194 protein-coding genes (1 of these 194 cut by a window edge) are annotated in these 230686 nt (G+C 37.5%); 89 read left to right on the top strand and 105 right to left on the bottom strand.

The window, feature by feature from the left end; all coding sequences use genetic code 11:
- Positions 1-739, top strand: the 3' portion of a protein-coding gene (locus REI64_RS06720) for a carboxypeptidase-like regulatory domain-containing protein (RefSeq protein WP_308849339.1). The gene continues 554 nt to the left of window position 1, outside the view; 739 of the gene's 1293 nt are visible here — the last part of the coding sequence; its start codon lies beyond the left edge, outside the window; its stop codon occupies positions 737-739.
- Positions 740-1354 carry an FMN-binding negative transcriptional regulator gene (locus tag REI64_RS06715; protein WP_308849338.1) on the top strand — a complete coding sequence of 205 codons (615 nt, stop codon included), beginning with the start codon at positions 740-742 and terminating at the stop codon, positions 1352-1354.
- Positions 1355-1486: 132 nt separating this feature from the next.
- Here REI64_RS06715 and REI64_RS06710 read toward each other — a convergent pair whose 3' ends face one another.
- A complete protein-coding gene (locus REI64_RS06710) occupies positions 1487-2914 on the bottom strand; it encodes an L-serine ammonia-lyase (protein WP_308849337.1) in 1428 nt (475 codons plus the stop codon).
- A 93-nt stretch (positions 2915-3007) separates the two neighbouring features.
- On the opposite strand from REI64_RS06710, the gene REI64_RS06705 reads away from it, so the two are divergent.
- Complete coding sequence (locus REI64_RS06705) at positions 3008-3502, top strand: RDD family protein (RefSeq protein WP_308849336.1); 495 nt, start codon at positions 3008-3010, stop codon at positions 3500-3502.
- Between the two features lie 13 nt (positions 3503-3515).
- Here the strand turns inward: REI64_RS06705 and REI64_RS06700 are convergent, their stop codons facing one another.
- The 9 genes from REI64_RS06700 to REI64_RS06660 all read right to left on the bottom strand — a co-directional run bounded on the left by REI64_RS06700 (position 3516) and on the right by REI64_RS06660 (position 13068).
- Positions 3516-4175, bottom strand: a complete 660-nt coding sequence (locus tag REI64_RS06700; RefSeq protein WP_308849335.1) for an MgtC/SapB family protein — start codon at positions 4173-4175, stop codon at positions 3516-3518.
- 693 nt (positions 4176-4868) lie between these two features.
- Positions 4869-6506, bottom strand: a complete 1638-nt coding sequence (gene groL / locus REI64_RS06695) for a chaperonin GroEL (RefSeq protein ID WP_308849334.1) — start codon at positions 6504-6506, stop codon at positions 4869-4871.
- Between the two features lie 78 nt (positions 6507-6584).
- Positions 6585-6863: a co-chaperone GroES gene (gene groES / locus REI64_RS06690; RefSeq protein WP_138722410.1), complete on the bottom strand. Its 279-nt coding sequence runs from the start codon at positions 6861-6863 to the stop codon at positions 6585-6587.
- Positions 6864-7274: 411 nt separating this feature from the next.
- Complete coding sequence (locus REI64_RS06685; RefSeq protein ID WP_308849333.1) at positions 7275-7685, bottom strand: hypothetical protein; 411 nt, start codon at positions 7683-7685, stop codon at positions 7275-7277.
- 128 nt (positions 7686-7813) lie between these two features.
- On the bottom strand, positions 7814-8176 hold the full coding sequence (secG, locus tag REI64_RS06680) for a preprotein translocase subunit SecG (RefSeq protein WP_308849332.1): 363 nt from the start codon (positions 8174-8176) through the stop codon (positions 7814-7816).
- A 15-nt stretch (positions 8177-8191) separates the two neighbouring features.
- A complete protein-coding gene (locus REI64_RS06675) occupies positions 8192-9676 on the bottom strand; it encodes a hypothetical protein (RefSeq protein ID WP_308849331.1) in 1485 nt (494 codons plus the stop codon).
- Positions 9677-9710: 34 nt separating this feature from the next.
- Positions 9711-10220 carry an LptE family protein gene (locus REI64_RS06670; RefSeq protein WP_308849330.1) on the bottom strand — a complete coding sequence of 170 codons (510 nt, stop codon included), beginning with the start codon at positions 10218-10220 and terminating at the stop codon, positions 9711-9713.
- 4 nt (positions 10221-10224) lie between these two features.
- The gene (locus REI64_RS06665; RefSeq protein ID WP_308849329.1) at positions 10225-11457 is read right to left on the bottom strand and encodes a sigma 54-interacting transcriptional regulator; all 1233 of its coding nucleotides are present in this window, start codon (positions 11455-11457) and stop codon (positions 10225-10227) included.
- A gap of 75 nt (positions 11458-11532) precedes the next feature.
- Complete coding sequence (locus tag REI64_RS06660; RefSeq protein WP_308849328.1) at positions 11533-13068, bottom strand: MiaB/RimO family radical SAM methylthiotransferase; 1536 nt, start codon at positions 13066-13068, stop codon at positions 11533-11535.
- Positions 13069-13205: 137 nt separating this feature from the next.
- On the opposite strand from REI64_RS06660, the gene REI64_RS06655 reads away from it, so the two are divergent.
- Positions 13206-14915 (top strand): hypothetical protein, encoded by a 1710-nt coding sequence (locus REI64_RS06655; RefSeq protein WP_308849327.1) that lies wholly within the window; start codon positions 13206-13208, stop codon positions 14913-14915.
- 9 nt (positions 14916-14924) lie between these two features.
- On the opposite strand, the gene REI64_RS06650 is transcribed toward REI64_RS06655, so the two are convergent.
- Entirely contained in the window at positions 14925-15770 is an 846-nt protein-coding gene (locus REI64_RS06650) for a Bro-N domain-containing protein (RefSeq protein ID WP_308849326.1), read from the bottom strand.
- A 176-nt stretch (positions 15771-15946) separates the two neighbouring features.
- Between REI64_RS06650 and REI64_RS06645 the strand changes: the two genes are divergently transcribed.
- A complete protein-coding gene (locus tag REI64_RS06645) occupies positions 15947-17746 on the top strand; it encodes a hypothetical protein (RefSeq protein ID WP_308849325.1) in 1800 nt (599 codons plus the stop codon).
- Between the two features lie 55 nt (positions 17747-17801).
- On the opposite strand, the gene REI64_RS06640 is transcribed toward REI64_RS06645, so the two are convergent.
- The 4 genes from REI64_RS06640 to REI64_RS06625 form a co-directional block, all read right to left on the bottom strand.
- Entirely contained in the window at positions 17802-18869 is a 1068-nt protein-coding gene (locus tag REI64_RS06640; protein WP_308849324.1) for a branched-chain amino acid aminotransferase, read from the bottom strand.
- Between the two features lie 104 nt (positions 18870-18973).
- Complete coding sequence (locus tag REI64_RS06635; protein ID WP_308849323.1) at positions 18974-19939, bottom strand: tryptophan 2,3-dioxygenase family protein; 966 nt, start codon at positions 19937-19939, stop codon at positions 18974-18976.
- Positions 19940-20320: 381 nt separating this feature from the next.
- Positions 20321-21619, bottom strand: coding sequence for an HAD-IB family phosphatase (locus tag REI64_RS06630; RefSeq protein WP_308849383.1), 1299 nt, complete (start codon positions 21617-21619; stop codon positions 20321-20323).
- Between the two features lie 111 nt (positions 21620-21730).
- The gene (locus REI64_RS06625; protein WP_308849322.1) at positions 21731-22693 is read right to left on the bottom strand and encodes an NAD-dependent epimerase/dehydratase family protein; all 963 of its coding nucleotides are present in this window, start codon (positions 22691-22693) and stop codon (positions 21731-21733) included.
- A 93-nt stretch (positions 22694-22786) separates the two neighbouring features.
- Here REI64_RS06625 and REI64_RS06620 point away from each other — a divergent pair, with 93 nt between their 5' ends.
- Complete coding sequence (locus tag REI64_RS06620) at positions 22787-23977, top strand: formimidoylglutamase (protein WP_308849321.1); 1191 nt, start codon at positions 22787-22789, stop codon at positions 23975-23977.
- A 102-nt stretch (positions 23978-24079) separates the two neighbouring features.
- Positions 24080-25231 (top strand): TlpA disulfide reductase family protein, encoded by a 1152-nt coding sequence (locus REI64_RS06615; protein ID WP_308849320.1) that lies wholly within the window; start codon positions 24080-24082, stop codon positions 25229-25231.
- Between the two features lie 78 nt (positions 25232-25309).
- On the opposite strand, the gene REI64_RS06610 is transcribed toward REI64_RS06615, so the two are convergent.
- The 5 genes from REI64_RS06610 to REI64_RS06590 form a co-directional block, all read right to left on the bottom strand.
- Positions 25310-26041 carry a hypothetical protein gene (locus REI64_RS06610; protein WP_308849319.1) on the bottom strand — a complete coding sequence of 244 codons (732 nt, stop codon included), beginning with the start codon at positions 26039-26041 and terminating at the stop codon, positions 25310-25312.
- Between the two features lie 187 nt (positions 26042-26228).
- The gene (gene purD / locus REI64_RS06605; protein ID WP_308849318.1) at positions 26229-27500 is read right to left on the bottom strand and encodes a phosphoribosylamine--glycine ligase; all 1272 of its coding nucleotides are present in this window, start codon (positions 27498-27500) and stop codon (positions 26229-26231) included.
- Positions 27501-27541: 41 nt separating this feature from the next.
- Complete coding sequence (locus tag REI64_RS06600) at positions 27542-28249, bottom strand: hypothetical protein (RefSeq protein ID WP_308849317.1); 708 nt, start codon at positions 28247-28249, stop codon at positions 27542-27544.
- Positions 28250-28275: 26 nt separating this feature from the next.
- On the bottom strand, positions 28276-28560 hold the full coding sequence (locus tag REI64_RS06595) for a hypothetical protein (protein WP_308849316.1): 285 nt from the start codon (positions 28558-28560) through the stop codon (positions 28276-28278).
- Positions 28561-28678: 118 nt separating this feature from the next.
- On the bottom strand, positions 28679-29383 hold the full coding sequence (locus REI64_RS06590; RefSeq protein ID WP_308849315.1) for a LytTR family DNA-binding domain-containing protein: 705 nt from the start codon (positions 29381-29383) through the stop codon (positions 28679-28681).
- Positions 29384-29641: 258 nt separating this feature from the next.
- Between REI64_RS06590 and REI64_RS06585 the strand changes: the two genes are divergently transcribed.
- The 5 genes from REI64_RS06585 (at position 29642) to REI64_RS06565 (ending at position 36427) form a co-directional block, all read left to right on the top strand.
- Complete coding sequence (locus tag REI64_RS06585) at positions 29642-29944, top strand: hypothetical protein (protein ID WP_308849314.1); 303 nt, start codon at positions 29642-29644, stop codon at positions 29942-29944.
- Positions 29945-30186: 242 nt separating this feature from the next.
- Positions 30187-33492: a preprotein translocase subunit SecA gene (gene secA, locus REI64_RS06580; RefSeq protein WP_308849313.1), complete on the top strand. Its 3306-nt coding sequence runs from the start codon at positions 30187-30189 to the stop codon at positions 33490-33492.
- A gap of 176 nt (positions 33493-33668) precedes the next feature.
- Entirely contained in the window at positions 33669-34094 is a 426-nt protein-coding gene (locus tag REI64_RS06575) for an SPOR domain-containing protein (protein WP_308849312.1), read from the top strand.
- A gap of 94 nt (positions 34095-34188) precedes the next feature.
- Positions 34189-35370 (top strand): M20 family metallopeptidase, encoded by a 1182-nt coding sequence (locus REI64_RS06570; RefSeq protein WP_308849311.1) that lies wholly within the window; start codon positions 34189-34191, stop codon positions 35368-35370.
- 106 nt (positions 35371-35476) lie between these two features.
- A complete protein-coding gene (locus REI64_RS06565; RefSeq protein WP_308849310.1) occupies positions 35477-36427 on the top strand; it encodes a hypothetical protein in 951 nt (316 codons plus the stop codon).
- A 16-nt stretch (positions 36428-36443) separates the two neighbouring features.
- Here REI64_RS06565 and REI64_RS06560 read toward each other — a convergent pair whose 3' ends face one another.
- The gene (locus tag REI64_RS06560; protein ID WP_308849309.1) at positions 36444-36929 is read right to left on the bottom strand and encodes a hypothetical protein; all 486 of its coding nucleotides are present in this window, start codon (positions 36927-36929) and stop codon (positions 36444-36446) included.
- A gap of 95 nt (positions 36930-37024) precedes the next feature.
- Between REI64_RS06560 and REI64_RS06555 the strand changes: the two genes are divergently transcribed.
- The 4 genes from REI64_RS06555 to REI64_RS06540 all read left to right on the top strand — a co-directional run bounded on the left by REI64_RS06555 (position 37025) and on the right by REI64_RS06540 (position 41408).
- Complete coding sequence (locus REI64_RS06555; RefSeq protein ID WP_308849308.1) at positions 37025-37681, top strand: GDSL-type esterase/lipase family protein; 657 nt, start codon at positions 37025-37027, stop codon at positions 37679-37681.
- 234 nt (positions 37682-37915) lie between these two features.
- Entirely contained in the window at positions 37916-39880 is a 1965-nt protein-coding gene (gene dnaG, locus REI64_RS06550) for a DNA primase (protein WP_308849307.1), read from the top strand.
- 105 nt (positions 39881-39985) lie between these two features.
- A complete protein-coding gene (locus tag REI64_RS06545; RefSeq protein ID WP_308849306.1) occupies positions 39986-40351 on the top strand; it encodes a YraN family protein in 366 nt (121 codons plus the stop codon).
- Positions 40329-41408: a glutaminyl-peptide cyclotransferase gene (locus tag REI64_RS06540; protein ID WP_308849382.1), complete on the top strand. Its 1080-nt coding sequence runs from the start codon at positions 40329-40331 to the stop codon at positions 41406-41408. The genes REI64_RS06545 and REI64_RS06540 overlap by 23 nt, the downstream gene beginning before the upstream one ends.
- A gap of 526 nt (positions 41409-41934) precedes the next feature.
- Here the strand turns inward: REI64_RS06540 and carB are convergent.
- On the bottom strand, positions 41935-44832 hold the full coding sequence (gene carB / locus REI64_RS06535) for a carbamoyl-phosphate synthase large subunit (RefSeq protein WP_308849305.1): 2898 nt from the start codon (positions 44830-44832) through the stop codon (positions 41935-41937).
- 275 nt (positions 44833-45107) lie between these two features.
- Here carB and REI64_RS06530 point away from each other — a divergent pair, with 275 nt between their 5' ends.
- The 3 genes from REI64_RS06530 to REI64_RS06520 all read left to right on the top strand — a co-directional run bounded on the left by REI64_RS06530 (position 45108) and on the right by REI64_RS06520 (position 48191).
- A complete protein-coding gene (locus REI64_RS06530) occupies positions 45108-46430 on the top strand; it encodes a sorbosone dehydrogenase family protein (protein ID WP_308849304.1) in 1323 nt (440 codons plus the stop codon).
- 620 nt (positions 46431-47050) lie between these two features.
- Complete coding sequence (pnuC, locus tag REI64_RS06525) at positions 47051-47671, top strand: nicotinamide riboside transporter PnuC (RefSeq protein ID WP_308849303.1); 621 nt, start codon at positions 47051-47053, stop codon at positions 47669-47671.
- The gene (locus REI64_RS06520; protein ID WP_308849302.1) at positions 47652-48191 is read left to right on the top strand and encodes an ATP-binding protein; all 540 of its coding nucleotides are present in this window, start codon (positions 47652-47654) and stop codon (positions 48189-48191) included. Before pnuC ends, REI64_RS06520 begins: the two co-directional genes overlap by 20 nt.
- Positions 48192-48322: 131 nt before the next feature.
- On the opposite strand, the gene REI64_RS06515 is transcribed toward REI64_RS06520, so the two are convergent.
- From REI64_RS06515 to REI64_RS06430, 18 genes are all read right to left on the bottom strand, one after another.
- Positions 48323-49618, bottom strand: coding sequence for an anion permease (locus REI64_RS06515; protein ID WP_375141992.1), 1296 nt, complete (start codon positions 49616-49618; stop codon positions 48323-48325).
- A 4-nt stretch (positions 49619-49622) separates the two neighbouring features.
- Positions 49623-50264: a DUF47 family protein gene (locus REI64_RS06510; RefSeq protein ID WP_308849301.1), complete on the bottom strand. Its 642-nt coding sequence runs from the start codon at positions 50262-50264 to the stop codon at positions 49623-49625.
- 146 nt (positions 50265-50410) lie between these two features.
- Positions 50411-51463, bottom strand: a complete 1053-nt coding sequence (locus tag REI64_RS06505) for an ATP-binding protein (RefSeq protein WP_308849300.1) — start codon at positions 51461-51463, stop codon at positions 50411-50413.
- A gap of 275 nt (positions 51464-51738) precedes the next feature.
- Positions 51739-52494: a TIGR03915 family putative DNA repair protein gene (locus REI64_RS06500; RefSeq protein ID WP_308849299.1), complete on the bottom strand. Its 756-nt coding sequence runs from the start codon at positions 52492-52494 to the stop codon at positions 51739-51741.
- A gap of 177 nt (positions 52495-52671) precedes the next feature.
- Complete coding sequence (locus REI64_RS06495; protein ID WP_308849298.1) at positions 52672-53928, bottom strand: putative DNA modification/repair radical SAM protein; 1257 nt, start codon at positions 53926-53928, stop codon at positions 52672-52674.
- 50 nt (positions 53929-53978) lie between these two features.
- Positions 53979-55565: a T9SS type A sorting domain-containing protein gene (locus REI64_RS06490; RefSeq protein WP_308849297.1), complete on the bottom strand. Its 1587-nt coding sequence runs from the start codon at positions 55563-55565 to the stop codon at positions 53979-53981.
- A 55-nt stretch (positions 55566-55620) separates the two neighbouring features.
- Positions 55621-56493 (bottom strand): glycosyl hydrolase, encoded by an 873-nt coding sequence (locus tag REI64_RS06485; protein ID WP_308849296.1) that lies wholly within the window; start codon positions 56491-56493, stop codon positions 55621-55623.
- A 25-nt stretch (positions 56494-56518) separates the two neighbouring features.
- Entirely contained in the window at positions 56519-59332 is a 2814-nt protein-coding gene (locus REI64_RS06480) for a hypothetical protein (RefSeq protein ID WP_308849295.1), read from the bottom strand.
- 19 nt (positions 59333-59351) lie between these two features.
- Complete coding sequence (locus REI64_RS06475; RefSeq protein WP_308849294.1) at positions 59352-60266, bottom strand: hypothetical protein; 915 nt, start codon at positions 60264-60266, stop codon at positions 59352-59354.
- 10 nt (positions 60267-60276) lie between these two features.
- On the bottom strand, positions 60277-61836 hold the full coding sequence (locus REI64_RS06470; RefSeq protein ID WP_308849293.1) for a RagB/SusD family nutrient uptake outer membrane protein: 1560 nt from the start codon (positions 61834-61836) through the stop codon (positions 60277-60279).
- Between the two features lie 16 nt (positions 61837-61852).
- Positions 61853-64897, bottom strand: coding sequence for a TonB-dependent receptor (locus tag REI64_RS06465; RefSeq protein WP_308849292.1), 3045 nt, complete (start codon positions 64895-64897; stop codon positions 61853-61855).
- 12 nt (positions 64898-64909) lie between these two features.
- The gene (locus REI64_RS06460) at positions 64910-66142 is read right to left on the bottom strand and encodes a cellulase family glycosylhydrolase (protein ID WP_308849291.1); all 1233 of its coding nucleotides are present in this window, start codon (positions 66140-66142) and stop codon (positions 64910-64912) included.
- A gap of 4 nt (positions 66143-66146) precedes the next feature.
- On the bottom strand, positions 66147-67937 hold the full coding sequence (locus REI64_RS06455; RefSeq protein ID WP_308849290.1) for a glycoside hydrolase family 2 TIM barrel-domain containing protein: 1791 nt from the start codon (positions 67935-67937) through the stop codon (positions 66147-66149).
- Positions 67938-68428: 491 nt separating this feature from the next.
- Complete coding sequence (locus tag REI64_RS06450; protein WP_308849289.1) at positions 68429-70303, bottom strand: 7TM diverse intracellular signaling domain-containing protein; 1875 nt, start codon at positions 70301-70303, stop codon at positions 68429-68431.
- A gap of 165 nt (positions 70304-70468) precedes the next feature.
- A complete protein-coding gene (locus REI64_RS06445) occupies positions 70469-71116 on the bottom strand; it encodes an HD domain-containing protein (protein ID WP_308849288.1) in 648 nt (215 codons plus the stop codon).
- Between the two features lie 134 nt (positions 71117-71250).
- Positions 71251-71481 carry a helix-turn-helix transcriptional regulator gene (locus REI64_RS06440; protein ID WP_308849287.1) on the bottom strand — a complete coding sequence of 77 codons (231 nt, stop codon included), beginning with the start codon at positions 71479-71481 and terminating at the stop codon, positions 71251-71253.
- A gap of 263 nt (positions 71482-71744) precedes the next feature.
- Entirely contained in the window at positions 71745-72218 is a 474-nt protein-coding gene (locus REI64_RS06435; protein WP_308849286.1) for a hypothetical protein, read from the bottom strand.
- On the bottom strand, positions 72218-73411 hold the full coding sequence (locus REI64_RS06430) for a THUMP domain-containing protein (RefSeq protein WP_308849285.1): 1194 nt from the start codon (positions 73409-73411) through the stop codon (positions 72218-72220). The genes REI64_RS06435 and REI64_RS06430 overlap by 1 nt, the downstream gene beginning before the upstream one ends.
- Positions 73412-73477: 66 nt before the next feature.
- Here REI64_RS06430 and REI64_RS06425 point away from each other — a divergent pair, with 66 nt between their 5' ends.
- The 3 genes from REI64_RS06425 (at position 73478) to REI64_RS06415 (ending at position 76533) form a co-directional block, all read left to right on the top strand.
- Positions 73478-73849 (top strand): DUF3127 domain-containing protein, encoded by a 372-nt coding sequence (locus tag REI64_RS06425; protein ID WP_308849284.1) that lies wholly within the window; start codon positions 73478-73480, stop codon positions 73847-73849.
- Between the two features lie 178 nt (positions 73850-74027).
- Positions 74028-75839 carry a HAMP domain-containing sensor histidine kinase gene (locus tag REI64_RS06420; RefSeq protein ID WP_308849283.1) on the top strand — a complete coding sequence of 604 codons (1812 nt, stop codon included), beginning with the start codon at positions 74028-74030 and terminating at the stop codon, positions 75837-75839.
- Position 75840: 1 nt separating this feature from the next.
- Positions 75841-76533 (top strand): response regulator transcription factor, encoded by a 693-nt coding sequence (locus tag REI64_RS06415; protein ID WP_308849282.1) that lies wholly within the window; start codon positions 75841-75843, stop codon positions 76531-76533.
- Positions 76534-76672: 139 nt separating this feature from the next.
- On the opposite strand, the gene REI64_RS06410 is transcribed toward REI64_RS06415, so the two are convergent.
- Both REI64_RS06410 and REI64_RS06405 read right to left on the bottom strand, forming a co-directional pair.
- Positions 76673-77455, bottom strand: coding sequence for a GLPGLI family protein (locus REI64_RS06410; RefSeq protein ID WP_308849281.1), 783 nt, complete (start codon positions 77453-77455; stop codon positions 76673-76675).
- 17 nt (positions 77456-77472) lie between these two features.
- Entirely contained in the window at positions 77473-80259 is a 2787-nt protein-coding gene (locus REI64_RS06405) for an outer membrane beta-barrel protein (RefSeq protein ID WP_308849280.1), read from the bottom strand.
- Positions 80260-80479: 220 nt separating this feature from the next.
- Here REI64_RS06405 and REI64_RS06400 point away from each other — a divergent pair, with 220 nt between their 5' ends.
- Positions 80480-82774, top strand: a complete 2295-nt coding sequence (locus REI64_RS06400; protein ID WP_308849279.1) for a helix-turn-helix domain-containing protein — start codon at positions 80480-80482, stop codon at positions 82772-82774.
- A gap of 493 nt (positions 82775-83267) precedes the next feature.
- On the opposite strand, the gene REI64_RS06395 is transcribed toward REI64_RS06400, so the two are convergent.
- From REI64_RS06395 to REI64_RS06380, 4 genes are all read right to left on the bottom strand, one after another.
- Entirely contained in the window at positions 83268-84677 is a 1410-nt protein-coding gene (locus REI64_RS06395; RefSeq protein ID WP_308849278.1) for an efflux transporter outer membrane subunit, read from the bottom strand.
- A 14-nt stretch (positions 84678-84691) separates the two neighbouring features.
- Complete coding sequence (locus REI64_RS06390; RefSeq protein ID WP_308849277.1) at positions 84692-87868, bottom strand: efflux RND transporter permease subunit; 3177 nt, start codon at positions 87866-87868, stop codon at positions 84692-84694.
- Between the two features lie 89 nt (positions 87869-87957).
- Positions 87958-89142 (bottom strand): efflux RND transporter periplasmic adaptor subunit, encoded by a 1185-nt coding sequence (locus REI64_RS06385; RefSeq protein ID WP_308849276.1) that lies wholly within the window; start codon positions 89140-89142, stop codon positions 87958-87960.
- Between the two features lie 24 nt (positions 89143-89166).
- A complete protein-coding gene (locus REI64_RS06380) occupies positions 89167-89739 on the bottom strand; it encodes a TetR/AcrR family transcriptional regulator (protein WP_308849275.1) in 573 nt (190 codons plus the stop codon).
- A 199-nt stretch (positions 89740-89938) separates the two neighbouring features.
- Here REI64_RS06380 and REI64_RS06375 point away from each other — a divergent pair, with 199 nt between their 5' ends.
- From REI64_RS06375 to REI64_RS06365, 3 genes are all read left to right on the top strand, one after another.
- A complete protein-coding gene (locus REI64_RS06375) occupies positions 89939-91444 on the top strand; it encodes a hypothetical protein (RefSeq protein WP_308849274.1) in 1506 nt (501 codons plus the stop codon).
- A 56-nt stretch (positions 91445-91500) separates the two neighbouring features.
- The gene (locus tag REI64_RS06370; protein WP_308849273.1) at positions 91501-91965 is read left to right on the top strand and encodes a hypothetical protein; all 465 of its coding nucleotides are present in this window, start codon (positions 91501-91503) and stop codon (positions 91963-91965) included.
- Positions 91966-92233: 268 nt separating this feature from the next.
- Positions 92234-92698: a hypothetical protein gene (locus tag REI64_RS06365; protein WP_308849272.1), complete on the top strand. Its 465-nt coding sequence runs from the start codon at positions 92234-92236 to the stop codon at positions 92696-92698.
- A 155-nt stretch (positions 92699-92853) separates the two neighbouring features.
- Here REI64_RS06365 and dapF read toward each other — a convergent pair whose 3' ends face one another.
- Entirely contained in the window at positions 92854-93639 is a 786-nt protein-coding gene (gene dapF / locus REI64_RS06360; protein WP_308849271.1) for a diaminopimelate epimerase, read from the bottom strand.
- 198 nt (positions 93640-93837) lie between these two features.
- Between dapF and REI64_RS06355 the strand changes: the two genes are divergently transcribed.
- From REI64_RS06355 to def, 3 genes are all read left to right on the top strand, one after another.
- On the top strand, positions 93838-95382 hold the full coding sequence (locus tag REI64_RS06355) for a trypsin-like peptidase domain-containing protein (protein WP_308849270.1): 1545 nt from the start codon (positions 93838-93840) through the stop codon (positions 95380-95382).
- Positions 95383-95671: 289 nt separating this feature from the next.
- Complete coding sequence (locus REI64_RS06350) at positions 95672-96901, top strand: pitrilysin family protein (protein WP_308849269.1); 1230 nt, start codon at positions 95672-95674, stop codon at positions 96899-96901.
- A gap of 132 nt (positions 96902-97033) precedes the next feature.
- Complete coding sequence (gene def / locus REI64_RS06345; RefSeq protein ID WP_308849268.1) at positions 97034-97591, top strand: peptide deformylase; 558 nt, start codon at positions 97034-97036, stop codon at positions 97589-97591.
- A gap of 373 nt (positions 97592-97964) precedes the next feature.
- Here def and REI64_RS06340 read toward each other — a convergent pair whose 3' ends face one another.
- A complete protein-coding gene (locus REI64_RS06340; RefSeq protein ID WP_308849267.1) occupies positions 97965-98852 on the bottom strand; it encodes a pirin family protein in 888 nt (295 codons plus the stop codon).
- Between the two features lie 124 nt (positions 98853-98976).
- Here REI64_RS06340 and REI64_RS06335 point away from each other — a divergent pair, with 124 nt between their 5' ends.
- Positions 98977-100488 carry a SulP family inorganic anion transporter gene (locus REI64_RS06335; protein WP_308849266.1) on the top strand — a complete coding sequence of 504 codons (1512 nt, stop codon included), beginning with the start codon at positions 98977-98979 and terminating at the stop codon, positions 100486-100488.
- A 313-nt stretch (positions 100489-100801) separates the two neighbouring features.
- On the opposite strand, the gene fabV is transcribed toward REI64_RS06335, so the two are convergent.
- Positions 100802-102004: an enoyl-ACP reductase FabV gene (gene fabV / locus REI64_RS06330; protein ID WP_308849265.1), complete on the bottom strand. Its 1203-nt coding sequence runs from the start codon at positions 102002-102004 to the stop codon at positions 100802-100804.
- A gap of 800 nt (positions 102005-102804) precedes the next feature.
- Here fabV and REI64_RS06325 point away from each other — a divergent pair.
- On the top strand, positions 102805-103332 hold the full coding sequence (locus tag REI64_RS06325; protein ID WP_308849264.1) for a hypothetical protein: 528 nt from the start codon (positions 102805-102807) through the stop codon (positions 103330-103332).
- A 333-nt stretch (positions 103333-103665) separates the two neighbouring features.
- Here REI64_RS06325 and REI64_RS06320 read toward each other — a convergent pair whose 3' ends face one another.
- The gene (locus REI64_RS06320) at positions 103666-104721 is read right to left on the bottom strand and encodes a fatty acid desaturase (RefSeq protein ID WP_308849263.1); all 1056 of its coding nucleotides are present in this window, start codon (positions 104719-104721) and stop codon (positions 103666-103668) included.
- Between the two features lie 574 nt (positions 104722-105295).
- On the opposite strand from REI64_RS06320, the gene uvrA reads away from it, so the two are divergent.
- Positions 105296-108133: an excinuclease ABC subunit UvrA gene (gene uvrA / locus REI64_RS06315; RefSeq protein WP_308849262.1), complete on the top strand. Its 2838-nt coding sequence runs from the start codon at positions 105296-105298 to the stop codon at positions 108131-108133.
- 106 nt (positions 108134-108239) lie between these two features.
- On the opposite strand, the gene REI64_RS06310 is transcribed toward uvrA, so the two are convergent.
- Entirely contained in the window at positions 108240-109463 is a 1224-nt protein-coding gene (locus REI64_RS06310; RefSeq protein WP_308849261.1) for a cellulase family glycosylhydrolase, read from the bottom strand.
- A gap of 325 nt (positions 109464-109788) precedes the next feature.
- On the opposite strand from REI64_RS06310, the gene REI64_RS06305 reads away from it, so the two are divergent.
- Entirely contained in the window at positions 109789-110133 is a 345-nt protein-coding gene (locus tag REI64_RS06305; RefSeq protein ID WP_308849260.1) for a GIY-YIG nuclease family protein, read from the top strand.
- A 173-nt stretch (positions 110134-110306) separates the two neighbouring features.
- Here REI64_RS06305 and yiaA read toward each other — a convergent pair whose 3' ends face one another.
- Positions 110307-110714, bottom strand: a complete 408-nt coding sequence (gene yiaA, locus REI64_RS06300) for an inner membrane protein YiaA (RefSeq protein WP_308849259.1) — start codon at positions 110712-110714, stop codon at positions 110307-110309.
- Between the two features lie 143 nt (positions 110715-110857).
- Between yiaA and REI64_RS06295 the strand changes: the two genes are divergently transcribed.
- The 3 genes from REI64_RS06295 (at position 110858) to REI64_RS06285 (ending at position 117799) form a co-directional block, all read left to right on the top strand.
- Complete coding sequence (locus tag REI64_RS06295) at positions 110858-112771, top strand: AAA family ATPase (RefSeq protein ID WP_308849258.1); 1914 nt, start codon at positions 110858-110860, stop codon at positions 112769-112771.
- A 304-nt stretch (positions 112772-113075) separates the two neighbouring features.
- Positions 113076-114143 (top strand): T9SS type A sorting domain-containing protein, encoded by a 1068-nt coding sequence (locus REI64_RS06290; RefSeq protein ID WP_308849257.1) that lies wholly within the window; start codon positions 113076-113078, stop codon positions 114141-114143.
- A 74-nt stretch (positions 114144-114217) separates the two neighbouring features.
- Positions 114218-117799, top strand: coding sequence for a DUF5018 domain-containing protein (locus REI64_RS06285; RefSeq protein WP_308849256.1), 3582 nt, complete (start codon positions 114218-114220; stop codon positions 117797-117799).
- Positions 117800-118401: 602 nt separating this feature from the next.
- On the opposite strand, the gene lipA is transcribed toward REI64_RS06285, so the two are convergent.
- From lipA to REI64_RS06175, 22 genes are all read right to left on the bottom strand, one after another.
- Positions 118402-119295, bottom strand: a complete 894-nt coding sequence (lipA, locus tag REI64_RS06280) for a lipoyl synthase (RefSeq protein WP_308849255.1) — start codon at positions 119293-119295, stop codon at positions 118402-118404.
- A gap of 748 nt (positions 119296-120043) precedes the next feature.
- Positions 120044-121348: a hypothetical protein gene (locus REI64_RS06275; RefSeq protein WP_308849254.1), complete on the bottom strand. Its 1305-nt coding sequence runs from the start codon at positions 121346-121348 to the stop codon at positions 120044-120046.
- A 144-nt stretch (positions 121349-121492) separates the two neighbouring features.
- Positions 121493-123592, bottom strand: a complete 2100-nt coding sequence (locus REI64_RS06270) for a tetratricopeptide repeat-containing sensor histidine kinase (RefSeq protein ID WP_308849253.1) — start codon at positions 123590-123592, stop codon at positions 121493-121495.
- Positions 123593-123694: 102 nt separating this feature from the next.
- Entirely contained in the window at positions 123695-124252 is a 558-nt protein-coding gene (locus REI64_RS06265; protein WP_308849252.1) for a DUF4256 domain-containing protein, read from the bottom strand.
- Between the two features lie 4 nt (positions 124253-124256).
- The gene (locus REI64_RS06260) at positions 124257-124835 is read right to left on the bottom strand and encodes a YdeI family protein (RefSeq protein ID WP_308849251.1); all 579 of its coding nucleotides are present in this window, start codon (positions 124833-124835) and stop codon (positions 124257-124259) included.
- Between the two features lie 57 nt (positions 124836-124892).
- Positions 124893-125327 (bottom strand): GNAT family N-acetyltransferase, encoded by a 435-nt coding sequence (locus tag REI64_RS06255; RefSeq protein WP_308849250.1) that lies wholly within the window; start codon positions 125325-125327, stop codon positions 124893-124895.
- A complete protein-coding gene (locus tag REI64_RS06250) occupies positions 125327-126271 on the bottom strand; it encodes a phosphatase PAP2 family protein (protein ID WP_308849249.1) in 945 nt (314 codons plus the stop codon). Before REI64_RS06250 ends, REI64_RS06255 begins: the two co-directional genes overlap by 1 nt.
- Before the next feature lie 169 nt (positions 126272-126440).
- A complete protein-coding gene (locus REI64_RS06245; RefSeq protein ID WP_308849248.1) occupies positions 126441-127067 on the bottom strand; it encodes a sterol desaturase family protein in 627 nt (208 codons plus the stop codon).
- Between the two features lie 4 nt (positions 127068-127071).
- A complete protein-coding gene (locus REI64_RS06240; RefSeq protein ID WP_308849247.1) occupies positions 127072-128352 on the bottom strand; it encodes a DUF4833 domain-containing protein in 1281 nt (426 codons plus the stop codon).
- 81 nt (positions 128353-128433) lie between these two features.
- Positions 128434-130995, bottom strand: a complete 2562-nt coding sequence (locus REI64_RS06235) for a DUF5686 family protein (RefSeq protein ID WP_308849246.1) — start codon at positions 130993-130995, stop codon at positions 128434-128436.
- Position 130996: 1 nt separating this feature from the next.
- On the bottom strand, positions 130997-131371 hold the full coding sequence (locus REI64_RS06230) for a GtrA family protein (protein ID WP_308849245.1): 375 nt from the start codon (positions 131369-131371) through the stop codon (positions 130997-130999).
- A gap of 4 nt (positions 131372-131375) precedes the next feature.
- On the bottom strand, positions 131376-131831 hold the full coding sequence (locus REI64_RS06225; RefSeq protein WP_308849244.1) for a phosphatidylglycerophosphatase A: 456 nt from the start codon (positions 131829-131831) through the stop codon (positions 131376-131378).
- 281 nt (positions 131832-132112) lie between these two features.
- Positions 132113-133426 (bottom strand): inositol-3-phosphate synthase, encoded by a 1314-nt coding sequence (locus tag REI64_RS06220; protein WP_308849243.1) that lies wholly within the window; start codon positions 133424-133426, stop codon positions 132113-132115.
- 105 nt (positions 133427-133531) lie between these two features.
- On the bottom strand, positions 133532-134524 hold the full coding sequence (locus REI64_RS06215) for an NAD(P)-dependent oxidoreductase (RefSeq protein ID WP_308849242.1): 993 nt from the start codon (positions 134522-134524) through the stop codon (positions 133532-133534).
- A 49-nt stretch (positions 134525-134573) separates the two neighbouring features.
- Positions 134574-135695, bottom strand: coding sequence for a hypothetical protein (locus REI64_RS06210; RefSeq protein ID WP_308849241.1), 1122 nt, complete (start codon positions 135693-135695; stop codon positions 134574-134576).
- Positions 135696-135697: 2 nt separating this feature from the next.
- Positions 135698-136903, bottom strand: a complete 1206-nt coding sequence (locus tag REI64_RS06205) for an aminotransferase class I/II-fold pyridoxal phosphate-dependent enzyme (protein ID WP_308849240.1) — start codon at positions 136901-136903, stop codon at positions 135698-135700.
- Positions 136904-137321: 418 nt separating this feature from the next.
- Positions 137322-138230 (bottom strand): helix-turn-helix transcriptional regulator, encoded by a 909-nt coding sequence (locus REI64_RS06200; protein ID WP_308849239.1) that lies wholly within the window; start codon positions 138228-138230, stop codon positions 137322-137324.
- Positions 138231-138232: 2 nt separating this feature from the next.
- Entirely contained in the window at positions 138233-138595 is a 363-nt protein-coding gene (locus tag REI64_RS06195) for a hypothetical protein (RefSeq protein ID WP_308849238.1), read from the bottom strand.
- Positions 138596-138622: 27 nt separating this feature from the next.
- Positions 138623-139069: a DUF2147 domain-containing protein gene (locus REI64_RS06190; protein WP_308849237.1), complete on the bottom strand. Its 447-nt coding sequence runs from the start codon at positions 139067-139069 to the stop codon at positions 138623-138625.
- Entirely contained in the window at positions 139069-139854 is a 786-nt protein-coding gene (locus tag REI64_RS06185; RefSeq protein WP_308849236.1) for an SDR family NAD(P)-dependent oxidoreductase, read from the bottom strand. The genes REI64_RS06190 and REI64_RS06185 overlap by 1 nt, the downstream gene beginning before the upstream one ends.
- Before the next feature lie 460 nt (positions 139855-140314).
- Positions 140315-141139 carry a DUF4249 domain-containing protein gene (locus REI64_RS06180; protein WP_308849235.1) on the bottom strand — a complete coding sequence of 275 codons (825 nt, stop codon included), beginning with the start codon at positions 141137-141139 and terminating at the stop codon, positions 140315-140317.
- 30 nt (positions 141140-141169) lie between these two features.
- On the bottom strand, positions 141170-143569 hold the full coding sequence (locus REI64_RS06175) for a TonB-dependent receptor (RefSeq protein ID WP_308849234.1): 2400 nt from the start codon (positions 143567-143569) through the stop codon (positions 141170-141172).
- A 280-nt stretch (positions 143570-143849) separates the two neighbouring features.
- On the opposite strand from REI64_RS06175, the gene REI64_RS06170 reads away from it, so the two are divergent.
- From REI64_RS06170 to REI64_RS06150, 5 genes are all read left to right on the top strand, one after another.
- Positions 143850-144869, top strand: a complete 1020-nt coding sequence (locus tag REI64_RS06170; RefSeq protein WP_308849233.1) for a histidine kinase — start codon at positions 143850-143852, stop codon at positions 144867-144869.
- Positions 144866-145588, top strand: coding sequence for a LytTR family DNA-binding domain-containing protein (locus REI64_RS06165; protein ID WP_308849232.1), 723 nt, complete (start codon positions 144866-144868; stop codon positions 145586-145588). The genes REI64_RS06170 and REI64_RS06165 overlap by 4 nt, the downstream gene beginning before the upstream one ends.
- A gap of 127 nt (positions 145589-145715) precedes the next feature.
- Entirely contained in the window at positions 145716-146612 is an 897-nt protein-coding gene (locus REI64_RS06160; RefSeq protein WP_308849231.1) for a helix-turn-helix domain-containing protein, read from the top strand.
- A gap of 172 nt (positions 146613-146784) precedes the next feature.
- Positions 146785-147189, top strand: coding sequence for an OsmC family protein (locus tag REI64_RS06155; RefSeq protein WP_308849230.1), 405 nt, complete (start codon positions 146785-146787; stop codon positions 147187-147189).
- Between the two features lie 36 nt (positions 147190-147225).
- Positions 147226-148758, top strand: a complete 1533-nt coding sequence (locus REI64_RS06150; RefSeq protein ID WP_308849380.1) for a malate:quinone oxidoreductase — start codon at positions 147226-147228, stop codon at positions 148756-148758.
- A gap of 102 nt (positions 148759-148860) precedes the next feature.
- Here REI64_RS06150 and ytxJ read toward each other — a convergent pair whose 3' ends face one another.
- The 3 genes from ytxJ to REI64_RS06135 form a co-directional block, all read right to left on the bottom strand.
- A complete protein-coding gene (ytxJ, locus tag REI64_RS06145) occupies positions 148861-149196 on the bottom strand; it encodes a bacillithiol system redox-active protein YtxJ (protein WP_308849229.1) in 336 nt (111 codons plus the stop codon).
- 234 nt (positions 149197-149430) lie between these two features.
- The gene (ribH, locus tag REI64_RS06140) at positions 149431-149922 is read right to left on the bottom strand and encodes a 6,7-dimethyl-8-ribityllumazine synthase (protein ID WP_308849228.1); all 492 of its coding nucleotides are present in this window, start codon (positions 149920-149922) and stop codon (positions 149431-149433) included.
- Positions 149923-150030: 108 nt separating this feature from the next.
- Positions 150031-150699 (bottom strand): tetratricopeptide repeat protein, encoded by a 669-nt coding sequence (locus REI64_RS06135; protein WP_308849227.1) that lies wholly within the window; start codon positions 150697-150699, stop codon positions 150031-150033.
- 265 nt (positions 150700-150964) lie between these two features.
- Between REI64_RS06135 and recF the strand changes: the two genes are divergently transcribed.
- Entirely contained in the window at positions 150965-152068 is a 1104-nt protein-coding gene (recF, locus tag REI64_RS06130) for a DNA replication/repair protein RecF (RefSeq protein ID WP_308849226.1), read from the top strand.
- Positions 152061-152351: a DUF721 domain-containing protein gene (locus REI64_RS06125; RefSeq protein ID WP_308849225.1), complete on the top strand. Its 291-nt coding sequence runs from the start codon at positions 152061-152063 to the stop codon at positions 152349-152351. The genes recF and REI64_RS06125 overlap by 8 nt, the downstream gene beginning before the upstream one ends.
- Here REI64_RS06125 and REI64_RS06120 read toward each other — a convergent pair whose 3' ends face one another.
- The 5 genes from REI64_RS06120 to REI64_RS06100 all read right to left on the bottom strand — a co-directional run bounded on the left by REI64_RS06120 (position 152352) and on the right by REI64_RS06100 (position 155739).
- On the bottom strand, positions 152352-152528 hold the full coding sequence (locus REI64_RS06120; RefSeq protein ID WP_308849224.1) for a hypothetical protein: 177 nt from the start codon (positions 152526-152528) through the stop codon (positions 152352-152354).
- A gap of 821 nt (positions 152529-153349) precedes the next feature.
- The gene (locus REI64_RS06115) at positions 153350-153691 is read right to left on the bottom strand and encodes a hypothetical protein (protein ID WP_308849223.1); all 342 of its coding nucleotides are present in this window, start codon (positions 153689-153691) and stop codon (positions 153350-153352) included.
- Positions 153692-153773: 82 nt separating this feature from the next.
- Entirely contained in the window at positions 153774-154361 is a 588-nt protein-coding gene (locus tag REI64_RS06110; RefSeq protein WP_308849222.1) for a Crp/Fnr family transcriptional regulator, read from the bottom strand.
- 88 nt (positions 154362-154449) lie between these two features.
- Positions 154450-155223: an FKBP-type peptidyl-prolyl cis-trans isomerase gene (locus REI64_RS06105; RefSeq protein WP_308849221.1), complete on the bottom strand. Its 774-nt coding sequence runs from the start codon at positions 155221-155223 to the stop codon at positions 154450-154452.
- A gap of 96 nt (positions 155224-155319) precedes the next feature.
- Positions 155320-155739 carry a nucleoside-diphosphate kinase gene (locus REI64_RS06100; RefSeq protein WP_308849220.1) on the bottom strand — a complete coding sequence of 140 codons (420 nt, stop codon included), beginning with the start codon at positions 155737-155739 and terminating at the stop codon, positions 155320-155322.
- 392 nt (positions 155740-156131) lie between these two features.
- On the opposite strand from REI64_RS06100, the gene REI64_RS06095 reads away from it, so the two are divergent.
- The 5 genes from REI64_RS06095 (at position 156132) to REI64_RS06075 (ending at position 162264) form a co-directional block, all read left to right on the top strand.
- Positions 156132-157142: a DHH family phosphoesterase gene (locus REI64_RS06095; protein ID WP_308849219.1), complete on the top strand. Its 1011-nt coding sequence runs from the start codon at positions 156132-156134 to the stop codon at positions 157140-157142.
- A gap of 96 nt (positions 157143-157238) precedes the next feature.
- Positions 157239-158255 (top strand): FKBP-type peptidyl-prolyl cis-trans isomerase, encoded by a 1017-nt coding sequence (locus REI64_RS06090; protein ID WP_308849218.1) that lies wholly within the window; start codon positions 157239-157241, stop codon positions 158253-158255.
- 132 nt (positions 158256-158387) lie between these two features.
- The gene (locus REI64_RS06085; protein ID WP_308849217.1) at positions 158388-159155 is read left to right on the top strand and encodes a TatD family hydrolase; all 768 of its coding nucleotides are present in this window, start codon (positions 158388-158390) and stop codon (positions 159153-159155) included.
- Positions 159156-159608: 453 nt separating this feature from the next.
- Entirely contained in the window at positions 159609-160625 is a 1017-nt protein-coding gene (locus REI64_RS06080) for an asparaginase (protein WP_308849216.1), read from the top strand.
- Positions 160626-160848: 223 nt separating this feature from the next.
- On the top strand, positions 160849-162264 hold the full coding sequence (locus REI64_RS06075) for an MBL fold metallo-hydrolase (protein ID WP_308849215.1): 1416 nt from the start codon (positions 160849-160851) through the stop codon (positions 162262-162264).
- A gap of 105 nt (positions 162265-162369) precedes the next feature.
- Here the strand turns inward: REI64_RS06075 and REI64_RS06070 are convergent, their stop codons facing one another.
- From REI64_RS06070 to REI64_RS06040, 7 genes are all read right to left on the bottom strand, one after another.
- Positions 162370-163509, bottom strand: a complete 1140-nt coding sequence (locus REI64_RS06070) for a mechanosensitive ion channel family protein (protein WP_308849214.1) — start codon at positions 163507-163509, stop codon at positions 162370-162372.
- Between the two features lie 3 nt (positions 163510-163512).
- Entirely contained in the window at positions 163513-164739 is a 1227-nt protein-coding gene (locus REI64_RS06065; protein WP_308849213.1) for a Glu/Leu/Phe/Val dehydrogenase dimerization domain-containing protein, read from the bottom strand.
- Between the two features lie 158 nt (positions 164740-164897).
- Entirely contained in the window at positions 164898-165245 is a 348-nt protein-coding gene (gene rplS, locus REI64_RS06060) for a 50S ribosomal protein L19 (protein ID WP_308849212.1), read from the bottom strand.
- Positions 165246-165395: 150 nt separating this feature from the next.
- On the bottom strand, positions 165396-166070 hold the full coding sequence (gene trmD / locus REI64_RS06055; RefSeq protein ID WP_308849211.1) for a tRNA (guanosine(37)-N1)-methyltransferase TrmD: 675 nt from the start codon (positions 166068-166070) through the stop codon (positions 165396-165398).
- A 200-nt stretch (positions 166071-166270) separates the two neighbouring features.
- The gene (locus REI64_RS06050) at positions 166271-166909 is read right to left on the bottom strand and encodes a hypothetical protein (protein ID WP_308849210.1); all 639 of its coding nucleotides are present in this window, start codon (positions 166907-166909) and stop codon (positions 166271-166273) included.
- Positions 166910-166951: 42 nt separating this feature from the next.
- Complete coding sequence (rimM, locus tag REI64_RS06045) at positions 166952-167479, bottom strand: ribosome maturation factor RimM (RefSeq protein ID WP_308849209.1); 528 nt, start codon at positions 167477-167479, stop codon at positions 166952-166954.
- A 93-nt stretch (positions 167480-167572) separates the two neighbouring features.
- Positions 167573-168148, bottom strand: a complete 576-nt coding sequence (locus tag REI64_RS06040; protein WP_308849208.1) for a 30S ribosomal protein S16 — start codon at positions 168146-168148, stop codon at positions 167573-167575.
- A 372-nt stretch (positions 168149-168520) separates the two neighbouring features.
- Here REI64_RS06040 and REI64_RS06035 point away from each other — a divergent pair, with 372 nt between their 5' ends.
- The 35 genes from REI64_RS06035 to REI64_RS05865 all read left to right on the top strand — a co-directional run bounded on the left by REI64_RS06035 (position 168521) and on the right by REI64_RS05865 (position 205778).
- Entirely contained in the window at positions 168521-169039 is a 519-nt protein-coding gene (locus REI64_RS06035; RefSeq protein ID WP_308849207.1) for a 5'(3')-deoxyribonucleotidase, read from the top strand.
- A 249-nt stretch (positions 169040-169288) separates the two neighbouring features.
- Positions 169289-170425: a GDP-mannose 4,6-dehydratase gene (gene gmd, locus REI64_RS06030; RefSeq protein WP_308849206.1), complete on the top strand. Its 1137-nt coding sequence runs from the start codon at positions 169289-169291 to the stop codon at positions 170423-170425.
- Positions 170426-170455: 30 nt separating this feature from the next.
- A complete protein-coding gene (locus REI64_RS06025; protein ID WP_308849205.1) occupies positions 170456-172915 on the top strand; it encodes an SLBB domain-containing protein in 2460 nt (819 codons plus the stop codon).
- 1 nt (position 172916) lies between these two features.
- Positions 172917-174191 (top strand): nucleotide sugar dehydrogenase, encoded by a 1275-nt coding sequence (locus REI64_RS06020; protein ID WP_308849204.1) that lies wholly within the window; start codon positions 172917-172919, stop codon positions 174189-174191.
- Positions 174178-175308: a DegT/DnrJ/EryC1/StrS family aminotransferase gene (locus REI64_RS06015; RefSeq protein WP_308849203.1), complete on the top strand. Its 1131-nt coding sequence runs from the start codon at positions 174178-174180 to the stop codon at positions 175306-175308. The genes REI64_RS06020 and REI64_RS06015 overlap by 14 nt, the downstream gene beginning before the upstream one ends.
- Positions 175301-175876, top strand: coding sequence for an acyltransferase (locus REI64_RS06010; RefSeq protein WP_308849202.1), 576 nt, complete (start codon positions 175301-175303; stop codon positions 175874-175876). Before REI64_RS06015 ends, REI64_RS06010 begins: the two co-directional genes overlap by 8 nt.
- The gene (locus REI64_RS06005; protein ID WP_308849201.1) at positions 175876-176919 is read left to right on the top strand and encodes a Gfo/Idh/MocA family oxidoreductase; all 1044 of its coding nucleotides are present in this window, start codon (positions 175876-175878) and stop codon (positions 176917-176919) included. The genes REI64_RS06010 and REI64_RS06005 overlap by 1 nt, the downstream gene beginning before the upstream one ends.
- 29 nt (positions 176920-176948) lie before the next feature.
- Positions 176949-178037, top strand: a complete 1089-nt coding sequence (locus REI64_RS06000) for a Wzz/FepE/Etk N-terminal domain-containing protein (RefSeq protein ID WP_308849200.1) — start codon at positions 176949-176951, stop codon at positions 178035-178037.
- The gene (locus REI64_RS05995) at positions 178037-179068 is read left to right on the top strand and encodes a ferredoxin--NADP reductase (protein WP_308849199.1); all 1032 of its coding nucleotides are present in this window, start codon (positions 178037-178039) and stop codon (positions 179066-179068) included. The genes REI64_RS06000 and REI64_RS05995 overlap by 1 nt, the downstream gene beginning before the upstream one ends.
- A 2-nt stretch (positions 179069-179070) precedes the next feature.
- Complete coding sequence (gene rfbF / locus REI64_RS05990) at positions 179071-179841, top strand: glucose-1-phosphate cytidylyltransferase (protein WP_308849198.1); 771 nt, start codon at positions 179071-179073, stop codon at positions 179839-179841.
- A 1-nt stretch (position 179842) separates the two neighbouring features.
- Positions 179843-180934 carry a CDP-glucose 4,6-dehydratase gene (gene rfbG / locus REI64_RS05985; protein WP_308849197.1) on the top strand — a complete coding sequence of 364 codons (1092 nt, stop codon included), beginning with the start codon at positions 179843-179845 and terminating at the stop codon, positions 180932-180934.
- A complete protein-coding gene (locus tag REI64_RS05980) occupies positions 180922-181830 on the top strand; it encodes an NAD-dependent epimerase/dehydratase (protein ID WP_308849196.1) in 909 nt (302 codons plus the stop codon). The genes rfbG and REI64_RS05980 overlap by 13 nt, the downstream gene beginning before the upstream one ends.
- A complete protein-coding gene (rfbH, locus tag REI64_RS05975; RefSeq protein WP_308849195.1) occupies positions 181827-183089 on the top strand; it encodes a lipopolysaccharide biosynthesis protein RfbH in 1263 nt (420 codons plus the stop codon). Before REI64_RS05980 ends, rfbH begins: the two co-directional genes overlap by 4 nt.
- 14 nt (positions 183090-183103) lie before the next feature.
- A complete protein-coding gene (locus REI64_RS05970) occupies positions 183104-184570 on the top strand; it encodes an O-antigen translocase (protein ID WP_308849194.1) in 1467 nt (488 codons plus the stop codon).
- Positions 184570-185502 (top strand): glycosyltransferase family 2 protein, encoded by a 933-nt coding sequence (locus REI64_RS05965; RefSeq protein WP_308849193.1) that lies wholly within the window; start codon positions 184570-184572, stop codon positions 185500-185502. The genes REI64_RS05970 and REI64_RS05965 overlap by 1 nt, the downstream gene beginning before the upstream one ends.
- Positions 185503-185538: 36 nt before the next feature.
- Positions 185539-186552, top strand: a complete 1014-nt coding sequence (gene pseB / locus REI64_RS05960) for a UDP-N-acetylglucosamine 4,6-dehydratase (inverting) (RefSeq protein ID WP_308849192.1) — start codon at positions 185539-185541, stop codon at positions 186550-186552.
- Positions 186552-187742 (top strand): UDP-4-amino-4,6-dideoxy-N-acetyl-beta-L-altrosamine transaminase, encoded by a 1191-nt coding sequence (gene pseC / locus REI64_RS05955; protein ID WP_308849191.1) that lies wholly within the window; start codon positions 186552-186554, stop codon positions 187740-187742. Before pseB ends, pseC begins: the two co-directional genes overlap by 1 nt.
- Complete coding sequence (locus REI64_RS05950; protein WP_308849190.1) at positions 187739-188278, top strand: GNAT family protein; 540 nt, start codon at positions 187739-187741, stop codon at positions 188276-188278. Before pseC ends, REI64_RS05950 begins: the two co-directional genes overlap by 4 nt.
- Entirely contained in the window at positions 188271-189140 is an 870-nt protein-coding gene (locus REI64_RS05945) for an aldo/keto reductase (RefSeq protein WP_308849189.1), read from the top strand. Before REI64_RS05950 ends, REI64_RS05945 begins: the two co-directional genes overlap by 8 nt.
- Positions 189131-189892: a glycosyltransferase family protein gene (locus tag REI64_RS05940; RefSeq protein WP_308849188.1), complete on the top strand. Its 762-nt coding sequence runs from the start codon at positions 189131-189133 to the stop codon at positions 189890-189892. Before REI64_RS05945 ends, REI64_RS05940 begins: the two co-directional genes overlap by 10 nt.
- Before the next feature lie 2 nt (positions 189893-189894).
- On the top strand, positions 189895-191202 hold the full coding sequence (locus REI64_RS05935; protein WP_308849187.1) for an aminotransferase class III-fold pyridoxal phosphate-dependent enzyme: 1308 nt from the start codon (positions 189895-189897) through the stop codon (positions 191200-191202).
- A gap of 71 nt (positions 191203-191273) precedes the next feature.
- Entirely contained in the window at positions 191274-192470 is a 1197-nt protein-coding gene (locus tag REI64_RS05930) for an N-acetyl sugar amidotransferase (protein ID WP_308849186.1), read from the top strand.
- Between the two features lies 1 nt (position 192471).
- On the top strand, positions 192472-193089 hold the full coding sequence (gene hisH / locus REI64_RS05925; protein ID WP_308849185.1) for an imidazole glycerol phosphate synthase subunit HisH: 618 nt from the start codon (positions 192472-192474) through the stop codon (positions 193087-193089).
- Between the two features lies 1 nt (position 193090).
- A complete protein-coding gene (locus REI64_RS05920; protein ID WP_308849184.1) occupies positions 193091-193876 on the top strand; it encodes an imidazole glycerol phosphate synthase cyclase subunit in 786 nt (261 codons plus the stop codon).
- Between the two features lie 48 nt (positions 193877-193924).
- Complete coding sequence (locus REI64_RS05915) at positions 193925-194500, top strand: GNAT family N-acetyltransferase (protein WP_308849183.1); 576 nt, start codon at positions 193925-193927, stop codon at positions 194498-194500.
- On the top strand, positions 194478-194951 hold the full coding sequence (locus REI64_RS05910; protein ID WP_308849182.1) for a GNAT family N-acetyltransferase: 474 nt from the start codon (positions 194478-194480) through the stop codon (positions 194949-194951). Before REI64_RS05915 ends, REI64_RS05910 begins: the two co-directional genes overlap by 23 nt.
- Positions 194938-195975 carry a pseudaminic acid synthase gene (gene pseI, locus REI64_RS05905; protein WP_308849181.1) on the top strand — a complete coding sequence of 346 codons (1038 nt, stop codon included), beginning with the start codon at positions 194938-194940 and terminating at the stop codon, positions 195973-195975. Before REI64_RS05910 ends, pseI begins: the two co-directional genes overlap by 14 nt.
- An 11-nt stretch (positions 195976-195986) precedes the next feature.
- Positions 195987-197189 carry a glycosyltransferase family 4 protein gene (locus tag REI64_RS05900; protein WP_308849180.1) on the top strand — a complete coding sequence of 401 codons (1203 nt, stop codon included), beginning with the start codon at positions 195987-195989 and terminating at the stop codon, positions 197187-197189.
- Between the two features lie 3 nt (positions 197190-197192).
- Entirely contained in the window at positions 197193-198200 is a 1008-nt protein-coding gene (locus tag REI64_RS05895; protein ID WP_308849179.1) for a hypothetical protein, read from the top strand.
- A gap of 37 nt (positions 198201-198237) precedes the next feature.
- Positions 198238-199299, top strand: coding sequence for an EpsG family protein (locus REI64_RS05890; protein ID WP_308849178.1), 1062 nt, complete (start codon positions 198238-198240; stop codon positions 199297-199299).
- Between the two features lie 86 nt (positions 199300-199385).
- Complete coding sequence (locus REI64_RS05885; protein ID WP_308849177.1) at positions 199386-200195, top strand: glycosyltransferase family 2 protein; 810 nt, start codon at positions 199386-199388, stop codon at positions 200193-200195.
- Complete coding sequence (locus REI64_RS05880; protein ID WP_308849176.1) at positions 200192-201094, top strand: NAD-dependent epimerase/dehydratase family protein; 903 nt, start codon at positions 200192-200194, stop codon at positions 201092-201094. Before REI64_RS05885 ends, REI64_RS05880 begins: the two co-directional genes overlap by 4 nt.
- Positions 201095-201174: 80 nt before the next feature.
- Positions 201175-202146: a glycosyltransferase family 4 protein gene (locus REI64_RS05875; RefSeq protein ID WP_308849175.1), complete on the top strand. Its 972-nt coding sequence runs from the start codon at positions 201175-201177 to the stop codon at positions 202144-202146.
- 61 nt (positions 202147-202207) lie between these two features.
- Positions 202208-204148, top strand: a complete 1941-nt coding sequence (locus tag REI64_RS05870) for a nucleoside-diphosphate sugar epimerase/dehydratase (protein ID WP_308849174.1) — start codon at positions 202208-202210, stop codon at positions 204146-204148.
- Positions 204149-204155: 7 nt separating this feature from the next.
- Positions 204156-205778, top strand: coding sequence for a gliding motility protein RemB (locus tag REI64_RS05865; RefSeq protein WP_308849173.1), 1623 nt, complete (start codon positions 204156-204158; stop codon positions 205776-205778).
- Positions 205779-205926: 148 nt separating this feature from the next.
- Here the strand turns inward: REI64_RS05865 and REI64_RS05860 are convergent, their stop codons facing one another.
- Together REI64_RS05860 and dxs are read right to left on the bottom strand one after the other, a co-directional pair.
- Complete coding sequence (locus REI64_RS05860; protein ID WP_308849172.1) at positions 205927-206853, bottom strand: GDP-L-fucose synthase; 927 nt, start codon at positions 206851-206853, stop codon at positions 205927-205929.
- Between the two features lie 35 nt (positions 206854-206888).
- On the bottom strand, positions 206889-208817 hold the full coding sequence (gene dxs / locus REI64_RS05855; protein WP_308849171.1) for a 1-deoxy-D-xylulose-5-phosphate synthase: 1929 nt from the start codon (positions 208815-208817) through the stop codon (positions 206889-206891).
- A 184-nt stretch (positions 208818-209001) separates the two neighbouring features.
- On the opposite strand from dxs, the gene glyA reads away from it, so the two are divergent.
- Together glyA and REI64_RS05845 are read left to right on the top strand one after the other, a co-directional pair.
- Complete coding sequence (gene glyA, locus REI64_RS05850; protein WP_308849170.1) at positions 209002-210273, top strand: serine hydroxymethyltransferase; 1272 nt, start codon at positions 209002-209004, stop codon at positions 210271-210273.
- Between the two features lie 28 nt (positions 210274-210301).
- Positions 210302-213061: a PAS domain-containing protein gene (locus REI64_RS05845; RefSeq protein WP_308849169.1), complete on the top strand. Its 2760-nt coding sequence runs from the start codon at positions 210302-210304 to the stop codon at positions 213059-213061.
- A 113-nt stretch (positions 213062-213174) separates the two neighbouring features.
- Here the strand turns inward: REI64_RS05845 and REI64_RS05840 are convergent, their stop codons facing one another.
- The 3 genes from REI64_RS05840 to REI64_RS05830 form a co-directional block, all read right to left on the bottom strand.
- Complete coding sequence (locus REI64_RS05840) at positions 213175-214560, bottom strand: hypothetical protein (RefSeq protein WP_308849168.1); 1386 nt, start codon at positions 214558-214560, stop codon at positions 213175-213177.
- Positions 214561-214626: 66 nt separating this feature from the next.
- Entirely contained in the window at positions 214627-215325 is a 699-nt protein-coding gene (locus REI64_RS05835) for a ComF family protein (protein ID WP_308849167.1), read from the bottom strand.
- Positions 215326-215379: 54 nt separating this feature from the next.
- Positions 215380-215739 (bottom strand): helix-turn-helix transcriptional regulator, encoded by a 360-nt coding sequence (locus REI64_RS05830; RefSeq protein ID WP_308849166.1) that lies wholly within the window; start codon positions 215737-215739, stop codon positions 215380-215382.
- Between the two features lie 300 nt (positions 215740-216039).
- Between REI64_RS05830 and REI64_RS05825 the strand changes: the two genes are divergently transcribed.
- Both REI64_RS05825 and REI64_RS05820 read left to right on the top strand, forming a co-directional pair.
- Entirely contained in the window at positions 216040-216297 is a 258-nt protein-coding gene (locus REI64_RS05825; RefSeq protein WP_308849165.1) for a hypothetical protein, read from the top strand.
- A 17-nt stretch (positions 216298-216314) separates the two neighbouring features.
- A complete protein-coding gene (locus REI64_RS05820; RefSeq protein ID WP_308849164.1) occupies positions 216315-216923 on the top strand; it encodes a hypothetical protein in 609 nt (202 codons plus the stop codon).
- A gap of 19 nt (positions 216924-216942) precedes the next feature.
- Here the strand turns inward: REI64_RS05820 and rlmN are convergent, their stop codons facing one another.
- From rlmN to REI64_RS05780, 8 genes are all read right to left on the bottom strand, one after another.
- Complete coding sequence (rlmN, locus tag REI64_RS05815; RefSeq protein WP_308849163.1) at positions 216943-217992, bottom strand: 23S rRNA (adenine(2503)-C(2))-methyltransferase RlmN; 1050 nt, start codon at positions 217990-217992, stop codon at positions 216943-216945.
- A gap of 3 nt (positions 217993-217995) precedes the next feature.
- A complete protein-coding gene (locus tag REI64_RS05810; protein ID WP_308849162.1) occupies positions 217996-218277 on the bottom strand; it encodes a Txe/YoeB family addiction module toxin in 282 nt (93 codons plus the stop codon).
- Complete coding sequence (locus tag REI64_RS05805) at positions 218253-218462, bottom strand: DUF2683 family protein (RefSeq protein WP_308849161.1); 210 nt, start codon at positions 218460-218462, stop codon at positions 218253-218255. Before REI64_RS05805 ends, REI64_RS05810 begins: the two co-directional genes overlap by 25 nt.
- Positions 218463-218581: 119 nt before the next feature.
- Positions 218582-220117, bottom strand: coding sequence for an SPFH domain-containing protein (locus REI64_RS05800; protein ID WP_308849160.1), 1536 nt, complete (start codon positions 220115-220117; stop codon positions 218582-218584).
- A 1-nt stretch (position 220118) separates the two neighbouring features.
- Entirely contained in the window at positions 220119-220685 is a 567-nt protein-coding gene (locus REI64_RS05795) for an NfeD family protein (protein ID WP_308849159.1), read from the bottom strand.
- A 94-nt stretch (positions 220686-220779) separates the two neighbouring features.
- Positions 220780-221697, bottom strand: coding sequence for a 23S rRNA pseudouridine(2604) synthase RluF (rluF, locus tag REI64_RS05790; protein ID WP_308849158.1), 918 nt, complete (start codon positions 221695-221697; stop codon positions 220780-220782).
- 168 nt (positions 221698-221865) lie between these two features.
- On the bottom strand, positions 221866-222363 hold the full coding sequence (locus tag REI64_RS05785) for a DinB family protein (RefSeq protein WP_308849157.1): 498 nt from the start codon (positions 222361-222363) through the stop codon (positions 221866-221868).
- 378 nt (positions 222364-222741) lie between these two features.
- Positions 222742-223431, bottom strand: a complete 690-nt coding sequence (locus tag REI64_RS05780; protein WP_308849156.1) for a YafY family protein — start codon at positions 223429-223431, stop codon at positions 222742-222744.
- Between the two features lie 96 nt (positions 223432-223527).
- Between REI64_RS05780 and REI64_RS05775 the strand changes: the two genes are divergently transcribed.
- Positions 223528-225999 (top strand): ATP-binding protein, encoded by a 2472-nt coding sequence (locus REI64_RS05775; protein WP_308849155.1) that lies wholly within the window; start codon positions 223528-223530, stop codon positions 225997-225999.
- Positions 226000-226113: 114 nt separating this feature from the next.
- A complete protein-coding gene (locus REI64_RS05770) occupies positions 226114-226902 on the top strand; it encodes a Cof-type HAD-IIB family hydrolase (protein ID WP_308849154.1) in 789 nt (262 codons plus the stop codon).
- Between the two features lie 5 nt (positions 226903-226907).
- On the opposite strand, the gene REI64_RS05765 is transcribed toward REI64_RS05770, so the two are convergent.
- The 3 genes from REI64_RS05765 to REI64_RS05755 all read right to left on the bottom strand — a co-directional run bounded on the left by REI64_RS05765 (position 226908) and on the right by REI64_RS05755 (position 230224).
- Positions 226908-228272, bottom strand: coding sequence for a hypothetical protein (locus REI64_RS05765; protein ID WP_308849153.1), 1365 nt, complete (start codon positions 228270-228272; stop codon positions 226908-226910).
- 246 nt (positions 228273-228518) lie between these two features.
- Positions 228519-229838 carry a sigma-54 dependent transcriptional regulator gene (locus REI64_RS05760; protein WP_308849152.1) on the bottom strand — a complete coding sequence of 440 codons (1320 nt, stop codon included), beginning with the start codon at positions 229836-229838 and terminating at the stop codon, positions 228519-228521.
- 80 nt (positions 229839-229918) lie between these two features.
- Complete coding sequence (locus REI64_RS05755) at positions 229919-230224, bottom strand: hypothetical protein (RefSeq protein WP_308849151.1); 306 nt, start codon at positions 230222-230224, stop codon at positions 229919-229921.
- Between the last annotated feature and the right edge of the window lie 462 nt (positions 230225-230686).

Genomic DNA, 230686 nt, shown 5'->3' with positions numbered 1-230686 from the left:
TGTTTTACAAGAAAAACAGTTTAAATCTGCACGACTTAAACAGGAAAATTATCAAAAACAAAACACAGTAATGGGACCGCCAATTGCTGCGCCAACATCACCAGTGCAGGTTTTGGATAGTAGGGTAGATGGTATCCAAGTGAAAACAGATCCATATGCGAGGTCTGTTAAAGGTACCGTATATGATATTGCTGGCAGGCCACTATCTGGTGCCGATGTGAAAATGGTGGGTAAAGATATTAGGGCAATTACGAATGTGAGCGGCGAATTTACTTTGCCGATAGATAAAGACAGCAACAAGGTTACTTTAGAGGTAGCTTCGTTAGGCTTTGCCAGAAAAAATGTGGAAGCAAGAGCTAACGAGAAATTAAATATCCGTTTGGATGGAAGTAGTTCTGCTCTGAGTGAAGTGGTGGTAGTAGATGCTGGGCAAGCAAAAAGAAAATCTGTAATAGCTGCAAAAGAAGTTGCTGATGAGGTGCTTATTGGTATCCCTAAAATTGGCTGGAAAGCTTATGGCGAATATCTAGCTAAAGAAAACAAACTTTATGTTGATGGCTCAAAATTGGTAATGTTAAATTTTACTATTCTCCCTGATGGTACACCTAGCGATATCAAAGTAGGAAAGTCGGCTGGAAAGGATTTTGACGAAGAAGCGATAAGACTGCTAAAGAATGGTAGTAAGTGGAATTACCCAGCAGGTGTAAATAAAACTACTGCGATCAGCATCAAATTCTAAATGTATAAAGTTGGTAAATTTCTAGAAAAGGATCTTGATAAGCTGCTCCCTTTTATGCAGGCTCATCCTTTTGCTGTAGTCATTGGCGCAAACCAAAATATTCCATCGGCCACGCAAATACCTTTACAAATTAAACAAGATGGTGATGTTGTTAAGCTTGTTGGCCATGTGATGCGAAAAACCGACCATCATGAGGCTTTTGTAGCAAACGAGAATGTGTTGGCACTGTTTCATGGTGCGCATGCTTATGTGAGTGCTTCGGTCTACGAAAATCCGGCATCAGCTTCTACTTGGAATTACAGTTCGGTTTACGCTGCCGGCAAAATTAGAATGTTAAATGATGAAGAAACTAGAAGCGTAATTAAAGAACTTACCAATCAATACGAAGCTACTGACAGTCCAGCGGCTTTTCATCGCATGTCTGATGAATACATCAACCATCATTTAAAAGCTATTGCAGGTTTTGAAATTACCGTAACTTCTTTAGATGGAGTTTTTAAATTGAGCCAAAACCATCCGCAAGGTAATAAAGAAGCAATTGTTAAACAGCTTTCGCAGAGCGATGACGTGCAAGAGCAGGAAGTAGCGAAGCAGATGAAAGATTTAAATGGCTAGACTGCTTTATTGTTAAATTGTTTTTTGTTCCCGCTGATTATATTGATTTCCTCTGCAGATATTCGCTGATATTTTTGCCGACTTAATGATGCGTTTTCTTTTCTTCCCCTTTGGGGGAGGTTAGGAGGGGTTTTAGCACTCTGGCAAACTAATCGGGATATTTGTTGCTAAACCACCGTCAGAAGTTTCTTTGTATTTAGAGTTCATATCTAAAGCGGTTTCCCACATGGTATTTACTACCGCATCTAAGCTTACTTTTGCCTTATCAGGATTACTTTGCAGTGCCAACTGACTAGCAGTAATGGCTTTGATGGCACCCATGGTATTACGTTCGATGCAAGGAATTTGCACCAAGCCGCCGATAGGATCGCAGGTTAAACCCAAGTGATGTTCCATGGCTATTTCTGCCGCCATTAATACCTGTCGTTGCGAACCACCCAAACATTCTGTTAAAGCCGCTGCTGCCATTGCAGAGGAAACACCAATTTCTGCCTGACAACCACCCATCGCTGCAGAAATAGTAGCTCCTTTTTTGAAAATACTGCCAATTTCACTAGCACAAGCAATAAACTGAATGATTTTATCTTCGGTGTAACCATCGCAAAAAGTAATAAAATATTGCAATACAGCTGGAATTACACCCGAAGCGCCATTGGTTGGGGCAGTTACCACACGACCGAAAGCAGCATTTTCTTCGTTTACTGCCAAGGCGAAACAACTTACCCAATCTAAAATATAGTTAAAGCCCATCCCGCCTTTACGAATAGCCAGCATCCAACTATCATAATCGGTATAGGTTTGGTCACCAATTAAGCGCTGATTTAATTTCGCAGCTCTACGGGCAACGTCTAATCCGCCAGGTAAAAAACCAGCAGTATGGCAACCTCTATAAATACATTCTTTAATTACTTTATAATGTTGTAGAATTCCTTTTTTGGTTTCGGCTTCTGGTCGCCAAGCGGCTTCATTTTCCATTACAATTTCCGAAACTTTTAAGCCAGTGGTTAAGCACCAATGTAAAAGTTCGCTGGCTTTCTCTACCGGAAACGGTAACTCAACCTGTTCTTTTTCGGAACTGTCTTGCCCTTCTTTTACCACGAAGCCACCTCCTATACTGTAATAAGTCTCAGAAATGGCTTTGCTAGTTGATAACAATGCCTGAAAAGTAACTGCATTCGGGTGAAAAGGCAAGCTTTCAGCAAAAAGGAATATCAAATCATCCTCATAAGAGAAGTTGATTTTGAAATGCCCTGCAAGCAGCAATTTCTGTGTCTCTTTGATTTCGGCAACAGTACTGTCAATCGCATTTACGTCAAAAGTAACGGGATCTCCGCCAGCTAAGCCTAACAGAATAGCTATGTCAGTTCCGTGGCCTTTGCCGGTTTTAGCTAAAGAACCGTATAATAAGATTTTAACTTGTTCTACATCGTCTAAAACCCCCTGTGCTACTAGGCTATTGGTAAATTGTTGCGCAGCACGCCATGGGCCAAGTGTGTGCGAGCTAGAAGGGCCAATTCCTATCTTAAATATATCGAATACCGAAATTTGTTCATTAGGCATAATACAAAGCTACGATTGTTTTGTGATTTAAATTGGTGAATAATCTTGTAATTTTTTATCTTCATAACCAACAAACATTTAAAAAATAACGCCATGGAACAAACAAACTTTGAAGAAGAATTAGATTTAACCTATTGTAGAGCAAGTACCGGGAAAAGATTTGCCAATTATATTATAGATATGATCGTTTTTTATATTCTGGTTATTTTACTTGGTATTGCAATAGGATTTTTTAAGCCTGAACTTCTGCCTGAAGGGGATGGCGGTATCTTAGAGCGTATAATATCATTGATATGTTACGGATTGTTAATGTTCATTATAGAGGCAGCTTGTCACGGAAAAACCTTAGGAAAAGTAATTACTGGAACTAAAGCAGTAAATATGGATGGTAGTGATATTGGCTTCCAAAAGGCTTTTACACGTAACATTATTAGGTCTATTCCTTTTAATGCGCTTAGTGCTTTTGGTACACCTTGTAATCCATGGCATGATGCATGGTCTGATACGATGGTAGTTGACGAAAAAAAATTAGATCTGCAACGTAGAAAAGAAATTTTTTATACAGAGCTGAGATCGTCAAATGATTAGTTTCTTTAGATTACTAAAAATCAAACTCAATAATACTACTGTCTTGCAGCATGGTTTCTACAAACTCATGATGCTTGGCAGGACTTCCAACCGCATCCCAAGTTCCGGTAATGATACCGTTGGCTAATTGATGTTTGCCTCTGGTTGGTTTTAATTTGTGCTGTTTAAAGATGAGTTCGTAGTTATCTAAGTCTTTATTCTGATATTTCTTTACAATGCGGTAAGTGCGTTTAGTAAAACGGCGATCGGCTACATTTTCGATATAAGGAAAGATTAACAAAGAAAGTAATACAACCGCAGTTACACCAATAGCCTGGATAAAATAACCCGAACCCACTGCCATGCCAATAGCAGCTACAATCCAAATTACGCAGGCGGTGGTTAAGCCTTTTACTCTGTTTTCTTCTTTAAAGATTACACCAGCACCAAGAAAACCGATACCAGTTACAATGTTAGAGGCAATACGGTCATGACTGCTATCGCCAATTTTAACGGAAAGTACTGTAAATAATGCAGAGCCTAAGCCAATCATAATCATCGTTTTTAAACCTGCCGACTTGCTTCGGTATTCGCGTTCTGCACCTATTAAGCCACAAAGTAAAATTGCCAGCAAAAACTTGTTTACCTCTGCAATGGTAAGGAATTGATTTCTATCTCCTAGTATTTCCCACATGGGTTAAATGTAGAAAGTAAAAAGGTAAAAGTAAAAAGTTTTTTTTACGGTCCTTTAACCCAAATAGATTTGGAGAATAATTTTAAGTTTGCCGCCGTTGGGGCTCTTACTTTTTGACCGCAAAAAGTAACAAAAACTCTCGGTTGCCTATTTTTCTTTTAAAGTAAATGCTTTGGCTTATCGGTGCAATCCGAAAAATAGGAGACCGAAAATTAGCTGAACGAAGATTTGAGGGGCTATCGCTTGCAACGAACTTAATTTCGTTATCTCGAACTCAAGTTAGTGGGTTTAGAATATCAAATTTTAGGATGTGCATCTGGTGTCCCCCTTTGGAGGGGGTAGGGGGAGGATTTTTGTTAAGTTATAAAGAGGGCAAGTGGCAAAGAAATAGGGTTGGATATAATTCTGGCTTTGTTAACTAGCCCGGATTGAAGTGGATCCCGATTTTTCATCGGGAGTAGCGAAAAGCCGGACTTTCGAAAGATAGTAGCAAGGAAATTACGCTTCTAGACAAGTTTATAGAGATTGCTTCGTTCCTCGCAATGACGAGATATTGCACAAACAAAAATCCCTCAAAACTTGCGCCTTGAGGGATTTTTTGTATTCTTCGACTACTTGTCCCGAACCTTCGGGAAGCTCAGGATGACACCTGGCAAGTCGCTTTTATTAGTCCCCTTTAGGGGATTTAGGGGTTTACATCATGCCGCCCATGCCGCCGCCCATTGGTGGGTGTGCGTGACCTGCATCTGCTGCTTCTGGCTCATCTGCCAAAACAACTTCTGTTGTTAACAACATTGCTGCAATTGAAGCTGCGTTTTCTAATGCTACACGAGATACTTTAGTTGGGTCGATAACACCAGCACCAATTAAGTTCTCATAAACATCTGTACGAGCATTGTAACCGAAATCTGCAGTACCTTCTTTTACTTTTTGTACAACGATAGAACCTTCGATACCTGCGTTCTCACAGATCTGACGTAATGGCTCTTCGATTGCACGTTTCACGATGGCAATACCAGTAGTTTCGTCGTCGTTATCACCTTTTAAGTCAGCTAATGAAGCTACCGCACGGATGAAAGCCACACCACCACCAGCAACAATACCTTCTTCTACAGCAGCACGAGTTGCGTGTAAAGCATCATCAACGCGGTCTTTTTTCTCTTTCATCTCTACTTCTGATGCAGCACCTACGTAAAGTACAGCAACACCACCAGAAAGTTTAGCTAAACGCTCTTGTAATTTTTCTTTGTCGTAGTCAGATGTAGTCGTCTCGATTTGAGCTTTGATTTGACCCACACGAGCTTTGATATCTTCAGTTTTACCAGCACCGTTAATTACAGTAGTATTGTCTTTATCAACAACCACTTTCTCAGCAGTACCTAAGTAAGAAAGATCAGCGTTTTCTAATTTGTAACCTCTTTCTTCAGAAATTACGGTACCGCCAGTTAAGATAGCGATGTCTTCTAACATTGCTTTTCTTCTATCGCCAAAACCTGGAGCTTTAACAGCAGCCACTTTCAGCGAACCACGGATTTTGTTAACTACCAAAGTAGCTAAAGCTTCGCCATCTAAATCTTCAGCAATAATTAAAAGCGGTTTACCAGTTTGTACAGTTTTTTCCAATACTGGCAACAATTCTTTCATGTTGCTGATTTTTTTGTCGTAGATTAAGATGAAAGGAGAATCTAAATCAGCTTCCATTTTATCTGCATTAGTTACAAAGTACGGAGAAAGGTAACCTCTGTCGAATTGCATACCTTCTACAGTTTTTACTTCTGTTTCAGTACCTTTTGCTTCTTCTACAGTAATTACACCATCTTTACCCACTTTTTGCATTGCCTCAGCAATTAACGAACCGATTACCTCATCGTTGTTTGCAGAAATTGAAGCAACTTGTTTGATTTTGTTGTTGTCTTCGCCTACAGTTTGAGATTGAGTTTTCAAGTTCTCTACTACGGCAGCAACTGCTTTATCGATACCACGTTTCAAATCCATTGGATTTGCACCAGCAGCTACGTTTTTAATACCAGCAGTAACAATTGCTTGCGCCAGTACAGTAGCAGTTGTAGTTCCATCACCTGCAATATCAGCAGTTTTAGAAGCTACTTCTTTCACCATTTGAGCACCCATGTTTTCAATTGGATCTTTTAAATCAATTTCTTTAGCTACAGTTACACCATCTTTAGTAATTGCAGGTGAACCGAATTTTTTATCAATAATTACGTTACGTCCTTTTGGACCTAAAGTTACTTTTACTGCATTTGCTAAAGTGTCTACACCTCTTTTCAGTGCGTCACGAGCTTCAACGTTATATCTTACTTGTTTTGCCATTGTTATTTACGATTTTAGATTTACGAGTTACGAATAACCCAAATCTTTAAACTTTTTACTTTATATTTTTACTTAAGATTATCCTATTACAGCGTAAATATCACTTTCACGCATAATTAAATACTCTTTTCCTTCGTGAGATACTTCAGTACCAGCAAATTTGCCATAAAGTACTGCATCACCAACTTTTACAGTCATTGGTTCATCTTTTTTACCAGCGCCAACAGCAACTACGGTTCCTTGTTGAGGTTTTTCTTTTGCAGTATCAGGGATATAGATACCAGAAGCTGTCTTTTCTTCAGCAGGTGCGGCTTCTACCACAATCCTGTCTCCAATTGGTTTTAAATTTAAAGCCATAACTCTAATAATATTATTTTGATTTTAAAATGTTTAAATTAACAGTAAATCCATTATCAGTTATTATGCCAAGGGCTTTTAGTTTGACAAATTTGCACGGCTTTGTCAGTTAGGTCAATTATCCCTTAAATTTTGGTGTCAGACTGACAGTGAAAGTGGCCGTTTTTGATTAACTCGCTTTAATTTTTGGGAGCGCAGTTTAACAAGGATTTATCTTCCGACAGTCCCGCTTTTCGGCTCTAGTCCTCAGTCGTTTTGCCCATGCTTTATCAAACGCTCACTCCTTCCGGACTGCCGCCTTCAATCGGGGCTAATTAACAAAAACCAGAAGCAGTTTTGTCAATTTCAGAAGAAACAAAAAAGGCTACGAAACTTGTGTTTAGTAGCCTTTTTATATCAGTACATTTAAATTTAGTCTTTATTAAAGGTCATTTCTGATTTATAATCGTACGTAAAACCGTTAATTACGTCAGTACCTTCTGAGATTACCACAAATTCCTTTTTTGAATTCCAACGCAGTTGACTAGTTTCTTCATCTCCATTTTTGCTCTTTATCGTAATTGAATTTTCAGTTGCGGTAAATGTTCCACTATCATCCAATTTACCATCTTCGTACATACTTATATTATTACCATCGAAAACAATATAAAGTTGTCCTTTTTTATAAGTTTCGGTATGTTCGCTAGTTTTCGTTCCGTTTGTGCTTTCAACAGAATACGCTTTGGTTAAGTTCCATCTTCCCTTTAACCTATCCTCTGGGTCTTTCTTACATGCCGTTAAAGAGGTAATGGTAATAAATAAAATTAGTAGAGCTTTTTTCATCCTTATTAGTTTTGTCAAATATATTTCATTCTAAATACGTACACAATACTTAGAAATGGGTAATTAAAACAAAAAAACTCCTTGGCGGTTAACCAAGGAGCTACATTTATATTCGCTTTAATTAAAGCTTATTTCTTTGTAGTGTCTGTAGCGGCAGGAGTTGCTGCAGGTGCAGTAGACTTAGGCAAAGCACTTCCAATTGGAGAAGGAGCTGCTGCCTTGTTGATGTGCTCGTCAATTTTTGAACCTGTTGAGCCGCCTGTGTTACCAGATTTGCTCATTGCAGTAATTGCTAACGAGAACACAACAATTAGCGCTAGCAATACCCAAGTTCCTTTTTCTAATACATCGCCAGTACGTTGTACACCAAACATGTTGCTGCTTGCGCCGCCAGTAGCCAAACCGCCACCTTTAGGGTTTTGGATTAAAATGAAGAAGGCCAATGCAACACATGCAATCACCAATAAAACGATAAGTAGGGTAGTCGCCATTTTTTATGTAATATTTTAAATTTTCTTTTCTAAAGATTGGATAAGGTCGGCAAAGTAACCACTTTTTTCTGGAAATTTCAAACTTAATTTTTGATAAGTATCTATTGCCTTGTGGTAAAGCGTTTGTTCGATATAAATTTGAGCTAAGGTTTCAGACACTAAATCATTAGAGTCTTCTGCGCTTTTCTTTGCTTTGTTTTCGTTATTGATCTGGTTTGGTGGAAGCGCCTTAATCTGCGGATCGTTTTTGATGAACGTATCAATTATTGCACTTTCCTTAGTTGGTGATCCTTTTTGTAAGCTTGTTTCTGTTTCTTGCTCAGGTTCAAAAGGAGCTTGTATGTGGAAAATGTTTTCTACATACTGCTGATGTAAATCTTGTGTTTGCGCCGCCGGTTTGTTAGTTGATACAAATGGTCTGAAGATTTGCTCGTGATCTTTACGTGTTTTGGCCAGCCACCATAAAAATGTGAAAGGCAGCTGATCATCGTCATACTTACTTACAATATTTTCTTTTGCAGAAGCTGCAAAACTTGAAACTGTAGATATGTTTGGTTCTGATTTTGTAAGTTGTTCTTCGCCAGTTTCTTCCTCAATTTGCTCGGAGCTAAAATTAGTATCAAAAGCAAAGAAATTGGCAGAAGCGAATGTTTCTACTTCTATTAAATCTCGTTCTTTTACGTCAATGCTAGGTTCAACAGGTTGTTCATTTTCAATAAGTAATTCATCTTGGCTGATGAGCTCTTCTGAGGGCTCCATCTCGGCCTCAGCCTTAACCTCAATTATTTCTTCGTCCTTTGTAATCCCGCTTTGAGTACTCACTACCTGCGGCGGAACCAATTCCGTAATTTCCTCGAAAGTTTCTTGCTCGTCTGCCTCAGCGGTAGTTTGCGTTTCTTCTCGTGGCTGCTCTTCAGCTTCGCAAACCTTAATAACCTCACTTTCTAAAGGTGCAAGGTTTTCTATTTCTGGAACCACGAAATGATGAGCTGACGGTTTTTCTGTTTCAATCGAAACAGGTTTTTCGACATCAATTTCCTGCGTAGTTGCTGCTTCTGGTAAATCATCTACAGCAATGATCTCGTTAGGTAGCGGCGCTAAATTCTCAATTTCTGGCGCATCTTCAACAGTATTTTCGCTAGTAGCTAAAGTTTCAATTTCTTCAACTTTTACCACGTCGTTTAAATCAATTGAAATTTCTAAATCACTATTCCATGTAGGGTTAGTAATGATATTGATTTCATCGTTATTAATTAGCGTTTGTGGCTCGTGCAACATCCTATGTAAGATATTGCCATTGTTATAAAGCGCTGCTAAAGTGAATGCTTGCTGTTGTTTTTCGCTACCATTGCTGGCTTTTGCCAACAATAAATATAGCGGCTGATAATATGGATAAGTTTCAATAAGGTTTTGCAAAAACGGGATATGTTCTTGCCCGGCCAAGTTAGGTTTGGCGAGTAACTTATCCAATTGTTGCTTCGTCTCAATATTCAACTCCATTGCGCTAAGTTAGTAATTGCAATACATTATTTCCCTACCATTGCGCAAAAGCACGGTTAAAAATGTTTTCCGTAAGCTTATTGTTCACCTCTTTAATCAATGCTGGCTCTTGGCTCTGCAAGCTTCCCGTTAACGTAAAATCTTGAAACTGCGTAAAGCTCTCCTTAAAACTAGACTTCACTTTTCCTGTATCTAGATTATTAGTGTAGGTAACCTCTACAGTAATGCTTAAACGGTTACCTCCAGCAGTTGGGCGGTTGTTATCTCCAAAAGCAATAGGCGTAATAGAATAAGCAGTAATACGGCCTTCCATGGTTGCATCGGCCTCGTTTTGAGTGATACTTAGTCTACTTTGTGTACGTATCCTTTCCTTCAAAGCTTCGGTAAACGATTGTGCTAAAGTTGGTACTACTAATGGCGCAACGTTTTCAAAGAAACGGACATTAATAGTTTTCATATTAACTGGAATAGAGGCTCCATTAAACTTGTAGCTGCAACCTGCAAATGCCAAAAAGATGGCGAAAAGCAAAAATATCTTCTTCATTTATTTAAAGATTTAGCTCTTTTATTTTTCTATAAAGTGTACGCTCCGAAATACCTAATTCTTGTGCAGCAAATTTACGTTTGCCCTTATGTTTTTTCAACGCCTTTTTTATTAAATCAGATTCCTTATCTATTAATGATAACGATTCTTCCACTTCTTCCGCATCATGAGCAAAATTGTAATCGTTTGGGATATTTTGCGAAGGATGCTTGATGGTTAACGTTGGTTCTGCAGAATGATTGTCCAAATCTACATCTTGGTAAAGCTGGTTAATAAATTGCGGATTGTCGGCCATAACGTGTGCAGTGTTTCCACCATTTTGGATAATTTCCGCCACTAACTTTTTCAAGTCCATCATATCCTTTTTCATGTCAAACAACACTTTGTAAAGGATATCCCGCTCCGAAAAATCTTCTTTGCTAGAGGTGTTTATCGCCATTGGCAAATTACTGCTTTGCTCGTTAGGGATATAGGCTAGCAAAGCCTGAGCATTTACATTTCGGTCTTTCTCTAATACGCAAATCTGCTCTGCAATATTCTTCAATTGGCGCACATTGCCCGGCCAACTATAGTTAGATAGCATTTGTATAGCATCTGGTTCTAGCTGAACACTCGGACTGCGGTATTTATCACTAAAATCTGCAGCAAATTTCCTGAATAACAAGTAAACATCCTCCTTGCGCTCTCTCAAAGGTGGGATACGCAATGGAACAGTGTTTAAACGATAGTACAAATCTTCACGGAATTTGCCTTTTTTAACGCTGTCGTAAACATCAACATTGGTTGCGGCAATAATCCTTACATCTGTTTTTTGAACTTTCGAAGAACCTACACGCAAATATTCGCCACTTTCTAAAATACGCAGCAAACGAGCCTGTGTGCCCAAAGGGAGTTCGGCAACTTCATCCAAAAAAATCGTTCCGCCATTGGCTACTTCAAAATATCCTTTTCTAGCTTCGTGAGCACCAGTAAATGAACCTTTTTCGTGACCAAATAACTCAGAGTCGATGGTTCCTTCTGGAATAGCGCCACAGTTTACCGCAATGAAAGCACCGTGTTTACGAGCACTTAATTGATGGATAATATGCGAAAAAACTTCCTTGCCACTTCCACTTTCTCCGGTAATTAAAACCGACATATCTGTAGGGGAAACTTGGCTCGCTGTATCTATAGCTCGGTTTAATAAAGGCGAATTGCCAATAATCCCGAAACGTTGTTTTATACTTTGTGTATCCATTATTAGTATTGCGTATTGCGATTTAGCGTATTGCGACAAGAACATGTCTCAAATCTCAATACGCATATCTCATATCTAATTATTAACTGCTTTGCCAATTAACGTAGCCGATGTGCAACGTTCAATATAAACGTTTGCGTACTCACCAGGTTTTACCGAATCGGTAACTGGGAAAACAACCATTGCATTCTCATCGTTACGGCCTCTATATTCCTTATCAGATTTTTTAGAAAATCCTTCAATTAAAACTTTTACTGTTTTACCAACAAATTCTTCTAAACAAGCCAACGAATCTTCCTGTTGTTTTTTGAAGATTTCTGCCAAGCGACGAGCTTTTACATCTTCCGGAACATCATCTGCATATTTACGGGCAGCCAAAGTTCCTGGTCGCTCAGAGTAAGAGAAAGTATACGCAAAATTGTACTTCGCATAGTCCATAATGCTCAAAGTATCTTGGTGTTCTTCTTCAGTTTCTGTACAAAAACCAGCAATAATATCAGAAGAAATGGCGCAGCCCGGAATAATACGGCGTATCGCATCAATTCTGTTCATATACCACTCTCTGGTATAAGTTCTGTTCATTAAAGCTAAAATTCTGCTGTTACCAGATTGAACAGGCAAGTGTATGTAGTTACAAATATTATCGTATTTAGCGATGGTGTAAAGTACTTCATCGGTAATATCTTTAGGGTGCGAGGTAGAAAAACGAACCCTTAAATCTGGGTGAATTTCAGCAACCATAGCTAATAACTGAGCAAAATTTACAGAACCCTCTGAATGCTCCTTAATTAATGCAGAAGGTAAATCAGTTTTGTTGCTCAGGGCATCTAATAAAGCGTCACCTGTCAAGGTATTCATATCATCGGCAGCATCATCAGTAACCTTTTTTGGCGCTTTTTCCGAACTCCATAAGTACGAATCTACGTTTTGCCCAAGCAAGGTAACTTCTCGGTAGCCGTTTTCAAATAATTCTTTTGCTTCTTTGATGATAGAAAATGGATCTCTACTGCGTTCTCTTCCTCTTGTAAACGGAACCACACAGAATGAGCACATATTATCGCAACCACGCATAATGGTTACAAATGCCGTAATTCCGTTGCTGTTTAAACGCACCGGACTTACATCTGCATAAGTTTCTTCACGAGATAAAATAACGTTAACTGCTTTATGTCCATCCTCAACTTGGTTAATTAATTTCGGTAAATCACGATAAGCATCCGGGCCAACTACCACGTCTACCAACTTCTCTTCTTCCAAAAATTTGGCTTTCAAACGCTCGGCCATGCAGCCCAAAACACCCACTACCAATTTCGGGTTTCTACGTTTTTCTACCCCAAATTGCGACAGTCGGTTTCGCACACGTTGCTCTGCATTCTCTCTGATAGAACAAGTGTTAATGAAAATCACATCGGCATTTTGGTAGTCGCCAGTGGTCTCGAAGCCAGTTTCAGAAAGAATAGAAGCCACAATTTCGCTGTCCGCAAAATTCATTTGGCAACCATAACTTTCTATGTAAAGCTTTTTACCATCACCACTTTTTCCTTCTAACAGCAATGCTTCCCCTTGGCGGGTTTCGTCGTGTGTTTTATCCTGAAGCTTAAAATCAATCATCAAAAAATATAATTTACGGGCTTCAAAAGTACTAAAATTAAATGATAAATGACAGAATGGCAGGAATTTTACAATCTGTTTATGATTTAAAACAATAGCTATACGTTTTTTGTCTTTACGAGGATAAAAGAAACTTCATGAGTGAGAACACTTTCTACCGCAAGCGTAAATTTTGGTATTGGTTTGGTGGCATCTTAGGGTCACTTATCTTAATCTTAGGTATTGCAGCGCTAATTTTAAGCGCTAAATGGAAACAAACCTTAACCACTAAAATTAAAGAAGGCGTAAGTAACGCTTCTAATGGTTTGTACCAAATCAATTTTAAGGATATTCATCTAAATGTGCTTACGGGTACGGCGGTTTTAGATAGTATCAGTTTAATGCCTGATACGAATGTATTTCAGCAACTGAAGGAAAAAAAGCAGGCACCAACCCATTTGTTCAGGATTAAGTTAGCGCATCTTAAAATATCAAGAGTAGGCATTCTTACGGCTTATTTTAAAAAGAAAGTTGGTTTATCAGCCATCATTCTAGACCACCCATCTATCGATATGATTTATCATAAAGTGCCAAAGCGACCAGATACGGTTAAAGATGAACGTACTTTATATCAGCAAATTTCAAAGTCGCTAAAGTCTATTTCTATTGGCCAAATTAAAGTGATAGATGCCGATTTTGATTATTACAATGGCAAACGAAAACTCAATGCCATCAAGCATCTTTCAATAAATGTTAAAGATGTTTTAATTGATTCTGCAGCACAATTTGATACTACTCGTGTATTTCACAGCAAAAACATCGGTTTCGAATTGTTGGGTTATCAATCAGAAACCAAAGACAGATTGTATACTCTTAAATTAGATACCTTGAGAGGTTCTATAACTGGAAGAGATTTGGAAATACGAGGTTTTAAAATGGAACCGAAATACCCGAAGATTGAATTTAGTAGGAAGTATAGTGTTCAGAAAGACCGCTACGATTTAGACTTTAAGAAAATTAGCCTTTCTGGGATTGATTATGTTGGACTGAACAATAATGGTGAACTTTTTGTAAAAGCGATTAACCTTGGTCCGGCACAGGTAAATGTGTTTATGAATAGGGAGTTGCCGCCATCGAGATTAAACAAAGCTGGAAATTTCCCGCACATGGCGCTTAAGCGCCTGCCTATTCCTACTATTGTTGAACAGTTAAATATTGCAAAAGTGAACGTGGCTTATGGCGAATACAATCCAAAAACAAGTGAAATAGGTACAGTAAAACTGGATGGGTTGAATGGAAAAATTACCAATTTAACTAATGATAGTGCTAGATTGGCGAAGCAAAGCCATGCCTACGCAGATTTAAACACCTATGTAATGGGGGCTGCAAAAATGAACGTGAAAATTGATTTCCACTTGGCTTCAAATAATGGCGCATTTAGCTACAAAGGGAAAGTAGGCGGTTTTAATTTAAAGGCACTTAACGCTATTTCGAAGCCTTTGGGGCAAATAGAATTGGAAAGTGGGCAGGTAACTTCGGCGAGTTTTGATATTTCTGCTAACAGCGCTGGCTCAAAGGGTGTGGTATACTTCTACTACAAAGATTTAAAAATTAAAATGCTCGGCGAAGACAGCGAAGGAAAAGAGAAGAAGAAAGGTTTGCTGTCGTTTCTAGCGAATACCATTTTAATCAAAGATGATAATATCCCTGGTGAAAAAGGGAGGTTTGCTAATGTAACACATGAGCGAGAACCGCAGGCTTCTTTCTTTAATATTATGTGGAAGTCTGTTTTTAAGGGCATGAGAGAAATTGTGGGCATTGGCATTGTGCCGATGAAAAAAGGGGAGCAACCAAATAAGAAGAAATAGGTTTACTTCTTATTTACCCTTGATTTTCTTAACATCGATTTTAGTGCTAATTACTTTTGCATTGGTTTTTGTCACAATTTTTTTCCCAGTTTTCACTTCTATTTCTCTTCTTGTGTTTCCTGCAATGGTGCCACCATCATTTGCTATTTTTTTGCTCTCTAAAAAGCTTTTAGGTTTTTTCTCTTTGCTTATTTCGGTAGTAGTGGCTTCTGCAAGCATATTAAGCACCAATTCTAGGTTGGTCATATTATCTCGTAGATTTTCTTTTTTAAGCTCTTTATGTTTTTTGTATTCTTTAACGGAAAGGCCACTCCAAGCTTTGGTTATCTCATCAGTTAAAATTGCATATTCTTGCCCTCTTTTTATACCTCTATTTTCCCATTCATCGGTAAGTTCTTTACGTACCTCTATACTTTTTAAACGCTGATTAACCCATTCTTTACTGTAACCCTTTTTTAAGTAGGTTTCCATTATACGATCAATACCAATTTCTGGGTCTTCTATTTCGTCTAAACGTTCTCGACCAACTTTTGCAAGCCATAATTTGAAAGGCTCCGCCTTTTTGGAAGGGACAGATTGTAATAAGCGGAAAAGTTGTTCGGTATCAGCTACGTCGGTATTGTAGAGTTTGCCATCTGTGGAACGCATTTTCAGTTGACTACAGTTTGTAGCCAACTCGCTTCCTTCCGCTTTTAACCGTGTTTTAAGCACACTCCAATATTTCCTCGGATTGGGACTATCAGTTAAAATGCCAATTACATCAACAATAGAAAAGTACCATTTTTCTTGTTCTTCGTCCCAGTGGGTACGAACCTGCTTTTGTTCGAATAGTTTTATTGCGTTTTCTTTTGTCATAGCTGTAGTAAATGTATCGTAAATATAATAAAATGGTTTTGCTGATAAAAGCACTTAAATTCAACAAGTAATAGGGGGCTTTAAGATTTAATGCTATTTGGGCATTCGAAACTTACTCCTTCAAAATTCCCTTAAAATCTGTATCTTGGGTTAATAAACCTAGCGCCAAATCAACAATGCTGAAACCCTTATCCAAGCACAAAAGAAAATTTAAATGGATTTTGGGTGTATTATTGGTTTTGGTAATAATTGTAGGTTGCACAGCTTGGTACGTTTCTGGTAAAATAAAACCCATTGTACAGCAAGAGTTAGGAGCGGTAGTTAACAAGGCTACCAATGGTTTGTATCACATCAGTTTCAATAAAGTGAACGTAAATCCGTTATTTGGTAATGCGTCGCTAACCGAGGTAAATTTGATAGCGGATACCAATGTGTACCGGAAGTTGGTGCAAGAGAAAAAAGCACCAAACAATTTGTATCAAATCAAACTCAAAAAACTGAGCATTAAAAAATTCCATCTTATTAAAGCGTATTTTGATAGGCAGCTTGAAATAGATCTGCTACTATTTGATAATCCGTGTATTACGATGGTGAACAAATCGTTGAAATTTAACGAGGATAAATTGCCGCAACCAGAAAAGTCGCCTTACGATTACATCAAAAACATGTTTAGTGCGCTGCATGTGAAAACAATCGATTTTAAGAACGCTAGCTTTAAATATGTAGACAACAATAAAGCACAGGCTGATGTTGACACCATTTCGAACATTACCATTACTTTAAAAGATTGGTTGATAGATTCTGCGTCTGCAAAAGATAAAAGCAGGTTTTACTTGTTGAAGGATGCCTATGTGTATTTGAACAACTATACCTTCGCTACGCCAGATAGTATGTATTACATTAAGGCAAGCCAATTTGAATTTAGTGCATCGGAGAAGAAACTCAACATCAAAGAGTTTGCTTTAGAACCACGTTATTCAGAACAGGATTTCCCCAAGGTAAGCGGTTATGCTCGCGATCGCTATTCATTAAAGCTAAACAACATCGATTTTTATGGAATTAACTTATTTTCCTATATCAAAAAAAGAGAAATATTGGCGGAAGAAATGAATATCGCCGATGGCACTTTATCGGTTTTTAACGACAATTCTTATCCTAAGTTATTGAAAGATAAAACGGGCAGATTTCCACATCAGTTGCTGCAAAAAATCAATATTCCCATCACCATTAAAAAAATAGTCCTAAACAAATTGGATATCAGCTACGCTGAATTTGATGCAAAGAGTAAACAGCGGGGAAGGATTAATTTTAACAACACATCTGGTGTGATTAGCAATGTAACCAACGAACAGAAGTATAAAAAATTAAACCCAATAATTGAGGCGAATTTGGAAAGCTATTTGATGGGACAGGGAAAGTTAAATGTTGGTTTCAAGTTTAACGTAACAGCTCCTAAAGCAGATTTTTCTTACCAGGGAAGGCTGCTAAATATGGATGGCCGTCAGCTGAACTACATTACAAAACCTTTGGCGATGTTGCAGATTAAGAGCTGTTTGGTGCGCAGTTTCGCATTCGATATTAAAGCCAATAATGATGTAGCTACTGGGGAAATCGAATTTGTTTACAACGATTTATCGTTGGGTTTAATGAAGAAACATGAGGGTGGCGAACGTTTAAAACGACTGGGGATTTTATCGCTTTTAGCTAATGCAATGGTAATTTACTCCGACAATCCCTCTGATGATGGGAAGTTTACAGTGGCACCCATCAACTATCAGCGGCAACCTACAGCTTCGTTCTTCAGCTACATTTGGAAAACCTTATTTCAAGGCGTAAAGTACAGTGTTGGTTTTACGCCGAAAAAGGAAGCTGAAATTAAAAGTTATATAACTCGTTTTGAAAACATGAAGGATGAACGCGACAAACGAAAATTACGTCGTGAAATGAGGAGATTGGAACGTGCCAAAAATCGTTAAAAAACAAAGCCCCGAATTAAATTCGAGGCTTTATTGTTTTTTTTGCTTATTGCGATTAAGAAATCACCCAGTTCCAGCCAAAAGTATCTGGAGCTAAACCATATTTTATATCATTTAACTTTTTAGTAATGCTGTTAGAAATTGTTCTTGTAGCAACATCTGTTAAAGTGTAATCTTTACCTTGATAGTTGATTTGACCAATATGGGTTACTGCTGCAGCAGTGCCAGCAGCAAATGCTTCTGTTAACTTGCCGTTTTCAATACCTTCAATGATTTCTTTAACAGATAATCTTCTTTCTTCTACCTCAACACCATCAGCTTTTGCTAATTGGATGATGGTATCTCTAGTTACACCATCTAAAACTGTAGTTCTAACCGCTGGAGTTACTAATTTACCATCAATTACGAACATTAAGTTTGCTGTTCCAGCTTCTTCAATAAACTCATGCGTTTGCGCATCAGTCCAAATCAGTTGGTCGAAACCTTCTTTTCTAGCTACCTCAAATGGATATAGTGAACGAGCGTAGTTACCCGCTGTTTTAGCGTAACCAACACCTCCATCATCAGCTCTAGTAAATTCAGTTTCTACTTTAACTCTTAAAGCTTTGTTGTAATATTTGCCAGTAGGCGTAGTTAAAATCGCAAATGTATAGCTGTCTGATGGTCTAACACCCAAATAAGGGTCGGTAGCATACATTACCGGTCTGATATATAATGCGTAGTCTTCTTGGTTAGGTACCCACGTTTCGTCAACATTGATAAGAGTAGCCATACCTTGCATAAAGATTTCTTCAGGAATTTCGGCCATAGACATTCTTCTTGCCGATTTATTAAAACGCAGGAAGTTTTTGTCAGCTCTGAAGATGCTGATTTTACCGTCGGGTAGTCTGTAGGCTTTAATACCTTCAAAAATAGCTTGTCCGTAATGCAGCGCAGAAATTGCTGGGCTCATCGGGATTGGGCCATAAGGAACTACTCTAGGGTTTTTCCATACACCATCCTCATAGTCACACAAAAACATGTGGTCGGTAAACACTTTACCGAATGGTAACTCTGAAAAATCAGTAACAGTAAGGCGAGTTTGCTCAACCTTGGTTACTTTGATGTCTAATGTTTCGGTCATTTTATAGAATTTTGTAAAAACGTTTGCCCATTAAACGCAGACGTTCTTTTTTATTTGCTGCAAAAGTACTAAAAATCAAGTGTTTTTTAACTTTTTGCGAAGAATTAATGTTTGTTTTTGAGTGTTTGCAGCACACTAAGTACCCAGCCTTTTCCCCACTCATTCATCTGTTCTTCAGTCCATAAAAACGGGTAGAAAATTCTTTTTTGGAAACGCGGAGGCAGGTATTTCTGCCAATTCGTTCCGCCAGTTGCGGCAATGTCTACTGGGTCTTTTTCTAAATAACGCACAGCAGATTTGTAATGCGATAAAGGCCATTCTACATTTACGTACAAATCTAGTTTACGTAACTCTTCTGCTAGTAAAGTTACGTCTTCACCTTTAGCATCTAGTTGTTTATAAAGCGATGCAAAATTGCTGTGTTCTCTTTCTTTCGCTAAAGCCAAAAACTGTGCAGCGTATTTGTTGATGAATTGCTTTAAGGTTAGTGTTTGTTTGCCACTAGCTAATTCTGTAGCTCCAGCTTTCCAATAAATGTGCTCAAATTTTTCCTCGATGGATGCGTTGGCTAGTTCTTCACGCTTGCTCTTATCTATCAGTTGTGTAAAATCAGTTGCAGAAATTTCAATCATACGGTATTGCCCACTTTGAAAACCACTTGCTGGCAACAACGACATACGGAACTTTAAAAACTGCTCTTTCTCCATACCATTTACCATCACTTCAAATGAGGTAGTTAAAGCATTGAAATAAGCATTAATTCTTTTTACACGGTCTGTGAAGAATTTTGCAGTCAGATTTTCGTGTTCGGCAATTTGCCTGCATTCATGTAACGAAAGCTTAAAATATAGCTCCGTAATTTGGTGGTACATGATAAAGATTTCCTCATCTGGAAACGGCGTTTTCGGACTTTGCAAACTCAGCAAAGTATCCAAGTGAATGTAATCCCAATAAGTAAGGAAGTCTGCGTATAAAAGGCCATCTAGGTAAGAGACCATATCTTGTCCCATCGCTTCATACTTTTCTTGAAGCAGGGAGATTTTTTCTTTGATTTGTGGAGTTAGTTCCATGTTGTTTTGTCTTTATTCGATAGTATTTTCTTGGTTAATCCTCCCTCTTTAATTCTCCCTCCAGAGGGAGATACGGAGCGACTATAGCGAGTGCATGTCCCCCTCTTCGAGGGGGTAGGGGGAGGAATTAATTCTGCAAAGTTTTGCAGCATCCTTAAAATTAAGACAATAACTAGCTTGGCCTATCTATGATAAGCGTAAAATTGGAAATACGTATCCACGATGAAAACTTCAATTTGGCTTTTATTTAAACGTTATCATTAGCCTGCCGTCATCCTGAATTTATTTTACTTCGTAGCTTTCCGCTTCGCTACAGGTCAGGATCTGTTTAGTATGGCTGATGCTGAAATGAATTCAGCATGACGGCAATGTTCCATAAAATTAATACAAAACCCTAAACTTAATCGTATGCTCAATCTTTTTCAGCGATTTAAACAATTGCTTATCATATTCCGCATTAATATCCGTAATGGCATAACCAATGGTAGCATTCGTCATTAAAAACTGGCCAACAATATTGATGTTATGCTTGGCAAAAATGGTATTGATTTGCGCCATGATGCCTGGAACGTTTTTATGGATATGGATTAAACGATGCGATTTCTCGATAGCAGGTAATTGTAAATTAGGGAAATTACTGCTTAAATAAGTTGCTCCCTTGTTCATGAAATCTGCTACGCGTTTCGGAATAAACAACGAGTTACGAGGGTTTGATTTCGGGTCGTCGAAAACTACGATGCCCATTTCGTTGCAGGTTTGGAAAGAAAACTTATTCCTAGCACTACCCAAATAACCAATGGTTTTCAGTTTTACGGCTCTTCTTAATTTTTCTTCCTCAATTTTTTCGCCATTGGCTAAAAATAACATGCCCACATCTGCCACATATTTTTCTTCAAATTCAGTTTTATGTCGAATAGAAAATCCATCCTTTTTCAAAAAAGCAATTGTTTCTGCTGGTACATCGCCAATGACTAAGCACAAAATTCTATTTTTAGGATAAGATATCGCCCTTGGCAAATTATTTACATACAAAAACTCATCGAAACTTGGCGTAACGTGGTCGGCTTTGGTCACGATGCTTTCTCTGGCAATGTTTTCTGTAAAAGCGTAGAACTTTTTAATCAAGCCACTTTCACGTAGCTGGTAATCCGAATAACCATCGCCAATGCCATATAAATCGCCTTGTAATTGCAATTGATGCATCAGTTTTACTTTTCCACCTTCTTCGCTTAAGGGATTAGCATGGTCGTAATCTATAATTTTTCCATCACCTGTGGTTACAAAAGTGTTGGCGTAAATGTTTTCTTTTTTAATGTGATATTGACTAACCACTGGCGTGATAAACTCCTTAAATCCGCCAGAAACTATTAAAACTTCATCGGCATGTTTTTTAAAGAATTCCGCATTGCGTGAAAAAGATTTGGATACTTTTTTCTTTAGATGTTTGATGAGTATTTGCAGGTGCTCTTCTGTTGCATCCAATAATTTTACCCTTTGCGCTAAACTTTCCGAAAATGACAGCTTGCCCTCCATCGCTAAATTGGTATAGTCTTCAATTTTTTGATAGATAGCTTCACGCTCTGGATGTTTCGCTAGGGAAATTCTCGCTAATTCATCTAAGGCTTCTACTTGAGTAAACGTGCTATCAAAATCAATGATGTAAAAGTTTTGCTGTTTCATTTTCTGTTTTCGTTCAAATTTTTTCCCGCAGATTTCGCTGATTGTTTCCGCAGATTTCATTGTCTTCATTAATCTACGGTTTTATCTGTACCATCAGCGGGATAAACATTTTTATTTAAGTGCATGGCAAACTTCAGCTATGCTTTGGCTTAGGGGTTTAAATTTAAAGTTGAGGGTGTCTGTAATCTTTTGGTTGGTATAATAACTTAGGTTGAAACTACTGCGGGCGGCATCTTTGGTTAGTGCCGAAGGTTTTCCAGTAAATAGGGAGGCGAATTTTGCGGCTCTCCAAGCAATGCCGAGCATCCAGCGTTTGGCTTCTGTGGCAGGTGCTTTAATGCCGAAACCTTTTGCAATTTGGGCGAAGAAATCTTTGTAATGTAGGTTTTCGGCGCTTAATGTAAATCGTTCTTCGGTAATGCCGCTTTCCATTAGTAAAATCATGCATTTGGCTACATCTTCTACATCTACAATGCCTGTAGCACCGTCAGTGTAGAATTTCAGCCCTTCTTTTACCAGTTTGAAGATGGCTCCACTGCCATTAAAGCCTGCATTTTTTCCAATAATTACCGCTGGATTTACTATTACCGCATCTAATCCTTCGGCTATGCCACGCCACACTTCCATTTCTCCCTGATATTTAGAAATGGCATAATTGTGCGCCTTAGGGTCGTAATCCCAAAAATGTTTCTCAGAAATTAATTCATCCTTTTTGGGGAAACCCAATGCCGCAATGGAACTTACGTGCAGCAAGCGAGCATTGTTTTCTATGCAAAGGGTTACAATATTGGCTGTACCTTCTATGTTAATTTTTAAAAGCTTGGCTTTGTCTTTTGGGTCAAAAGAAACAAAAGCAGCACAATGGTAGACTTTGGTAATTCCTTCAAAGGCGTCGGCCAAGTCCTCAGGCTCGTTGATATCTGCAATATGCCAAGAAACTAAGGTATTGTTTTCTAGCAAAGCCGGAATTTTAGAGCTGCTTCGCCTAATGGCTCGAACCTCTATATTTTGGTCCGTAAGCTGCTTTACCAATTCTGCTCCTAAAAAACCTGTAGCCCCTGTAACGAGTATCATTCCATTTTTGATGATTTAAGCACAAAAAATAAAAATGCGCTTAATATATGCGCCCAAAAATAGATATTTGAGGTCAGAAATTTAAATAGCTTTATGACTTTATCAGATTTTTTTTCTCCGATAGATATAGAAAAATTCACTCCTAGGAATGGTTTTTTAACCAGCCAACTGGGGATGAAGGTAGAGTTTTATACTGATACATTTCCTGATTTGGAAGAAGAGAAGTATGATTTGGCTATTATTGGCGTAAAAGACGACAGGGGTGCGATAAACAATAATGGCTGTTCTTTAGCTCCAGATTATTTTAGAGAACAGTTTTATTTGCTGAACGAAGGTCAAGTGCCAACAAAAATCATCGATTTAGGAAATATCATTGCTGGTCAGGAAGTTTCTGATACTTATTTTGCTTTAAAAACTGTAGTTGCCGAATTGGTGAAGTTGGATATTGTACCCATCATTATTGGTGGAGGACAAGATTTAACCTATGCACAGTATATGGGCTACGAAAATTTGGAGCAAAAAGTTGATTTATTGGTAGTTGATAATCGTTTTGATTTAGAACAAGACGAAAACGAGAGCGTTGACGGCGTAGCTACGACTTCTCAAAGTTATTTAACCAAGATTTTCTTACATCAGCCTAATTACCTATTTAATTTTAGCAATATGGGTTATCAAACCTATTTTGTTAATCAGGATAGTTTGCGGGTAATGGATAAGCTCTATTTTGATGTGCACAGGTTAGGAGAGTTTGTTTCTGATTTATCAGTTTCTGAACCAGTAATCCGCAATGCGAATATGGTAAGTTTTGATATGGGCGCTATTCGTTCTAGCGATGCTTGTGGAAATACAAATATGGTACCTAACGGTTTTTACGGCGAAGATGCCTGCAGAATTTCACGCTACGCAGGTATGAGTGATAAGCTAACTTCTATTGGTTTCTACGAGTTTAATCCAGCTTTTGATAAAGGCGGACAGACCGCAATGCTGCTTTCGCAAATGGTGTGGTATTTCGTAGATGGTTATTACAGCCGTAAGAAAGATTTTCCATTAACACCGAAATCTCAATATATTATCTACAGAGCTAGCGTAAACGATGGTGCAACAGAAGTAAACTTCGTGAAGAGCAAAAAATCTGACCGTTGGTGGATGCAGGTGCCTTATCCTGCAAATGGATCTAAAAATGAGCGTTTTCACCTGGTGCCTTGTAGGTATGAAGACTACAATACTGCCGTAAAAGGCGAGATGCCAGATTTGTGGTGGCGCACCTATCAAAAACTAACTTAATATTTACAAAAGTAGTACGAGATATTCGTATATTTGAGTAACAACTTATATCACTAAAATAATTGAGGTTATTCAACATAATCTTTCCCTAAACAATTTAAAATGAAAAAAGTACTTCTTTCAGCCATGTTGCTATCTCCATTGGCATTAATGGCTCAAGCAGATTTTACCCTTAAAGGGTCTACAAAATCTGTGGCTAATGGCAATAAAATCTATTTGGTTTTCGCTGAAAATGGGCAGAGGATTGTAGATTCTACTACAGTAAATAACGGAATATTCGAATTCAAAGGAAAAGTTACTTCGCCAGTAATGGGAAACGTATTTAATAAGGTTAATCCGTATGTAAAGGGTGCGAACACTAAAAATATGGATTACACGGCTTTATATGTTGAGCCTGGAAATATCACTTTGAATAGTGCAGATAGCTTAAAATCTGCTGTAGCTGGTGGTACCCAAGCTAATATTGACAACTCAAAGTTGAGTGCTTCTTTAAAGCCTTTAACAGACCAAGAGAAAGCGCTTAATGAAGAATATGCAAAATATACGAAAGAGCAGAAAGCGGATAAAGCTGTTATGGATGTTTTGATTGGTAAATTCAATGTGATCAGAGATCAAAAAACGCCACTTTATTTAAAATTCGTAAAAGAAAATCCTAAATCTTATATCAGCTTAATACAGTTAAATTCTTTAGCTGGAAATGATAAAGTAGTTGCTGATGTAGAAAAGCTATATGCGACACTTTCACCAGAATTAAAGGCATCGAAAATTGGGCAAGCAATTCCTGCTGCTATTGAAGCAACTAAAAAGACTGCTGTGGGTGTTATGGCAATGGACTTTACTCAGAATGATCCTGATGGCAAGCCAGTAAAGTTATCTGATTTCAAAGGTAAATATGTGTTAATTGATTTTTGGGCTTCATGGTGTGGTCCTTGTCGTGATGAAAATCCAAATGTAGTTGATGCTTTCCAAAAATTTAAGGATAAAAACTTTACTGTTTTAGGTGTTTCTTTAGATGGAGGTAACACAAAAACCACTAAAGAGGCATGGTTAAAAGCAGTTGAAGATGATAAACTAACTTGGACGCAGGTTTCGGATATGCAGGGTTGGAACAACGAAGTTTCTAAAGCTTGGGGCATTAAAGGTATTCCTGCTAACTTTCTAATTGATCCTAATGGTAAGATTGTAGCAAAAGATTTAAGAGGTAATGCATTGCATACCAAGTTGGCTGAAATCTTGGATAAGAAAGCAAAATAAAATACTGCTTGGTGTCATAAAAAAAATCCCCGATCTGGCCATGCTAGATCGGGGATTTTTTTATGTTTTGTCTTTAAGTTAAATCACAATCCCTAAAACAATAAATACAACGCCAACAAAAGAAATCAGAAACGCTGGTTTCCCGAATAGCAATCCTAAAACTAAGCCCGCTACAATAAGGAATGCGCCAATCCAGATGTAGCTAAATGAGTTTACTTTAGAGCTGTGTGTAATTTTAGCTACTTCTTTATTGTCGCTCTCTGCTTTAATTGTGGTGATGGTTTCGTCGCCAACTTGGGTTACGGTTTTTGTGACGTTAACATCAGGTAATTTAGTTTCTTCTTTTGCCTTCTCTATTTCCTTCTTGTCTTCAATAGGTTGCTGAGCTGGTTTTTGCGTTTCTTTAACTCCGACTGGCTTGTTTTGAGCAATCTTTGTTTCTTCTACAGGCTTATTTTTTTGAACTGGAATATTTTTCGTTGCCTCAACCTTCGGTTTTGTTCGTAAAGTGGTCTTAGGTGTTTCTGCAACTATTTTTTCTGTGGGTTTGATGCGCTGCTTTACGATAGTGCTTTTTTCGGAAATTTCAGTAGCTTTTGTTTTCTGCTTTGCCGCTGGTTTGCTTACTACTTTCGGCAAGTTATCGGCTGGTACCTGAATAATCTCCTTTTGCGGGGCAATTTCTTTAGCTGTAACTACAACTGTAACTCTTTTAGGTTCCTCTTGCTGCGAATAGCCTGATAAAGAAAGCAGCAGCAAGCCCGTGAAAAGAATCACGCCATAAAAGAAACTATTTCGGTTATCAGTCAAGCTACAGTTTATTGGTTCTGTTATTAACAAAAAAATATGCCAATTAACCACTATAGGTTTTATGATGTTAAAAATCCCGACCAGAACTATTGTAATAGTGCTAGTCGGGATGTGGATAATCGCACCTTGTAATTACAAGTTTACGAATAAATGTTGATAAGTGAGAAATTTTTACCTCGATTTGAGATTAAATGAGGTCGAAGCCAATGTCTTCGCGGAAATATTTACCATCGAAATAAATTCTTGCCGCATCTGCAGTGGCACATTGTAGGGCTTCAAACTGCGTATCTTTTACACTGCTAATGGCTAATACTCTGCCGCCGTTAGTTTTCACAATTCCACCTTCTAGGGCAGTACCCGCATGAAAAGCGTAAGAATCTCTAATATTTTCTAAACCTGAAATAGCTTTTCCTTTTTCGTATTCGCCAGGATATCCGCCAGCAACAATAACTACTGTAGCCGCATTTTTAGGACTGATCTTGATTTCGTAATTGCCTAGTTGTTTATTTGCAGTGGCTAAGAAAAGTTCAACCAAATCATTTTCAATTCTCAATAGAACGCTTTCAGTTTCTGGATCGCCCATACGAGCATTGTATTCGATCACATAAGGCTCTTCGCCCACTTTGATCAATCCGAAGAAAATAAAACCTGTATAATCTATGCCCTCGCTAGCCAAACCATTTACGGTTGGTTTAATGATGCGTTCTTCAATTTTATTTAGAAATTCTGCATTAGCAAAAGGAACTGGAGATACAGAACCCATGCCGCCAGTATTTAATCCAGTGTCACCTTGGCCAATACGTTTGTAATCTTTTGCTTCTGGTAAAATCACGTAATCTTTGCCATCACTTAATACGAAAACAGAAAGTTCAATGCCCGTTAAAAACTCTTCAACAATTACCGTAGAACCTGCGTTTCCGAATTTTCCACCTAACATTAATTGCAGCTCGTCTTGTGCTTCTTTATTGTTATCAATAATCAGTACCCCTTTTCCCGCCGCTAGTCCGTCTGCTTTTAAAACAATTGGAGTTGCATGATTAGCTAGATACGCTAGTCCTTCCTGTAAGGTCTCGTTGGTGAAAGATTTTGATTTTGCCGTAGGGATGTTATGGCGCTCCATAAACTGCTTAGAGAAATCCTTGCTGCCTTCTAAAATTGCACCTTCTTTTTTAGGTCCAATTACAGGAATATGTGCCACCGCTTCGTCGTTAGCAAAAAAATCATGAATACCTAAAACCAAAGGCTCTTCGGGGCCAACAACCAATAAATCTACCTGTTCTTTTAAAGCAAGCGCTTTTACCGCTTCAAAATCGTTTGGATTGATGTTTACATTCTTGCCGTAGTTTGCTGTGCCAGCATTTCCAGGCGCAATAAAAAGGTTAGTGCATTTTTCAGATTGGCTTAGTTTCCAGGCAAAAGCACACTCTCTTCCGCCAGAACCGATAAGTAAGATATTCATACAGCAAAGATATTGCTTTCTGCTTACCTAAGTGATAAAATCTAAAATAAGATGTAGCTTGTTTTGGGTAAAAGTTCTATAGTAAGCAGCAGTCCGTTATCACTTAGTGCTTCAATTTCAATTTTTTCTGTGGCAGACAAAGCAATGCCGTCGCGGTCGTTCAGCATCCGTCCATCAATTTCGAAGCTGCCCGCTAAAACAAAGCAATACAATGTTGAAATAGAATTAACTACGTATTTGGTGTTTCCACTATTTTTATATCGGCCAATGCCAATTTTAAAAGTTAAAGATGCTGATGTGATAGTTTGTAAATGATTGACTTGAGATAAATCAATGTTTGAAACCGTTAATGAACGCTGAGGTATTTCGTCACTACTTAAAGCTATCATCAAATAGTTGATGGTTTCTTTCTGGTATCGATTTTTTAATTGAATGTATGCGTTTTTGTCTAGGTACACTAACAAACTTTTTCCAACTTCAACCAGTGTTTCGTTTTTCTGTTCGTCTATATAGCTGATGTTGCCGCTTATTGGTACAATGAAGATATAGCCTTGCTGACGGGTGTAGAAGTTAAAGTCTGAATTTGGGTTTAGTGTATCATCGTGAATTGCATATAGATTGCCTACAGCTTCCTTCGCCGGATTTTGGAAGCCTTCGAAATTAAAGGTGCTGTATCGTTTAATTCTGTCGCTTTCGATAATGCTTCTCTGGTTTGAGAGGAATATTTTACCCTGAGAAATGGTATTCATTTTTGTTTTTATTTTTTATTTGAGAGTTAGTTAATGAAGTTTTTGTTCTGGTTATTGTCTTCGTTTTTGATGATGGATAGTGTGCTTGCCAAAAATGCAAATAGGAAAACCACGTTTAGAGTTAGGATGATGCCTTTAAAAGTTAAATCTTTAGATGCGTTCAAATTGTTTTCGGTATGAGCGCTAACGTCAATGGCATTGCTTGCAAAAATAATTGAAACGACAAGTAGAATTCCGCATAGCGATGTTAATCTTCTTTTAGCAGCTAGCGAGGAGATGAATTGACTGCTTGATAAATTCTTTCTTTCCATAATAACAAGGTTGGTAAAACACTTGTCAAATATGGGCCGAATAATTAGCCGTAGAAAGGATGTATCGGTTAATGGTTACTTTGTACCGATAGGAGTATTCGTAATAGTTGTATTCGATTTAAGCGTTTTTCCATTCATCTACGAAAGAAGCATAAGAATCGCTAATTGGCAGCATGGTTCCATTGCTCAACTGCGCTTTTCTGTTGGCAACAGATTGTACTTCTTTAACGGCAACTACATAACTGCGGTGTATCCTTTTAAATTTACCTGCCGGAAGTTTGTCTATCACCTTTTTTAAGGTTGTTAAGGTTAAAATCATTTTGCCATTGTTGAGGTGAATTTTTACATAATCTTCCATGCTCTCTAAATAAACAATTTCTCTAACCTCTATTTTGATCAGTTTATATTCTGAATAAACAAAAAGGTGTTCATTAGGCGCATCAGTATCCTTTTGGTTTTTGTAACCTTGAAAATCTAATGCTTTTTGTACTGCTTTCTTAAACCTTGGCAAGTCTATAGGTTTCAGTAAATAGTCAATTGCGTTAAGCTCGAAGCCTTCAAAAGCAAAACCTTTGTGGGCTGTAGTGAAAATAACCATCGGTTTTACGGCAAGCGAATGATATAGTTCTATTCCAGACACCTCGGGCATATCTACATCTAAAAAAAGTAAATCTACAGTGTTTCGGCTCAAGTACTCCACTGCGGCAATGGCATCTTCAAATACGCAAAGCAAAGTGAGGTTTTCGATAGCTTCGATATGGTTTTTAGTTAAACCCAAAGCTAAAGGATCATCATCTATTGCTACACATCTTAATTTTTCCATTACGCCAAATAAAATAGTTACTAGTCTTAAAATTGATGTTTTCCGTTATGCGGAACTACGAAGGTTGCTTGCCAAATTACTACTTTAAGATGTTTTTTGCTATTCTTAATACATTTTATATCAAATACACCAAACAAGTGGCTCTTGTTTTTGTTCGATAAACTTTTAGAGTCCATTTACTTAGTCGTTATTAAAAGAGAATTCGATGGTAAATCAAATTTCGGTTTATAAAAGAATAAAACTAGATTTGCCGCAACAATGAGGCATCTGGTTACCATATCTTTAGTGTTTTTTAGCCTTTCGCACTTGGCAAAAGCCGACCGTGTGGATGGGCTGCGCTATTTAACGGAAAGATATTGTGCCAAAGCGCAAACTACTTCTGAGCAAACTTCTATACGCTCTATACAAGATTTACAAGATCTCCCTCATTTTATCCTTTCTAATAATCAGTTGAGTGCTATTGGGGTAATATCCAATAAAAATTGCTCAAAATATAACATCGCCGATCAGCCGTTGCTTTATGCCGCTGAACTGGATAATCCTCGAAACAATAGTCCATAAACCCCAACCCCTAAAGGGGTGTTAGCAAATTTCCAATTTCAAAGAAATTAATTTGAGTACAAAGCCAAGTTGTCATGTGATAATGCTATGGCTTGGTTGTTGCCAATTAATTTACGATTTCGGATTTACGAATTACGAGTGTTGGTTACACAAAATAGGCGTTATTGGAAACAATTAGTCAATTTTAAGCTTATCCAACAATTTAACAACAGAACAATTTAACAATAAACAATACCAATAAAATGTTAGGATTTTTAGCTAAGATATTTGGAAGCAAATCAGAAAGAGATATCAAGGCATTACAGCCAATCGTTGCCCAGATCAACGAAGAATATGCAAAATTAACATCATTAAATAATGATGAACTGAGAAATAAAACCATCGAATTTAAGGCAACTATCGCTTCGGCTTTAGCTGCAATTGATGGAAAAATTGCCGATTTAAAAACACAAGCAGAAAGCCCAGAACTTTCTTTGGCAGAAAAAACCAACCTTTACGATGAGGTAGATGCCTTAGGAAAAGAGCGCAATGTAGAGTTAGAGAAAGTGCTTAAAGAAATCTTGCCTCAAGCCTTTGCTGTAGTAAAAGAAACTTCTCGTCGTTTAAGCGAAAATGAACAATTAGAAGTAACCGCTACACAGTTTGACAGAGAAATTGCTGCCAGAAAAAGCAATGTAAAAATTGTTGGCGATAAAGCGTTATGGGCCAATAAGTGGGATGCTTCTGGTACAGAGGTGTCTTGGAACATGGTTCATTACGATGTGCAGTTGATTGGTGGTATGGTGTTAAACGGTGGTAAAATTGCAGAGATGGCTACTGGTGAGGGTAAAACCTTGGTAAGTACCTTGCCTGCCTATTTGAATGCCTTAGCTGGTCAAGGGGTACACATTGTAACCGTGAACGATTACCTCGCCCGTCGTGATAGTGAGTGGAATGGTCCGTTATTCGAGTTCCACGGTTTAAGTGTAGATTGTATCGATAAGCACCAACCAAACTCTGAAGAACGTAGAAAAGCTTATTTAGCAGATATTACCTACGGAACCAACAACGAGTTTGGTTTCGATTACCTGCGTGACAATATGTCGCAAACACCAGAGCAATTGGTGCAACGTAAATTGCATTTTGCCATGGTAGATGAGGTCGATTCAGTTTTAATTGATGATGCTCGTACACCATTAATTATTTCTGGTCCGGTTCCTTTTGGAGATCAGCACGAATTCCACGAGTTGAAACCTCGTATCGAGCGTTTGGTAAATGCACAAAAAACTTTTGTTCAGTCTGCTTTAAATTCTGCAAAAAGCTTAATCAACAGCGGTAATGTTGGTACAGAAGAGGGTGAAGGTGGTTTAGCTTTATTGCGTGCCCACCGTGGTTTGCCTAAAAACAAAGCGTTAATTAAGTTTTTAAGTGAAGGTAGCAACAAGCAAACTTTGTTGAAGACTGAGAACCACTACATGGCAGATCAGTCTAAGAATATGCCTAAAGTAGATGCCGAGTTGTATTTCCATATTGATGAGAAAAATAACCAAGTAGAATTAACAGAAAAAGGTATCGAATTAATTACCCAACAAGGTGAAGATCCAAGCTTTTTCGTATTGCCAGATGTAGGTACAGAAATTGCTGAAATCGAAAAATCTAGCGCAAGCAGCGAAGAAAAAATTGCGAAGAAAGATGCTTTAATGCGTGATTACGCTGTTAAAGCAGAACGTGTTCACTCTATCAACCAATTGTTAAAAGCGTATACTTTATTCGAAAATGATGTAGAGTATATTGTTGACGAAGGCAAGATTAAAATTGTAGATGAGCAAACTGGTCGTATCATGGAAGGGCGTCGTTATTCTGATGGTTTGCACCAAGCAATTGAGGCTAAAGAAAATGTGAAAGTAGAAGATGCTTCACAAACTTATGCTACGGTTACTTTACAGAATTATTTCCGTATGTACCACAAACTTTGCGGTATGACGGGTACGGCTACTACAGAAGCAGGCGAGTTTTGGTCTATCTATAAATTAGATGTGGTAGAAATTCCTACTAACAGGGTAATTTCAAGAATAGATGCCCAAGATTACGTGTATCGTACTGTAAGAGAGAAGTTTAACGCGGTAGCAGAAGAAATCGTGAAATTAACTGAGGCTGGTCGTCCAGTGTTGGTGGGTACAACTTCGGTAGAGATTTCTGAGTTGCTAAGCCGTATGTTGAAATTACGCGGTATTAAGCACAATGTGTTAAATGCGAAGATGCACCAAAGAGAGGCTGATATTGTTGCAGAAGCAGGTCAGGCAGGTCAGGTAACTATTGCTACCAACATGGCTGGTCGTGGTACGGATATCAAGTTAGGTCCAGGCGTTAAAGAAGCTGGAGGTTTGGCAATTATCGGTACAGAGCGTCACGAGTCTCGTCGTGTAGACAGACAGTTACGTGGTCGTGCTGGTCGTCAGGGAGATCCAGGTACTTCGCAATTCTTCGTGTCGTTAGAAGATAACTTGATGCGTTTGTTTGGTTCAGAGCGTATCTCTAACATCATGGTAAGAATGGGTATCGAAGAAGGAGAGGTGATCCAACACTCAATGATTACCAACTCTATCGAAAGAGCACAGAAAAAAGTAGAAGAAAATAACTTTGGTGTTCGTAAACGTTTGTTAGAGTACGATGATGTGATGAACTCGCAACGTTCTGTAATTTACGCTAAACGTAGAAACGCTTTATTTGGCGATCGTTTAGATGTGGATATGAACAACATGATTTTCGATGTTGCGGAAGATATCGTTACCGAATACAAAGAAAGCAGCAATTACGAAGGCTTTAAGCTGGAAGTAATTAAAAACTTCTCTGTAGATACCGAAATTGCTGAGCAAGATTTTAACAGCAAGAAAATTCATGATTTAACTGATAAGTTGTTCGAAGAAGTAACTAATTTCTACACTCGTAAATCTGATGCCATTGTTACACAGGCAATGCCAGTTTTAAAGCAGGTTTTCGAAGATAGAGGTGACATGATTGAGCAAATTGTAGTGCCATTTACTGATGGTATCCGTCAAATACAAGTTCCGGTAGAGCTGAAAAAAGCTATTGATAACAATGGAAGAGAAATCACTAAAGCTTTCGAGAAAACTATCATTTTAGCTTTAATTGACGATAGCTGGAAAGAGCATTTGCGTGAAATGGATGAGTTGAAGCAATCTGTACAAAACGCAGTTTACGAGCAAAAAGATCCATTAATTATCTACAAAATGGAGGCTTTCAACTTGTTTAAAGGCATGTTGAGCATTGTGAATAAAGAGGTGGTGAGTTTCTTGTTTAAGGGTGGAATTCCGATGCAGCAAGAGCCAGAGCAGGTGAGAGAAGCTGTTGCTCCAAAACCATTACCTAAGCTCCAAACTACAAAGCAAGAGTATGGCGACCAACATTCTGATTTGGATTTGGTAGGCGATACCCGAGAACCGCAGCCAATGCAACCAATTAGGAAAGAAGCAACGGTAGGTAGAAACGAACCTTGCCCATGCGGAAGTGGCAAGAAGTTTAAAAACTGCCACGGAGCGAATGCTTAGTCTAAAAACTTACCAAGTTTCTAAAACTTCGTAAGTTTTAAAATATTTGTAGCCTCGATTTTTATCGGGGCTTTTTTATGTGACATTAAACATTTGTATAGCCCAGCAATAATCCCGATTTTTGCAAACTAGCCATCTCGTCATTGCGAGGAGGAACGACGCGGCAATCTTTAAGTATGAGAATTATATTTTTATTTTCCTTTTTTTTCATAACCTGTGCATCCTTTGCCCAAACCAAAGGAGAGGTAATTGTAGTGCAAGACCCTTTGATAGACAGTTTGATTGCAAAACGAATTGAACTTAACAGAGCAAGGCCAACTGCAACCAACCCAACAGGTTCTACTATTGTGTCATCAATGGGTTATCGAGTGCAAATTTACTATGGATCAGATAGGAGAGAAGTTTTTTCACAACAGGCTCAATTCAAATCTAGTTACCCAAAGCTCAATACATACATCACATATAAAGAACCCAACTATTACTTAAGGGTTGGCGATTACAGGACAAGATTGGAAGCACAAAAGTTTATGAACGAACTGCGGCCAAACTATCCAACATTGTTTATTTTTAGAGAAAAGATAAACGCACCAATTTTAGAATAGTAGAGTTTAATTATGATTGAATGATTGAATTTTGAATGATTGAATAAGCAACTTTCCAACTTTTAACATTCCAACCTTTCAACAACAACCAAACATGAAACAAAAAATACAAGACCTAGCAGCTCAAATTTTTAATGAAGTGGTAGGTTTTCGTCAACATATACACGCCAACCCAGAGCTTTCTTTTCACGAATACGAAACGTCAAAGTTTGTAAAAGATAAACTCACTAGCTGGGGTATTCCGTTTACAGAAATGGCCAACACGGGCGTAGTTGGTTTAATTACGGGTGCAAAAGCATCAGAGCAAGTCATCGCTTTGCGTGCCGATATGGATGCTTTGCCCATTATGGAAGACAGTAACAAGCCCTACAAATCGAAAAACGAAGGTGTAATGCATGCTTGTGGTCACGATGTACATACCTCTTCATTACTAGGTACTGCATATATCCTTAACCAATTGAAAGAAGAATTTGGTGGTACAATCAAGCTGGTTTTTCAGCCAGCAGAAGAGCTATTACCAGGTGGTGCCAGCATCATGATTAAAGAAGGTGTGTTAGAAAACCCAAAACCGCATGCTATGGTTGGTCAGCACGTGTTACCAATGATGGAAGTAGGTAAAGTTGGTTTCCGTTCGGGAATTTACATGGCCTCAACTGATGAACTTTACGTAACTGTAACTGGAAAAGGTGGGCACGGAGCACAGCCTCATCAAAATATAGATCCGGTAGTGATTACCGCACATATCATTGTGGCGTTACAGCAAATTGTAAGTCGCAATGCAGACCCTCGCTTGCCTTCTGTGCTTTCTTTTGGAAAAGTAAATGCACAAGGCGCTACCAACATCATCCCTAACGAAGTAAAGTTGGAAGGTACTTTTAGAACCTTAAACGAAGACTGGAGAAACGAAGCACACCGTTTGATGAAAAAAATGGCAGAAGGGATTGCAGAAAGCATGGGCGGTAGCTGTCATTTTGATATCCACAGAGGTTATCCTTTCTTAATTAATGAAGAGAAGCTAACAAATAATGCGAAAGCACTGGCACAAGACTATTTGGGTGCAGAAAACGTTGTAGATTTAGATATTTGGATGGCGGCCGAAGATTTTGCGTACTATTCGCAGGCAACTAATGCTTGTTTTTATCGTTTGGGTACCGGAAATGCTGCAAAGGATACCATGCACTCAGTGCATACACCAAAGTTCGATATTGATGAGGATGCTTTGAAAACCTCAACAGGTTTAATGGCCTACATTGCATTGAAACAATTGGGGAATTAGAGGTTAATTGTTTGTCTGGTTAATCAGTTAATTGTTGAGAATATCTGCTGTTTAAATTAGACCGTGGTGTCGGGCTGAGCTTGTCGAAGCCATTAAAGAAATATAAATGAAAAATCTTTGCATAATTGCGCTGTCACTGTTATTTTTTGTTGGCGCTAGCGCTCAACAAATTCCGCGTTTTAATCCAGATACGTTAAAAACGATCACGCTTGATTCGGTAGTAAATATTAAAGCAAAACGATTAAATGTAGAGACCTTTATCGATGCCATTATTAACGATACTAGCTTTTATGAGGCATTTCGTAACATGAAAAAATACACTTTCATCGCAGAAAACCGCGTATTCACTTATGATAAGAAGAATAAAGTTGATGGAAAAATTTATCGTAAGATCAAACATAACAACGATGGTCCGTACAAAATGGAGTATCTGGTGAAGGAAGATAATGGCAAGGTCTACAAAAAGAACGGCAAGTATCAACTGTATACCGTAGAAATGTTCGATTATATCTTCATGAATGCCTACAATACCGATTTCGTACCTAATGCAGCGCCTAGTGCCGGCAAGGAAAAAAAGAGTGGAAACGAAGGCTATAAGGATAAACTTAAAACTTTGATATTTAATCCTGGCAGACCAATTAAAGGTATTCCATTTATCGGTAGCAAAACTGAGATTTTCACGGCAAATATGCGCCAGTACTACGATTACGCTTTCCATAGTGGCACTTACCTAGATTCAATTCCTGTATATCGTTTCAAAGTTTCGGTGAAGCCAGATCTTTCTAAATGGACTAAAGATGGAATTATGATTAAAGAGCTAGTGACGATCTTCGATAAGCGGAACTTTGAAATTTTAGGTCGCTACGTAGATATGAAATACAGCAATATGCTCTTTGATTTCGATGTGCAAATGAACATCGAAATGAGTTACTTCGAAGAGGTGAAACTGCCTACAAAAATCACCTACCAAGGCAATTGGGATTATCCTTTAAAGAAAGAAGAACGGGCCAGCTTTTTAGTGCTGCATAAAGATTATCGATTGGGTAAAGGGAAATAATTTGACGGCTTCGCTGTTACTGAGTAACTATGTATTTGCCTAATTTTTGCGAAACGCTGTTGTAATCAATTTTCTCTTTACTCGCTTTTAATTTAATCTCTGCACCGTGTATTACGTTGTGCAATGCCATACTTAAGCCTACTACAGCCGCTGTTCCTCCAACACCTACTAACATCGCAACATTAGCATCGTCTAAAGATTGCGCAGCTACAATGGTGCCTGCGGCTAATGCTCCAGTTACTACCGCATAACCAACATCGCCATGCGTTTTAAAAACTTTAATGCGATTGATCTTGGCATACGGAATTTGATGAGCAATGTCTTTTTTATCTACCAAAACAAGCTCTGTTTGGTTAATCGCCGTAATTTTTCCGTGATATTTTACATCTTCTGCAATTATAACAGCATGGTATGGTGCCCTTTTTTTCTTTTGAGCATAGCTGATATTAACAAAAAGAAGCATTAGGAAGATGGTAAATGAAGATTTAACCAATAATTTCATCAGAGTGATTTGATAATTCAATACAAAGATAGAAAATAATAACCATGTTGTTATTTGATGCTAAACAATTAAATTCGCTTTACTAAATAATTGAGATGAAAACCATTTTAAAACTATCAGTTGTGGCTTGTGCCATTATTCTGTTGTCTTCTATGAAACCTAAAGCAAAAAAAGTAATATTCTTTGGCGATTCGATAACACAAGCTGGTGTACGAGGAAACGGATATATCAATTTGTTGAAGAAGCAAGTAGATAGCACTAAGTTTGAACTATTGGGCGCTGGTATTGGCGGCAATAAAATTTATGATCTTTACCTGAGGTTAGAAGAAGATGTACTGAACAAAAGACCTGATTTGGTATTTATTTACGTTGGCATTAACGATGTTTGGCATAAGCAGAGTTCTAGAACGGGAACAGATTATCCAAAATACATCAAATTTTATCAAGCCTTAATCAATAAAATACAAGCCGGCGGCAGCAAGATTGTTTTATGTACGCCATCGGTTGTAGGCGAAAAAAAAGGAGGAGCAAACGAGTTGGATGCAGACTTGGATAAATACGCTGAAGGAATTAGAGAATTGGCTACGAAAAATAATCTTCCGCTATGCGATTTAAGGAAAGCCTTTTTAGCTTACGAAGAGAAAAACAACCCGCAAGATTTGGAAAAAGGTATTTTAACGAGCGATAGAGTTCACTTAAACGATAAAGGAAATCAGTTTGTTGCAGAACAGATGCTGCCGTTTATCAAATAGTGTTAATGTCGTCATTGCGAACGAAGCGAGAGTATAAAGTGATGGGGTGAAGCAATCTTTCTGACTAAAACAACTCCAATTGTCGTAAATAAAGGTCTTTCATTTATTCAGTTATCTGTGCGTGTTTGTTATGTAAAAACATAAAAGATTGGTAGCTTTGAAGTTCTTGTGAGATTGCTTCTCCGAACTTTCGGAGCAGGCTATCGTGCCTTCTCGCAATGACGAAAACACGAGATGATTACAGCGGAAACTATAGAGAAAATTAAGGAAACAGCCCGAATTGAAGAGGTTGTTGGCGATTTTGTGCATCTTAAAAAACGTGGTTCAAGCTTGATCGGGAATTGTCCTTTTCACGGTGAGAAAACCCCCTCGTTTCACGTATCTGTAAACAAAGGCATTTATAAGTGCTTTGGCTGCGGTGTTGCTGGCGATTCGGTTCGGTTCGTAATGGAACACGAGAAGTACAGCTATCCAGAAGCGCTGAAATTTCTTGCCAACAAATACAATATCGAAGTTGAGGAAACAGTAGAAAGTAAAGAGAATATCGAGCTAAATAGTGCTCGCGAAAGTCTTTACATCGTTTCACAATTTGCAGCTAACTTTTTCGAAGACCAACTATGGAATAGTGCAGATGGCCGAGCAATTGGCTTAAGCTATTTCAAAGAGCGTGGTTTTAGGGAAGATATCATCAAGAAATTTGACCTTGGTTATTCACCCGATGTTTGGGATGCCTTAACGCTAGATGCCGAAAAGAACGGACATGCGGTAGAGTACCTTGAAAAAACGGGACTTTCCATCAGAAATGATAAAGGAAAGTTGTACGATAGGTTCCGCGGAAGGGTAATGTTCCCCATCCATAACTTTACGGGAAGGGTAATTGGTTTTGGCGGCCGTACTTTAAAAACCGACAAAAACGTACCCAAATACGTCAATTCTCCCGAGAGCGATATCTACCACAAATCGAATGTGCTGTATGGTTTGTTCCATGCAAAAAAGGCAATTCGAGATCAGGATAACTGTTATTTGGTAGAAGGCTATGCCGATGTTTTGGCAGTGCACCAAGCCTATATCGAGAATGTGGTTGCCTCTTCGGGAACATCGTTAACCATAGAACAGATTAAGCTTATTGCCCGTTTTACGCAGAATGTCACTATTTTATATGATGGCGATGCTGCTGGTATAAAAGCTTCGTTGCGTGGTTTAGATATGATTTTGGAGGAAGGGCTGAACGTAAAAGTTGTCTCTTTCCCAGATGGTGACGACCCCGATTCGTACATGCACAAAGTGGGTGCTGGTGCTTTCAAAACGTATATTGAAGAGCAGCGCCAAGATTTTATCCTCTACAAAGCAAATATTTTACTGGCGGAAGCTGGAAAAGACCCCATCAAAAAAGCAGGAATTATCAGGGATATTGTAGAAAGTATCGCTAAAATTCCCGATAACATCAAAGCTTCGGTTTTCATTAAAGAGTGTAGCCATTTGCTCGAAATTGAAGAACGGGTACTGCTTACAGAGCTGAATGCGATAAAAGTTGCTAAACAGAAAAAGGCATCAGCGCCAGCACCAAGAACGAGCAGCCCTGGTCATCCAGATATGCCACCTGATGATTTGTTTGCAGAAGGTGGACCAACTGCAGCTCCGCAAGAGGAAGTGTCGGTAGAGCAAATTACCACCGACATTTTGCAGGAGCAAGAAATTGTACGTTTGCTGCTTACTTTCGGACACGAACTGGTAACTTTTGAGCACGTTGGTGAAATGCATGTGGGTTCTTTTATTATTCAAAATTTAAGTGACGTAACCTTTGAAAATACTTTGTGCGAGCGTGTAATTGCTTATTACAGAGGAGAAGTTGAAAACGGACAATTACCAACTATTAATCAGTTTTTGAGAAGTGAAGATGGCGAAATTGCAACCTTGGCCATTACTTTAAGTACATCGCCATATAGTTTAAGCGAAAATTGGTTAAACAAGCACCAAATTTATGTTAAGGATGAAAATCAAAATATTAAAGGTGCTGTACTAGGTGGACTTTACCATTTGAAAAAACGTAAAGTAGATAGAATGCTAACCGATTTGATGAACCAGATGAAGGATGAAAAGGACGCAACCAATCAAGATATTTTAATGGGGCGTTATGTGCAAGTTAAAAACGTAGAACGTACCATTTCCAAATTTTTAGGTTCGGTAATCGTAAAATAATGATTGAATGATAGTATGAATGAATTATTGAATTGCATAGATTAGGTGTACTTTACTTTGTCTATTTAATCATTCAAAACTCAATCATTCAATAATTTCAAAAACATGGCCATTCACAACGATACAGGAAAAGCAGGCGAGAAAGCAGCAATACAATTTCTGGTAAAAAAGGGCTACGAAATATTAGATGAAAACTGGACGTATCGCAAATGCGAAGTAGATATTGTTGCGCTTCAATCAAATACCATTATCTTTATCGAAGTTAAAACACGCAGTTCTGTGGCATTTGGTATGCCCGAAGACTTTGTAAAGAGAGAAAAGCAACGCCAGTTACAAAAGGCGGCACAAGCTTATATCGAAATTATGGATCACAAGGGAGAAATTAGGTTCGATATTGTAGCGGTGTTATTAACTAAAGACAATCAGTTTAAAATTAACCATATTGAAGATGCTTTTTGGCCATACGCATAAAATTACTGTAACCGCTTTCATATTGTTGTCTGCAACTTTATTTCAACTTGCTTGTAATAATAAAGTGGCTAACTATATCACTTTCAAAAATCCATTGCAGGGCGAAAGCTTTAATAGCGGTAAACCGGTAAAAATAGAATTAGATATTCCAGAAAAAACGGAAATACAAACTATTAGCTATTGGGTAGATGGTAAACAGTTCGCCGAAAAAACCAACAAAGAGTTTGTAACCTTAGATACGCAAAACTTGCCTTTAGGTTACCGAATGTTAACCGCTATTGTAAAAAGTGGTGATCAAACAGATACCATTACCAACAACATTATTCTCACTACAGATAAAAAGCCTGCAAAGTTGAAATATACTTTGGTGAATACTTTTCCGCATGATACTTCTTCTTACACACAGGGTTTAAGTTTTGTTGATGGAAAATTGTTAGAAAGTACAGGTAGAAAAGGACAGTCGCATTTGAAATATGTTGATTTGAAGAGCGGTAAGGCAATAAAATCTACAGCTTTAAAGCCCGAGTATTTTGGAGAAGGTTCTGTGAAAGTGGGCAATAAAATTATTGTTCTTACTTGGGAAGAAAATGTGGGTTTAGTGTATGATTCCAATACTTTCGAAGAAATTGCTACTTTTCCGTACCAAGCTAGTAGGCAAGGTTGGGGCTTAACTTATGATGGCAAACAATTGCTACGCAGCGATGGTAGCAATAAAATTTGGTTTATGAATGCTGAAACTTATAGAGAAGAAGGCTTCATTGAAGTTTACGACAACAAAGGCCCGGTAGAGCGTTTGAACGAGTTGGAGTTTATTAATGGTATGTTATATGCCAATGTTTACGGAAGCAACAAGATTGTAGTTATAAATACAAATACAGGTATTGTAGAAGCTGAAGTAGATTTGAGCAAACTTGTTCCGAAGAATTTCTTTAAAGATGATTATGATGAAGCAAATAATGTGCTAAATGGAATTGCTTACGATGTAGCGGGGAAGAGGTTATTTGTAACGGGTAAGAAATGGCCTAATTTGTTCGAGATTAAGTTGAGCGAGAAGTAGAACAAGACTTCGAAGTTGCAAACTCAGAAGAGCAGAGGAGCTTTACTATTTTAGACTTATGAAGTTTTTAAACGGCGAAACCCTCAACTTTATAGCTGAAAAACAATATATAATCAAGTTAAACTTCGTAAGTCTTTTAGGCGCTTAGAACAGGTTTTCGTTAAATAGACCTGATTGTAGCGGAAATACTTTCTGGTTTCATTGTTGTCATCCTGAACGCTAGTGAAGGATCTGTAAACTAAAGCAGTTCAATTGTAGATTCCTCGTTCCTCGGAATGACAACAAGGGGCAAAACAAAAAAGATTGTAGCGCAAAAGCAGGACTAACATTAATTCGTGCTTCTGCATTTGCTCTTCAAAAAATTAGATTTACTTCGTAGCTGCTTCGCGGTCTTCGCTACCGATAAATCGGCACAGGTTGCGCCTGCAACGACAACATAATAAAAAAGTCCCTCAACATTACGCTAAGGGACTTGGCCTCATATTCTTTGCTTTTTGTCTTCGACGGGCTCAGACTGACAAGCTAATTATTTCGACAAATACATCGATTTATCTTTCACTAACTTCAAGAAGTATGGATCTTCCAAATCTTTGATGAAACGGATCGCTTCACCTGTAGATTTCATCTCTGGACCTAATTCTTTGGTTATCTCTGGGAATTTATTGTGAGAGAAAACAGGCTCTTTAATTGCAAATCCTTTAAGCTTACGCTCAATGTTGAAATCTTTCAATTTGTTTACGCCTAGCATTACCCTTGCAGCAATGTTGATGTAAGGCACATCGTAAGCTTTAGCGATGAAAGGTACCGTACGAGAAGCACGTGGATTAGCTTCAATTACATAAACCTTCTCATCTTTAACTGCAAACTGGATGTTTAATAGACCAATTACATTTAAAGCTTTCGCAATTTTCTTCGAGTAATTTTCCATGTCGGCAATTACTTTGTCAGACAAACTGAACGGAGGTAAAACTGCACTTGAATCTCCCGAGTGAATACCTGCAGGCTCAATGTGCTCCATTAAACCAACAATGTGTACGTCGGTTCCATCGCAAATCGAGTCAGATTCAGTTTCTTCTGCTCTGTCTAAGAAATGGTCAATTAATACACGGTTGCCTGGAAGGTCGCCCAATAATTTAACTACAGCACTTTCTAAGTCTTCGTCGTTAATCACGATACTCATACCTTGTCCACCCAGTACATAACTAGGACGAACCAATACTGGGTAACCTACTTCGTTAGCAACTTTAATTGCTTCCTCAGCATTTTCTGCAACACCATATTTTGGATAAGGAATGTCTAAATCTTTCAGTAAATCTGAGAAACTACCACGATCTTCTGCTTTATCCATATCCTCGTAAGAAGTACCGATAATGCGGATGTTATTCTCGTGTAGCTTTTCAGCCATTTTCAAGGCAGTTTGACCACCTAATTGAACGATAACGCCAATTGGGTTTTCTAAATCGATAATTTCACGTACGTGTTCCCAGAATACAGGCTCGAAATAAAGTTTATCGGCCATGTTAAAATCTGTACTTACCGTTTCTGGATTACAGTTAATCATGATGGCTTCGAAGCCATTCTCTTTTGCTGCCAATAATCCGTGAACGCAAGAGTAATCGAACTCAATACCTTGACCGATACGGTTAGGTCCTGAGCCTAAAACAATCACTTTCTTTCTGTCAGAAACTACAGATTCGTTAGTGCCTAACTCATCGCCATCAGATAAAACTTCGCCAGATACCAATGAAATTTGTTGAGGAGCTTCTTCAAAAGTAGAGTAAAAGTAAGGTGTTTGTGCAGCAAATTCCGCAGCACAAGTATCCACCATTTTGTAAACTCTTCTAATGTTAAGCTCTCTACGGCGATTGTAAACTTCGTCTTCTGTTACGTTACCTAAAACGTAAGCAATTTGTATATCAGAGAAACCTTTTTGCTTCAAGTTGAAGAAGAAATCTCTAGGGATATTAGTTAGCGAGTAGCGTTTTAGTTCTGTTTCTAAAGCTACTAACTCTTGAATTTGATTTAAGAACCACTTGTCAATTTTGGTTACCTTGCGGATAGATTCTAGTGGTACACCCATGCTCATCGCATCTTTAATTAAGAATAGACGGTTCCAGCTTGGGTGCTGTAAGCCATGCATAATTTCTTCGATGTCGCGTTTTTGACGGCCATCTGCACCGATACCAGCACGACCAATCTCTAAACTCTGACAAGCTTTTTGCAATGCCTCAATAAAGTTACGACCAATGGCCATTACCTCTCCAACAGCTTTCATCTGTAAACCAAGCTCCATGTTGGCGCCTTTAAATTTATCGAAGTTAAAGCGAGGGATTTTTACAATTACGTAATCTAAAGTTGGCTCAAAGTAAGCTGAAGTAGTTTTTGTAATTTGATTTTCGATTTCATCTAAGTTGTAACCGATAGCCAATTTAGCTGCAATTTTAGCAATTGGATAGCCTGTTGCTTTACTAGCCAAGGCCGATGAACGAGATACACGTGGGTTAATCTCGATAGCTATGATTTCATCGTTATCTGGGTTTACAGAAAACTGTACGTTACAACCACCTGCAAAATTACCAATAGCACGCATCATTTTGATGGCTTGGTTACGCATTTCTTGGTAGCAGCGATCTGATAAAGTCATTGCAGGAGCAACAGTAATCGAGTCTCCAGTGTGGATACCCATTGGATCAAAGTTCTCGATAGAACAGATGATGATTACGTTGTCGTTGCTATCTCTCAATAACTCTAACTCATATTCTTTCCAGCCTAAAACCGCTTGCTCTACCAAAACCTCGTGGGTTGGTGAAGCTTCTAAACCGCGTTTAAGTGCTGCATCAAAATCTTCTTTTTTGTGTACAAAGCCACCGCCGTAGCCACCAAGGGTGTAAGAAGGGCGAATTACCAATGGGAAGCCAATTTCTTGTGCCGCTTCCTTACCTTCTAAAAATGAATTGGCAATCTTTGAAGTTGCAACACCAACACCAATATCTACCATTAACTGGCGGAAAGACTCTCTGTTTTCGGTCTTATCGATAGCAGCAACATCTACCCCAATAATCCTAACATCGTGTTTTTTCCATAAACCTCTTTCTTCGGCATCAACACAAAGATTCAGTGCTGTTTGTCCACCCATGGTAGGTAAAACTGCATCAATAGTAGGTAAGTTAGGGTTGTTTTTGTGTTCAACTAAAATCTCTTCAATCGATTCGAGTGTTAGAGGTTTTAAATAAACATGGTCACCAATTACCTTGTCGGTCATAATGGTAGCCGGATTAGAGTTAATGATCGAAACTTTAACTCCTTCTTCTTTTAAAGAAAGTGCGGCTTGAGAACCAGAGTAGTCAAATTCGCAGGCTTGTCCGATAATGATGGGGCCAGATCCGATAATCAATACTGAATTGATGGAAGTGTCTTTAGGCATGTGGGGTTTTTAAAAAAGTCTAAAGTGATAGTCTAACTGACCGATAGCTGGGAGAATTCCTCTTGCTATGAACTGAAAATCCCAACTGCTCTGTCGGGATGCAAAGATACAATTTGCTGCGCAATTTTCGGGCTATTATTTTAAAAAATATTGAGGCTTTTTTGCCAATGATTATTCTATGAAGTGGTTGATTACTTTATGCAGGAAAATACATCGAAAACAACTTGTAGTTGTAGCTGTTTAGATAAGCAGTGTGTTAATTAAAAAGATATAAAATGAAAACAAAATACTTAGGACTATTGGCGTTATCTGCTTTGCTCTTTGAAGCTTGTAACAGTGCAAACAAATCAGATAAGACAGCAGATACAGTGCATACTGCCGAAACAGGAGTGGATACCTTAAATCTCCCGGCACCAGATACCACTGCTTCTAAAAATAATTTCAGTAAGGTAATTGATTGGCCAGCTAATAAAATGCCAATAGCACCAGCCGGATTTGTAGTCAGCAAGTTTGCTGATGGCATGAAAAGTCCGAGAAATATTGTAATTGCTCCCAACGGGGATGTTTTAGTGGCGCTTTCCAATTCGGAACGTAGCACGAAGGAGGCCATTGCCAACGCCATTTCTGGCAAAGCCAAATCTGAAGTTGGTGGCAAGAGCGTAAATACCATTATGTTGTTTAGGGATAGCAATCAAGATGGTAAACCAGAGCTTACTACTACTTTTCTTTCGGGGTTAAACCAACCTTACGGGATGGCTTTTATAGGTAATTCGTTTTATGTAGCTAACACCGATGGTTTGTGGATGTTTCCTTATAAATCTGGAGATACTAAAATTACAGGTGAAGGTAAGAAAATTCTAGATTTGCCAGCTGGCGGTTACAATAACCATTGGACCAGAAATCTTTTGGTAAGCAAAGCGAAGGATAAAATCTACATTTCTGTAGGTTCTGGAAGTAATGTTGGCGAGAATGGCATGGAACACGAGGTAAAGAGAGCAGCCATTTTGGAGGTAAATCCGGACGGTACCAGCGAAAGAATTTTTGCAAGCGGTTTACGTAATCCAGTAGGTATGGATTGGGCACCAACAACCAATATGTTGTGGACAGCAGTAAATGAAAGAGATGGTTTGGGAGATGAATTAGTGCCAGATTATATTACCAGCGTTAAAGAAGGCGGATTTTACGGATGGCCTTACGCTTATTTTGGTCAGCACGAAGACCCAAGGTTAAAAGGTGTAAATCCAGAATTGGTAAAGAAAACCTTAGTGCCTGATGTTGCCGTTGGTTCGCATACAGCATCTTTAGGCTTGGCATTCTATACCAACAATAAATTCCCCGCTAAATATCAAGGTGGTGCATTTATAGGACAGCATGGCTCGTGGAACAGATCAGAACTTACTGGTTATAAAGTTGCGTTTGTACCATTTAAAGATGGTAAACCAACTGGACCAATGCAAGATTTTCTAACCGGCTTTATTGCCGATGCTTCGAAAAGTGAAGTTTATGGCCGACCAGTAGGCGTAGTAGTGACATCAGATGGTGCTTTGCTAGTGGCAGATGACGTAAGTGGCGTAATTTGGCGTGTTGCAGTGAAGTAAATTTCATTAACTCATTGGTAGTTAGTCGCTTTGTGTTTGTCTGTTTTTTTATACAGTGTATATTTTATAGGGCTAAATGGCAGTCGCCCAAATTGCAAGTATGTAACAAAGACAGTGATTGTATACATTGTGCCAAATTGATAAAATTATGATAGTGTGTATTAAACACGATGTTGAGCGATTGAAGGTCATGTTAGCGTCATGAAACAAGTGTTTTTAAATTATTGGCAAAAATGTTGTAATAAAAGAAAACAATTGAAGTTAATTAGATGTTGTTGTTACAGATTGGATGATTGATACAACATTAAAATTTAATAATTGATCTAAAGCATCCTCGTAAGAGGGTATTCTTCATAAATAGTTTGTTTGGTTTATTTTCCGGTAGGGGTTGTTCCCTACCGGAATTCTTTTTTATAGGGGTTTCTCAATTCTCCTTGTCATCCAGAGTGCAGCGATGGATCTAATTTATTCATAATATATGGTCCTTTTAGCGACATGAATAGGCTCTTGACCCGTCATATTTGAAGCTTACTCTTGTGTTAATGTCAAAAGAAATCTGTGTATCCCGAAAATCGAGACAAGTAATGTGATTAAAAGAAAATACAATTTATATTTGATTAATGATTTTACTCGAAGCCGGTTTTTGGCAGCAGTTTTTACAGCAATTACATCAAACTTCGTGGTTAGAATGGTTGGGCTTTTTGAGTACCATTGCCTGTATTTACTTAGCGGCAAAAGAAAATATCTTAAACTGGCCAATATCAATCTTAAGTATAATTATTAGTGCTATTCTGTATTTTGATAGCCATCTATTCGGTGATTTTGCATTACAGTTTTACTTTCTTTTTACGGCTTTTTACGGTTGGTGGTTTTGGTTAAACAAGAAAAAGGAAGCAACAAAGCCTATTGTAAGTATTAAAGCGAAACATTGGTTAATGATATTAGTTGTGATTCTAACGCTCTCCGTTGTGTTGGGATATTTGTTAGATAGATACACACCAACCAACGTACCTTACGAAGATGGTTTTTGTACTGCTGTAAGTTTGGTTGCCCAAATTATGCTTACTAGGAAAATATTGGAAAATTGGATTTTATGGATTATTGTAGATATCTGCTATGTTCCATTATTGATCTATAAAAACCTGAACCTTTATGCGGTGCTATATGCTATTTTGGTTATCATTGCCGTAAAAGGATATTTAGATTGGAGAAGAACTTATCGTGAACAAGAGCTTCATTAAGAAAATAGCTATCGTAGGTCCAGAGAGTACTGGAAAGTCGACAATGGCTACGGCTTTGGCAAAATATTATCAAGTACCTTGGGTGCCAGAATACGCTCGTTATTATTGCGAGAAATTAACAGTACCTTGTACTTTGCAAGATGAAGTGAATATGTTTCATGGGCAGTATGCCTTAGAGCAGTCTGTACTTGCAATGACAGAAACAGATTTCATCATTTGTGATACTACTTTTTTAACGGTAAAGATTTGGAGCGATGCTTTTTTTGGAGAAACGCCACAAATTGTACTAGATGGGTTGACAACAAATCCCTATGATTTTTATGTGTTGTTAGATATTGATTTGCCTTGGCAAGATGACCCTTTAAGAGATTTTCCTAACCAACGCGAGCATTTTATGCAGGTTTGGCACAAAGAATTGAAGGCACTCGGCGCAAACTACAAAGTAGTGTCAGGATTAGGGGAAGAGCGCTTTAAAAACGCAGTGGAAGTAATCGATGAGTTTTTGTTAGGGACTATTTAGGTGTTTTCGTCATTGCGAGGCACGAAGCAATCTTCGAGGAATAAGATTGCTTCGTGCCTCGCAATGATGTGATATATAACAGAAAAGGCAGTTAACCAATTAACTGCCTTTTCTATGTTTTAAAAGTATCCTTAAATAAAGATCTTTAAGATATAATATAATATCGCTGCTAAAGCTGCCGAAACTGGAATTGTTAAAACCCAAGCCCATACCAATTTAACAGTTACTCCCCACTTTACTGCAGAGGTTCCTTTTGTTAAACCCGAACCAATAATAGATCCTGTAATGGTGTGTGTTGTACTTACTGGGATTTTTAAGTGCTCAGTAAAATATAGCGTTAAAGCACCTGCTGTTTCTGCGGTTACACCCTCAAATGGCGTTACTTTAGTAATTTTAGAACCCATGGTTTTCACGATTTTCCAACCACCGCTTAACGTTCCTACCGAGATTGCGGTATAACACGCTAGTGGAATCCAAGCAGGCATTTGTGCTGCTACATCATCGCCGCTGGCATCTTTGTAAGGTAATACAACGTGCAGCCAATCTGGCATACTCGCCATAGTAACACCTTCTTGATGTACATATACCAAAATTGCTGCTGCAATAATACCCATAACTTTTTGCGAATCGTTACCACCGTGACCTAAGCTGAAAGCTGCAGATGATAATAACTGCATTTTTCTAAGCCATTTTGTAGACTGATGATGGCTCAAGAAGCTAAAGATCAAACAGAATGAGCTAATAGTTAGGATGATAAATGCTACCAAAAACCATTTGATGTTATGCGATTCGAATACTACGCTCCAGAAATGAGACTCAAAGCGAGGTTTGTGAATCTTATCATAAGGCACCATCTGGAAGTAAACAAATACCACCGTTGCGATCATTAATGATAACGTGAAAAGTTTTGGCCAAATGCTTCTTTTTGCAGAATGTAGTAACCAAGCCGAAATGGCATAAGATACAATAGCCCCGATAAGTGGCGCTAAAACTATAAATCCAACAATAACCAGAACGCCTGTTGGCATTTCTCCAGCTTTGCCTTCTTTGTACCAGTTTACTACGTCTAAGCCGGCGTGGGCAATAGCCGCACCTGCAAAACCACCAATTAAAGTGTGTGATGAACTAGAAGGAATACCAAACCACCAGGTTAATAAGTTCCATATAATGGCGGCAATAATACCAGCTAAGATAACGGTAAGGTTAATAGACATGGTGTCGGCTGTTTTGGCAACAGTATCGGCAACGCCGAAACCAAACACCCAATAGGCCAAAAAGTTGAAAAATGCAGCCCATACTACAGCTTGGAAAGGCGAAAGTACCTTTGTAGCTACAATGGTTGCAATTGCATTAGCAGCATCATGAAATCCATTGATATAATCAAAGATTAGCGCTAAAACAATAATTAAAATCAGTATGGTCATCATGGTTTTATGCGTTTTTAACCAAGATAGATTCTAGCACATTGGCAGCATCTTCACATTTATCTGTAGCAATTTCAAGTGTTTGTAGTACTTCTTTTTGCTTAATCAGTTCAATTGCATTAGTTTCAAACTCGAATAAACGAGCGATAGCTAAGTTACAAGTGTAATCTGCTTGGTTTTCAGCGCTGTTAATTCTAACGCAAGCATCAGCAATTACTCTAATATTTTTAAAGCTTCTTAGCTCTTTAATCGCTTTCTCAAGGTCAGTACACATTTCTACAAGCAATTCTGCAAGTTTAACCATTGGCTCGCCAATGTTGGTTACATTGTATAATTCAATGTTTCCAGCAGATGCATGGATATAATCGGCAATGTCATCAATTGCGCTAGCTAGAGAGTGAATATCTTCTCTATCAAACGGTGTGATGAAGTTTTTGCTTAGTTCAATAAAAATGGTGTGGGTAATATCATCACCAACATGTTCAAGGCGTTCTACCTCTTTAATGGCTTCTTTTCTTTTTTCGATATCTTCTGCGGTAACCACAACTAAAAGTGTTTCTGCAATTTTCCTAACATTACTTCCTGCTTGCTCAAATAATGGCTGGAATTTTTTGTCTTTAGGTGTAAAGAAGCTAAATATATTGCTCATACTCGTATTTAAATATGATGCAAAAGTAAAACCGCAATGTTAAGTTAATGTTAACTTTGGTGACAATTTTACTTCAATGTTAATCCATAACAAATTGTAGATTAGTAAAATGCCTCGTACTAACCTTAAATAGCGAAATTGGGATATTATTTTTTACCGTAGCCTAACAAAGGTTCGTTACTTTTCTGCAAGGTGAAAGCAAAAGTAGTCCCAATGTTTGGCGTACTACGTACTGAGATGGTTTGTTGGTGAGCTTCTAAAATATGTTTTACAATGGCCAAACCTAAACCTGTGCCGCCTTCTTTTCTAGAACGATGTGAATCTATTCTATAAAAACGTTCGAATAAACGTGGTAAATGCTTTTCCTCAATGCCCATTCCGTCATCCGTCACTTCAATTAGATATTGGTCGTGTAATTCGAAAATCTTTACAGAGGTAGAACCATTTTCTTTGCCATATTTAATAGAGTTCTGGATAAGATTAATCATTACCTGCCTTATCTTTTCTCTATCTGCTTGTACCATAGTTGGCGCAGTGTATTTATCCTTAAAAATGAATTTAGTCTTGTTAGAGGTAGCCTTATCTTCCAAAATCTCTAATACTTCTTTAATGAGTGGCACAATATCAAAACGAACGTAGTTAATCGGAATTTCGCCGGTTTCCAGTTTAGAAATCGAATCCAAATCCTTAATCAAATAGCTCAGTCGTTCTATATTGTTTTCGGCTTTCTTTAGAAACCTCACCGCCATTTCAGGATCATCAACAATGCAATCTTGCAGCGTTTCAATATATCCTTGTATGGCAAATAGTGGCGTTTTAAACTCGTGTGAAACATTTGACAAAAATTCTCTTCTAAATTGTTCCTGCTTTTTAAGAAGCTCAATTTCCTTCTTTTTTTCGCCAGCCCATTCCTCTACTTCTTGTTGTACATCGTTTATGGGGTCTGAGCTAACATATTCGCCAAGTGCTTCTTTTAAATCCTTACCTAATTTTAAACTATGAATTTGCTTGTAAATAAGTTTGATTTTACTGTAGATATATCTTTCTAACAGGTAATAGAAAACCAAAAAGCTTGTGCCAAATGATACGCCAAAAGATATGAGCAAGTAGTACCAGCTTTGTTGAAAGTGATAATTCACCAAACCGATGGATAAGCCAACGGCTAAGGCTGTGATAAAAACCAGTACACTAAATTTCATCTATTTTGTTTTATTAATGAGCTCGTAAACGCGTTTTGTTTGCCAATAGTAGATGAGAACTAGGTACTAAGCTATCTTATTCAAGAATTGTTCGTACCTCTGTTTCATATTGCTAAATTACAGCTAATAAGTTAAGATAATGTTAAGTGCTTGCATATAAATTCAAACCACATAGGTACATAGCATACTTTGTACTGTAAGCAAGTTCCGACTAAACGAAAATTATTTTATAAATTCCAATATAAAAGCCAATCTAATATGTTTCTATGTGGTTATCACAATTTCTCAGTCAAATATTTCCAATAACGTTTAGGTACATGCTGCGTATGCAATTTTGTGTTTTTGCGGGCAACAATGTTGGTGCTTTTAAAATAATCTTTCCATAAATCAGCATACAACATCTCTTGTTCATCTAGCATGTGCTGGTTAGATTTTTTCAATAAATTAATATCGATATCCATTTCAATTTCTTCTACCGTTTCTAAATTGTAGAAAATGCCATAATGCCTTTTGATATCGTAAATGATCCATTGTTGGTCTGCATAGCGGTTTTTAAAATGGTTGACTAACAAAGGGATTACGTTGAAATCTGGGTCGATGCCACAGTAAAATAACCCGTCGGCAGTTTTTTGGAAACGGATAAAAGCTTCCATTCTATGTTTTTCTCGTTCTACTTTTCTGGCAGTTTGTGCAATATTTAAAACCTGGGCATTGCCGTAATTTTTTTCGGCACCTGCAGGATTTTGAAAAATGTAAATGCAAAAGCCAAAAATCTCTTGCTGCATTTCGGGTATTTCCGAAAGGTATGCGCAATAAACATTTCTCATCCAACGCCTGTCTAATCGTTTGGTTAAACCTTGCCAAACCCGATCTGCCTTGGTTCTGTCTGTTAAAACCTCAAAAGCTGTTGTAAACACATCTGGTTGATATTTTTGTTTGCTTACAATTGTAACTGCACCAGGTTTCCTTTCGAACCATTCAAAAACTGACGTGAGTAATCCTTCTAAGCTGCCGTCAAAAATGTAAATCATATAAGCCCCTCTAAATCTCCCCCAAGGGGAGACTTCTTCTGTACGCCTAATTTAGGCTTGAGAATAATTAAATTAAGAATATTTATTTTGAACGTTAAGACGCTGCACATTAGTTTTTCGGTTTATTTCCCCTCCTTTGGATAGCCTGTTCCGTTTGTACGGAAGGTTAGGGGAGGCTTAAAACAATAATAACTGATTATTTGCCGTCTTTAAATATTTGCTCTGGCTTTCCGCTAAAATGAACCCTTTAATTTCGTGGCTCTGAAAATCTTTTAGTTGATAAGGGCTGTCGGCGCAGGTAATAAAATGCTTAGCTCGGTTGTATGCGATTCCAATTTTTTTTAACTGATGGATATATAACCTCCCAAATTTGCGTGCTTGTACAATTTTCTGAGCCGAACCAACACCAATTCCCGGTACCCGTAAAATCATTTGATAATCAGCAGTATTTATGTCGATAGGGAAGTGGTGCATGTTGCGTAGTGCCCAACTTAGTTTCGGGTCAATATCTGTATCTAAATGTGGATTGGCGTCATTAAGCAATTCCCGAACATCGAAGCCATAGAAGCGCATTAGCCAATCGGTTTGGTAAAGTCTGTTCTCTCGTAACAAAGGCGGTTGCGTGCCCAAAACTGGCATCCTGCTATCATTACTTATTGGGATATAGCCCGAGTAATAAACCCTTTTTAGCGAAAAACTTTTGTAGAAATTAGCTGCGGTATACATAATTTCCTTATCAGTTTCGGGTGTGGCACCAATTACCATCTGTGTGCTTTGTCCTGCAGGAACGAACTTGGGGACACTTTTAATCAGTTTCTTTTCTTCCTTAAACTGGATAATCTGATTTTTTACAAAGCCCAATGGTTTAATCACATCTTTATGGCTTTTTTCGGGAGCTAGCAACTTCAATCCCGTTTCGGTAGGCATCTCTAGGTTAATGCTCATCCTATCGGCATAAAGTCCTGCTTCTGTTATCAGCTCGTCACTTGCGCCAGGAATTGTTTTTAAATGGATGTAACCATTGTAGTTTTCTTCCAATCGCAGTTTTTTTACTACTCTAAGCAGGCGCTCCATCGTAAAATCTGCATTTTTGAAGATACCTGAGCTCAAGAACAAGCCTTCGATATAGTTTCTACGATAGAAATTCATGGTCAGTTCAACCACTTCGTCTACCGTAAAAGCAGCACGTTCTATATCGTTACTTCTACGAGAAACACAATAGGCACAATCGAAAATACAATGGTTAGTTAATAAGATCTTTAGTAGCGAAACACATCGTCCATCTTCTGTATAGGTGTGGCAAATGCCAGATTGATGCCCATTTCCAACTCCCTTATTCGTATTTTTTCTATCGCTGCCACTCGATGAACATGAAACATCGTACTTAGCGGCATCTGCTAGGATATTTAGCTTTTCTCTTAATCTTTCTGACATAGCTTAGCTATTTTGCTAACAAATATAGCAAAATAGCTAAGTTTTTTAGTTTATTTTTTAATGAAGGTTTGATTGCCAGTTTCTGTTTTTAAGACATAGGCTCCAGATTTTAGTTCACTGATATTAACACGTTGATTTTCGGTATTTGGTGCTATCTCTATTTTTTTAATTAATTTGCCATCAGTTGAATAGATACCAAATGTACGTTTTTGAGTAGCCTTAATGAAACCGATATTGATGTAATCTTGCGCAGGGTTTGGAAATAAATTAATGCTAGCCAGACCTTTTATAGTGATATTCGCTATTTCACTATATTTTTTAGTGCCATCCAGATCGGTTATTTTTAGCCTGTAGTAATAAGTGCCAGGTAATAAATCTATATCTTGTGATTGGTAATTGCCTTCGGCGGTAACATTTCTAGGCTGAATAGTTTTTAGAGCTTCAAAATTGTTGCCATTAGTGCTGCGTTCCAAAGTAAAATCCTTAATATTCACTTCATTTTTGGTTTTCCATTTAAAGGTAGCCGTGTTGGTACGGACTGTTGCTTGGAATGATAGCAAATCTAATGGTAGTACTGGGTCGAAAGGAGAGAAAGCTACACTTCTGAAAACATAATTGGCACCGGCGCTTGCTAAGGTGGTTTGGGTAATTGATGCACTGTTGAATGTAGTGCGAGTATTGGCATCTACAATAGCAACTAAATCATTATTCTCTCCAAAGTTGCTCACACAAAATAATTCTACTTCACCATTATTGTTTTTTCTGGCGGTTAGGCCATAAAAGGGCACAGTGCTGGTGTATTTCCCAACGTAATCCCAGTTGGAGGTAGCGGTATTATAAGCCATTTTAACAATTCCCGGTGAGGCAACTGTCTGATCAACAATATATAAAACGTCATTGCCATCAATAGTGTTGTTAATGGTATTATCTATATCTAGCAGTGCAAAACCGTAGGCACTTTGAATGGTACTCGTTGAGGTGCCGGGTAAAGCCATTCCGTTATTTGTGGTGTTATTGGTTTGCGGTGTGCCAAAATTTAAAATTGTTGCAGGGTTGGTAGCACTTGCGCTGTATAGTTGGTTGCCAATTACGCCAATGTACCTTGAACCTGTAGTGGTAAACCTAGAAGTTCCAGTAGCCCCCCAGGCAACATAAGCGGTTCCTTGGTTGGTAGTAAACCATAAGGCACTTCCATCTATACTGGTAGTAGCTCTAATAAAACCTCCAAAGAAATTCCCATTTATTGTAAACAAGTCAACATTTCCTATCCCGTTAATTCTGGCGAAACTTTTATTATCTGGCCCCGTATCACTGTCAAAAAGAGCAACATCGGCCCCTCCAATTACAATGTATTTGCCATCGGCAGATAGCGAAATGCCTCCTTCATTTGAGCCTGCCGCTGGATTGCCATTGATTAATAGCCTTTGCCCTGTAGTAGTAGAGGGGATAGCCACGGTATTTGTTACAACTTTAGTAGATGGATTTATTTCTACCAGTGATACAGGTAATGCACCTGTGGTAAGTGGGTTAATGCCATTTCCCAATCTGGCTACCACTATATGGTCTTTTGTGAAATTTTGAGCCTTAACTGCCAAAGCAGCTATAACTAAAAAAATAAGGGGAAAATTTTTTTTCATATTGGATTATTTGGTTAAAAATATTTGATTAGAGAGCGTCAATTTATGTTGGATTTTATCTTTTAATTTCAGTGTTCGGTTTATACTCGGCATACCATTTCCCAAGATTGGTTAAATTGCCATTGGCATCAACCAAAGCAGAGGGCCAAAGACGGGCACTGGTAGGCGACCCCGAAAACCAGGAATAGCGGTGTACAAAATCTAAAGCTTCTAGTTTTGGTAGCAGCCTTTGCATAAAAGCTAATACCATTTCTGGAGTATATGGATTTTCGGCCATTGTTGTTGCCCTATCGTGTACAGTAGCAAATTCTGTAATCCAAATTGGCTTGTGATACTTGTCGTAAAGGTCTTGTAAAACTTTAACGAAATGATTTTCATCTGTACCAACATACATGTGTACGCAAATAAAATCCACACGCTTACCTTGGGCAATTGCTTGGTCCATGAAGTTGTAAATCCAGGCATTGGTTGGCCAGGATGCCGCTGGACTGCCCAAAGGCAATCCAATGCTTTCTAATTGAGGCCAAAGATCCAACGCTTCTTGTACGGTCATATTGGCTTGGTCGGTTAAATCAGGTTCGTTAAAACCTAAAATATACCTTGCCCTTCCTTGCGTTTTAAATGATTTAGCTTGGGCAATATTAGCTTCGGTTACTGATGATTTGCCCCAGAACATAGGTACAAATTCAGCATTTTGAGGCGCCAGTTCAAAAGGAATGCTGAGCCCCCAAGTATAAAACCAATGGCTTTGTAGGTTGATGGTATTGCCCCACCAAGTGCCATGTCTTTGAGTGGTGCTAAAATCAGCTCCTTTTTTACCTTTGGCCTCGTATTGTACGATAGTTGTTTTCTTTGGTTCGTATTCGTTGCTTTTTGCACAGCCAAGAAACAATGCGCCCAAAGCCAGTAAAAATTTTAAATTTTTCATCCGTATACAATTGTTTATATTGATATTAATAAGTTCCGTTATAGCCTACATTTCTAAGGGCGGGATAACCATCGGTTCCCATTCTCCAGATAGAGAAATTAAAGCCTAACGTAGTTTCAAAAAAAGCTTGGTTGGTTGATGGTGCTGTTGCTCCATCAAGCCCGTCTGCATTTTCTACAAAAGCCACATCCCTAACAGGGATTACAATGCCTGATCCCACATAATTCTTTTTATTTGCTCCAGTTCCATTAGCGGCAGTTCCCGATATACGAAATACATTATTTCCGTTAGGAAGGGTGTTAGAACCTTCGATAGATGTATTTACGATGAAAGAGTTGGCGGTATAACCATTGTTTTGGTAGGTGCTGGCAATGCCCCCAACAGGAAGTGCGGCCGTAGAAATAGTGGCCCTAAAAGTGGCGTTTTTAACGATGCAGTTTTCTAATCTAACTTTGTTGGTACCTGCTATGCCACCAATATTTCCTGTTGCTGGTGTACCTGTAGCCCTAATGGTTGGTGTAGTTTGATTAGCTCCTGTGCCTTCAACCAGACAGTTGGTAATGGTTGAGCCTACACCGGCAATGCCTCCAACAGAGAAACCACATGAAATAGTTCCGTCGAATAAACATTGATCGATAGGTACAATGCCCGCATTTTGATCGGCACCAAAAATGCCACCAACACCATTTACAGTCGTTGCTACTGCTGTGGTAGCCGAAATGTTTACTGACGAACGGCAATTTTTTATGATACCACCGCCCACGTTAGCTCCTTCGGCTCTGCCCAGAATACCGGCAATTCTGTTTTTTGAAGCACTAATTTCTATACTGCCAGCTGCTGTAGAAAATGAAATTTCGGCTATGCCACTGGCATTAGTTGTTAACCTGCCCACCAAGCCTCCTACCATTCCACACGAAGCTTTGATGGTTAGGTTGGTGGTAACTTGGGTAACCTTACCTGCGGCAGAGAGGTCGCCAACAACACCTCCCAATACATCTCCAGTATTGGTAGACGTTAGGTCGCCTGTAATTTTTACATTTTGTATGGTGCCACCAATTAACCTGCCAGCCAAAGTGCCAAATGCGGCACTGGTAGTACAATTAACATTGAGTAATTGCAGATTTTTCACGGTGCCGCTTAGGCTAGAGAAAAAGCCTTCGTTGGCAGTGATAGAGTTAATGTTTAGGTTGCCTACTTTGTGTCCGTTGCCATCTAATGAGCCAGAAAAACTAGCAATTGGAGTCCAAGTTCGGTTAAGGTTAAAATCGGCTATGATTTTATAATGTTTATCAGTTCCGGTAGCCATTGCTATTAGGCCTTCTTCTGAGGATATTAGATAAGGGTTGGCCGCAGAACCATCTCCGCCATCAAAAGCAGAACCTTCTTGTTTGGCATAAACTTTTACCGTTTTATTAAGTGCCACATTTCCTTTTTTAAGTGCCAATACCACATCTCCGGAAATAAAACCAGAAGAAGGTGTAAAGGTTACTCTTTGCTGCCCCGAAACTGGTACTGCCGTTAGGTTGCTAGCGCTGGTTTTTACTTCTATTGTGCCATCTGTTGGATTAAATGCAAAATTGCTGGCAGTAGGAGTAGTTATCCCATACACATTTGCAGGGAAATTATTGGCAGTACTAACAATTACATTATTGGCTTGAACAGCTCCACTATTGGTGTTTGCAGCATAATTCGCTGCAAAATTATCGGCATTTACAGTTAATGCATTTACATCATTGTTAGAAACCGTTCCAAAGTTATTGGCGGTAATTCCAGCAACATATTGTTTTCCGGTAACAGTACCAGAAATTTTGATATGGTCAATCACTCCACGGTTGGTTACAGCGATTGTAGCCACATTGTTTTGTGCGGTAATGGCCACGGTTGTTAACTCTAAGTTTTTGATTGTTGCAGTGGTGGCCAGTTCAGTAAACATAGCTTTGTTATCTGTTTGTGGCGAGTTAATTACAATGCCAGATATTTTTTTGTTATCGCCATCTAAAGACCCCGTAAAGCTGCCCGCAATTGTGATAAATGTACCACCTGTAATATCATTGGCTAATTTGTAATGGCTTGATAAGGCATGTCGAACTCTATTGAACCTGCCAAAATCTATTATTTCGTAAGGTTTGGCAGAGGTTCCGTCACCATTAGAAAAAGCAGTAACTTTTATAGTTTTTGTGGTCTGCGGAACTTGTAAAAAGCTAGCTTTGATGATCACATCGCCGGCTACAAATTCATCTGAAGCAACCAATTTCAAACGACGCTTATCCGAGTCGATATTTTCAATGCTTACTGTTAATCCTGTTGGAGCTATAATCTCAAAAGCTATAGATCTTGGATACACGGTAAATTCTCTAGAAACTTCGTTAACGGCATTGTAGAAAACATCCTCTGATAAGTCTAAAGTGATACTGGTTACATTTGGTTTGTCTACAAAAAACTTAGTGCTACAAACATGCGTCTGCCCATCTATCTTAATTTTTAAAATTAAAATAAACGTACCTTCATATTTTGGTGTACCTTTTACCGGTATCTCAACTAATGTTCCTATTAATTTTATTCTGGTTTCATCAATATAAATACCGTTTACTTCTTCGGCACTTATAATGGCCTCCGCATTTTGTGGTGGATTTACAAAAACCAAATTGAATTTGTTGGTTTGTGTCAGTGGGAGGTTTTCAACTACGTTGCCATTCAGTCTAGATTTTTCACTAAAAACCTGAAAACGGCCATTGGATACGTTATAAAACCTATCTTCGTCCTTTTTGCAACTGCCAATCAGTATCACCAACAGAAGTAGGGGAATAATGATTTTTTTTATAAAATATAAACTTTTCATAAAGCTAAATTTTTATTGATTAAGGTCTTATGTAACCTTTTCTAATTAATGTATATTGATCTCTCCATAAAGCGTTGGCTCTGGATTGGGGAGCACTCTCGTAGTGGGTAACTATCATCTCATTTTCAGTTATGGAGTTAATTTCGTACTCGATAACTGTTGAAACTCCCCGGTAGAAGAAGAAAAATGCACCTCCTTTTAGTTGTAGGTAATGCTTGCCATTCCTGATCTCCATTTCCCAATGCTGGGTAGCATCTCTAGGTGTATAGTTGATCATTAAATCACCACCATCGGCAGCGAATATGCTTGCCGTACCCCATAAATTATTTAGTTCCTTAAACCTAAACTGGGTTACGCCATCAATGGTACCGCCGTGGCAATAAGAAGAGCCATTGTTTTTGTACAGGCATTCCTTGTTGGCGAGTTTAAAAGTCATTTCATCGTCGTAAACTCCCTTGTTTGTTTTTGTCAATCGGTTCCATGGTGTGGTAGAGCCGTTGTTGATCAGCTTTACGTGCCCATCCAACAACGAATCCAATACCCAGGTTTTCCCGTTCACTGCATTTGGTCCACCAGTTAATTGGGCATAAACAGGATCTAGATCCAAGTTGTCATTTTTAAAAGAAACCTGTACAGCCTTTTCAACGATTTTGATGCCGTTAAAAACAGCTAGTGTCACATTGTAGTTGCCTTTGAAAGGGTATTTTCCGATAACGGTATCGCCCACGGCTTCTTCTCCATTACCAAGGTTCCATTTGGCTTTTGCTGTATTGCCAATTTGACCGTTAATGAAACGGTAAACATTTTGGGTTTCGGTTTCCTGGATGATAATATTGATATCGCCCTCGGCAATGGGATCCTCTAGTGTGAGGTTTTTTTTGCAAGCCATAAGGGCTAAAAGCAAAAGTGTGATTAAACTTAAATTCTTCATCATATAAAAGTTTTTAATAGCCCTTGTTTTGTGTCAATACATATTTTGTATTGATGATTTCTTCTTGAGGGATAGGGAATAAGCCATCTGCTGCCATATTGAATTTGCTGATGAATGGTTCGCCCCGGTTGATGTCGATTTTTGACTGTGCATAATCCATTCCTCTGCGCATCAAATCCCAGTACCTCATGCCTTCTAGTGCCAATTCCAACTCTCTTTCGCGGTAAATTAAATCGAATGTAACTGTAGGAGGAACGTAACTTGCTACGTGTGCCCTTTTGGTTACTTTTTCGAAATAAGACTGAGCTTTTGCCTGTGTGCCGCCATGCTGCAATTGTAGCTCGGCAGCCATAAGTAGTACATCGGCAAAACGGATGGAAACAAAGTGGTTTGGAAAATTTAACCTAAAATCGCCTCTGGAAGCTTGGTTTGTTTTTAGTGCCAGCCATTTTTTCGGAAAGATGTCGCTATTTTGATAACCTGCGGTAAACGAAACCGATTGTGACCTAGGTAAAAAGAAGGTTGCATCTTTCCTTAGATCGTCATTTGGAAATGAATTATAAAACTCAACATCAATAGGAGCGAAGGACCAGCCCGGTGAATAAGGCGAGGCCGAATTTGGATCTCTCATTGACCAAAGCATTAGAGCCAGGTTTCCGTTGGCTTCTTCTCTATAACTGAAATTACCACTACTTGCTTTTGACGAATACTGGATTTCGAAAACAGCTTCTTTGTTATTATGGTTAAACGGTGCTTCGCTGATAAAAACATCCGAAAATTTGGTCAGCAAATCGTGGCCGCTATTGTTAATCAGTTCTTCCGAGATATTTAATATTTGCTGCGAAGTAATATTTGGCATTTGCGTTTTCTTGTAATAACCGGTGTAGTATAACCAAACACGCATCAATAAGCCCCTCGCTGCATCAGCACTTACCCTACCATATTCATCAGGTGGCAAACTCCTGTATCTTGGCAGTACGTTAATCGCAGCAGTTAAATCATCGCCAATTTGTTTGTAAACATCTTCAGGTGTAGCTTGTTTTTGATTGTATTCTGAAGGCGCTAGTACTTTTAAAATTAAAGGTACATTGCCAAAAAGTCGTACTAAATCAAAATAATAATAAGCCCGTAGAAACTTGGCTTCGGCGGCATACCTTTCTCTTACCGTTTCGTCATCAAAAGCGGCTGCGGGTAATTTTTCCAACAAGATGTTGGTTCTATAAATGCCTGTATAATATTTATACCAAAATGCTCTTGGTGTTAGGTCGTCGGTGCGCATTACGCCTCTATCTACCCTTTGTAAAGATGGTAAATCTGTTGCCGATGCTCCGCCAGTGAAACATTTGTCGCCAAGCACCTCGCTAATGAGCTGGAAAGGTGCATTCTGATTTTGTGGTGCATCCCAAAGCAGTACGTTATAAGCAGCTGCAAGACCCTGTAGACAGTCTTTTTGGTCACGGTAAAAGTTAGATTCCGTATCAGAAGTAATCGGTTCTAAATCTATTTTTTTATTGCAAGCCCCCAAGCTTATAGCGAGTAAGAGCAATGCTAGTTTAATATATTGATATCTCATGACTTGTTTACATTAATTAAAAACCAACCGATGCGCCAACCATGATGGTTCGGGGCTGCGGATATACGCCTTTATCTATACCTAAACCTAAAGCACCACCAGATACCTCGGGATCGAAACCAGTATATTTAGTTAGTACAAAAAGGTTCGTTCCTGTAGCATACAACCTTATCTTATCCAGTTTGGCTACCTTAATATTTCGGAAAGTATAGCCTATAGAAGCATTGCGCAGTCTTAGGTACGATCCATTTTCTAAAAAGAAAGTAGAAGGGTTGGCAAAATTTCCGTTTAAATCTCCAGCAGCTATTCTTGGGTAAGAATTGGTGGTTCCCTCACCGTGCCAGCGGTTAATAATTTCAACCGGAAAGTTTGCGGTAGGTAAGTCCCATCTGTGCAGGCTGTTGAATATTTGATGTCCCGCCAAACCATTAAAAAATACGTTCACATCAAAGTTGCCGTAACGGGCCGTAAAATTGAACCCATAGTTGTATTTGGGATGTGGCGAGCCTACCATAGAGCGGTCGCGGCTATCAATTATGCCGTCTCCATTCAAATCCTTATACATGATATCGCCAGGTACGGCATTGGGCTGTATCAAGTTGCCGCTTGACCCCCTGTAGTTATTGATTTGTGCCTGGTTCTGAAAAATGCCATCCATAGTGTACATCCAGAAATAGCCTAGTGGAAATCCTGCTTCCATACGAGCAATATCACCCATTTGGTTGTTGGCATTTCCGCCAGTAATGTAACCATTGGTATTGCCCACATGGGTTACCTTGTTGTTATTGTAAGCACCATTTATATTGGCTTCTATATATAGTTTTCCAAAATCTTTTTGATAGCCTAGTGAAAGTTCTATCCCCTTGTTCAACACATTTCCTGCATTTCCAAATGGAGCGCCATTACCCACATAAAATGGAATAGGAACTCTTAATAATAGGTCTTTGGTTGCTTTGCGGTATAGGTCAAGAGTTACTCTAAAATTTTTGAATAATTCTGCATCTACACCAATGTTGGCTTGTTCTGAAGTTTCCCATTTTAAATCTGGATTTGAAACTCCTGCCGGAGAGGCTCCAATTTGCTGAGCGTCGGCTCCGAAGTAGTAGTTGCGGGCATAGGTACTAATGGTAGATACGAAAGCGTAATCACCAATTTGGTCGCTACCGGTTCTGCCCCAGCTTGCTCTAACTTTCAGCGAGTTTACGAAACGCACATTTTCCAAGAACTTCTCACGGTGAGCATTCCAGCCGGCAGAAATAGAAGGGAAGTAGCCAAATTTGTTGTTTTTCCCAAACCTAAATGAGCCATCAGCCCTATAGGTTGCTGTCATCATGTACTTGTTGTCAAAATCATAAGTTGCCCTGCTGAAATACGACACCAATCCAGAGTGCCAAGCACCACCAGAGGCAGCTGCGCTGGTATTGTCTTTAGCTAAATCTAAATAAGCATATTCGGGATCATCATATAATAAGCCATTTTTTGAGGCTGATACGTTGGTGCCTCGTCCAGTATTTAATGTGTTTCCCAACATTACAGAGAAAGAGTGGATTTTTACCTTTTTGCTATAGATTAGGGTGTTCTCCAAGTTCAAATCCCTGCTTTCGGACATAGACTTACTTGTGCCTGTTGCCACTGTTCTATTGGTAGAGTTGAGATAATAAATAGGCGTATATCCTCTCGATTCGTTGTATTGCAGTGCTAAACCTAAACTGCTTTTGAACTTCAGGTCGCTAATGATTTCTACTTCGGCAAAAGCATCTGCATTTAATCTGGTGTACCCCGATGAGCCATTTGTGTAATAAATTCTGGCTATAGGATTCACGATTTCCTGCGATACATAACGGGAGATAGCAAAAGTTCCGTCATCATTCATTACTGGCGTAACAGGATCCATGTTAATGGCGCTTAATATAGGCCCAGAGTTACCACTATTGGTAGCAATAGCCGCTCTTTTTACGTTGGTGACGTTTAGGTTAATGCCCGTATTTAAAATGCCTTCTATTACATTTTGTTTGGTATTTATACGCCCTGTATACCTGTCAAAATCTGACTTGTCTTTAGCCAAAGTTCCCGATTGTGAGAAGTATGAAAATGATGAGCTATAAGTGTTTTTCGGAGATCCTCCAGAAAGAGAGACCTGATGGTTTTGTATAGGTGCATTAAGATAGGAAATTTCTCGTTGCCAATTTGTTCCAGCACCCATTTTGTTGATTTCAGTTTCAGAAAAAGGAAGAGCTAAGTTAGAATTGAAATGAAGCTCGTTCTGGATGCGAGCATATTGCGTAGCATCTAGAACATCAATATACTTTCTGATATTTTGAAATCCCCTATAGTACTCGTAATCGAGTTTGCTTTTGCCAGCCTTACCAGATTTGGTAGTAATAATCACTACCCCGTTAGCTCCACGGGCACCATATATCGCCGCCGAAGCCGCATCTTTTAGTACTTCCATAGTTTCGATGTCGCGAGGGTTAACCGCTTCTAAATCTCCTCTAGGAAATCCATCTACAATAAACAGAGGGTCATTAGAGCCATTGGTGCCAACTCCTCTAATACGGATGCTTACTCCAGCACCTGGCTGGCCGCTATTCATCATTACGGTTACGCCTGGGCTTTTTCCCTGCAAGGCCTGATCTGCCCGCATTATACCGGGAACTTCTAAATCTTTTGTGGTAATGGATGATATGGCACCAGTAACCAAGCTTTTCTTTTGTACGCCGTAACCTACTACAACTACACCGCTTAAGGTTTGTACATCTTTTGATAGGAGGATATTTAATTCGCCCTCGTCTTTTAATGCTACTTCTTTTGCTTTCATACCAATGGCAGAAAATGTTAGCGTAGCCGATTGAGCTGCTTTAATAGTGAATTTTCCATCACTATCGGTAATAGTAGCATTGTTAGTGCCTTTTACTTTTACAACTGCTCCGGGGATGGTAGAATTATCTTCTACATCTCGTACTACCCCTTTAATTGATACTTGTGCTTGTGCATTTACAAAATTGCACCAAAAACAGAGTACCAAAACGAGGTAATAAAATGGTGTAAATTTTATTGTCATAAATTATCTGGTTTATTTGGTTCGTGTTTGTTGTTCGGTGTTAAGCCCCAAGGCTTTGATGTATCCACTGTTGGGAATACTGTTTTTATATTTGATGTTTTCTAGATACTGCGCTAAAATCTCTTTTACTTCGGCTCTGTTTATTTTAATCTCTCTCATCTCTTTATAAGAACCACGGTTGTTCTCAGCATAATCGATAATGGTTTGGTAATTGTTTGGAAGTGGGATAGAAATGATATTTTTTGGATTATCTAATTTCTTGTAAGGCCAAAAATGCCATCCAATATTATTTTTTTCTAGAAGGGTCCTAAATTCATTAACCCATTCATCAGTGTTTTCTCCGGTTTCGCCTATATAAATTGGGACGTTGTATTTTTCTCTGAACTCTATAAAACGCTTAATAGAGGCGTAATTAGGCTGATCTCCATATTTGTGAAAAGTGTATACGGCTTTTTGGTCAAATGGTTCCGAAAAGATATTGAAATTGGTATTCCATTGTGCCCCACCATAAAAAATGATATGATTTTTATCTACGCTTCTAATTGCGGTTGTCAGTTTTCTATAGAGTGGTTCAATTAGTGCATTTAAGGTTTTGGTATCAAAGTAGTGCGCTACCGGCTCGTTTAACAGATCATAGCCCATAACGGTGGGTTCTTTTGCATACCTTTTTGCTATTTTGGTCCAAATTTCTATCGCCAACTGTTGGTTTTGTTCATTCTCAAATAAAAATGGATATCCGTAGCTGTCGTCAATGTTGTCGCCAGTTTGACCGCCGGGAGCGCAGTGCATATCTAAAATCACATAAAGACCTTCTGTTTTGCACCAATCAATTACTTTATCCAGAAGCTTAAAGCCTCTGGAAGAATCATTTTGGCCCATGTAGTTTTCAATGGTAAATAACTTATAATTAAAAGGCACCCTAACAGAGTTAACTCCAGTTTTTTTCAGGAATCTGATATCATCTATGGTAATATAATTCTCTAGGAAAGTTGTCCAAAAATCGGCTGCCTCGGCAGGGCCAACCAACTGGCTAATCATATCATGTATTTGAGAGGGAGAATTTGTCTTTTTGAACTTGAACATATATCCCTCCGGTACTAGCCAGTTACCCAGATTAGTTCCTTTGATGAGGAAGGGATTACCATCGGCATCTATGATTTCTTTTCCTTTTACGCCAATAAATTTGTCTTTTGCCTGCAAACTGCTGCAGATTACTACGGATAATATAAATAATAGCTTCTTCATTAAATTATTTTGTTTTGCTTAATTCATCGTAATAGGCCTTTAGTACATAGAAAGCTTTTTTCTTTCTTCCTTGTTGGTCGTAAAGTCCTTTGTTATTCCAACCTTGTTGATAAACGGGATTATTTCTTCTGGGAGATCTAAAGTCGGCCAGTAGCCAGGGAGATATACCTACAAAATTTGAGGGCATTCTTTTGAGCATGGCCACTTGTTCTTTGTAAAACCATTCTTGGAACTCCTCGCTCCATAGCTGGTTTGTTTTGGCATGGTAGCCACCCACAGCTTCGGCTCCTGTTTCGCTTATAAATAGTGGTTTTTTGTAGTGTGTGCCCCAATTGGCGGTTCGGCAGCTTTCGGGCGTGCCTCCGTACCAGCCCAGATACTGGTTAAAAGAGACAATATCTACATATTCGCCAAGTGGGTCATCAATCCATCTCATGTTTTCTTCTGAATGATAGTTCACTTCTAGTGCGGCAGAAACTAAACGTGTGGGGTCCATTTTTCTGGCTTCGTCCAGCAAGCTTTTCATAAAACGGGTTCTTACCTCACTTACGGGAGTTTCATTTCCAACCGACCAAATAATAATGCTGGCTCTGTTTTTGTCCCTGTCTATCATTTCATCTAGCTGTGTTTTTGCTTTGGAGAGCACCTCTTCGCTTTTAAAATCAATAGTCCAATAAACAGGTATTTCCGACCAAACGAGCAGCCCTAACGAATCTGCCAAACGGGTCATTTTCTCATCATGGGGGTAGTGGGCCAACCGCACCATATTACATCCCAATTCTCTTGCCCAGCCCAGTAATTTTTCCGCATCTTTTTGTGTATGCGCCCTTCTTCCTTCTTCTGGTATCTCTGCATGAACGCTTATGCCTCTTAAAAACACCGACTCGCCGTTGAGTAAAATTTTTTCTCCCTGCACCTCGATATTTCTGAACCCTATTTTTTCACTTATTTTATCAGAGGCAGTAGTAATGTTTACCTGATAAAGTTTTGGGTTGGTTAAACTCCATTTTATGAGTTTTGGCGCATTAAAATTGATGATTGCTCTCCCTTCTGAATTTAATCTAAGCTTTTTTGTGATTTTTAATTCAGGTATTTCAATGGTAACCTCGTCATCTAAAGCAGCATTTTTTACATCGATCCAGCCGCGTATTAAATTTGTAGCTACATTTGGTTTTGCCAGTTGTACAAAATAATTGCTAATAAACGTATTTGGTAATTCTACTAATGATACATCTCTAATAATACCTCCATAATTCCACCAATCTGTATTTAATGTTGGTATTTCGTTGGCGTATCTCCTGTTGTCAACCTTTACAACCAAAAAATTATCTTTTTCTTTCAGTAATGAGTCTGTGATTTCAAAATTGAACGGGCTAAAAGAACCTTTGTGCATTCCCAATTTTTTACCGTTGATGTACACATCAGCACGATAACTAACTGCACCAAAATGTAGGTATAGTTTATTGGATTTGCTCGATTTTTGATAGTCGAAGCTTTTCTTATACCAGACAGTGCCTTCATAGTATAGAAATTTATCTGCTTGCGAATTCCAGTCGCCCGGAACATTTAACGTATAGGTATCGTTGTAGCCATGCTCCTTGCGGTCTAGTGAGTGGGCTGGCACATCGGTATTCCAATAGGCTTCTGGATCGTTTTCTGCTCGCTCTTTATATCTGTAGTCGTAAAATCCAGTTTCATAAATATCAATGATGTATTGCCATTTTCCGTTTAGGCTTGTTACTTTTCTGGCAGGGATGTTAGTTAAAAGATCGGCACCGTTGGCTGCTAGTTGCATTAGCCCCAAAACAACCAACAAACACCATTTGGAGTGTAGTTTCCGCGTAATCACAGTTTGTTCGCTTAAGTTTATACTTGGTTAATTGAATAGTGCAACAAATATATCCAACTTAAAAGCATAAAAACAAATAAAAATTACCATAAATAACTGTAAATCAAGTATTTAATTTAAAATTAATACGCATAAATACCACAAGTGTTTTTATGCTTAATTGCTGATTTTCAGCAGTTAAATTATTTTTGATAACTCGTCTTATAAAGATTTTAACACGCCTCATAAATTGGCATATTTTTTTATAGAATTTTGCGTAAAATGGATGATTAAGATGAGAATACTAAAGAAGCTTAACTTTTGCTCAACATATTGTGCTATGTTGAGCTTTCCAGTTTATCGAAATAAGTAAAAAACATTATTTGGCTAGTAGTCTTTGGAAATCTGCCAAGCTCAGCGGGGGACAGAGAATGCTGAGCGAAAAGGTTAACAGAAATTTAACCGTTTTCTTTGACAAGAACCAATTTGCTCCAACCATCTTGTCCAGCATTTTTAAATTCTTGCTTTCGCTCTACCATAAGATTTCGTATTTTATTCAAATTTGCCCAGCAAGTGGCTTGCCTAATGTCTAATATTTCCGAAAGCTTGTAAGATGAGATTTTACCTTTGGTAGTATAAATGATATATACCATATAAAAGGCTTTGTTAAGGGGCATACGACTATTTTGGAACAAGGTGCCATAGATAACAGATTCTTCATAATCGCAAGAGGCACATCGCTTACTATAAGGTTGATGGCCGGTATAATAGCTTGTGTGTTTACACTTTTTACAAGTAAAATTAGTCTGTTCTTTCAGTTCATTTAAGAAACGAAAGCAGGTTTCGTTATCAGGATAAATTTTAATAAATTCTTCATAGCTCATCATTTTCGACATTACCCGAGCTTCGGTAGCAACATTAATATCTTTTTTAAGCTGTGTGTTGTCTATAGACAGGAACTCGTTCATTTTCCTGATTTCTTCGGCTTGCTGTAATAGTTCTTGGTTTTGTGCTGTTATAATTTCTGATTTTTCTCTTACTTCTTTTGTCCGCCGTGCAACAATCTGTTCAAGTTCGGTATTCAGTTTGTCCTTCAATGCCTGTTTTGATTCCAGTTCCTTAATTATGCGGCGTTGAGCCTTCTCTTTTTTCTTTTTTAGCAGGCGAATGTTGTCGCCAATGGCAAAGGTTACAAAAAGCATCTCCATGATTAAACAAAAACTGAGACTATAGAAGTTAATAGGGCCAAATGGCATTTTTCCAATGCCAAGTACCTTAATAATCCTAATTACAATTCCTATCAGGATAAAAGTGTATCCAGCCACAAAAAACCTAGCTGGATAGTAGCCTTTGCGATAGATATAAACACCAGAAAATAGGGCCAATGCTACCGGAATAACTTCGATGATTTTATATACAAAAAGATGTTTGTTGATTAAAAGACAACATATAAAGAAAGCTGTTCGTAAAACGAGGTAGCATACAATTATTTTATCTAATAGAGGCACCTTTTGTTTAAGATGAAGAAACTCTCTGGTAAAAAGCATACTAAAAGTTACAGCGAGGTAAAGAGCTACACCGTAGGCGATTTCGTTCCAGCCAGGATAGCCTGGCCACAAGTACTGAAACCCTGTGCCGTTTGATGATACTTCATATAGACCGATGCTAAAGTTGTACACTACATAATATAGGTATTGTTTTTGTCTAACGGCAACAAACATTACCAAGTTATATAGGCAAAACACCAGTATCATTCCATATAGAAGCCCTAACAATAGATATTCTCTCAGGCCATATTGTATAAACCAATCTATTTTTTTTAAGACCATCATTACAGCGGCAGGCTGTTCTGTTTTAATGGCAATGTAATAAGTTTGGAGGTCTTTAAATTCTCTGTTGACGTTGAGGGTGAAGTTTTTGTGGTGAAATTCTCTGTTTTTAAAGTTTAATTTTGCCCCAAATTTGTGAAGTTCGAAACTGCCTGTTTTGGTTTGCGTATATATCTTAATGTCATCAATGGTTTGGTCGTAAAACTCTAATAAAAATGAACCCGGTTCTTCGGTATTCTTTATTTTTATTTTATACCAGTAGGTAGAATTGCTATGTAAAGCTTTTGGAACAAAGGTTTTACTACCTTTAAAAAGTGGGAGGAATTTCTTGGATGATATTTCCTGTACAGTTAGTTTTCCTGAATTGTCTTCAAACACATCAATTTCATTGTAAGAAAAAATATATTGTTTAACCTCATTATTTAGTTTTACTGGCACTTGTGCATTAGATACCTTAGGCACTAGGAGTATAAATAATAAGATTAAGTAGATAAAAGATTTCAAGATGGTTAGCTTTAACAGTTTACTTGGCTGATAGTTTAACAAATAACTATAAAACAGGAAGGTACCGGCTAGTTTAAGAAAGCAGATGAATGGAGCAGCAAGGTTGTTTAGTTGGATGGTTTGTTAAATACAATTACAAGTATAGTAAAAATGTAAGTTTATATGCTATTTCTTTCCTTCCCATTCTTGATAAAATTGATCAAGGTATGTCAGCATAAAATCGTGACGCTGCTGTGCCATCTGTTTGCCCATATCCGTTTTCATCAAATCTTTTAGTAACAAAAGCTTCTCGTAAAAATGATTGATGGTAGGGGCAGTCGTATTTTTATATTCCTCCTTTGTCATTTGTAGGTTAGCCTTTATTTCGGGATCGTACAGAACCCTATTCTTAAAACCACCATAAGTGAAAGCTCTTGCAATGCCAATGGCGCCAATAGCATCAAGCCTATCTGCATCTTGTACAACATTTAGCTCTTTTGAAAAATAGTTGATTTCTCCCAAGCTAGCTTTATAAGAAAGGTTTTTGATGATGAGCTTTACTTCGTTGATGATGTTGGTTTCAACATCAATGCTTTCTAAAAAATCTCCAGCTTTTTGCGGTCCAATTTCTTCGTCGCCACCGTTGAATTTACTGTCGGCAATGTCATGTAATAGTGCTGCTAAAGCAACTATCAATTCATCGGCTTTTTCGCTAGCGTTAATATGTTGGGCTGTTTTATAAACACGTTCTATGTGGAACCAATCGTGTCCTGCTTCGGCATTGGCAAGTGTTTTTTTAACAAAGTTGATGGTTTGGTCTATGATAAGTTGCATACTGCGAATTTAGCCAAATATCACTCGTTAAAGGATAGAGGTTTTGTAAAAATCGAAGCTTATAACAAAAAAGCTCAGCCTCTAATTTGAGACTGAGCTTTTTAAATACACTATCGCTAACTAAATATTAAATATTAAGCTCTCTTTGATATAATTAATTCGTGTGTGTCTACGTCTAGTAGTTTTGCGATGTGAAATAATCGATCTAGAGTAATTTTGCTATAGCCTAACTCAATTTTGCTGTAAGCATTTTGAGAAATTCCGATTTTAGAGGCTAAATACTCTTGAGAAAAGTTTTTGTACTCACGTACTTTTCTAATTTTTAACGCGATGCGTTGCATCTCTTTTTTATAAGTTTCGTTCATCATGTAGGTAGTTAGTGTATTTGAAGTTAAGCAAATATTTTGCCAATTACAACTTTTTGAATTAGAACCTATACGATTACAACTTTTTATTTAATTATTCAATGTATGATAGAGCACGAGCTATCTTTTGCTTTCGAAAAATAGATTAATAGGGATGTTTTTTGTAGCACGAAAAGATAGCTTAAAAAATTACTGGGTATTTTAGCTACATGCAATGTGTGGAAAAATTGTAACGCAAGCGTATAAATATATCTACTAATATATCAATATAATCCCCAATCATCCTCAATATCATCTTTCTGAAAAAACGAAACCCAATCTTTAAAAAACACTTTAAATTTCTCGATTTCTGCGATGACAATATCTCTATCGGCTTTGCCACATTGATCGTAAAGATAGGCGGCTTTTATCTGCGTTTCTAGTTCTATGGCATTTGTTCTGATAATTGAGGCATTTTCCATACGTATGATATAGATGTCGCCACCTTCGGCACCAATAATTTTGGGTCCTAACATCATGGCGTTCTGCAAAATCAGTTCCTTGGTGCTTTCTGCCATTTCTCCTGTAAGTGTTTCAGAGAAGATGGTTGCATATTTATAAACTTCCCTAGCTTGATTGTAAAGATTTTTAGCACTGAGGTACTTAGGTTTGTTTTTCCAATCTTCTCCCGGCTCTTCGTGTCTAAATTGCCTAAAATCGTCCCACTCGGGCAAGCTATTGAATTTGTCTATATCCATTAGTTTTTTCTTTGTGGGCGCTCGCTTTCTGGTCGTCTGCTGCCGTCATACAATTCATACGTTAACATTCTACAGTCTAGCTTGCCATTATAGAATTCAATTTTGGCATCAGCTTTTAAGCCAATCTTTTTTGCTAAATCAGGATTTCCAGTAAAAATATAACCATGATATCCTTTACATTGCGTTTTCATAAAATCGCCCATGCGCTTATAGGTGAACTCTAATTTGCTGTGCGTTCCCAATCTTTCTCCATACTCTGGGTTAAAAACCACTACACCTTTCCCGCCTTCTGGCACAGGTGTTTCTGCAAAATCACATACCTCAAACTGAATAAGTTGGTCTACGCCAGCTGTCTTCGCATTTTTTCTGCTTACTTCCACCGCATCTTCAGAAAGGTCGGTAGCAATAATTTGTAGGTCGATATTTTTAATGACCTGATCTTTCAATATTCTTCGCTCTGCAAAAAACACTTCCTCATCGTAACCTATAATGTGCATGAAACCGTAATTCATACGATACAGTCCTGGTCTTCGGTTGGTAGCAATTAACGCAGCTTCAATTGCCAAAGTTCCCGAACCGCACATTGGATTAACGAAAGGAGATTTTTTATCCCACTTTGTGGCCATCACAACACTTGCGGCAAGTGCTTCTAGCATAGGTGCTTTGCCCGGAATTTTCCTGTAGCCGTGTTTACTCAAAGTTTCACCACTGGTATCTATAAAAATATCAGCATCGTTATCTTTCCAATATAAATGTACTACAGCTTTATTGGCATCGGAGCCAGAGTTTGGTCTAATGTTTTTCTTGTCTCTAAATCTATCTACAATGGCATCTTTAACTTTTAAGTTGGCAAATAGCGGCGTAGTAATAAATGGATTATCTACGTTAGACGTTACAGAAAAATAGCCCGAAAAATCTATTAACTCTTCCCACTCTAAAGTTACCAGTGCTGCGTAAAGTTCTTCTGGATTTTTTGCCTTAAAACTTTTAAGGCTATATAGAATCTGACTTGCGCAACGCAGGTTCAAATTAAGTTTAATACACTCGTTAAGCGTAATATTCAGTTCAACTCCGGTAGAGAAGGCCCTAACTATGGTATAGCCCAGTTCTTCTACTTCGGCTTGCAGGTAAGTTGATAGTCTTTTATTACAGGTAATGATAACCTTGCTCTTGGTGTGGAAAACTTGTGTCATATGATTTGCGAAGTTATCAATAAAAATATAGAGATTTGGATGGAAGAGAAATAATATAGTACAGACATGGAAATTAAAGGTAAGGTGCACGAAGTAGGTGCAGTACAACAAGTGAGTGAGACGTTTAAAAAACGTGATTTGATTGTAGAATATGCAGAAAACCCAACTTATCCAGAATATATCAGATTTGAGGCGTTGCAAGATAAAACGGCTTTGCTTGATAGTTTAAAAGCTGGAGACGAAGTAGAGGTTTCTTTTAACCTACGCGGTCGCCCGTGGACTAACAAAGATGGTGTAACTTCTTACTTTAACAGTTTAGTGGTTTGGCGTATTACTGCTTTAGCTAATACAGCTGGCGCACCTGCTGCTGCCCCTCAATATGCTGCACCTGCTGATGTAAGTACTGCAGCTGGCGAAGATGATGATTTACCTTTCTAGTATCGCTTTTTAAGAAAACACTTTATAATTTGAAGCCGTCCCGATTACAATCGGGACGGCTTTTTTACGTTGCTATAAGTTAAAAAGTGTTAAAGCATAACCGCTTTTCTTATTGTCTTCGTTAACTTTGGGTAAGTAGGAAATGAAAAAGAGGAGCCTTTGGATCATAACCGCTTTAATGACCTTTGCGTTATTGGGCGTTTTTGTAATGCAGATGTATTACATTAGGGAATCGTACAATCTAAAATCCCAGCTTTTCGAGCAAAACGTAAATCAGGCGCTAACGGCTGTTGTAAACAAAATACAGAAGAAAAATGTAATTAGCCGTATCAACAGAAAAGACGACGAGTTTAAAGCTTTAGAGGTTAGTAATATTCGTAGTAAAACAGATAGCATTGTAGCTTTTAAAGAGCGTTACAAGGAAAACAAGATGCGCAGGAGGCTTAAACAGCAGCAACAGATCTTGCAATACCTTAACGAACAAGACAGTATCATTCATAGCAATTACCTCCAGCCACAAATTATTAGTGAAGAAGATTACGCAATCTTATCAAATCCAAATCCTAATAACAATACGTTGACTTATAACATTAATGAGACAAGGAGTAGTAAAGATGGCAAGGTACTGAGCATGCAGCTTTCTTCTAATTTTACGAAGAGACGTCCAGTTATTAAGCTAGATAAATTGCCGGATTCGATCATCTACTTGGCCATTAATCCGTCGGACTTAAGGCCGCAATTTATCATTTTGCCAACTATTGATCCCGATACAAAAGTTAAATATAAAATTGAAGATGCAAAGGCCGAACATAGCTATAGGATAGAATTGGAAAGGCTTTATGCAGATACGGTAAATTTATTTGCCAATGGTAGAGACGTGATGCTATTGCAAGATGTAGCAAAGGAAATGGCTAATAAAGATGTGCCATTGGAAGATAGGATGCCAAGCCAAGAAACGGTAGATACTTTGATTAAAAAAGAACTGCTGAGTAAAAACATCGATCTGGATTATCAATATTGGGTAACGCCATCTAAAAGTACAGGCAAAATAATTTATCAGAATGTTTCACAAACAATAGGAAATGTATTGCCTAAAAATACTTTTAGCAAGGTTATTTTTAGCAATAACCTAATGATTAAAGATCCGGGGATGTTATATGTGAGTTTCCCTAATAAGAACTCGCTTATCTTTAATACGATGTTTGCGATGTTGGCCTCTTCAGTAGGTTTGCTGTTGGTGTTGGTTTCAATTTTCGCCTACACCATTTACGCTATCATCCGCCAGAAAAAACTGTCTGAAATGAAAACAGACTTCATTAACAACATGACACACGAGTTTAAAACTCCAGTAGCTACCATCATGATTGCAAGTGAAGCTTTAAAAGATCCAGATTTAACACCTGATAAGGCAAGGGTAAACCGTTTGGCAGGTATCATTTACGATGAAAATGTGCGTCTTGGAAATCATATTGAGCGAGTTTTAAGTGTGGCCAAGCTCGATAAAAAAGAATTAAAATTGGAGCGTAAGCCAGTAGCAATGAACGAACTAATTTCTCTAGTTGTTGACAGCATGAGTTTGCAATTGCAGAAGAAAGATGCCGAAATATCGCTAGATCTAATCGCTAGTCCAGATGTTGTAATAGGAGACGAATTACACTTATCCAATCTAGTTTACAATTTGATTGACAATGCTAATAAATATAGTCCTGTTAAGCCAATAATTGCCATTAAAACGAAAAATTATGCAAATGGCGTCTGTGTAGAGGTGAGCGACAAAGGAATTGGGATGACCAAAGAGCAAACTAAAAGGATATTTGATCAGTTTTATAGAGTGCCTACCGGAAACTTACATGATGTGAAAGGCTTCGGTTTAGGTTTAAGTTACGTACACGATATTATAGAGCAAATGAACGGAACCATCAAAGTGAATAGTGAGAAAGATAATGGCACCACTTTTTTAATCTATTTACCATTTAAATTAAGCAATTGATATGAAGAAAATACTGTTGGTTGAAGACGATCCGAATTTAGGCTTATTGCTACAAGATTATTTGCAGATTAAGGGAAACTTTGAAGTGGTGTTGTGCACCGATGGCGATGAAGGTTTAAAGGCTTTTGGCAAGCAGGCTTTCGATATTTGCATTTTAGATGTGATGATGCCTAAAAAAGACGGTTTCACTTTAGGCAAAGAAATCAGAAAAATTGACCAACAGGTGCCAATTATTTTCGCAACTGCAAAGTCGATGATGGAAGATAAATCATTAGCTTATGACTTAGGTGGCGATGATTACATTACCAAACCATTTCGAATTGAAGAACTGTTATTACGTATCAACGCTTTGCTAAAAAGGGTTTCTGCTGCACAATCGCCTCAGGAAGAAGAGCCAAAGCAGTTCGAAATTGGTAGCTATACTTTTGATTATACTACACAACTTATTCATTACAGTGGTTCTCAGCAAAAACTTTCTACCAAAGAGGCAGAGCTCTTGCGTTTGCTTTGTTTAAAAAAGAATAGTGTACTTACAAGAGAGGAAGCATTGATTAGCATTTGGCACGACGATAACTATTTCAACGGTCGTAGTATGGATGTTTTTCTAAGTAAACTGCGTAAGTACTTAAAAGAAGATCCGAATGTGGAAATTATCAATGTTCATGGTAAAGGATATAAATTGGTAGTGAATTGATAGTTTCGGTTAATCGGTTAATCGTGTATTTGGTTAACTGCTAGAGGTCCGAATTAATCGCTATACTCCAGTAAATAAAAATCGGTTAATCGCTAGTCAAAGCAATTAACCGATTTCAACGTTTCAAACGGTTAAACCATCAAAGCATTGTCCATTTAAAGGTCTGTTGGGCAGTTTTTCCCCAGCCTTTCAGAGCGCCCTTCAAAATATCAAACAGTTGTTTATTATTTACAGCCTTTCCTTTAGTAGGAATTTTGAGCTTGTCTTCGCTAACAGGAACATCAGTTACAGAGGTTGCAAACCAAGTAACGTGCTCGTGTGGTAGGGCTAAACCTAATATCATTCCAGGTAAACCTGTAAACGACTCCGGCCCTCCGCTAACAGCAATTTCCTCTGTGTAAAAAGCAACAACATAAACAGAATCCATTACCAGAGCATTTGCTCTGCGACAATTGTAGCCCGCTACGTTTCTAAATTCGTCGGTTATTTTCCAGTTAATTTTTCTGGTACTATCGCTTACCATATAAGTTTCATCGTACACCTTTTTTTGCGTTTTACTGGTCGCAGTACCTAAATCAGTCAAGATGTTGTTGGCTTGCTGAAATTGTATAAGATTAGAAAACCAAGCGTTAGAGGATGCGATAGCTTCTTCTTCGGGAATGAAAGCGGTCTTATCGTTAGAAAAGTGCAGCTTGCTTTTCGCGGTCTTAAATTGTGGGTTATTTTTTTGATAGTTGTCAAACATTTGTAAGTAGAAACTATCCTCGCCCCAAATTTTAATTTGCTCCTTAATTAGTGCATAGGCGTTCACTCTTTTCTCAAATTCAATAGTTCCCTGAGTTACGAAACGAGCATGTTGTGCATTTGAGTTAAGGCTAACTATCAATAAATATGCACTTATGATATATTTTAAAGTCTTCATTTTTCTAGAGAATTAAATTAGTTTGCTTTTGGTGCTCCGCCGCCCATTTTGTTGAAATCCCAAATTAAAGAGAACATGAAGTAACGGGCAATATTGTTAAAGCTGGTTTGCGTAATTGAGTTTGCCGAAGCAGATCTTCTAAAACCTACGTTTTGGTTCAATAAATCGTTAGCGCTGAGCATCACTTTGAAGCTTTCTTGTTTAAAAAATGCCTTAGTTACAGAAGCGTTGATTAGCAAACGCTCAAAACTCTCGTCAAATGCTGCAGAGCTAGGTTGATAGTTATATTCAGATTCTGATCCTATAGAGAATTTTCCTGGCAACTTGGCATTCAAATAAACGTTACCTCTATAACCCCAACCTTTATTGTTAATGGCCTTTTGTAATGATGCTTCTTGTGCATTATAACTAGGTCCAAATGATAAATAGAACTGATTTTTTTCGCCGTAGCTATTTATGCTTATTGCTGGAGTGATACTTTGACTGTTGGTGGCATTTAAATCTCCGTTTACGTAGTTATAAAATCGAGAGCCGTTAACATCTAGGTTTAAACCAATATTCAGGTTTCCTAAAGCCGGAATTTTTCTAGAATATCCGGCGTATGCAAAGTAGTTAAATGGCAGCTCATCATCTAAATTAACAGATTTAAACGTTGTTTTACCCCCAGCATCGGTAGTATTATTGCTTACAATTTGGTTGTTGGTGAAGTTGAAACTTCCACTAACATAAAAATTCTGGTTGGTTATTACTTTATAGGTATTGTATCTGATGTTGAATCTGTTATTATAAGCAGGTTTAAGCTGGTCGTTACCTTCTACAATGTTCAAAGGGTCATCATTCATTCTAACTGGTTGTAATTGATTTACAGAGGGCTGAGTGTTTGAACCATTATAACTAATACTGAAAGATTTTTGAGCCGAAAATCTGTACTGATAGGATGCTTGCGGCAACCAATTGATAAAATTACGTTTAAAGCGTTGGTTCGAATAAACTTCAGTTTGGTCGAAATTAATAAAGCTTGTTTTTGTACCAACATTAACTATCGTTTTTCCTTTTTTGTAGTTAAAGATGGCTCCAACTTGGTTCAATAGTTGATCTGCTTCGAAGTTATTACTAAATTCTGGATTGATCTGGTCATAAATATTTGATGGAGAGGCATCGTAAGTAACACGGTCTGCTTTATTTGTAGTGTAGGTTAGTCCGTAGCTGGCAACAAGGTTAAGAAATTTCGATAAAGGCTCATTATAGGTGATGTTTGATGATAATCTGTTTGTTAATATATCATTTTCTTTAAGCTGATCGATGTTTTCTCTACTTCTCAAGGTTTCATCTTCATTGAAAAACTCATTTGTAGCCCTTAAAAAGCCTTGACTAGTTGTTTTGTTGTAAGCCTGACTAAGGTTAACCGAATAGTTTCTTCCAGCTTTTTTAAGTTTTTTGGTATAAAAAGCACTTAAATTAAATAGTTGTTGCTTACTCTCATTGTCGGTATTCCTATCCGATGTATTTAACAATGAATTATCACCTCTACGCCCTACAGAGTTATTAGTGACGTTACTTTCCGAGTTTCTCAGGGTTCCATCAATTACCACTTTTAAATTTGAACTAGTATCTAGTTTGATGTTGTAAGTAGCATCTATTTTTTGCCTAAACATATCGTTTTCGGTAGTTTCATCGCTATTGGTGTTAAAAATAGCATCTGGAAGGTTTTGCTGTCTCAGCGTGTTTTTTCTGATATTAACATTTAATGATCCTGCTTTATAGTTGGTGTTGATACTTTCCTTGTCCTTATTCCATTTGTTTTCGTAATGTATACCACCGTTATGTGCAATAGGAATACCCTCGCCCCAGTATCTGCCACCACCGTCCAATTCATCTCCGCTCGACATGAAAATCATTCCGTCATCTGTTACTTGCATAGCACCACTGGTGCCATATTTATCGGCATCGTCCCAGTTTAAGCCAGTTTTTCCGGTATTACTAGACGTAAAATAAGCCGCAATTTTTTCTTTGTTCTTAAACTTGTTGATCATGGCTTGTATCTGATAAAAATCATCAGTGCCGTAGCCAGCATCTACCTTACCGAAATAGCCTTGCTTTTTATCTTCCTTCAGTACAATGTTTAATGTTTGTGCTTTCTGTCCGTCATCAACGCCAGTAAATGCCGCCTGATCGCTAGATTTTTCAAACAACTGTACTTTATCGACCATATCGGCCCTCAAATTTTTGGTCACTAAGGTTGGATCGTCTCCGAAAAACTCTTCGCCATCAACCAGAACCTTTTCTACCGTTTTTCCTTGTGCAGTGATTTTTCCTTGTGCATCAACCGTTACACCTGGGAACTTCTTCAATAAATCTTCTACACGATCATTAGGTTGTATTTTGTAGGCAGCAGCATTAAATTCGGTGGTGTCTCCTTTAATTTTGATGGCAGCAGCCTGACCTTTAATAATTACCTCATTAAGGAGTTTGGCCTTCGTTTTCATATCAATCGCATTAAAATCGATTGAATTATTAACGGAATCCAAGCTGAACTTATTTACAAAATCTGCGTATTCTGGATAGGTAACTAAAAGAATAAAATCTCCTTTTTTCATGTTCTGGAAAGAGAAGTTTCCATCTTGAGCTGCTCTAGTAAATTTGTAAAGCGTAGAGTCTTTAGCGTTTAGAACACTAACAGTTGCGTTGTGTAATTTAGCATTGGAAGAAATGTCTATAATAGCTCCCTTTACCGAATTGCTTTGAGAATATGCTGAATAAGAAAACAGCAGGGCTGCTATAAACGAGAGTAACGTTCTTTTCATTAATAATTAATGTTTGGTATGCGCTAAAGATATAAACTAAAACCTTAGTTGGCAACTAAAAATGCTTTATTTAACATTTTTAACACAGTTTTAACATTTAGCAATTCTTATTTTTTAGACAAAAACAGTTCAAATTTGTTGCACTCTCTTTTTGGGTAATTTGTAAAATAGCGAATGATATGTCTTATTTTTGTTTAGTGCGCTAATAAAAATAACTGATTTGGAAGAAAACGAACATCTACAACCTGCCGAACTTGCTGCCAGATTTATTAACCATACATCGAGGCATATTTTCTTGACGGGAAAAGCTGGAACTGGAAAAACTACCTTTTTAAGGAACATCATTACCAAAACCCATAAAAGGGCAGTAATTGTTGCGCCAACGGGTATTGCTGCAATTAATGCTGCGGGCGTTACCATACATTCTTTGTTTCAATTGCCTTTTGGAGCGTTTGTACCGCGTATTGTAGCTGGACAGGATTTGCCATCTGGTGTGCCTTATAATACGCCAAAAAGTATTGTGAGGCATTTGAGCATGAACTCGGTTAAGCGTAGAATTTTGCTTGATTTAGAATTGTTGGTGATTGATGAAGTAAGTATGCTTCGGGCAGATTTGCTAGATGCAATTGACTTCGTTTTACGTTATGTGCGTAAAAGCAACGAGTTTTTTGGTGGGGTGCAGGTGCTGTTTATTGGCGATTTATATCAGCTTCCGCCAGTGGTGAGAAACCAAGAGCAGGAAATTTTGGGTAAGTTCTATCAAAGTCCCTTCTTTTTTGATGCGCTGTGCTTAAAAGCAAATCCGCCAATTTATATTGAGTTAGATAAAATTTACCGCCAATCTGACCAAACTTTCGTCGATTTATTGAATAACCTGCGCAATAACATGGCAACGGATCAAGACATCGCTCTGCTAAAAAGCCACTACAAAGAAAATTATAAGCCAAATTTAAACGATAATTACATCACGTTAACTACGCACAATAGCAAAGCTGATACGATGAACCGCAATAGCTTGAAGGAGCTAAAAGGTAAATCTTATTTCTATGATGCCGTTATTGAAAAGGAGTTTGCCGAAAGCGCTTATCCGATAGAAAAAACTTTAGAACTGAAGATTGGTGCGCAGGTAATGTTTATTAAAAATGACCCAAAAGGTGAGCAACGATTTTTTAACGGGAAACTTGCGGTAGTTACCGATTTAAAGAGTGATTATATAGAAGTACTAGCAGAGGGAAATAAGTATCCGATTGCTTTAGAACAGTACATTTGGAAAAATATCAGATATACTACTAACAAGCATACCAACGAAATTGAGGAAGAAGAGATAGGGACTTTCACGCAATATCCAATTAAATTGGCTTGGGCTATAACGGTGCATAAAAGTCAGGGTTTAACTTTTGATAGGGCTATTGTTGATATTGGTGATGCCTTTGCACCAGGACAAATTTATGTGGCGCTATCGCGATTACGTTCTTTGGATGGTTTGATTTTAACATCGCATTTGAACAGTCGCGGAATGAAAGCCGACCAGAATGTAGCTTATTATTCGAAAACGAAAGAACAGCAAGAGAGTTTGCTAACGCAGATTACGAGAGAGGCCGATGCTTTTGTGAAGCAGTCGTTGTTGCAGGCTTTCAATTTTACTTTGCTTGATAATTATGTTTACGAACATGTGTTTAGCTACAGTAAGGATGAAAAACGTTCGGTAAAGCAAACACACTTGCCTTGGGCAGTAAAGCTACAACAGGAATTGATGGCAGCAAAAGTTCATGCAGATAAGTTTTTAAACCAAATTGACCGTATGTTGGTGCTTGGCGAAACTTCAGATTTGAAACCGTTAATTGAACGTACTGAAGCAGCAAGCAATTATTTCAGCCCGATTTTGGTAGCGCAGAGCGAAGCAGTTTTTGAGCATATTGAAAATGTAAAACAGCAGAAGCAAACCAAAGAATACTTACACGAACTGATTGATTTGGAGGCTATGTTTTATGAGCAGTTCAAGAAAATAGTAAGAGCAAAAGCGATGTTGGTTGCAAAAGCGGAAGATAGGCAAGTAGCAAAAGAGGAACTGCATCAATTGTATGGCTTTGCTAAACGTGAAGAGCAAATGGCAAAAGCCCGTAGTTTGCCAGATAAAGGTGAGCTTGAACAACATCGGGATGAATTTAGGCCAAGACCAAGGGCGGGAACGAAAGAAAAGAAAGAAAAAGTGCCTAAGGTTGATACAAAGGAAGTTACGCTTGCCTTATTTAACGAAGGCAAAACACCAACTGAGATTGCTTTTGAAAGAAAAATGACCAAAGGTACCATTGAAGGGCATTTGGCGCATTATATTGCAAAGCAGGAGTTAAGTGCAGATAAAGTAATTGCTAAAAATAAATTAGAGGTTTTGTTAAAGGCTATTCGAGAATTGAAAAGTATAAAGCTTAACGAAATCCGCGACCATGTGGGTAAATCTTACGATTTTGGCGAGATAAAAATTGCAATTGCGGCGTATATAGCGGAGGGGGAATAAAGCCCCACCCAACCTCCCCAAAGGGGAGGAGTTGCAAAGCGCTATATGAATGCCGTCATTTCGACCGCAGCGTAGCGAGCGGAGAAATCTTTCAACTTTGTTATTTTATCTGTGAGCGTTTCATATATTCTTTAAAGATTTCTCCACTACTGTCGAAATGACGATGTGCTTAGAACTAGAAATAGGTCGTCATTGCGAGGTACGAAGCAATCTTAAATCGATTGTTAAATCTATAGTTGTAAGATTGCTTCGTCGTTCCTCCTCGCAATGACGGTGAGCTTAATCCTGCAAGGGGCTATAAACAACATACCGTCATTTCGACGATAGGAGAAATCCAACGATTTTAATTAATTTGCTAGATTTCTCAGTCGTTCCTCCTTCGAAATGACGATACGCTTAACCTCAATGAAGCCAATCAAAAAAGCTCCAAGCAATACGCTCGGAGCTTAAAATTAAACTATAACAAAAGTCCCCTTTAGGGGATTTAGGGGTTTTATTCTTTCCAGCCGCCACCCAAAGCACGATACAAATTCACAATTGCTTGCAACTTCTGTAACTTATCATTTACGCCATTCAGCTGTGCTTGCAATAAACTTTGTTCAGAAGTCAACACGTCTGTGTAGTTAGTAGCAGAGCTAAATTTTAATAGCTCTTTGGTATAATCTACTGCCTTTTCCAAAGAAGCAATTTGTTTCGCTCTTGATGTTTCCTTATCAACTGCAGCTTGATATGCAAATAAGGCATTTGATACTTCGGAACCTGCAGTTAACACCGATTTCTGAAATGCAAAATAAGTCTCTTGTTGTGCCGCTTTCGCCGATGTTAACCTTGCCTTGTTTTGACCTTTATTAAAAATGGGTTGAGTTAAACCACCAATGAAACTGTAAAAAATCGAGTTATTAAAGAAATTCTCTAATCTTAATGTAGACAAACCACCATTTGCCGTCAAAGTCAATTGTGGATAGAAATAAGTCTTCGCCAAGTTGGTGTTTTCAAAAGCAACCCTAAAAGCCAGTTCCGCTTGTTGCACATCTGGCCTGTTTTTTAATAATTGCGATGAAATCCCAACCTGCAAATCTTTATAGCCTTGCTGCATATCTAACGTACTCCTAGTTACTGCGCCTGCGCCTTTACCTAGCAAAAGATTTAAAGCGTTTTCAGTTTCTCTAATACTCCTTTTTAAATCTGGAATAGTTACCTCAGCGGCGTATTGGTTGGCCTCGCTTTGCACAACTGCCGCACCATTTACAATTCCCGCTTCTTTAAGTGCCTTAATTGCTTCCACGTTTTTCACACGACTAGCTAAAGTCTGCTCCGTGATTTTCAACTGTAAATCTAGCGCAAGTAAAGTGTAATAATTGGTAGCTATAGAACTAATCAACTGTGTTTGCACGGCACGTTTAGCCGCATCTGTTTGTAAGTACGAAGCTAGCGCAGAACGTTTAGCACTTCCTAACTTACCCCAAACGTCAATTTCCCAGCTAGTGCTCAGTTGAGCTCTGTATAATTGGGTTTCCAAAGGGATGTTAATAGTTGGCGGTAAGTTTAAAGCTGCTCTAGATTGTTTGTTGTCTGCCGCAGATAAATCCAAGTTTAAGCTAGGTAAGAAAGCAACTTTGCTTAAGCGTAAGTTCGCTTCTGCACTTTTCATTCTTTCTATCGAGCTTTTTAAATCTAAATTGTTTTCAATCCCTTCCTTAATTAAAACTTGTAACTGCGGGTCGTTAAACAAAGTTGATGTCGGTAAATCGGCAATAGAAGTGGTGTCCGTGCTCGCCACATCTCTATACAATCCTTCTGCCTTTAACGCTTCGGGTGTTTTATATTTTTGAGTTACACAAGCTCCCAAACTTAAGAGTAGGGAACCTGTGATGAATATCGATATTTTTTGATTTCGTGTCATTTTCAATTGCTGAATTAATCTTCAGGGTTTTCTGATTTATCAAAGTTTAAGTGCGTTTGTCTGTCCATCACACTTTCATCGTAAGGAGATTTACTGCTCACTTTCTCTTGTAAAGTTTGGAAAACGATAAACAGAACCGGGATAATGAAAACCCCGAATACTGTACCAAACAACATACCACCAACAGCACCGGTACCAATTGAGGTATTACCGGCAGCACCTACTCCAAATGATAACATTAGGGGCATAATACCCAAAATAAAGGCAAAGGACGTCATCAAAATTGGCCTTAACCTAGCGGTAGCTCCTTCCAATGCAGCTTGCATAATTGTCATTCCTCTTCTTCTCCGCTCTGCGGCAAACTCTACAATTAGAATGGCATTTTTGGCCAATAAACCAATTAGCATGATGAGCGTAATTTGGGTGTAGATGTTGTTGTCGATACCAAAAATCTTATCGAAAATAAATACACCGGCTAAACCTACCGGAAGTGATAAAATTACTGCCAAAGGCAAAACATAGCTTTCGTACTGCGCACAAAGTAAGAAGTAAACGAATATCAAACACAATAAGAAAATGAATACGGTTTGGTTGCCACTTGCCTGCTCTTCTCTAGATAATCCAGAGTACTCGTAGCCATAACCTTGAGGTAAATGTTTAGCAGCTTCTTCTTCTACAGCTTTTAAAGCATCGCCCGAACTAAAACCTGGTTTAGGATTTCCGGTTACGGCAATAGAGGTATAGAGGTTAAACCTAGAAATTGTTTGTGGCCCATACACTCGCTCTGTAGAAATAAACCCAGAAATTGGAGCCATTGCTCCACCTGGCGTACGTACATAAACGCTATTTAAGCTTTCTAGGTTAGCTCTATATTGCGGGTCGGCCTGATAAACCACTCTGTACTGCTTACCAAATTTGTTAAAGTTAGAAGCGTAAACACCGCCATAGTAACCTTGCATTACACTCATTACATCGTTTACATTTAAGCCTGCTTGTTTAATTTTGGCTACGTTAGCTGTAATTAAGTATTGCGGGAAGTTGGGATTAAATGAAGTAGCGGCATACTGTATTTCGGGACGCTGGTTTAGTGCAGCTAGGAACTTATTGGCAACTTCCGAAAAATTAGTAATGGTACCTCCGGTTCTGTCTTGCAGTTGAAACTCGAAGCCGCCGCCCATGCCAAAACCAGAAATAGTTGGCGGAGCAAAGAAAATAATCTTCGCTTCTTTAATATTGGCAGTTTTGGCAAATAATTCGCCTATAATGGTTTTTACATCTCGTTTACGTTCATCCCATGGTTTTAAACGAGTAATTACCATACCATAAGAACTACCCGAACCGCTAATCATGGCACGACCAACCACTCTTAAAGTTAATCTAACTTCTGGTATAGTTTGCGCTATGCTATCAATCTTAGTTACTATTTCTTCTGTTCTTTCTTGTGATGTTCCAGGGGGTAGTGAAATATCAGACATGATTGCCCCCAAATCTTCGTTGGGTACAAAACCTTTAGGTGTGGTATTAAAAGTCCAAACAAATGCGGCAACAAAAGCCAATAAGCCCAATCCCGACAACCATTTTCTCTTAGCAAGAAAGTAAACAGCACCTTTGTATTTACGTGTCATGGTTTCGAAAGATGTATTGAAGGCAGCGTAAAAACGCTTCATAAATCCTTTCTTCTCATGATGGTCGTCTTTGTGTGGTTTTAATAACAAAGCACATAAGGCAGGGCTTAAGGTTAAGGCGTTAATGGCCGATAAGATAATTGCAATGGCTAAGGTTAAACCGAATTGTTTAAAGAATACACCCGATGATCCACTAATAAAACTTACTGGAAGAAATACCGCTGCCATTACCAAAGTGATAGAAATGATAGCCCCAGTAATCTCATCCATAGCATCTTCCGTAGCTTTTTTGGCAGATTTGTAACCTTGGTCTAGTTTTGAATGGACGGCCTCGACGACCACAATGGCATCATCTACCACAATACCTATGGCGAGTACCAAAGCAAATAACGTTAGTAAGTTGATGGTAAAGCCAAATAGGCTTAGGAAGAAGAACGTACCCACAATCGCTACAGGCACTGAAATAGCTGGAATTAAAGTAGATTTAAAATCTTGAAGGAAAATAAATACTACAATAAATACTAATATAAATGCCTCTACCAAAGTATGTAATACCTTTTCAATAGAAGCATCTAAAAAGTCGTTTACATTAGTTAAAACCTCGTATTTAATTCCTTTTGGAAAATCAGCTTCTGCTATCTTCATAGCGTTTAAGGCACCTTCAATTACTTCTTTCGCATTTGAGCCCGCAGTTTGGTTAACCCTGAAACCTAATCCGGGTTTGCCGTTAAGTCTGATAGAACTGGCATAACTTTGTGCACCCATTTCTATACGTGCAATATCCTTCAGTTTTAATACTTGGCCATTCGCCGCTGTTCTGATAATGATATCACCAAATTGTGTTTCGTCTTTTAGCCTACCAGTATATTTTAACGTATATTGAAATGATTGTAAGCCCTGTTCGCCTAATTGTCCTGGTGCGGCTTCTATGTTCTGGTCGGCCAATACTGCGCTAATATCGTTGGGAACCAAGCCATAAGCGGCCATCACATCGGGCTTTAACCACAAACGCATAGTATAGATCGATTGGCTAAAGGCACTTACATCTCCTACACCTGTAACCCTTTTTATTTGTGGGATGATATTGATTTCGGCATAATTCTGTAAGAATTTTTGGTCGTAGGCTGGATCTTCGCTATGTAATGCAAAAATAAGTACATCACTCGATTGTCTTTTGGCAGTGATTACACCCGCACGAGTTACTTCTGCTGGCAGCAAACTAGTGGCACGTGCAACACGGTTTTGTACGTTTACGGCAGCCAAATCTGGGTTTGTACCTAATTTAAAATTGATAGTAATAGTGGCAGAACCATCGTTTCCGGCCGAAGAAGTCATGTAGGTCATGTCTTCTACACCGTTAATTTGTTCTTCGAGCGGAACCACCACGCTGCTCATTACCACATCGGCATTGGCACCTTGGTACGAGGCAGAAACTTGTACCGTTGGTGGCGCAATTTCTGGATATTGTGAAACAGGCAAGGTAATAATTCCCAGTACTCCTAAAATCAAAATGATGATGGAGATTACTGTAGAAAGTACAGGCCTGTCGATAAATTTTTTAAACATAATAATCGAATTACGATTTTAGAATTTACCCCCTAGCCCCCCTAAAGGGGGAATGAGGCTGATTAACGCTTAGTCTTTTTTAAGCCCCTTTAGGGGTTTGGGGTTTTATTCTTCGCCTCAGCAAATACCGAATCTGCAGGTTTTACTTGTGGCTTAATTTTATCGCCATCTTTTAAAGAAGCAAATCCTTCTAATACAATTTTATCACCGCTTTTTAAACCCTTGGTTACCACGAAGTAGTTTCCTTTGGTCAGCTCCATGATTTCGATATTGGTAGTTTTTACACCTGCAGTATCGTTAACCAAGTAAACAAATTTCTTCCCTTGGATATCTGTAGTAGATTTTTGAGGAACCAACAAAGCGTTTTCTACATTTTGCGGAATGCGGATAGAAGCACTAGAGCCAGAACGCAACAAACCGTTTGGATTTGGAAACGTAGCTCTTAAGCTCGAAGAACCTGTTTGCGTATTGATTTGTCCACTGATGGTTTCGATTTTGCCTTTTTCTGAATAAATAGAACCGTCTGCCAAAACCAAAGTTACATTAGGAATTTGTTTGATTTTATCTGCTAACGTACGGCCTTTTGTATTTCTCGCAATCTGCAATAACTGCTTTTCGTTTAATGAGAAATAAGCGTAAACCTTACTGATACTGGAAACTGTAGTTAAAGGTTGTTGACTAGTGCTACTCACCAAAGCTCCTACTTTGTAAGGAATAGTACCAATTACGCCGTTAACTGGGCTAGTTACTACCGTATAGCCTAAGTTTACTTTAGCATTTACCAATGCAGCTTTAGCTTGTGCTAGGTTTGCTTTCTTGCTGGTTAAAGTTAAAGCAGCGGTTTCTAAATCGAACTTACTGATGATATCTTTTTCTACCAATGGTTTGGTTTTGTTGTATTGTAACTGTGCGGCGCTTACTTCTGCCTCTGCACTGCTAATGGCAGCTTGTGCTGTTCTTACCGCTTGCTCATATTGTGGTGCGTTAATGGCAAATAAAGGCTGACCTTGCTTTACGGTTGCGCCTTCATCTACGTAGATTTTCTCAATAAAACCATCAATTTTTGGTCTAATATCTACATTCTGTTGACCTTCTAAAGTAGCTGGATAATCGCTTTCTAACGTGGTGTTAAAGGCGTCTATTTGTACCACTGGATAATTTTGTGGGCCAGCGGGAGGGCCGCCTGCTTTTGGATCTTTACCGCCCGAACTGCATGATGCCATAAATAGGGCTGCTAATCCCGTAAGCAATAAATAAATTGAGGATTGTTTCATATATGTGTTGGAATTGAAGGTTATTTAATTGAATATGTTATCTAAAATGATTTGCTTTCTCTGGGCAATAAGTTCACTGTATTTTTCTTTCGGAATATCCAGTAGTTTTTGATATAGAGGCATCATAATCACAGGAAAAGAAATCAACGAGGTTAAATTGAAAACAAACTGAATTGGGTCGTACTTTTTAATCGTACCTTTTTCCATTTCGACCTCAATTTCTTTCAAAAAGTGATGTAGGGCAGCGCTTTTCTTTTTTTCTTTTAAGGCGAAGTTTTTACTACAAATTTCTGTAATCAAAAATGACTCGCGATAAGGGTATTTTTGAAGTTCTTTCATGTGAACATCTATGAAAAGTCCCAGCTTTTCTTTAAAAGGGGTATTTCCATAAATAACATCATCTAACTGAGATTTCAAACTATCTACAGCTTCGTGATATACCGTTTGGAAAAGCAAATCTCTAGAGCGGAAATAGTAATTGATAAGCGAACGATTAACGCCAGCTGCATCTGCAATTTCTTGCGTAGTAGCATGCAAATAACCTTTGCTGAAGAATAGCTCTTTCGCTGTTTGTTTAATAAGTTCTTCCTTATTCAAAATTGATTAACTTTTTTGTTTAACAAAATTGTTAAACAGCAAAAGTAGTTTCGAGTTCGATTTTCAAAGTCAGAGAAATCTCATTTAAGTGTTTGATAGGTTTTTGTTACAAAAGAGCAGAACGGGTTGTAGACTTGCGAAGTTTCTAAAACTTCGTAAGTCAGTACCATTGCAGTTGCTGTTATTTTTTTTAAATTCGATGAAAACAACTTCTAATATGAAAAAATATCTATCTAAATTTAGTATGGTTATCCTTTTGCTAGTGATAAGCGTTGCATGTAGAAAAGACAATGTCACATTGATGCCTGATGAGCTAGCAGAGCTTAAATCATTCTATGCACGGAACATGCCTACTGCAAAAAGTATCTTTAAGAACACCAGTCCAAATTGGAGCAAGATTAGCAGTGTAAAGCCCGATGATTTGACGGTTTACGAAATTACTTTAAACAATCCAGACAGGGTGGGCCTAATGTCCAATACTTCCAAAACAAAAGATCTAGATAAGTTTGAGCAAACGCATGCTCTCAAACTATTGTTGTTTGTAAACGAGCAGGGTAAGGTAGAAAAAGGATGTTATATGCTCATAGAAGCAAGCACCGCTGCAGAGCTTATAAACGTTCATTACAAACGGGCTGGTAATTTGAATGGAAATGTAGTTTACTATAACTTAAATGGCGCAATGAGTAATGGAGTAGCTTATGTTAATGGGAAGGCCAAACGTCGCATTTCTTACTTGTCAGAGAGTGAAATTATGGCAATAAAAAGAGGTGATGATAGCAGGATGACACAAGGTTGCTCCATGTTTTATATTGAGACTGGTTATATGGGATGTATTTATGATTACTGTACTTGGTACTCTACAGGATATGTCGGCTTTCCTATTTGTGGAAATGGTGGTGGCCAACACCCCGAAAATGATGTTGAAGAAGGCTTTGAGGGAGGTATTTCCAATTACAGTGAATCAACGGTTAGTGCTGCGCTGATAAAGGAAATTAAGGTCGATACTACAGTTAGACCATGTGTCGACATTATCGCGTCAATAGTTATTTCCAAGGCAGCTCAAATTCAAAATGTTCTTTCTGATATGTTAACGTTAGCGAACGTAAATGCTTCCGCCTCAATAACTACTATGGCAAATTCGAGTACGTATAAAATTAAAATAGGAGAACATTTATTTAACGACCTGACAAAGTATAATGCTGATGGAAGTTCATCTTTAATTAGAACAAATGGCATAACTAATGACACCACTGGTTATATATATCTTAATAAATTGATGATAAACGATGGTACGGATTTAGCTATTGCTGCTACACTTATACATGAATTAATGCATTCTTACATGGTATATGGTATTCATCACACCTCTGGTGTAGAAAAAGATATTTTTAGAGATATGAATACTTTTCTTTTCGACCAATCTGGAACTGCGTTTACCAATCAAGGAATACCCCAACATATCCAAATGGCAAATACTTATGTAGACTCAATGGCTTCTTTGTTGACTTCATATGCTATTTCCAGAGGTATTTTGGTTTCTCCGGATAGCTCTATATCTTTAAATGAATATTGTAAAGATATCTTCTGGCAAAATCTTCAACACAGCCAAGCCTATTTCGCAGCTCCAAATAAATCTCGTTCGATGAACAACGGAGAAAGAGAGTATAAGAACACTTTTAACTCGACTAAGAAAAAGAAATGCTAATGCGATTTATCTTAACTTTTTTAATTTTAATGCACACCTCCATCTTATATGGACAGATGTCGAAAAAGTGTTATCCCTTGCGCTTTTATGCATTGGCTATAGATTCTCGTATACATCAAGGAGATAAAAGGTTGCCTAAATCTATAGCTATAAACAATAATATTTGGCAACAAGTAGCAGAATTGCAAGTGGTTAACTACTCGAAAAGACTAGACTCTGCACTAAAAATATTTAAGTGGAATTTATCTAGCAGTGAGAATAAGAATAATAACTTCAAAAAGCCACAATTGATCAAAGTAAATAAAATATTACCTCATCTGGGTAAGACAGCTATCATATATAAAGAACAAGATTGGTTTCTAGAAGTGAGTTCAATGATTTTTTCAATAAAGGGAGATAAGGCTGTAATGGTTTTACGAACTTCGTCTAAAAATGAAATACTAGATATGTGTGTATATTTTTTTGATTACAAAAATGGAAACTGGGTGCTAGCTGAAGAAATATCACCATTCCTATTTTAGTAATTATTACTGATTTAAAAGGTTTCTTTCTTCTAGTTTAAGTATTCGATATTCAACCGATATTTAGATCATAGAGGACAGCCCTTTCTACCAGAAGCAGTGTTTTGTTAAAGTTGTAAAGGTATTACTAAATATTTGTAGACTTACGAAGTTTCTAAAACTTCGTAAGTCAGTACCATTACAGTTGCTGTTATTTTTTTAAATTCGATGAAAACAAATTGCCTAATATGAAAAAAGAATGTTAAAATTAAATCTACTTTTAATGTTTATGATATCTATAATCGTACATGGCAATTGCCAAACAGATATCGATAGACTTAAAATACATAAAAGTGTTGTTAAAATTCTAAAGAAGGAACAAGAAGAGTTTTACATACATTCTTTCGCAAAAAGAAACAGTTTTTCCAATTTCGATTTTGCGGGAGGTGGAAGGGGGCTGGATACTAATTCTAATAGTGTGTGGAATAATAGCGAATGGATTTCATTTGTGAAAAGTGTACATACTTCGTCTGTTAGTGAATATGCCCTTAATATTGGCACAGTTAATAGAGGAGAAAAAAAAGAACTAATTTTTGCTCCCATCATTTTCTCAAACGACGAGACGAAGGCGTTATCTATAGCCAAACTATATTCCTCCGCAAGTAAATCGGGCTCTGGAATAGCGTGGTTCTTTCATAGACAGAATAAAGGTTGGAAACTTAGTGGTATGCAGATATTTTCATTTATCAATTGACACCTATAGTATCTATAGCTAGTTAATCTTCAACACAGCTAAGCCTACATTGTAACTTAAATAAAGCTCCCATTGATTTAGTGTGCGTTTATCAGCCACTATTAAATCTTTTTTCCATGGTTGGTGTTATCACCAACCACATCTTATACAAATATCTACAACTTTATCTCCCCCTCAAAAACCTTCTCCGCTGGCCCACATAAAAATACATCGGTGAACTTTTCGCCATCGTAGCTAAAGTTGATCTCTATGTTTCCTCCCAATACCACCACAGGCGTTACCACTTGCCCAATTTGGTTCTGTTTTTTAGCCATCGCCATTGCAACGGCAGTTACACCAGTCCCGCAAGCATAAGTCTCATCCTCAACGCCACGCTCAAAAGTGCGTACAAACAAGTGGTCTGGCCTCTTCTCTACAAAATTCACATTAATACCATTGGTTTTATAAGTATCGTTATTGCGGATATTGTAACCTTCTGTATAAACATCCATGGTTTCTAAACCTGTAACTTCTTTTACGTAATGCGGCGAACCGGTATTTAAAACAAAAGCATCAGCATCTAAATTGATAGTATCTACATCAATCATTTGCAGTTCTACCCAGTTCCCTTCGGCTGAAATTTTGGCATAATGCGGACCATCAACTGCCAAAAAATTAGTTTCAGTGTCAAAAATTCCTAAGTGCTTTGCAAAGGCCACAATACAACGACCGCCGTTACCGCACATACTGCCCACATTGCCATCAGCATTATGGTAAACCATCTCAAAATCGTAGCCATCGCTATTTAACAAGAACATCAAACCATCGGCACCAATGCCAAATCTGCGGTCGCAAAGATGCGCTACGGCTTTAGTATCAATGTTTTTTAAAGGAGCTTCCCTATGATCAATCAAAATGAAATCGTTTCCTGCGCCTTGGTATTTATAGAATTTAATATTCATGTTTTATATCAGCTGTGCTTGTAACAATTGTGAGCCAAAAAAAGTCAATAAGCTGTTAGAATGCCTTTTAACATTTTTTAACATGGTTTTAAGCGTTAATCTGATACAAATATCGTTGATATGGTATTAAATTTGAATAATTGAAGCGTAAAAAGTATTCAAAAAAATAACACACATTAGATTATAATAGATATGACAATGAAAAAAATAGGATTAATTGTATTGGCAGCATCGTTTTTAGGTGGTGCAGCAGCAATTGGCGCCTATAAATTATTAGAGCGCCCAAATGATAGCTTTACATTAGCTGATAGACAAAAGACCATGTTTGCTAGCAACGTAACTGGTGTTTCTTCTGCAGGTGCTCCAGATTTTGTGCAAGCTGCGGCTGCGGTATCTCCAGCAGTAGTGCACATTAAAACTACCTATCAAGGTAAATCGAGCAGAGGCGGTGGCGGTATGGATAGCATGCTCGAAGAATTTTTCGGTTTTGGCGGCGGTGGTCGTGTGCAACGCCAACCACAGGCAGCTTCTGGTTCGGGTGTAATTTTAACAGCCGATGGTTATATCGTTACCAACAACCATGTAGTAGATAAGGCAGATAAAATTGAAGTGATTTTGTCTAACAGACGTAAAGCAACTGCAAGAGTGATTGGTAAAGACCCAAACACAGATTTGGCCTTAATTAAGGTTGATGTAGATAACTTACCTTTCGTTAAAATGGGTAACTCAGATAATGTACAGGTAGGCGAGTGGGTACTGGCAGTAGGTTTCCCGCTAGATTTACAAACTACAGTTACTGCAGGTATTGTAAGTGCGAAGGCTCGTAACATCGGTATTTTAAACCGTGGTAACAGCATGATGACCGAAGAAGAGTATGATGAATATAGAAGAACTGGTCAAAAACCAACAAGAACTAACAATTCTATCGAGTCGTTCATTCAAACCGATGCGGCTATTAACCCAGGAAATAGTGGTGGTGCGTTGGTAAATGCAGCGGGCGAGTTAGTAGGTATCAACGCGGCAATTGCCTCACAAAGTGGAAGAAACGAAGGTTACGGTTTTGCTATTCCGGTAAACTTGGCGAAGAAAATTTTAGAAGATTTCAAGAAATTCGGTTCGGTTAAGCGTGGTTACATTGGTGTAAACTTTGTTGCCTTAGATGCTGACGTAGCTGAAGAGTTGAAAATTAAAGAAAACACGGGTCTATACGTGAGCGATGTTTCTCCAGAGGGCGCAGCTGCAGCAGCAGGTATCAAATCTGGCGATATTATCAAAAAAGTAGAAGGTGTAGCTATTTACGATTCGCCCGACTTGCAAGAGCGTATTGGTCGTATGAGCCCTGGTGATAAAGTGGCATTGACAGTTTTGAAGTCAGATGGGTCTACCAAAAATATGAACATTACGCTTAAAGGAGAAAGCTCGGTAAAATTAGCTGCGAATAGTGAAAGTAAAGCTACAGGTGCTAGTATTGCTAAATTGGGCGCAAGTTTTGCCCCAGCAACTGCAGCACAAAAAGCGAAATATGGCATTAAAAGCGGAGTAGTAGTTACCAACGTAGTTCCAAATCAAATGTTCGATTATTGGGGTGCTAAAAAAGGTTGGATCATTACCAAAATTAATGGTGCAGATGTGAATAGCGCAGCCGATATAGAAAAGGCTTTGCCAACTTCTAGAGACGGAAGAACAACTATTGCCGGTATCAGTGACGAAGGTTCGTTTACATTCTCGTTCAACGGAAACTAATTACAACACACAATATATATGCAAAGGATACTCGTTGTTTCGGGTATCCTTTTTTTATGTTTTCTGTATTGGAAGTGCAGCTTCAGTGTGCCAAGCTCCGCAAGTTTTACTTACGCTACACGTAACCATAACTTGCTGCACACAATGAAAAATGGTTTAGTGGATACTCCTTGTTTCAGCAAACAACAATCTCTAAATTGTAAAATTTCATTATATACTAATCTTCCACTTAGAGCTCTTGCCGAAAATTCGGTAGGTTGGGGGCTAATGCGTATCTTTGCCGCTTCAAATGGAGTACAACGTTCATACACTTAAAAATGGCATTCGTATTTTGCATGTTCCTGCTGCCTCGGCAATATCGCATGCTTGTATTTTAGTTAATGCTGGTTCTCGCGACGAAGAAGATGCGCAAATGGGCTTAGCACATTTCATTGAGCATTTAATTTTTAAACGCACCGAGAAGCGCACTACATCGCAAATACTTAACAGATTAGAAAGCGTAGGTGCCGATTTAAATGCCTACACCACCAAAGAATATACTTGTGTTCACGCTTCTTTTCTCCATCCTTATTTAGATAGAACCTTAGAACTTTTTAATGATATTGTTTTTCATTCTACCTTCCCCGAAGATGAAATGGAAAAGGAAAAAGGTGTGGTGCTAGATGAGATCTCTTCTTATTTAGACCAACCCGAGGAAGCAATTAACGATGATTTTGAAGACATCCTTTTTAGAGGTCACTCATTTGGCAGGAACATTTTGGGCACACCAGAAACAGTTTCTAATCTAACTCGAAAAAACATTCAGTCTTTTGTTAAAAATAAATATCGCACCGACCAAATTATAGTGGCGGTTATTGGCAATTACACATTAAATAAGTTGGTGAAAATAGCAGAGAAATACTTTGCTGACGTGCCCGAAAACACAGGTTCGAGTAATAGAACTGCTCCTATTGTTAATCCTTCCATACATCAAATTGTAGACAAACAAATAGCTCAGAGCCATTGTATGATGGGGACGCAGATTTATTCCTTACATCATCCATATAAAACGGGTTTGTTGCTATTGAACAATCTTTTTGGTGGCAATGGAATGAGTTCCATACTTAACTTGCAGCTTAGGGAGAAATATGGCATTGCTTATACGGTAGAATCTGCCTATAGCCCACTTTCTGATACTGGAATTTTTGCAATCTATTTTGGTACGGATAAAGAGAAGTCAGAAAAGGCAATACACCTTATCCGTAAGGAAATGAACAAGCTAAAGCAAAAACCTTTAACCGAAGTACAGTTGCATAAAGCACAAAGTAAGTTTATTGGTCAAATTGCGTTGGGCGAAGAAAATAGGATTGGCTTAATCATCGCTATGGCGAAAAGCTTGTTAGATTATAACCAGATTGATAGTTTGGAAACGGTATTCCAGAAAATCCGTCAGGTAAGTGTTTCGGATATGAACAATATCATCAACGATGTTTTTGACGAGAGCAAATGGACTAGTTTGTTATTTAATCCAGTAGACTAAGCTTAGACCCGCCTTTTACCTTAAACCTTAAATTTGTACCTTTGCACCATGAACCATGATGGTTTACCTTTTTAAAAAGGGATTTCTCAAACCATCATAGCTCATCGACCACTAGAAAAGATAAACACAACGATGAAACTATCAATTGTAGCCTATGGCGATCCGGTTTTAAAAAAAGTTTGTACACCAATAGATGAAAACTATCCAGAACTTAACGAACTGATAGAGAATATGTGGGAAACCATGTACAATGCTAGTGGTGTAGGCTTGGCGGCTCCGCAAATTGGTTTACCTATTCGTTTGTTTGTAGTAGATACAGGAGAAAATGACGACGAGCCTCGTTACAAAAAGGTTTTCATTAATGCTCAGATTTTAGAAGAGACGGGCGAGCCTTGGGGCTTTACCGAAGGTTGCCTAAGTATTCCAGAAATTAGGGAGGAAGTTTTCCGTAAGCCAAATGTTTTAATTAGTTATTACGATGAAAATTGGCAGAAACATGAAGAACAAGTTTCAGGCTTTGCAGCTCGTGTAATTCAACATGAGTACGATCATATTGAAGGAAAGTTATTTACCGAAAAAATTAACTTATTGCGTAAGCAGTTAATTAAAAGTAAGCTCGATAAAATTTCCAAAGGTGAAATTAGAGGAGATTACAAAATGAAATTTCCTAGACAGAGTAAAAAGAGATAATAAAAAGAGAGTGTCAAAAAAGGCGGTCGTCATTTAGATACGAAACAAAGTGGAGTGAGAACCGAAAGTTCTACGAAGTAAATCTCAGACAGAAATACTTATGTGAGAGATTTAAATCGTTGATTTTCAGTTCTCCTCGTGCCGTTACCGAACGGTCCTATCGTGTGGACACAAATATTAGCAAATGTCATTTTCCTCCCCCTGCCCCCTCGAAGAGGGGGATATGCAAAATGCTTAAGCGCTGCGTGTCCCCCTTTGGAGGGGGATTCAAGGGGGAGGAATGAGATGTGTCCACACGATAGGAACAGGCTGTCGAAATGACGGCATGGTTTTGGCTTCTTAGCGCTTTCTTTAGAGGAGAGTATTTGTATAACTACTTCACATTCTTGCTCTGTGGTGGCAGGGGCACAAAATCAGTTTCTCCTGGTACTTTTCCAAACTCTTGGTTCAGCCATCTTTGTTTGGCATCTTCAATTAATTCCCTAGTGCTTGCAACAAAATTCCAATAGATAAAGCGTTCTTCTGGGAAGGGTTGTCCACCAAAAATATAAACAGTGGTGTTGGCTGCGATTGTAAATTCACAAAGTTTGGCATCTTTAGCTACTAGGAAATTCTTCGGGCCAAAGGTATTGCCTTCGCTGCTTACACTACCTTCTAAAATATATAAGCCGCTTTCGCCAAATAAATCATCACCTATTTTAAGTGTTTTTTCTTCAGCACTTTTAATCTCAATAAAATACAGCGGACTGTACACCGGAATGGGAGATTTCCTGCCGAATGCTTCTCCGGCAATCAATTTGAAATCTACACCATCTTCTTCCCAGGCAGGAATGTCGGTGCCATCGGCATGGAAAAACTCAGGTTCCATTTGTTCTAGGTGTTTTGGTAAAGCCACCCATATCTGTAAGCCATGTAGAAATTTGTCGCTGTGTCTTAACCGTTCGGGTGTACGTTCAGAGTGGGCAATACCTTTTCCTGCTGTCATCCAATTTACTTGACCTGGGTTAATCTCAATTTCAGTACCCAAGGCATCACGGTGCATCATGCTGCCTTCGAAAAGATAGGTTAACGTAGATAAACCAATATGTGGATGTGGCGCAATGTCAATGTTCTGATGTTCATTCATTGCCGCTGGTCCCATGTGGTCAATAAAACAAAACGGACCTACTAATCTTTTTTCCCGGAAAGGAAGTAAACGACCTACCAAAAAATTACCAATATCGCTTGGTCTTTCTTCTATAATGAGCTGGATATTTGACATGGTTTAAAGATAAGAAATTGTAGTTACTCATTTAACCACATAGGCACATAGAAATTATAATTGGAAAAAACTATGTGCCTATGTGGTTAAAAAAATACTTTTGTAACCAACAAAACCAACATACATGCCCTTTTTCGATTTCAAGCAGAAAATCAATTATAAAAATGAAATACTTGCCGGATTAACCGTTGCGATGACGATGATACCAGAGTCGCTTTCATTCGCCATCTTAGCAGGATTTCCACCATTAACAGGCTTGTACGCTGCATTTATCATGGGTTTAGTAACGGCTGTTTTAGGAGGCAGACCAGGTCTGGTTTCTGGTGGAGCAGGAGCAACGGTAATTACTTTAATTGCACTAATGAAACTTCATGGTTTGGAATATGTGTTTGCTGCGGTGGTAGTAGCAGGGATTATTCAAATTGCAGTAGGTTTATTTAAGCTAGGGAAATTCATCCGACTAGTGCCGCAATCTGTAATGTATGGTTTTGTAAATGGATTAGCGATTGTGATTTTCATATCGCAGTTAACGCAGTTTAAGGTGCAAGGAACAGAAGAATGGTTAAGCGGAACACCTTTATATACCATGTTAGGTTTGGTAGCATTAACCATCTTCACCGTGTGGATTTGGCCTAAAATCACAAAGGCAGTCCCAGCATCATTGGTAGCCATCATGGTTGTTTTTGCGGTGGTACTGATTTTTGGCATCCAAACTAAAACGGTAAGCGATATTGCTTCTGTAGCTGGTGGCTTTCCTCCATTTCACATTCCAGAGGTGCCATTCACTTTCGAAACCTTAAAAATCGTATTTCCCTTTGGCTTAATTATGGCAATGGTAGGTTTAACCGAGGGCTTGCTTACACTGAATTTAGTAGATGAAATTGTAGGTAACAAAGGAGATGGTAACCGAGAAAGCATGGCGCAGGGAACTGCAAATATTCTCAACGGTTTCTTCTTTGGGATGGGTGGTTGTCCAATGATTGCGCAGACTTTGGTCAACCTTTCTGCTGGTGCAAGAGCTAGGTTGTCAGCTATTATCGGTTCGTTAACTATTCTGCTCATTATTTTAGTCGGTGCTCCAGTAATTGGAAAATTGCCAATGGCAGCTTTGGTTGGTGTGATGATGATGGTAGCCATAGGCACTTTCGAGTGGAGCAGTTTCCGTATTATTAAAAAAATGCCCAAGGCAGATATTCTGATTGGTGTAATTGTAGCTGCTGTCACGGTGTTTCTGCATAATTTGGCTTTAGCGGTGCTGATAGGAGTAATTATGTCGGCATTGGTGTTTGCTTGGGAAAGTGCCCGACGAATTAGAGCTAGAAAACATATTGATGGAAATGGAGTGAAACACTATGAGATTTATGGTCCACTGTTCTTCGGTTCTACTACTGCATTTCTTGAAAAATTCGATGTTCAGGAAGACCCCAGCGAAATTATCATCGATTTTAAAGAAAGTAGAATTAGCGATATGAGCGCTATTGACGCGGTACATAAAATTACGGATCGTTACAAGAAGCTCAATAAATCGGTTACTTTAAAACACCTCAGTGCAGATAGTAGAAAGTTGCTAAGAAATGCAGCGGGGGCAATTGAAGTAAATATCGACGACCCTATTTATGCAGTAGCGGATAAGTAGTTAGGCCCGTCATTTCGAACGAGGTACGAGGAGAAATCTGTTATTGATGAGCTAATTTGATGATACGATAATTAGCTAATGATGACTAGCATTGCCTTAAAAATGTCGTCATTGCGAGGCACGAAGCAATCTTTTACGAGGGGAAACTAGCTAATGGTCTACTGATAGCTTTGAAAAAAGCCGTCATTTCGATGAGGAGGAACGACGAAGAGAATTGAAAAATCAACGCAGTTAAATCCAGCAACTAACTGTTAGATTTCTCCTCGTGCCTCGTTCGAAATGACGGCAAGAATAATTAGCTAATCAAAAATATTTAAGCTTCTGTTTTCTGCAAACCCGGTATCTCTACCATTTCATTTGTATCAGCAGCGTAATCAACACCAGCCACATCAAAACCAAAAAGGTTTAAGAAGTCTTTTTTATAGCCAGCTAAGTCACCAGTTTGAGGTAAAGTATCTGTATCAGCAGTTTCCCAAAGTTTAGCAACTGCAGCTTGTACATCATCTTGCATTTCCCAATCATCAATTCTGATACGACCTTTTTCATCTACAGGAACATCGCCGCCAGTATATAATCTTTGGCTAAACAAGCGCTCAATTTGCTCGATACAACCTTCGTGTAAACCTTTTTCTTTCATCGTTTTGTACAAGAAAGAAATATATAAAGGAATAACCGGAATAGCCGAACTCGCTTGCGTAACCAAAGCCTTATTTACAGAAACATAAGCTTTGCCGTTCAAATCAGCTAATTTATCTGTAATGGTAAAAGCGGTAGCCTCTAAATGATCTTTCGCTCTACCGATGGTTCCTTTACGGTAAACCGCTTCGGTAACGGCAGGGCCGATGTACGAATAAGCAACTGTAGTAGCGCCTTTGGCCAATACACCAGCAGCCTTCATATCATCAATCCACATTTCCCAATCTTCGCCGCCCATTACAGCAACCGTATTTTCAATTTCCTCTTCGTTAGCAGGCTCAATCGTCACCGTAGAAACAATACCCGTGTGGAAATCAACAGTTTTATCGCTAAAAGTACCGCCAATTGGCTTTAAAGTAGAACGATGCGTAACACCAGTTTTTGGGTTAGTTCTCACTGGCGAAGCCAAGCTGTAGATAATCAAATCTACCTGACCTAAATCAGCTTTGATTAAATCGATAGTTTGTTGCTTTACCTCGTTAGAAAATGCATCGCCATTAATGCTTTTTGCATATAAACCATCTGCTTGTGCTTGTTTTTCGAAAGCTGCGGTGTTGTACCAACCTGGCGAAGCCGTTTTGCCTTCTTTAGGTTCTTTCTCGAAATAAACGCCAATTGTAGAAGCGCCAGAGCCGTAAGCTGCGGTAATTCTCGATGCCAAGCCAAAGCCTGTAGAAGCACCAATTACCAAAACTCTTTTAGGTCCGTTGTTAGCACCCTTAGATTTTACATATTCAATTTGGTTTTTCACGTTTTGTGCAGCACCATCTGGGTGAGCCGTTAAACAGATAAAACCACGCATTCTAGGTTCAATAATCATAAACTTGTTTTGTTATAAAGCCACATCATGGCAATTCCATTGTCAAAGCTACCTAATTTTTTGTGGTCTGCAAATTTCATAAAGACAGAAGATTTTCTGTCTCTACACTATAATGAATAATTTTCCGTCTATCGGTTGGTGTGCTCACGAACCGAAATTGATTTTTTTGAAAAGCAAAATCTGTAGTTCTTCGGCTAATGTAGTCCTTTGCTTCGCTCTAATGCTTCATTGCGCTGCGCTCCATTTCGCATAACCGCTTCGCCAAGGTTTATTTTACAAAGGTTGCGGTGCTTGGCTGGGTTGAATAGCAAAGTTATTCGTTCAATAGCCCCGATTGTAGTGGAAATACTTTTTTGTTGCGTCATTTCGACGAGGAACGAGGAGAAATCTGTTAGATAGAAGCATTTAACTTGTAGATTTCTCTCTGCGTTCGAAATGACGGCATTAGAACACAAAAAAGATTGTAACGAAAAGCGGGACGAACGATGTAAATAGCATTGTAATTGCGCTTCAAAATATTTCAACCATTAAGCAATTAAGAAAAGTTAAGACTTAATGTTTTAATATTTAAATCCTTCGTTTTTAAATATTTACTATCTTTGCCGAAAATTATACCAATGTTACGTCTAATACATATCCAAAAACAATGCGCTTGCCAGTCTTATTGGCCAAGTAGCTTGGGTATTGACTTTAGCTTTATCTCGGGCTACTAAAACAGCCTTTCTAAAACGCTTTCAACACAATTTCAATTATTATTAAAGTTTAAAACGACTTGATGTTTGCATCAAGCTCACAATTATATGATGGACATTTTATATACTGTAGAAGAAAAATATCTGCAGGCCATGGAAGAGCTAAATTATGGCGAAACTCCAAAAGCACTTCATTTGCTTCGTGCAATTATTGCCGAAGATGAAAACTACGCCAGAGCATATTATAGCATCGGCGTAATTTATCACTACTATTTGAAGGATTTCCAAGCGGCAGGATATTATTATAAAACCAGCTTAGCGCTAGATACTAATTTCCCAGATGTGTACGAGGATTATCTGAAACTATTGGTCAGTTTGCAATTGCACAAAACGATAAGTCAGGTTGCTGAAACTGCCTTGAAAACAGCAGGAGTAAACCTCTCGGCAATTTATGAAACATTGGGTTTATATGAAGAGCAGCGACAAGATTTTGTATTGGCGAAACAACATTATCAAAAAGCGGCATTAATTGCCGTGGTAGATAAAGAACACAGCACGCTGCAAGACCACTTGCGCCGTGTGGGGAATAAAATTAAAGCAAAGCAGAAAATGGTTTATGCTTACGAAGGGGGTTAATTTAACTCCCTTTTTTGTTTTGTAGCCCCGATTGTAGTGGATGCCGATTTTTCATCGGCAGAAACGTAAAGCGGGACGAACGATGTAAATAGCATTGTTTCTGCGCTTCAAAATATTTCAACCATTAAGGAGTTATGAGCAGTTAAGACTTAATGTGCCTTAATTTCTTAATGGTTTAGAAATTGTTTAAAAATGATATCAATATTTTATGGTTGAGTTTTCCGATAAATTGGAACAAGTTCAAGGATACCAAACTTAGTCTGTAGGCGGGTGTTTCCACCCACTTAAGTATTTTCCCTTGCAGAAATTTAAGCTTATTTGCTGTAGCTAATTTTAAGTGAACTTTTCTGTGAGATTAGGTTGTTTTTCACAAGCTGCCGGCGAATAATACTTAACGTAAAATTGCTTTTTAAAATCTTTATAATGCTTAACAGCCCCAAAAGTGTGCATCATTTTGATGTAGTACCAAGCCAAATCAATTTGATGAGGTTTAAATCCACTTCTAGCGCTTTTTGGATATAAATGATGGTTATTATGCCATTCGCCAGCAACAAAACCCGGCCACAATTGATTGATAGAATTGTCTTTCCAATTGTAGTCAGTACCTACTTTCTTTTTGTCTTCGCCTTTGCCATGACCTTCATAATTAAAAGTACGCACACCAATGCCCCAAAAACCAGCAGCACCAAATAGGGTACAGGCTAAAGCATGTCCGCCTATTAAATAAAATGTAACGTACCAAAATGTCCAGTTTAACAACCAAGATAGAATAGCTCCTTTTGGAGTAACATACGAGCCCCATCTTAGGTAGTCTGCATAAGTATTTGATTTCACACCAGTATGCTCCATCAATTTTTGCACACGGCTAAATTCAGCTTCGTTTAGGTCTTTAGCTATAGGCTGATGATTTACATCGGCAAGAAAACAATACAAAAAACCAGCTTGCGCATTGTAAGGATCCCCGGGTTTATCTGATAAGGAGTGGTGAACATGATGAGAAACTACGTAGATCTCCTCTGGAATTACGTTTATAGTTAGGTTTTGTGTAAAAAAACGCCAAAATTTATTTTTGAAAGTATATGCTCCGTGAGTACAGTATCTATGGTGCCAAATAGTACCATGTGTTCCCATAATGATCATGCTGTAAACAAAGGCAGCTAAAATTGTCCACCATTCTAGGTAATTAATTAAAAAGATAAAGAAAAAGGGGATTAAACATAAGATTTTAAGCCAGCTAAAAAGCGGAAGCCAATTTTTTTTATCCTTAAAAACATTTAATCTACTAAAAAATTCTCCTAGGATTTGAGTGGTTGTTGGTTTAATTAAATTGCCATTTAGGTCTTTCCAGCCGTATGTAGGCGGTTGCAATACTTTTTCAAAGAAATGCATTGTTAGTTTGTTGGTTTTAGTTTGCAGGTTTCTCTATATAGAGAATTTGGTGTAAGATATACTTTTTTTAGTAATAATGAATTTATTTCCAGTAGATTAAATATTGTATAAATTAGTTCGTAAACGCAAAATGGATGTTCAAATTGTACATGCTTTTTATACCTCATAAGCAAGAGTACTTAGTTTATTTTAATGACAGATGTAGACTAGTTGGTTAAATGGGGGTTCTATAAAGACATCAATATATTTTGTTTGAAGGATCAGGAACATTTAACTGAAAGCAAAAGGGATTAATAGAAGAAAAATCTATTTTACTTTCATTTTTTCTTAATGGTTTATGACGAGAAGTTATATGAATGTAAAGACTTGCTATTTCTTGATTTATAAGTGTTTTAAGTATTTGTATCCATAGTTTTTGTGCTTAAAATTCGCTAATTTTGCAAGCTATTTTTTACCACATAGGCACATAGCACTTTAATCTAAAATTCTTTAGCGTATTAGTTAAACATAGTTATAAGCTATGTTTCTATGTGTTTAAGTAAAGAAAGTATATTTAAAACGGAGCGAATAACATATGGCGAAGAACCACGTAGATTTGGGCGAGCAAAAAGAAGTGGAAGTTTACGGTGCAAGGGTGCACAATCTAAAGAACATAGACGTTAGTTTTCCACGCAATAAAATGGTGGTTATTACTGGGCTAAGTGGTAGTGGTAAGTCATCTTTGGCGTTTGATACGATTTATGCCGAAGGGCAGCGCCGTTATATGGAAACTTTTAGCGCTTATTCGCGTCAGTTTATGGGCGGTATGGAACGCCCCGATGTAGATAAGGTTTCTGGTTTAAGTCCGGTAATTGCCATTGAGCAAAAAACGACGAGCAAAAACCCACGTTCTACAGTGGGCACCATTACGGAAATCTACGATTTTATGCGTTTACTGTATGCTCGTGTAGGCGATGCTTTTTCGTACAATACTGGCGAAAAAATGGAGCGCATGAGCGAAGACCAAATTTTGCAGAACATTTACAAGAAGTTCGAGAAATCGGCAGTGAATATTTTGGCTCCAGTGGTAAAAGGACGTAAAGGGCATTACCGAGAGTTGTTCGAACAAATTCGTAAGCAAGGTTATGTGAAGGTGCGTGTTGATGGCGAAATCCAAGACATTGCCCCGAAAATGCAGGTTGACCGTTATAAAATCCACGATATCGAAATTGTGGTAGACCGTTTAATCATAGACCCGAAAGACCACAAACGTTTGTTGGATAGTATTCAAACTGCCATGCGTTTAGGCAAGGGCATCATTAAAATCAGCGATAAAGAAAATAATGTAGCGCATTTCAGTAAGTTTTTGATGTGCCCAACTACGGGTATTTCTTACGATGAACCTCAGCCAAATAGTTTTTCGTTTAACTCGCCTTATGGTGCTTGCGAAACTTGCGATGGTTTGGGGTATATTTTCGTGGTAGATAAAAAATCTATCATGCCAAATATGAAGCTTAGCATCTTGAACGGTGGTTTGGCTCCGCTGGGTGAGTATCGTGATATTTGGGTTTTCCAAGTGTTAAAGGCATTGGGTAAAAAGTACAATTTCTCTTTATCTACACCTTTGGAAAAACTGAGCGAAGAACATATTGATATTCTTTTGAAAGGTGCGCCAGATTTGATTTCGGTGGAAGTAACCTACAACAAATGGAACGTACAGAACTACCAAGTTACTTTCGATGGTATCATCAAATTATTAGAAGAGCAGCAGGAGAAAAGGGGCGAAGGCGGTTCGGATGATATGGAAGCTTTCCGTAGGTTAGAAACTTGCCCTGATTGCTATGGTGCCCGCTTGAAAAAGGAAAGCTTGCATTTCAAGGTTGATGGCAAGAATATTTCTGAGCTGGCTACCATGGATGTAGCCAATTTACACCAATGGTTTGATGGAGTAGAAGAAAGATTGAATGAACGCCAAAATACTATTGCGAGGGAGATACTGAAAGAAATTAGAGCTCGTATTGGTTTCTTGCTAGATGTGGGTTTAAACTACCTTACTTTAGACCGTACTTCGCGTACACTTTCTGGTGGCGAGGCACAACGTATTCGTTTGGCAACACAGATTGGTTCGCAATTGATGAATGTAATGTACATTTTGGATGAGCCAAGTATCGGTTTGCACCAACGTGACAACGAACGTTTAATTACAGCATTAAAGAACTTACGTGATTTAGGCAATACCGTTTTGGTGGTAGAACACGATAAGGATATGATTTTAGAGGCAGACCATGTGATTGATGTTGGTCCAGCGGCGGGTGTACACGGCGGACAGATTGTAGCGCAGGGCACGCCATCACAAATTTTAAAATCGGGCACTTTAACGGCTTTTTATTTGAATGGCAAAAAAGGAATTGAAGTTCCTAAGAAGCGTAGGGAAGGTAATGGTCATCACTTAGGAATTATCAAAGCTACGGGGCATAATTTGAAAGAGGTTTCTGTAGATTTTCCTTTGGGTAAATTTATTGCGGTTACTGGGGTTTCCGGAAGTGGTAAATCGAGTTTAATTACCGAGACTTTATATCCAATTTTAAATCATCATTTCTTTAGAGCGAAGAAAAAACCTTTGGCTTACGAGAAAGTAACGGGTTTAAAAGAAATTGATAAGGTAATTGAGATTGACCAAGCACCAATTGGTCGTACACCACGTTCTAACCCATCAACTTATACCGGTGTTTTTTCTGATATCAGGAATTTGTTTGTGGCTCTGCCAGAGGCGAAGATTAGGGGCTACAAACCTGGTCGTTTTTCTTTCAACGTTAAAGGTGGAAGATGCGAAACTTGCCAAGGTGCAGGGATGAAGGTAATTGAGATGAATTTCTTGCCGGATGTACAGGTGCCTTGCGAAGAATGTGGTGGCAGAAGATACAATCGTGAAACTTTAGAGGTGCGTTACAAAGGCAAATCGATTAGCGATGTGTTGGATATGAGTATCGAGGATGCTTGTCATTTCTTCGAGCACATGCCTTCTATCTATCGTAAAATAAAAACACTGAACGATGTTGGTTTAGGTTATATCCGTTTAGGGCAGGCTTCTACCACATTATCGGGTGGTGAAGCTCAACGTGTGAAACTGGCGACGGAGCTTTCCAAAAAAGACACTGGTAAAACCTTCTATATTTTAGATGAACCTACTACAGGATTGCATTTTGAAGATATTGCGGTGTTGTTAGGTGTATTAAATTCGTTGGTGGATAAAGGCAATACAGTTCTGGTAATCGAGCATAACTTAGATGTGGTTAAAGTAGCCGATTGGGTAATTGATTTAGGTGAAGAAGGTGGCGCAGGTGGTGGAAGAATTATTTTCGAAGGCACACCAGAGGGATTAATTGAAAACCCAATTAGTTTAACGGGTAAATTTTTGAAGAAAGAAATGTAGTAAGGGCGAACCAATGTGTTCGCCTATGTAAGTGCAAGATATTCGCCCAATATTTTACATCATCTCAAGGGGGCGAACACACAGGCTCGACCTTACAGCTTACTGATTATTTTCCTGTCCTCAACCCTAAACCACTCAAATACCCATCATTGGTAGTTGCATTATCAAACCTGCAATTCTCTAACAACTGATTTAAAACAGTTTCAATAGCAGTTCTATCTTTTGGCGCATATTTTCTGATGTCAGCAAAATTGGCTTTAGGTTGGTCGGCGTATTTAATAAGCAAGTCGTAATTTGCTGGTGTTGGAAAAGTAGCCAAACTACTTTTAGCATTCATCTTTTTGTAAGGCCAAAAGTGCCAGCTAATGGCGTGTTTGTCCATCAAGGTTCTAAACTCCAAAATCCATTGGTCGTTGTTTTCTCCGGTTTCTCCAACGTGAATTGGTACCTGATATTTTTCGCTATAATCCAGATACTCTTGGATAACATCTTGCGTTGTAGCCGTCCAATATTTATGGAAGCTATACACTAGCTTGTCATCAAATGGTTTTCCGAAAACTTTGAAATTGGAATTCCATTGTGCGCCACCTAAAAAGATTATATGGTTTTTGTCAACCTTTCTAATTTCTGCTGTGATAGCTTTGTACAATGGTTCTAGGTTTTTATTTAGTGCTTCTTTGTTGTCGAAGAAATGTGCGATGGGTTCGTTTAGTAAATCATAACCGAGTACAGTTTTTTCATTTTTATAATGTTGTGCAATTCGTTTCCAAATGGCAATCGTAAGCGCTTGGCTTTTCGGACTTTCAAATAAAAAAGGATAGCCATCACTGTCGTCAATGTTATCTCCGGTTTGTCCGCCTGGTGCACAGTGCATGTCTAAAATTACCGGTAAGTTTTCTTCCTTACACCAAGCTATTACTTTGTCTAAAAGTTCAAATCCTCGGTTGGGATTGTTTGAGCCCAAGTAACTTTCTGTGGTAAACATTTTGTAATGAAAAGGAATACGCACAGAGTTCGTTCCACTACGTTTTAAATATTGGATATCACCTTTGGTAATGTAGTTGTTGAGATATTTCTCCCAAAAATCTGCTGCTTTGTCTGGTCCAATCAGTTCGGTTATCACTTGGTTAATCAACCTCGGAGAAGAAACATCTTTGAACTTAAACATATAACCTTCTGGTACAAGCCAATTTCCCAAGTTTGTGCCTTTCAATACAATTGGATTTCCATTAGGGTCAATAATATCTTTGCCTTTGGTAGTGAAAAATTTGTTTTGTGCAAAGGTGAAAAAAGGAGCTAAGCAGATTAGCAGCAGTTTAATAGATTTCATTACGTGTGGATATTTGGTTGTAATAAAAATACTTAAAGCCTGTTGATAAAAAGGAGGGTAATTAAAATATTACGTAAGTGTATTTTTTACACTTTGTTTATTTATACTTCTGCTACTTGCTATTTCCTACGGTAGGGGGAATCTAGTAGATATTAATAGTTTACTAGTTCCTTCGCTGCGCTCTGGATGACAAATACCCCATAATAGCAAGAGAGATATGGATTTGTGCTGTTTTTTATAAGTTATTGTTCTTCCTCCTTGTCATTCCGACGATAGGAGGAATCTAGTATACATTTGAAATCTTATTGGGGTAAGGGTAGGGTAGATGGAAATTACTATTTTTATTATATCTATCTATTCTATCATGTCAAAACAACATAATTATTTCGTCTACATTTTAACCAACTACAATAAAACAGTTTTATATGTTGGCATAACTAATGATTTAGAAATTAGATTGGCACAACATATAGAGGGAAATAGCATAAATTCCTTTACTCGCAAATACAAATGTTATTATCTGGTTTATTATGAGAGATTTCAATATGTTAATAAAGCAATTGAAAGAGAAAAAGAGTTGAAAAGGTGGTCGAGAGCGAAGAAAAACACCCTGATTGAAAGTGAAAATAGAGAATGGAGATTTTTGAATAATGAAATAAAAGAAGATTAGGCGTTAGGTATGACTGAACTCTTTTATGTTTTTTGCCTACTTGTCATTCCGAGGTACGAGTAAGCTAATGGATCCTTCGCTGCGCTCTGGATGACAGGGTGTATATAAAAATGTAACTACAAAAAAGCGCTGCAAGTAATCACCTGCAGCGCTTCCATTTAATTTCAATTTTCTTAATTCAATGGGTGTTTTCCTCTAGCAATTTGACCATCACGAGTGTTCTTTTGCACTGTGATAGCGCCAAAAATGGCGAGGAGAAAAGCGAAGGCATAAAAGCCTTTCTCACTGGGTAGCAAATCTGCATTCCAAAGCCCAATAATGAGTAGGGCAATAGTTAGAAGTGTTGCAAACCAACTGATGCCATAATAAAGTTCTGTTACAGGAATGCTTTCCAATTTGTCTCTAACTGCTTTTTGCAGAGAGATTACGGCAAACAAACCGAACATTAATACGGCGAAGTAATAACCTTTTTCGTTAAGTAGCATGTCTGAGCGCCAGAGGCCAATAATAAAGCCAATCATGCCTACCCCTAAAGCAATCCATGAGGCTGCTATAAAGGCATTTGAAGGTTTTTGGGTCATTGTTTTTAGTATTAGGTTAACATTTAACAATTGCAGTAAAGACTTTGGATGTTGCTAATTGTTACAGATTTATACGGAATGTTGGGGCGAAAAATATTTCGCCCGTACGGATTTAGCTAATTAAATTAGCTAAATTTGTGGCTATGAAGCAAGTAGTGGAGGAAAATCCAATAGCAGATAAAGTTTTCGAATTTATTGAATACACCAATCAATCTATCTTTTTAACAGGTAAAGCTGGTACGGGTAAAACTACGTTGCTTAAGCGGATAAAAAGAGAAAGCTCAAAAAAAATGGCAATTGTTGCGCCTACAGGTGTCGCCGCCATGAATGCAAAAGGAACTACCATCAACTCGTTTTTTCAGTTGCCTCCGGGTTCTTTTTTTCCAGGCGATGTAGGTTTTCAGAATTTGCAAGAGGGCTTCGTTTCTATTCAGTCTGTAGTTAGCGATTTAAGTTATACCAATGATAAGCTGAAACTTTTTAATGAGTTGGAGCTGTTGGTAATAGACGAAGTTTCTATGGTGCGTTGCGATGTGATGGACATGATTGATGCACTACTGCGTTCTGTGAGAAAAAACAACAGTCCCTTCGGTGGTTTACAGTTGCTGCTCATTGGCGACTTGTACCAGCTTCCGCCAGTGGTAAAAAGAGAAGAGTGGAGCTTTTTAAGCAAAGCCTATCCTTCGCCATATTTCTTCGATGCTTTGGTTATTCGTAAACATCCAGTATTGCAAATTGAACTGACCAAAGTATTTAGACAAACGGAAGAAACCTTCATCAAAATATTAAACGATATTCGAAGTAATCAGATTGACGATGAAAGTTTAGCTTTGCTTAATCAAAGATTTGACCCAGCATTTAAGGATGAGGCGGATATCAATCCCATCATCATTACTTCGCACAATGCGGAAGCTAACTTAATTAACAAACAAAAGTTAGATGAACTAGCAGGCGAGGCTCACACCTTTGATGCCGAAATTAACGGCGAGTTTAAAGAAATGGGCTTACAGGCCGAACAACAACTCACGTTAAAAGTTGGCGCTCAAATTATGTTCATTAAGAACGATACTGGCGATGAACGAAAATTCTACAATGGTAAAATCGGTAAAATCAAATCTATCGATGCTGGAGATATTTATGTTTCCTTCCCTGATGAGGAGGATTTGCTGTTGACTAAAAGTTCGTGGCAATCTTTCGAATACAAATTGGACGATGATGAGCAGGTTTCTCAAAATCAGGTAGGTGAGTTTCTACAATATCCTATCAAGTTGGCTTGGGCGGTTACCATTCATAAAAGTCAGGGTTTGACGTTTGACCACGCAATTATCGATGCAGGTAAATCTTTCATTAGTGGGCAGGTTTATGTAGCACTGAGTAGGGTACGAACGTTAGGCGGTTTGGTATTGAAATCGAAAATTAATAAGGACAGTTTAAGGTCAAATAATGAAGTGCTTAATTTCATGAAACCTTTGATGTTAGAAGGGCTGACCCAAAAAATAACATTGGCACAAGAAACGTTTGTGCTACAAATGGTGCTCGACCATTTTCGTCTTCATACGCTAATGACCGAACTGAACGTAATAGCTACCGACCCTGAAATTAACAAAGCCAACATTCCCGAATTTAAAACGCAACTTGCTGAAATCATTGCCAGTGTTTCTTCATTGAATGTATTGGTAGAAAAGTTTCAAGCACAAGTGAAGCAATTACATCAGCAAGGTGGTTTTGAAGCTCAGGCAACTTTCCAAGCTAGAATAGTTGCCGCAAACACTTACTTTGCAAAGGAGCTTAATCTGAAAGTGCTAAATCCCTTGTTGAAAATCATTAGGGTAAAACCGAAAAATAAAATTCAACAACAAATCCAATATCAATTACAAAAAGTAAGGCAGCAAATAGATAATAGCTTAACATTAATGCATGTAGGTACGGGTTTGTTGGAAAAACCACTCGAGGCAGCTAATTACAAAAACTGGATTGCTGAGCATCGGAAAAAACAAAAGCGAGTTCAGGATAGTCCTTCTGCTGCGCAAGAGCCTGTTACTTTACAACTGTTTTAGCAAAATAGCAAGATTTTATCTTGTTTAAAATTATACTCGCTTTTTTCGGGAACGATTGCATAGTTTTGTTATTCTTCAAACAATAAACTAAAAACTGCATTCTATCTGTTCTGCGTGCATTTTCTGACAGTTTTTTCTCATCTTTTTGTCGGGAACGATTGCACAGTTTTCTCTTTCATTACCAAAAACTAATGCTTAAATCTGTAATAGATTTTAAATAAAGTAGTGTTTTCTAGCCTTTTGCATGCGAGGTAAATTAATACGTCTTTAAGTCTGTTTAACCAAATTTATAAACCTAATTGATATGAAAAAACGTGTACTTTTTTTCGCATGCCTTTGTATGCTCTTTTCTTTAAGTTCTAAAGCGCAAGAATTAACTTATAAAGCTACAGGTCCTGCAACAGCAAGCTCTACTGAGGTAACTACCGGTACTAGTACAGAAAATAATATAAAGCTGGATTACGAAACTACAGGAATTGTAGCAGATGGTAGTTCCGGATACTTTTACTACACTTTAAACAATTCTACTAGGCACCTTACCCTTACATCAACTAATACACAAAACATTGTTAAGGTTTCTGTGCAATATAGAGGTACAGGTAATTCAAGTTTATCTGGATTAACTCTTTCTTATGGTGCCGATGCAAGTAATATTGTAGGTACATTAACCCACGCTATGTCTGTTGGAGCGTCTGCTCCTGGAGTACTTGCAGAGTTTACAATACCAGATGGAGGTGCAAAATATGTACAGATTAAGCGTACTTCTAGCACCGCGAGATTCTATTACATCGCTGCGGGTTTTACAGCATATACCTTACCGACAGACTACTTAACTCTTCCGCTAGACCTCCTTTCTTTCTCGGCAAAACCAGATGCTTTTGGAAAATCAGTTAACCTAAGCTGGAAAACAGCTAACGAAGTAAATACCCAAGATTTTTTGGTAGAAAGAAGAACTGATGATACCGAATTTACTACTGTTGGTACCGTGTTAAGTAAAAATGTGGCAGGTACGCACAGTTATTCGTTTACAGATGTGAAACCTGCATCTGGAAATTCTTACTATCGTTTGAAACAACGCGACAGAGATGGGGAGTTTACTTATAGCGATATCGCTAACGTGAAAATTGAAGGCATTGCATTGAGCATATATCCAAATCCGGTAAGTAAGGAATTGGTGGTTAATCACGATTATTTAAAGCAATCGGCCTTGTTGAAAGTGATTGGACTAGATGGTAAAACCCATATCAAAACTACTAGTGCTGTAGGCAGTTCATCTACTACTATCAATGTGGCATCGCTAGCATCGGGTACTTATTTATTAGTGCATGATGTGAACGGAAAACCACAGTCTCAGAAATTTATTAAAAAGTAAAAACAAGTTTTAAATAATCCCGACTGCCTTTTTCTGGGTGGTATGGGAGTACTTTGCCTAAGGAATTTAAGGATATGAAGAAAATTAAACAATTATTATTGATAGTATGCTTGCTTTTTGGCTTGCAAAACATAGCCCAGGCGCAGGTAACATTCGATAGTCAAGGAAAATACACTTACGACTTTCAGTTAGCCGCATTGCCGAGTGGTCTTGTGTCTAATGGAGCTCTTTCGCCAACAAAAGCGGCTGATGGGGTTTGTTCTAAGGGAATGGTACAGATCAACGGCGGTTCATCTGCACAATATTTAGAGGTTAATTTGCCAAGTTGCAGCGTTTTTAAGGTAAATATGAAAAGCACCGCATCATCTACCAGAACTGTATCGGTGAGCTATAGTACAGATGGTGGCGGTTCATTTCAAAACATTAGTACTTTACTAAGCGTAACCGGTCCAGAAGCGTTCGATTTGACTAGTCAGGTGGCATATAGTGCGCTAAAAAACAACGGTCCCATTAAAATTCGCCTAACTGCTATTTCTGGAAATACACAGATACACGACTTGTTTGTAGAGGGTAGCACTACACCTGTAATTAGTACTGATGTAGATGTAACTGCTTTTAAATTGCTAGGTCAAGTGGGCAATGAAGTAATTAGCTATGCTGCGGGAACCATTGCCTTAAACGTGGCTACGGGAACAGATGTTAGCAATGTCGCACCAAGTACATTTAATCTTTCTAGCGGTGCTACTGTTAGTCCATTAGCTACTGCATCACAAAACTTTAACAGTCCGGTTAATTACACTGTTACCGCACAAGATGGTACTACAACCAAATCGTGGACAGTAACCACCACTTTTGTACAATCATCCGAAAAAGAAATTACTGCGTTTAAACTTTCTAACCTTCAAATGGGCAATGCCTCTATCAACAGCAATACTGGGCAAATTTTGGTAACCATGCCTCTTGGCGAAAGTTTAGCTTCTTTAGTGCCAGTTACATTTACACTTTCTAACTCTGCAAGTGTAAACCCTGGAGTTTCAACTGCACAAAATTTTGCTAGTCCTGTTAATTATGTGGTTACTGCACAAGATGGTACTACTAAACAGTGGACAGTTACCGTAGCTATAGTAGATCCTAACTTAACGTTTACCGCCTACCAAGCAGAAAGTGCTGATTTTACTGGCAAGGTAGATGCGCAACACGCAGGCTTTACAGGAACAGGCTTTGTAGATTTTTTAGCCACAGGCGAAAACCATATCAATTTTACGGTATGTAATCAAACAGCTGGGGTGCAAACCGCCAAATTTAGATACTCTTTTGCAAAAGATGAAAATCGCTCGGCAGCTTTATATGTAAATGATGTTTTTATTCAAAATGTTGATTTCCCGCGTACAGCTTTGTTTACTGACTGGGCTGAGGCTATTGTATCGGTCAATTTAGTTGCAGGCGTAAACAATATCAAACTTACGTGGGAAACTACCGATGGCCCAAATTTAGATAAATTGGATTTATCAGGTGCTCAATGTGCTACTTATGCATTAACAGTTAATTCAACTAATAGTGGTACTGTTTCGTTAAGTCCGGTAAGAGCTAACAATAACTATTTCTCTGGAGAGGTTGTAACACTTTTGGCAGAAGAAAAACCTGCTTTGAAATTAGATAACTGGACAGGAGATTTAATGGGAACCACTAACCCACAAACCTTAACTATGGACGGGAACAAAAGTGTTACCGCTAATTTCAGAGTAATTAGTACCTACAAACTAAACGTAAACACGGTAGGTATTGGTAGCATAACTTTAAATCCAGCAGGTGGCGAGTATGCCGATGGAACTGTGGTAACGGTAACCGCAGGTTCTGTATTAGGCTCAACTTTTCAAGGTTGGTCTGGAGATTTAACAGGTGCAAATGCAACACAAACTATTACCGTTAACGGAAACAAAAATGTAACTGCAACTTTTACCGATAATTTAAATATCGATTTTAAACAGCCTGTAGGTTTTGCATCCGTAACTGCAGATGGTTTTACTGGCCCAACTACAGGTGGCGATGCCGTAACAGGTTTGCCTAAAAAAGTGGTCTATATCAACGGTCCTTCTGAGTTTAATAAGTTATGCGAAATTCTTTACAACAGAATTAGGTATAAATATATGGATGCAAGCCCGCTGACTATTGTTTTGGAGCCAGGAGTATACCCTGCTGTAGGTAGCAACGGTTTTAGCGTATGGGGCAACCATATGTTAGATATTCAGGAACAAGCTAATTTAACTATTATTGGTCGTAAAAATGTAGTGCTTAAATTTGGTATCAACATTAAAAGAAGCCACAATATCATAATCAGAAATATCACCTTCCAAGATTACTACGATGACGGTATAAATATCGGCAACTTAGAAACGCATCATATTTGGGTAGACCACTGTACAGTGGGGCATCCTACAACTATGCCAACAGACTCTGAGCATCCAGATGGTGGTATTGATGTGAAAGATGGTGCAAGTTATATCACCATCTCTTGGACAATTTATCGCAATAGCTGGAAAACAGGTTTGATTGGGCACTCTGATGGTAATGCAAGTAAAGATGTAGGTCGTTTAAAGGTGACACATTATGCTAACCATTTTAAAAATACAAATTCTAGAAACCCAAGGGTAAGATTTGGAGAAGTACACGTGTTAAATTGTTTAAGTGAAGAAATTAAGCTATATGGTATTGCTGCTGCAATTGGAGCCAATGTATTTGCCGAAAACAACTTCTATTTAAACACCAGATGGCCAATGTATGCCGATAGAACCGTGGCAGATTTTAGAGCGGTTTTTGGAAATAATACCGATAACGGTATCACTTCAAAAACTGGAAATAAACCAGCATTTGGACTAAAACAGGTGGGTAATGAATACGATGATAGCGGTCTTCCTGTAATTACATCGCAAATTAACCCAGCAATGTTAAACCCAGGTGGCAGATCGGTTAAGTTTGATGAACTAAATGCGGAGAATGTTTTTAACCCGTCTACATATTACAGTTACACTGCTTTACCAGCTTCTGTAGTTAGAGTGTTGGTGCCAATTTATGCCGGTGCCGATAAAATAGATTGGTTTCCAGAGGCTTTACCTTTAGATTTATTGGCTTTTGATGCAAAGAAATCTGGTACTGCAACCAACCCAACAGTTGCGGTAACTTGGAAAACCACCAACGAAGTAAATACAGGAAAGTTCGAAGTTTTGAGAAGAACTGACAATACTGTTTTTGAGGTTGTAAATACTCAGCTTTCTAAAAATACAGCTGGTGTACACGATTATAGCTTTGTAGACCAATCGCCTGTAGCGGGTAAATCTTACTATCAACTTAAACAGTACGATAAAGATGGTCAGTATACTACAAGCGATGTGAAAATTGTAACTATTGCTGAATTAGCTGCTTCTTTTGAAGCCTATCCAAATCCTACGGATGGTTTGGTAACTGTTAAACACGCAGTGTTAGCAGCTGATGCTGAAATTTCAGTTTCTGATGTGCAAGGCAAAAGACAATTGCTTGTAAAAGCTAAGAAAGGTGAAAGCAGTACAAAAGTTAATTTAAGTTCGCTTTCTACAGGAATGTATATCGTTACGCTAACTAGCGAAGGTAAAAAACAAACGCTTAAGGTGATTAAGAAATAATGGTTTTAAAGTTAGGCGGGTGAGGACACCCGTCTATAACGCAAAGTTAAGTTCATATCGTCATTGCGAGGCACGAAGCAATCTTAAAGCAATAGTTTTAACCAGCGAAAGTTGTAGGATTGCTTTCCCGAATGGTCGGGACAAGCTGTGCTTCGCAATGACGGGATTAGAAAATTAGCATTCCAAGCCCTCCTAAATTAACAATTGACACCCCTAACGGAAACGTTAGGGGTGTTTTTTATTACTTTGTTTCATTGCCGTTTGGTTGTTGGCCAACGGAATTAAAGTGTATTGTTATCGGCTTTAGCCGCATTTTGTATTTGCCAAAGTTTAGAGAGTTTGTTTGCTTTTTTGCGCTAACCACAAAGTCACGAAGAACACAAAGACGTGGTTTTAAACGTTAGCAGGAAAACTTGAGTTTCTTGCAAAGGCTTTTATAAACTAAACCTTACAGTAGCGGCAGCTCCCGATTTTCTCGGGACTATAGCGAATGGAAGGACTTTCGGGACCGATGAAATATTGAGATTGCTTTTCTAAAAATAGCTTGCAATTTAAATGCTATGCAAGAAGACGTAAAACCTATTACTTAAAACTTATAACGTTTAAGCAATTCCTTCGATATCAAACAAATGCTTTTCTGCATGATAAGAAGAACGCACCAACGGGCCGCTTTCTACGTATTTTAAGCCTTTAGCTTCGCCAACCTCTTTGTATTTCGCAAATTGGTCTGGATGGATCCAATCTACCACCGGGTGGTGCGCTTTTGTTGGTTGCAAATACTGACCCAAAGTTAAAATGTGAACGCCGTTAGCCACCAAGTCATCCATTGCTTCAAAAACATCTTCCTCGGTTTCGCCTAGACCTAGCATAATACCAGTTTTGGTACGCAAACCAAATTCCGAAATACGTTTTAAGCACTCCAAACTTCTGTCGTACTTAGCTTGGATACGCACTTGGCGAGTTAAACGACGCACAGTTTCCATGTTGTGCGAAACCACTTCTGGTCTTTCCTCTAAAACACGGTATAAATTATCCCACTGACCTTTAAAATCAGGGATTAAAGTTTCTAAAGTAGTAATTGGACTTTCTCTTCTAATTGCTTGTAGGGTTTCTGCCCAAATGATAGAACCACCATCTTTCAAATCATCGCGGTCTACCGATGTAATTACGCAGTGTTTAACGCCCATCAACTTTACCGAATTGGCTACACGGTTAGGTTCGTCGGTATCAACCGCCAAAGGGCGACCCGTTGCAACCGCACAGAAAGAGCAAGAACGGGTACAAATGTTGCCCAAAATCATGAAAGTTGCCGTGCCAGCACCCCAGCACTCGCCCATATTCGGACAATTTCCGCTTTCGCAAATGGTATGCAGCTTGTGTTCGTCAACCAAACTTCGCACTTGCGCATATTCCTTACCCACAGGTAATTTAACCCTAAGCCAATCGGGTTTACGAGCTTTTTCGGTAACGGGGGCAACAACTGGAAGTTCAATCATAGTACAAAGTTAAGCAATCTTGCTGAAATGTTGTAACGTTGAAATGTTTGAAAGTTGTAATGTTTTGGGTGGGTTGTTTGGCTGGTTGTTTGGATTTGAAAAGAAGGGTCATTGGCTGCGGTTAATGTTAGTCCTTCTTTACGCTACAATCTTTTTGCTGGAGCTGCCATTTACACTTGTCAGTCTGAGCTTGTCGAAGACTAATTAATAACCTTTCGACAAGGATGACACCAGCAAAAAGTATTTTCGCTTCAATAAGGTTTAGAACGCAAGGTCTGTGCAAGTAACGCCTAGACAGTTGCAGGGCATGTAGCTTAAATAACGTCCAGACTTTACCGAAGCACGCCGTCAATCCCAAGAACCGGGAAATCAAAAAAACAGCTGCAGAACAGATGGTTTAGTAGTAACAAACCTAAAACGCAGTGGTTTTGTGATGAGGTTTGCAGAAACTTTCAATAAGTAGCAACGAGCAAAACGAAGTGCCGCTGTTTTTTTGATGTGCGAGAGCTTGCGTGTAGGTTCCTAGCTGGATTGACAAGCATTTTTGCATACTTTTGATGCCTCAAAAGTATAAAAGAATAAAAACGAAATACAAAGTCGGGTGACACCCGACTTTAGACTAGGTAAATTCCGTAAACTATCTCGAATTAGCAATTCAAAGATTTAACTTCGTTGATTTTCAATTCACCACTCGCTTCGCTGCGGTCGAAATGACGGGGCAGGGATCCAATCAAACGTCGAACTAATGTTACTTCAACAAATTCTTCGCTCCATCTAATAACTCACTCCCTTTCTTCTTCAACTCAGTTTTTCCCTTGTCAATCGTTTTCTCATTGCTATAAGCACTAACCGAATTAGAAATCGTTTGGACCTTACGTACAGTTGCGAAAATTTCTTCGGTATGAGGCACATTATTAGCTTTTAGCACCTTTTCCCAATCAATTTTAGCCAATATAGAAATCATGTATTTGGTTGCGATTTTACTTAAGAAAACCTTATCATAAACTCCATTTAGCGCTTTTCCAGCTTCACGGTCATTTACATAAACAATAGTTTTTTCTATCGCTTCCTTTTCACTATTAGAAAGCAGCGGACTTTGTTTTAATTTACGAAGTGCTGCGGTTGCTTTTTCCTTGTCTTCTCGTTTTAGGTACAAATAACTTTCAACGGCTAAAGTAAGTTCAGTTTCTAAACCAAGTTTTTTAGTGTCTTCCAGAAACTTTTCAAAATCATCCAAGCCTCTTTCCTCATCAATTTCTCTTTCCATTCTTAACCTATCGAAACCTCTGAACAAATAATTTAAACTGTGAAAAGCAGTACGCGTCTGACTGTCGCTCAAATTTCTCCAACCAAAAAATGCTTTGGTGTAAGGAAGCGGTACATTTTCGTTTTTATCGAGCCATTTAATGTTTCTGGTCAAACCATCTTCCGATAGGTAAAACAAATTATTGCTGAAAAACAGAAAACCACGCACAAACTCTAGCAAGGTTTTGGTTTCGTGGTCGGGCAAAAGCTCGGGCTGAGTTTTAGAACATTCGTAAAGTGCAAAAGGCTGCCCCAAATCTCTAGTTGCTAAAACAATCATACTTAAAACGGCATGTTCTATGTTTTGTACTTCCGTTTTTTCGTTGCCTTTCAGTAACGGAATTGGTTTAGCTTGGTCTCCGTAAATGCGATTTATTCCTTCCATCAAAGTAGGGAAAATATCTTCTTCGGTTTCCTTTACAAAGCCTTTAACAGCACGGTAATCTTTGTACAGTAGTAGTGCATCTACTGGCGAAATGCTTCTGCCGCTATCTGCATCTACTTTGTCTAACGAGTTTAGCACCCTGTTCAAATGTTTGCTGAACTTCTGATATTCTGGTTTGGTTGTGTCTTGCACTGCCGATGACCTTACCGCAATTTTAGCAAACTTGTAGAATGTGATTTTATCGTAATCTAAATGTTCGGTAAGTTTTTCTTTGTCCAATGCTAAAAGTTCTTCATCGGTAGGTGCGTTAGAGCATCCAAAAACGAATAGAAAGAACAATAAGAAGGTTGGGTTGTATTTCATTGCTATGCTTAATAGGAGAGAAATTCAATTAAGTTTAGCCTAAAATATCTATTTAAAACGAAGGATTTGATATTTAGAAACGATTATTCCACTAGGGAATATTATTTACTTGGAACGTTTGGTTGAGGTTGCTTTAATAAACTGCTAACTTTTGTAGATGGGTAAAGTGATATAAAACGTAGTTCCTAATCCCAATTCACTTTCTACTTGCAATTCTCCCTTGTTTTGTGTAATCATATCCTTGCACAAAATTAAGCCAATGTGAAACCCTTTTTCGCCAGATGTGCCTGTGTTTGGCTTGTGGGTTAAATTGAAGAGGTTTTCCTTGTCTACATCACTAATTCCTGCACCTGTATCTTTAACAATGCAGATAATGCTTTCACCTTCTTTTCGGGCACCGAAAGTGATGCTGTCGCCAGCTTGGCAAAATTTAACGGCATTAGAAAGTAGATTTCTAATTACTACGTGTACCATATTCAGATCTGCAAAAACTGCTATATCTTCATTGATTTTGTTCTCTATTTCGATAGATTTTAATTTAATCTGCGAATCGATTAATTTAACATTATGCGCTACTACTTGTTGCAGGTTCACAGCCACAGGGTTTACAACTATGCCTCCTAATTGGCTCTTAGACCATTCCAATAAATTATCTAAAAAAGAAGCTGTGGTGTAGGTGGTGTCTTCTAGTCTGGAGAATAGCGCTGTTAGTTCCTGCTCATTTAAGTTACCCTGTCTATACATCTCGAAAAGCATTCTCAAGTTGTTAATCGGCCCCCTTAAATCGTGAGACACAATAGAAAAGAACTTGTTTTTGACCTGATTAAGTTTTTCGAGCTCTAAATTTTGTGCAAACACAATTTCCATTTGTGTTTTTAGCTCTTCGTTCAAAGCGCTTAGTTCTTCGTTTACTTCTGCAATTTCTTTTGATTGTGTTAGCAATAACTCGTTTGCAGCTTTTTTCTCAGCATTTCTTTTGTAGTAAAGTGCTAAAAGTATGGCAACTACAACCAATAAAATAGAGAAGATACTTATGGTAATTATGTAATCATTATTTTTCGCAGCAATTTTTTGGTTATGTTTCTCTAGGTTTTTATTGTCGGTATTTACCCGTTTTAAATCATCTAATATGACCTCTTTTTTTATTTTGGTGGTGTTTAGGCTATCATTTATAGCCATATAGTCGGTTTGATGTTGCAAGGCTTCCTCAAATTTGCTTTGTGCCTTTTCTACCTTTACCAAATATTCTAAAGCCTGTACCACTAAGGTTTTAGAATTAGCTTGATTAGCTTTTGCTAATGCCATATTAGCACTTTCCTCAGCCTTTTTGTAATCATTAAGATGTAGATAAGAATAAGACATCGACATTAAAACGATAGCTTCCTGATATACATTCTTGATCTTTCGGTTGTTTTCGAGGGCTATTTTGAGATAGGGCAGTGCTTTTTTGTATTCCTTTAGGTTATTGTGAACTAGTCCTATGCCCCAGTTACTTAGCGCAATTCCGTTTAAATCTTCTAGCTTTTCTCTAATTGCCAAACTCTTTTGGTAGTAACTTAAAGCTAATTTCTGGTCGCCGATCTTTCTATTTGAGCCACCTAGAGAAAAAAGTGCAGTAGCAAGTCCGGCCTGATCATTAGGTGTTTCCTTCACATTTTCATAAACCTGCCTAAAGTAAATATCAGCAGTTTTATATTCGCCTAAATCGAAATAAAGGGAGCCCAAGTTCATAATGCACTGATTGATACCACGCTTGTTGTTAAGTTTTCTAAATATCTTGAGCGATTCTTCGTAGTTCTTTACCGATTCTTGTTTTTTGTCTAGCCTATCATTAACAAAACCCATATTAACTAAGCTTCTGCCAACTCCAAAAAGATAATTTGCAGCTCGTGCTTTTTCATTCCCTATTTTGAAATAGTATAGTCCGGTGTCTAAGATACTTCTAACGGCATAGGCCATTCCCATGTCTATATAGGCATCGGCAACATTAGAATCTATGTTGTTTTTTTCTGCTAGCTGAAGATACTGTTTAGCGTAGTGAAATTTCTTTATTGGATCTACTGAAGTGTATGCGGCAGATAGCTTCTTTAAAACCTTAATTTGAACAGTATCAGGATCTGTTGATTTGAGTTGCCCTAATAAATCATCTATGCGTGAAGTTTGGGCAACAGCCAAAAAACTTATACACCACAATAGTACGCAGCACAGCACATACTTCTTTGAGTGTTTGATGGCATTAAGCATAAATAGGCGTATGTTTTAGTTCGTTTGATAAAACTCCAGTTAAATATATAAAATATTCTTATAAAGAGTGAAACACAAAGTGATAAACAGGCCTTTACAAATTTATACTCTTAGAGACCCTCGAAATCCTCTGGCTCCGTAATAAGATTGGGCGCCGTTGTGATATACGAAAACGGTATCGTAGCGACGGTCGCAAAATAAAGCCCCGTCCAATTTGCGGATACGCTGTGGAGTTTGTATCCAGCTAGAGGTTTTAAGGTCAAATTCGCCAAGTTCTTGCAAAGCCCGATATTCTTCTTCTCTTAGAAGCTCAATTCCCATTTCTGAGGCCATATTTACAGCGCTATCGTTAGGTTTATGTTCTTTCCTTGCTTCCAGAGCTTCGTGGTCATAGCAAGTACTTCTTCTGCCTTTTGGGCTTTCGGCTGCACAATCGTAGAAAAGAAATTCTTTTGTTTTTTCATCAAAAGCCACTACGTCTGGCTCGCCACCAGTAATATCCATTTCATTTAGCGACCATAATTTTTCTGGCCTTGCAATTAATCTTTCCTGAACTTTTGTCCATTCTAATCCTTCGTGGCGCTTCATGTTTTTCTCGAAACGGATTTTTAGAATGCTCAATAATTCTTCACTTTGCTGTGCTGATAATTTTTTGCTCATGATATTAGTCGTTTATGCCTTTGCCTTTTAAAATCTGTGGGATATATTTTTCAACCCTTGCTACTCGTGTTTTAGCTTGTTTCGCTTCGGAGAAATGAAATAAGTAAGCCCGCTGCCGTCCTGGAGTAAGCGCTTCAAAAGCTATTTTTAAAGCAGGTAGTATGTCTAATTTTTGCTGAAATTCTTCCACCACTTCAAAATCTGAAGTTTTCTTCATTTCAACTTTTAAACCTGCTTTTTCTACTTCAATAGCCTCGAAGATGGAATTTTTTATTAGCTGTTTTACTTCCGAAATTTCTTTAGCATTGGTAAAGCGTATCTGCCTTGCCGATTGTACGTTGTCGGTTTGTTGGATTAGCAGACCATCAGCATTGCTTAATAATGCACCTTTAAAAAACAACAAAGCACAGTATTCCTTAAATCCGTGTATTAAAACTATATTACTTTTATGAAGTGTATAGCAAGGTTGTCCCCATTTAAGCTCCTCATTTAGTCCGCATTCTAAAACAATGTTGCGTAAAGCTTCAAATTCTTCTCGCCATTTATCTGTTTTACTTAGAAATTGGTCTACTTTGGGGTTCATCTAACTTTTGCTTAGTGTTAAGTAAAGTTATAAATAGATTATATAAATGGAAAATCTCTATAAATTCAACTCAAAAACCTTCTGCTCTTTACTTTCAGAAAATTCTAAAGCCTTGTAAAATTTATGACTTTCGGTACGGACAACATTACAGCGTATACGTAGCAATGAAATTTGTTGGCTGCGGCTCCAATCTTTGCCGGCTTCGATTAATTTTTTTCCTATTTGTTTGCCACGTACCTTTTCATCAACCACCAAGCCAGTGATTTCTACAAACACTGGACTCTCTACCCTCAAACAAACTAAACAATGCAGCCAGCCTACAATTTTATTGTCAGCTTTTGCTATAAAAATTGCATGTTCTTCTAAGGGAATAATTGCTCTTAATCTCCCAAGTAGCAAATCAAAATTATTGGTATAGCCTAGCTGATTGGATAGGACATAAATTTCTTGAGCTTCTGTTTCGGTGATTTTGGTAAGTTGGCTAATCTCCATTAGGAAATCAATTTTAACATCTTTTCTATAAAGTTAGCCAAAGGTTTTCTTTCTTTTAGCCAATTGAACGAAAATATACCAATAATTGAAGTAGTAACGCCTGCGAGTACATCGGCAACGTAGTGATGACTTGTGTAAACTGCAGCGAACCAAATGCCTATCATCACAGTGATAAAAAATACATTTGCTTTGCGGAATTTCCCTTTAGCGCCATAATAAACCACAATTAGAGGATAAGCGGAGTGCAAAGAAGGCATTGCCGCAAATACATTAGAACCTTTGCTGTAGATAGATTTAAAGAGTTCTATACCAAAGAAATTATCGAAGCGAACCAAACCTGCGGTATTTCCGGGGGTATTGGCAACAAAGTTAAAACCATGCTCTTGTACGTACCAAGGTGGGGCCGCTGGGTAAAGGTAATACACGACAAAGCCGAGCAAATTTACCCAAACAAAAGTGAGCAGAAAATTAAGGAAATTGCGCCTTTCTTTAACGAAAAACAAAAATGCTGCGAAAGCCAAAGGCACAGGTACCCACATCAAATAGAAAAAGCCGGTAAGTACGTCTAAGAACGAGTTGTGATGCAATAGCCAGTATTCGTTCGGCGTAATCTTTTGTCCACCTTTTTCTATTCCAAACACACTTTTTTCGAATTGGTATAAATCTGCAATGTGTACAGGATTATAATTGTAATTGGGGAAAGCCTTCATGTAATCATAGATAATCCAATAGACAATGAAGATGGAAAAACCTATGATGAATTTTCTAGTAGTAGAAGTGAGGTAGTAAAGTGTATTAAAAATAGCAATCAGCACCAATTGGTCTGTTTTAAAGCCAACTAAAAAGTAGGAAAGAATGAGATAGATGGCAGAAATACCAAGCGTTAATGGCAGGTCTTTTTTTAAGTTCGTTTTTTTCTCCTCAGCGGGTATGTCTGATATCATTTGCTTTTGTTTGTTGGGACGAAAATGTTTCGCCCGTACTAATAATTTTTATTGGACCCTCTCTGCCCGTTGGGCATCTCTCCCAAAGAGAGAGAAGTTAAATAGTCTAATATGCGCCCTGTTTTTCTCTCCCTTTGGGAGAGATCGCAAAGCCAAAGAGGGCTTTTTATTAATTATCTTTCTTCTCAAAACCAGACCTAAATACACCATCCCAAAACATCCAGCTTACGCCGAAACCTTTAGAGGCATCTTGGTAGTGGTGCAACATGTGATGGTGCTTCAACTTCTTCCACAATCCGCTTTTAAAATTAGCATGATGTAGGGCGTAATGTACCATATCGTAGAACAAATAGCCACCAATAAAGCCAATGAAGAAAGCATAAACTTTGGTATCTGGTAAAAGCCAGTCGAATAGGAACCAAAAACCTAAGGCTAAAGGAATACTAGCAGATGGTGGCATTACCAAACGGTTCGCATCATTAGGATAATCGTGGTGTACGCCATGAAAAATAAAATGGATGCGCTTAGCCCAATTGGCCGATGGGTAAAAATGGAAAATCCATCGGTGTAAAACATATTCTGTAATTGTCCAGATAAAAAGCCCAAATGCTAACCACCCAAAAAATTCCAGTACAGGTATTTTTATGTCAAAAAGTGATTTCCAGATCAGGAAAAATATCAGCGGTACATAAATTAGTAGTGGTACATAATATTTCACCTTAGATAGCGGCTCTAACAAGTCGCTTTTAAACATTCTAATCGATTCGCTAGAATTTGAAACAAAATTCTTTGCCATGGTATTATACTTTTATTCTTTCGGTTATTGCTTTGCTCGGATTGCCAGCTTCGTAACCTCTTATTTCTACATATTTTACGTTTGGTACCCAAAAAGTACCACCCTCAATTCTTAAGAAAATTCTGTCCAATAAAATCTTCTTGTTATTTGCAGTTGCATAAACGTGATATTTTTTATCGCTTGATGATTTGGTAAGCAACAAAGGGAATTTCTTGTACGATACAAAACGCAATTCGTAATTGCCATTGCCAATATCCTTAGTTTGAATACCGTACGCAAATTTACGTTGTATATAGTTCAAATCCTTCTTACCTTCTTTATCTGCGTAGCGCATCCAAAATACGTTAATTGGTTGCTCTTTATTCAGGTCACCTTTTTCGTCAACATTTAACTGGCAAATAATAGTATTGATATTTGGATCTCTTTGAACGTAAAACAGCTGATTGCTAATGTTTTTTGGCGTTGGGAAAGTAAGTGGAGAAGGATCATCGTCATTTTGGGCTTTTGCGTTGTAATTGGCGCCAAGTGCTAAGCCTGAAAACAAAACCAAGCCAACAATTACTGCCGCTTTGTTATTCGCCTTAGGAAATTCCTTTGCATCAAGGGCCTTTTTTGCATCTCTCAATCTATTTACCGCCGTAATGTTGGTCATAATAGCCATCAAGGTAATAGGCAATGTGAAAATACTCATGGTTTCGAATACATGGAATTTAATGCCCGGGATAAAGATTTTGTAATCTGCCCCTAAGAAATTGTAAGCCACACCACAAGCAATAGCGAATACACCAATGGTTACTACACGCTCTGGTCTTTGCATTAGACCTCCCTTACATTCTACGCCCAAACCTTCTGCACGGGCACGGGTGTAACTTACCATCATAGAACCTATTAGCGCAATAAACGCAAATAACGAACTTAAAAAGTAATGATGTGCCACCAAATAGTAGCAGATGCCCAAGAACATCACCATTTCACTGTATCTATCCAAAACAGAATCGTACATGGCACCAAATTTTGAGCTCATGTTTCCCAAGCGTGCCACTTGACCATCGAGCATATCAAAAAGACCAGCAAATAAAACTAGAGCACCCGCCCAACCAACATATTCTAGCTCGCCGCGGTTAGATTTTTCTGCACCCACAATAAAAATTATGGCCACACCTACGTTTAACAATAAACCAATGGTGGTGACCATATTGGGTGTTAAACCAATTTTAATCAACCCTTTTACAAATGGGTTGATTATTTTGTATATGCCCAATTGTAGGCTATCTCTTAATTTCATCTGTTTTGTTTACTTCTTTTTAGTTTGTCAGATGGAGCCTTCAACGATTAAAACATTGTTTTAATCGTGTCGGGTTCATCTTTAAAAATCTAGTTTAACTCTTGCTCTAATTCCCCATTCGCTAACTTCTGGATTATTCAGATAGTTAAATCTTTTTACTAAATCTACCCTTAACAGTTTAAAAATATTACCCAAGCCAACGCTGCCCTCCATATACGGCTCTTTACTTAACGAGTAAGTTCTTTGAGCGCCACTGTCGAAAGTTGGCATTTTAAAAGTGCCATCAGTTGTTTTTTCGGGGTTGTTCTCATCTCTCAATCCGCCGTAAATAGCTTTGAATGACACAATTTCTCTTAGCTTCAATTTACTTAGCAAAGGTATCTTATTTAAAAAGAAACCGTTAAAATTATGATCGATATTTATTGCAGCGTATCTATCACTAACAAACTCTAAAAAGTTCATTAAGTTGTAAGAATTTAACTGATAAGCATAAGTCTGGTTGGCACGATGGATGGTTAATAATGGAAAAGGCACTTTTCCGGCAATGTAACCACCTTCTACTCTTACATCACTAAAACCTAATTGCGATAGGTAGAAACGTTTATCTACGCTACCCATAATGTTGTGGTAGTTATATTCGCCACCAAAAAATCCTTTAACACCTGCTGTGTATCTCAAGTTGTAGATTGGGTAGCGGTCTATGATTGGGGTACGATAAATTTTTCCTTGGTAAAACTTCTCATTTTTTGCATATCGTAAACCCAAACTAAATTCTGTTGTATGAATTCTGTTGATATCCATATTGTTTGCCGCATTTGTGAAAAGCAATCCCCCCGCCGGACTTTGGGCCCACTTCTTGAAACCAAGGGTGTAAGAAAATCTATTTTCAAATTCCCTCACATAATCTAAACGATAGTAATCGTTGTACAGCAACATATCATTTACGCCGCGTTTAAATGATAATAGGAAATTGTCTTCTTGCACAAATTGCAGTTCTGCCCCAGGTAATTTAGTGTCACGTTGGAAACTTGCCCTTACGTAATGTTGCGGAAACTTGTAGATAGATTTGTTGTTGATGGAGTAAGTTCCCGATAAGAAGAATTTCCACTTTTCGTCTCTAAAACCGTAAGCCGCATAGTTTTCAAAATAAAACCGCTGGCTTAACGCAGGGGTAGTTCTACCACCAACACGTAAACGGAAGCCCTCCACATTGTTGAAACTGTAGAATGTATTAGTAGGTCCAACTTCGTATGGGCCAAAATCCCAATATCCGGCAACCACAAATGTGACTAATTTAATTGTTTTTCTAAACGACGGAAGTTTTTGCAGCGTATCTATATTGCTGTAAATTTTCTGCTGTTGTTCTGGCAGTGTATCTAATCGGTTTTGCGACCAAAAGGCATCAGTTTTTTTAGCCGCATCTGCCAATACTTCTATCTTTTTGCCAGAAAATACAGTATCAGGAATTTCTACATTGGTTTTGTAGTTGTCATAGCTCACGCTGCGTTCGCCGGTAAAACCTAACCCCTTATTTTTGCTGATCCCGAAGTCGGCGATAAGATTGCTTTTGCTCAAATAGTACCTGTTATCTACGTTTTTCTCAAAATCTAATTCAATCTCCATCCCTCTAACAAAGTTGAGGTTGATGTTTTTGTTGACACCGAATGCCGCTTTTTGCACTGCATAGTTGCCATCCATAGTAATATAGATTTTGCCTTCAAACAACATATCGCCTTTGTTGCGTGGCGTAAATGAAAGCTCAATCACGTTAGGCGTTTGGTTTTTCAGGGTATCAGTTATAAAAAACTTGTAAAACGTAGGTGCAGAGTTGGCAATTGGGCTTAAAAATTCGTTGCTAATTACCGATATGTTATTATCATAGATGTTGATGTTTTGGTACATCCTATCGAAGTACGATTTCATCCCCTGATTATCGATAAACCTGTTATCGAATTCTACTTGTTTTTCCGCCAAAACCACTGTTTTACTTCTTGTAGGGTCAAAACTTAGGTATTGGTCTGTAAGCTTCTCTTGTATGTAAATTGGCAATAAGTTCTTGCCTCCAATTTTTGTAGAATCCTGCTCTTGAAACAAAAACTGATAGTTTCTGAAAATACGTCTGTTCTTGAATTTTTCTGAAACGTTGCTCATCGAAAACAACATTTTTTCGTACTCTTTATATTGTACAGTTTCGTAAGCCTTCGGCTGATTTTTATCTTTATTTTCGATGACCTGTCTAATCAGTTCTACTGCAGGATTGTTCCTGTTAGAATACCTAACTTTCTTGCCTGCAATGATGGTAACCTCATTTAAAGATTGCGCATTAGATTTAAGTAGGATATCCAGTTTCTGGGTTTGCCCTACTACAATGGTCTTGTATAAAACCTCATAGCCAACGTAGTTAAATTTCAGTTTGTTATGGTCTTCGTTGGTGCTTATCCTGAAATTTCCGTCAATATCGGTTTGTGTTCCCAAACGGGTTTCGTTAAAGAAAATAGAAACGTAAGGCAGGGTTTCTTTAGTAACCGCATCCCTAACCGTTCCTGTAATCACCGTTTTTTGCGCAAATGCCGATGATGTACCTATGATACTAGCACCAATCAAAGTGAGTGCAAAAATTATTGTTCTATATGTGTGTCTCATTTTACTGCGTGAAAATGAATTGCTTCTGCATGAAGTAATTATAAATTGTCCCAATTAGTCCAGAAACCAATATTTTCGAAAGCATATAATTGATGCCTAAAAAATGAGTGAGTATGTAAACTCCAGTTGTTACGATCAAAAGATTGCCGCACCATACCAAAATGTACTTTAAAATTTGGAGCTTGATGTCTTTCTCTTTCGAATTGAAGACCCAATTACGTCCCATATAAAAGTTTACACAGCCACCAGCAACGGTTCCTGTTACACTTCCTGCAACATACCAGATACCCAAAAAGCTCACACAAAACCAAGTGACCAAGTAATCTACCAACGTTGCCGTTAGTGACGAAGCTTGTGCTTTTATAAAGGTTAACATCTTCTTAAAATATGTTGAAGAAAATTATTATTTGCATTACAATGTTGGCATAAATTCCAGCCAAAACATCATCTGCCATTACGCCCCAACCGCCGGGCCACTTTTCCAATCTACGTATGCCTAGTGGTTTTAATATGTCAAAAAACCTAAAAAGCACTAAGCCTGCTATTACATATTTTACTTCTACTGGCACAAAAAGTAAGGTAATGCACATTCCTGCAACTTCATCTATCACCACTCGCTGGTGATCTTTACCCCAAAGCACTTCTACCTGATTGGCGCTTCTTACTCCCTGCATGGTTAAAAGTAAAGTGACTAACACTGGCGCTAGCTTCGGCTCATATACTCCAGGCTGTAAAAAGTACCATGCTAGGCAGGTAAAGATAGAAGCATAAGTTCCTGCTCCCTTGCCTATATAGCCAATTCCGAGGCTTGTTGATATGATTTTGTGAAATATCACCAGTTAATTATTATATCTTTTTACTCTAAAATCACGCCGCAAAACTATGGAAACTTTTTTTAAATCTAAAGTTTCCTATAGATTGTTTCCGTGTTTTTAATGCCATATTACATTTATCAGACAAATACAGGAAGTGTTGCGGATTTATATTTTTTTAGCAGCTAAGGTATTGATAGCCTTTGTTTTATTCGTTGGTAGACGAAATTTAATATTGGCGATATTAAACGGTTTTAATACCGCCAATAGTTTTACCTTTTAGGCTTTACGCACTATAGGATGGATTATTGTTCTTCGTAATAATCAAGCCCTAAGTGAGTGATTAATTCTTCACCCATAAAGTAGCGTAGTGTATTATGTAGTTTTTCTAATTGTTTGAAGATGTCGTTCTCTGGACGCAATCCTTCTTTAGTTTGAGGAGATTTCAAATAGAAAGATAACCACTCTTGAATACCACTCATGCCAGCACGTTTAGCTAAATCTGAGAATAAAGCTAAATCTAATACGATAGGAGCAGCTAAGATTGAGTCACGGCATAAGAAGTTAATCTTGATTTGCATTTTGTAGCCCATCCATCCGAAGATATCAATGTTGTCCCAGCTCTCTTTGTTATCACCGTGAGGAGGGTAGTAGTTGATACGGATTTTGTGGTACATATCGCCATACAAATCAGGGTTTTGCTCTGGTTTGAAGATGTCTTCCAATACACCTAATTTAGATACTTCTTTAGTTTTGAAGTTATCTGGGTCATCCAATACTAAACCATCACGGTTACCTAAAATGTTGTCAGAGAACCAACCACGTACACCTAATGAACGAGCCATTAAGCCTGGTGCCAATACCGTTTTCATTAAAGTTTGACCAGTTTTGAAATCTTTACCAGCTACTGGAGTTTGAGTTTCTTTAGCCAACTCTAACATTGCAGGAATATCTACCGTTAAGTTTGGAGCTCCGTTTGCATAAGCATAACCTAATTTCAATGCTGCATAAGCATAAATCATACTTGGTGCAATGTTCGCGTCATTGTCTTTCAAACCTTGCTCAAAAGCAGCTAAAGTTTGGTGAACAGCACTTGGCTCTAAGTAAATTTCAGTAGAACCGCACCATACCAATACGATACGCTCACAGTTGTTTTTAGCTTTAAAGTCTTTGATATCTTCAATTACTTGTTGTGCTAAATCCCATTTTGTAGCAGCTTCTTTAACGTAGGTTCCGTCTAAGTTTTTAACGTAGTTTTTGTCGAATGCAGCTTTGTAAGGCTTAATTGCTTCTAATTCGTCTTTGATGTCGTATAAAAGATGACCATCAATTACCTTAGCTTTCATTGCAGCATCGTACACATTATCTTCATACACATCCCAACCACCAAATGCTAAGTCTTCTAATTTTGCTAATGGAACGAAATCTTTAATTAAAGGCTCGTTGTTGTCTGTTCTTTTACCTACACGAATGGTACCCATTTGTGTTAAAGAACCAATAGGTTTAGATAGACCTCTTCTAGCGGCAACTACACCAGCAATCATGGTGGTAGCTACAGCACCTAGGCCAGGCATCATGATACCTAATTTTCCATTGGCTCCTTCTACTTGCTTTTTCATTATTGTTTATTATTATGTGTTAATCCTATTATTAGTATTGTATTGAGCATAGCGTTGGGCGTATTGGGATAGTAACCTTCCACCTTTTACCTTTCAGCTTTTGCCTTATTTCAGCCAGTTATTTACCTTGTACCATTTTACGGTCTCTTCTAAGCCACGTTCTAAATTGTATTTTGGTTCAAACTGTAAATCTTTCTTTAAATTTTCTATGTTACAGGCCCAATTTGGTGCCGTTAACTCTTTTATTTTCTCCTTGTTTAGTGTTGGCGTTTTACTGCTTTTGGCATAAATTGTATCCATCAGCCCCGCTAAACCTTTTATAATTCCCAAAGGGATATGCATTTTCAGTGTTTTTTTCTGTAATGCTTTTTTCAAACCATCAGCTAATGCATACCTATTGTAACTTAGTCCATCAGATATGTTATAGGTTTTATGCTCAATTTCCGATGTTAAAAAGCGGATGATAATTTCTGCCAAATCCTTCACATAAATGAAGCTCAAAGTTTGGTTAAACCTGCCAATGTAAGGCTCTAAACCTTGGTTAATGGTTTTAAAGAGGATAAAAATATCTTTCTCCCTTGGGCCATAAACCGCAGTTGGTCTAACCGTAACCAGTGGAAGATTTTCGATTTTATTCAAATACTCTTCTGCCAGTTTCTTGCTCAATCCGTAAAAAGTTATGGGCTGTGCAATTGCATTGTCGTTAATAGCGGCAGTAAAATCTGCAATAGGTCCAATAGCCGCTAAACTACTTACGAATACAAATTTTTCTAGCTTATAGCTCACCAACGATGCCGCCAGTGCTAAGTTTCTACTGAACTCAGCATTAACCCTATTGTATTCTTGCAAGGTTTTTGCTTTTGTGGTACCAGCAGCATGTATAATATAAGCGTACTGTTTTTCTTCCAGCTCTGCTTTTAGTTCATCAACTGCGTTAAAGTTTAAATTAACATAGTTGATATTTAAGTCTTTCAAATGTGAGATATCGCTATTAGGACGAACCGCGGCGTAAACTTCTAGGCCATTTTCAATTGCCGTTACAATTAAATGATAACCCACAAATCCACTAGCGCCCGTAATTAATACCTTTTTGCTCATTTTATTTTTAAGCACATTGTTTTAAGCTTTGTGCTTTAGACTTTCAGCTTTATATCTTTTTTTCTAGTATTCTGTATTCTCTGTACAGTTTGCCACCTATATTTTCAATAGGGCGGTTTACCATATCGTTATCTTCTAAAGTCCAACTTGCTTCGGCATACTGGAAATTCCTTGCTTTAAAGGCTTTAATAATTCTACCGTACAAACAAGCTTCGATACCCATTTTTCTGTATCCATCAATTACACCTAAAAGCATAATACGGATACCATTTATTTTCTTTTTACCAGTTAGTAATTTGATTAAACCAGTAGGAAAAAGCCTTCCTCGTTTAATTTTGATTAGTATCTGGTTAATATCTGGAATGGCTAAAGCAAAGGCTACAATTTTACCTTCCTGCTCTGCGATGTAACAAAAATCAGTATCTAAAACCAATTTTAAATCGTTGGCAGTGTAGTCAAATTCCTTATCTGTCATTGGCACAAAACCTAGGTTTTTATCCCAAGCTTTGTTATACACTTCCCTTAACGCAGCAGCTTCTTCCTTAAACTTTTTCAAGTTTATTTTTCTGATGATGATGTTGCTTCTTTTCAGCCTATTTTCTAAACCATCTATCAAACCTACAGACCTATCATCGTAGTTGCCGGCAGTATATCTGTAGGCTCTTAAATCTACTTTTTTGGTAAAACCGAAATCCTCCAATAAATCTAGATAATAAGGTGCATTGTAGGGCATCATTGCTACTGGCGGACCATCAAAACCTGTAATTAGCAAGCCGCAAATATCATTTGTAGAAAAATTAACTGGCCCCATTACCGAGGTTTGTCCATTTTCTTTTAGCCAATTTTGTGCAGCATTTAGCAATAAGCTACTAACAGCTTTGTCATTAATGGTATCGAAAAAACCAAAAAATCCTTCTGTTACACCTTTAGTAGTATTATGATTTCCGTTGATAATTGCTGCAATTCTACCTACTATTTTTTCGCCTTCAAAAGCTAAAAACAACTGTAATTTAGCATGGTCATGAAACGGATGCTTTCCGGGAGTTAACATATCGCGTTGTGCAATGTGCAGCTCAGGAACATAATACGGGTCGTTTTTGTAAAGCTCGTGAGGGAAATCAACGAACTTTGCTAGTAACTTCTTGCCAGTAACGGCTACAATTTGTGCCATTTTTATATCGAAGCCTTAACTAAGTCTACACTTGCTTCCTTAAATGCTTGCTTCAATTCGTAGACAGCTTTTTCTATCTGCTCAAATGTATGTGTAGCCATTAACGAGAACCTAATTAAAGATGCATCTGAAGGAACTGCTGGAGAAACCACCGGATTTACAAAAATTCCGTTTTTCTGCAAAATGTTGGTGATGATGAACGTTTTTGCATTATCTCTAATGTAAATCGGCAAAATTGGACTTTCCGGATGTCCAATTTCAAAACCAGCTTCTAGCAATAATTTCTTCGCATAGTTGGTGTTTGCCCACAATTTATCAATACGCTCTGGCTCAGCTTCAATAATATCTAAAGCAGCAAGCACACTGGCTACAGACGCTGGTGTCATACTTGCGCTAAACATTAATGAACGTGCTCTGTGCTTAATAAATTCGATGGTATCTTCATCAGCAGCGATAAAACCACCTAGAGAAGCCAACGATTTACTGAACGTGCTCATGATTAAATCAACCTTGTCGGTTAAGTTAAAGTGTGAAGCCGTACCTGCGCCGTTGAAGCCAATAACGCCAAGACTATGTGCGTCGTCCATCATGATGTTTGCACCAAACTCATCGGCAATTTTTACCATTTCTGGTAAGTTTACCATGTCGCCTTCCATGCTGAAAATACCATCAGAAACAATAAGTTTTGCAGCATCTTCTGGCAAACGACTTAGTTTAGCACGCAAATCGTTCATATCATTGTGTGCATATTTAATAGAGCGAGAGAAAGACAATCTGCTACCATCAATGATAGATGCATGGTCATACTCGTCTAAAATCAAATAATCATTTCTGTCTAACAAACAAGAAATTACGCCTAAGTTTACTTGAAATCCTGTACTGAATAAAACTGCAGCCGGTTTGTCTACATAAGCAGCTAGCCTTTGCTCTAACTCTAAATGGATGTCTAATGTTCCGTTCAAAAATCTAGAGCCAGCACAACCAGTTCCATATTTCTCAATTGCTTTTTGAGAAGCTTCTTTTATTTTTGGGTGATTGGTTAAACCTAGGTAAGAGTTTGAACCAAACATGAGTACAGGTTTGCCGTCAATGATAACTTCAGTATCTTGTGCAGACGAAATAGAACGGAAATAAGGGTAAAGTCCTTGTTCCTTAATTCTTTTTGCGTCCTGAAATGAAGCTACTCTATCTTGTAATTTTTTACGCATATTTTTATGCAATTAGTCTTTGTGTGTTAGATATTAATTCTCTTTTGGTTTGATAAAGAATAACTTCGATGGATAGTTAGACTAAGTCATCATTAAAATTGTTACTCTTTTGATAACATAAATTTAACGATTTAATAAATGAGAATTAATAATTCTGGCAAATTTAACAAAAGTTTAGTTCTGGTGCAGTGGTTTAAAAGTACGGGTTATTGGTCAAAAAGTATTATTTTAATAAATCTGACATTTGGTAAACAAAATGGCGACTTAGGTGTTTAGTTGCGATTTATCTCTGTTTATGTCTTCAAAAGTTCATTTTTCTCCTATTATTTGTAATTGTTGGTTAAAAAATCAATTGGTAATTATGTAATTCTTTAAGGTGTTAATTATTTTATTTTTTTTAGAACCACAAGTGTTAAGATTAATTAAAGGATGCTCTAAATGCTAAAGGTGAAACGTTGGTTTTGTTCTTGAATAATTTACTGAAGCTCTGTTGATGCTCAAAACCTAATCCGTAAGCTATTTCGCCAACAGACAATTGCGTAGTAGAGAGTTTCTCCTTTGCTTTTTCTATCAGCTTGTTGTGAATATGTTGCTGTGCACTTTGTTCTGTTAGTTGTTTCAGGAGGCTACTCAAGTATTTTGTAGAAATGTTCAGTTCATCGGCAAGATATTGGACAGAGGGCAGGCCTTTCATAAGTAAACCTTCGTTGTCGAAGTAGTCGCTCAGCAATTTTTCAAACCGATCTAGCACTTGATGATTATTCTTTTTTCTGGTAATAAACTGCCGCTGATAAAAACGCTCTGAATAGTTAAGTAAAGTTTCAATGTGTGAAATAATAATGTCTTGGCTAAATCGGTCGATATTAGATTGGTACTCGCTTTTAATATTATCGATAATGCCGTTTACTATATTCTTTTCCTTGTCTGAAAGAAATAATGCCTCGTTTACCGTGTAATCGAAAAAATCGTATTTCTTAATGTCTTTTGCTAACGATGTTCCCCAAAGCAAATCTGGATGGATGAGTAAAACCCAACCTGAAAGGTCATCATCGGGTTCGGGTCCGGCGCCTCTTAAAACTTGGTTTGGGGCAACAAAATACATCATGCCTTCGTCAAAATCATAGGTTTGTTGACCGTAAAATAGTTTATTAGTAAAACCTTTCTTTAACGAAATGTAATAAAAGTCGAACGTGGCACTCAGCTCACCTACAAATTCGGGGATCTTTAAATCTGCATAATTTAAGATACTAATTAGCGGATGTTCAGGGCTTGGCAATCCAAAAGCTCTGTGTGCTTCTGTGATTGTCTGTAATCGAATTAGGTTCATCTTTAGCTTGCATTTTTTAAAAATGGATACTTCAGCCAGATCATTATCAAAGGCATAATCAGGAAAGGAATTTCCATCATTACCATTTTAAAATTGCCTGCCCTTATCGCTAAAGCCATAATTACTAAAATTGATGTAGCATTTAGTACGTTTCCTAAGAAGAAGGTTTTGGGGATGAGTAGCAGTACGCCAATTAAAATGGTAATTACCCCAAAAAAAGGAATAATTGGTTCGCTAATGCCTAGTTCGTTCATCATCTTTAATGATTCTGGGTGTTTCTTGTAATTAAAAGTGTCCCATCCGTGTTTAAAAGCTAGGAAAACTGATACTAGCAATAATGCTAATGAAATGATACTCTTTGCCATAGATAATTTTGTTGATGTAAATCAAATTTAATTAATTCTTTTAAATTTCATGGTTTTGCCTAAAAGCGATACGCCCATATAGCCTCTAAATTCTAACTGATTAATGCTTTTCAATTTCGCCTTTAAGCTGTAAGTATTACCATCGCTAGGATTATAAAGTTTTCCGCCAGTGTACTCACCATTGTCGTATTTTAGATTGGTAATGTTCACTATACCTTTTCTAGATCTGCTCTGTAAGCTCTTATCGGGATTTTTAAAATCTTTCTTTGGAGTTTTGCCATCGGTTTCGTACATGTTAGATGCCCATAGTAGTTTTCCGAAATATTTATCACCAGATTGATAAATATCAAATTTAAGTTGTACCTCTGAATCTACACTTTCCCAAACTCCAATGATTTTATCGGCATCTAATTTCTGTGCGAAGCTCGCAAAAGAGCTTGCTGCTAATAACATTATAAAAAGTAACTTTTTCATTATTTTTCAGCTTCGTTTAGTTGTTTAATTTTTTTAAACTCTCTGTGACCGTAATTCAATAGCACGTTCGGAAAAATTCTGGTTGCAGTTTTAATCACGCTTATTAAAAAAGGTTTGAGCTCTTTTTTATCTTCCTTAAGTCCTTTAATTACCACGTTAACCATTTTGTCTGCGTCCATCATCATGCTTTCGTTAGGTTGTACCTGCCATTCGTTCTGCAAGTTGGTTTTTACTCCAGGAGGGATTATTTCGAACACTTTTACGTTGGTATTTTCTAACTGTAATCGTAAAGCTTGTGTGTAAGCCCTCACACCAGCTTTTGTGGCGCTGTAAATTGGTGCGGGAGAGTAGCTCATAAATGCAATGCCCGAAGAAACATTTACTATAGCAGCCGATTTTTTGCTAAGCAAATGTGGCAAAAACTGATGTGCCATTTGTATGGTACCACTAAGGTTTGTTTGCACCTCTCGATTAATGTTTTCCAAATCTAAAGATGTATCCTGTAGGTCAATTAATCGCATTTGTCCCGCGTTGTTAATAATGATATTCAAATCGGGAAACTGTTGTGTAACATCTTGGTACAGTTGTTCAATAGCCTTCGGATTGCTAACATCGCTTCTAAAAGTGTGCACGTTTGGATATTGTGCTTTGGTTTTGTTTAGCGCATCTTCGTTACGTCCGGTAACTATAATTTTTGCTCCTTGCTCGGTTAATTGCTTTACCATTTCTAGCCCAATTCCGCTGGTGCCGCCGGTAATAAGTATGGTGCTGTTTTTTAAATCCATTTTTTTTATGTTTTTGATAAAGCAAATTTCAACGGAATTGGCAAGATAGATGTATCCAAAAGTCGCAAAGTTGTAGCCGAAATACTGTATCAAATAATTCCTTGCGTTGGCTCTGATGGGAGAAGATTACGGGCTTCAAACATCAAAGCTTTGATAAAATAAGATTAACCCGTTTTGCATTCAATATGGTAGTTCTTCACAATTAAGCCCTCTGTCTTTCAGTATTTTGATTATTTCTTCAGAAATTTTGGATGAAGCTTCTATGCGCAAAATTTTGTCGCAGTCTTCCAAATCAAAGTTCCAGCCCGATATTGCCCAATGCTTGTTAAGCAAAAGCCCTAGTTGGCTAACAATGTTTTGGCAATTTACATTTGTTCTAAAAATTAATACCTCCATCGTTCTATCGGGCTTAATTGTTTTTACATATCAACTTTTTGAGTAACGCATATGCTAAATGGGTTTATTTTATGGTGTAGTTTCTGGTAGCTACTTCCGATAATCTGAAATAGCCCATAACGTAATTATCTGCATTGTTTTGGTTAACGATGTTGCCCCTCACTTTTGCAGGTGTAGATGGAAATGGTCCAGTGTCGGCACCAGAGGCTAGTATAATTTTCCTTAAATAGTCATAAAATCGTTTCGAAACTCCGTACAGTTTTATGTTTATTTCATGACCCGCTTTAAGGTCTTCGTCAGAAAAGTAGTGTGTAATTTTCTTGCCCTGAAAATTTTCATCGGCCTCAAGCTCATATTCTGGGAAAGCCATGTAGCTAGGTTTTATACCTAACGCATAGTAATTATCTTCTGCACCGTTGTCTTGAAACGAAAATTGGATTTCCACTTCGTCGCCTGTCATACCTCCAGTATTGGTTTGTGTAATTTCGGGTTCAATATCGGGTACGCTTAGTAATGTTTCGGTAGCGGTGTAGGTAATGCCGTTTAGTGTTACTGTTAAAAGATAAGCCTGCCCAATAACTGGAACAAAATTTTGGCATACATACTCTCCGGGTTTGGCTCCCTCAACAAAGTTGAAAACCGTGTTGTTTGCCGAATTACGAACAGTGATTGTTGCTCCAGAAACCGTAGGAAACTTGGTGTCGTAATATCCTGTAGTAGTAGAAAGCTTAATTTTTTGTTCGTTTCCAGATGTTCCCTTTATCCAGTCTATACTAGCATCTATTACTAATCTTGGCTCGGCAGTATTTAAATCTACATCAATTACTTTTTCGCAGCTTAGCAAAAATACGCTAGCACTCAGCATTAAAAATCTTATCAATAATCTCATTTCTATATTAGTTTTTTTGATGATTTAATTCTAAAATTTGAAGTTGTACGTAACACCTGGAACAATACCAAATATTGATATCCGCTTTGCTTCACTTACACCCGTATTTGGATTTTGGCTAAACATGAAAGCTGCGGCGTTATTTCTGTTGTAAATGTTGTAGATACTGAAAACCCACTCGCCTTGCCAGCCTTTAACTTTATTCGGCTTGCGTTTGTAAGTTGCCGATAAATCTAAGTGATGGTAGGCAGAGAGGGAGTTTTCATTACGTAGGCCGTAGTCTGCAACAGTTATGCCTTGGTATTCATATTTTCCGTTAGGAAATGTAGCTGCTCTACCAGATTGAAAGGTAAATGTTCCGCCGAAGCTCCATTTACTACTGATATCGTAGGCAGCGTTAATAGAAAAATTATGTCGCTTGTCGTAATTGGCACGATACCACTGGCCATCATTAATTCCAGGTTCTTCTGGTGTTCTGCCTGGTGTGCGTTGCTCGGCTTTTGAAAGCGTGTACGAAATCCATCCGTTCAGTTTTCCAGTATTTTTCTTCAGCATCAATTCCAATCCGTAAGAGCGTGCTTGTCCATTTAATAGTACCTGCTCAATGTTTTTGTGTGCAATTAGGTCGGCACCGTCAATAAAATCGGCTTTGTTTTTTACCTTTTTGTAGAAGGTTTCTGCCTCTAATGAATAATCGCCATCTTTAAAGTTTTGAAAATAACCTAAGGCTACTTGGTCTAATACTTCGGGCTTTAAGTATTGGTCGCTAGGTGCCCAAATATCTAATGGAGAAACTGATGCCGTGTTAGAAATTAAATGCACATATTGGCTCATGCGGTTGTAGCTCGCTTTCACAGATTGATTGGCGTTTAGCGAGTAAGCGATGCCAAAACGAGGCTCTAAATTTCCAAAACTTGCAATTTTTTTGTTCTTACCGTAGCTGATGTTCCCAGTTGGAGTGGCCTCTTCATAAATCTGTTGCTCTGGATTAAAAACTACCGCTTGGTTGTTGGCATAAGTGTTTATGGTTTGTTCTCCCATGCGAGTAAAATTGCTATACCTTAATCCGTAGCTTAACGATATTTTGTCGGATATTTTTTGTTCGGCACCAGCATAAAGCGCATTTTCTAGTGCACATTTTTTAGCAATTTGGTCCGGATTTAGTGTCGAATTTTCATCGAATGGTTTAATTGTGCCAGGATTAAATTGGTAATATATCGAGTTTGCGCCATAGCTTAAAGTAAGCTTGTCTGATGCGTAGTGTTTCACATCGTACTTTAAGTTGTAGTTCTTAATATCAGATGCCCAGTCTATACCTACCATTTTTAACTTTAAGCCGTAATCGTAGTTGCTGTAAATAGCCGAGGCGTTAGAGAAAACCTTATCAGAGAAAATATGGTTCCAGCGTAAGTTAAAAAGTCTGTTTCCATAAGTATTTACAAAAACGCCGTTCATGTCAAAATAATCTTTACCAAAATAGCCCGATGCGTAGAGATTGTTTTTATCGTTAATTCGGTAGTTTAATTTGGCATTCATATCATAGAAATAAGCAGAATTTGGTTCGTTAGCCAACTTTAAAAGCAAATGGATATAAGAGCTTCTGCCCGCCACCACAAAAGAGCTTTTTTCTTTCACAATTGGTCCTTCTACCAATAATCGGCTAGAAAGTAGCCCTAAGCCACCGTTAACGTGAAATTCTTTATTGTTGCCTTCCTTTTGGTAAATGTCTAGAACTGACGAAATCCTGCCGCCAAAATTTGCAGGTATGCCACCTTTATAGAGTTTTAAATCCTTAATAATATCAGAATTAAAAACAGAGAAAAACCCAAATAGGTGCGAGGTGTTGTAAACTACAGCTTCATCCAACAAAACCAAGTTTCCATCTACAGAACCACCTCTTACGTTAAAACCAGTAGCACCTTCTTGTGCATTGGTAACGCCCGGTAATTGTAATATCGATTTTAGCACATCTACTTCGCCCATCATTGGTGGCATCTTTCTAATGGTAGTGATAGAAAGTTTGTTAATACTCATTTCTGGCTTGCTAATGTTGATTTTGTTAGGGTTAGATTTGATAGTGACGCCTTCTAATGATTTGCTGTTTTCTGTCATCACGAAGTTTTTCTTAGTGTTTTGATTTAGCGAAATTTTTTCTTCCACGTTATCAAAACCCATGTAGCTAATTACCACAGTATAATTTCCCTTTGGTAGTGTAATAGAGTAGAAACCATAAGTGTTGGTGGCAACAGCAATCTTGGCTTCGAGTATTTGTATGCTTACACCAATAAGTGTTTCGTTGTTTAATTTGTTGGCGATGGTTCCACTAAGGGTAACCTTTTGTTTTGATGTTTCGCTGGTAGTTTCTTGCGCATTTGCGCTAAACAGAAACCCCAAAAATAAGAGAAGGCAAACATTGATTTTGTAGCTCATTTGAAAATTTTAATTTGTTCCAATTGAGAGCTAAACTATATTTTTAAGGTATTTCCATTTTTCGATTTATACCAAAGGGATTGATTTTTATATCAAAATGTATTTGACGACTACTAAAGTTTTTAGGGTTTAAGCTTTAGTTGAGAATAAAGTTGGTTCTTATATATGTTTTAGATGAAATACGAGTTTTGTTTTCGTATAAAAACGAAGTGCTTTCGTATAATATATAATCTGTCCGTTGTTTAATATTTTACATTTGTTTACGTAATATGATTACAAAATGAGTGAAAATCTACACAATCAACTTCATAACGAAAACTGGGCGCTTCAATTCTTGATTTCATCTAAATACAGAATATATAGGCACTTGTTATTAATAGTCTCTTTTAGTGCAGTGTTATTGAATAGTGGGCCAGAAGTTACGGCGCCAGCGCTAACTTTGCTGCTTTTTCTGCTGCTGTTTTATGTTAATATGTACCTGCTGGTGCCAAAATTGTTGTTTAAAAACAAATACATTTTGTATTGTCTTTCTATCCTGGGAATTATTGCGCTATCGGCAAAAATTTATTCGTTAGCAGTTTATATTTTCGATTTAGAAACCGATGAAAATGGATTAAATATTCCGCTTTTTGCATCACTTATCATTGTACTGGTCTGCGCTTCTTCATCCATCAAGTTATTCCAAAAATGGATAGTTGATAAGCAATTGATTTATGAGCTAGAAAAATCGAAAACAGTTGCCGAATTAGAGCAGTTGAAGAACCAAATCAATCCGCATTTTCTGTTCAATATGCTGAACAACGCTAATGTGCTGACCAAAAAAGACCCCGAAAAGGCATCGCAAGTGTTAATGAAATTGAGCGATTTGCTTCGTTATCAGTTGTATGACAGTGCAAGAGACAAGGTTTTGCTGACTTCCGACATCCATTTTTTGGAAGACTTTTTAAACTTAGAAAAGGTGCGTAGGGATAGTTTCGACTTTGTAATCTCGAAAGAAGGCAATTTGAGTGGTGTACAAATTCCACCTTTGCTGTTTATCTCTTTTGTAGAAAATGCAGTAAAACATAATAATGACGCGACAAAGTCATCTTATGTAAATTTGTTTTTTGACGTTAGCCATGATGAACTTTTCTTCAAATGCGTAAACTCAAAGCCAACTACAAAAGCTGTAAATGCCAACGGTGGGTTAGGATTAGCGAATATAAAACGTAGATTAGAATTGCTTTTTCCGCACGCACACCAATTAGAAATTGAGGATAAACCCGAAACTTATAGCATTACATTAACTTTGAAGCTATGAACTGTATTATTGTAGACGACGAACCTTTGGCAAGAGAGGCCATCGCGATGCTGGTGGACCAAACAGGGAATTTAAATTTAATCGGGTCTTTCAACAATCCCGATGCTGCCTCAGAATTTTTATTAGACAGCGCAGTTGATTTAGTTTTTCTCGACATACAAATGCCGGGAACTAACGGAATTGAATTTGCCAGAACTATCCCAAAAGAAACTTTTGTAGTTTTTACTACGGCTTTTTCTGAATTTGCTACGGATAGTTACGAAGTTGATGCGATTGATTATCTGATAAAGCCTGTAAGGTTAGAACGGTTTCAAAAGGCAGTAGAAAAGGCACAGACTTACTACAAATTATTTGCCGCAGATTATACGAGCAATAACATTGAAACCATTACCAACGATTACTTCTTTGTAAAAGCAGATAGGAAGATATTTAAGGTTTATTTCGATAATATTCTTTTTATAGAAGGTTTAAAGGATTATGTAGTAGTGCATACCGATACCCAAAAAGTAATTACGGCAATGAATATTAAAACCATTCACGACCAATTGCCAAAAAACATGTTTGTTAGGGTAAGCAAATCTTACATCATCAATGCAAAACATATTGACTCTGTAGATAATAACACTGTTTACATCGGTAAAAATGAAATCCCCATTGGAAATATTTATAGGGAATTCTTTTTTAATGAATTTGTAACCAAGAAGATTTTAAGTAGATAAGTTGAAAGTACTATCTCCAACTTGTTAACGCGGTGTCATTAAAGTAGATAAAATCAAATATTGTTACTTTTTTCCATCTGGATGACGACCTTTGCACCGTGTATATCACAATTAAACATTTTCTAAAATGAATAACATGATAGAGCAGCGATGCATGGAAAAGGATTTGGTAAATGGTGGCAAAATGAACGTGCTTACCAGTGCCGAAATTATTCCTTTAATGATATTCAATGAGCCTTTTAGGTCTAATTCATTTGCAGTAATTGTGGTGCAAAAAGGTTCGCTGGTGTTTCAGAATAACTTCGTGAAAAACACCATGAAGGCTAAAGATGTGTATTTGGTTACGCCTGGAAGCTTGTGCGAATTGCATGAAATGTCTGACGATTTGGAGTTTATCAGCATGGGTTTTAAGAAGGAATATCTGAAAGAACAAGGTGTTTTTCTTAACGGAGCAGAGATTGTACATTTATTTTCATCAGACTTGGTACACAAATTTTCTTTAAATGATGATGAATTTGAGGATATGGTTTTCTCACTTCGGTCTTTAAAAAAGAAAATTAACCTGCCTGCGGCTACACCACATTTTAAAGATGTTATTCGCCATAGCTTTATTTCAGTGCTTTACGAAGTACTGATTGTTTATAGTAAATACCGTGTTTTTATCCCAATTAAGCTGAATAGGCAAGAAGAATTGACTACTAATTTCTTGAATTTACTGAGTGATAATTTTAAGCAAGAAAAACGAGTTCAGCATTACGCAAAAGAACTTTTTGTAACTTCTAGACATTTATCGCAAGTGGTAAAGCAAGTAACCGGAAAAACGGCTGGCGAAGTTATCGACGAAATGATTATCAATGAAGCCAAGGTGTTACTCTCTTCTCATGTAATGAATGTTGCGCAAGTTGCTGATGAATTGAGATTTAGTGACCAATCTTTTTTTGGGAAGTTTTTTAAGAAATATACCGGAATTTCGCCATCTATTTACAGGTCAAATAGTACTGTTGCTATTAACCCCCCTTTTTAGTGGAAAAATAATACTTCGACACTTGTCGTTTTTGTAAAATGATAAAGGTTTTTTCTGGAAAAACGAAGAATGAATAATTCTTTTGTGGTCAAATTGTAAAACCGATAATGAAACTTCAATTTTATTGCATAATAATTTGATTTTAAGCGTTAAATTTGCGAAAATTTAAGCTATGTCTACATCTAAAATTACCTATACTGGAGATTTGAGGACTACATCCATTCACCTCAAATCGGGTAGTGAAATTATTACCGACGCCCCAACAGATAATCAGGGTAAAGGAGAGGCATTTTCACCAACAGATTTACTAGCAACATCATTAGGTAATTGCATGTTGACTATTGTAGGCATTGCGGCTAAAAATCATAGTTTTAATATTGATGGCACAACAGCCGAAATTACTAAGGTAATGGCCGAAAATCCACGTAGGGTAAGTGAGATCATTGTTAGTCTTCAATTTCCAACAAATAATTATACCGAAAAGGAAAAGGCTATTATCGAAAGGTCTGCTAAAACTTGCCCAGTGGCATTTAGCTTGCATCCCGATATTAAGCAGGAAATAACCTTTAATTATTGAGTTTCATCGCCTGCGAGTTAAATTGTAGGATTTTATATTTGGTTTTATAAAATGAGTAGAAAAAAAAAGACGGTTGTTGAAACCGACGCAGATGTTATTTTAATTGGTGCGGGTATCATGAGTGCAACGCTTGGCGTGTTGCTCAAAGAGCTTAACCCTAATTTAAGCATCGAAATTTACGAGCGACTAGATGTAGCCGCCGCAGAAAGTTCTGACGCTTGGAACAACGCCGGAACTGGACACTCGGCATTTTGTGAGTTAAATTACACGCCGCAAAAAGCTAACGGAACGGTAGATGTCAAGAAAGCTGTTTCCATTGCAGAATCATTTGAGGTTTCTAAACAGTTTTGGACTTATTTGTTGGATAAAGGGATTTTAAAAGATCCAGCTTCTTTTATCAGAAATATTCCACATTTAAGCTTTGTATGGGGAGAAAAGAACGTAGAATATCTTAAAACCCGCTACACTAACTTAAAATCGTGTAATTTATTTGCTGAAATGCAGTATAGCGAAAATCCATCAGAAATTAATGAGTGGATTCCTTTGGTGATGGAGGGGAGAGATGACAAACAACCTATTGCTGCTACAAAAGTTGACTTGGGAACAGACGTAAACTTCGGTTCGTTAACCAGAGAGATGTTTAACTATTTGGCTAAGCAAGATAAAGTGGCGCTTCATTTCCATCATGAAATTCGTGATTTGAATAAGCAGGATGATGGCAGCTGGGAAATTAAGGTAAAAAACCTTGATAGTGGCAAGAAGAAAAAACGCTTAGCGAAATTTGTATTTATTGGAGCTGGTGGTGGTTCTTTATTGTTGTTAGAGAAAGCTAACATTAAAGAAGGTAAAGGTTTTGGTGGTTTCCCAGTTAGCGGACAATGGCTAAAATGTACCAACGAAGAAGTGATTGCTCGTCACCATGCAAAGGTGTACGGTAAGGCGGCTGTTGGTGCTCCGCCAATGTCGGTGCCTCATTTAGATACAAGGATCATCAACGGCAAACAAGCTTTGTTGTTTGGGCCTTATGCTGGTTTTTCTACCAAGTTTTTAAAGAACGGCTCTTATTTTGATTTAGCTGCTTCTATTAAATTGAGCAATATCCGCCCAATGATTTCGGCAGGCTTAAAAAGCATCGATTTAACAAAATACTTGATAGAGCAAGTGCGTCAATCTCCAGAAGATAGGTTTGCTGCTTTGAAAGAATATATGCCAAATGCGGATATTAAAGATTGGGAATTGGAAATTGCCGGTCAGCGTGTACAAGTAATTAAAAAGAAGCCAAGCGGTGGTGGTATTTTAGAGTTTGGTACTGAAGTAGTAAGTGCTGGCGATGGTTCTATTGCGGCTTTATTGGGTGCTTCACCAGGTGCATCTACCGCTGTTTCTATCATGATAGAACTGATGAACAGATGCTTTAAAAAAGAAATGCAAACTGCAGATTGGCAAAGTAAGATCAGGGAAATGATACCTAGTTTTGGGCAGAAGTTGGCCGAAGATGATGAGTTGTGTCAAGAAGTTCGTCAACGTACATCTGCAGCGTTAAAATTAAATGAAGAGGTAATAGCTTAGTCCCAGTTGCACCTTATAACAGAAAAGCTCCGGATTATTAGATTCGGAGCTTTTTATGTTTTAGAAATAAGTGAATAAGACGTTTACTTTTCTTAAGTATCCTTAAGCACCCATTACTTCTGCCACTTCATCAGCAGAGATATCACCATGTGAAGCATCTAAAAGGCACTCACCATCTTTAACTAATAATAATTGAGGTGATTCGTGATGTACTTTAAAAACTTCAGCAATATAGGCAGAAACGTCGCGATGGCTAATAAGGTCTAAAAAATAGAACTTGACTTCGGAAGGAATCACATTCCAATCTCTCTCAAAACTTCTTTTTGCCATTGCACTAACAGAGCAACGCGTACTGTGTTTAAAAATTACACTGTAGCCATTGCTTGCCTTAATGCTATCAATTTGGGGAATTTCTTTTAAATCGGTCCAATTACTCATATTACCTTCTTCTTCCTTTTGCTTCTGGGTAAGAGCCGTAAGCAGGACATAGACGGTTAGAGCATGATTCTAATACTGCAATAGCGCAGAACGCAAATAACAATAGAATAGCTATTTTCTTCATTTTTCTGATTTTGAACCACTAAAGTACCGAAAAAACCTAAAAATCAAATATTAAATTTAAGTTTTAAAGCGGCTTAATTACTGAGAAGCCTTTATGAATTTTTAATATAGTCACAGGTTTAACGAATATTCTACCATTTTTAGTGCGGTAATCGCAGCTTCATCTCCTTTATTGCCGTGTTTGCCGCCAGCTCTGTCAATAGCTTGCTGCTCATCGTTGGTGGTTAATACACCAAAAATTACAGGTTTGCTATACTTAATACCTACGTTGGTAATACCTTGAGCAGCTGCTTCACAAATAAAATCGAAGTGTTTGGTGTCGCCTTGTATTACACAGCCAATGCAAATTACGGCATCAATGTCTTTTCTTTTATTAAGGAGGATGTCTGCTGCGCCAGTAAGTTCAAATGTGCCTGGTACGCTTAATGAAAGGATATCGCTTTCATCAACATTGTGTTTAATCAACGTATCAAAAGCACCTTGATAAAGTGCGCCTGTTATTTTTGCATTCCACTCTGCCACAACGATAGCTATTTTGTAGCCTTTGCCAGATGGAATAGTAGTATGTGAAAAGTCTGAAAGATTTTTAAGGTGTGTTGCCATAGTGCAAAGATATATTTTTACTTGTTGGGGCGAAAAATTTTTCGCCCTTACCTTTTTATACGAAAAAGCCCCGAATTTCTTCGAGGCTTCCATCCGCTTTGCGGAAAATTATTTTGCTTGTGCACCAACTCTAGCAATATAAGAGTCGATCATTTGAGCTTCTTGACTTTCAGGGAACTGAGTTTTTATTTTAGTGTAAGCTTCTTCTGCACCTTTAAAATCTTTCAAAGTTTCGTTTACTAATCCTAATTTCTTAAGAAACATTGGAGAGGTGAACTTGTTAGTAGATTTGTCGATAGCTTTCTTGTAATAAGTTGAAGCTTGTTTGTAATCTTTTAATTCGCTGTAAGCATCTCCTAATAGACCTAAAGCCAAAGGATCTGCTACCGGGCTACCTGTTGCACTGTATTTGCTTAACGCATCAACTGCTTTTTTGTACTCGCCTTTGCGTAAATAGATACCACCTAGATATAAATTAGCTAAGTTAGCTGATTTTGTGTTTTCGTATTCTGCCGCAATTTTTTCAAGACCTGGGTAACCACCTTCGCCGTTAATTGCTTTGTTAGCCAATGAATCTACTCCAACAAATTGCTCTACTTTGAACATTTGGCTAGCTGCTTCTTCTTGTCTGTTGGTTAGATACACGCCTTGATACCAAATAAAAATACCAATTAAAACAACAATTGCTCCAGCAATAAATGCTAAACTTTTAGTGTTTTCTTGTATAAATGAACCTTTTTTAATCGGTTGTGGTGTTTGTTGCTCTGTTGAAGACATTTGTAGTTTAAAATTAAAGGATTGCAAAAATACATTTTTCATTTAAAGTATCAACTCTTTTTAAATCATTTAATTAACGATACTTAGAAAAATGTAACCACATAGAAGCATAGACATTTTTTTAAAACGGTTTGCTTTGCCCATCTATTCGTATTAAAATATCTCGTTGCGATAAGAAAATACCCATTCTATGTTTCTATGTGGTTAATAAATCTATAAGATGTGCAGGTGATACTATAAAAATGGGTAACTTTGAAACTCTAGTATGTGGCTAAAAAATCTGACCCTTTTAAATTTTAAAAACTACAACACTGCCGATTTGAGCTTTTCGAAAACGGTAAATGCTTTTGTAGGTAATAATGGAGCTGGTAAAACCAATCTGTTAGATGCCATACATTACCTGTGTTTGTGTAAAAGCTATTTTAATCCGATAGATAGCCAACAGATTAAAACTGGCGAGGAGCTATTTTTGGTGCAGGGCGATTTTGATAGGGACGATAAAAAAGAAAAGATCTCTTGTGGATTAAAGCGCAACCAGAAAAAATCATTCAAAAGAAATAAAAAAGAGTACGATAAACTGGCCGATCACATTGGTTTGTTCCCAGTAGTGATGATTTCACCTTACGATATCAATCTTATTATGGATGGTAGCGAGGAACGCCGCAGGTTTATAGATAATGTAATCTCGCAAACAGACAGCAGGTATTTAGATCAACTGATTACCTACAACAAACATTTGCTCAACAGAAATGCCTTGTTGAAACAAGTTGCGGCAACTAGAACGCTAGACGTAGCATTATTACAAATCTTAGATGAGCAGCTCATCAATGCTGGCAACGCAATTTTCGAGAAGCGTAAACAGTTTTTGCTAGATTTTATCCCACTGTTTGATCAACATTATCGCTTTTTAACTAATGATGCTGAACAGGTTTCATTAACCTATCAATCGCAATTGAATGACGATAGTTTCGAAAAGCTTTTAGCGCAATCGATAGAAAAAGATAGAATTTTAGAGCGCACCACCACGGGTATACATAAGGACGAATTGCAATTTGAAATTGCGGGTATGCCGATGAAGAAGTTTGGCTCGCAAGGTCAGCAAAAGTCTTTTCTAATCGCGTTAAAATTGGCACAGTATAGCTATCTGCAAAAGTTCAAGAATTTTAAGCCTTTATTATTATTGGATGATATTTTCGATAAATTAGATACGCATCGCATACATAAATTAATGGAAATGGTATCTCACCACGATTTTGGCCAAATCTTCATTACCGATGCCAATAAGGCTAGGGTAGAAGCGGTTTTCAAAGAAATCGCTGTAGAAATTGAACTGTTTGAAGTAAACGAAGGAGGGGTAGAAAATGCGTAAGCCAAACGATATTACCCTAAAGCAAGCAATTGATAAGCTTTTAAATCATTACAAACTACGAGGTAAATTTGATGAAACTGGCATTGTAGCGATGTGGCCCGAAATTATGGGCACGGCAGTAGCTAACAGAACCAAGCAAATTTATATCCACCAAAAGAAACTATTTGTTAGAATAGAATCTTCGGTGGTAAAAAATGAGTTGTTGATTGTAAAAAGTGCTATCGTAGACAAGCTAAATGAAAAGTCTGGATCGCAGGTAATTACCGATATTGTTTTCTTGTAATTAACCTCGTCTGCCGCCAAAAAGTTTAGCTGCTAACCAAATTACTAGTGCAATAATTACAACTACAACGATAATCCCGGTCCATACGCCGGCTTTAAAAATTCCTTCTACTAATTCGCAGCTGCTAAGTGTGGTGGCTAGTAAGGCAACTAGCGCTAATGGCATATATCTTTTCATCTTTTAGATTTTTTGTAACCTAACAGCATGATAGTAGAATAGTTTTAGAAAAAAATATTTTGAGGACGTTTTTATATCTGTTTGCGATTTGCATTTGGCTAGGGTTTTGTGCAAGAGGTTTCAGCTTTGAACTGATGTCGCATTTATAGCAAAGATGAGTTTTTAATTCAGTTCACTATCGTCAAACTGTTATCAGCGATATTGCTTTTTGATTAGCAAAATATGCGACATTAGAACAATTGGTACAATACAACTCGGCAAGAAACAAAAAGGAAATTCAAGTAGTCCAATATTTGGTTGGTCAAATGCAAATTGTTGAATTGGTAAAGGCGACGATAAAATTGCTAACGACACAATGAACATTAAAAATACAATTCCGATAACATTCCAAACGATTAAAAATTGTCTGTTAATTTTCCGTTTACTTGTTAGTTGGTAAAGCAAAATTACCAAAGCTGAAATGCCAATTAAAATGTCAAAATTCCAACCTTTAAAAGTCATCAAATTTGGGATTTTATTTTGCAAGAAAAGTTGAAATAGAACAAGCTCAACCGGTATTCTTAAAATGTGAACAGACAACAGAATTTTTGTATTTAGTTTTTGTTTGTCAATTCGTTTTAGTGTAAAGAAAGTCAGTAAAAGTGTACCTAAAATCACTAATGGAAATAAATTCGGCTTGTTTTCAAAGTTTTTAAAACTTGCTATAATTCCGACAATAATTTGCCAAGTTAAAAATACCGACAAAAGCATTTTGTCTTTACCTATTCCAAAGTAGAACAAAAGCAAAGACAAAAAACTGATGATTAAAAATGCGACTTCTGTCATTTCATTGGAATTGTTGGTCTGATTTCTACTGTTCCACCTGCTAATAGAACAGGACAAAGTTTTGCGATTTGCTCGGCTTCCTTGATGTCAGTAGCTTTTAAAGTCAGATTTCCACTAATAGCCAAATTATTTTCAACGAAGATTTTGTCTTCAGTCGTTTGGTTATTTGATAGAATAATTCCGTCAAAAGCCAATCTTGAAACATTGACTAATTTGGCTTGCGAAGCTATTAATCCGATAAATTTCTGCCATTGTTGGTGCATCGTGGCAATTTGTTCGGCAGTTGGTTGTGTGTTGCTTGGTTGCATTCTGAATAGCAACATAAATTCTTTTAGCATTTCCATTTTTTTATTAGTTATCTATGGAAACAAAAGTATCAGCTTCGATTATATAAAAAGTTGCGCTATGGCAAAAAGTGTTTTAAAGAGAAATTTCTTTTCGTATTCGGCTCAACGAATATCTTGTAATTCCCAAATAAGTGGCAATGTGCTGTAATGAAACATTTTGAACGATGTGTGGTTTGTCTTTCAAAAGTTGTAAATATCTTTCTTTTGCTTGGTCTGCAATAATAGCAACGCTGTGATTTTTCAATGTGAAATAAGAACTAACCAATCTTCTTCGTCCGTGTTCTCTGAAAGTTTCAATTCCGTGAAATAGTTGTTGGAATGTTTCAAAATCCAATTGCCAACAAACGCAGTCCGTTAATGCTTGAATGTTTTCTCTTGTCGGATCGCGAAGAAAAAAAGAAGACCAATCAATCACAACATCTCCCAAACTGTAGAAGTTTGTCGTAATATCATTTCCGTTGGTATCGTTTACATACGAACGAGCAAAACCGCTTTCCAAAAACCAATATTGATTTTCAGTTTTTCCCGCTTTTAGTAAAAAGTCATTTTTCTTAAACTTTGTTTGTTTGAATTTTGGGAGTATAGTTGCAAGTTCACTTTCTTTAAAATCAGTCGGTGAGAAAATTGTTGTTAGAAAATGGTTGTCTTGCATTTGTTTCATTGCTTTTGCGATGTTTGGATAGCATTGTCCGCGCTACGATAGACTTACGAAGTTTTTAAAACTTCGTAAGTCTAGAGAAAATAAGGTTCTATTGTTCCTTATCGCCAACCTTAATCAGCTCAACTTCAAAAATTAGAGTACTGTAAGGAGGGATGTCTTGCCCTGCACCTCTAGCGCCGTAAGCCAATTGGTAAGGTATGAAAAACCTGTACTTTCCACCTTCTTTCATTAGTGCTACACCTTCGGTCCAACCTGGTATTACCTGGTTTAAACCAAAAGAAGTAGGTTCATTTCTCTTGTAAGAACTATCAAATTCAAAACCGTTAAGTAACGTGCCTTTGTAGTGAACGGTAACTTTATCAGAAGTTTTAGGTTGTGCACCTGTTCCTTCTGTTAAAACTTCATATTGTAAACCGCTAGCGGTAGTTTTAATGCCGGGCTTGGTTTTGTTTTGTGCCAAAAAATCTTGTCCTTCCTTAATAGCCGGTCCAAATTTTTCTTTTTCTTTTGCCTCTCGTACACCCGCTAAGCTCTCAAACAAGCCGTTAATTGCCATTTGCGAAGCTTGTTCGTCCATTAAAGGTTTGGCATCTTTATTAAAGGCATCCTTTAAACCTTTATTCAGTAAATCGTAGTTTAATCCAGTCAGACCGCCAGATTTTAAGTTGCCACCCATGGCTAGTCCAAAAGCATAGCTTGCTGAGTCTAATTTGTTCTTAAAAATAACAGGTTTTGCCGCGGTGCTGGTAACTGCTTTTTTAATAGGCACAGCTTTTTTTGCAGTGGTAGTTTTAGGTTTGGTTTGTGCTGCGGCATTAAACGCAACCGCAGATGCTAATGCTATAAAAAATATCTTCTTCATTATTTGTGATAAAAGGCGAAATATACGACAAAAAAATAAGCACCCGAAAGAGTGCTTACCTATAATTTTTATAATATCTTTTTACTAGAGACGCTCTTAGAAACGCTCGTCAGCAGTAAAGAAGAAATCACCTTCAATTTGTGCGTTCTCATCAGAGTCAGAACCGTGAACAGCGTTCGCATCAATTGATTTAGCATATTTCTGACGGATAGTTCCTTCAGCAGCTTCAGCTGGATTAGTAGCACCAATTAAGTTTCTGAATTCTTCAATTGCGTTATCTTTTTCTAAGATTGCAGCAACGATAGGGCCAGAAGACATGAAGCTTACTAAGTCGTTATAAAAAGGACGCTCTTTGTGCACAGCGTAAAATTCGCCAGCTTTTTCAGCAGAAAGTTTAGTGTATTTTAAAGCAATGATTTTGAAACCAGCTTTAGTGATATCATTTACGATTGAACCAATGTGACCATTTGCAACTGCATCTGGCTTAATCATGGTAAAAGTTCTATTTGTGCTCATTTTTATAAATTTTTTGCAAAAGTACGATTATTGACTTAAATAATTGATACTGAAATAGGAAAATTATCAGTCTCATTAGAAAAACAATGGTAAATGTCCTTTTGTTCCATCAGTCCTGCTTTACGTTGCAATCTTTTTGTTAGCGCTCTACCGTCATTTCGAATGCAGTGAGAAATCTCAAAGTTAAATGCTGCTATCTAACAGATTTCTCACTGCATTCGAAATGACGCAACAAAAAGTATTTCCGCTGCAATCAGGTTTAATTAACAACTGAACAGTTTCTTTGCTCACAATACAACAATAAAGCAATAAAACAATCTAGCAATCAATTAAACAATTCTGCAAAACCACAGTTAACCAATAAATCAGTAACTTCGCCACTTATAGAAATTATGATATCAGTTCCAGAACTTAAGAAACTACTTTCTACGCCTCAGCAAATTGTAATCACCACGCACCATAAGCCAGATGGCGATGCGATGGGTTCTTCGCTAGGTTTATATGCCTATTTAATTCAAAAAGGACATCACGTTAGTTTAATAACACCAACAGATTACCCAGAGTTTTTACACTGGCTACCCAACAATTCTGACGTAATCATTTATACAGAACAGGAAGAAAAATCTATCCAATTGGTTAACGAAGCAGCGCTTATTTTCTGTTTAGATTTTAACACGTTGAGCAGAATTAACGAGTTGGGCGAGCACATCAGAAATACATCTGCAATTAAATTGATGATTGACCATCACTTAGAGCCAGAAGATTTCGACGATTATCGTCATTGGGATATCAACGCTTGTGCTGCTGCTCAATTGGTGTATGATTTCATCGTGAATGTGATGGAAGAGCCAGAGAAAGTGAATAAAGACGTAGCGACCTGTTTGTACACTGGTATCATGACCGATTCGGGTTCGTTTCGTTTCCCATCAGCAACGTCGCAGGTCTATCGTATTGCAGCAGATTTGATAGATCTAGGTGCCGAACATTGGCGTATCCACCAGTTGGTGTATGATAATGTTTCTGAAAACAGATTGAAGTTTTTGGGCTACTGCTTGTCGAGTAAATTAGAAATTTTGAGAGAATACAATACTGCTATCATCAGTGCTACCAAAGAAGAACTGGCACATTATAATATCGTCACTGGCGATACCGAAGGCATTGTAAACTATGCACTTTCTATCAATGGTATTAAGTTGGCAGCTTTTATTATAGAAAGAACCGACAGAGTAAAACTATCATTACGTTCTACGGGAGATTTTCCGGCTAACGAAATCTGTAAAAAGTATTTCCAAGGTGGCGGACATAGAAATGCGGCAGGTGGTGCATCTGACAAAAGTTTGGAAGAAACAATTGCCGATTTTAAAGCTATATTGCCAGAATATAAAACGCAACTGCTACAATAGCCTAGAAAATAAAAATAAAATATAAAAAATAAGGAGAAAGCTCGTTAACTTAGCGGGCTTTTAAAACAAAGACAAAAAGGTAATTATAAAAAATAAATGAAGAAAAGTTTAGTAATTCTGTTTGCTGCTACTTTAGGTTTGGCAGCTTGTAACACAGAGAAAAAAGGTCCAGGTGGTTTGTTGTATAAAATCCACAAGTCTGGTAGCGGTAAAGAAAAAATCGCAGAAGGTGATATCGTAAAATTGAATTTCATCCAAAAAAATGAAAAGGATTCTGTTTTAGGTAGTACTTATGATAACGAGCAAGCGCAAGTTTTTCCGGTAGGTAAAAAACAATATGCTGGCGATATGCAAGATGTGTTAACTCTTTTTGGAGAGGGTGATAGTGCAACTTTCAAAATCAATTTAGATACAATGGCTGCGCAAACTAAACAGCCTAAACCAGAGCAGTTTAAAAACGATAAATACATCGTATTTACTGTTAAAATCGAAAAAGTATTCAAAAAAGGTCCTAAAGAGGCAGATTCTACGTTCCAAAAACGTGCTGGCGATTTCTTCCAAGCAGATTTTAAAGCTGATATGGACAAAAAGAAAAACGCTGAAGAAGGTAAAATCAAAGCTTACATTGCTGATAATAACTTAAAAGTTCAAACTTCTGCAAGTGGTTTACAATACGTAATTACTAACGCGGGTAGCGGTGTTAAAGCTGTTGATGGCGATACAGTAAACGTAAACTATACTGGTAAATTTACCAAAAAAGGTGATGATAAAAAATACAAGATTTTCGATACTAGCGATGAAAAGGTAGCTAAAGAAGCTAAAGTTCACCAACCTGGAAGACCTTATGGCCCAACTAAGATGGTTGTTGGCGGTACTGTACCAGGTTTCACCGAGGCATTAAAATTAGTAGGTAAAGGTGGTAAAATTACTGCAATTATTCCTTCTAAATTAGGCTATGGCGAGCAAGGTGGCGGTCCAATCGCTCCTTACAGCCCTTTGGTTTTCGAAATCGAGATTGTTGATGTGATTAAACCAAAAGCAGGTTCTGCTCCAGTAGCAGCGACTCCAGCTGCTCCTGCAGGTCATTCTGCAAATGATGGTCACAACCACTAAGCAAAATATTTAAATTTTATAAAGCCATTCGCATAGCGGATGGCTTTTTTTGTTTTAGACAAAACGGTGGTGTTTCAGTTAGCCGATTAAGCAGTTCCACGATTAACCAACTAAACCACTACCTTTGCAACCATGTTACTTACAGATACCCACACGCATCAATACTACGAGAAAGATTTAGCTAAAAGAGCAGAGCAAATGCAGCGTTGCTTTGATAACGGTGTAAAACGGTTGTTTTTGCCTAATGTAGATGTAGCTTCTATCGCGATGATTGATGCAATGGTGAAAAGTTATCCTGAAAATTGTTTTGCAATGGCTGGCTTGCATCCTTGTGATGTAAAAGAGGATTATCAATCGGTTTTAAAAGAAATCTATAATAGCATCGCCGATAGAAAGATTTATGCCATCGGCGAAATTGGGGTCGATTTGTATTGGGATAAAACTACTTTGGCTATTCAGCAAGATGCATTTAAACAACAAATTGAATGGGCAAAACAGCTCGATTTACCGTTTGTAATCCATTGTCGTGAAGCTTTCGACGAAGTTTTTGAAGTGCTAGAAGAAACCAAGCATGATAAGATGAGAGGGATTTTTCACTGCTTTACTGGAGATTTAGATCAAGCGAAGAGAGCCATTAGTTTGGGTTTCTATTTAGGAATTGGAGGTGTGGTAACTTATAAAAAAGCAGGTTTAGATCAAGTGTTGTATGATATTCCATTAGATCATATCGTGTTAGAAACAGATTCTCCTTTTCTAGCACCAGTGCCATTTAGAGGCAAGCCAAACGAAAGCAGTTACTTATTACATGTAGCTCAAAAAGTGGCAGATATTTACGTAAAAGATTTAGAAGAAATCGCTGAAGTGACTACAGAGAATTCGAGGAAGATTTTCGGAGTTTAGGTTTTAATAACCATATAGACGCATAGTGTGTATTTCAATTTAGTCATTGGTAGATCTCATCTTAAATGAACTTACATGCCTTATATGGTCAAACCATAACCGAGTAGTTGCTGATGGATTTTGACAATAAAGGACAAAAAGTTTTAATCGCCGTTTTGTCATTCTGAGCACAGCGAAGACCGCAGAGCAGCTACGAAGTAAATCTAATAGATTTCTCGTGCCTCGAAATGACAAGGTGTATTATTATCCCCTTATCAAATCCGAATATTCAATTTAGAGTTGATAGCGGCAAGTCGTTAACAATAGAGAGCAATACAACAATAAAGCAATTTGTTTATACTTTTCTTAACCTATCGACCAAATCCTTAAATATTTGATAAAACTTTTCGGAGTTGTAAAAAGCTGTGTTAATGTTGTTTAATTTGCAGTCGTAATCCAAAGCTGTACTTTTTAATGACTAAAATACTCATCATCTATACCGGAGGCACCATCGGTATGGTAAACGATGCCAAAACCGGTGTTTTAATTCCTTTCGATTTCGAACAAATCAAAGAAAATGTTCCTGAGCTCGCTCGTTTGGATTACGAAATGGTAGTACATTCTTTCGTGCCAATTATCGATTCGTCGAACATGCATCCGGATCAATGGAAAATTTTGGCAGAATTAATTCAAAGCAATTATGAAGAATTTGACGGTTTTGTAATTCTTCACGGTTCTGATACCATGTCATTCACAGCATCTGCTTTAAGCTTTATGCTGAAGAACTTGGCCAAACCAGTGGTTTTAACAGGTTCGCAATTACCAATTGGAGAAATACGTACAGATGCGAAAGAAAATCTAATTACAGCATTAGAAATTGCGGCTACAAAAAACAAAGGTAAGGCCGTAGTGCCCGAAGTTTGCATCTATTTTGATAATCAGCTTTTTAGGGGTAACCGTTCTATCAAGTACAACACCGAGAAATTTGAAGCTTTCCGTTCGCCAAACTATCCAATTTTAGCCGAGGCCGGTGTACAGTTATCTTTTTTTCATAACGATATTTTACCTGTTCCAACGGAATCTTTTTATATCCAGACTAAGTTCGATGCAAATATCGGTGTATTGAAAATCTATCCTGGCATGACCGAAGAAGTGGTTTACGCCGTGACTAGATCAAAAGTAAAAGCTATTGTACTGGAAACTTTTGGATCTGGCAATGCTACCACAGCCAAATGGTTTACCGATGCTTTGGCAGAAGCAATTGCAAATGGGAAACACATTGTGGACATTTCTCAGTGTCAACGTGGCTCGGTGCAGTTAGGAATGTATGAAACCAGTAGCGAAATGAAGAACATGGGCGTAATTAGTGGTTATGATATGACTTTTGAAACTGCTGTGACCAAGTTGATGTATCTTTTGGGCGCAGATTTAACTAAAGAAGAAATTAAAGCACAAATGGAAGCACCAATTGCTGGTGAGTTGACGAATTAATAACCCTCTCTACCCGTTGGGCATCTCTCCCTAAAGGGCGAGAGTTCGTAAAAATCAACGGCTTTGGGTCAAAGTTGGTAAAATTTCCCCTTTAGGAGCTTGGGGTTAAGTAAAACTTCTGCAATTATGATGGCTGTCATTCCATAAACAAGGCTTTAATCTTACCTTTGTTAGCAACGAGGGGAAATCTCATATCTCAAATCTGATTACTCATATCTAAAACATGAAGATAGAACAAATATACACCGGATGTTTGGCCGAAGCTGCCTATTACATAGAAAGCAATGGCGAAGCCGCTATTATCGATCCACTTCGTGAAGTTGGACCATATTTGGCAAAGGCAGAAAAAAACGGAGCGAAAATTAAATATATCTTCGAAACTCATTTTCATGCAGATTTTGTTTCTGGTCACGTAGATTTGGCTGAGAAATCTGGCGCCACTATCGTTTATGGGCCAACGGCTACAACTGCTTTCGAAGCGCATATCGCAACCGATGGGGAGCAATTCAAAATAGGCGATTTAACCATCACTGTTTTGCATACACCGGGACATACTTTAGAATCAACAACTTATTTGCTAACTGATGCACAAGGTAAAAATCATTGTATTTTCACTGGAGATACTTTGTTTATTGGTGATGTTGGTCGCCCAGATTTAGCTCAAAAAGGCACTTTAACCATGAATGATCTAGCTGGGCTACTTTACGATTCGCTAAATGAAAAAATAAAACCTTTGGCAGATGATGTAATCGTTTATCCTGGTCATGGTGCGGGTTCGGCTTGTGGCAAGAGCATGAGTAAAGAAACTTTCGATACTTTAGGACACCAAAAGCAGGTAAATTATGCTTTAAAGGCCGAAACCAAAGAACAGTTCATTAAAGAAGTAACGGATGGTATTTTGCCTCCACCACAATATTTCGCTAAAAATGCAGCCATGAACAAAGGTGGTTACGAGAGCATCGACGAGGTTTTTGAAAAGGGGTTAAATCCGCTAGATGCGCAAGCTTTTGAAGATTTAGCAAATCAGACAGATGCTTTGATTTTAGATACTCGTGATCCTCAAGTTTTTGCCAAAGACTTTATTCCAAACTCAATCAACATTGGTTTAAATGGACAATTTGCCCCTTGGGTAGGTGCGTTAATTCCAGATTTGAAACAAAATATTTTGTTGGTAACTGATGAAGGAAAAGCCGAAGAAACGATTACCCGCTTGGCTCGTGTAGGTTATGATAATACCATTGGCTATTTGGAAGGTGGTATTGTTGCTTGGCAAAAAGCAGGTAAACAAACAGATTTTATTGCTTCAGTTTCTGCGGAAGAATTTGAGAAAGCTTACCAAAAGAACGAAGATATCTTAGCGCTAGATGTACGCAAGCCGGGAGAATATGAAGCAGAACATTTAGAATTTACACATCCTCGTCCGTTGGACTACATTAATGATTGGACGCATGAAGTGGAAAGCGATAAAACATACTATATCCACTGTGCGGGTGGTTACCGTTCTATGATTGCCGCTTCCATTTTAAAATCAAGAGGAATCGATAACGTAATTGATGTTGCTGGTGGTTACGGTGCCATTAAAAACACCAACCTAAAACGTACCGATTTTGTTTGTCCGAGCAAATTAGCGAAGGCTTAATCATATTTTGTTTTGGCATATTTAATCATCGAACTTAGGTTGATAGCAAAAAAGCCCGACTAAAATTTAATCGGGCTGCTGCAATTGCTTTTCTAAAAGACTTATTTATTCGTTTTTTGATGACGTGCTTTCTCCAATGCTGCGTTGTGTTGGGTAAGCAAAGTCAGAACCGTTTTGCTGTACAATTTCAATAATCGCAAAGTTTACGGCTTCCTTCACTCTTGCCAAGTCAAATTCCTTCTTCATGGGCACCAAGTAGATAATTTGAATGTTCAGGGCCGAATCTCCGAACGAATCAAGTGCAACGGTAGCATCTGTTGTAGCCGGGTTTTCGTTTAAAAATGTGCTGATATCCGCAATAACTTTCTTTAATACATCGTTGCTAGTTTCGTAAACCAAACCAATATCAAATTTCACTCTACGGGCATTTCTCATAGTTAAGTTTTCCAACACGCCGTCAATCATAGAGCGGTTTGGAATTACATACGTAGTTTTATCCGCACTGCGTAGCACGGTACTTCTAAAGCCTACACGCTCAATAGTTCCCTCAATGCCGTCAACTTTAACCACATCACCAACTGTAAAAGGTTTGTCTAAGAAAATAAGGAAAGAGCCCAAAAGGTTTTCCAAACTTTCTTTAGCGGCCATGGCTATTGCAATACCGCCAATACCCAAACCAGTAATTAAACTTACCGCATTTACTTCAAAAACATAACCAAGCAGCACGAAAAACCCAATAAATGCAATGATAAACTTCAATAGTTCTTTGATGAATGGCACCAGTTGATCATCTGCTTTGTTTTTTGTTTTAGCGGCTCGTACCAATAATACGTGGGCAACAAAGTCGATAATGCGTAAAACAATCCAAAAGATCGATAGCAAAATAAGGAAAAGGAATACTTTATCTACCAGCTCGCCAATGGTGAAAACTTCATCAATCTTTACTTTGTCGATGGTCTTTTTGTATTTAAAGAAGGTAACATCAAGCGGATGCTTTAATCGCTTAATGGCGATGTAGAAAGTGAATACGCTAATAAAAAATTCAATTGGCTTTATCAGTAGCGCAATAAAAGTTTCGGAATTAACTTGATCCGCAAATTTTTTGAATAGCTTAAATATCAATTGGCTTAATAAGCGGGATACTATCCTTTTAAATAACAAGCCAATAATGATGATACCGGTAATTATGGCATAAGTTTTTAGGCTATTGCCCCAAAAAATCTGTTCGAAAAAAGTAATGTCCATAGATTATAGGAGTTGTTTTAGTGCGATCTCGAACGCAGTGCTTGATAGATTTGTTTTCTTGCTAGATGTTTGGTATACGGCTTTAAGTGCGTTGCCGATGATGTTAGATGCGTCTGTGAAAATGGCGTCGTCGCTCATTTCTACGTTGCGTTGCATCAAGTAAGCAAATACCCTCGCCATGCCGCAGTTGGCTATAAAATCTGGAATTACCGCTAGATGATTGTCGGCGTGTTCCATAATGCTACCGAAGAAGATTTCTTTGTCTGCAAAAGGTACATTAGCACCGCAGGCAATTACTTCCATTCCGGCTGCGATCATTTGGTCTACTTCGTGCTGTTTTACTAATCTTGAAGCTGCCGCTGGAACGAAAATTTCAGCTCCCATGCTCCAAATCTTCTCGTTTGCCTCTTCAAAAGAGATCAAATTATCAGCAACCAAAGTATTGTTTACACGGTTATTGAAAAGTTGGGCTACTTCTTCTTGGCTAAATCCTTCCGGATTAATCAACCCACCAACACGATCAATAATACCAACCACTTTTACGCCTTGTTGTGCCAAATAATAGCCGGCAGCTGCAGCCACGTTGCCCCAACCTTGAATAATAGCTTTTTTGCCTTTAATTTCGCCTCCCCAAATTTGGTAAAAGTGTCTAATAGATTCAGAAACACCGTAACCCGTAATCATGTCGGCAACTTTATACTTTCTTTTGATGTCTGGTGTGTAGGTCAAATCTTCCAATACTTTAGAAACACCGTAACGCAACTGACCAATTTGGTGGATACGTTCGTTTTCTCTAGCCTGGTAGTGTCCGCTAATTACACCTTCTTGTGGGTGCCACAAGCCATAACCTTCGGTAATTGGAATAACTTCGTGAATTTCGTCGATATTTAAATCGCCGCCGGTACCGTAATAGTTTTTAAGCAGAGGCATTACAGCTTTGTACCAACGTTCCAGCACCTCTTTCTTACGTGGGTCGGCAGGATCAAAGTTAATTCCCGATTTTGCACCGCCAATAGGAGGGCCAGAAACCGTGAATTTTACTTCCATTGTTTTTGCCAAAGATTCTACCTCGTTTTTGTCTAGCCCTTTACGCATTCTAGTGCCACCGCCAGCAGCACCGCCACGCAAAGAGTTAATTACTACCCAACCTTCAGCTTCCGATTCTTTGTCTTTCCATTCAAAAACAATTTCTGGTTGTTTTTCTTCGTACTTCTTTAAAAGTTCTTTCATTTGGTGTTCATTTTTATAAATAATGAAGCTATCATGAGCAAAAGTTAGTAAAGTGCTCACAACATGTCACTATCAGATTTTTATTTGGTTGCGCAAAGATATAAAACAAAAAAACCCCGACGTTACGTCGAGGTTATATTTTTTCTATAGAAAGTGGATTACTTTCTTAAAGATTTGATACGAGCTGCTTTACCAGTTAAGCTACGTAAATAGAACAATTTAGCTCTACGTACTTTACCATAGCTGTTAACTTCTACTTTCTCGATATTTGGAGAACTGATAGGGAAGATACGCTCTACACCAACACCATTACTAATTTTACGAACAGTAAAAGTTTCGTTAGCGCCAGCACTGTTACGTTGAATAACAACACCTTGGTAAATTTGAACACGTTCTTTGTTACCCTCGCGAATTTTATAATGAACACTGATTGTATCTCCTGATTTAAAAGAAGGAAATTCTTTTTTAGTGCTTACCTGTTCTTCTACAAATTTTACTAAATCCATGATTTTAAGCTATTAAGCCGATTTTTGTATTGTTTAAAATCGGACTGCAATATTAGGGATTATTTTTTTAAAATAAAAGTGAAATTTAAAAATATTTGTCGATTTAAAATTTTGCCACTTAGCTAATTATCAAATCTCTTCATTGCTACGTTATTTTAGCAAATCGGGGCGGCGTTGCTGTGTTCTTTTCAACGCTTCTTCATGTCGCCATTCGTTAATCTTAGCTTCATGGCCACTCAACAAAATATCCGGAATTTTATGCCCACGCCAATCTGCTGGTCTGGTATAAACCGGCGCATCTAGTAGCTCTCCCTGAAAGCTATCTGATAAAGCAGAGGTTTCATCATTAAGCACACCAGGAATTAATCTGGTAATAGCATCTACCAAAACTGCTGCCGGCAACTCACCACCAGAAAGCACATAATCGCCAATAGAAATTTCTCTAGTTACATAAATATCACGGATACGTTGGTCAATCCCTTTATAGTGGCCGCATAAAATGATGATATTACCTTTGATAGACAGTTCATTCGCAATGGTTTGGTTTAGCGTTTCACCATCGGGGCTCATGAAAATGATTTCATCATAAGTACGTTCTTCCTGAAGTTTTTCTATGCAGGCCGCAAAAGGAGGGATGCTCATTACCATGCCACTACCGCCACCGTATGGGTAGTCGTCTACGCTTTTTTGTTTGTTGGTGGCATAATCCCTTAAGTTGTGCACTACAATTTCTGCAATTCCCTTTTTCTGTGCTCGTTGTAAAATAGAATGAGCAAAAGGACTAGTCAATAAATCGGGCAGTACAGAAATGATATCGAAACGCATGGCGCAAAGGTAATAATTGTTTGTGATTCCGAACAGGGTGCAAATGGCTTATGATTTTTGAAAAGCACATACACTGTAGCTATTGAGGTTTAGTCCCGTTTTCCGCTACAAGTCCTCACTTGCTTCGCTAACGCTCGCTCATTCCGGGCTTTTCGCTACAACCGGGTTTATTAACCAAACAATTTTGCAATAAACTTAAATTATGTCGTCCACTGATCATGCACAACCGCCACCAGATAATAATTGCTTTGGTGCAGCTTAAACACCAAGCGCAGGCTAGTCCAATCCATACCTTCGTATTTTTTGTCGAAACCACTAAAGTGATATTCTACGAAAGGATATTGAGGGAAAATTTCGTTCAGATTGTTTAAGGAATTTCCTTTACCGATAATTTGATTGTAAGCAGTTTTCTCTGCGTTGATGTAATCAGCGTTGTATACAAACTTATCCAAGTATTGCTGGGCAGTCAATCTAATTGTCTCACCAGAGCCATCGTAACTTCCCCAAATTACCGAGCCATGTTCTTCTATTAACTTTAAGAAGGTGGCTTTTGTTAGTTTTTTCGAAGTTTTGGTATCTATAAATCCGTAGGGAGAAAAAACAACGCCCTCTGTTGGGTGAAAGTAAGCCGCAAATGCTTTGTAGTCTTTTGCTTTTAAGGTTGTAAGTATTTCTGAGGCAATGGTGCTAATCGTTTCCTCGTCGCCAATGGTGTCTGTTGGCTTTTGGTTCTTAATCGTATCTTTTGATAATGTAGAATCCGCCGAACGATCAGTGCCCGTACAAGCAATAATTAACGACGTTAAAATAATGAGACAATAAGCGCCAAACCCTTTCATAATTATACAAACTTAAATAAACTAGCTTTTGTTTGCTGCACGCTACTGATTAAGGTAAACATCCAATAATCCCTCTGGTAAATCTAAGGTAAGAATATTTTCTTCATCGTCTATCTCTACAATAAAGTCTTCGTTTAAAGGAAACAGCACATCGGTATTTTTATAATGCACCGTCGCTACAAACTGCTGTGGATATTCATTTACTTCTATAATTTCGCCCAGTTCGCCCAAAGTTTCATCAACAGCAATAAAACCTTTTAAATCGGTATAGTAGAATTCATCTTCATCACGTTCTGGTTTTTTGCTCAAAGGCAAGTAAGCTTTTTTCTTTACCAAAGGCAGTGCCTTGTCTACATGATCAATGTCATCAAAATAGAACAAGCCTGTTTTGTTTTCGTAAAGTTTATGGCTGGCAATAAAGAAGGGAACCATTTTTCCATTCAATTCCAAAAATATTACATCTAGCTCCAGATCGTGGTAATCTTCAAACTCGAAGAAAAGTTGTACCTCGCCTTTTAAGCCTTTAGTTTTAGTAATATAACCTATGTAGAATGCTTCGTCTTTAGTCATGCGCTTTTGGAAAGTCCCCTTTAGGGGATTTAGGGGTATAAAAATAGCGTCCCGATTTACTCGAAACGCTATTTCTTTTTGAAGTAAAGTTAATTATTCAGCTTTATCTTCCGCTTGAGTTTCTTCAGCAGGAGCTTCTGTTGCTGCCTCAGCTTCTACCGCTGGAGCCTCTTCAGTAGCCACTTCTTCTTCTACAACTTCTTCCGCAACTGGTGCGTTTTTAGCTGCAATAGCTGCTGCTCTGTCTTCATTTTTCTTAGCTTCTGCTGCTAAAGCCGCTTTACGTGCCTCAGCTTTGCTAGTAGCCAATCCTTCTGTTTTTCCAGAAATTTTACCAGCTTTAGTTTCTAACCAAGTAGCAAATTTAGCATCTGCTTGTTCTTGAGTTAAAGCACCTTTTCTGATACCACCTTCTAAGTGTTTTTTGTAAAGCACACCTTTGTAAGAAAGGATAGCACGAGCTGTGTCAGTAGGTTCAGCACCGTTAAGTACCCAAGTTACAGCTTTATCGAAGTTAAGTTCGATAGTTGCTGGGTTAGTGTTTGGGTTGTAAGAACCTAAACGCTCGATGAATTTTCCATCTCTTGGAGCACGAGCATCTGCTACTACCACGTGGTAAAAAGGCTTTCCTTTTTTACCGAATCTTTGCAATCTGATTTTAGTTGCCATTCTTTTTTATAGTTTATGTATTCAACATAGTTCCCGGAACTTCGTATTGCGGGGCTGCAAAAGTAAACAATATGTTGGTAATTAGCAAGCCTACGAAAAAATAATCATTTATAAATGTTTGAAAATCAAAGCTATCTTTCCATGGCGAGCACAGTCCTGCTGTACGTTGCTATCTTTTTGCAAAAGTAAGTGCACGTGAAAACTTCGTAAGTTTAGCTTGGAAAAACAAAAAGTATATCCGCTGCCATTAGGTTTATTTCCAAAAAACCAGTGCAATATACAGTGCCTCAATAACAATTATGAAAACTGAAACATCTTTTTAACGATATTTGGTTATATCACTGCATTGCACATCTAAATTCAATATTATCAATGAGAATAGCCATAGATATGGACGAAGTTTTGGCAGACCCGATCCATAAATTTATACAACTTTATAATAGAGACCACCAAGTTCCTTTAGATTTAGTCATCAAACCTGGAACAGAAATCTTCCAAAATGTTCCCGAAGAAATCAATCGAAAGTGGTTTGAATATATTAATACAAAAGGTTTCTTTAGAGATTTGCCGGTAATAGACGGCGCTGTTGATGCAGTAAAAGCATTGCAAGAAAAATATGAGGTCTACGTAGTGTCGGCAGCAATGGAATTTCGAAATTCATTAGAAGATAAATTAGACTGGCTGGCAGAATATTTTCCTTTTATCGGATGGAAAAATATCATATTCTGTGGGGAAAAAATTGTAAACGTAGATGTGATGATTGACGATAGGATAAAGAACTTTGTTAACTTCAATGGGCGGCCGCTGCTTTTTACCTCGCCTCATAATGTACTCATTACAGAATACGAACGTGTAGATAATTGGCAACAGGTACTAGATAAGCTGATGTAGATAAGGCGTAGGCCCCTGATTTTTATTTAACCTCTAATGAAATTTCAGAAAAGCTGTTTAGCAATAGTTTAGGAAATGGATGTATATATATTATTCCTATTTAGTGTGAATCAATAATCTACCTTCGTAAAATTACTAAAGAAGTTCGATAAAAATACTATTTTTGCGGCGTTGCTCATCTACAACTTTTTTATTACAAACAAAGTAATGTATATGATAACGCACAAAAAAATCTTACTCAAAATATAAATGAAAGTTGCACTGATTACGGGGGTGACCGGCCAGGATGGCGCCTATTTGGCAGAGTTTTTACTTAAAAAGGGCTATTTTGTGCATGGTATTAAAAGGAGATCTTCGCTATTTAACACAGATAGAATAGACCATCTATATCAAGATCAGCATGAGAGTAACGTGAGGTTTAAATTGCACTATGGCGATCTTACCGACTCTACAAATCTTATCCGTATAATTCAAGAAACACAGCCCGACGAAATTTACAACTTGGCAGCAATGAGCCATGTACAAGTAAGTTTCGAAATGCCAGAATATACTGCTAATGCAGATGGTATTGGAACGTTGAGGTTGTTGGAAGCGATTAGAATATTAGGTTTAACCGAGAAAACGAAGATTTATCAGGCATCTACTTCAGAACTTTATGGTTTAGTGCAAGCTGTACCTCAAAGTGAAAATACACCTTTCTATCCTCGTTCACCTTATGCTGTAGCAAAAATATATGGCTATTGGATTACAGTTAACTATCGTGAAGCTTATAATATGTATGCTTGTAACGGTATTCTGTTTAATCATGAAAGTCCTTTACGTGGCGAAACTTTCGTAACACGTAAAATTACAAGGGCTGCTTCTAAAATCGCTTTGGGTCTTCAAAAATGCTTATATCTTGGTAATCTTTCTGCACAAAGAGATTGGGGGCATGCCAAAGATTATATTGAAGCAATGTGGTTAATACTACAACAAGAAAGAGCTGAAGATTACGTTATTGCTACTGGCATTACTACTACGGTACGCGATTTTGTACGCATGGCTTTTGCAGAACTTGGCATTACCGTTGAGTTTTCTGGTAAAGATGAAAAGGAGATTGGTGTAATTATAGATATCGATAGAGAAAAAGGTTTGCAATTAGGTTTAAATGTTGAAGCACTTAAACTTGGTGAAACAGTAGTTAAAGTAGATCCTAAATATTTTAGGCCGACAGAGGTAGATTTGTTATTAGGCGATCCGACTAAAGCTAAAACTCAGCTTAATTGGCAACCAAAATACGATTTGCAAGCCTTGGTAGAAGATATGATGCAGTCTGATTTGAACCTAATGAAGAAAGATGAATATTTAAAGCAAGGAGATTACAAAACCTTAAATTACTTCGAATAAAACATAATTAAAAGAATACAGCTACGGCCTATGAAAAAAATATTTCTACTGCTCTCTTTAATCATTTTAGCTGCTTCTAGCTTTGCACAGGTAGGATCTAACATCAAAGTAGATGAGCTTTCTGATGCTCAGATTTTACAGATAGTAAAACAAGCAGAATCAATGGGCTATACCTCCGAAGCACAACTGGCGCAAGTGGCTCAAAATAGAGGGGTTAAACCAGAGGAACTGGTAAAATTTAAGGCAAGGGTAGAGAAGCTAAAGAAGCAGGGGGCTGGCGTGCAAACCACTGATAAACCTACAACAGGTACTGGCAGAGAGTATAGCGAAACCACAGATGGTGGTTCTATCACAAACGATAAGAAAGAGGATGATGGTGAAATCCAAGCAAAAATATTTGGATCGGATTTGTTTAGGGGAGGTACTATAACTTTTGAGCCGAATTTAAGAATTGCAACACCCAAAAATTACATCGTTGGTCCGGATGATAAACTAATCATAGACCTTACAGGAGATAACGAACGTACTTATGATTTGCAGGTTAGTCCAGAGGGAGTTATTAATCTAGAATTTGTAGGCAGAATAGCAGTGGGTGGTTTAACGATAGAACAAGCTACTTCTAAAATTAGAACTGCAATGTCTAAAACCTATCCGGCTCTAAGAACAGGTAGAACCTCAGTTGCTATCAATTTAGGGAATATCAGAAGCATCCAAGTAACGGTAACAGGCCAAGCGGTGAAGGCTGGTACTTATACATTGCCCTCACTTGCAAATGTATTTAGGGTACTCTACGTTTCGGGCGGACCATCGCAAAATGGTTCTTTGAGAAATATCCAAGTCATTAGAAATAATAAAGTTATGGCTACAATTGATGTATACGACTTTTTATTGAAAGGAATTCAACAGGGGAATATACGTTTACAAGATCAAGATGTAATTAATATTCCAGCTTATGATAAACGGGTAGAAATTTCTGGAGAAGTAAAAGAAGCTGCGATCTTTGAGATAAAAGGTACTGAAACTTTACAAGATGTAATCAACTTTGCTAAAGGTTTTACTGCTGAAGCCTATACAGCAAAAATTAAGACTTTTCAAAATACAAGTAAAGAGAGAAGAATTAGAGATATTTCGTCATCACAGTATGCTACATTTCAACCAAAAAACGGAGATAAATTTGTAGTAGAAGCAATCTTAGAACGCTTCGAAAATCGTGTTGAAATCATCGGGGCTGTATTTAGGCCAGGTGTTTATGCTTTAGATAAGGGGCTTACGCTAAGGGGATTAATAAGGAAAGCCGACGGGATAACCGAAGATGCTTTTTTAAACCGAGGTTATATCAATCGTTTAAACCCAGATAAAACACAGTATTTCGTTTCTTTTGATGTTGCTAAAATGCTTTCTGGCGAGGAAAAAGATATCCCTTTGACAAGAGAAGACAAGGTAACAATAAGTTCTATCTTTGATTTAAGAGAAGAATATTCAGTGACAGTGCAGGGCGAAGTAAGGGCACCTGGTACTTTCCAATATGCGGAAAATCTGAAACTAGAAGACGTTATACAAATGGCCGGCGGCTTAAGGGAAGGTGCAGCGCCAAATAGAATCGAGGTTTCTAGAAGAATAAAAAATACGGATCCAAATTCTACCTCATCTAAGACAGCAGATGTGTTTGTGGTTAACGTTGATGAAAACTTAAGAGTTTTAGGTGACAAGTTTGAAATCAAACCATTTGATATTATTTCTGTGAGAAACTCGGAAGGCTACGCTATTCAGAAGCAAGTGAAAATTGAAGGTGAGGTACTTTATCCAGGGCCATATACAATCACTAGTAAAGATTACCGTATTTCAGATCTAATTAAAAGAGCTGGCGGTTTAACACCGTTTGCTTACGCTGAAGGTGCATCTTTGAAGCGTCCAGGGGCTGAGAAAGTTAATCCAGCAGATAAGAATGCAATCAACAATAAAGAAGAAGAAGAAAAGAAGTTCTTGAATTTGGAGCGTGTGCAGGAAAAGAATTCCAAAGAAAACGAAGGCACTAAAAAAATTGACGAGAAGTTGGTTCAATCTGATTTGGTTGGAATTAACTTGGAACGTATTTTGGAGAAACCTTTGTCTAGGCAAGATTTGATTTTAGAAGAAGGTGATATTATTCGAGTTCCTAAACAGCTTCAGACGGTTAAGGTAACTGGTGAGGTATTAAATCCAAACAGTATTGTCTATATCCCAGGAAAGAGTTTTAAGCAATACATTAATGGTGCTGGTGGTTTTACTAGTAGTGCCTGGAAAAATAGAGCTTACATCAAATATGCTAACGGTTCAGCAGAGGCTGCTAAGAAATTCTTGTTTTTCAATAACTATCCTAAAGTAAAACCTGGTGCAGAGATTTTGGTGCCTGAGAGAGCTGAACGAGAAAAAATGACTGCCCAAGCGTGGATAGGATTAGGAACTGGCGTTGCATCTTTGGCGGCAATTATCATTACGCTACTTAGATAGTTTGAGGAGGTCCGAACTAAAGATTTCGATAATTGGCCTAGGTTATGTTGGGTTGCCTTTGGCATTGGCATTCTCTAAGAAATACGAAGTATTTGGTTTCGATATCAACACTTTGAGAATCGAACAGCTAAAAAGCAGTTTAGATCTTACCAACGAAACTAAAAATGAAGAATTAAAGCAATCTATAGAAAATGGGATGCTTACCGTAACAGACCAACTAGAAGATATCAGAAATTGCAATGTTTTTATCGTTACTGTTCCAACGCCTATAGACCAATATAAGAAACCAAATCTTTCGCCTTTATTGACTGCTTCGGAAATGTTAGCTTCAATATTGAAGAAAAATGATGTCGTTATATATGAATCAACTGTTTATCCAGGTTGTACCGAAGACGATTGTGTACCTATCTTAGAGAAGTACTCTGAATTGGTTTTTAATAAAGATTTTTTCGTAGGATATTCTCCAGAACGTATTAACCCCGGCGATAAAGTCAACACGCTCTCTTCTATCAAGAAAGTGACTTCTGGCTCTACAATAGAAGCTGCAGAATTTGTTGATGAGCTTTATTTGAGTATTATAGAAGCCGGTACACATAAGGCTCCTTCAATTAAGGTAGCAGAAGCGAGCAAAGCCATCGAGAATGCACAAAGGGATATCAACATCTCATTTGTGAATGAACTGGCACTTATCTTCGATAGAATTGGTATTGACACCACTGACGTAATAGAAGCCGCTGGAACCAAATGGAATTTTTTAAAATTTAAACCAGGCTTGGTTGGTGGACATTGCATAGGCGTTGATCCTTATTATTTGGCTCATAAAGCGCAAACTTTAGGCTATCATCCAGAGGTGATACTGTCTGGCAGAAAGGTAAATGATAATATGGGCATGTTTATCGCTAATAAAGTGGTAAAGTTGCTCATTAACAAAGGAAATGCTGTAAAAGGCTCAAGGGCGTTAATTCTAGGCGTTACTTTCAAGGAAAACTGTCCAGATATCAGAAATTCCAGGGTAATAGATATTTATACTGAATTAGAACAGTTTGGGATTTCAGTAAACGTTTATGATCCTCATGCTAACAAAGAAGAAGTGCAGGAAGAATACGGCATTAATCTGTTAGATAAAATTGATGATCTTTTTGATGCGATAATATTAGCAGTATCTCATTCAGAATTTTTGGCTTTAGATTTTGAAAAACTTAAAAGGGCTGAAATATCTGTTATCTTTGATACCAAAGCATTTTTAGATAGAATTATAATTGATGCTCGATTATAAAATTAAAGTACCTTTTTTTGATGCTTCTGCACAATATATTGCCAACAAAGCCGAACTTGACGAGGTAATGCAGGAAGTACTAAAAAAAGGTGCCTATATCAATGGTCCGGAAGTAAATATTTTTGCGAATGATCTTGCAGACTATCTAAATATTAACCAAGTTATTCCTTGTGCCAACGGAACCGATGCACTTTGTTTAGCACTAATGGCGTTAGATTTAAACAAAGGTGATGAAATAATAGTTCCCACGTTCAATTTCATTGCAGCGGCAGAGGCTGTGGCTTTTTTAGGATTAACACCTGTTTTTGCAGATGTAAATGAGGACAATTTTAATATCGATGCAGAAAGCATAGTCAAAAGAATAACACCAAAAACCAAGGCTATTATCGTAGTCCATCTTTTTGGCGCAGCCGCAGATATGGATACAATTATGTCGCTAGCAGATGAATATCAAATCCCTGTAATAGAAGATGTTGCTCAATCTTTGGGAGGCGAATATAAAGGCCGTAAGCTTGGTACAATAGGTACAATTGCTTGTACTTCTTTTTTTCCAACTAAAAACTTAGCCTGTTTTGGCGATGGCGGTGCTGTCTTTACTAATGATGTGGAGCTGGCAGAAAAGATTAAGATGCTGGCTAATCACGGTCAGAAAAAAAAATACGAGCATCAATACATAGGTGTTAATTCAAGGTTAGACACGCTTCAAGCGGCAATACTGACGCATCAGCTTAAACAGTTGGATGATAATATTGAAAAGCGGAGCAAATTAGCGAAACGCTATTCGGACGGTCTAAACAACCTAGATATTGAGCTTCCAAAAGAAACAGCCCATATCAAGCATAGTTTTAATCAATATTGTATCCTGCTGCAAAATGAATCTCAAAGGGATAGATTAAAAAAATATTTAGCAGATCAAGGTATATCAACGATGATATATTATGCTAAACCTAATCATTTACAAGAAGCTTTTTCATTTTTAGGCTTTAAAGAATGCGATTTCCTTATATCTGAAGATATTTGCAAGAAGGTCTTGGCGTTACCTATTTCTTCTGCACTCAGCTTCGAACATCAAAACTACGTGATCGATCATATCAACCGTTTCTTTGCTAATGCCTAATTACTTTGCCCATGAAACATCAGTTATTGACGAAGGCGCTCAAATTGGTGAAGGCACCAAAATTTGGCACTTTTCGCATATAATGCCAGATGCAGTAATAGGAGAAAAATGTATTTTAGGACAAAATGTAATGATTGCAAACAATGTGATACTAGGAAATGGAGTTAAGGTGCAGAACAACGTATCTATTTACGATGGCGTTGTAATAGAAGATGATGCCTTTATTGGTCCATCTGTAGTGTTTACAAATGTAAGAGTGCCGAGAAGTTTCGTTAACCGTAAACATCAATTTTTAAAGACAACTGTTGGTCTTGGGGCTACTATCGGCGCTAATGCAACTATTATTTGTGGAGTAACGATAGGTAGTTATGCAATGATCGGAGCCGGTGCGATAGTCACAAAAGATGTAAAAGCACATTCGTTAATCGTAGGCAACCCAGGGAAACACAAAGGCTGGGTGAGCAAATGCGGAAATGTACTTAATTTCAACGTAGGTGAAGTGGCAGTTTGCTCAGAAAGTAACGAGAAATACAAACTAGTAGATCATCAATTAGTCGAATTGACATAATGGCTAGTACTATCAAATTTGCGATTTTAGGCTGTGGCCATATCGGTAAACGACATGCAGAATTGGTGCTTATGCATCCAGAAGCGGAGTTGGTTGCCGTTATTGATCCAGCAGATGAACAAAAATTGCAAGTTTCAATTTTTAGCGTACCTCATTTTAAAAATCTTGATGATTTTTTAGCTGCAGACTTAGCTGTGGATGTGGTGAACATCTGCACGCCAAACGGATTACATGCTAGTCAAGCAATTACTTGCTTAAATCATGGCATCAATGTAGTCATTGAAAAGCCAATTGCCCTAAATATTGATGATGCGAACGCAATTTCTGTAGCCGCATCAGAGAGTGGCAAATATGTTTTTCCTGTAGTTCAGAACAGATATTCTTCAACGGTAAAGTGGCTTAAAGATATTGCAGATAAAGGGGCGCTAGGGAAGATCTATATGGTGCAATTAAACTGTTTTTGGAATAGAGATGATCAGTACTATAAAAGTAGTGGCTGGCGAGGCACGTTAGCTTTAGATGGCGGCCCATTGTTTACGCAATTCTCTCATTTTGTAGATGTGTTGCTTTGGATTTTCGGAGACATCACAAATATCAAAGGAAAGTTCGCCAATTTCAACCACGAACAAAGCACAGAGTTTGAAGACAGCGGTGTAGTTACATTTGATTTAAAGGATGGCGCTGTAGGATCAATTAATTATTCAACATCAGCTTTTGAGAGCAATTTTGAAAGCAGCATTACCGTTCTGGCTGAAAAAGGCACGGTAAAAATCGGTGGACAGTATATGAATTGTCTGGAGTACTGTCAGATTAAAGGAACTGAACAGCCTATCATCGAGGCTTCAGATGCATTTAATGACTATGGCAGTTACAAAGGTTCGGCGTCTAATCATCAGCAAGTGATAGAGAATGTGATAGAGACATTGAAAAACTCTTCACAACCAGACGTATCTTTGGAGGAGGCGATTAAGGTAGTAGTGATGATTTCAAATACTTACGACAACAGAAATGTTGAAGAAATCTTATTGGAAAAACTAGATTAGTATCATAATTAAAAATGGCAAGCGAATCGGTGAAAAAAAATAATATAAAAGATGACGAGATTTCTTTAAAAGAGCTCATCTTGAAAATTGGAGAATGGTGGCAATACCTTTGGAGTAAAAAATGGATCATCATTGTCGCAGGACTTATCGGTGGCCTACTAGGTTTTGGTTATGCTTATATGAAGAAGCCAATTTATACTGCAACGACTACATTTGTTTTAGAGAGCGGTGAAAAAGGTGGTGGATTAGGCGCTTACGTAGGCGTTGCTTCAATGATGGGGATAGATTTAGGTGGTGGTGGTGGTGGTATTTTCCAGGGAGATAATATCTTGGAATTATATAAGTCTAGAACAATGTTGGAGAAAACTTTGTTTAGCTCCTTAGACAGTGCATCGAAACAACCATTAATAGAAAGATATGTAGAAGTAAATCAGTTACGCAAAGGCTGGGAGAAAAAAACTGAGCTTGAAGATATCAGATTTAACGTTGATGAACTTAAAAAGCCAAAATTAAACGAAAAGTCACAACGGCTTCGCGACAGTTTGATTGGGAAAATTGTAGAGTCTATCGCAAAAGCAGACTTAACTGTTGCAAAGCCAGATAAGAAGTTGAGTATTATTAAAGTGGATGTAAAATCAAAAGATGAGATTTTTGCAAAACGCTTTAATGAAGAATTAGTAAATAACGTAAACGAATTTTATATCCAGACCAAGACTAAAAAGTCGCTAGACAATGTGATTATTTTGCAGCGCAAAACGGACTCTGTGCGAGCAGTAATGAATGGGGCAATCTATTCTGCGGCCGTTGTGGCAGATGCGACACCTAATCTAAATCCTACTAGACAGGTACAGCGTGCGGCACCCGTACAACGGGCTCAATTTTCTGCCGAAACTAATAAGGCGGTTCTAGGGGAAATGGTGAAGAATTTGGAAATGAGTAAAATGTCCTTGATGAAGGAAACTCCCCTGATACAAGTGGTTGATCAGCCAGTTTATCCTTTACAGAAAGAAAGATTAGGTAAGGCAAAGGGAACTGCATTAGGTGGAATTATTTTTGGTTTTCTTATAACTTTAGCTTTATTGTTTAGAGCTGCTGTTAAAAATATTATGCGAAATTAATGCAAACATATACTTTAAAAGTTGTTGAAATTCGTAGAGAAACTGCAGATACGGTTACGCTTTGCTTTAAGCAGCCCGCATTAAAAAAGGTTAAATATAAGGCTGGTCAATATTTGACACTAATTTTTAGAATAAATGGCCGGAGATACATACGACCATATTCTTTTTCATCAGCACCAATGGTGGACTCTACTTTAGACGTTACTATTAAAAGAGTACCAAATGGAATTGTTTCGAACCACATTAATGATGTTGTAAAAGTTGGGGACTCAATTGAAGTAATGTCGCCAATGGGGGACTTCGTTATTCCTGAAGATAATAGTTGTCAAGCCATTTTCCTATGGGGAGCAGGCAGTGGTATTACGCCCCTATTTTCTATCGCAAAAAAAATACTGCATGAAAATCCTATGATTAAAGTAAACTTGGTTTACGGTAATCGAAGAAGGGATACAGTGATCTTTAGCAGCGCAATTAATGAGCTCAGAAATAATCATTCAGAACAATTAAGCGTATGGCATTTCCATACGGAAGCAGTAATCGATGAAGCATTGCCTCACGTTGTTCAAGGAAGGATTGATGCCGAAGAGGTTTTGAATTCTATAATGGAATTGGATATCCGACAAGGACTGCATTTTATCTGTGGGCCTATAGGATTAAAAACCTCAGTTAAGAAATCCCTTGAGAAAAGAAATGTATCTTTAGATTCTATTTTTTCTGAGGATTTTGAATTAATTAAAGATCCTGCTGACTTCAAAGGTATACATACAGAAACCATTCAGCTTAATTTTAAGGGAGAAAGACATTCTTTAGAAATTATAAAAGGAAAAAGTATTTTAGAAGCTGGATTGGATGCAAATATAGAATTGCCCTATTCTTGTCAAACTGGAAACTGCAGTAGTTGTAAAGGCAGGGTTATAAGTGGGCAAGTGCGCATGATTGGTTTGACGAAACAAAGACAAGACTTGCTGAACGATGAATATTTATTGTGTTGTTCATATCCGATGACTGAAAACGTAATTATAGAAATTTGAATATGAAAGTAGTTATATTAGCTGGTGGACTAGGAACTAGATTATCTGAAGAAACCGTACTGAAACCTAAACCAATGGTGGAAATAGGGGGGATGCCAATATTGTGGCACATTATGAAAATTTACTCATCTCACGGTTATAATGATTTTGTAGTTTGTTTAGGCTATAAAGGATATGTAGTAAAAGAGTACTTTGCTAACTATTTTTTGCATAAATCTGATGTCACTATCGATCTTTCAGATAATTCGATTAACGTGCATGATTCACAAGCTGAACCTTGGAAAATAACCTTGGTGGATACAGGCAACGAATCTATGACTGGTGGACGAGTAAAAAGAATACAAAAGCACGTAGGTAATGAGCCATTCATGCTAACTTATGGTGATGGTGTAAGCGACGTAAATATTGGAGAACTAGTTAAATTTCACCAATCTCACGGGAAGCATTGTACCGTTACCTCTGTTCAGCCGTCCGGCAGATTTGGTGCATTAAATATAGGAGTTAATAAAACTGTCGAATCTTTTATGGAAAAACCTAAGGGTGACGGTGCTTGGATTAACGGTGGTTTTTTTGTCTGCCAGCCAGAAGTCTTCAGCTATATTCAAGGTGATAAAACAATTTTTGAAAAGGAGCCGATGGAAAATATAGCAAAAGATGGTCAAATGATGGCTTTTAATCATTCAGGTTTTTGGAAGCCTATGGATACACTACGCGATAAGCATGAGTTAGAGGAAGATTGGTCTAATAATGTAGCAAAATGGAAGATCTGGTAAAATGAGTTTTTTTGAAATATATAAAGGGAAAAGAGTTTTGATCACAGGCCACACGGGTTTTAAGGGATCTTGGTTAGCTATATGGCTTAAAGAACTTGGTGCAGAAGTTTATGGATATGCATTGGCGCCTAGTTCTAATATGGATAACTTTGTGACTTGTGATTTAGAGACAGAAGTTAATCATAGAATTGGTGATGTGAGAGATGGAGAACATCTGAAAAAATATTTTGCAGAAGTACAGCCAGATTTTGCTTTCCATTTAGCAGCACAACCCTTAGTTTTAGCTTCCTATCAAGATCCGGTTGGAACATTTGATACTAATTTGATGGGTACGGTTAATTTTTTTGAAGCAGTTAGGGCTACCTCAAGCATTAAGGTAGCTGTAAATGTTACTACTGATAAATGCTACGACAATAAAGAATGGGTTTGGGGATATAGAGAAAACGATCCTATGGGCGGAAAAGATCCTTACAGCGCTTCAAAAGGTTGTTCTGAATTAATTACGAGTTCTTACTTAGAGTCTTTTTTCAAACAAAGTGGGACGTGCAACATTGCATCGGCAAGAGCAGGTAATGTGATAGGCGGAGGTGATTGGGCGCCAGATAGAATTATCCCAGATTATTTCAGGGCCTATCAAAAAGGACAAAAATTGGAAATTAGAAATCCTTATGCTACAAGACCATGGCAACATGTACTTGAACCTCTTAGTGGCTATTTAAATCTCGGGGCAGAATTATTTTTAAAAGGTAAGGAATTTAGTGGCGGTTGGAATTTTGGACCAGAAGACATGTCTAATTATTCAGTAAAAGATTTGATAGACGAAATATTGTTATTAGATAGTACCGCAGGTTATGTTATTCCAGAAAACACAGTTAAATTACACGAAGCTGTACTATTAAAGTTAGATATATCTAAAGCTGCAAGTTCTTTGAAATGGAAACCAGTTCTTGGGTTTAAGGAGACTGTAGCGTTTACTCTGGAAGGTTATTTGGCGGACATTGAGGATAATATTAGTGTATATATAAAACGTAGAAAACAAATAGAAGAGTATACCAAGATAGGGCAAGAGAAAGGCATTAATTGGGCAGTCTGAAGAAAATTCTAGTAACTGGGGCAAACGGTTTTGTAGGTAGTCATGTACTTAAATTACTATTAAAGAATAGCTTTTGCCCCATATTAATTCTCCGTAAGGAATCAAGTTTATGGCGAATTAGAGATTTAGTACAAGATTCGAAATGTGTGATCTATTATTCCGATGCTTCAAGTTTTTATTTTGGTAGAATATTTGAAGATCATCAAATATACGGTATAATACATCTTGCTACCGACTACGGTAGAGATAGTTCGTTGGCTGATATTGTCGAGACCAACGTTATTTTTCCAATTAAACTGCTAGAAACGGGAAATGAATTCTTAAAAATCTTTATCAATACAGACACTTTTTTTGCTAAACCACAATTTAACCAAACGTATCTAAAGCAATACACTAATTCTAAGCGTGCGTTAGAGAACATTTTGAAAGCTTATAATGGAAAAGTCAAAATTGTAAATTTACGGTTAGAGCATGTATTTGGAGAACTAGATGCAGATGGAAAATTTTTTACATCAACATTAAAAAATCTTTTAGAAAATAAAAAAACTATTCAGCTTACCGAAGGTATTCAAAAAAGAGATTTTATATATGTAGAAGATGTGGCAAGAGCCTATATTCTAATATTAAAGAGATTAGATTTTTTAGAGAGCTATCAAGAGTTTGAAGTGGGAAGAGGTAGTTCGATCACAATTAGAGATTTCGTAATTAAGCTAGCTGAATTTGCTAATTCAACTAGCAAACTTAACTTCGGAGCACTTAAGCCCAGGGAAGGAGATATCGAAGAATCTAATGCAAATAATCAAAATCTAATTAATTTAGGTTGGGAAATTAAGAATACTTTGGATAAGGAGATTCAATCAATAATAAGAATAGAAAAAACAAGATTTGATTTATGATAAAGGAGTTTGACTTAAAGACTTTTAGGGAACCAATAGCCGGTGAAAATTATATTCCAGTTACCGGAAAAATAATTGAAGAGGATGACCTTCTTTTGTGTATGGATTCAGTAGCAGATGGGTGGTTAACTGCTGGAAGATTTGCAAATGAATTTGAATATGAATTTGCAAAGTATTTTGGAGCAAAAAAAGCACTGTTAGTTAATTCAGGCTCGTCGGCAAATCTAGTGGCTTTTTATACACTTACTTCTCCAAAACTGGGTGATAGAGCAATAAAACCTGGAGATGAAGTTATAACTGTAGCTGCTGGATTTCCTACCACGGTAAATCCAATTGTGCAATTTGGTGCAGTTCCCGTTTTTATTGACGTTGATATAGCTACGCACAATGTAAAGCCAGAAATGATCGAGGCAGCAGTTTCACCAAAGACAAAAGCTATCATGATAGCGCACTCTCTGGGTAATCCATTTGATTTAGAAGAAGTGATGCGTGTAGCAAAGAAATATAATCTTTGGGTAGTAGAAGATGATTGTGATTCTTTAGGAGCGACATATCAAGGGAAAAAAACAGGAACCTTTGGTGATATCTCCACTTTTTCGTTTTATCCAGCACATCATATTACTATGGGCGAAGGAGGAGCGGTTGTTGTAAATAATCCAGAATTGGCTAAAATTGCAGAGAGCTTTAGAGATTGGGGTAGAGACTGTTATTGCGAGCCAGGAAAAGATAACACCTGTGGTTGTCGTTTTGGACAACAATTGGGGTCATTACCTTATGGCTATGATCATAAATACACTTATTCGCACATTGGTTTTAACTTGAAAGTGACTGATATGCAGGCAGCTTTGGGTGTATCCCAAATGAGAAAAATTGACCGCTTTGTACAAAGAAGAAGAGAAAATTACACAGCACTTTATGAAAGGATGAAAGAGTTTGAAGAGATTTTTGTACTTCCAGAACCAACTCCAAATTCAGACCCATCTTGGTTTGGCTTCTTAATGACTTTGAGAGAAGGCGATTCTAATGATAGACATATGTTGGTACAGCATTTAGAAGAAAATAAGATAGGAACAAGGTTGTTATTTGCTGGAAATTTATTGAGACAACCAGCGTATACAAACGTTAATCATCGGGTAGTAGGCAATCTAAATAATACAGATATTATTATGAACCAATCGTTTTGGCTAGGAGTTTGGCCTGGGTTAAATGAAAGCCATTATGATTACATTTCTGATGTTATAAAAAATTACATAGCGTAATTCTAAGAGAATAGATGTCTGAGGAAAAATCTTATCGTGATATCTTCAAGGCAACAAGTTTGTTTGGAGGTGTTCAGGTTATTGTAATAATTTTTTCAATTATTAGATCTAAGGCTATAGCACTTTGGCTCGGCCCTGATGGGATTGGTGTAATGGGCGTTTTTATATCCGCAATTACGTTTGTATTTTCTATTTGTAGTTTTGGTATAGGTAGCAGTTCTGTGAGAAATATATCTCAAGAGAAGGCAAATAACAATTTGAATGCTATTAAAGGAACTATTTCAGTCGTGAGAACGCTATCCTTTGGGTCTGGTATTTTGGGATTACTTATAACTGTTTTTTTTTCAGGTATCTTGAGTAAAGTGTCTTTTGAATCTAATTACGAAAATTATACAATAGCATTTGCACTTTTATCTTTAAGTGTCTTTTTTATGGCATGGGAAAGTGGAGAGAATGCAATTTTGCAAGGATTGAGGGAATTGAAATGGCTAGCAAAATCAAGTGTTATCAGCTCATTTTGCGGCACTGTATTGGTACTTCCTTTGTATTACTTTTACGGTTTGAAAGCTATAGTCCCTTCATTACTTATAACTTATCTATTTAGTGCATTAATTCCTTTTTTATACACAAATAAAATAAAACTTCCAACAAGTAATTTTCTTAAGGAGAGGAAAGTAGAAGTAGCAGTTGATATACTTAAATTTGGCCTAGCTATGGCTATGAGTTCAATTATGGTATATGCCGTCATGTTCGTTATACGTGTTTATATTAGTAATAAGGGTAGTATGGCAGATGTTGGATATTATCAGGCTGCTTTTGCTATTTTAAATGGATATGTAGGCCTATTATTTACTGCGATGTCAAAAGACTATTATCCTCGCTTGTGCGAATTAAATGAAGATACCAATGCTGCGGGTAAAATAGCAAATTATCAGATTGAAATGGGGTTACTCATTTTAGGTCCAATAGTTGCATTTTTGATTATAGGGGCACCCATTATAATTAGAATTTTATATTCTAATGAATTTTTGTCAATAACTTCAATTATGTATTGGTCTTTAATTGGAATCTTTTTTAAAGTGTTAAGTTGGTCATTTAGCTACGTGATACTTTCAAAAGGTGACAAGAAATATTTTGTATTATATGAAGTGGTTGGTAATCTCACTATTCTTGTTACCCATATATTAGGGTATGAAAAATGGGGGTTAAATGGTCTAGGCTATGCTTTTTTGTTAAGTAATATTGTTTATTTTATAATGGTATATGTAATTGTAAAAAGAAAATATGCAATATTCTTGGGTAAAGGGGCACTTGTAACATTTATTTACACTACTGCAATTTGTTTATTATTGATATTTCTTGTAATGCAAGAGATTAATCTAATTTTTCCTATAGGGATGTCTTTGTTTTTGCTCTTTCTTTCTTTAAGAAAGCTAGACAAAAAAATGAAACTCGGGTTACTCAATTTTTTTAAAGCTTAATGAAAACGCTAACTATTTGTTTACCTACTTACAATAGGAGTAATTTCGTAATTGAACAGTTGGAATTTTTAAAAGAGGATTTTAGAAATTTTAAAGATTTAATAGAGATTTATGTATCAGATAATAATTCTGACTTAGAACACCGCATAGCTTTGGAAAAATATGCTAATCAAAATTTTTTCTTTACTTTAACGTATCAAGAAAAAAATTGCGGTTTGATTGGTAATATGCATTATCTTTTGTCACAAGTACAAACCAAATATGTTTGGTTTGTAGGGGATGATGACGTACTACTGCCTAATGTAGTTGAAAGACTAATTAATATATTGACCAAAAATGGGGTATTAAATTTCATCTTCTTTAATCACTGTGGATTTGTGGACGTATCATCAAATATTGTGAGTAAGTTAGATCTTATAGGATATGCGGATAAGGTTATTAATGGAAAAGAGTGCATTATGAACCTTTTTAAGGCCAATTTCACATCTTTAATGTTTATTACAGCTTGCGTCTATAACGTATCTGTATTAAAGCATTATTTCGATGGTAATGATGAGGAAAAGCATATAGAAGATCCTTTACTGTATTCTTTAGTTTGCGCTAGCAGTGGTCCAATTTATATTGAAAATGAGGTATTTGTGTTAGATCGCTATGCAAATGCAACTTGGAAAAGTAGTTCATCAAAGATATTTGGTTGGGGAGTGCCAAATGCCATAATAAGGGCTTTAAATTTTGGGTTTTCTACTAAAGAGGTACGATATATGTTACATTTGTATTATATGAGATTTATCTCTAGTTACCTACGTATGATTTTGTCTTCTCCTTTTCGTGACAAGCTTAATATTATTTATTTTTTAGGGACGCGAAATATGTCGCTAATTGGAAAATCATCTAAATTTTTAATACAAAATATCTTCGTAAAGAATAACTAGGTTTATTATTAATAAACCTATAAAAATAATTTATATATGATCTTTAATAACAAATCAATTCTAATTACTGGTGGTACGGGGTCTTTAGGGAAAGCACTAACAAAATATATTTTGTCTGCACATTCTGATATCAAACGCCTAGTTATATTTTCTAGAGATGAGCAGAAGCAGTTTCAAATGGCTCAGGAATATCCAGAAGACAAATATCCGCAATTACGTTTTTTTATAGGTGACGTTAGAGATGAACAGCGTTTAATAAGGGCGTTTAAAGGAGTAGACTATGTTATTCATGCAGCCGCAATGAAACATGTGCCAATCGCTGAGTACAATCCGGATGAATGTATTAAAACAAATGTTAATGGTGCGCAGAATGTAATAAATGCTTGCTTTCAGACTGATGTTAAAAGAGTCGTAGCATTGTCAACAGATAAAGCATGTGCACCTATTAATTTATATGGTGCAACTAAATTGACTTCTGATAAGCTATTTGTTGCAGCAAACAACATTAAAGGAGATAATCCCATAGTATTTTCTGTGGTGAGGTATGGTAATGTGATGGGATCCAATGGATCCGTTATTCCATTTTTCATTAATAAGAGAAAAGAAGGAAAGTTGCCAATTACTGATCCAAATATGACAAGATTTAATATTTCATTACAGGGTGGGGTAGATATGGTTATCCACGCATTAGAAAATGCTTGGGGAGGAGAAATATTTATACCTAAAATACCTTCCTACAGAATTACAGATGTCGCTACGGCAATTGCTCCAGATTGTAAACATGAAATTGTTGGAATTCGTCCAGGTGAGAAAGTACATGAGGAAATGATTACACCATCTGACTCGTTTTATACTTATGATTTAGATAAATATTATACAATCCTTCCGGCTACACACAAGTGGAAACTCGACGATTTTAAAAGTCATTTTGGAGCAAAGCTTGTTAATCCGGGATTTGCGTATAATTCTGGAGATAATACAGAATGGGAAACTGTCGAAAGCCTAAGAAAATTGATTACTGAACATGTAGACTCAAGCTTTAAAGCGTAATGGGAAAAGCAATTATACCTTATGGAAAACAGGATATAACTGAAAAAGATATTCAAGCGGTAGTAAAAACTTTAACTGCTGAGTATTTAACACAGGGACCTAAAATTCTAGAATTTGAAAAGCAATTCGCCAGTTATATTGGAAGTAAATATGCTGTAGCTGTAGCGAATGGTACTGCGGCACTGCATTTATGTACGTTAGCATTAGACGTCAAGACTGGAGATAAAGTTATAACAACACCGATTACTTTTGCAGCTTCTGCAAATTGTGTTCGATATTGCGATGGTGAAGTAGTTTTTGGAGATATAGATCCCCATACGTACTTATTAGATATAAATAGTGTAAAACGTATTTTGGAAACAGCTCCGAAAGGAACTTTTAAAGGGATAATTCCTGTTGACTTTGCTGGAAGGGCTATAAATATGGAAGAATTTAAGGAGCTTGCAGCAGAATATGGTCTTTGGATCATAGAGGATGCCTGTCATGCACCTGGAGGTTTTTTTAAAGATAGCAACGGGATTAAACAAAATTGTGGTAATGGTAGTTTTGCGGATTTGGCAATATTTTCATTTCATCCCGTTAAGCACATAGCTTGTGGTGAGGGAGGGATGATTACTACGAATGATGAGGAACTATATCACAAACTTTTGAAACTGAGGACTCATGGAATAGTTAAAAATAGTGACAATTATGAAAATTCAGTTGAGTTTGCTGGAGGTATAAATAATGAATATCCAGGGTGGTATATGGAAATGCAGGATTTAGGATATAATTACCGACTTACCGACTTTCAAGCTGCACTAGGTCTAAGTCAGCTAGAAAGAGCCGAAAAAGGATTGCTTGAAAGAAGGAGGATAGCAGGGGTATATAATCAAGCATTTGAAAGTAAAGACTACATAAATGGGCAATCAGGTGCTATTGATGGACATGCCTACCATTTGTATATCATAGAAACACCTGACAGAATTGGTCTATACAATTACCTAAGAGAAAAGAAGGTTTTTGCACAAATACATTATATCCCATGTCATTTGATGCCCTATTACAGAGGATTGGGATGGGCGGAAGGTGATGCGCCGGCGGCAGAAAAATATTATCGTGAATGCATCAGTTTACCAATGTATCCAACTCTGACGGAAGCGGAACAATCCTATGTAATCGAGAAAATTGATGAATTTTATTCCTTATGAACACTCTTTTTTCAAAAAGATTAGCCTATAAAAAGTTGAATCTTGAGCATTGCACAGATGACTATGTTTCCTGGCTGAATAATCCGCAGGTTTATAGATATCTAGAAACGGGCGGAAATTACAACAAGGAGAAACTGAGCGAATATCTTAGTGAAGTTGTCTCAAAGAAAGATATTCTGTTTTGGGCTATTCATCTTAAATCGAATGGTAAACATATAGGAAACATCAAAATAGATCCTGTTAACAGTAAGTATGGATTAGGTGAATATGGAATTATGATGGGAGATACCGAAGAATGGGGAAAAGGTTATGCAAAGGAAGCTTCAAAGGCTATTATTTCGCACTGTTTTGATAACCTCAAGATGAGAAAAATAACATTGGGGGTGGTAGCAGATAACGAGGCAGCAGTCAACTTGTATAAGACATTGGGTTTTGAAATAGAAGGCGTTTATAAGCGCCATGGATATTATGATGGAAAATGGTCAGATATTATAAGAATGGCTATTTTCAATGAGAACTACAAGGGCAATGAGTAAACTAAAAATAATTTTGGGCACTGTTCAATTTGGACTCAATTATGGAATTAACAATTATAATGGAAAACCAGAACAAAATCAGGTAAATGAAATACTGTTGACTGCAATGCAAGCGGGTATTCAGTGCCTTGATACGGCAGAAGCTTACGGGAATGCTCATCAGATTATTGGAGACTTCCACAAAAAAAATCTATCAGCTAAATTTGAGGTTATTTCTAAGTTACCACATAAACTCGATAAAGATTTCGAAACAAAAGTAGAAACTTATCTAAAAGATTTAGATGTACCGTGCTTAAAAGGTCTTTTGTTCCACTCGTTCGAAACATATAAAGAATGTAAAGGATCGATTGGATTATTAGGAGAATTTAAAAAGAGTGGTAAGGTAAAATATATTGGCGTGTCTATTTACAGTAATAGCCACCTAGAAGAACTAATTCAAGACACTGAGATAGATATAATACAATTACCATTCAATATGCTTGATAACGTTTCAATAAAAGGAGGACTTTTGCAAAAAGCTAAAGAAGCAGGTAAAATTATTCATACTCGCTCGGCTTTTCTACAAGGTTTATTTTTCAAGGCGATAGAAGACCCTAACAAGATAGTTCGTTCTCTGGAACCATCACTTAGGAGAATACAAGAAATTAGTAGATTTTACAATATTCCTATCAGGCAAATGGCACTAAATTACTGCCTCGATCAAAAAAATATAGATGAGGTGCTTATTGGTGTTGACAATTTGGAGCAACTTAAGCAAAACCTTAACGATGTTGATTTAGTAATGCCTACTGATTTAATTGAGGAACTAAATAAAATCAAAGTAATGGACACCAATCTACTAAATCCTGCATTATGGAATTAGAACAAACTGTATTGATAACTCAAGCAAGATCAGGAAGTACGAGATTGCCCAAAAAAGTACTTTTAACTATAAATGATCAAGAATTATTGAAGATTCACCTAGATAGATTAAAAAAATCCTCAGAAATTGATCATATAATTGTAGCTACAACAGTTGCTGATGAAGATAAAGTAATTGTAGATTTATGTAAACAATGGGGGATCTCAAGTTTTAGAGGAGCTGTAGATGACGTCTTGGATAGATTTTATCAGGCAGCAAGAAAATTCGGGGCTAAGTGGATTGTTCGCGTCACTTCCGATTGCCCTCTCATTGATCCCGATATGGTTGACGCAGTCATTAAATTAGCGAAAATTAATGACTTAGATTATGCGGCTAACATTTTGGAAGAACGATTTCCAGATGGTCAAGACGTAGAAGTATTTAAGTTTTCTGCCTTAGAGAGAGCTTGGAAAGAGGCTAAACTTAAGTCGGATCGAGAACATGTAACATTGTATATAAGATCCAATTCTACTTTCAAAGGGGGTACTTTGTTTAAGGCATTAAATTTCCCCTCCTTCTATGACTATTCAAATATCAGGATGACCGTTGATGAACCTCATGATTTTGAACTTATAAGTGAATTGATAAATCAACTAGGGACGTCCGAAAGCTGGATCACTTATACTAAACACATAATAGAAACAAAATTAGATGAAATCAACAAAAACATTATTAGAAATGAAGGTCTGTTGAAATCTCTTAAAAATGATTAAATATGGATACTGGACAAAAACTATATCGCAAAGCAAAAACATTAATTCCAGGAGGTACGATGCTGCTTTCCAAGAGACCAGAAATGTTCCTACCGGAACATTGGCCCTCTTATTTCTCTAAAGCAAAGGGTACCAGGGTATGGGATTTAGATGGGCGAGAACTGATCGACATGTGTATAATGGGGATTGGTACCAATACGCTGGGTTATGGTAATGACGAAGTAGATGCAGCTGTATTAGATACTGTAAAAAAAGGAAATATGTCTACTTTGAGCTGCCCTGAGGAAGTCTATCTTGCAGAAAAGCTAGTGGAGTTGAATCCATGGGCAGATATGGTAAGATTTGCTCGAAGTGGAGGAGAGGCTAATTCCATTGCCATAAGAATTGCCAGAGCAGCTTCTGGACGAGATAAAGTTGCCATCTGTGGATACCATGGTTGGCATGATTGGTATTTGTCGGCAAACCATAATGATAACGATGAACTGTCTGGACACTTATTGCCAGGATTAAATCCCACAGGAGTGCCCAAAAACCTTAAAGATACTGTGTACCCTTTTAGGTATAATAACTTTGAGGAGTTGATCAAAATTGTTCAAGAGAATGAGATTGGTGTTATCAAGATGGAGGTTGTTAGAAATTTTGGTCCCGAAGATAATTTCCTTCAAAAAGTGAGAGATCTAGCTACCGCGAAAGGGATTGTATTAATATTTGATGAATGCACTTCTGGTTTTAGAGAAACATTTGGTGGTATATATAAAAAGTATGGAGTTGAGCCGGATATTGCAATGTATGGTAAAACCATAGGGAATGGATATGCATTAACTGCCGTAGTTGGAAGAAGAGCTATTATGGAAGCTGCACAGACCACTTTCATTAGTAGTACATTTTGGACAGAGAGAATTGGGCCAACTGCAGCGCTCGCTACTTTAAAAGTAATGGAAGAAATTAAATCTTGGGAAATCATTACTGCAAAAGGTAAATCAATGCAGGATGGGTGGGAAAAATTAGCAAAAAGTTACGGGCTTGATATTTCTATTTCGGGTATACCTGCTTTGAGCACTTACTCGTTTATTGGAGACAACGCTCTAAAGTATAAAACTTTAATAGCACAAGATATGTTAAAAAAAGGTTTTTTAGCAAGTACCAATTTCTATGCTAGTACAGAACATTCTGACGCAGATTTTGAAGCTTATTTTAATGCATTGGGAGAGGTTTTTTCACAAATTGCTAAATGCGAAGAAGGAAGCTTAGCTGTAGATGATTTGTTGCAGGGACCTGTATGTCATTCAGGTTTTAAAAGATTAAATTAATAATTTAAAAGTTTAATTATCAGTATATATATATTGGTATTTTTGCAGTAAAATAGAGAAATTAAATTGATATGGTTGATTTAAAAAGATGTAAAAAGTGTTTGTTGCCAGAAACACATGAAAGTATCACTTTTGATGAAGATGGAGTCTGTAGCGTATGCCGTCAGGTAGAATACAAAGAAGGTAGGATTGATTGGGAAGCTAGAAAAAGAGAGCTGAGTGAACTTATCGAGAGCCATAGGGGCAAATATGATTACGATTGTATCGTTCCTTTTAGTGGGGGTAAAGACAGTGTGTGGACACTTTACTATTTGATGAAGGAGTTTAAAGTAAAACCTTTAGTTGTTAGATTTGACCATGGCTTTTTACGACCGAATTTGAACGAAAATACAATCAAAGTTCTGAGAAATTTAGGTGCTGACTTCCTTTCTTTCACCCCGAATTGGAAAGTTGTTCAAAAACTCATGTTGCAGAGTTTTCTAGAAAAAGGAGACTTCTGTTGGCATTGTCACACTGGAATTTTTTCTTATCCAATGCATATTGCAATTAAGTATAAAGTACCTTTAATATTTTGGGGTGAACCTTCTGCAGAATATACTTCTTATTATAGCTATGATCAAGCAGAAGAAGTTGATGAAAAAAGATTTAATCGCTTTGTGAACTTAGGTATAACCGCTTTGGATATGGCAGTTAGACTTGGTGGAGATTTAGATGAGCGTGATTTTAAACCTTATTCATACCCTCCGCTAAAAGAACTACGCCAGCTGAATTATAAGAGTGTGTGTTTAGGCTCGTATATTCCGTGGGATGTTAAAAGACAATCTAAAATTATTATGGACGAATTAGGTTGGCAAGGAGATTTAGTGGAAAATGTACCGGAGCAATACACCTACGAAAAAATTGAGTGCCATATGCAAGGAGTTCGAGATTATATTAAATACATTAAGAGAGGTTATACAAGGCCTACTGCTCTGGCATCTATCGATATCAGACACGATAGGCTAGAAAGAGAGGATGGTTTGGAAATGCTTCAAAGATATGAAGGTAAAAAACCAGCAAGTTTAGAAATTTTCTTGGAAATGGTAGGGCTTACAGAAGAGGAGTTTTTCGAAATTTCAAAGAGCCATACGGTGTCCCCTTGGAGATTGAATGTTTTTGAGCAGGAAGCAGGAACAAAGCTGCCTGATTTCGAACATTGGACAAGAGAAGGGAAAATGGATCGTAAAGATGCAGAAAAACAGTTAGATAACTGGAAAAAATCACAATAAGATGATAGGTATTGTTGACTATGGAATGGGTAATTTATTGTCAGTCTATAATGCTTTCGACTATTTAGGTGCAGAGGTGAAGATTTGTAATAACCCAGAGGAGATAGAGAGCGTAGACAAGATTGTAATCCCTGGTGTGGGAGCGTTTAAAGACTGTATAGAAAAGATAACTAGCACAGGTTTTTTGGAGGCACTTAATGAGCAGGTTATAGTTAAAGCTAAACCAACGTTAGGTATTTGCTTAGGCATGCAGGTAATGTCAAATAGAAGTTTTGAAGGTGGGGAATATAAAGGATTAGGATGGTTTGATGCTGATGTAATAAGGCTTTCGCCGACTGACCCAGACTTACGGGTTCCCAATATTGGTTGGAATACAATAGAATATGATAGTGAAGTTAGTCTTTTTAAAAATTTGCCAACCAACCCCGACTTTTATTTAGTTCATTCGTTCTATGTAAAGTCTAATAACACCAATGATGTGGTAGCTACTTATGAGTATACCTACCCTGTCACAGCTGCTATATTGAAAGATAATATCTTCGCAACACAATTTCATCCTGAAAAAAGTCAAGACTATGGATTACAGTTGTTAGATAATTTTATAGATTGGAATCCCTAATATGTCGAAACGTAGATTAATCCCCAAATTACAACTTAGAACTAGCCAAAATAATCCTAATAAAATGGTTTTGGTAATTACTAAACAATTTAATGGTGTTATTGAAATCGGCGACCCTGTTTCTCAAGCTAAAATTTTTCAGGCACAAGCTGCCGATGAACTTATTTTTATCGACATAAACAGGAACCATGGAGATATCTTAAAGCTTGCTCAGGTTATTAACAAAGTCTCCGAAGAAATCTTTATGCCTATTACAGTGGGGGGAGGTGTTAAAACTGTAGATGATTTTAGGTTATTGCTTAGTAATGGAGCAGACAAAATTTCAATTAATACTGCGGCAGTGCAAAATTCTGATATTATCAAACAAGCTTCAGATAAATATGGAGCTCAGTGTGTTGTAGTTAGTATCGATTATAAGAAAAATGCAGGTGGAGATTATAAAGTTTTTATTGAAGGCGGACAAATCGAAACTGATTATCACCCTTTAGAATGGGCGTTATTGGCCGAAGAACGAGGAGCTGGTGAATTGTTGCTCTGTAATATAGATCATGATGGTATGAGAATAGGACTTGATTTAGAGATTACTCGTAGTATATCTGAGAGTGTTAAGATCCCCATTATTACAAGTGGAGGATGCGGCTTAGCTCAACAATTTTCAGATGGCTTTTTACTTGGGAAAGCAGATGCAGTAGCCGCAGGTAGTTTTTTTGCACATCGAGATCAAAACTTTATGCAAACTCGTTCACAGATTAAAAATTCTGGTGTAGATATTAGAATGCATAAATAATATATTAAGTGCTTTAATTAAATAATCTGCTTTTTTGAAAATTTACAAATGAAGAATTATAAATGTCTCAAGCATAAAATTTATGTTGATGCAGAATTTCAGCTATTACCGATAAGAGATGAAGATAAACTGGTAATATTAAAGATGCGCAATGAGCAATTATATCACCTCAGGCAAGAGAAGCCCTTAACAGTTGAGATGCAAGACTTTTATTTCAAATCTGTAATTGGTAAATTGTTTGATCAAGAAAAACCCGAACAAATACTGTTCTCATTTTTAGAAAATAATTGTTTTATTGGATACGGGGGGTTAGTTCATATTAATTGGATTGATCGTCATGCTGAAATTTCTTTTATTATGAGAACTGAGCTTGAGAAAGATAAGTTTTCTTGTTACTGGAGTAGATTTATAAAGTTATTGGAAAAAGTAGGTTTCGAAGATTTGAAATTTCATAAGCTATTTACATACGCATTTGATCTAAGACCACACTTATATCCAGTTTTGGAGAATATGGGATTCTTCGAAGATGCCAGATTGAAAGAACATTGTTTATTTCAGGGGAGGTACATCGATGTAGTTATAAATTCAAAAATTAATGGGGATGTTGAAGTATCGGAGAGCTAATATTGGAGATTTAGAACGTTATTACAAATGGGTGAATGACCCTGAAGTAAGAGAACAATCTTTTAACTCCGACATTATTAGTTTTGAAAATCACACCAATTGGTTTAAGTCGGTATTGGAAGACGAGTTCTCTTGGATGTATATATTCCAGAATGAAAAGGCAGAAGATGTTGGCCAGGTACGCATTCAGCAACAGGATAAACTCAATGCGTTGATAGGTATTTCTATTTTGCCAGAGCATAGGGGTAAAGGCTATGCAGCAGAAATGTTGCTATTAGCAACAAACATTTTTATAGATGCTAATGAGAGCATGGTTATCAATGCGTATATAAAGGAAACAAATCTCAAGTCGAAATTTTCATTTGAAAAATCAGGATTTAAACTTGAGGGAATGATAAATTATAAAGAAGTAAATAGTTTTCACTACACAAAAAGAAATGAGGATAGATAGTTTTAAGATAGATGAAAGAAGTCCCGTGTTTATTATTGCTGAGTTGTCTGCTAACCATAATGGAAGTTTAGAGAATGCTCTTGAAACTATAAAGTCAGCTAAACGAGCGGGAGCGAATTGCATAAAGCTTCAAACATATACGGCTGATACGATTACGATAGATAGTGATAAGCCAGATTTTATGATTAAAGATACCATTTGGGACGGTAGAAAATTACATTCATTATATAAAGAAGCTTTTACACCTTGGGAATGGCATAAGCAGTTATTTGAAGCTGCAAAAGCAGAAGGTTTAATATGCTTTTCTTCTCCATTTGATTTTTCGGCAGTAGATTTTTTGGAGGAACTTAACGCTCCTGCATATAAAATAGCCTCTTTTGAAATTACTGATATTCCCTTAATTGAATATGTTGCTTCGAAAGGTAAACCAATCATTATATCAACGGGTATTGCTCAAAAAGAAGACATAGAACTGGCAGTAGACGCTTGTAAAAGAATGGGGAATGATGAAATTGCTTTGTTGAAATGCACATCTAGCTATCCAGCACCAATTGAAGAAGCGAACATGGTTATGGTTAAAGATTTAGCCGAAAGATACGGAGTTATAAGTGGACTTTCCGATCACACGCTAGGAAGTACTGTACCGGTAGTTGCTACGTGTTTTGGGGCTAAGATTATAGAAAAGCATTTTATAATAGATCGAGAAATTGGTGGACCGGATGCTTCATTCTCAATGAATGAACAAGAGTTTTCAGAAATGGTCAAAGCTGTTCGTGAAGCAGAAAAGGCTATTGGAAATATAGATTATGAGCTGACGCCTAAACAGCTAAAAGGTCGCGATTTCTCTCGCTCTTTATACATAGTGGAAGATATCGAAGCCGGAGACGAAATCACCCCGCAAAATGTGAAATCTATAAGACCAGGATTTGGCTTGCATCCTAAATTCTATCCTGAAGTTCTTGGGAAGCGTGTAAAAGTAAAGTTGGAGAAAGGAGATAGATTGGATTTCTCACAATTGTTTTAGTATAGGGACTGATGATGTTGGATGTTGATGATAAGGATACAAAAATAAAGGTATCTACAATAAGTTATTTTGATGTCAATCAAAAGAATGGGGGAGCTATTTTTGCTAAAAATCTTGATACTTTTTTAAATACCTCTAATTCTTTCCTGTCAAGTATTTATTGCAATATTAAAAAAGGCTACAGTGAAAAAGTAGAGGCGCTAGAGAATAGAACAAGTATAGGCATTTCTGCAAAACTCAAGCAATGGGTTCTAAAAAATAACTTGTTTGAATTAACCATCTATTTTTTACGTAATGATTTAAATGCACTTAAGTTATTAATTGGGCTGCGTTTAAAAAAACAAATAGATGATAACTCTATATTATTGTTTCATGATCATTTAACTCTTTTTTATGCCGGGTTATTTTTCAACTTGAGCAAAAGAAAAGTGGTATTGATTATGCATAACGATGGAAACCCAATAGATATGATTACCCTAGGTATCCAAACGGTTTGGAAAAGAAAATTGTTGTCAAACTATCTAGCATATCAAATGACCAAAGTTGTGAGACATGTTGATAAAGCTGTTTTTTTATGTGACAAAGCAAAACATCGTTTTTTAAATGCTTACCAATTAAGTAACGAAAAGGCCATTTCAATACCTAATGGTATTAAACCTTTAGATGGTGTTAATTTTTCAGAAAGAAAAGGCAATAGAATTAAGTTTATTACCGTATGTACTTTGAATGAACGGAAAGGTATTGACCTGTTGATCGAGGCTATTCCGATTATCAATAATACTTTTGAAGAAAAGATAGAGTTTGTTGTTGTTGGTGATGGACCATTAATAACTGAACTTTATGCTTTGTCTAGACTGCATCTTAATTTAAATGTAATGGGAGAATCATCGCAAGTGGCAGAATTACTTGCTGAATCAGACGTTTTTTTCCTGTTAAGTAGAAATGAGGGACAACCTCTTTCTATACTTGAAGCACTTAGGGCATCCTTAATCGTCCTAACAACAGATGTTGGCTGTTCTTCATCCATGGTTAATGACTCAAATGGAATTCTAGTTAATCCTAATGTCCAAGAAATAGTAGATGGAGTTACAGCCTTGGTTATAAATTGGGATATGTATGAACAGAAACGGATTAATTCAAAAAAAATATTCAATGAGCTTTTTCAAGAGCAGAAAATGTATAATTCTTATAAAAAGCTTTTTAGTTCCTTATAATAAATGAAGATTTCAAAAATTTTTAACGAAAATAAAACTGTTGCCAATTTTTTTTACTCCATTTTTAATGGATATCATCAAATCAGAAGGTCTATTAAAGGAAATGGGAAATTTCAGCTCTTAGGAGACAAACCAGTAAAATTTTATGTTCCACTTCACCCAATTCCTGAAAGCAATTTATTTGGTCACATCAGCGTGTTTAAAAAATACCTAGGTAATAAATCAAACTTGCTCAACATCCATGTACAGCATGGTGTAATATTAGGTAATCTGGTGCAAAAAATCATGAAAGACTCTTTTGCTACTACAATTATCACATACTCAAAAAAGAGACAAGATATTATAAAACTGCAAACTGGGAAAAAAGTTATTGCTGTGGGGCCATACATCCAGTATAGTAAAAGCAGGCTTTCTCCAGTAGAATTTAAAAAACTGAAAGAAACATATGGTAAAACTTTATTGGTTTTTCCAGCACATTCTTCGGTTGATAGAACTAAAATTAACTTTGACCAAATTAGTTTAATAGATAAAATAAATGAGATTAAGGAAAGGCATGCTGTTAAAACAGTTCTAATTAATTTATTTTATAGTGATTGTTCAAAAGAATCAGTAGCTTTTTATGAAGAAAATGGATTTAAAGTTTGTTCTGCTGGGTACTGGTTAAGTGAAAATTTCCTGCCAAATCTGAGAACTATTTTAGAGCTATCGGATTTGACAATGTCTAATAGGGTTGGTACTCATGTGGGATATGCGGTTTCACTGGGTAAGCCACATTACATATTCAAACAAAGATATCACGAAGATTTTATTGGTAAAAAAGGGCAAGAAGACCTCGCCCAAGTAAACGAGCACCAAGAGCTGGAACAAATAGATAGCGATCGAATAGAATTCAATTTTACTAGCGATGAATTTATAATTACTAAAGAGCAACAAGACATTGTTGAGGAGTTCTGGGGAAGTGACATCAAGTACACACCTGATCAACTTCAAGATTTGCTGTTTTTAAAGTAATAACGGTACAATTCCATTTTACTCAATTTACTAATAGGTGGCAATTTATTTATTTGTTTTTTTATTATTGTCGATTGCAGCTATTGTAGAAACCTTAGGTCAGCGGGTGTCTGCAGCTATAATTCTTGGGGTTTCATTATTTGTATTGTTAATACTGACTATTTTTAGAGAAGGCATTGGTACCGATTTTTATAATTATAAGAAGATTTACGAAGAAACAACTAACCAACAATTATATAGTACAGAATGGGGCTTCATCATTCTAAATTATATTTCTATGTTGTTTGGTGGCTTTAGGGCTGTTTTAGGTTTTTGCGCTTTGATAAATATAGTCGCAATTCTTTTCGTACTTAGTAAATGGAGACTAAATTTATCACTTGGTTTTTTAACTTATTATAGTTTATTCTTTCTTAATCACAATTTCAATACAATTCGCCATGGACTTATGGCAACTTTAGTTTGGGTTGGAATAACACTATACTCAAATAGAAAAGTAGTTAAATCTTTTTTGGCATATTTTTTAGCTACTAGTTTTCACCAAATAGGAATTATATTATTACCTTTCCAATTTCTGTACAAAATAAAAATTAGATTTTTTTTTGAAATACTGATATTAATATTCCTCTATGTGATTGGAAATCTAGCACAGAACTTATTTGGAATAATTAATTTATTTTTTTCGAGTAGTAGATTGGAATATTACGAAAATGATTTTTACGCAGAAGGTGTAGCTAGATATAAATTTGGACTTGGTTTTTTATTGTATTTAGTTGTTTATGTTACTTTCCGGCTTTGTGCTAAATATTTTGAGAATTATTTAACCATTAATACATTAACTCGATTTTTGTTTTTGGGTATTTGTGTCATCCTTTTATTTGCTTCGGTATCTATTTTTGTCGAACGTATTGCAAATGTATTTCTGATGTCACTCATATTTATATTTGCGTCTATAAGCCAGATCAAGGTAAATCTATATTATAAACTTTTTTTCTTTTTGGTTATTGTTGGAATAGATTTCTTCTTTCTCTATAAAGTTACGAATATTCCAGGTATTGATAGACCTTATCAATTTCTTCCGTATAATTTCAAGATAGATTAGATGATCTATTTTTTTAATCATAAAAATCTAAATGGTTTAATTAGTGACAAAAAATTTAACAATTGAGTATATACTGAATCAATGCAATGGTAACAGCTAGTATTGTTTTATATAAAAATGAAAGATTTGTTTTGCACCAAGCGATCAAAAGTTTTCTTTTTTATCAACAAGGATTACTTTTTTTAATAGACAATTCGCCTACAAACGAACTTGAAGATGTTTTTAAAGATGATAAGGTAGTTTATATCCATAACCCATCAAATCCAGGCTTTGGCGCAGCCCACAACATTGCTATAAGAAAAGCTATAGAAGATGGTGCGAAATATCATTTTATTATCAATCCAGATATTAAGATTCAAGAAGATGTGTTTACTCCAATGATTGATTTTATGGAGGCTAATCCTGAGATTGGTATGATAATGCCTAAAATACTGAACGAAGATGGTTCAGTACAAAACCTTCCAAAACTGTTGCCGCATCCGTTTTGGATTTTTAGAAGAAAATTGAAAAAGATAGATCCATTTGGTACTGAATTTATAAATAAATATGAGCTTAGATCAGTACCAAAAAATCAAATTTATAACGTTCCCATCCTCTCTGGATGTTTTACATTATTGAAAGTTGATGCAATAAAGGAAGTTGGAATGTATGACGAGAAATTTTTCATGTATTTTGAAGATTTTGATTTGTCTAGAAGAATACATCAAAAATATAAGACAGTTTATTTTTCAAAAGTATCCGTTGTACATTTATATGAGGGTGGTGCTAATAAAAGTTGGAAGCTTTTTAAAATATTTATTGACTCTATGATAACTTATTTTAACAAATGGGGTTGGTTTTTCGACAAGGAGAGAAAATGGTTTAACAAAGCGACTTTGGAGCAATTTAAAAAATGAAAGTTACCATCACAGGCTCATCAGGCTTCGTTGGCCAAAATCTTATCGCCTACCTACAAGACGTGATTATTACCAAGCTTTCCCGCCAGAAATTAAGTACTCCAATAGTTAACAACTGTAACTCCATCATCCACCTCGCAGGTAAAGCCCACGATTTAAAGAAAACTTCAAATCCCGACGAGTATTACCAAGTTAACTACGAATTGACCAAGAAACTTTACGATGCGTTCTTAAAGTCGGATGTAAAGAAGTTTATTTTTATTAGTTCAGTAAAGGCTGCGGCGGATAGCGTAGAAAATATTTTAACTGAAGAACATCAACCTAATCCGCAAACAGATTACGGAAAGTCTAAACTGATGGCCGAACAATATATACAGTCTCAGGCGCTACCAGAAGGTAAATCATACTATATTTTAAGGCCTTGTATGATTCATGGACCCGGCAATAAGGGAAATTTGAATTTGCTTTATAAATTTGTTCAAAAAGGTATTCCATATCCTTTGGCTGCTTTTGAGAACAAACGCTCATTTCTAAGTGTTGAAAACCTTTGTTTCGTGATTAAGCAGCTATTAGAAAAGGAAGTTGCTTCTGGTGTGTATAACGTAGCCGACAATGAAGCGTTGTCGACCAATAAAGTGGTAGAGATTTTAGCGTCATCCTCAAATAAACAAGCTAAACTTTGGAAAATTCCAACTGGATTAATCAAAGGCATGGCCAAAATCGGCGACGTGTTGAGATTGCCCCTTAGCTCAGAACGCCTTCAGAAACTGACAGAAAGTTATGTAGTGAGTAATCATAAAATCAAAACTGCTTTAGGCGTTCATTTTCCAATTAGTACCATAGAAGGGTTAGCAATTACGGCAAAATCGTTCAATAGTATAACTCCACCTCAACCCTAGGTTTAAAGTACACTTCAAGTAGGGATAGAGTACTGTGAGAGTACTAATCTATGCTTGCATAATAATTTCCATTTCACTTAATGCAAAATTCAATTCTACTTCTATATTTTGTTCTTTTTATAATTTTAGAACTGGTTTATTTTAAAATCGCAGATCGCTTCAACATTATTGATAAGCCAAATCATCGAAGCTCGCACACCAGCGTCACTATTCGAGGCGGGGGCGTCATCTTTCCTTTAGCTGTTTTGGCTTATTCAATCGCTAATGGTTTTGAAAATGTTTATTTTCTTATCGGTTTGTTAGCTATATCTGCCATTAGCTTTTTAGATGATGTACTAACGCTGAATAACAAAGTTAGATTGAGCATTCATTTGAGCTCAGTATTGTTATTGTTTTTTCAATGGAATTTATTCAGTTTAAATTGGTATTGGATACTGATAGCTCTAATTTTTGTAATTGCTACAATAAATGCTTACAACTTTATGGATGGTATAAATGGAATAACCGGTGGATATAGCCTACTCACAATTGCAACGTTATATTATATCAACGAACAAGTAGTAAGTTTTACGTCAAGCGAACTTTTGATTATTGTTGGTTTGTCTTTAATTGTATTCAATTTCTTTAATTTCAGAAAAAAAGCCAAATGTTTTGCTGGCGATGTAGGTAGTGTGAGCATTGCGTTTATCGTCGTATTCTTTATTGGCCAATTGATATTAACTACTCAAAACTTGTCCTATATATTATTGCTATTAGTCTATGGAACCGATACGGCTTTTACCGTTCTGTTTAGGAAAGTGAGGGGCGAAAATATCTTTGAGGCGCATCGTAGCCATTTCTATCAGCACTTGTCTAATCATCGAAAATATTCACACATTTTGGTTGCTAGTATATACATAATGGCTCAGTTATTGATAAATTTTGTTCTAATAACTGTAATAGAAACTGGTATAATATATCCTTTATTTATGTTTTTCATATTCATTTTTATTTACCTCTTTCTTAGAATTAAGCTCGAAGGAAGACAGAAGTTATTGGTTTCGTATCAATAGCAAAATGTAATAAAATTGATAGACTATAATTATAATTGTACCTTAGCTAAAATTATCTACTTTGTTTGGTAAAATAAATATCGTTCCTCGTTGGATTATTTTCCTTCTAGATTTAAGCATCTGCTTGGCTTCTGTAGTGATTGCTTATGCTGTTAAGCTGAATCTTGCACTATCAGCCATCGATATTATAGAATTTAGCAGAAATGTACTGATTATTACAGCCATCAACATCGTTGTATTCTTTAATGTAAAAACCTATGCTGGTATTATTCGCTATACTAGTGCGCAAGATACGTTTAGGATACTTTTTGCTGTAATTATCAGCAACGGCATCTTTTCATTTATCAATTTTGTCATTACGGCACTTGGTCATCCACCGTACATATCTAATACTGTTTTAATTATCAATCTACTTACCTCTTTTCTTTTATTGATTACTTATCGGGTATTGATAAAGTACTTTTTTATGTACATCAAAAACTTGAATTTGGATAAAAAGAAAGTGATTATTTACGGAGCAGGTGAAGCTGGACTGGCAACAAAAAGAACTTTCGATCATGACGGTAAGGTAAATAAAACCATTATGGCTTTTGTTGATGATGATGAGAGAAAAGTTGGAAAAGCTATTGACGGTGTGAAAATTTTAAGTGCGGCACGCTTAGAAGAACTTATTAAAGATCATGAAGTTGATGAAGTAATTTTTGCGTCCTACACTATCCCTTTAGAAAGAAAAAACAATATCGTTGATGTTTGTTTAGAAAATGAAGTGACCGTATTGAATATTCCACCTGCAGATGCCTGGGAAGGTGGCAAGTTAAACAAGTCGCAAATACAAACCATTAACATTGAAGATTTATTAAACCGTAAGCCTATAGAAATTGATGTTCAGGGCTTGCAGAACCAACTCAAAGATAAAAGAATACTGATTACTGGTGCAGCGGGCTCTATCGGTAGCGAAATTGTGCGCCAGTTGATGAACTTTGAGGTTGGATTGATTATCCTTTGCGACCAATCTGAAACTGCACTGCACGATATCTATCTTGAGTTAGAGGAGAACCATAAACAAAATAACTTCCACGCTTTTATTGGGGATGTGAAGGATGAGAAGCGAATGGTACATTTATTTGAGATGTATAAACCTCATTACGTTTACCATGCAGCAGCCTATAAGCATGTTCCTTTAATGGAAGACAATCCTTCGGAAGCCATAAAAAATAACGTACTAGGCACCAAAATGATTGCTGATCTTTCAGTGAAATATGGGGTTCAAAAGTTTGTAATGGTTTCTACAGACAAAGCAGTAAACCCAACCAATATTATGGGGGCTTCTAAGCGTATTGCTGAAATTTATGTGCAATCGCTCAACAATTCTCTTAATAAAAAAGATTTGGTATTTAGTAATGGATTAAGTTATATCAATGATTTAGAAGTTAAGCCTATTACAAAATTTATTACTACTCGTTTTGGTAATGTATTAGGCTCAAATGGTTCGGTAATACCTCGTTTTAAACAGCAGATAGAAAAAGGCGGACCTGTTACGGTAACGCATCCGGAAATTACAAGGTACTTCATGACCATACCAGAGGCTTGCCGTTTGGTTTTAGAAGCTGGATGCATGGGGAAAGGTGGAGAAATCTTCGTTTTTGATATGGGTAAATCTGTGAAGATTGTAGAGTTGGCGAAGAAAATGATCCGCTTGGCGGGATTAATCCCAAATCAAGATATCAAAATTCAATATTCTGGGCTTAGACCAGGAGAAAAGCTTTTCGAAGAACTATTGAACGACAATGAAAATACCTTGCCAACACATCATGAGAAAATTATGATCGGTAGGGTTCGTGAATATATTTTTGAGGATGTGGAACGTCAAATTTATTCACTAATAAAATATGCTAATGTAAATGATGACAGACAGGTAGTGATTGCCATGAAAAAGTTGGTCATTGAGTTCAAGAGTAAAAATTCCGTTTTCGAAGAGTTAGACGGAGCAATAAATGAATAACAAATTGATGAAAAGATATAATATATTGGCCATTTTATTGGCCTTTTTTGTTTTTGAAGTAAACGCTCAACAGGTTGATCAAACCGCAAATCAATACATCCTTCACGATTATCAGCTTTATCAAAAACTGAATAGACCAGTTTACGATACAAAAACTAAATTCCATTCTTCTATTCGTGGTTTTTATGCAGACGATGAGAGGTTAAAGCCGTATTTCGATTCTTTAATGAATTACGGTACCGACACGCTGAATAAAAGAAGTTGGGTTCACCGCAAGTTGTTTCAAGAACATTTAATTCAATTTAAAACTGATGAATATAATATCTATGCTGACTTTCTTGCTGATTTTCAAATTGGTAAGGATATTGAAGGCAATAGAAGCACTTGGTTAAATACCCGTGGTTTTCAAGTGGGCGGAAATGTGGGCGAGAAGTTCTCATTTTATCTTAACGGTTTTGAGAACCAAGGTAAATTTGCTGATTATGTGAACGATTACATTGTTGCCAATCAAGTAGTGCCTGGACAAGGTTATGGTAAGCTCGCAACTGATAAACAAGATTGGGCTTATGTGACTGCGCTGCTTTCTTACACCCCAAATAAGTATTTAAATTTTGCTCTCGGTTACGATAAGAACTTCATCGGCGACGGTTATCGTTCCGTATTATTATCTGATGTTTCTTCTAATTATTCTTTTTTTAGATTGAGAGCAAGCTTGGGAAGCCTACAATACCAAACCATTTACGCTTATATGCTAGACCCTGGCGCTCCAAAGTTGGCTAGTGACAGAAGATTAGGCGATAGAGGCAAATGGATGGCTGCACATTATTTAGATTGGAATGCTACAAATCGTTTTTCGGTTGGTTTTTTCCAAGCCGTAACATGGGCTGATGCTGAAGTTGAAGGTAAAAGAGGATTTGATTTTAATTACATCCATCCTTTTATGTTCTTAAGACCAGTAGAGAACACCAATACTACTTCGCCGGATAAGATGAGATTAGGATTGAACGTAAAGTATGAGCTATTGGAAAAGACAGCACTTTACGGACAGTTTATGTTCGATGAATTTACAGCAAAAGAGTTCTTTGCCGGAAATGGATATTGGGCAAATAAATGGGCCGTACAGTTAGGGTTAAGAGGGGCTGATTTATTCAAAGTTGAGCGACTTAACTATTTAGCAGAGTTTAATACAGCCCGTCCTTATACTTATGCACATTTCGACAGGTTGTCTAATTATGCCAACTACAATCAGCCATTGGCGCATCCTTTTGGTGCTAATTTTAGAGAGTTTTTAGGCTTGTTAAACTATAGCGTAAAAAGATTTGATTTCCAGGGACAGGCTTTGTATGCCGCTTATGGATTGGATGAGGCTGGGACTAACTACGGAAAAGATATTTTTAAAAGTTATAACACTAGAACTGTCAACTACGGAAGTAAAGTTGGCAATGGTATCTTAACTGAACTTTATACCCTGCAAGGAAAAGTAGCTTATCTACTAAATCCAAAATATAATTTAAGGTTAGAGTTAGGTGGTATCTTGAGACAAGAGAAAAATAGCTTGTCTAAACATAATACAGCTATGGTGACTTTCGGATTGAGGACTAGCTTTAGAAACCTTTATTATGATTTTTAGCCCGCTGCTCCGTCATTTCGACGAGGAACGAGGAGAAATCTATTGCATAGTAGCGCAAACCGAAATTGGGGCACTGCCGTATGTCGGGTTTTCTACTAAAGAACTTGCAGATTTCTCCCTGCGGTCGAAATGACGATTTTAGACTTACCTATCGCCTACTCAAATAATCCTGATATGCTAACTTTAAACCTTCTTCCAATTCAATTTGATGTTTCCAACCCAAATTATGAAGCTTAGAAACATCCATTAGTTTACGTGGTGTACCATCTGGTTTGCTCGTATCGAATACTAACTCTCCTTCAAACCCTACAGTTTCTTTAACAGCTAGAGCTAAATCTTTAATGGTTAAATCTTCTCCAGTACCGATATTAATTAAAGTAGGTTCGCTATAATTTTCCATTAAGTAATAACAAGCATCTGCTAGGTCGTCAGCGTATAGAAATTCACGCATTGGCGAGCCTGTTCCCCAAATTACAACTTCTTTGCTGCCATTGTTTTTTGCTTCGTCAAACTTTCTAATTAAAGCTGGCAAAACGTGAGAATTTTCTGGGTGATAATTATCGTTCAATCCGTATAAATTAGTTGGCATTACCGAAATGAAGTTACAACCATATTGGTCTCTGTAAGCATCACACATCTTAATTCCTGCTATTTTAGCGATGGCGTAAGGCTCGTTTGTAGGTTCTAAAGTGCCGGTTAACAAATAGTCCTCTTTAAGCGGCTGAGGAGCTAATTTTGGATAAATACAGCTCGAACCCAAAAACATCAATTTGGTAACGCTATTTAAATAAGATTGATGTATAACGTTATTTTGAATAGCCAAGTTCTCGTAAAGAAAATCTGCTCTGTAAGTGTTATTAGCTACAATTCCACCAACCTTTGCTGCCGCTAGGAAAACATAATCAGGTTTCTCTTGAGCAAAAAAATCAGCTACCGCTTGTTGGTTACGTAAATCTAACTCTTTTGAAGTTCTTGTAATGATATTTTGGTAACCTTCTTTTTGAAGCTTACGATAGATAGCAGAACCAACCATCCCACGGTGACCTGCTACGAAAATTTTAGAATTCTTTTTCAATTGAGTGTATTTTGTCAGTCTGAGCTTGTCGAAGACTAAGAAGCCATTATTTTAGTTGTTCTGCTTACCGCAACTTTTTTTACCGCTTGGATAATTGCAGCAGTGTCATACCCGCAAAGTGCCCATAGTTCTGGTTGTTCGCCGTGTTCTACAATCTCGTCAGGAATACCCAATCTAGTTACGTTAGATTTATAACCATTATCAGCCATAAATTCTAGCACTGCACTCCCCATTCCACCTTGTAAACAACCATCTTCTACAGTAATTACATTTTTGAAACGAGTAAATACATCGTGAAGTAGTTCCTCATCTAAAGGTTTTACGAAACGTAAATCGTAATGTGCAGGGTTAATCCCATCGCTATTTAACTCTTTACAAGCTTCTACAGCGAAATTACCAACATGGCCGATAGTTAAGATTGCTACATCTTCGCCATCACATATTTTACGGCCTTTTCCCACTTGTAACTCATTTAATGGGCGTTTCCAGTCTGGCAACATACCATTTCCTCTCGGGTAACGAATAGTGAACGGCCCTTTGTTTTCCAATTGTGCGGTGTACATCATGTTACGCAACTCTTCTTCGTTCATTGGAGAAGCCACCGTCATATTTGGAATGCAACGCATAAAAGCCAAGTCGTAAGCTCCGTGGTGCGTTGCGCCATCGGCGCCAGCTAAACCAGCTCTATCTAAGCAAAATACTACGTTCAAGTTTTGTATAGCGACATCGTGGATAACCTGGTCGTAAGCCCTTTGCATAAAGCTAGAGTAGATATTACAGAACGGCACCAATCCTTGCGTAGCTAAACCAGCTGAAAAAGTAACCGCATGTTGCTCGGCTATACCTACGTCGAAAGCTCTGTCTGGCATTGCTTTCATCATAATATTCAGCGAACAGCCCGACGGCATTGCAGGAGTGATACCGACAATTTTTTTGTTCGCTTCTGCCAATTCTACCATGGTATGCCCAAAAACATCTTGGTATTTTGGTGGCTGCGGTTTGTCTGGAACCGATTTTTTAATCTCACCAGTAATTTTATCGAACAAACCTGGTGCGTGCCATTTGGTTTGGTCTTTTTCCGCCAATGCGAAACCTTTACCTTTAACCGTAACGCAATGCAAAAGTTTTGGACCAGGAATATCTTTCAAGTCTTTGATGATGGCCGCTAAACGTTTCACATCATGACCATCAACCGGACCAAAATATCTAAAATTTAAAGCTTCGAAAAGGTTACTCTGTTTAAGTAAAGTACCTTTAATGCTCTTCTGAATTTTCTTTACGTATTTCTGTGCGTTTGGACCAAGCTCAGAAAGTTTGGTCAGCACATTAAACACATCATCCCTAAAACGATTGTAAGATTTTGAAGTAGTGATGCTTGTTAAATATTCTTTTAGTGCGCCAACGTTAGGGTCAATGGACATACAATTGTCGTTCAAAATTACCAAAACGTTAGATTTCTCAATACCTGCATGGTTTAAACCTTCAAAAGCCAAACCTGCAGTCATAGCACCATCGCCAATTACGGCTACGTGCTGCCTGTCTTTTTCGCCTTTGTAATGAGAAGCCACGGCCATACCCAAAGCTGCAGAAATAGAAGTAGAAGAGTGGCCTACGCCAAAAGTATCATATTCGCTTTCACTAATTTTGGGGAAACCGCTAATGCCATTAATAATTCTGTTGGTATGGAATTGATCTTTTCTTCCTGTTAAGATTTTATGACCATAAGCCTGATGACCTACGTCCCAAATCAGTTTATCGTAAGGCGTATTGAGTGCGTAATGCAAAGCAACAGTTAGCTCTACTACACCTAAACTCGCTCCAAAATGCCCGCCGTTAACACTCACTACATCAATGATATACTGGCGTAACTCTTGGCAAATCTGCTCCAGTTCCTGCTCACTATATTTCTTTAAATCCTCTGGATAATTTATGGTAGATAATAAGGCTCCTGTTTTTACTTCCATGCAATGTTATAAAAGCACAAATTACGGTATTTTGTTTAATAATTTTATCAATAAAAATTCCAAATAGCTAGAATGTGTAGGCCAATGTTTATGAGAATGACTTAGTTATGCGCATTAGTTCATTGTATAACCTAATATTTTGAGTATTTTTACCGAAACAAACACATATTTCCAATTCCAAATAATGAACAGAGACACATTAGTTTTCGATTTAATTGACAAAGAATTAGACAGACAAGAACACGGATTAGAGCTTATCGCTTCAGAAAACTTCGTTAGCAAGCAAGTAATGGAAGCTGCGGGGTCGGTTTTAACCAACAAATACGCTGAAGGTTTACCGGGAAAACGTTACTATGGAGGTTGCCAAGTGGTAGACGAAATAGAGAACATCGCTATTGATAGAGCTAAGCAACTTTTCGGTGCGGCGTGGGTAAACGTACAACCACACTCTGGTGCTCAGGCTAATGCTGCGGTAATGTTGGCGGTAATTCAACCTGGAGATAAAATCTTAGGTTTCGATTTGTCTCACGGTGGTCACTTAACTCACGGTTCTCCTGTTAATTTCTCTGGAAAACTTTATCAACCTTTGTTCTATGGTGTAAAAAAGGAAGATGGTAAAATCGATTATGCAAAATTGGAAGAAGTTGCACTAGCCGAAAAACCAAAATTGATTATTTGCGGTGCATCTGCTTATTCTAGAGAGTGGGATTACGCTTTTATCCGTAAAGTTGCCGATCAAATAGGTGCTTTGGTATTGGCCGATATTTCTCACCCAGCTGGTTTTATCGCTAAAGGGTTGTTAGACAATCCACTTCCTCATTGCCATATTGTAACTACAACTACCCACAAAACTTTAAGAGGTCCACGTGGTGGGATGATTATGATGGGCAAAGATTTCGAAAATCCATGGGGTTTAAAAACGCCAAAAGGCGAAACTAGAATGATGTCTAACTTATTGGACATGGCTGTTTTTCCTGGTACGCAAGGTGGGCCGTTAGAGCATATCATTGCTGCTAAAGCAATTGCTTTTGGCGAAGCTTTAACTGACGAATATGGCGATTATATCAAACAAGTTGGTGCAAATGCACAAGAAATGGCTAAAGCTTTTGTTGCAAAAGGCTATGGTATCATTTCTGGTGGTACAGATAACCATTTGATGTTAATCGACCTAAGAAATAAAAACATTACTGGTAAGGCTGCTGAAGAAGCTTTAGGCAAAGCCGATATCACCGTTAACAAAAATATGGTACCATTTGACGATAAATCTCCGTTTGTAACATCGGGATTTAGAGTAGGTACTGCTGCAATTACTTCTAGAGGTTTTAAAGCAGAACAAATGGAAGAAATTGTTGACTTGATTGATGAAGCATTGATGAATTCGGGCGATGACCAAGTACTTGAAGCGGTAAAAACTAAAGTTCAGGCCTTAGTAAGTCGTTTTCCACTTTATAAATAGTTATATTCGGGTTTAATTACCGAATATTATGCTAAATGTTCCTTCTCCAAGTTATCAGATGGAAGAGCGCCGCTTGGCCGCACTTTACTCTTACGATGTTCTTGGAGAAGGACTTAACAACGAGCTAGATAACCTAGTTAAGTTAGCGGCTCAAATCGCCTCTACCAAAAAAGCCTATATCAGTTTCATTGATAAAGAAAACATTGTTTTTAAGGCTACCTACGGTTTAATTACCCAACAACGCATTTTCAATAGAGCAGGCAGTATTTGTCAATATGCAATGTATAAAGACATTTACGTTGCTCCAGACCTTAGATTAACCAAAGAGTTTCATGATAATGCCTTAATTTCTTCGCAAGATAATATCTTATTTTACGCCAGTGTGCCATTGATAGATGCTGATGGTTATGCTTTAGGTTGTTTATGTGTAGTAGATGATTGCGTGAAAGAGCTTACATCGTTGCAAACTGAAGCTTTACAAACGTTGTCTCTGCAAATTATTACACAACTTTCTTTAAGGCGCAAAAATCTACAGTTGGAAGTTCAAACCAAACGCTCAGAAGAATTCATCAATGTGTTTGAGGCTTCTCCAGAAATTCACTGTATTTTAACTAGAGACGGCGATATTATTTTTACCAACCAAGCTGCAAAGAAAATGCTGGGTTACGAAATTGAAGAAGTATTGGGTAAAAGTATGTGGAGCTTTTGTCATAGTGAAGATATCCATCGAATAATAACTCACATTGAAGAAGGGTTAAAAGAAGGTAAAAAACAGTTCTTTTTGGATTTTCGTGTTGTAGACAAGGCAAAGCATATCAAATGGCTAAGCTGGATCATGGTGGCCAAAGAGGACAGGTGGTATAGCTACGGAAGAGATATTACAGAGAAAAAGCGTTTAGACTTCGAATTAAATCAACTTTCCTTGGTAGCAAGTAAGGTAAATAATGGTGTGGTAATTAGCGATGATTACAATCGGGTAAGCTGGGCAAACGATGCCTTTACTGAAATTACGGGCTTTACTTTGGAAGATATTCAAGGTAAGCCTTTGGGCGATTTAATTAGGGGCCCAGAAACGGACTGGTCTGTAATTGAAGAAGCTAGGAAACTCATTAGCCAAAAGAAATCTTTTACAGTTGATATTTTGGCATACAGAAAAGATAAAAAGAAAATTTGGCTTTCTATCTACAGCACTATTATTTTGAGTGAAGATGGTGAGGTGGAGACCGAGATTGAAATTATCATTGATACGACTGCCAAAAAGAAAGCAGAGCAGGAGCTGGAAGTTTTGTCTACCGTTGCGAGCAAAACAAATACAGGTGTTACAATTTGTAATCAAGATGGAGAGATTACTTGGGTAAACGAAGCTTTAGAGCGTTTAACGGGTTATTCTGCTGCCGAAATAGCAGGTAAGCTGTTAGGCGACGTGCTTTCTACCGACGAAACTGACAGACGTGTGATTTTGGAAGCAAGGAAGGCATCTGAAGACAAGAAGTCGTTCTCTATAGAAGTGTTGGCGCAGAAAAAAGATGGTACGCCGATTTGGTTATTGGTAGCTAACACGCCAATCGTTAACGAAAAAGGCACGGTAGAACGTTACATAGAATTAATTACAGACATTACAGAACGTAAGCAAGTAGAAAGAGACATCCTATATTCGAAAGAGCAAGCATTGCAATTAAGCGAAGCGAAGGAAATGTTTTTATCGGTAATGAGCCATGAAATTCGTACGCCTTTAAATGCAATAATTGGAATGACTCACTTGCTCATCGAAAACGACCCGAAGCCATCCCAAACCGAAGATCTTAATATCTTAAAGTTTTCTAGCGAAAACTTGCTGAACATTATTAACGATGTACTTGACTTTACCAAGATTGAAACGGGGAACCTGCATTTAGAGTTTTTGCCAACCAATCTTCAGCATTTGTGTAATGACATCATTAACTCGTTACAAGTAAATGCGGCTAAGCAAAAAAACTCACTAAAGCTCATATTTGATAACGAAATACCTGATTTGGTACTGGCGGATAAAACCAGGCTTTATCAAATACTGATGAACTTGTTGGGTAATGCCATTAAGTTTACTACGCAGGGAACCGTTGAGTTACGTTTAAAACTAAAAGCTGAAAATGCCGATACCCTCGATATTTATTTTGAGGTTAAGGATAATGGAATAGGCATCCCATCTGATAAAAAGGAATATATCTTCGAAACTTTTACGCAAGCCAAAACGGATATTTCTAGAAAGTACGGCGGTACAGGCTTGGGTTTAGCTATAACCAGAAAATTATTAAGGTTATACCATTCTGATGTAACTGTAGACAGTGTAGAAGGTAGCGGAACAACATTCTCTTTTACAATCAGTTTTGGAAAATCATCGCAAACTGCGATGCAAGAAAAAGCTAAAGCCGTAGATTTTAAAGGTAAAAGAGTTTTAATTGTAGATGATAATGAAATCAATATTCTTATTGCAAAACGGATTTTGATGAAGTGGGGGCTGAGTATTGATTTTGCTTCTGATGGCTACAAGGCAATTGAGTGCATTACAAGAAATCGATACGATTTGGTTTTTATGGACATTAAAATGCCGGGCATTACCGGTTTCGAAACTACAACCATTATCAGAGGGATGGAGGAGGATTATTATAAGAAACTTCCGATTGTTGCGCTAACAGCATCAACTTTGCACGATGAAGAAAGCAAATTTAAGGAAAGTGGAATGAACGGCCACGTATTGAAACCGTTTAGTCCAACCGAGATTAAAAAGGTGCTGATAGATTTTTTGGGATAAAGTAAAGGGCCGATATTCCGAGTGGAACTATCGACCCTTACCATCTAAATTAACGCTCTCGATATAATAAACGAGAAGCATGGTTAAAAAGTTTTCAGAAAGTTCATATTTTTTTAATTATCCTCGTAACATCCTAATTCAGAAGGAAATAATCTTTCTTTTGCTAATATATCTTTCGATAAATAGCTAGAAAAGTACGGATGTGAGATTAAATTTAAACCCTTGTTTTTTGCTGGGCTACTGTCGTTAAGCTTAAAATTACCCTGTCTAGGGTTTATGAATAAGGGATCGGAATTTGTTAGGTTCCCGTTTCCATTAAATCCGCTTTGCGTAGTTTTTAATAAATTGTTTTTGATATCGATAACCGAAACGGCGGTTGATTTTTTCTCGACAGTCAATTCATCTTCTAAACTACCCCAAATGATGTTGTTGGTTAAAGTTGCTTTCAATGGTGCAAATTCGGTGGCACTAATAAAATCCGATAGATGTACTGCCGAGGTTCTACGGGCAAAATTAAAGTTATAAGCTGCAAAGGTGTTTTGGGCTAAGTCGTAGCTACCCCCACCAATTCCGTAAATCAAATACTGTCCGCAGTTATAGAATAAGTTATTGTAAGCGGCTAATTCAGTATGGTAGCCCAATAAACCTACCACTTGCATGTTTTTAACCACTGTATTTGCCAATACCAATTTCGGATTGCTATTAGAAGACAGCGAATCTACAGTGATACCTGCAATGCCGTTTTTAATGGTCGCGTAGTTAATTATAGAGTTTTTGCTGCTACCATAAATATGAATACCATTCCATTGTCCGGGCTCTTCTTCGTAAATGCGTTCAGTTCTGTCGCTAGCAAATAGGATGGTATCTTTTCTTGTTCCCACTGCATTTAAAGTGCCTTTTACGTGCATGGTAGCTCCGTTGTGGAACAACACCCTTGTGCCAGGAGCGATGCTTAACGTTGCATTTTCCTCAACAGTAACCGAACTAGAAATAATGTAAGGCAGTTTGCTATCCCAAGAGGTATTTGTTTTTATAGATGCATTTTTGAGAAATATCGCATTTTGCCCATAAGCAAGTAATGGTATTCTTTCCTTTTTGCCGTTGAAGAACATCAAAATAGAGTCTTGTACTATAAAAGGTTGGTTTTCTAGAGTTGGATTGATGTTAACTCGAACTAGTATATTGATAGAGTCTTTACCGTTAATTTTTACGTTTTTACCATCAACAATTTGCCTTCCGTTTACATTCATCACGAAAGAAGAATTGGCGCCACCACCAATTTTTATTTCATCTAAGTTAATGGCTTTTTCGTTGTAATTGAATATTTTAAATCTGCGTACTGTCGATCCTACAGAGGTGAAAACGGTATCGAACAATACACTGTCAGTAGAAAAATTGAGCTTAGCGTTGGGGTCAAAAGTGATATCCTCGTCTTTATTGCAGGCTGCAAAAGATAAGGTAATGATGGTAAGAAAGAAAAGTAGAATTCTATTTTTCATCTGTTTTTTTATAACTTTTTTATTTGTCAGATGGAGCTTTCAAAGATTAAAATCTTTGACGGTTCATTATTCTGCAAATGCTACAGCAGCGATGCTCAATTTTTTAATTCCATTGTTTAGCAAGATATTTCCGCAAGCTTCTAATGTAGCCCCAGTAGTAACTACATCATCTACTAAAAGGATGTGTTTTTCTGCGAGCTCTTCGGCTTTAATAACGCTAAAAACATCTTGCATGTTTTCGTAACGGGTATATCTTGCCTTTTTGGTCTGGCTTTCGGTAGATTTATCACGCAGTAAATATTTTGTACTTACTGATATGTTTAGTTCTTCTGCCAAACCAGCTGCAATATACTCACTTTGATTGTAACCTCTAGTTCTCATTTTCTTTTGATGTAATGGAACAGGGATAATAAGGTCAATATCTGCGTAAAATTCGCTTTCGATTACCTTTTTCGCTAGCAATTTACCCAAGGTGATACCAATTTCAGTTTTGCCATCGTACTTTAACCCGTGTATCAGGTTTTGTACTTTGGTAGCTTTTTTAAAATACAGCATGGCCATGGCGGCATTTACATTTAGTCTACCCCACAGTTGTTTAGCTACTGGATTGTCTTGGTACAAATGGAAGTCGGTATAAGGCAAATCGAAAAGGCACTTCGTGCAAATATCCTTTTCTCCATGATAAAGTAGTTTTCCGCAGCCATTGCATAGTTCTGGGAAAAGCAGATTAATGAGATCTTCGGTATAACGTTTCAAGGCAAACATTACACAAGTTAATGAATTTTAGTTGATTGGGAAAGATTATGTTTTACTGATGTATCAGTCTAAGCTTTCCGATAAATCGGAACAGGTAGTTGAAGACCAACCTTTTTGACTTAACAAAAGTTTAAGCTCTTTTATTTCTTGGGCTTGCAAAGTAATAATTTCTTTTAAAGCTTCTATGTCGCTTTTGTCTAAGGTGTTTTTTCTGCTATCGGGCAGAAAATCTTCTATTTCTTTTCCTAAAATATTGGCTATTTCCAGCAATCTTTCTTTAGTTACATTAACTTTTCCCGTTTCTATTTTCTGATAGGTACTTTGACTAATACCCAATTTGGTAGCCATGTATCCTTGGCTTAGGCATTTTTCATCTCGGTAGCGGCGAATGTATTCTTCGCAACCGCCAAAAACGGTTTTCAATTCTTCTCGTGATAAAGTTTTGCCTTAATTTTATCAAGGACTAATTTTGCTTTAAACATATTCATTGGTAGGTAATTGTTAAAGATAAAAGTAACGCAGGTAATTCCGTGAATAATTTTATTCACGGAAAATTTTGGCTGAGGAGATGAGTTGTTTAGCTTTATGAAAAGCTTTTAAAATAAATAAGGCAGCACGATTGCAAGCGAAACTGCCTTAATAAACGAATGCCGACGTTTATTGGCATCGCCGTAAATAGGCCAGCGTGGAGGGCCTATAAAACTTACTGTCAAAAGTACAATTATGAAAAATTTAGATTTAAATAAGATTGATTTTGGGGGAGCGAAACCACTTAGCAGAGAAGAAATGAAAAAAGTTATGGGGGGAGTTATAAGTCCAGAAACTGCCCTTAAGATGTGTGCTGAACAGCTTGCTAGAGATATAGAAGCTGAGGAAAATGATATAGTTAAGCAAATAATGTATGACACTGGGTCGGAGGGTTGCATCAAGGCATATGAAGAAATGATTCAGCCTTATACTTTGCCTGGGCATTACAGTTAAAATTAAATTAGTAAACGATGAAAATTATAGCATCCGTTTTTATTTTGGTTTTTATAAACCTCGGTCTGTATGCGCAGACTGAGGTAATATCTATTACAGGCGAAATCGTTGATAGAAAATCTACTTATGCTTATGTGGGGTTTGGTAAAGAAATCTTTTCCGCCAAAATTATCAATAAGGATTTTAAGATAACGTTGCCAAAGAAGGAAGGCTATGAACTTGGCGCTATCTTTTTCTGGTCAGACTCTTTGTCTAATGAGCAAGCTTATCAAATGATAAAGAATGGTCTTGAAGACTCTCGTACCATAGCGATTGAAAATTTATATATTGTCGCTGGAAAAGTAGCGAAGGAGGCTATAGTTAAAGGCGGGCAATACAATCTAGAATTGGATGAAATGTTTCTATGTTTACGAAATAAATCCTATTTGGATTTTTTCGATAAATATCCAAATTCTCCAGTATCATTAACTTTATTACGGATTTTGATAGGCTTGGCGAAGACCGCACCTTATTTTAAGGGCGAGCTCACATTGAAAATTTATTTTGATAAATTGAGCAACGAATTAAAAGGAACTGAACAGGGAAAAAAGCTATGGACAATGATAGCTCCAATGTATAAAAACTGAAACACAACTCGTAAAATAATTAAGCTTTTTCCTTCACTGCCAACTGCCCACAAGCAGCATCGATATCTTTACCTCTGCTACGCCTAATGTTGGTAGTGATGCCCTGTTTTTTTAGATAATTGGCAAAAGCGTCAATTTTATCGCCTTCGGCATTAATAAAATCTGCAAATTGGATAGGGTTGTATTCGATGAGGTTTACCTTACAAGGCACGTGCTTACAGAATTTGGCCAATTCCATTGCATCCTGTATTTCATCATTAAAGTTATTGAAAACGATGTACTCGTAAGTGACCGGGTTTTTCGTCTTCTGGAAATAGTATTTTAAGGCTTCGGCCAATGCCTTTAAAGAATTATGTTCTGTAATGGGCATAATCTCATGGCGTTTTTGGTCGTTAGCGGCGTGTAGTGAAAGTGCCAAATTGAATTTTACGCCATCATCGCCCAGCTTTTTAATCATTTTTGCAATACCAGCAGTAGAAACTGTAATACGTTTGTAAGACATGTTTAAACCGTCTGGGGCGGTAATGCGATCGATAGATTTCAGCACATTGGCGTAATTCAGCAAAGGTTCGCCCATGCCCATGTACACAATATTGGTTAAAGGAATGTTGTAATTTTTCTTTGCCTGTTGATCGATCAAAACCACTTGGTCGTAAATCTCATCTGCATTTAAATTACGAACACGATCCATATAACCTGTTGCACAAAATTTGCAGGTTAAACTACAGCCCACTTGCGAACTTACGCAGGCAGTCATTCTTTCGTCGGTTGGGATTAGAACGCCCTCTACAATATTGCCATCGTGCAACCTAAAAGCATTTTTAATGGTATGGTCGTTACTGAATTGTGCGTTGCTAATTTCAACGGTGTTGATGGTATAGCCTTCGTTCAGTTTCTTGCGCAAATCTTTCGAGAGATTGCTCATCTCATCGAAATTACGGGCAGATTTTTCCCAAAGCCATTGATAGACTTGCTTGGCCCTAAAGGCAGGTTCGCCCATATCCTTAAAATGTTGGGCTAACTGTTCTGGACTTAACGACCTGATATCTATCTTTTTTGTGCTTTGCATTATTTATTTATCGTTGTAGTGACCCATGGCGGATATGATGTAGACGAATACAATGTCTTCCTCAACTCTATAGATTAGCCTATCCTTCTTGTTTATTCTTCGAGACCAAAATCCAGAAAGTTCGTTGCGTAAAAGTTCCGGTTTGCCAGTTCCCGTGAAAGGATGTTCTGCTAGTTCGGCAACAATTTGTTTGATTTTCTTAATTGAAGCTTTATCGCCAGACTTGAAGTGCTTTCGGAAATGCTCATCCGCTAATTCCTCTATTTCAACCCTAAACTTTCCCATATATCAGTGGGGTCTACGGTTTTAAAATTTCCTCTGTTGTCGGCATCTTTAACCATTTTCACAAAAGCAGGGTCATATTGCTCCTTGTCTTCTTTCTTCTCAAAAGGAATTTTCAAGGCCTTAGCAATTGCTTTTAGGGCTGCTAATTGCTCTTTATTGGCAGGGTGCATTACTAAAGTTTCCATCTTCAATTTATTTATACTAACAAATTTGAATGTACAAAGTTAATAAAAAGAATGAGGCTTCGAAAACCTAATTCCGAAGCCTCTATTTATTAAACTTAAACTATGAAAACATCCTTGTTTTAAGCCTTTGGATTGGTGTCATTGGCCTGAATAGTAGGCGTTATTTCGGTATCCTCTCCTTTTAGGTAAGTAGGCAAGTTTAATCCGGCCATGTTAAATAGATCGTTCAAAGGCGGAACGGTCTTCATCATTCCCGATACGAAATTTGCTGTAGAACCAGCTCCATTTTCTCCTGTTCCAGCACCAGAATCCCATACAGTAATTTTATCAATCTTGATATTTTTAACGGCTTCAACTTGCGTTTTAACTAATTCAGGTAATTTCTCAATTAACAATAATTGGAAAGCTTTGGTTGGGTCGCCACCGGCTGCGGCAACCACATCGCGGTAACCTTCTGCCTGCTTGGTCAAGATTTCGAATAAACCTTTCGCCTCTGCTTCCATTTTCGCATAAATCGCATCAGCTTCACCTTTTGCGTTTTCTCTAATGGTTTCGGCGTCGGCTTGTGCTTGAATGATCGCTTTCTGCTTGGCAATTTCTGCAGGAACAACAATATTTGCGATTTGAGTTGCTCTTTCTCTCTCAGAACGTGCCTCCTCTGCTTTTTGCTCTGCTAAGTACGATGCTTCTAAAGCCTTAGCTTGTTGTACTTTCTCTGCGGCTACTGCAATTTTCAAAGCTTCAGCTTCTTTTTCACGACGCAAGGCATCTGAACTGGCAATCTCAATCTTCGCTTCGTTTTCTCCTTTTACGGCAATCGCATTGGCTTCTGAAGTTTTGATACGTGTATCTCTTTCTGCTTCAGCTTTACCAATAGCTTCATCTTTAAACGCAGAAGCGATACTAATTTCTCTATCTTTTTGAGTAATGGCGATTTTAACATCACGCTCACGTTGGGTTTCGGCAATTTGAACGTCTTTTTCTCTATCGGCAATAGCTTTACCTGTTTCACCAATTTTGGTTTGTTCCGCAACGCTGATGATCGCTTCGTTGATGGCTTTTGCCGCCGCTTCTTTACCTAAAGCCTCAATGTAACCAGACTCATCTTTAATATCGGTTACGTTTACGTTGATCAATTTCAAACCGATTTTCTTTAATTCGGTATCAACGTTTTTAGAGATATTATCTAGAAATTTATCACGGTCAGAGTTGATTTCTTCGATAGTCATGGTAGCGATTACCAAACGCAACTGACCAAATAAGATATCTTTCGATAATTCTTGAATATCAGCAGGAGCTAAACCTAACAAGCGTTCAGCAGCGTTGTTCATACTATCTGCTTCGGTAGAAATAGCGATGGTGAAACGACAAGGAACATCTACACGAATATTTTGTCTACTTAATGCATTAACTAAATTTGCTTCGATAGAAATTGGTTTTAAATCTAAGTAAGCAAAATCTTGAATTACCGGCCAAATAAAAGCGCCACCACCGTGAATACATTTTGCGGATGTGCCACCTGTTTTTCCATAGATCACTAAGATTTTATCAGAAGGACAGCGTTTGTAACGTGCTAATAAGGCTGAGAGCGTTACAAATACAACGATAACAGCAATTAAAATTAAGGTAATAGGCGATTGTAAGAGGTTTTCCATGTTATATTTTTTCTACGAGTACTAAGTTGTTACTTTCTATTTTCACGATTTTTACGGCTGCACCACTGGCAATTTGTTCATCGTTGGTAATGGCATCTACTTCTTTGTAAGATCCGTTTACACTCACTTGTATCTTTCCCATTCCAGTTCTTTTTTCGGGAATGCGGAGGTAAACAGAACCACTTCTGTGCAAAAGTGAGGTGATTTTAAAAGAATTGTCTTCCGCTAGTTTTTGTATCTGTTTAATGATGGCGAAGAAAATGAGGATGAAAGCCACGCCAACTACTACAGATAAGATGATTAAGATAGGCCTGTTGGTAATTAAACCATAGAAGGAAATGCCTGTCCAGCTAAAACCGAGTAAGAAATTAATCAAGTTCCTGAAAGAGAAAAGTTGAAAAGGAGCGTTGCCGCCGTCCAAGTCGCCATCAAAATCTGCATCAATACCGTCGCCAGAATCGGCACCAATAAAGGTCATTACAGTTTGAATGATGAAGATAAAGCTGATGGGTATAGCTAGATACCAAAATACCCTAAGTAAGGGTTCGAGATTGTTTAGTGCGTCCATAGATTATAAATAGTGTGTTCCTCGCTAATATAATGAAATTGGGGGATTAATGCAACACTACTTCAATAAAAAGTAATCGAAAAAGGGGTATGGCTTATCTTCTTTTCCCTTTTGCTGAAAAATTTTTAGGTTTTGCTTTAGCAGAACTGTTTCTAGCGTTTTTGTTTGGAGATTTTCCGGCAGATTTAGATACTGTTTTAGTTCTCTTGTCGGCGTTAGTACCAAATTTAATTGCTTTCTGCCTGCTAAATTCTTTTGCGGCTTTAACAGCGGATTTTTTTTGAGTTTCTGCTTCTGAACTGGAGTTAGATAGCAGTTTGTAAATAGAATTTAGTTCTTGTTCTTCTAACTCACGCCAATCGCCAACGGCAAGTCCTTTTAGCGAAATGTTCATAATACGCACTCTTTCCAATCTAACAACCTCGTAGCCAAAATGCTCGCACATTCGTCTTATTTGTCGGTTTAATCCTTGTATTAGTGTAACTCGAAGTACATTTGAACTTTCTTTTTTAACCTTGCATTTTTTGGTCATTACACCTAATATGGGTACGCCATGCCCCATGCCTTCAATAAATTGGTCGGTTATGGGCTTATCTACGGTAACGATATATTCTTTTTCGTGATTGTTACCAGCACGAAGAATTTTGTTTACTAAATCGCCATTATTGGTAAGAAAAATTAAGCCTTGCGAATCTTTATCAAGCCTGCCGATAGGAAAAACACGATCGCTGTAATTTACATGGTCAACAATGTTGTCTTTAACCGAGGCTTCGGTAGTACTAGTTACGCCTACAGGTTTGTTATACGCTAAAATTACGGTGTTGTCAGCTTCACGAGCTTCAATTTTTTGTCCGTTTACGCTTACTACATCACCTACAGCAACTTTATCGCCAACTTTTGCTCGTTTGCCGTTGATAAAAACCTGACCTAACTCAATGAATTTATCGGCAGCTCGTCTTGAGCAAAGTCCGCTTTCGCTGATGTATTTATTTAAACGCGTGGTGCTATCCATAATTGGTTCTTCGAAGATGCAAAGTAACCAATTCTAATTTGAATATCTTGTTGTAGGCTTCAAAAAATGAAACACATAGGCACATAGTATTTGGTAATTCCAGCGAAGTAGCGCCTATTTTTATTTCAAAATTCTACTTCAACTATGTGTCTATGTGGTTTGTAGTATTTAGAAATTCTGTTCGTCGGCAGTTGGCCCGTAAGAACCTGGAACCGGAATGTTTAACAATCGGAAGTAAACACCAAGTTGGGCTCTGTGATGAGTAATTTGATTTAGAGAAACTCTAATTAATCCGTATTTAGTTGTTTCTACATGAATTTGCTCGCCGGTGCGCAAAACCCAAGGCTTTTCTAAAAAAGCTTCTTCAACTTCTGCTAAGCTAGCTAAGCTTTCGGCTAAACCTTTGTCTAAAATGGCAATTAGCTGGTCGTTGTTTTCAACTTTTGTAGGGTTGTAAGGTGCAGTTGCAAAATCGAGTTCGTCGGTTTCTACGCCTAACTTTGGCCAGCTAAATAAGTCGGCAATGTGGGTTACCAGGTCCATCATCTTCATGCTTTTTTCGTGCGGTGCCCAATCTGGTTTGTCGAATGGTACTAATGCTAAAAATTTACGGGTTGTTGCTGCTTCTGCAGTTAGTTCGTGTGTTAATAATTTGATGATATCCATAACGTTTATTTTTTGTTGAAACAAAGTTGGGATGGGGGAGTGACAACCCTATGGCAGTGGGAAAATTGATGGTGAAATTTTTATTTTTTACCATGTAAGACATTTAAGAGTATTTGAGTTTTACAACGTCAAAGGATGAAAAGATTTTAGCTAGAGGCGTTGGATAGGAGCTTGCTTTGTTAATTAAGCCCGATTGTAGTGGAAATACTTTTTGGTGCGTCATTTCGACGAGGTATGAGGAGGAATCTGTAAGTTAAGTACTTCTATTTAACAGATTTCTCTCTGCGTTCGAAATGACGGCAACAGAATACAAAAAGATTACAGCGGAAAGCGGGGCTGCAATTGCCGATAATGGATGACAATCGCTTTCAAAAACAACTAATAATCAACAGGCAGCTGTTTCATGTAATCGTTAATGCTGATGTGCGATGCGAGTGTAAAAGGCAGTGAGGAACAATTGAGTTGCAGGATGTTGTTGACTTTAAAATCTCGGTAGGAGTTGCGGAGGTGGCAATAGCCGATTAAATGCCAGGAGAAGGCGTAAAAAATTAATCCGATGGGTTCTAAACGGCGCTCGCTAATTTCTTCTTTGTAATTTTTGTATTTGATGTGAACAATATTTTTATCTGCAATGGCATTTTGGAGCAAAGAAAGATACTCAACATCGCTGTGCATACGTTTTGGCAACTGAAGCCTGATGTTCTCATTCAGGTTCTCGAGCACTTCTTTCTGATTGCTTTTTAGTACGTTCTTCACTTTATCTAGCGCACTGTGGTAATGCTGTTTGATAGATTTATCAGCAAAGCCTTCTATAAAACGTTCCATCATTAATAAAGCACTGGCTTCGTCGGTATTAAAAGAAACTGGCGGAAGAAAATAACCCTGAACAATGAAGTAGCCTTTGCTGGGTTCGAAGCTTAAAGGCACACCCTGTTCGGCCAGAGCTTTTACATCTCGATAAACGGTACGAACGCTGATTTCGAAACGATTGGCAATGGTTTCGGCACTTACATGCTTTTTAGATTGCAATAAAATGAGGATGCCGAATAGCCGATCGATTCTGTTCATTTAACAAAGATATAGTTTGGTGAAGAACTTCTAAGTAATAAAAATTTTAGATTTTGAAAACACTTTCGGTGCGTGTTTTGTGGTTATTATTTAGATATGACTTCGACAACGCAACCTCAGAAACATTTTTTTAGAGCTACCAAAGGCAAAGTGGTGCTCGGATTTTTGTTTGCAGGTTTGGCTTTGGTGATGGCCTGGGGTGTAAGTAAGTTTGTTTTTGAAGAAATATTGGGTACGGTTGAAAAAATATCGACCCCCAATGATAAGTTAAGGCTGGTAAACAAACTTTCGCATCAAATAGCCTCTTTAGACCAATTGCAGCGGGAGCCGAAAAATAATGTGAGCTTTTTTGCTGCTACACAGAAATTACGCAGAACACTAGATACCTTAAATACACTTTACGATGCCGACCAAGAACAGCAAAAGCGAATTTCGAAGCTGAAACAGTTGCTAAAAGATAGAGATAAGCAGTTTCTGCTTTATTTGGAAGTGAAGGAAAATTTAGTGAATACGCAATCTTTTTCGGAGGAGGTAGAAAAGTTAAACACTTTGTTTTCACAGCGCACCAGAGAAGCGGATAGTGCCGTTTTTACTACAGAAACTTCAACTTCAACCACCACAGTTGCGCCAGAAGATGAACAAAAATCTCGTGGTTTTTTAAGCAGATTGTTCGGGAAAAAGAAGGCAGAGGTTTATAAGATTATCAGCGAAGAATACAAGGTGAAGAAAGATACACTAAACCCCCTGGTTGAAGATAGCGTTATGCGGAACGTAGAAGCTTCGTTAAAAACGATAGAAACCGAACAGCGCCAAAAGAGCAATCGTTTTTTAAAGAAGGAAGCTGAATTGGCCAGTTCTAGTAGTGCGCTCACCAAACAAATGCTTAATGTACTTCGTGAAGTAGAATCGGAAGCTTTAACACAAATAGACTCTACAGGAGAACAGGCAAGAGCAGTGGTTAGCGAGGGGGTTCAGCAAATCAAGATCATCATTATTGTGTTTTTTGTGATTACCCTGATTTTGGGTTCATTAATTCTTATCGATATTACAAAGAACAATAGATATAGGGTGGCGCTAGAAAAAGCTAAAGAGGAGGCAGAGTATCACGGCAGGGCTAAACAGCGCTTCCTTTCTAATATGAGCCACGAAATTAGAACACCTTTGCAAGCTATTTTGGGTTATGCAGAATTTATTGCACGCCAAGACCAACCCGATAAAAAGCATGTAGATGCGATACATCGTTCTTCGGTGCATTTGTTGCAGATTGTAAATGAAGTATTAGATTATAATCGGATTACTTCGGGTGAGTTTAGCTTTAAACAGGAGAATTTTGATCTTCAAAAATTATTGGACGAGGTGTTGGATGCGGTACGCCCTTTAGCGGAAAAGAAAGGCATCAGTCTGTTGGCTAATTTTGATTTAACCGAACCACATTGGGTAAATGGTGATGCCTTTAGATTAAAGCAAATACTCTACAATTTGTTGGGCAATGCCATTAAGTTTACCATGAAAGGTTATGTGAAGCTTTCGGCAGATTGTAAGGAAGCGGAGGGTTTAGTACACTGCTATTTTACTGTAGAAGATACTGGCATTGGTTTTTCGGAGAAAGATCAGGAAAATATTTTTAAGGAGTTTGAGCAGGTGGCCAACCAAGACCATCAGGTAATTAACCAAAATGGTACTGGTTTGGGTTTGGCTATTGTAAAAACATTGGTTGATGCACAGCAGGGCCGAATTACTGCTAAAAGTAAGCCGGGTAAGGGCACTTCGTTTGTGGTTTATTTGCCATATCAGCAAGTGGCTGCTCCATTAGAAACAATTGGTTTGGCGAAAACGAAAGCTGTGGATAGAACGAAGACCGTTTGGGTAATTGATGATGATAAACTGATCTTAGAACTGTGCGATTTGATTTTTTCTGCCCACAAAATTCCGTATAAAACTTTCAGCACCGCCGAGGCAATTTTGAACGAACCTTTAGACGATAATTTAGCCTACGTTTTGGTAGATATGCGTTTAGAAGGGATTACTGGCATTGAACTGCACCAAAAGCTAAAAGCGAAGTTGCCTGCCAATGTGAAGTATTACGCTATTACTGCGCAGGTTTTGCCAGATGAACAGCAGGCGGTTTTAGATCAGGGGTTTGAAGGCGTGATCATTAAACCTTTTAAAGCGGAGGATTTGTTGAGCTTGTTTGCAATTCCGCCTGCTATAGAAGAAATAAGTTTTGATGATACTTCTTTGCAAAAAATGACAATGGGCGACCAAGAAATGATGGGAAAGATTTTGGCCAGCTTTAAACGAGATTGCGAAGAAGATAAAATGCTGTTGCAACAAAGTTTGGTAGATGGAAATCAGCCGCAGGCAAGGTTGGTTGTTCATCGCCTAGCTGGAAGGGTTGCGCAAATTGGAGCCAAAGATTTAGGTGCTGCATTTAGGCAATTGGAGCAAGAGATTGCCGATGTAGAAATGTTGGATGAAGCTATTCAAACTAGCATAACTGATTTGCTGGAGCAGTTGCAATCGTTATTAAGGACTATAGAATTTCGCATCGGCACAATTTCTCACTAATTATTTCTCCCGCAGATTAACACAGATTTTTTCGCAGACACAAATGACTGAAAAGTTACATCTGCGGGCCTAAATCTGCGAAGATCAGCGGGGAATGTTTCTTAACTTTGTTTCATGCAAAATCCATCCGTAAAAGCTATTTTTTTCGATATAGACGGTACATTATTAAGTTTCAAAACGCATAAAGTAGCTGATACTACAGAAAAAGCAATTTCCGAATTACAGGCTAAAGGCATAAAGATTATTTTATCTACTGGTCGTTCAATTAACAGTATTGATCATGTGAAATATTTAAATTTCGATGGATACATTACTTTTAATGGGGGTTATTGTGTAACGAAAGATGAAGAACTGCTTTTTAAACAGTGCATTGATGCTGATGATATTCGTAGAATTTTAGCTTATGCGAAGGAAAATTCACTGAGTTTTTCTTTCATGTCTGAGAAGGAAATTGGTATCTATGATGTAACTCCAGAAATTGCTGGAATGTATGCGCATGTTAACCTTCCGGTGCCGCCAATTATCGATTTTGATAAGGTTGATGTTACTTCTGTTTTGCAGACAAATATTTTCTTAGGACCAGAACAGGAAAGTGCTTTTATGGCTGCGGTAATGCCAAATTCTACCGCCTCTAGATGGACACCTTTATTTGCGGACGTTAACGCAAAAAACCAAAGTAAAAAAGTAGGGATTGATGTTTTCTGTAAATATTTTGGCATTGATTTAACCGAAACCATGGCTTTTGGCGATGGCGGTAATGATATTGAAATGCTGAAGCACGTGCAAATAGGAGTAGCCATGGGCAACGCCAATCCGGAAGTAAAAGCAATAGCAAATTACGTTACTGATGATGTAGACAGTGATGGCATTTGGAATGCTCTGAAGCATTTCGAGATTATTTAAGGTTATTACATTAGGCTAATTTTGTAACCTCCTCCATTACAAGAAGTACAAAATTTAGAAGTGGTATTATAGCCACTACCGCTGTAGGTATATTTGTTGTAAATGCCTTTCTCTTCGTAATAGTAGGTGTATGGTGTTTGTCTTGTTTCTGTTCCGGTGCCATAGCAAATAAAACAATCTCTAATATTTACGGCTTTCCAGTAACCGCCTAGCGAAGTAAAATGTAAACTGCTTACCACTTTGTCAGGCCCTATGGCCATCACTCGCCATTTATCTTTTCCTTTTTTTGGAATAAATGCAATGTCTCTGATACTATACTGTCCATCTACATCTTGATAATTAATGTACACATACTTTGAGTTTGGTCCCGGATTTGGGTCGTTGGTGTAGTATAAATTATAAATTTGCTTTTGCGGTTTTGGCGGTGCGGTAGCTTGTGTTACTTTTATATTTTTTCCGTTTTGCTTAACTTCGAAATCGTCGACTACTTTTTTTGCCTCCGAACGAAAAGCATTTAATTGTTCGGGTGTTAGCTCTTTTTGTAGGTCTTTCAGCAAATACCCCTGACTGTTAATGATAATATCAAAGGCAGCACCCATATCTTTTGTGGCTGCTTGCATTACTATAGGCCTCATTTTATCTAAAATTTCTTTATCAGAAAGTTGTTCTGATTTTAATAGTTTGAATAGGGTAAGCCCATAAGCAGCCGCAGCTTGTCGAGTAGTTGCATTTCTAGCGAGTGTGGTATACTTATTCATTAAAGTATCCAACATTATTTTTTGGTTTTGAGCTACGGTTTTATCGACAATCACTTCTAAACTAATTTCGTAAGGCGAATTGTATTTTATGTTTGATGCAGCTTTTATAATTATAATATAGTTTTGATGTGGTTTCCATTGCCAAATCATTTTTTTCTCACCATAATCGGTTCTGGTGTAGAAAGTGTCCCTAACATTAGTAGGTAATGCTAGAGCAACAGTTTCTTGCAATTGTCCAATTTGTTTATTAAAAGACAGGCTGTCAGCAGTATTTATTTTTCTCATATATGCTATCCAGCTGTAATTTATTTTAGCCATATTGTTGTTGTACGATACATAGCGAGATAAAATGCCAGTACCGTTTGTCGCTTCTGGAAAAGGTATGGAACTGAGCAACATACCATGCGTTTTGGAAACAACAGACATAGTATCTACCAATTGTAATCCATTGTTTTTGGGGTTGACAGCAACGGCTATTACTTTTTTAAGTACTTCTACTCGCTCATTTGCAGCTGGTTTAGCTAGGGTTGTTTTCGGTTGTGAATTTGCAATTAATGATGTTGCTAAAAGGATTAGAAATACAATAGTTTGTTTAATAGCAGGTTTTTCCATCTTTGGCTAATTAACTGGCTGTAAATATATTGCTTAGCTTACAATTTTGGATACCCGAAAATACGTATTCTAAAAGATGCAAATAGTAGTATAAGCCATTGTTAAATAAACCTTATTGTAGCGGCAGCTCCCAATTGAGCGCAGCGAAAGAAGGGACTACAGCGGAAAGAAGGACTTGTTGTTGATAGTGGTAGAGGTTATGCTTTTCAGAAAAAATGGGCGGAAAATGTTTAGCCCGTACGCAAGCTAATCAATTCCGTAGCGCTCCATTTTGGCGTACAGTGTTTTCCTGTCGATATTTAACAGTTTTGCTGCTTTAGATTTGTTGTACTTCACTTTGGTTAAAGTTTCGGCAATGAGTGCTTTTTCGTTGCTTTCGTTCACCGCTTTCAAATCAGATGGATTGTCTAGCGGAACTTCATTTGCAACAGCAATCTTCATTTCATCTGGCAAGCTATCGGCGGTGGCAACACTGCCAGCGGTAAGCAAAACCATGCGCTTAATTACGTTTCGTAGCTCACGGAGGTTGCCTGGCCAATCGTATTTAAGTAGCAGACTTCGAGTTTCTTTATCCAGTTCCTTTACGTTTCTGTTTAGTTCTTCGTTAGATATCTTGATGAAGAGTTCGATGAAAAGCTCCAAATCTGAACCTCTTTCTCTTAGCGGTGGTAACTGAATTTTGAATTCGTTGATACGATGGTAAAGGTCTTCGCGGAACTCGCCATTTTTCATGCTGTTGGCCAAATCATCGTTGGTGGCGGTAATGATACGCACATCAACTGGAATTTGTTTGTTGCTGCCCAAAGGTTGAATAACTCGCTCCTGCAAAGCTCTAAGCAGTTTAACTTGCACTTCGTAGCTCAGGTTTCCAATTTCATCTAAGAAAATAGTACCTCCATTTGCGGCTTCGAACGAACCTTTTTTATCGGTAACAGCCCCAGTGAAAGCTCCTTTAACATGACCAAACAGTTCGCTTGCGGCTAAATCTTTAGAAAGTGCACCGCAATCTATAGCAATGAATGGTTTGTTTTTGCGTTTGCTTTGTTGGTGTAAGGTTCTTGCGGCAAATTCTTTTCCGGTACCACTTTCGCCTTGTATCACTACAGACATATCAGTTTCGGCAACTAAGTCTATATGTTGATATAACCTATTGGCAACGTCACTTTTCCCTCGAATGAAATTGTTTTCGGTGTTTTTTTGAGTTTCCTTTTTCTTAAGTGCGTTGCTAATTACCATTAAAAGTTCATCGGGATTAATAGGCTTGGTGATATAATCCGATGCACCCAAATGTATGGCCTTTACAGCTGTACGAACATCGTTAAATGATGTCATGATAATTGCGGGTACTGATAGGCCAGTTTCTCTTCTGTGATTAAGTACATCTATACCTGTACCGTCTGGTAAGCGGTAATCGATTAGTAGAAGTTGGAAATCTTCGTTCGCAATTAATTTGAGAGCTTTGGCAACATTACTTACGGTAGTTACTTCGAAATTGTTCTTAATTAAAAATCCTTCAATAATCTGAGCGAAAGTGCTGTCGTCTTCAATAATTAAAACAGATGCCATATATACAAAAATAGGAAAAGCCAGTATTATATAACTGACTTTTCCGGCTTTTAGTTTTTAAGAATGTAATATAGATCTAACTATTCTACTGGTTTACCTTCTGCGTCAAATTTCAATGAGGCAGTTTCTTCTTCTTTTTTCACATCAACTTGGAAGTAGTTTTTATCGCCATCTTTCACGCTGAATGCTGCTGTTGGTGTCCAATCTTTATATGGATCTGTTGCCAATACTGTTTTAATTGCATCTGGTAAAGCTGATATTTCGATAGGAGTTTTCACTACGCTGTCTTGAACCGAAACAATTTCTACTTTATTGATTGAAGCCTGAGCTTGAGTTGCTGTAAAACCTGCGAATGCTACGATAGCTGCTACAAATAACTTTTTCATAATATCTATTTTTAAGTTTAATACATTTTGTGAATTATACTAATTAATACTACATAATGATGCCAACAAGGATTTGATGTTGTGTCAAAACTTTAATTTCTTGAAAATCAGTTTATTGTAGTTTTTGTGTTAAAATTAGTTTTGAGGACTTTCTCTACAACTTGTTTCTTATGTCGACAATCAACAGATTGATGATCTAGAAGGTGTTTACTATGAATTTGATAAGTTTTCTTAGGAACTCTGTTGCATATCTTTCTACTGTTGCTTGTGGTCGTCCTCCTTCTCCATAACGAGTAAATCAGTACAAAAAAAAAGCCAGCATTAAAGCTGGCTCTTTCAAATTATGTAGTTTTTAGAATGATCTCATTATTCTACTGGTTTACCTTCAGCGTCGAATTTCAATGAAGCTGTTTCTTCTTCTTTCTTCACGTCAACTTGGAAGTAGTTTTTATCACCATCTTT

Origin of the sequence: Pedobacter sp., assembly GCF_031119335.1 — a bacterium.
In the GTDB taxonomy this organism is placed as follows: Bacteria; Bacteroidota; Bacteroidia; order Sphingobacteriales; family Sphingobacteriaceae; genus Pedobacter.
The sequence above is the reverse complement of the archived record's forward strand: the minus strand, read 5'-3'. Positions and strand labels throughout refer to the sequence as shown.

Bases quoted from the DNA above. Each gene is read 5' to 3' on its own strand.
- REI64_RS06715 (WP_308849338.1), top strand. From the start codon at position 740: ATGTATAAAGTTGGTAAATTTCTAGAAAAGGATCTTGATAAGCTGCTC.
- REI64_RS06710 (WP_308849337.1), bottom strand. From the start codon at position 2,914: ATGCCTAATGAACAAATTTCGGTATTCGATATATTTAAGATAGGAATT.
- REI64_RS06705 (WP_308849336.1), top strand. From the start codon at position 3,008: ATGGAACAAACAAACTTTGAAGAAGAATTAGATTTAACCTATTGTAGA.
- REI64_RS06700 (WP_308849335.1), bottom strand. From the start codon at position 4,175: ATGTGGGAAATACTAGGAGATAGAAATCAATTCCTTACCATTGCAGAG.
- groL (WP_308849334.1), bottom strand. From the start codon at position 6,506: ATGGCAAAACAAGTAAGATATAACGTTGAAGCTCGTGACGCACTGAAA.
- groES (WP_138722410.1), bottom strand. From the start codon at position 6,863: ATGGCTTTAAATTTAAAACCAATTGGAGACAGGATTGTGGTAGAAGCC.
- REI64_RS06685 (WP_308849333.1), bottom strand. From the start codon at position 7,685: ATGAAAAAAGCTCTACTAATTTTATTTATTACCATTACCTCTTTAACG.
- secG (WP_308849332.1), bottom strand. From the start codon at position 8,176: ATGGCGACTACCCTACTTATCGTTTTATTGGTGATTGCATGTGTTGCA.
- REI64_RS06675 (WP_308849331.1), bottom strand. From the start codon at position 9,676: ATGGAGTTGAATATTGAGACGAAGCAACAATTGGATAAGTTACTCGCC.
- REI64_RS06670 (WP_308849330.1), bottom strand. From the start codon at position 10,220: ATGAAGAAGATATTTTTGCTTTTCGCCATCTTTTTGGCATTTGCAGGT.
- REI64_RS06665 (WP_308849329.1), bottom strand. From the start codon at position 11,457: ATGGATACACAAAGTATAAAACAACGTTTCGGGATTATTGGCAATTCG.
- REI64_RS06660 (WP_308849328.1), bottom strand. From the start codon at position 13,068: ATGATTGATTTTAAGCTTCAGGATAAAACACACGACGAAACCCGCCAA.
- REI64_RS06655 (WP_308849327.1), top strand. From the start codon at position 13,206: ATGAGTGAGAACACTTTCTACCGCAAGCGTAAATTTTGGTATTGGTTT.
- REI64_RS06650 (WP_308849326.1), bottom strand. From the start codon at position 15,770: ATGACAAAAGAAAACGCAATAAAACTATTCGAACAAAAGCAGGTTCGT.
- REI64_RS06645 (WP_308849325.1), top strand. From the start codon at position 15,947: ATGCTGAAACCCTTATCCAAGCACAAAAGAAAATTTAAATGGATTTTG.
- REI64_RS06640 (WP_308849324.1), bottom strand. From the start codon at position 18,869: ATGACCGAAACATTAGACATCAAAGTAACCAAGGTTGAGCAAACTCGC.
- REI64_RS06635 (WP_308849323.1), bottom strand. From the start codon at position 19,939: ATGGAACTAACTCCACAAATCAAAGAAAAAATCTCCCTGCTTCAAGAA.
- REI64_RS06630 (WP_308849383.1), bottom strand. From the start codon at position 21,619: ATGAAACAGCAAAACTTTTACATCATTGATTTTGATAGCACGTTTACT.
- REI64_RS06625 (WP_308849322.1), bottom strand. From the start codon at position 22,693: ATGATACTCGTTACAGGGGCTACAGGTTTTTTAGGAGCAGAATTGGTA.
- REI64_RS06620 (WP_308849321.1), top strand. From the start codon at position 22,787: ATGACTTTATCAGATTTTTTTTCTCCGATAGATATAGAAAAATTCACT.
- REI64_RS06615 (WP_308849320.1), top strand. From the start codon at position 24,080: ATGAAAAAAGTACTTCTTTCAGCCATGTTGCTATCTCCATTGGCATTA.
- purD (WP_308849318.1), bottom strand. From the start codon at position 27,500: ATGAATATCTTACTTATCGGTTCTGGCGGAAGAGAGTGTGCTTTTGCC.
- REI64_RS06600 (WP_308849317.1), bottom strand. From the start codon at position 28,249: ATGAATACCATTTCTCAGGGTAAAATATTCCTCTCAAACCAGAGAAGC.
- REI64_RS06595 (WP_308849316.1), bottom strand. From the start codon at position 28,560: ATGGAAAGAAAGAATTTATCAAGCAGTCAATTCATCTCCTCGCTAGCT.
- REI64_RS06590 (WP_308849315.1), bottom strand. From the start codon at position 29,383: ATGGAAAAATTAAGATGTGTAGCAATAGATGATGATCCTTTAGCTTTG.
- REI64_RS06585 (WP_308849314.1), top strand. From the start codon at position 29,642: ATGAGGCATCTGGTTACCATATCTTTAGTGTTTTTTAGCCTTTCGCAC.
- secA (WP_308849313.1), top strand. From the start codon at position 30,187: ATGTTAGGATTTTTAGCTAAGATATTTGGAAGCAAATCAGAAAGAGAT.
- REI64_RS06575 (WP_308849312.1), top strand. From the start codon at position 33,669: ATGAGAATTATATTTTTATTTTCCTTTTTTTTCATAACCTGTGCATCC.
- REI64_RS06570 (WP_308849311.1), top strand. From the start codon at position 34,189: ATGAAACAAAAAATACAAGACCTAGCAGCTCAAATTTTTAATGAAGTG.
- REI64_RS06565 (WP_308849310.1), top strand. From the start codon at position 35,477: ATGAAAAATCTTTGCATAATTGCGCTGTCACTGTTATTTTTTGTTGGC.
- REI64_RS06560 (WP_308849309.1), bottom strand. From the start codon at position 36,929: ATGAAATTATTGGTTAAATCTTCATTTACCATCTTCCTAATGCTTCTT.
- REI64_RS06555 (WP_308849308.1), top strand. From the start codon at position 37,025: ATGAAAACCATTTTAAAACTATCAGTTGTGGCTTGTGCCATTATTCTG.
- dnaG (WP_308849307.1), top strand. From the start codon at position 37,916: ATGATTACAGCGGAAACTATAGAGAAAATTAAGGAAACAGCCCGAATT.
- REI64_RS06545 (WP_308849306.1), top strand. From the start codon at position 39,986: ATGGCCATTCACAACGATACAGGAAAAGCAGGCGAGAAAGCAGCAATA.
- REI64_RS06540 (WP_308849382.1), top strand. From the start codon at position 40,329: ATGCTTTTTGGCCATACGCATAAAATTACTGTAACCGCTTTCATATTG.
- carB (WP_308849305.1), bottom strand. From the start codon at position 44,832: ATGCCTAAAGACACTTCCATCAATTCAGTATTGATTATCGGATCTGGC.
- REI64_RS06530 (WP_308849304.1), top strand. From the start codon at position 45,108: ATGAAAACAAAATACTTAGGACTATTGGCGTTATCTGCTTTGCTCTTT.
- pnuC (WP_308849303.1), top strand. From the start codon at position 47,051: ATGATTTTACTCGAAGCCGGTTTTTGGCAGCAGTTTTTACAGCAATTA.
- REI64_RS06515 (WP_375141992.1), bottom strand. From the start codon at position 49,618: ATGATGACCATACTGATTTTAATTATTGTTTTAGCGCTAATCTTTGAT.
- REI64_RS06510 (WP_308849301.1), bottom strand. From the start codon at position 50,264: ATGAGCAATATATTTAGCTTCTTTACACCTAAAGACAAAAAATTCCAG.
- REI64_RS06505 (WP_308849300.1), bottom strand. From the start codon at position 51,463: ATGAAATTTAGTGTACTGGTTTTTATCACAGCCTTAGCCGTTGGCTTA.
- REI64_RS06500 (WP_308849299.1), bottom strand. From the start codon at position 52,494: ATGATTTACATTTTTGACGGCAGCTTAGAAGGATTACTCACGTCAGTT.
- REI64_RS06495 (WP_308849298.1), bottom strand. From the start codon at position 53,928: ATGTCAGAAAGATTAAGAGAAAAGCTAAATATCCTAGCAGATGCCGCT.
- REI64_RS06490 (WP_308849297.1), bottom strand. From the start codon at position 55,565: ATGAAAAAAAATTTTCCCCTTATTTTTTTAGTTATAGCTGCTTTGGCA.
- REI64_RS06485 (WP_308849296.1), bottom strand. From the start codon at position 56,493: ATGAAAAATTTAAAATTTTTACTGGCTTTGGGCGCATTGTTTCTTGGC.
- REI64_RS06480 (WP_308849295.1), bottom strand. From the start codon at position 59,332: ATGAAAAGTTTATATTTTATAAAAAAAATCATTATTCCCCTACTTCTG.
- REI64_RS06475 (WP_308849294.1), bottom strand. From the start codon at position 60,266: ATGATGAAGAATTTAAGTTTAATCACACTTTTGCTTTTAGCCCTTATG.
- REI64_RS06470 (WP_308849293.1), bottom strand. From the start codon at position 61,836: ATGAGATATCAATATATTAAACTAGCATTGCTCTTACTCGCTATAAGC.
- REI64_RS06465 (WP_308849292.1), bottom strand. From the start codon at position 64,897: ATGACAATAAAATTTACACCATTTTATTACCTCGTTTTGGTACTCTGT.
- REI64_RS06460 (WP_308849291.1), bottom strand. From the start codon at position 66,142: ATGAAGAAGCTATTATTTATATTATCCGTAGTAATCTGCAGCAGTTTG.
- REI64_RS06455 (WP_308849290.1), bottom strand. From the start codon at position 67,937: ATGCAACTAGCAGCCAACGGTGCCGATCTTTTAACTAACATCCCTGCC.
- REI64_RS06445 (WP_308849288.1), bottom strand. From the start codon at position 71,116: ATGCAACTTATCATAGACCAAACCATCAACTTTGTTAAAAAAACACTT.
- REI64_RS06440 (WP_308849287.1), bottom strand. From the start codon at position 71,481: ATGAACGAAACTTATAAAAAAGAGATGCAACGCATCGCGTTAAAAATT.
- REI64_RS06435 (WP_308849286.1), bottom strand. From the start codon at position 72,218: ATGGATATAGACAAATTCAATAGCTTGCCCGAGTGGGACGATTTTAGG.
- REI64_RS06430 (WP_308849285.1), bottom strand. From the start codon at position 73,411: ATGACACAAGTTTTCCACACCAAGAGCAAGGTTATCATTACCTGTAAT.
- REI64_RS06425 (WP_308849284.1), top strand. From the start codon at position 73,478: ATGGAAATTAAAGGTAAGGTGCACGAAGTAGGTGCAGTACAACAAGTG.
- REI64_RS06420 (WP_308849283.1), top strand. From the start codon at position 74,028: ATGACCTTTGCGTTATTGGGCGTTTTTGTAATGCAGATGTATTACATT.
- REI64_RS06415 (WP_308849282.1), top strand. From the start codon at position 75,841: ATGAAGAAAATACTGTTGGTTGAAGACGATCCGAATTTAGGCTTATTG.
- REI64_RS06410 (WP_308849281.1), bottom strand. From the start codon at position 77,455: ATGAAGACTTTAAAATATATCATAAGTGCATATTTATTGATAGTTAGC.
- REI64_RS06405 (WP_308849280.1), bottom strand. From the start codon at position 80,259: ATGAAAAGAACGTTACTCTCGTTTATAGCAGCCCTGCTGTTTTCTTAT.
- REI64_RS06395 (WP_308849278.1), bottom strand. From the start codon at position 84,677: ATGACACGAAATCAAAAAATATCGATATTCATCACAGGTTCCCTACTC.
- REI64_RS06390 (WP_308849277.1), bottom strand. From the start codon at position 87,868: ATGTTTAAAAAATTTATCGACAGGCCTGTACTTTCTACAGTAATCTCC.
- REI64_RS06385 (WP_308849276.1), bottom strand. From the start codon at position 89,142: ATGAAACAATCCTCAATTTATTTATTGCTTACGGGATTAGCAGCCCTA.
- REI64_RS06375 (WP_308849274.1), top strand. From the start codon at position 89,939: ATGAAAACAACTTCTAATATGAAAAAATATCTATCTAAATTTAGTATG.
- REI64_RS06370 (WP_308849273.1), top strand. From the start codon at position 91,501: ATGTCGAAAAAGTGTTATCCCTTGCGCTTTTATGCATTGGCTATAGAT.
- REI64_RS06365 (WP_308849272.1), top strand. From the start codon at position 92,234: ATGATATCTATAATCGTACATGGCAATTGCCAAACAGATATCGATAGA.
- dapF (WP_308849271.1), bottom strand. From the start codon at position 93,639: ATGAATATTAAATTCTATAAATACCAAGGCGCAGGAAACGATTTCATT.
- REI64_RS06355 (WP_308849270.1), top strand. From the start codon at position 93,838: ATGAAAAAAATAGGATTAATTGTATTGGCAGCATCGTTTTTAGGTGGT.
- REI64_RS06350 (WP_308849269.1), top strand. From the start codon at position 95,672: ATGGAGTACAACGTTCATACACTTAAAAATGGCATTCGTATTTTGCAT.
- def (WP_308849268.1), top strand. From the start codon at position 97,034: ATGAAACTATCAATTGTAGCCTATGGCGATCCGGTTTTAAAAAAAGTT.
- REI64_RS06340 (WP_308849267.1), bottom strand. From the start codon at position 98,852: ATGTCAAATATCCAGCTCATTATAGAAGAAAGACCAAGCGATATTGGT.
- REI64_RS06335 (WP_308849266.1), top strand. From the start codon at position 98,977: ATGCCCTTTTTCGATTTCAAGCAGAAAATCAATTATAAAAATGAAATA.
- fabV (WP_308849265.1), bottom strand. From the start codon at position 102,004: ATGATTATTGAACCTAGAATGCGTGGTTTTATCTGTTTAACGGCTCAC.
- REI64_RS06325 (WP_308849264.1), top strand. From the start codon at position 102,805: ATGATGGACATTTTATATACTGTAGAAGAAAAATATCTGCAGGCCATG.
- REI64_RS06320 (WP_308849263.1), bottom strand. From the start codon at position 104,721: ATGCATTTCTTTGAAAAAGTATTGCAACCGCCTACATACGGCTGGAAA.
- uvrA (WP_308849262.1), top strand. From the start codon at position 105,296: ATGGCGAAGAACCACGTAGATTTGGGCGAGCAAAAAGAAGTGGAAGTT.
- REI64_RS06310 (WP_308849261.1), bottom strand. From the start codon at position 109,463: ATGAAATCTATTAAACTGCTGCTAATCTGCTTAGCTCCTTTTTTCACC.
- REI64_RS06305 (WP_308849260.1), top strand. From the start codon at position 109,789: ATGGAAATTACTATTTTTATTATATCTATCTATTCTATCATGTCAAAA.
- yiaA (WP_308849259.1), bottom strand. From the start codon at position 110,714: ATGACCCAAAAACCTTCAAATGCCTTTATAGCAGCCTCATGGATTGCT.
- REI64_RS06295 (WP_308849258.1), top strand. From the start codon at position 110,858: ATGAAGCAAGTAGTGGAGGAAAATCCAATAGCAGATAAAGTTTTCGAA.
- REI64_RS06290 (WP_308849257.1), top strand. From the start codon at position 113,076: ATGAAAAAACGTGTACTTTTTTTCGCATGCCTTTGTATGCTCTTTTCT.
- REI64_RS06285 (WP_308849256.1), top strand. From the start codon at position 114,218: ATGAAGAAAATTAAACAATTATTATTGATAGTATGCTTGCTTTTTGGC.
- lipA (WP_308849255.1), bottom strand. From the start codon at position 119,295: ATGATTGAACTTCCAGTTGTTGCCCCCGTTACCGAAAAAGCTCGTAAA.
- REI64_RS06275 (WP_308849254.1), bottom strand. From the start codon at position 121,348: ATGAAATACAACCCAACCTTCTTATTGTTCTTTCTATTCGTTTTTGGA.
- REI64_RS06270 (WP_308849253.1), bottom strand. From the start codon at position 123,592: ATGCTTAATGCCATCAAACACTCAAAGAAGTATGTGCTGTGCTGCGTA.
- REI64_RS06265 (WP_308849252.1), bottom strand. From the start codon at position 124,252: ATGAGCAAAAAATTATCAGCACAGCAAAGTGAAGAATTATTGAGCATT.
- REI64_RS06260 (WP_308849251.1), bottom strand. From the start codon at position 124,835: ATGAACCCCAAAGTAGACCAATTTCTAAGTAAAACAGATAAATGGCGA.
- REI64_RS06255 (WP_308849250.1), bottom strand. From the start codon at position 125,327: ATGGAGATTAGCCAACTTACCAAAATCACCGAAACAGAAGCTCAAGAA.
- REI64_RS06250 (WP_308849249.1), bottom strand. From the start codon at position 126,271: ATGATATCAGACATACCCGCTGAGGAGAAAAAAACGAACTTAAAAAAA.
- REI64_RS06245 (WP_308849248.1), bottom strand. From the start codon at position 127,067: ATGGCAAAGAATTTTGTTTCAAATTCTAGCGAATCGATTAGAATGTTT.
- REI64_RS06240 (WP_308849247.1), bottom strand. From the start codon at position 128,352: ATGAAATTAAGAGATAGCCTACAATTGGGCATATACAAAATAATCAAC.
- REI64_RS06235 (WP_308849246.1), bottom strand. From the start codon at position 130,995: ATGAGACACACATATAGAACAATAATTTTTGCACTCACTTTGATTGGT.
- REI64_RS06230 (WP_308849245.1), bottom strand. From the start codon at position 131,371: ATGTTAACCTTTATAAAAGCACAAGCTTCGTCACTAACGGCAACGTTG.
- REI64_RS06220 (WP_308849243.1), bottom strand. From the start codon at position 133,426: ATGAAAAAGCAAGTAGAAGGAGCCAATGGAAAATTAGGTATCATGATG.
- REI64_RS06215 (WP_308849242.1), bottom strand. From the start codon at position 134,524: ATGAGCAAAAAGGTATTAATTACGGGCGCTAGTGGATTTGTGGGTTAT.
- REI64_RS06210 (WP_308849241.1), bottom strand. From the start codon at position 135,695: ATGGCACAAATTGTAGCCGTTACTGGCAAGAAGTTACTAGCAAAGTTC.
- REI64_RS06205 (WP_308849240.1), bottom strand. From the start codon at position 136,903: ATGCGTAAAAAATTACAAGATAGAGTAGCTTCATTTCAGGACGCAAAA.
- REI64_RS06200 (WP_308849239.1), bottom strand. From the start codon at position 138,230: ATGAACCTAATTCGATTACAGACAATCACAGAAGCACACAGAGCTTTT.
- REI64_RS06195 (WP_308849238.1), bottom strand. From the start codon at position 138,595: ATGGCAAAGAGTATCATTTCATTAGCATTATTGCTAGTATCAGTTTTC.
- REI64_RS06190 (WP_308849237.1), bottom strand. From the start codon at position 139,069: ATGAAAAAGTTACTTTTTATAATGTTATTAGCAGCAAGCTCTTTTGCG.
- REI64_RS06185 (WP_308849236.1), bottom strand. From the start codon at position 139,854: ATGGATTTAAAAAACAGCACCATACTTATTACCGGCGGCACCAGCGGA.
- REI64_RS06180 (WP_308849235.1), bottom strand. From the start codon at position 141,139: ATGAGATTATTGATAAGATTTTTAATGCTGAGTGCTAGCGTATTTTTG.
- REI64_RS06175 (WP_308849234.1), bottom strand. From the start codon at position 143,569: ATGAGCTACAAAATCAATGTTTGCCTTCTCTTATTTTTGGGGTTTCTG.
- REI64_RS06170 (WP_308849233.1), top strand. From the start codon at position 143,850: ATGAGTGAAAATCTACACAATCAACTTCATAACGAAAACTGGGCGCTT.
- REI64_RS06165 (WP_308849232.1), top strand. From the start codon at position 144,866: ATGAACTGTATTATTGTAGACGACGAACCTTTGGCAAGAGAGGCCATC.
- REI64_RS06160 (WP_308849231.1), top strand. From the start codon at position 145,716: ATGAATAACATGATAGAGCAGCGATGCATGGAAAAGGATTTGGTAAAT.
- REI64_RS06155 (WP_308849230.1), top strand. From the start codon at position 146,785: ATGTCTACATCTAAAATTACCTATACTGGAGATTTGAGGACTACATCC.
- ytxJ (WP_308849229.1), bottom strand. From the start codon at position 149,196: ATGAGTAATTGGACCGATTTAAAAGAAATTCCCCAAATTGATAGCATT.
- ribH (WP_308849228.1), bottom strand. From the start codon at position 149,922: ATGGCAACACACCTTAAAAATCTTTCAGACTTTTCACATACTACTATT.
- REI64_RS06135 (WP_308849227.1), bottom strand. From the start codon at position 150,699: ATGTCTTCAACAGAGCAACAAACACCACAACCGATTAAAAAAGGTTCA.
- recF (WP_308849226.1), top strand. From the start codon at position 150,965: ATGTGGCTAAAAAATCTGACCCTTTTAAATTTTAAAAACTACAACACT.
- REI64_RS06125 (WP_308849225.1), top strand. From the start codon at position 152,061: ATGCGTAAGCCAAACGATATTACCCTAAAGCAAGCAATTGATAAGCTT.
- REI64_RS06120 (WP_308849224.1), bottom strand. From the start codon at position 152,528: ATGAAAAGATATATGCCATTAGCGCTAGTTGCCTTACTAGCCACCACA.
- REI64_RS06115 (WP_308849223.1), bottom strand. From the start codon at position 153,691: ATGCTAAAAGAATTTATGTTGCTATTCAGAATGCAACCAAGCAACACA.
- REI64_RS06110 (WP_308849222.1), bottom strand. From the start codon at position 154,361: ATGAAACAAATGCAAGACAACCATTTTCTAACAACAATTTTCTCACCG.
- REI64_RS06105 (WP_308849221.1), bottom strand. From the start codon at position 155,223: ATGAAGAAGATATTTTTTATAGCATTAGCATCTGCGGTTGCGTTTAAT.
- REI64_RS06100 (WP_308849220.1), bottom strand. From the start codon at position 155,739: ATGAGCACAAATAGAACTTTTACCATGATTAAGCCAGATGCAGTTGCA.
- REI64_RS06095 (WP_308849219.1), top strand. From the start codon at position 156,132: ATGATATCAGTTCCAGAACTTAAGAAACTACTTTCTACGCCTCAGCAA.
- REI64_RS06090 (WP_308849218.1), top strand. From the start codon at position 157,239: ATGAAGAAAAGTTTAGTAATTCTGTTTGCTGCTACTTTAGGTTTGGCA.
- REI64_RS06085 (WP_308849217.1), top strand. From the start codon at position 158,388: ATGTTACTTACAGATACCCACACGCATCAATACTACGAGAAAGATTTA.
- REI64_RS06080 (WP_308849216.1), top strand. From the start codon at position 159,609: ATGACTAAAATACTCATCATCTATACCGGAGGCACCATCGGTATGGTA.
- REI64_RS06075 (WP_308849215.1), top strand. From the start codon at position 160,849: ATGAAGATAGAACAAATATACACCGGATGTTTGGCCGAAGCTGCCTAT.
- REI64_RS06070 (WP_308849214.1), bottom strand. From the start codon at position 163,509: ATGGACATTACTTTTTTCGAACAGATTTTTTGGGGCAATAGCCTAAAA.
- REI64_RS06065 (WP_308849213.1), bottom strand. From the start codon at position 164,739: ATGAAAGAACTTTTAAAGAAGTACGAAGAAAAACAACCAGAAATTGTT.
- rplS (WP_308849212.1), bottom strand. From the start codon at position 165,245: ATGGATTTAGTAAAATTTGTAGAAGAACAGGTAAGCACTAAAAAAGAA.
- trmD (WP_308849211.1), bottom strand. From the start codon at position 166,070: ATGCGTTTCGATATCATTTCTGTACTGCCCGATTTATTGACTAGTCCT.
- REI64_RS06050 (WP_308849210.1), bottom strand. From the start codon at position 166,909: ATGAAAGGGTTTGGCGCTTATTGTCTCATTATTTTAACGTCGTTAATT.
- rimM (WP_308849209.1), bottom strand. From the start codon at position 167,479: ATGACTAAAGACGAAGCATTCTACATAGGTTATATTACTAAAACTAAA.
- REI64_RS06040 (WP_308849208.1), bottom strand. From the start codon at position 168,148: ATGGCAACTAAAATCAGATTGCAAAGATTCGGTAAAAAAGGAAAGCCT.
- REI64_RS06035 (WP_308849207.1), top strand. From the start codon at position 168,521: ATGAGAATAGCCATAGATATGGACGAAGTTTTGGCAGACCCGATCCAT.
- gmd (WP_308849206.1), top strand. From the start codon at position 169,289: ATGAAAGTTGCACTGATTACGGGGGTGACCGGCCAGGATGGCGCCTAT.
- REI64_RS06025 (WP_308849205.1), top strand. From the start codon at position 170,456: ATGAAAAAAATATTTCTACTGCTCTCTTTAATCATTTTAGCTGCTTCT.
- REI64_RS06015 (WP_308849203.1), top strand. From the start codon at position 174,178: ATGCTCGATTATAAAATTAAAGTACCTTTTTTTGATGCTTCTGCACAA.
- REI64_RS06010 (WP_308849202.1), top strand. From the start codon at position 175,301: ATGCCTAATTACTTTGCCCATGAAACATCAGTTATTGACGAAGGCGCT.
- REI64_RS06005 (WP_308849201.1), top strand. From the start codon at position 175,876: ATGGCTAGTACTATCAAATTTGCGATTTTAGGCTGTGGCCATATCGGT.
- REI64_RS05995 (WP_308849199.1), top strand. From the start codon at position 178,037: ATGCAAACATATACTTTAAAAGTTGTTGAAATTCGTAGAGAAACTGCA.
- rfbF (WP_308849198.1), top strand. From the start codon at position 179,071: ATGAAAGTAGTTATATTAGCTGGTGGACTAGGAACTAGATTATCTGAA.
- rfbG (WP_308849197.1), top strand. From the start codon at position 179,843: ATGAGTTTTTTTGAAATATATAAAGGGAAAAGAGTTTTGATCACAGGC.
- rfbH (WP_308849195.1), top strand. From the start codon at position 181,827: ATGATAAAGGAGTTTGACTTAAAGACTTTTAGGGAACCAATAGCCGGT.
- REI64_RS05970 (WP_308849194.1), top strand. From the start codon at position 183,104: ATGTCTGAGGAAAAATCTTATCGTGATATCTTCAAGGCAACAAGTTTG.
- REI64_RS05965 (WP_308849193.1), top strand. From the start codon at position 184,570: ATGAAAACGCTAACTATTTGTTTACCTACTTACAATAGGAGTAATTTC.
- pseB (WP_308849192.1), top strand. From the start codon at position 185,539: ATGATCTTTAATAACAAATCAATTCTAATTACTGGTGGTACGGGGTCT.
- pseC (WP_308849191.1), top strand. From the start codon at position 186,552: ATGGGAAAAGCAATTATACCTTATGGAAAACAGGATATAACTGAAAAA.
- REI64_RS05950 (WP_308849190.1), top strand. From the start codon at position 187,739: ATGAACACTCTTTTTTCAAAAAGATTAGCCTATAAAAAGTTGAATCTT.
- REI64_RS05945 (WP_308849189.1), top strand. From the start codon at position 188,271: ATGAGTAAACTAAAAATAATTTTGGGCACTGTTCAATTTGGACTCAAT.
- REI64_RS05940 (WP_308849188.1), top strand. From the start codon at position 189,131: ATGGAATTAGAACAAACTGTATTGATAACTCAAGCAAGATCAGGAAGT.
- REI64_RS05935 (WP_308849187.1), top strand. From the start codon at position 189,895: ATGGATACTGGACAAAAACTATATCGCAAAGCAAAAACATTAATTCCA.
- REI64_RS05930 (WP_308849186.1), top strand. From the start codon at position 191,274: ATGGTTGATTTAAAAAGATGTAAAAAGTGTTTGTTGCCAGAAACACAT.
- hisH (WP_308849185.1), top strand. From the start codon at position 192,472: ATGATAGGTATTGTTGACTATGGAATGGGTAATTTATTGTCAGTCTAT.
- REI64_RS05920 (WP_308849184.1), top strand. From the start codon at position 193,091: ATGTCGAAACGTAGATTAATCCCCAAATTACAACTTAGAACTAGCCAA.
- REI64_RS05915 (WP_308849183.1), top strand. From the start codon at position 193,925: ATGAAGAATTATAAATGTCTCAAGCATAAAATTTATGTTGATGCAGAA.
- REI64_RS05910 (WP_308849182.1), top strand. From the start codon at position 194,478: ATGTTGAAGTATCGGAGAGCTAATATTGGAGATTTAGAACGTTATTAC.
- pseI (WP_308849181.1), top strand. From the start codon at position 194,938: ATGAGGATAGATAGTTTTAAGATAGATGAAAGAAGTCCCGTGTTTATT.
- REI64_RS05900 (WP_308849180.1), top strand. From the start codon at position 195,987: ATGATGTTGGATGTTGATGATAAGGATACAAAAATAAAGGTATCTACA.
- REI64_RS05895 (WP_308849179.1), top strand. From the start codon at position 197,193: ATGAAGATTTCAAAAATTTTTAACGAAAATAAAACTGTTGCCAATTTT.
- REI64_RS05885 (WP_308849177.1), top strand. From the start codon at position 199,386: ATGGTAACAGCTAGTATTGTTTTATATAAAAATGAAAGATTTGTTTTG.
- REI64_RS05880 (WP_308849176.1), top strand. From the start codon at position 200,192: ATGAAAGTTACCATCACAGGCTCATCAGGCTTCGTTGGCCAAAATCTT.
- REI64_RS05875 (WP_308849175.1), top strand. From the start codon at position 201,175: ATGCAAAATTCAATTCTACTTCTATATTTTGTTCTTTTTATAATTTTA.
- REI64_RS05865 (WP_308849173.1), top strand. From the start codon at position 204,156: ATGAAAAGATATAATATATTGGCCATTTTATTGGCCTTTTTTGTTTTT.
- dxs (WP_308849171.1), bottom strand. From the start codon at position 208,817: ATGGAAGTAAAAACAGGAGCCTTATTATCTACCATAAATTATCCAGAG.
- glyA (WP_308849170.1), top strand. From the start codon at position 209,002: ATGAACAGAGACACATTAGTTTTCGATTTAATTGACAAAGAATTAGAC.
- REI64_RS05845 (WP_308849169.1), top strand. From the start codon at position 210,302: ATGCTAAATGTTCCTTCTCCAAGTTATCAGATGGAAGAGCGCCGCTTG.
- REI64_RS05840 (WP_308849168.1), bottom strand. From the start codon at position 214,560: ATGAAAAATAGAATTCTACTTTTCTTTCTTACCATCATTACCTTATCT.
- REI64_RS05835 (WP_308849167.1), bottom strand. From the start codon at position 215,325: ATGTTTGCCTTGAAACGTTATACCGAAGATCTCATTAATCTGCTTTTC.
- REI64_RS05825 (WP_308849165.1), top strand. From the start codon at position 216,040: ATGAAAAATTTAGATTTAAATAAGATTGATTTTGGGGGAGCGAAACCA.
- REI64_RS05820 (WP_308849164.1), top strand. From the start codon at position 216,315: ATGAAAATTATAGCATCCGTTTTTATTTTGGTTTTTATAAACCTCGGT.
- rlmN (WP_308849163.1), bottom strand. From the start codon at position 217,992: ATGCAAAGCACAAAAAAGATAGATATCAGGTCGTTAAGTCCAGAACAG.
- REI64_RS05810 (WP_308849162.1), bottom strand. From the start codon at position 218,277: ATGGGAAAGTTTAGGGTTGAAATAGAGGAATTAGCGGATGAGCATTTC.
- REI64_RS05805 (WP_308849161.1), bottom strand. From the start codon at position 218,462: ATGGAAACTTTAGTAATGCACCCTGCCAATAAAGAGCAATTAGCAGCC.
- REI64_RS05800 (WP_308849160.1), bottom strand. From the start codon at position 220,117: ATGGAAAACCTCTTACAATCGCCTATTACCTTAATTTTAATTGCTGTT.
- REI64_RS05795 (WP_308849159.1), bottom strand. From the start codon at position 220,685: ATGGACGCACTAAACAATCTCGAACCCTTACTTAGGGTATTTTGGTAT.
- rluF (WP_308849158.1), bottom strand. From the start codon at position 221,697: ATGGATAGCACCACGCGTTTAAATAAATACATCAGCGAAAGCGGACTT.
- REI64_RS05785 (WP_308849157.1), bottom strand. From the start codon at position 222,363: ATGGATATCATCAAATTATTAACACACGAACTAACTGCAGAAGCAGCA.
- REI64_RS05780 (WP_308849156.1), bottom strand. From the start codon at position 223,431: ATGAACAGAATCGATCGGCTATTCGGCATCCTCATTTTATTGCAATCT.
- REI64_RS05775 (WP_308849155.1), top strand. From the start codon at position 223,528: ATGACTTCGACAACGCAACCTCAGAAACATTTTTTTAGAGCTACCAAA.
- REI64_RS05770 (WP_308849154.1), top strand. From the start codon at position 226,114: ATGCAAAATCCATCCGTAAAAGCTATTTTTTTCGATATAGACGGTACA.
- REI64_RS05765 (WP_308849153.1), bottom strand. From the start codon at position 228,272: ATGGAAAAACCTGCTATTAAACAAACTATTGTATTTCTAATCCTTTTA.
- REI64_RS05760 (WP_308849152.1), bottom strand. From the start codon at position 229,838: ATGGCATCTGTTTTAATTATTGAAGACGACAGCACTTTCGCTCAGATT.
- REI64_RS05755 (WP_308849151.1), bottom strand. From the start codon at position 230,224: ATGAAAAAGTTATTTGTAGCAGCTATCGTAGCATTCGCAGGTTTTACA.